Below are 230,686 nucleotides of genomic sequence, written 5' to 3' on the forward strand. Positions count from 1 at the left end.
CTAAATTACCGCAGCGGAGATTCTCTTCTACTGGGTGCTGGTGCACTTCCCGTCATTGGATAGCGCAGAGGGCTAACCAGATGGCTACAGCGTGGCAAGCATAGCCAGCTACCGTGCCGAGATGGAAAAATTCGTGGAATCCAAAATACTTTGGCCAGGGGTTCGGCCAGCGGAATGCATAGCAGAGCGCTCCAATTGTATAGGCTAAACCACCGGCAAAAAGTAACCAAACTACGGCGGGGTGGCCGTTTCTCCAAAAATCCGGTAAAAACCAGATTGCTACCCAGCCGAGAGCGATATAGAGAGATACGTAGAGGGCGCGTGGTGCATTCATCCACAGTACGCGCATAGACATCCCTACTATGGCTCCTATCCAGACGATGCTCAATACTAGCCGAGCGCGCGCGGGGGTAAGTAGCAGCACCGATAGCGGTGTATAGGTGCCGGCGATTAATAAAAATATATTGGAGTGGTCGAGGCGGCGGAAAATTCCCCATACTTTGGGACTCCAATTGCCGAGATGGTAAGTAGCGGAGCAGCCAAATAGTATTAACCCAGCTAGACCGTAGATAGCTATAGCTACATGCGGGGCGGTGCCGGCGGCGAAAATAAAGAGCAATATCGAATTAGCGAGCGCTAAAGGGGTAGCGCATAGATGAATCCAGCCGCGAGCTTTAGGTTTTGCTTCGTCAGGAGTGCGTGACATCTTTTTCCTCTGTTGTGTGCCTAGTATCTGCCTCAGCCTCTAGAATACGCTCCTCTTTTTATGCGGTAAACCGGAGCTGCGGGGGTAAATAATAGAGAAAATAGGAAGCAAAAATTACCTGTTTCGTAGCTATCGTTTTAAAATAAAAGATAGAGTGAAGCATACTTATTTGGCGCTGGAATGAGAGGGGTAAACAAGATGTGGATTCCTAATTTTGTGTACTCTCTCTATGAGCGCAGCCTTATCCAGCAGATTGATGAAACTAATATCCCGCAGCACGTGGGAATTATTTTAGATGGAAATCGCCGGTGGGCAAATTCTCTCGGTATGACTGCTTCGAGTGGGCATCGCAAGGGCGCCTATCACGTGACGGAAGTGCTGGAGTGGTGCGAAGAAGCGCATATTAAACTGGTGACTCTTTGGATGCTCTCTACTGATAATTTGAAACGAGCAGAAGCTGAGCTAGCGGAGTTACTCGATATTATCGCTGATTTGATAGAGGATATGGCGAAATCTCAGCGGTGGGAGTTGCGAGTACTTGGAGATTTAGATCTATTGCCACCGGCCATCGCGGCGCGTATAAAAAAGGCTGTCGCCTCTACTTCTAGTGGCGGGAAAATGCAGGTAAATGTGGCTATCGGCTACGGAGGACGGCAAGAAATCACCAATGCGGTGCGCAGATATCTTTCGGAGCAGGCCGCGCAAGGTAAAGAACTGGGTGAAGTAGCGCATTCGATTACCGTAAGTGATATTACCGAGCATATGTATACGCGCGGGCAGCCAGATCCGGATTTAATTATTCGTACTTCGGGAGAGCAAAGATTAAGTGGATTTTTGCTCTGGCAGACGGTGCACACGGAGTTCTATTTTTGCGAAACTTTCTGGCCAGATTTTCGGCGCACAGATTTCTTGCGGGCTTTGCGCGATTTTTCGGCGCGCGAACGCCGTATGGGCGTATGAAATTAGCTATGTGGGAAGTAACGGTATATGAGGCTTGCTACGTGCTTACTGTGAATTTCTAACTTTGTGCCTACCGTGAATCTACAGTGAATTTGTAGTGAATTTGTAGTGAATCTATAGCGCGCCTACGGAGTAATCTTCTGATTTAGCGGAAATTTCTTTTCGCGTAGGTAGATGCTCTCCGTGCTGACTGAGAGAAATTCCGGCGGCGGTAGCTCCGTAAGAACCCAAGGATACTAATGCCGCCTTGGAAAGATTGCGAATACCGTTTATTTCTTCTCTTCCGAGCACGCTGAGCCGCGCTAAACCATCAATAAATGCCGCCATTAGCGAATCTTCAGCTCCGCTTGAATCAGCTATCCGCACTTCGGCGCTCGGAATAGTGATTTGGTGGCGGGAAGTGTAAAGCTGCAATCCGGATTCTTGCTGGGAGATAAGCGCTAAAGCGACTCCTTTTGCCAAAATTCGCTGGGCTATTTTTTCGAGGTTATTTTCCGGGTAGAGAATAGCTAAATCTTTTGCCTGCGCTTTTAATACGTCGATAAAAGGTAAATAAGATTCGAATTGAGCGCGTAGTTGCGTGGAATTCTTTTCCGTATCCGTTGGCAGATTTAAATTATAAGAAATAGTGGCATAGGGGTGATACAGCTTTATCCACTCTGCGCTCGGGGTGGAGATATTTTTGCTTGACGCAGGAGCATTGACTGACGCAGGAGCATTTTCGCAATAAGAATTTGCTTCGCTCGATTCGATATGCACGAGAAGTGGGGCCGCGGTGGGAATATCCGCCCGCGCCGTGGATGGATTGTAAATCTTTATCGCATTTTCCTGGCAATATTGAAGAATCTGGGTATTTAACTCCGTATTTTCTAAAGCTGGGAGCAGTAGAGAAACTGCCCGCCCGAGGCGCGCTAAGCCCGTAGCTATGTTTAGTGAAGTCCCGCCGGTAAGTGGAGCAGATTTTTCCCAAGTCTCAGCTGTAAAAAGCTGCGGCGGATCTTCTCCAATGACGAGAAAAGTCATTCTGCTGCTCCGTCTGGGGTCGCTACCCCGTCTAGGTTTTCTTCCGCTTCGGCGCGCGCTGCTTCGAGCCGAGCGCGGGCACTATCTAACCATTCTTGGCAGCGCTTCCCGAGCGCTTCTCCCAATTCCCAGAGTTGGAGCGAATCTTCTAAAGAGATATTTCCCGCCTCCAAACTCCGCACTATTTCCGCTAATTTATCGCGCGCTTCTTCGTAGCTCAGCTGCGCTATCTGGGATTCTAGAGCTTGGGTACGCGCTGATTTAGCCGCCCCCGCCGATTTAGTTGTTTTTGCAGATTTAGCTGCCGCTGCTGATTTAGTTTCTCCAGCCGCTGGCGCTGCTTTAGAAGGAGAATTATCTCCAGGAGTAGTTTCCATTTTTAACTCTCTTCATCTGCTAGTACGGATAGGGAAATCTTCCCATCATAGAGAAGGGCAGCAATATGCATATCTGGTATTGCTTCAGCCTGGCGGCATAAAATTTCTCCACTATCTTTCTGTAGAATACTGTAGCCGCGTTTTAATGTAGAACTTGGGGACAAAGTCCGCAGTTTTGCTAATTCGGCCCCAATCTGGGCATTTTCTTTAGTCAATATGTGTTCGCAGCTAGTGCGAATACGAAATAGTAAATTTTCTAAATGCTCGGCACGCGGAACCAATAAAGTCTGGAGCGGATCTTGCAGTATGGGATGGCTACGCAGCAGCAGCTGTTCATTTTCCGCTCGGGCGAGCTGGTTTTCCATAAGCTGCCGGCCTGCCGCGAGTGCCGTCTGTATTTTTTCGGTTTCTTCCGTTACATCTGGCACTACGCGCCGCGCTGCATCGGTAGGAGTGGATGCTCGTACATCTGCCACATAATCTAGGAGCGGATTATCGGTTTCGTGGCCAATAGCAGAAATTATTGGAGTGTGGGCTTGGGTGGCGGCGCGCACCAGCATTTCTTCGGAAAAAGGCAATAAATCTTCCACCGATCCGCCGCCGCGCGTAATGATTATTACCTCTACTTCTTCCTGCGCATCGAGTTCCTGCAATGCCGCAGTGACTTCCGCAGCGCAAGATTTTCCTTGCACCGCCACTTCTCTAATTACGAATTGGGCAGATGGCCAACGGGCGGTGGCATTCACCAATACATCGTGTTTTGCTTTGGCGTTTCTTCCGCAGATTAATCCGATGCGGCGCGGGAGAAAAGGGAGCGGCAGTTTTCGTTCTGGTGCGAAGAGGCCTTCGGCGGCGAGGCGTTGTTTCAGTTCGGCGATACGCGCCAAGAGATCGCCTAAACCGACCGGGCGCACTTCCCGGGCGAAAAGTGCAAAAGATCCATTTACTTCCCAGTAGTCCGGCTTCGCTAATACCACTACCCGCGCCCCCGCTGTGATATCTTTCGGTAGCCCGGAGCTAAAGATTTTCACCGGTATCGAAGCTTTTTCCTGTAAATCAGCTAGTTTAAAAAATTGTACTTTAGCACCTGGGCGCGGGGTGAATTCTACAATTTCTCCCTCTACCCAGCAGCCCGGCATCCGCGCAATATATTCGTGAATTTTTGCTGAAAGCAGACGCAAAGGCCACGGGTGCTCGGCGGTGGTTTGCATAGCGAGAGGTGGTAACCCAGCTGGAACCGGTACAGAAGTATTCACCCTTCTATTTTTACCTTAAAATAAGGCAGTAATCTTCTTCTTAGGCGGCAATCAAGAAGAGAAATACAGGAAACACTCCGGCAATAGTAGGCTAGAGGTAGATATTTGAAAATAAAGAGAGGGCAATAAACTATGAGTGCAGAAGAGATTTCTTTAGCGGGAGCTTCCGCTTTTCCCGCGGAGGTGCCTTCTGCTGGTTCAGCGCAGGAAAAGAAAATACTTCTCGCCACTCCGCGCGGTTACTGTGCGGGAGTGGATAGAGCAGTAGACGCCGTAGAAAAAGCTCTGGAACTCTACGGAGCCCCTATCTATGTGCGCAAAGAGATTGTACATAATAAATTCGTGGTAGAAACCCTCTCCCGCCGCGGAGCAATTTTTGTAAATGAAACAGATGAAGTCCCCGAAGGGGCTCGAGTAGTTTTTTCTGCCCACGGAGTGGCTCCGCTGGTACATAAACAGGCGGAAGCGCGTAACTTATTCACCATCGATGCCACTTGCCCATTAGTGACTAAAGTACATAAGCAAGCTATTCGTTTTGCTGATTCTGATTACGATATTCTTCTCATTGGGCACGAAGGCCACGAAGAAGTAGAAGGTACTCAGGGGGAAGCTCCTGAACATATTCAAGTGGTAAATGGCCCAGCAGATGTAGATAAAGTGCAGGTACGTGATGAAAACCGAGTGGTTTGGATATCGCAGACTACGCTTTCGGTAGATGAAACCATGAAGATAGTGGAGCTATTGCGGAAAAAGTTTCCGAATCTGATTGATCCACCTTCCGGAGATATTTGCTACGCTACGCAAAACCGGCAGGGAGCGGTAAAAGAGCTAGCCGCCAAATCGGAAGTAGTGATAGTAGTCGGTTCCGCCAATTCCTCTAATTCAGTGCGGCTGCGGGAAGTTGCTTTAGAAGCTGGAGCTAAGCGCGCCTACCGAGTGGATAAAGCAGACGAATTACAAGCGGAGTGGTTCGCGGGAGTGCAAGCAGTAGGAGTCACCTCGGGAGCTTCCGTACCAGAGATACTCGTGCGTGAAGTGCTAGAGCACCTGCAAGAACTCGGCTATAGTGCCATAGAGAATATAAAGACGGTGCAGGAAGATGTACGTTTTTCTTTGCCGAAAAATTTACGGGCAGATTTACAACGCGCCGGAGTGCAAGTAGATAAACCACATCGCCCGCGCGCCAAGGGAGTGGAAATATCTAATGCGCGCAATGCGCCGCTGTAGAGATTATAGATTAAGGATTACGGGGTAGGGATTACGGGGTAGGGATTACGGGGTAGGGATTACAGAGATATTCACTGTGATTCCGGAGGTAAAAAATTATCGGTATTGATTAGGCGAGTTTGCGATTTCTCGCTGGCAATTGGCGGTAGATAATCGGGTAGTTTTGCGGTGGAATCTCCGAGGGCAGAAAATTTACGTGCCGTCACTAGCACTCGCGATTCTAAAGAAGCTACTGCATTATTATATAGCTCTACCGAATTACCCAGGTGGTATCCCAGCTTCTGTAGATATTCCACCATCTTTGCCAAACGCTCTACCAAGGTACGCCCTAGTTCTACAATTTCTTTTGCTTCCGCATTGATCGCTGCCGTGCTCCACACCGAAGCTACTGCTTTTAGTAAAGCTAGTAATGAACTTGGAGAAGTGAGCAATACTCCGGCGCGCATAGCATCTTCTAGGAGGGTAGCGTCTGCCATAACTGCCTGCGATAGCAGAGCTTCGGAAGGAAGAAAAAGTACCGTGATTTGCGGTGAATCTGGAAAATCACCTGGATAATTTCGCTTTTTTAGTTCGTTGATGTGGCCACGTAAAGCCTTGACGTGCTTTGCTAGAAGTTCATTTTTTTGCGCTTCGGTGCCTATCTCCGGCAGGGCTTGTGCTTGGAGATAGGAAGTGAGTGGGACTTTTGCATCTATAGGTAGGTGCACATTTCCCGGTAGGTGTACCAGCACATCGGGGCGCTGTTTCGAATTAGTTTTTTCTGATTTTCCGGCTTGACCGGGAGAGGTGAAATTACCACTACTCTTTTGAACTGCAAAATCTACGTGTTCTAACATTCCGGCCGCTTCGATAATACGGCGTAGTTGTATTTCTCCCCAATTGCCGCGCGCAGAATTAGACTGTAGAGCACCCCGCAAGGCATTAGCTGTACGAAAAATTTCGTTATTTGTCTGAGCGCTTAGTTCGAGCTGCTTCAACACTTTTGCATCTTGGGCAGCAGTGTATTCATTTAGGCTATGTACCCGCTGGCTAACTTCCCGCAATTGCTCGTAAATTGGCTCTAAGCGTTGGACTACCCCGATATCAGCTTTAGTGCGGGCTTCTAAACTGCGTTTTTCTATTTCTAACTGCTCGAGTTTTCCGCTGAGGCGAATTTGCTCTTGCTGGCTGGCTTGCAGCTGCCGCTGTAAATGTGCATTTGCCTGTGCAGTATGGAGCTTTCCGCCTAAGAATCCGAGCGTTACGCCGCAGAGGAGGGCAAAAATTAATACAAATCCAAGGAAACCAATACTTATTTGCATATTTCTATCGTAGAGAGCAGCTCCGAAAAATTTTTTGCATCAGTTTGCACCAGTTTGCGCTGCCGCCTCCATTTCGGAAAACTGCTTGCGGGCACTAGAATACCTATGTGGCTTTAACAATAGGTATTGCGGGACTCCCGAATGTAGGAAAATCGACTCTTTTTAATGCTCTTACGCGTGCTACGGTATTGGCGGCAAATTATCCTTTTGCCACTATCGAGCCGAATATCGGAATCGTGCCTTTGCCCGATGCGCGCCTGGCAAAACTGGCGGAGCTATTTTCCTCCCAGAAAGTAGTGCCGGCTACGGTGTCTTTCGTAGATATCGCGGGGATTGTGCGGGGAGCTTCGGAAGGGGAAGGGCTCGGAAATCAATTCTTGGCTAATATCCGCGAAGCAAATGCGATATGCCTCGTCACCCGCGCTTTCCAAGATCCCGACGTCACCCATGTGGATGGAAAAGTAGATCCGGAATCAGATATCGATACTATTTTGACGGAGTTGATTCTCGCCGATATTCAAACTCTGGAAAAGCAGCTCCCCCGGTTAGAAAAAGAGCGTACCGGGAAAAAGATAGCTCCGGAAGTGGTAGAAACGGCGCGGGCGGCTTTAGATATTCTCGCGGCCGGGCGCCCCGTGCGAGGAGAAGAGCTCGACCCAGATATCTTGGCCACTTTCCAGCTGATGACGGCGAAGCCGATTATTTACGTATTTAATATGGACGATGCCGGTTTGGCAGATAGTGATTTGCAGGCAGAATTGCGCGCGTTGGTGGCGCCGGCGGAAGCAATTTTCTTAGATGCACAGTTCGAGGCCGAACTGGTGGAATTGGAAGAAGACGAAGCGCGTGAAATGCTCGAAGAATCTGGGCAAAGCGAATCCGGATTAGATAAATTGGCGCGGGTAGGCTTCCACACCTTGGGATTACAAACCTTCTTGACGGCCGGCGAAAAGGAATCTCGCGCTTGGACTATTCATAAAGGTTGGACGGCTCCGCAGGCTGCGGGAGTAATTCACACTGATTTTGAGCGGGGCTTCATCAAGGCAGAAGTAGTTTCTTATACCGATTTAATCTCCTACGGCTCCCTCAATGAATGCCGGGCACACGGAAAAATCCGGATGGAAGGTAAAGACTACGTAATGCAAGACGGCGACGTAGTGGAGTTTCGTTTCAATGTAACCTGAGGCGCGCTAGTGTTAGCGGCATGACAACACGTGCTGCTATTTACCTCCGTATCTCGCTCGATGCTGCCATGGACGGCCTCGCCATCGACCGGCAGCGCCAGGACTGCGAAGCCCTTGCCGAGCAACGCGGCTGGGACGTCGTGCATACCTACGTCGATCAGTCGATCTCCGCGTCGAAGAAGGACGTGGACCGCCCCGACTACGACGCGATGGTGGCGTCCTTTGAGCGCGGCGAGATCGACGCGATCATTTGCTGGGACCTCGACCGCCTCACACGGCAGCCCTGGCAGCTCGAAGAGTGGATCGACAGGGCAGAGGAGCAGGGGCTGAAACTCGTCACTGCGAACGGTGATGCTGACCTTGCCACCGACGGCGGCAGAATGTACGCGCGCATCAAAGCAGCCGTGGCACGCGGCGAGATCGAGCGAAAGAGCATGCGCCAGTCTCGTGCGCAACAGCAACGCGCCGAGCAGGGCCGCTGGTACTCCGGCGGTGTGCGCCCTATCGGCTACACCTCCACCGGCGAGATCATTCCATCCGAAGCCGCCGCCGTGCTCGGTATGTTCCGCGCTGTCGAGAGGGGCAACTCCATGCGCGACATTGCGCGCGCCTTATCTGGGGTCGATCAACCGGGCTTGCCGGATATCCCGACCACGCCGCGCCATATGTACACCGTGGTCACAGAGCGCAACGCTCGACGCCGCGCTGAAGGCCAGGAAGAAAAGCCGGTTCCCGACGCGCAGCCGTGGGCCTACACGTCGTTGCACTCGATCCTGCGCAACCCCGTGTATGCGGGTTACTCCACTTATAAGAAGGCCAAGCGCAAAGGCGTGAAGAACAAATACCGCCGTGTCACGCATATCGTCCGCGACCCCGATACCGGCGAGCCGGTGAAAGGGCAGTGGGAGCCGATCGTCACACCCGATCTGTGGTGGCGCGTGCAGAACGTGCTCGATGATCCCGACCGGCTGACCAACAAGGAGCGGCGTAATACTCGCCGCCATCTTGGCTCGGGTCTGTATGTCTGCGACGAGTGTGGCAATCCCGTGCGCACGCATGCCGACCGCTACCGCTGCGCCGCCTGTGGCTTAGTGCGCACGCATAGCGTCGATGATTTTGTGCTCGCCGTGATCCGCGCCCGCCTTGGTCGTGACGACCTAGCAGACCTGTTGCCGACTGCGGATGACGACGAGGTCGACGCCATCGACGACGAACTCGCTGAGCTTCGCGCAAAGCTCGCCCGCGTCCAGGCTGACTACGACGAGGAGCTTATCGAGGCCCGTGACCTCAAGCGCGCGCGAAACCGTTATGAGCCGCAGATCGAGAAACTCGAAACGCGCCGTGCCCGCCTTGCTGGCGCATCGGCGCTGCTCGACACAACCGGCTACGCCTCGCCCGTGGACGCCTTCGACAACGCAGAGCTTGCCGTGCAGCGCCGTGTCATCAACACCCTGTGCCAGGTGCGCCTGCGCCGTGGCGTGCGCGGAAGCAAGACCTTTAACCCCGAATCAGTCCAGATCGTGTGGAACTAGGTTGCAGTGTGTGACACGTCAACAATCGCGCGCATGTGCTGCGACGCGCGACGCTCCTACGAAGGAACGCCACGGAGCCGGCAGTTCGGGGGAGATCTGCCTTCGTGTATCGGGGGTGACACTGCTCAACCGTGGCGTTCGGGGAAAGTATTACACGACTGTTTCCACCCCGCATGTCGAGCGCCGAAAGCAAGAACCCGGGTTGTACGGTAGCGGTAATTTGCGTTTTTGTTACACGCCGCGTTTCACGCAACGATCCCGGGCGGCTTCGCATCCTGCCATGTGTACATCGTTACATCTCAGGGGCGAGATGTGGAGGATCGGCCAGACTTGGATAGGGAGTGCCCGCATGGCAAACGAGCGGATTACAGAAGACTTAGTCGATGAAAAGCTCCGCAACCTCGGATATTACGAGGATGCAGAGAAGATCATCGTTGAGAAGCAGCAATCCGCCATTGAGCTGGTTCGCAAGTCTTTGTCGAAGGCGTCGAAAACTGGCGGCGGCGGTGGTGGTTTCCCGGAGTTCATCATCACTGCCCCCGACACCCCCGACATGATCGTGGTTATCGAGTGCAAGGCAGAGACACGTTGGCACGAGTCGGAAAATCGTGATCGCCCTAAAGACTTCGCGGTTGACGGTGTTCTGCACTACGCAAGTTTTCTGACACACAAATACACCGTGATCTCGATTGCAGTCTCGGGCACGCCTGCACATAGTGAATGGTCCTTCTTTGTCACCACCAAAGGAGAGAAGGAAGCACGCCCGCTTAAGGCCCCGAGCGGTGCAGCGATTACCGAACTTGTCAGCCTTGATGACCTCATTACCGCCGCATCGTTCGATCCTTCTGTTCAGGCAAAGCGAACAAAAGACCTCATTTCGTTCTCTCAGGAAATGCACGCTTTCATGAGGGATGAAGCGGAGCTAGAAGAGAAAGAGAAGCCTCTCGCCGTCGCGGGTAGCCTAATCGCGCTCAACGACCCTGTCTTTGCAAAGACCTACGAAGCATATGGTGCGAAAGACTTGCCCGACTTCTGGATGCAAACGATCCAGAAAGTCATCGGGTCTGCGCAAATCCCGTTCGCCAAGATAACGAACATGACCCAGCCGTTTACTGGCATCCAAGTGCACCCAGAGCTGGGTAAAGCTACCAAAGCCTATCCGCAGGGCTTGTTACACGAAATCGTGACCCTGCTTGCGGAGAAGGTGCTGCCCTTTATCACCGTTTATCACGACTTCGACGTTGTGGGAGCTTTCTACGGTGAGTTCCTGAAGTACACAGGCGGTGACGGCAAAGGGTTGGGGATTGTACTCACGCCGAAGCACATCACTGAGCTGTTTAGCCTGCTTGCCAACGTCGATAAGGACAGCATCGTGCTTGACACCTGCGCTGGTACTGGAGGCTTCCTAATCTCGGCAATGAACCAGATGGTCCGTACTGCGATCACGCAAGACGAGATTGAGTCGATCAAGAAAAACCAACTGATCGGCGTCGAACAAAACCCGAGCATGTACGCCCTAGCGGCTTCAAACATGATCCTGCGCGGTGACGGGAAGGCCAACCTCTACCAAGGGTCTTGTTTTGACACCGCCATCACCAAAGGCGTCAAGTCCCACAAAGCGACAGTTGGTTTGATTAACCCGCCTTACGCCAAAACTAAGGAAGACCTGCACGAGCTGCGATTCGTGGAACACATGCTTGATTGTCTCACTCCCGGGGCGATCGGTATTGCCATTGTCCCTATCTCGTGCGCAACTGCGCCTAGCATCCGCAAGCGCAGCCTCCTGAAGAACCACACACTGGAAGCAGTCATGTCAATGCCACCGGAAGTCTTTTACCCGGTTGGTGTCGTCACTTGTGTGATGGTGTTTACTGCACACATTCCACATGAAAGATCTGACCGGAAAAGCTGGTTTGGTTATTGGCGCGAAGACGGGTTCGTCAAAATTAAGAATCTCGGCCGCGTCGATCGAAATGGAACCTGGCCAGAGATACGCGACCACTGGGTTGAGATGTTCCGTAATCGAGAAGTCAAGCCTGGTGAATCTGTCATGCAAAAGGTGGATGCCGAGGATGAATGGGTCGCGGAAGCTTACATGGAAACGGACTACTCGACTCTTACCCAGTCGGACTTCGAGAAGGTCCTTCTCGACTACGCACTGTTCACCTTGCGCGGGGTCGATATCGAAGAAGGCGGGGACGCGTGACTCGCCAACCTTTAGGTGACCTATTTCATGTTGAGTACGGAAACAAACTCGACATGAACAAGATGACACCAACCGATCCACGGACAGGCATCGCATTTGTAGGACGAGTGGGTGGCCTGAACGGAAAATCAGGTGTCTCCGGGTACGTCGAGGCACTACCTGACCTGACCCCTTATCCCACAGGTTTAATCACAGTTGCCCTCGGAGGGTCGCGACTGCTGTCTTCCTATGTTCAGCAGCGCCCGTTCTATACAGCTCAGAACGTGGCAGTCCTTCGTCCAAAGCGAGACACCATGAGTCTCAACGAGCGTCTCTTCTACGCGATGTGTATTCGCAAGAACGCCTTTCGTTATAGCGCTTTCGGAAGGGAAGCAAACCGCACTCTAGCGACTATTGAGGTTCCCACCGAGATACCCGATTGGGTCGAAATTAGTGAGGTTCCGACTCATGAGGGGCTTCGGGCAGCTACAGGCGATCCCGTGGCTTTGACCGACCCCAGTGGCTGGTGCGATTTCCCGATAGAACAGCTATTTGAGATCAAGAAGGGTAAGCGAGTCACCAAAGCAAATAGGCAACCGGGAACAACACGTTTCATAGGTGCTTCGGACAGTAACAATGGGATTACCGATTGGAGCGCGCTTGAACCACTCTTCCCCGCAGGGACCATCACAGTTCCCTACAACGGATCGGTTGGTTATTCCTTCTACCAGGATCAACCGTACTTCGCCTCAGACGACATTCAGGTGTTAATCCCTAAACAAGAAGTGTCCTACTGGGCAATGCTGTTCATCTCAACCATGATTCGTCACGAGAAGGACCGATTCACGTATGGGTATAAGTGGAATTTGGCTCGAATGAGGAAGATGACACTTCGGTTGCCAGCTGCACCAACCGGGAAGCCTGACTGGGATTACATGGAAGGCTTTATGCAAGGATTACCGTTTTCTGCCGCGATCACTGGTGAGGTGGGTGTCTAACGCTCATCGGTTACGCCTACGTTCCAACCTCCAAGCAGAGACAGTAGCTCGACACTCAGCGTGACCTTCTTGTCCAGCGCACCCGTGAGGGCGTGGCGCACGCCCGCGCCCAGGGCAGGGTCGCCGGCCCCAAACCGAAGCTCGACCAAAAACAAGCCCAGATCGCCAAGGAGCTTATTGAGGGCGGCAAGTCCGTCAGTGCAGTAGCCAGGACATTCAACGTCTCGCGGCCGACGATCTATCGCGCTCTCAAGCGCATCGAAGCCGACGCCTAAGCACAGGCTGCGTCGCTAGCGCTCGCACCCGGCGAGAAGGCACCAGGCTGCGCTAGCGACGCCCGGCGCACAAAGGCACTGTACTGCTGGGATACGCCTGCGACCGGCAGAGCCGGGCCGAATACGGGATTGCCCACGTACACCCCGTATTCGTGCAAAGGAGCACTGCCATGTCCACTCATTCCCACACGCTTGCATCTCACGGCGAGATCCTTGCGAACCTCCCCGGCATCCTCGGGTTCTACCCGAACAACTCGCTGATCCTCGCGTTCTTCGTCGACGACGAGGGCGTCGACACCGTCCGCCTCGGCCCGGTCGCACGGTTCGACCTGGACGAGGCCGTGGAGAAGCTCAACGAGAGCCGCGAGCGGTTCGCAGCGTGGGTCCACCACCTCGAACTCGACGCAGTTATCGCGTACATGATCAGCGATGACATTGCGCAACCGGTCTTCGACGAGACGGCCACGTACCTCACCAGCGGGGCAGTGCACCTACCGCCGCTGCTCGGGGTGGTGCAGGTGCCCGAAATCGTCACCGGGGCCGCGTGGTGGTCTGTGTACCAGCATCCGCTCATCGACGAGCCGCGCCACGGCGTTGTCGGCGAGGTCGCCGCATCAGCGGCGCTTCAGCAGATGCTAGAGCACACCGGCGAGCTGCCGGAGCCGAGCAAAGACGACATCGAGGCACGGTTGAACAGCACCGATCACGGCATCGACGCTGCCGAGCACGCCGACATCATCGAAGACGCGCTGGCGTATATCCCGCCCATGTTCGCGGACGTGCTGCAGCGTGAATACGAGCAGGCGGCGGCAGGGATCACCCAGCCGAGCACTCGTGCTGTTCGGTCTGCGCTGAAATGCTTCACCACGCCGCGCTTGCGAGACACGCTGCTCGCAGCGCTGCTCGATGAGCCGCAGGCTGGCCTTGCGTTCATAGAGCAGGTTATGCGCGCTGTCCCGACCAGCTGGCCGGGGATGCGGGCGCAGCTCACGGCCACTGTTGCCGTGCTCGCTCACGCCACAGGCCAGCCGGGACTAGCTGGCGTGGCTGCGCAGCGAGCCACCGAGATCGGACCAGACGAGAATTTCCCGTCTCTGGTGGCCAAGCTGACCGACATTGGCCAGGGCGAGCGGATGGTCGAACTCGTCCGCGAGGGCGCTGAGAAGACCCGCACGATCTTGTTCACCGAGTAACACCACACACCCCGTTGCAGCGATGCAACGGGGTTTCTTTTTCTCGCGGGGCCGTGGCCAGCAGAGATGCACACCTAGCGGGGCGGGGGAGAACCCCCTAGACAGCAGAGCTGTCTCCAACAGACGGATTGACCATCCATCCGAACAAGGAGGCACCTGATGCGCGACATCACCCACACCGACCTGGAACTGCTCTACCAGCTCGCCGACGGCATCGACGGCGAGGACGCCGATCCGGGCGCAGCACAAGAACTGCGCGACCTAGAGGCGGCAGGCACACCGCTGCCCTGGGCAGTGCTGTAACGACAGCTCAACCCCCGCAGCGGCAAAGCCGCTGCTTAAGTACCCAAATTGCACGGCAAATCACACCCACTCACGTAAGGAGAACCATCATGTCCAACCCCTTCAACAACGGCACCATCGTCGGCAACGCAGCTCGCGCACCCAAGCTGTTCGAGCACGCAAACGGCGGCGCGACGGTGAAGCTCAGCGTCTATGCGCGCAACACCTTCAAGAACAAGTCCACCGGCAAGGTGGAAAGCGAGATCGTGGAGCTGACCGGCTACGTCCAGGACGCCGCGAACCCCGGTGTGTTCGGCTGCATCGGCTCCGGCGATCGCGTTGCGGTGAGCTACTCGCTCAAGACCGACGTCTACACCGACAAGGACGGTGTGAAGCAGTACCCGCTGGTGGCGCGCATCGACACGGTGCAGCTGATCGATTCCAAGAAGGAGTCCGCTGCTCGCGCTGTCCGTCGCGGAGGCGAGGCGGCGACCGCCGCCCTGGCTGGCGCTGAGGGCGAAGAAGTACCGTTCTAACTACGAAACCCCGCAGGGAAACCTGCGGGGTTATTTTTTCAACCATTTCACACGCCAATTTGCTGCGAATCACTTGTGCAGTTTTACGGTGCAGTGGTGCGGTGCTTTTACTGGCGTTTCTGCTGCGCAACTCACTGCACTATGTAGTGTCTGTGACATTTCATTAACACGTAGGTTGCACTGTGTATTGGGCACCCATTTCATCGACACGTTTACTGCGCAATCAAATGCCCTGTCACTTTAATGACATGTGAATTGGGCAGTGAAGTGGTTTGTCATCCTATTGACACCTTTACTACGCAACAGAATGACAACGACATTCTGTCGGCCCTTCTACGGACATCTCTTCTGCGCAGCACATGCCCCGTCGTACACACCGACGTGCTGCGCACTATCTCCGCCACTCAACAGGCCAATTCACTGCGCAACGTAGTGACACCGGCCCCGCCTAGCCGAGATTTCTTCGATTTTCGCTGAATATCAGCCGTTTACCCGCCGCCAATGACCTACGACGCCGACGGCCCCCTGTTAGGCCCGCAGAAGGCCGTACAGGGCAGGGGAGAGCAGTGCTACAACTCCATACCGCCATCACGATCACGCTGCTGTTGCTGCTGGCGGCGCTTCTCGATGCGCTCGCGTGCACGCTGCTGCGCCCCGCCCTTCTTGCCTGAGGTCTGCGACTGCCTGAACAGCGTGTAACGCTCAAGCAACTCTGGGCTGCGATGCAGTTCTTGCACCAGGAACTTCTTATCCAAGTGCTCCAACTGTTGTCCTGACTTCACCGCTTCTTCGATGATGATGGCGGCTTCATCTTCGGCGTCCGTGTGCGCGTTGCGGCGGATCTGATCAGCCTCATCGCGGGCATCCTTGCGCGTTACTGCAGCGTCGCGTGTGGCCTCGTCGCGGATGCTCGTGGCCTCATCTCGTGCTTTGCTGCGGATCGTCTCGGCGTCGCGCTCAGCCTGCTTACGGGCCTCGTCGGTCTTGCGAGTGATCGTCTCTGCTTCGCTGCGAGCTGCGGCTGTAATATCGCCCGCCTTGGCCCGCGCAGTCTCTTCGGCTCGTTCGAGCAGCTCGTCTGCTTGCGCTTCGGCCAGGCCCAACTCCTGCTCAGCATCCTTGCGTGCTTCGCTGCGGATCTCTTCGGCTTCTTGCTCGGCCTTCTCGCGTGCTTCCTTGAGCACACGCTCGGCAACCTCGCGAGCCTGTGCTTCAGCATTCTCCTGTACGCGCTGGGCTGCTTCGCGGGCTTCTTGCGCCTGTTCAAGTTCCTTAGCAGCCTGCTCGCGGTCACGATCAATTGCGTCCATGTCGCGCTGCACGGATCGCTTCTTGACTTCCACATCATCCTCGCGCTTGGCGAGATCGCGCTCCCGGTCTTGTTGCTCGGTGTAGCGGTCGAGGTTGAGTGACTCGTCATGACGTTCGGAGACTTCTAGTTCCACCGGATAGCCGAGCGAGTGCATGTGTTCGCGCAGGCCCCGTTGCGCGTCGATGAACTTCTGGTTACCCGAGATCTGCTTGCCCTTCTTCGGGCCGGATGTGTACCGCACTGAGGTGTCAGTGTTGTACGCGATGCCGGGGCGGCAACGGAGCTTGTCGGGATCTTCGGGCTTCGGTGAGAACGTATCCGCCTGGAACTGGATGTGTGGCGTTGATTCGTCAAAGTTCATATCACCGCCAGCGACTGCGTCGATACCGCCGGGGATGAAGTTTTCTGCAAGCCAGCGCATTGACTCTTCGAGGTACTGCTTTGCTTCCTCGTAGTCGCGGGCGACATAGCGCGGACGTTTCACTTCGCGCCCGTCCACCTCACTGGTGTAGTAGTCGGGGATCTCCTTGCACATCGACTTCGGCAGATACACGACGAACAGCGACGTCTTGAAACTGTTCTTCTGCACGCGCACTCCGTCCATCCGAGGCGTCTACGGCCGCCACAGGGCCGTACAGCCGCTGCCACAAAGATGAACCAATCGAGTCGCGGCGCTACACATGTGCATCAACCGCTGCCGCTGGATCTGCTGCAGCGCGACGCGCTCGCGAAACACACGTCGCTGGCGGCGTAGGTCACATGCGCTGTCGCGCATATGGCCGCCGCGAGCGTGATACGTCTGCACCGATAGTGTGCTTGTGGCACGGGCCGATATGGAGTGTGTTATTCGACCCGTGTTGTTATCACCCGCAGCAGCATCAGCACCGCCTAGCGGCGGATGGCTCGCTGCGGGATTTTCACCACCCTGCAATGACCGCCTGACGGCGGTGCCAGCATGCAGGGTGTAGCTGTGCGCACCACTTAGACGATGTCGGTCTTGCCGTGCGGTTAGACACCTTGCGCTCGCAGGCTCGCTGCAGGTGTCTCGATGACGCGGGAAGACGCCGCAAGCGGCGTTTCCACCCGTCATCGGCCCTTACTTTAAGACCGACATACAACGACTGACGCCGTATGTGGTGCGCACAGCGTGGCGACCTGCAGGTTTTGCGTAGGCACCATGTGCGCTTCGCGCATCAACGGGCCGTTTCGGGTAAGGGTCGAAGACCGCATAACAACCCGAAACACGCAGGTCGCAGCCCCCTTCTGTGTCAAAACCCCTATATGTTTGTCGTTATAGGGGTAGAAGGGGGAAAAGGGCATAAGGGGGTGCGACGCCTCCGCTGCGCTCCGGCGCTCGGCATAGCCGAGGCACTGCACCGGGTATTACTACTCGCTGGCGCTCGCATAACCCGGTGCCCGGCGCTGGCGCGCCGCCCCTTATAGCCCCAGACTCAGACCTCGCTCGCTCGGTCTGGCTGGGTCTACCTTTCCCTCCGCTGCGCTCCGGTCAAGGTGCCCAATAGTGCAGCTGGCGCTGCACCTTGTGTGATGACCCATGCTCTGCATCACGACACTGCCGGCAATCCGATATATCCCGTTGATATACATTCGGATATGCCAGCATCGATGTGTCGTGTTTGGGTCATCACGAAACGCTCCATCACGGCAAGCCTGCCGAGATGGATATTGGCGTATCTCACGACGCGTCCATTATGCGGCATGCGCCGCATACCATCTGCCGTCGCGGTTGCATCTTCAGCAGCACAGCTGCTGAAATCTGCTCTGTCCACGCTGCTGTCTTTGCTGCACCCACGGCCCCGTCTTCGGCATATTTCAAGTCCACACAAGACTATGCCGGCCAGAACCGCGCATAACAGCAGCGCGACATACCGCCAGCCATGTGGCGGATGATCCAGGCGACGGGGCAGACGTGTATATGCCCCGTCGCCGATACCGGCGCAAGCATCGTGACAGTGTCACGTGTAGCGGTGCCGCAGCCACCCGCACACACGCGAAAACCCCGCCCTTGCGAGCGGGGTGTGTGGCGACATCAAACGTGACGGCTGTACGTCGTCACGCCGCGTGGCCGTACACACATGAGGTGATTGCGTGTACGGCTAAAGGGTTAGTCGGGTACAACTTCTAGATGCCGCTTCGGCTTACTGCCCTCGGTGCTCTCAGGCGTGTCGCCGTCACCGTTCTCAGGTGTATCGCTGTCCCCTTCGGTGCTGGCGGACTTGTCACCGTCCCCTTCGGTGCTGGCGGACTTGTCACCGTCGAGATTCACCTCGAACTCTTCGGCATACTTGCGCAACTGCGCAAGGCGCTCCTTTGTCGCTTTGTGTGCACGGCGCGCCTCGTTCACGGTATCTTTTGCTTGCTGCTCATCGCGCAGCGCTGCTGCGTAATCGTCTCTGAAAGACATGGTTTGTTCTCCTTGGTTGAATGAACTGTTTATTTGGACTCGGGGCACGACGGTGGAGCGCGCGTGTGTAGTAGCACGGCCATCACCCATCAGCCCTCGCACTCAGTTCAAGACCCAGCCTGACTAGCTGAGCTAAGCGGCGGGATCTCGTCGTAGGCGGGTTTGTCCGCATTAGTGCTTCACACCGCCCAGCACCGTGACGAGCTGCTGGCGCTGCTCATCTGTCAGTTGGGGCGCTGCATTCACGACGGCATCGACGAAGCCGTCGAATAGCTGCGGGGCAGGGCGGCGTGCGGCCGCGAGGTAGGCGTCGAGATCGTCTTGGCGAATCCGATAGGCGGTGCCGAAACGGTGGAATGAAAGACGGCCCTCTTTAATAGCTTTTCGCAACGTGGACTCGGAGCCGACGCCAAGATCGGCGAGTTCCTGCAGCGTGTAAAAGCGTGGCGCGACGGCGGTAGTCGTGTCCTTTTCGGACATAGAAAAACGCTCCTGGGCAGATTGATCTGTCCCGGAGCGGGGTGCTTTACCGGCTTGCTATTCAGGCGGCTTGGAGTGCCGTGCTCAACTCGCTAGAACGGTGGTCTGCCGTCCCATCGCTTTACGGGAGCGCTTACTCCCTACCTGACCGCTTTTGTGGTTGGCAATGCCGTTGCCGACCGGTCTATCTCGTCGGAGGAACCGCGCCTATCACGGTCGAGAGGCTGTCTCTTTATGAATTATCCTCGGGGTTATCCCCCGTATGCGGCTGGCTAAACCAAAAACGAATTAAAACGCCACATACGGTCTGGGGGCCATCGTACGGAACTTATGCGTCGCGCACAATAGCCTGCGACCTAATCTTTACGAATCGAACCGAGCACGTTTCTACACGCCACGTGGCACGGCTGGGGTGTTGTGGTGGGGCAGCTGTTGTGTGGCGGCATGGTGACACGCAAGGGGCGCGCCTTTTTGTGACCTGTGACACGTCTATAGTGTGCTCGTTTCGTAGTTTTGACCTCGTTTCGTAATTTGCCGATCAAAATACGAAAAAATTACGAAACGCTCTACCTGCGGTTTCGTAGAACTACGAAAATCGGAAAACCAAATTACGAAACACGCGATAACGCTGTGACCTGCACAGACACGTCACATTTCGGGGATGTTTCGTAATTTTGCGGCATTTCGACCCAAACCTTTTAAGGGAGAGACACAGACACACATTACGGGCACATGTCTACGACATAGACCGTCCTCATTGAGGGCACGCTGCAGGGGTTGTAGCTATGTGACACGGCCGGGATGCTGCGTCACGGTGACACGCAAGGGGCGCGCCTTTTTATGACCTGTGACACGTCTGTAGCGCGCTCGTTTCGTAGTTTTGACCTCGTTTCGTAATTTGCCGATCAAAATACGAAAAAATTACGAAACGCTCTACCTGCGGTTTCGTGATTTCCACAAACGAAAAGAACAAAACTACGAAACACGCGATAACGCTGTGACCTGCATAGACACGTCACATTTCGGGGATGTTTCGTAATTTTGCGGTATTTCGACCCAAACCTTTTAAGAGAGAGACACAGACACGCATTGCAGGCACATGTCTACGACACAGAGCGTCCTCGTTGAGGGCACGCTGCAGGGGTTGCAGCTATGTGACACGGGACACAATCGCAATCAAGGTGTCTCTTCTTATTTAGATTTTCTTCAAAAAGTGGAAAAATTACGAAACGAAAACCATTTACGCTGCTCAACGTATGTTTTTGTGTTTCGTAGTTTTGTTCTTTTCGTTTACGAGATTACGAAATGACCCGCAAATACCTACCGTGACCTGCGGTGATGTGTTTCGTATTTTTCTGCGTAATTTCACGTCGCCCGAAGCAGACACCCTGCCGTGTGCTTGCTGCAGGGCTGCGGCCGTCCCTCCATGTGGAGCGTCAGTGTCGATGCTGTAACTTAAACGTACATACATTTGTGGCGCTCTCGTTACGTGTCTGTGCATTGCCGAGCTCTTTACTGTTGTGTGTGGGCGCGCAGCCGTAGTGTCCGTGCCACTCCGAGTAGGGCGCGTCGTACCCCAAACCCATGTTCAATTAAATTCCAATCCAGAGAGGTCTTGCACTGTTGCGGTGCGGTTGTCTTCTTTCTCACCGTATTGGACCCTGCGAAATTAATTGGATACGATAGGCCCATGTTGATTTCAGGTTCCGTTTTCATGCGGCCGCTCACCAGCCGCTAAGGCGGTTTTCTCCCTCCCGCAGGTTAGAAACCGCTCCGGTCCTTTAGCCGGGCGGCCATTTGCCATGCCCGGCTCCGTTTCAACTCCACGGAGCACACCTAATGTCTACATACGGATACGGCCGTCACGAACATGGCCAAAATTTTCTCACAGACCACAAGATCATCAACTCCATCGTCGATCTTGTAAAACAAACCTCCGGCCCCATCATTGAGATCGGGCCAGGAAGCGGTGCCCTCACTCACCCGATATCCCACTTGGGGAGGGCAATAACGGCAGTTGAGGTAGACGCAAAACTAGCTGCCAAACTCACAAAAAAGACCGCCTCGGCGTCGGTCGAAGTGGTCCATGATGATTTCCTCAACTTCCCGTTACCCGCCACTCCCTGCGTCATTGTGGGAAACATTCCCTTTCACCTCACCACTGCCATTCTTCGAAAGTTGTTGCATGCGCCGGCATGGACTGCCGCTGTACTCCTCATGCAGTGGGAAGTCGCTCGCCGCCGGGCCGGGGTAGGTGCAAGCACGATGATGACAGCTCAGTGGTCCCCATGGTTCACGTTTCACCTTGGTTCCCGAGTACCAAGGTCTGCTTTCCGGCCACAGCCAAACGTTGACGGGGGGATCTTAGTGATCCGCCGGGTGGGTGACCCGAAGATCCCGATAGAGCAACGCAAAGCCTTTCAGGCGATGGTGCACACCGTTTTCACCGCCCGGGGACGCGGGATAGGGGAAATTCTCCGAAGGGCAGGGTTGTTTTCATCACGTTCAGAGACACAATCATGGTTGCGCTCGCGAGGAATCGACCCCGCAACCCTACCTCCCAGATTGCACACCAGCGACTGGATCGATCTCTTCCAGGTGACTGGTTCCTCTTCACCGCGCCATCGGCCCATTTCACAATCGGGAAGTAGTCAACGCCCTCCTCAACGGAAAAATCGAGGCCGGCGGCGGTAATCCCCCCACCACCAAAACCGAAATCCACCAGTAGTAGTGAACGACCCATGTTCGTCTACCGTGAGCCGCGTTATGGCAGTGACGTGTTCTCGTCGGGCACAGTCATAGTTCCCGGCGTTGCCAGCGACAGGGTTCTACACCCAGCAGCGGGACCGATCAAAATCACCCGCACGGGGAACGACCCTGCTGGTGGTTTCGATTTTGATGAAAGCGAGGAGACATAGCCCCTCGCCAACTCCCCGTAGCTGGCGAACATTAGCTCCTGGCGCTGGCGCTCGTTGGTGAGTTTGCGTGCCACATCGAAAGCCTTATCGACTTCCCGGTCCAAGTTGTTGTGGGCCTTGAGCAGAATTGGGTCCATCGATAACGGGTTGTAGTGCTCCGCGAGTGACCGCTGGGGGTGCCGCTCGCGTGCCCGCAGCACCAACTGTCCAGCGTCGATGATTCGCTGCTGCGCCTTCTCATCTAGTTCACACAGAGCTGGTCCGCAGTTGTAGCTCCCGATGTACTCCGAAAAACGGAAAAAATAAATAGTGGGGATACATCAACCTTCCACTTTCCATTCTTCCGGCTCAGAGTATTGAGGGGTCTGGGACCGGGTCCGTAAACCCTTTATGTTTTTCGCGCACAGCGGTTTTTAGCGACGCACCCTATAGGTTTTCCGCAGAACCTATATGTGTTTCTGTGCACCCCCATATGTTGTCTGTTTCTAGCGGTATTTCGTTGTACTTTGCGCATCGAATAGTTATTTATCGACGACACTCCGTCGAATTCCGCTTTAACGTCTAGAGCGGCGTATTGCTTTAAGCGCGAGCAGCTTTCTCTATTAAAGTAGCTGGTACATCGCTTGCAAGCACTGGGTCTGCGCACGGATCGGTAAAGAGTTTATCGCCGAGAATTCGCTGCACGTAATCTAGATCCTTATCGCCACGCCCAGAGAGGTTTACCAAGATGTTCAGTTCCTCGCCTTTTGCCCCCGCTTCTTCTGCCACTTGCAGAGCATAAGCTAGGGCGTGAGAACTCTCCAAAGCCGGTAAAATCCCTTCTTTGCGGGTCAGAATCCGGAAAGCCTGCAAGGCTTCACTATCGCTAATTCCCACATATTTTGCGCGGCCGCTATCCATTAAATAAGCGTGCTCGGGGCCCACTCCCGGATAGTCTAAACCGGCGGATACGGAATAAGATTCTCCCACTTCCTCCGGGGTATTGCCGCGCAGCACGTAGGAGCGCGATCCGTGCAAATATCCCACTTTTCCGCAGTTCAGTGGCGCACCATTTTTCGGAGTATCCAATCCGGCTCCGGCCGGCTCTACCCCTACGAGCTGCACTTTCTCATTCCCGGGTTTGTCGGTGAGATAGTCGGCAAAAGCGCCGATCGCATTCGAGCCGCCTCCTACACAAGCCACCACCATATCGGGTAATCTTCCGGTATGTGATTGCATCTGCTGGCGCGATTCACGCGAAATCACGGCTTGGAATTCTTTTACTAAAGTGGGGAACGGGTGCGGGCCACAGGCAGAACCCAGCACATAGTGGGTGCTAGCCAGATTTTCACACCAATCTTTAAGAGCCACGTTGATTGCATCCGCCATTGAGCCACCGTGTGCACTCTTCACCGGCACTACTTCGGCACCCATCATTTTCATGCGCAGCACATTCGGTTGCTGCCGGGCGATATCGGTATCTCCCATATAAATAGTGCATTTCATATTGAAAAGAGCAGCGACCATAGCGGTGGCGGTGCCATGCTGCCCAGCGCCGGTTTCGGCAATCAATCGCGTCTTCCCGAGGCGGCGAGCAATAAGCGCCTGCGCAAGTACCTGATTTCCTTTATGGGCTCCGCCGTGGCACAGATCTTCCCGTTTGAGGAAAATGCGTACTTTTTGGCGAGCGGCACTGCTGAGAGGTAAATTGCGGCATTCCGTGATAGGGGTGGGGCGGCCTAAATAATTTTCTTGGAGCCGGCGTAGCTCCGCCAAAAAATCTGGGCTTTCCAATGCATCTACGTAAGCGCGCTCTAATTCGTCTAGCGCGGGTAATAAAATTTCGGGCACATACTGCCCGCCATATTCTCCAAAGTAAGCCGGTAAAAGAGTTTTTCTGTGCTGGGTGGAGTTTTCTTTAGCGGAGGTTTCCATGACTGCCTTTCTTGCTTGGTAGAGAGCTGCGCCGCGTTCTGAGCTGGCCGCCGAGGCAGGATTTTCGGATATAAAAAAGACCCGCCAGGAGCTTTCAGCTTCGGCGAGCCAGATATGCGCTCTTAAAGCGACCCGCCGTTAAGCGAGCCACCACCAATTCATGCGCATTTTCAACATACTCATACCGTAGTTGCTATCCGCCGCAATATGCAAATCGGAAATTTTATGTGATACAAGTAACTGGAGCCCTAGAGTCCGGCCGCATCTAATACTTTTACGGCTTCCGTGCGCCCTAGCTCAATCAGCTCTGCTGCTCGATGATAATCGAGATCGCCCACTAAATCACGGGGAAATACCACGGTCGCCGTCACCGGATTAGCCGCTGCCCGATAACGTCCAATGATTTCTTGCATAGATTTCAATGCCATATCTGCCACTTGCATCATGCCGAGACTGTCGGGCAAGCGCATCTTCTCCGCAGCGTCTTTACTATCTTGAATTTCGGAAATAGAAGGCGCTTTTACCTCATCGGGGACGGGAGTAGATTCTTCTGCGGTGCTGCGCCGAAGCTGCGGGAGCACATCTTCCATAGTGATCGGCTTTTCTTCTTCGCCTTCTGCATCGTTAAAGAACAGGCCGAAAGCAGTCTTTTGCAGGCTCTCGATGCTTCCCTGCGCAGCGTCGATAGCTCGCGAAAGCAGCGAATCTTCTTTTTCTAAACTCTTCTTCAGCGCTTCCGCCGGCGGCACTTTCGCTGGGCCAAATAAATCTACAGCAATAGTGGCGTCAGAAGTGACCGCTAAAGTGGGCTCTACCGGTACCGGATTCAAAACTCCGCCGTCAGTGAGTAGATAATTTCCTATTCGCACCGGAGTAAATACAGTCGGGATAGAAATAGAAGAACGAATAGCTAAATAGAGCGGGCCGTCTTGGAACCACACTTCGCGATGCGTGAGCAAATCTACGGCTACCGCGGTATAAGGTACCTGTAAATCTTCAATATTTACCGGGCCGGTAATTTCTTCTAGGGCTTCCAATACTTTGGTGCCTTTAATCAATCCTGGATTGCCGATGGTGATATCGAGGAGCCCGCGCACATCTGATTTCGTTAAAGACGCAGCCCATTCATGCAGTTCTGGCAGTTTTCCGGCCGCATAAATTCCTCCTACTAAGGAGCCCATAGATGCGCCAGCTACACTCACAATTTCATGCCCGCGCCGCTCAATTTCCTCGATTACGCCGATATGTGTCCAGCCGCGCGCTCCTCCGGAGCCTAAAACCAGTGCTACCCGCATTTTCTCCCCTAACCTAGTGGCTATCTCTTAAATCAGGCTACTCGCTTGGAGAGCTTCCGCCAAGTACTTTACTTAATTTAGGTTGCAGCTGGGGTGGGGGAGTTATTCTGCCGGAAAATTGGGCTGCTCTTGGGAGTGAGGATGCTCTTGCGGAAATTGTACCGCCAGTGCTGCTGGTGAATAATCGATATCGGCCGCACCTGCAAAACGATGATAGATATACTGCCAAAGGCGGGTTTCACTCGCCGCCATCTCGGTATTGCGGGTGAGATAACGCAAGGTTAAGCAGACGCCGTTCCCATCTACTTGCATCGTCACCTGCGGGAGCAGATTGCTATTGAAGAATTCAGCTTGGCTCTCGAGGCGCTCTTTCTGAGCGTGATCTTTTGCCACTAGTAAATCGAGTTCTCTTTTTCCGGCAGCCTGCAAGATAGCGAAAGCTTTTTCCAAATTAGATTGGTGAGTGATAGGAACTTCTAAATCTCTCCACACATACGGAAAAGCATTGCTTTCATTGGCGTAGCTTCCATTAAAAATACTGCGATTGGGGATGTGAATCAGCCGACCGGTCGGCGTGGCAGTATGTAGCCAGCCACGCACTTCGATAAGGGTTATTTTAAAGAGGCCTATTTCTTCGACGTCGCCATATACACCGGCAATTTCAATGCGGTCGCCGGCGGTAAAAGGTTTCACGATGCGGATATAGAAAAAAGAAAACACATTTACAATCAGTTCTCGCATGGAAAAAAGCAGAATTACCGCTAAGATGACGGCAATTATGAAAAGTGAATTCAGGGCGTTAAACCATAATAAAATGATGCCTACAGCTGCGCCGATAGTAATAACAAGCACGGCAATCCGGCTCACGCGTCGGCGTATTTTTTCATTTGTGAATACTAAACCAGCGGCTCTATAGGCAAAGTGCCTGATAAGAAACACTACCCCCAGCAGCAGCGCGGTGTAGAGAATTTTTCCAGCCGGATTTCCGGAAGTGTCTATTGCTTCTCCAAGATATTTAATAAAATCTTCCCACACCCTCTCAGTCTAACAAAATAACTCTTCGCCGGTAGTTGCTACCTAATTGAGCGGCTGGTGGGTAGGGATTACAGGAGATAATCGGGAGGGGAGCTGCTTAATTTGCTATTTATAGAGGTGCACGCGGGTTATAGAGGTGCACGCGCAGGCGCGCGCGGGCGTGCTAAAAGCCTAGACTAGGCATATGGGAATTCTTATTAGACCTGGAGATATCACGCAGATCTCGGCAGATGCAATCGTAAATGCCGCCAACTCTTCTCTCTTAGGCGGTGGTGGGGTAGACGGAGCAATTCATCGAGCCGGTGGGAAAGCAATTCTCCAAGCTTGCCGTCACTTGCGTGAAACTTCTCTTCCAGCTGGTTTACCGCGCGGCCAAGCAGTAGCTACTACTGCCGGCGCCTTGCCTGCCAAGTGGGTAATACATACCGTAGGGCCAGTATATTCGCAGAAAGAAGACCGCAGTTCAATACTGGCTGCCGCTTATCGAAATTCTTTGCTTGTAGCAGCAGAATTAGGTGCACGCCAAGTGGCTTTTCCTGCTATTTCGGCAGGGGTATACGGCTGGCCTTTAGCGGATTCAGCTCGAATTGGTTTGCAGAGCGCCGCCCAATTCTTAGCTGCTGCCTCTTCCGAAAGCGCGAAACAAATGACGATAATTTTCGTGCCTTTCGGAACTTCCGCTGCGGCGGTATTTCAGGAGGTTGCCGCTCAGCTCGGATTGGCAACGAAGACTAGAGGTGAGTACTAGAGATAACTATCTAGGATTTTATTCAGAGTAGTGGAGGGGCGCATCACCGTCTGTACTTTTTCCGGATCGGGGAAATAATAGCCACCAATATCAGCTGGCTTTCCTTGTACCGCCAGCATCTCGTCGGAAATTTGCGCCGCATTTTCTGCCAAGGCGCGCGCGAGTGGCGTGAAAATCTGGGCTAATTCCGTATCGTCTTTTTGGGCAGCTAAAGCTGCGGCCCAATAGATAGCAAGCCAAGCGTGAGAACCACGATTATCGATATCTCCGAGCCGGCGTGCCGGAGATTTTCCGGTATTGAGCAACTCCGCTATCGCAGTATCCAGTGCTGCAGCCAGCAGACCCGCCCGCTTATTTCTAGAAAATTCTTCCACTCCGCGCAGCGATTCCGCTAAGGCGAGAAATTCCCCCAAGGAATCCCAGCGTAAATAATTTACTTCTAGTAGCTGCTGGACGTGTTTTGGAGCCGATCCGCCCGCTCCCGTTTCGAAAAGCCCACCCCCGGCCATAAGTGGCACTATGGAGAGCATCTTTGCCGAAGTGCCCAGTTCCATAATCGGGAAAAGATCGGTGAGGTAATCGCGCAGTACATTACCGGTGACGGAGATGGTATCTTCTCCGCGCCGAATTCGCTCTAAAGTCGCTTTGGTGGCTGCCACCGGATCTAAAATCTGAATATCGAGATTAGAAAGATTACTTTCTGCTAATATCTTTTCCACTTGTTGGCGAAGCTCTCTATCGTGCGCTCGCTGCGGATCGAGCCAGAAAATTGCCGGCGTCGCCGAGAGACGCGCCCGCTTCAAAGCCAGCTGTACCCAGTTTTGGATAGGAGCCGCTTTGGTGAGGCAGCTCCGGTAAATATCTCCAGCTGTCACCGGTATTTCTAATAACGTGGAATTACCGGCTCGCACTACTACGCGGCCGTTCTCCTTAATTAAGAACGTCTTATCGTGAGAGCCGTATTCTTCTGCCTTCTGCGCCATTAAACCAACGTTGGGCACGCTCCCTAATTTTGCCGGATCAAAAGCTCCCTGCGCTTTACAATCGTCAATTACCGTTTGGTACACCCCCGCGTAGGAAGAATCGGGAATTACGGCGAGGGTATCGGCGCTTTCTCCGCGTGAATTCCACATTTGCCCAGAATTACGGATCATCGCGGGCATCGAAGCGTCAATAATTACATCTGAGGGTACGTGCAGATTGGTAATTCCGGCCGTAGAATCTACCATTGCTAATTCCGGCCCAGCTGCTACTTCGGCAGCAAAAGATTGCTTAATCTCTTCTCCATTCGCCAGCTCCGCTAGCCCGGCAAAAATAGCTCCTAAGCCTTTTTCGGCGTCTAATCCGGCATTCGCGAGTGCCTGCCCGTAGGCGGCAAAGGTGCGGGGGAAGAAAGCCTTTACGGCATGGCCAAAGATGAGTGGATCCGATACCTTCATCATGGTGGCTTTTAGATGCAGTGAGAAAAGTAAATTTTCCTCTTTTGCAGCTGCTATCTGTGCGCGGAGAAAATCGTCAAGCGCGGCAGCTTGCATAGCCGAAGCGTCAAAAATATCTCCTACGCCGGTTTCTATGCCGCCGCGTAGTAGCTCTTCTTTCCCGTCTGCAGCGATAAATACAATATCCAGAGAGTGCGGAGAAGTGAGTGTCACCGATTTTTCATTTGCTCGAAAATCGCCGCTGGTCATAGTAGCTACGCGGGTGCGCGAAGAATTTTTCCATTCTCCCATTCGGTGGGGATGTTGCCGAGCAAAATTCTTCACCGCCTGCGGAGCGCGCCGATCGGAATTACCTTCGCGCAGCACTGGATTTACAGCGGAACCTTTTACTGCATCGTAGCGCCGGCGAATTTCCTTTTCTGCACTATTTTGTGGATTCTCCGGGTAGTCCGGCAATTCGTAACCGCAGTTTTGCAATTCTTTCACCGCCGCTAGGAGTTGCGGAAGTGAAGCAGAGATATTGGGAAGTTTAATGATATTGGCCTGCGGAGAACTCGTTAGCTTCTGCAGAGCTGTTAGGGCATCTGGGCGCTGGGTTGCAGGCGGCAAGTAATCGCTAAAAGCAGCTAAAATCCGCCCTGCCAAAGAAATATCGCGCGGGCGAATTTCGATATCCGCCGTTTTTAAGAAAGATTTAATTATTGGCAGTAAGGAGGCGGTGGCCAGCATAGGAGCTTCATCCGTCAAAGTGTAATCTATGTAATCCATACCTAATCTTTCTTTATCTTTCTTTGCACTTCGCATACGGGGTGCGGCATTTCCTAAATCGACTTCACTCTTAAGTCTAAGAGTTTTTCGGCGCGGTGGCATTTTCCGGCGAAAGGAAAATGACGAAAAATAACGGCGCTTTTTTTGCTTACAAAAATAAAGAAATGTAAAAATAAATTTTTAGAATGTGAGGCATTTCAAAAGGCTTTTGTGAAGTGTATCTAGTAACGCCCGAGAAACTAAAACTCACTTGTATTCGTTCCTTAATACGTGCTTAGAATGCGGTGAAGGCAGCATTGAGGAGAATGCATGGAATTGTGGAAACCCGGAGAAGGAATCGTAGAATTTCCTTCCGGCAGAAGAGTAAGAGGCAGGTCTTGGAAAACGAAAGTAAGCCAAGATGCCTCTCTTTCGGTGGTGCTCACGACTGCTGTTGGCAAAGCTTTTTCTAATCACGGTGTACTGCTCACCGCGCAGGAAACGGTCATGATAGATTGGCCGGATTATCGCCTGCCGCGCCGGCCCTCACAAGCTGCTCGGATATTGCGCGATGCGTGGGAGCGCGCCGCCAGCGAAAGAGTAGAAATTACTTGTGGCGGTGGAGTAGGGCGCACCGGCACGGCGCTCGCGATTCTAGCTCTCTACGAAGGTATGGACGCCGAAGAAGCAGTAGAATTTGTGCGCCGCAACTACCATCCAGATGCGGTACTTTCCCACGCACAAAGCGGGTTCCTGCGCGGATTCACCTATTATCGGGAAAGTTTAGATTGCGGCTCCTAAGTTATTAGGTTGTTGATTTTTAGCAGTAGTGCTAATTTGTAGTGCGCTATTTTTCTCACTCCACAATCGCGCTTTATTTATCTACACGCTAAACTTAACTGCGAATACTTTCCGTATTTGATTTTTAGATTTGCTTTCCCATTTCGGCAATTGAGGAGATAATGGACGATTCCAAAGCTCAGACTAGTATTCCTGACGAAGAAGTTTTGGAATCCCTCTGCGCCTTAGACGTGGCGAGCGAAGAAATAGTAAGCTACGGAATTCATCCGCGGCAGTTCATTGAGTGGTACGGTCCGGCCGCTGGGCAATTAGTAGTGCTAGTGCACGGTATATTTGCGGATGACCGCCACGGCTTGCCAGCGTTGCGCCCGGCTGCCCTTGCGCTCGGAGAAGCGGGATATCGAGTGGCGCTAGTGGAGTATCGCCGCGAAGCCGGCGATCCAAGCGTCACTCTGGAAGATACCCGCACTTTAGCGCGGCTTCCGCAATTACTGGGAGCCACGTGGATTGGTTTTTCTTCTGGAGCGATACCAGTGTTGGATTTACTCTTTGGTGAAAACAGTACGGTGCGGCACGGAGTATTATTAGCGCCAATTATTGATCTGCGCCAAGAAGTAGAAGAAAAAGGAATTTATGCAAAGGCCGCCCAGCAGTGGATGGGAGATACTCCGGAAAAAAATCCTGATCTTTATGCTCAATACGATCCAGCAGTTGCCTATGCCCGCCTTGGAGCGGATGCTTTTACCGCAGAAGGTTATCGCTTAGATATAGTGCACGGCACCAAAGATCAGATAGTGCCAGCGCAGCGCACCTACAACCTGGCAAAAGAACCTTTCAATATCGCCCTAGTGCCAGAAGCAAATCACTATGATTTAATCTGCCCGGGGCACGATGCCTGGATTTTATTATTGGGAGCTCTCTGCCTGCAAAATTCGGCGAAATAAAAGATATTTAGGCAGTTAGAGAGTTAAAAGATTTAGGCAGCTAGGAAAGTTAGGGCGCAGCGAGATAATGCAAAATCTGGATAGCTCTAAAACAGATGACTTTGAGATGGATAGTTCTGCGGTGAATAGCGGCCTTGCGCAGAATGCTCCTCAGAGTGCCGTACCTAATTACGGAGTTGCACCCGCAGACTGCAATCCGGCTTATTCTTTAGAAAGAGCAGCCCAAGCGCGCCCACAGCGGCCGGTAATTTATTATGAAGATACCTGCTATAAAGCGGCAGAAGCTAATTTATTGACGCGGCAATTGGCGGAATTTTTATATGCGCAGGGATTACGCCCAGGAGAGCGCCTCTGTTTAGTGGCGGCTAACTCTCCCTATCATTTATTTCTACATACGGCTTGCGCTCGCTTAGGCGCCATATTTGTGCCAATTTCTCCGCGGTCATCGCTACCGGAGCTGCAAGCAATGTGGCGAGCTGCTTCTCCGTATTTATTGGTGGTAGATCATCTAGAAAGCGTGGCGGGAGCTTTGGAGGTGGCATGGGAAGAATACTGCCGGCAAGCTTCCGGTGCTGCCTGCGTGCCAGTGTGGGAAATTTCCACCCTATCTGCTGCTATACAGAAATATCCCGGTCAATTGCGCTCACTTCTGGCGGCAGAAATTTCGCAAAGTGCACAAGCCGCGCCGGCAGCGTTAAACACTTTGCGCTATCCGCAAGGCGCGGCGCTAATAATTTTTACTTCCGGCACAGCTGGGCAACCGAAAGCCGTGGAGCTTACGCACGGCCAACTTTGGTGGGCGGCCCAAAACTTTCGCGCCGGATTTGAGTATTCGCCTGCCGACGTAGAATTAGTGGCCGCTCCTCTCACTCATATTGGCGGTTTTAACGGCACCACCCTCGATATTTTTTCGCACGGGGGCACCGTGGTGATAGTGAAAGAATTCTCCGCTGGTACAGTGCTGAAACATCTGCAGCGCTACCGGGTGAATATGATGTTTGGGGTGCCAGCTATGTACAGTGCGCTGCTACAACATCCAGATTTTCCGCATACAGATCTCTCAGCTTTCCGGCTACCTTTAATAGGTGGAGCGGCCGCGGATCCACAACTTTTACAAAAACTAATGGCAGCTGGCCTTCCCATGTTAAACGTATGGGGAATGACGGAAACGGGCGGAGCTGGCTGCTGCTTGCCGGCCGATAATTTAGCGCAAGCTCTCGGATCTATCGGGCAGCCGTTTCCCTATATGGAAGGATGCATAGTTGATCTAGATACTGGCCAGCCCAGCCAAAGCGGAGAATTGTGGCTGCGCGGAGCTAATATCGCAAGTTCTTGCCGGCAAGATGGTTCTCTTAGGGAAGCAGGCTGGCTGCCCACGGGTGATTTAGTGAAAGTGGATGCAAACGGGTTTCTCTGGGTAGAAGGTCGGCTCCACAATCTAATAAATAGCGGCGGCGAAAAAATAGCGCCGCTCGAAGTGGAGAAAGTACTTGCGCGCTATCCGGGGGTGCAAGAATGTGCCGTACTAGGAGTGGCAGATAATCGGTGGGGAGAGCAGGTGGCGGCGGCGCTAGCTTTAGAAAAAGATGCCGAGGCACCTAGCTTAGAAGAAATTCAAGCATTCAGCGCGGCTTATTTAGCGCGTTATAAACTTCCGCGCCGCTTAAAAATTCTTCCTCACCTTCCGAAGGGCCCCAACGGAAAAATTGATTATCGCGCTTTGAGGGAAGTTTTTAAGAGCAGCGATTCTCTCCCGCTATAAGACGTACTGCTTCTTGCTGAGCGGGAGCAGTGCTTATATCGAATCCGGGCGGAATAGGGAGATTCTTTGCTTCCAAAGCGCGGGCCCAGAGAGCTCCGGAGCGATAAGAAGAGCGCACGAGCGGGCCTGCCATAATCGCCGCAAACCCTAATTCGTAGCCAGCTTCCGTGAGGTCGATAAATTCTGCGGGTTTTATCCAGCGCGCCACTGGGTGATGGAGCGGTGAGGGGCGTAAATACTGGGTAATAGTGAGGATATCGCAGCCAGCTGCCCGTAAATCTTCCATCGCGGCGAGTACTTCTCCGGCTGTTTCCCCGAGTCCGAGCATTAAATTTGATTTAGTAATCAGCCCAGATTGGGCGGCAAAGGAAATCAACTCCAGAGAACGCTCATAGCGGAAAGCCGGGCGAATTTCGGAAAAAATCCGCGGCACCGTTTCCAGATTGTGTGCCAATACTTGAGGGCGGGCGGCGCATACTTGCTCCCAAGCAGATTTTCCACCCCGCATATCGTCGATAAGTAATTCCACCCCAGTATGCGGAGAAAGTCTATGAATCTGCCGGCAAGTTTCTGCGTAGAGCCAAGCTGCTCCGTCTGGAAGGTCGTCGCGGGTGACGCCGGTAATCGTGGCATATTTCAGCCCTAAGTTTTGCACCTCGGCAGCTACCCGTTTCGGCTCTTCTTTATCGTAAAAAGTGGGCTTCCCCGTCTTAATAAAGCAAAAATCGCAGCGCCGGGTGCAGATATCTCCGCCGATTAAAAACGAAGCCTCTCTATCTTCCCAGCATTCATAGATATTAGGGCAATTTGCTTCGCTGCAGACGGTATGAAGCCCATATTTCTGCACCTGTGCGCGCATCTGCAGGTATTCTTTTCCCACTTTCGCAGTGGTTTTAATCCAGGCGGGCCTTTTTTCCAGGGGAATCTGCTGGTTACGAGCTTCGATACGCAGCAATTTCCGCCCGCCCGGAGCGGGAGATTTGGCGGAATTTTCTTCGTGCGCGCTCACTTTATTCCTTGGCTCTTTAAGCATCTTTTGCCTTCCAAAGCACGCCAGTTTGCGGAGGAAAATCGATACTGCGCTGTGCCTTTTTCCATAGCTGGCTCCACTGGGATCGCTCTATTTCTTTTAACTGCGCTCCCCGGTGGCTTAAATCGGCAAGAAAATCTTGGTACCCACTCGCCAATGCAGGCAAGAGTAAATCCGCTACTTCGGAAATTTCTGCGGTCACGCCGAGTTTCTCTAAAGAAATTACTCCCGCATCTGCCAGCCCACACGGGATTATGCGGTGGAAATCTTCTAAATGGGTATTTACGTTGAGAGCCATTCCGTGCATGGTAGTATTGACGGCAAACTTAATACCGATAGCGCAGAGTTTCTTATCTTCTTGCCCAGCCCTTTTTATCCACACCCCACTGCGCCCAGCTATCTGGCAGCTCTTCACTTTATAACTCTGCAGCGCGGTGATGAGAATTTCTTCGGTGCGGCGCACGAAGCGCACTACATCAGGCGGAGGCGCAGTCTGCAGAATCGGATAAATTACGAGCTGCCCGGGGCCGTGATAGGTGACGGAGCCGCCGCGATCCATTGCCAATACTGGTAAATCAGTATCCGGCACATCTGCAGCGTGGGTACGCCGCCCCGCTGTATATACTGGCTGAGATTCCCAAGCGATAAGAGCATCTTCTGCGCCGGCGGCTACTTCCCGGTGTAAAAACCGTTGCAATTTATCCACTTCGAGGTAAGGAAGTGGCCCGGCAGTGAGAAGATTGAAAATGCGCACGCGCCGATTCTAATCCACAAAGCTACCCTTATGCACAGTTAGAAAGAACATCTGGGGGCAAAGGAGAGCTTAACTGATAAAATTGCTGCGGGAGGAAAGGAAATTTATGCGATTGGAAAAACTGGGAGCGCTTTTTCTCGGTCTGGTCATTTTATTGGCGGGCTGCGCCGGGGGAAATTCTAGCGCACGCGGGCCACAGCCCCCGCCACTTTCCGATTATAAAAGTGCTTCCCGCGCAGAGTTAGCTGCGGGGGGAGAGTTACGGTTGTCGGTAGCGAAATTTCCAGAAAATTTCAATCCGCTTCGGAAGAGAAGTGCAGAAGAAATAGCGGACGATAAAATAGATAATTTTCTCGCCGCTGCTCATAATTGGATTTATGCGGAAGATGGCGTAGTACGTGCAAATCCAGATTATATTTCTTCTTATACAGCGCCAGCTCCGGAGCAAAGCACCGCACCTTTCGTCGTAAAATTAAACCTAAATCCTCAGGCAAAATGGAATTCAGGCACGCCAATAACTGCTGCCGATTATATAGCTAGTTGGAAAGCTTGCTCCGGGCAGATTGCGGGAATCACCTGCTCCGCTGCCGCGGGTTGGAAGCAGATTTCCGAAATGACCGCGGGAGAAAATGAATTTCAGGTAGTTATTTCCTATAAGCATAACTATGCAGATTGGCCAGCTACTTTTGAAAAAATTGCTCCTGCTGCCGGCCTCTCCGATGCAGATACTTTCTCGGCAGCTTGGAAAGATTTACCGAATGTCGCTTCTCTACAGACTGGCCCTTTTCGTCTTTCGCAAGTGGATAGAGAAAAGAAAACTATCGAATTAGTGCGTAATGAAAATTGGTGGGGAGAAGCTCCCGTATTGGAGAAAGTCACCTTTTACGAATTAGATGAATACGATGCAGCGCAGGCTTTCGCTGCAGGTAAATTAGATGCTCTGCCAATGATTAAGGATTTACCGAGCTTAGAAATTGTGAAATCCTGCCCGGAAGCTGCAGTTAAAATTTCTGCTTCGCGCCAGTGGCGAGAGCTTTTATTTAACACTAAATCTTCGCTTTTACAGAATAGAGATTTTCGCTTAGCCCTGCAGAAAGGCATCGATTCCAAAGGTTTTGCCGCCTCTGATTTGAGTGGTTTGCCGAGCGCAGATCTGGATTTACATATGGGGAGCCACGTGCTTTTGCCCTATCAAAAAGGGTATATAGATAATTCCCCGCCGGTGAATGGAAAACTCGCTCGCAAAGATTTAGCAGAGTTGGGCTACACCTGGAATGAAAAGACGCAGTATTTTGAAAAAGACGGCGAAGTGCTTACTTTGAGCTATTTGCGCATTACCGGCGTGCCTACTTCAGAAAATGAGGGGCAAAAACTGCAGGAACAGCTGCAGAAAATAGGCGTAGCGCTGGAGATGAAAGATATTTCTGCCGGCGAATTCCAGGCGGCGTTGGCCGCTGGAGAATACGATATTACTAGTGTCACTTGGCTATTTACTCCGTATCCTCTTTCCGGAATTGGCCAACTCTACGCTTCTAATCGCGATGCGGCCGGTGCTGCAGATGATGCGGCGGCTAATCTTAATTTCACCGGCTATGCTAATTCAGCTCTTGATACCTATATCTGGAAAATAGCGCGGGAAGCGGATGAGCTCAAAAAGCTGGTATATGCCGAAGAATTAGATAATTTACTTTGGAAAGAAGGAATCAGTATTCCGCTTTATTACCGCGCCAATATCACGGGGGTTCATAAACGATTGGCGAATTATGGGGCGACGGCTTTGGAGACCTTCTTGCCGGAGAATATCGGTTTTCTTCCGGAAAAATAACTTTGGGCTTCACCTAGCGCCGGAAGTGTAAATTCTCTCCCACTTCTGCTCCCAGTAGTTCTTTCCGAATTTCTGCGCAGTAGAATCCAAACGTCAAGGAAATTCCGCCCGAAAGATGATTCGCCGAAAGTTCGGTTTTTACCTGCACTGGGGTAGTAGCCGGAGAGGTTATATATGCAATTACGAAAAGATTTACGCAATGTGGCAATCGTGGCGCACGTAGACCACGGAAAGACCACTTTAGTAGATGGAATGCTCTGGCAGGGCGGAGCTTTTGATACCCATACCACGGTAGAAAAAACCGGGGAGCGTATTCTCGATTCGGGAGATTTAGAGCGCGAAAAAGGTATCACCATTCTGGCGAAGAATACTGCGATTACCTATAACGGTCCGGCTGCCGCCGAGTATGGAGCAGAAGCGGGCGTAATAATAAATGTGGTAGATACTCCCGGCCACGCCGATTTTTCGGGAGAAGTAGAGCGGGCGCTCGCTATGGTAGACGGGGTTGTGCTGCTGGTGGATGCCNTCCAGAAAATTTCAATCCGCTTCGGAAGAGAAGTGCAGAAGAAATAGCGGACGATAAAATAGATAATTTTCTCGCCGCTGCTCATAATTGGATTTATGCGGAAGATGGCGTAGTACGTGCAAATCCAGATTATATTTCTTCTTATACAGCGCCAGCTCCGGAGCAAAGCACCGCACCTTTCGTCGTAAAATTAAACCTAAATCCTCAGGCAAAATGGAATTCAGGCACGCCAATAACTGCTGCCGATTATATAGCTAGTTGGAAAGCTTGCTCCGGGCAGATTGCGGGAATCACCTGCTCCGCTGCCGCGGGTTGGAAGCAGATTTCCGAAATGACCGCGGGAGAAAATGAATTTCAGGTAGTTATTTCCTATAAGCATAACTATGCAGATTGGCCAGCTACTTTTGAAAAAATTGCTCCTGCTGCCGGCCTCTCCGATGCAGATACTTTCTCGGCAGCTTGGAAAGATTTACCGAATGTCGCTTCTCTACAGACTGGCCCTTTTCGTCTTTCGCAAGTGGATAGAGAAAAGAAAACTATCGAATTAGTGCGTAATGAAAATTGGTGGGGAGAAGCTCCCGTATTGGAGAAAGTCACCTTTTACGAATTAGATGAATACGATGCAGCGCAGGCTTTCGCTGCAGGTAAATTAGATGCTCTGCCAATGATTAAGGATTTACCGAGCTTAGAAATTGTGAAATCCTGCCCGGAAGCTGCAGTTAAAATTTCTGCTTCGCGCCAGTGGCGAGAGCTTTTATTTAACACTAAATCTTCGCTTTTACAGAATAGAGATTTTCGCTTAGCCCTGCAGAAAGGCATCGATTCCAAAGGTTTTGCCGCCTCTGATTTGAGTGGTTTGCCGAGCGCAGATCTGGATTTACATATGGGGAGCCACGTGCTTTTGCCCTATCAAAAAGGGTATATAGATAATTCCCCGCCGGTGAATGGAAAACTCGCTCGCAAAGATTTAGCAGAGTTGGGCTACACCTGGAATGAAAAGACGCAGTATTTTGAAAAAGACGGCGAAGTGCTTACTTTGAGCTATTTGCGCATTACCGGCGTGCCTACTTCAGAAAATGAGGGGCAAAAACTGCAGGAACAGCTGCAGAAAATAGGCGTAGCGCTGGAGATGAAAGATATTTCTGCCGGCGAATTCCAGGCGGCGTTGGCCGCTGGAGAATACGATATTACTAGTGTCACTTGGCTATTTACTCCGTATCCTCTTTCCGGAATTGGCCAACTCTACGCTTCTAATCGCGATGCGGCCGGTGCTGCAGATGATGCGGCGGCTAATCTTAATTTCACCGGCTATGCTAATTCAGCTCTTGATACCTATATCTGGAAAATAGCGCGGGAAGCGGATGAGCTCAAAAAGCTGGTATATGCCGAAGAATTAGATAATTTACTTTGGAAAGAAGGAATCAGTATTCCGCTTTATTACCGCGCCAATATCACGGGGGTTCATAAACGATTGGCGAATTATGGGGCGACGGCTTTGGAGACCTTCTTGCCGGAGAATATCGGTTTTCTTCCGGAAAAATAACTTTGGGCTTCACCTAGCGCCGGAAGTGTAAATTCTCTCCCACTTCTGCTCCCAGTAGTTCTTTCCGAATTTCTGCGCAGTAGAATCCAAACGTCAAGGAAATTCCGCCCGAAAGATGATTCGCCGAAAGTTCGGTTTTTACCTGCACTGGGGTAGTAGCCGGAGAGGTTATATATGCAATTACGAAAAGATTTACGCAATGTGGCAATCGTGGCGCACGTAGACCACGGAAAGACCACTTTAGTAGATGGAATGCTCTGGCAGGGCGGAGCTTTTGATACCCATACCACGGTAGAAAAAACCGGGGAGCGTATTCTCGATTCGGGAGATTTAGAGCGCGAAAAAGGTATCACCATTCTGGCGAAGAATACTGCGATTACCTATAACGGTCCGGCTGCCGCCGAGTATGGAGCAGAAGCGGGCGTAATAATAAATGTGGTAGATACTCCCGGCCACGCCGATTTTTCGGGAGAAGTAGAGCGGGCGCTCGCTATGGTAGACGGGGTTGTGCTGCTGGTGGATGCCGCAGAGGGGCCGTTGCCGCAGACGCGTTTCGTGCTGCGAAAAGCCTTAGAAGCTAATCTTCCCGTCATTCCCGTGATAAATAAAGTGGATAGAGCCGATGCGCGTATCACGGAAGTGGAAGAAGAAACGCAAGATTTATTGCTCAGCCTAGCAGCTGATATCGAAGATAGTGGCGGCTTAGATCTGGAGAGAATTTTAGAAATTCCCACTATCTATGCTTCGGCAAAAGCTGGCGCAGCTGATACTGAAAAACCAGCGGATGGAGAATTGCCGCGCAATAAAAATCTGGAGCCGCTTTTCCGAGCAATTCTTAAGTATGTGCCGGCTCCGGTGTATGACGAAACTGCGCCGCTCGTGGCGCAGGTGACTAATCTGGATGCTTCGCCGTTTTTAGGGCGCTTGGCTCTGGTGCGAATCTATTCGGGGCAGTTGCGGAAAAACACTTGGTTGGGTCTGCAGGCAGGGCCGGAAGGTACTTTAGAACGAGTGCATATTACGGAGCTTTTACGCACGCAAGGTCTAGAGAGATTTCCGGCGGAAATGGCTGGCCCGGGCGATATTGTGGCTATTTCGGGAATTCCAAATATCACTATTGGGGAAACGCTCGTCGATCCGGCAGATCCGCGCCCCTTGCCGCCGCTACACGTAGATGATCCGGCAATTTCGATGACTATTGGGGTCAATACTTCACCCTTGGCTGGGAAAGAAAAAGGGCATAAATTGACGGCGCGCCAGATTCGCGACCGCTTACACCAAGAAACGGTAGGAAATGTGGCTATTCGTGTGCTGCCCACCGATCGCCCAGACACCTGGGAGGTGCAGGATCGGGGAGAACTTGCCTTGGCGATTCTGGTGGAGACGATGCGCCGCGAGGGTTTTGAGCTGACGGTTGGGAAACCGCATGTGGTAAAAAGAGTGGTAGACGGGAAAGTGCAGGAGCCCTGGCAATATACGACAATCGATGTGCCGGAGGAATATCTGGGAGCGGTGACGCAGATAATGGCGGCGCGCAAAGGCCAGATGGAGACGATGGCTAATCACGGTACCGGCTGGGTGCGCATGGAGTTCCTCGTGCCGGCGCGCGGATTAATCGGTTTCCGCACCTACTTCCTTACCCAAACTCGCGGCACCGGTATTTCTGCCTCTATTTCTGCTGGTTATCGGCCGTGGGCAGGCCCTATAGAGGCGCGCACTACTGGCTCGTTGGTATCCGATCGTGCCGGCAAAGTGACGGCTTTTTCCTTGCAACGCCTAGAGGATCGAGGTACTTTTTTCGTCACTCCGGGTGAAGATACCTACGAGGGGCACGTGGTAGGAGAAAACCCGCGCAATGAAGATGTAGATGTAAATATAGTAAAGGCAAAAGAACTTACCAATATGCGGTCTTCTACTGCCGATGTATTCGAAACTTTACAGGCGCACCGCACGCTCACTCTCGAAGAAGCGATAGAATTTGCGGCAGAGGATGAATGTTTAGAGGTAACGCCGGAGACGGTACGTATTCGGAAAGTAGAGCTAAGTACGGCTGCGCGAAATCGGGCGCGGGGTCATTTGAAGAAAGAGGCGCGCAAATAATTCCCAGCTGGGATAATGGCGGGAATCGCGTAGGATAGAGAATATGAAGATATTGAAGTATCTGGGTGTGCTAGCCCTCGGAGTATTGGCTGGAGTGGCTGGTACCTTGCTGCACTCCACGCCGGTGAAAGTTCCTTGGATTGGATTGATTCTGGCAATTTTGCTGGTAATGGCCGGAGCTTGGATAGCCTGGGAACTCCAGAAAAAAGTACTTTCACTTCTCTATGCCCTCGGGGTAGAGGGGGCAGTAATCGGGCTTTTTACTTTCCCTCCTTCCAACGATATGCTTGCAGCTCCGCGGGAGATACTTTTTTATCTCTGGATTGGCGGATCTTTGCTGGCCGCTCTCCTCACTCCGTTTTTAGCACGGTGGCTGGTGGAGAAGTACTCAGTAGAAAAGCCCGCAGCGGAAGAAGAAAAACCACGCACTCCGCGCCGGTGGCGGCGTAAATTCAGCGCGACGAAGACCAAAATCAGCGCCGGCAAAAATAAAGCTAACGCAATGGAAACCAAAGCCGGCGTAGAGAAAACTACTAACTTAAAACGTAAATAGGGATTGAAAAAGGATCGGAAGTACCTATGACTTATGTGATTGCCCAGCCTTGTGTAGATGTAAAAGATAAGGCCTGTGTAGATGAGTGCCCGGTAGATTGTATTTACGAAGGTGAGCGCACTCTTTATATCCATCCAGATGAATGTGTGGATTGTGGCGCTTGTGAGCCAGTTTGCCCGGTAGAAGCTATTTTCTATGAAGAAGATTTGCCAGAAGAATGGGATGCTTACTACGATGCTAATCTACATTTCTTTGACGATTTAGGTTCGCCGGGTGGAGCGGCAAAAATGGGGAAGATCGCCGGCGATCACCCTTTAATTGCGCAGCTTCCTCCGCAAAACTAGGAAGAACCGAAATAATTACGTATCTCTTAGACTCTTGAGGGAAAGAAAGCAGGTGGCGATATGGTGAATAATGCGCGTTTAGCGGTAGATGGAAAAGATGTAGAACTGGAACGAGTAAGCGCCAGCGTTGGAAATGACGGAGTTTCAATAGCACAGCTGCGTGCGCAGACCGGCATAGTCACGGTGGATAAGGGTTATGCTAATACTGCTTCCTGCACTTCGAAAATTACCTATATCGACGGCGAAAATGGCATTTTACGCTATCGGGGCTATCCAATTGAGCAGTTGGCGAAAAATTGTTCTTTCTTAGAAGTGGCCTATTTGCTTATATATGGAGAGCTCCCGGATGCTGGTTCGCTTTCTACGCTGGTGCAGCGCATCAAACACCACACTTTGCTTCACGAAGATTTTCTTTCTTTCTTCCGTTCTTTCCCCTCGCAGGGGCATCCGATGTCAATTCTACAATCCGGTATTGCGGGGCTTGGCACCTACTACGAAGATACTTTGGATGCGAAAGATTCTAATCAGCTAGATTTAGCTTCTATTTTGTTATTGGCGAAAGTGCCGACGATGGTCGCCTATGCGGCGAAAAAAGCTGCGGGTTTGCCGATGCTCTATCCAGATACTTCGAAATCGTATACGGAAGATTTCTTGAGAATGAATTTTGGGCTTCCGTATCAGAATTTAGATATTGACCCGGTCGCAGTAAATGCTCTGGATAAATTATTTATTCTCCACGCAGATCATGAGCAGAATTGCTCCACCTCTACTGTGCGCTTGGTAGCTTCGGCAAATGCCAGTATCTATGCGGCGGTAGCGGCCGGTGTGGGAGCACTTTCCGGCTCCTTGCACGGAGGAGCGAATGAGGCGGTGCTGCGGATGCTTAATAATATCCGCAATTCTGATCTCACTATTGAAGGTTTTGTGCAGCAGGTAAAAGACAAGACTAATCAGGTAAAGCTCATGGGCTTCGGGCATCGGGTATACAAGAGCTATGATCCGCGAGCGCGTATCGTCAAGGATTTAGCGGACGAATTACTCGATAAGCTGGGAGGAGATCCAGAACTCTTCGATATGGCGCGCGAGTTAGAGCGAGTAGCTTTAGAAGATGATTACTTCATTGAGCGGAATCTCTACCCCAACGTCGATTTCTATACGGGTCTTATCTACAAAGCACTTGGTTTCCCGGCCAAGATGTTTACTCCGCTTTTCGCAATCGGGCGACTTCCGGGCTGGATTGCGCAGTTCCACGAGCATGTGAAAGATAATACGCAGCGCATTGGCCGCCCGCGGCAGATTTATATTGGCCATGCCGAGCGTAACTGGTTGCCGATGGCGGAGCGCACAAAGCAGAATCGTTACTTCTACGACTTCGCTGACGGCCAGGTGTAGATTTTAATTTTCTGGCGCTAATTTTTGCCCGGTAAGTATAGGGGCGTTTGCGCGGTAGGTGCAGATTCCTGCTCTTAGTAGGTATTAGATTTCCAGAAATCAGCTATTTGGTAGCCAAGTTGCGCTAATAGCTGGCGCAGCAAGGGGAGAGATACCCCTACTACGCCGTGCGGATCTCCGGAAATTCTTTCTACGAACGCGCCGCCGTAGCCGTCAATGGTGAAAGAGCCTGCTACTTCGAGCGGCTCGCCAGTCTGCACATACGCAGAAATCTCTGCTTCGCTGAGTTCGCAGATATAGACGCGGGCGCAGGATACCGCTGCCGCACTTTTCCCGGTGGCAGTGTCGATTAAGAAATGCCCGGTGTATAAATCTCCGTAATTTCCGCTCATAGCTTGCAATCGCGCGTGCGCCAGCTGCGGGTTATGTGGCTTGCCGAGAATTTCTCCTCCCATTTCCAACATTGAATCGCAGCCCAAAATTACTTCCGGGCGCGGAGTGGGTGGAAAGGATAATTTCCCCGCTTGTAGTTCCTGCCAGATAGCGGTGGCTTTTGCGGCAGCTAGCGCCTGTACTTCTTGGCTGGCGCGTATTCCAGTGGCTGATTCGGAGCCGGTGCAGCCGACGATTCGTGGCCGTGCAGGTGGTGGCGTGGAAGTGGCAAAAAGTTTTCTCCGTATTTCCTCTTCATCTACCGCAGATACCGCCACTTGTGTATTAATTCCGGCTGCTTGTAAAGTTTGCCGGCGGGCGGGGGAAGCGGAAGCTAGTAATAGTGTGTACAAATGTGCTCTCCTGTAATAGTAAAAAGAGAAAATTACCGAAATTGGTATTTTCGTTTATTTACGAGGTGTTTTCCTATATGATTTTAGAGTTAGTTGCTGTACTTTGAAAAAGCAAAGAATTTCACTTAAAGTAGTGATGTGAGTTTTACCACAATTAAAGAAGGCGCTGTGTCTACGACTGTACAAGAGCATGTGAAAAGGCTTCTGGGAGGGGAAGAAAAGTACAGTGTCCGCGAAATAGCGGAATTAGTAGGCTGCGATTTTGCACTCGTGCGGCGTTTTTGGCGCGCAATGGGTTTTCCGGTAATCACCGATACGGAAAGTAAAATTTTTACCGAATATGATCTCGACGTGATGCGGGCGCATTTCGATATGATGCGCCAAGGCATGGTAGATGAAGATACCTTAAATTCACTGATTCGTGCCCAATCGCATCTGCTCGATCGTATGGTGAGTTGGCAATACGAAGCATTAGTCGAAGAATTTGCGGGGCGCTTTGCAATAGATGAAATTTCCGCTCGCTTTATGCTGCTTGATCGCATAGGGGAGTACGAAGAATTTCTCGTCTATCAAATGAAGTACGCTTGGCGGCGGCATATGGCAAATCTTTTGCGCCGCGTAGAAACGGAGCTGGATGATCATCGCGATCGGAAAGATGGCGTACTTCCCACCATTCGGGCTTTCGGTTTCGTCGATCTAGTATCTTTTACTCATCGTTCAGGTGAGCTTTCGCCGCACGCTCTCGTAGATTTTATTCAGACCTTTGAATTTACGTGCCGCGATGTGATTTCTACCTATGGAGCGCGGGTAGTAAAAATGGTGGGAGATGCCGTGCTTTATATAGCAGATGATCTGCAAACCGGCATCACCGTGGTGGATAAAATAGTGGCTGCACTGCGGGATACTCCTAATATGCCAGATGTGCGAGCTTCCCTGGTGTGGGGAGAAGTAGTATCTCGTTTTGGAGATATCTTCGGACCGAAAGTGAATTTAGCTTCGCGCCTGTGCAACGTCGCCCCAGTGAATGGAATTTTAGTAGACTACCGAACCGCAGAAGCTCTGCACAACTTAGATGCACAACGCTACATCGCGGAACCTTATGATATTCCAGAGCTGCAGGGGATTGGCAGTATAGAAGCAGCCCAAGTACGGGTATTGGATAATCCCGATCTGGAAAACTATCAGAGCTAGCTAGTTTTGCGATAAAACTACTGCGCAGTATCTGCGGTATCGGCTGTATCTGCAGTATGCGCCACTAGCGTTTCATAATCTTCGGCGCGCAAAGTACCTTGCCGCAGCGCCTCCCAAAATTGGGGCGTTAAATTCTCGTCTAATAATACTGTGGAGCCGACGCCCCCGGGGTAATAGCTTAAATCTGCTATCGGTGGGGTGCCCATGATTCCGCCTTGCATTACTTTTCGTAGCACGAGCCCAGCTTTTCCTACTTGCCACAGATTATCTTTTTCATCCACCACCAGAGCACTGGCGGTAGTGCCTACGAGTTTCTTCTGCCGCAGCGGTGAGAAGAGGAGATTCTTAGAGAGTGCGGTCTTCATAAGGGAAGACACCACTTGCCGTTGCCGATCTGCCCGCCCAATATCGCCCAACGGATCCTCGTAGCGCATCCGGGCAAAGGCCAGTGCAGTAGTACCATCTGCAGAGTGGCAACCGGCATTCCAATTTAATCCCGAGAGGGGGTCATTTACGTCTTGGTCATAGCAGAGTGGAATAGTGCCGACCGCATCGGTAATAGAAACTACGCCCTCCATACCAATCTCTACGTAATGGTCGATAGTAAGCCCAGTTAATCTCTCAACTGTGGCCACTAATAATGCCCCTTCTCCCAAGGAATAGGCCGCATTTAATTTGTTGTAGCCATATTCAGGAATATCTACATAGGTATCGCGGGGGAGCGAAAGCAATACGGGGTCAGCTCCGGGAGCTTTATGCAGCAACATCACCGTATCGGAGCGTTGGCCTTCTACCGATTCATCAGCATAGGCGCCGCTGCGTTTATCGGATCCGACGATTAAATAGGTATCGCCGGGTGTGTCCGGGGCACCGGAAAGTGCTGAGGTATGGGTTAAATTGCGATTTCCGTATTGGTAGAGATATATTCCCCAAGCTGCGCTAATAATTAGTATTCCCACCAGTAGTAGGGCAAGCGTGCGTAGCGCGCGGCGCCCGGATAGCCGCCAGCTCTTGTGCCGGGGCGTGCCGCCGGCGGGCTGCATGAGCGCGGAGCGAGGAGAATTATTAGTTAAAAGACGATTTTGCGCCGGAGCACTAGGCGGGGTATGCGGTGAATTACGGGGTGGATAAATGGGAGCTTCCATCATATCCGGGGCATATTCGCGCTTTTTTTGCGGCTGATAGCTGGGCCGGTAATTAGGCTGGTGGTCGGGCTGGTAATTAGATTGATGGTTGGATTTATAGTTGGGTTGATAACTAGGCGGAAGTAGATTTTCTGCGCCTCCATTTAGCGGATTTTCCACTTCATTTGCCGCTGTATTCCCGATTCGCTTAGCGCCCTGAGTGCTGGGTCGGCGTTTCCTGCCCTGCGGAGCAAAGGAAGGGGGCATTTTATCTATTTCGTCGTCTTCCATATCTTTTTCCCGCTTTTAGCCATTGAGAAGCTGATTATTCCCGGATTTTTCACTTTCTTCCAGCCGCGAATCTATCTTTTTATCTCCAGAAAGTATCTCCGGGGAAATTGGCATATCGCGGCGGAGTGCGGCCCACACTAAATCCGCATTGTCAGCGGGCACTACTCTTCCCGGTTGATCTGGCGCGAAGTGATTAGGCATAGTGAGGAAATTGATATTTTCTACTTGGAGATTGCGCAAAGAGTAGAGGAAACCAGAAAGCCAGCGGAAATTCCCCAGACCAGAAGAAGTATCAAGATTCTGGGTAATTTCTTTTACGATGCTGTAGAACTTCGGTAAATCACTGGCTAAATTCATACTCAGCATTTTTTCAGCAATTTTTCCGACTAGCTCCTGCTGGCGTTTAATTCGCGATAAATCCGAGCCGTCGTCAATTCCATAGCGCATTCTCGCTAACGCGAGAGCTTGCTCTCCATCCAAATTATGGCATCCAGCTGCTACATCTAATCCAGAGAGTTCTTCGTGAATTGCTTCCTCAAAGCACATTTCTACTCCGCCTAGCGTATTAACTATGCCCTGAAAAGCTACGAAATCGATTACTACCCAGCCATCTATTATTACATCAGTGAGTTTTTCTACGGTGCGCAGAGTACAGGTGGCAGCGGCATTAACATCGCCGTAGATGCCTCCGGTGCTGAAAGCAGTGTTAAACATTTGCTGCTTCTGTGGATAAGAGCGCTCGTCATCGGTGAGTTGGCAACTAGGAATATCCACTAAAGTATCGCGCGGTATCGATACGAAATCGGCGCGTTGCCGATCAGCGCTGATATGTACCAGCATTACGGTATCGGAGCGCATTCCGGTAATATCTGAATCCGGATCGGTGCGCTCGCGCGAATCAGAACCAATCAGCAGCACATTGATAGGCATTCCCTCTTTTTGATCCAAGGGAATTACCTCACCCGGGCGTTTAGCTCCTTTTAGTAAATCAGTAAAATCGTGCTGATTTATATTTCCTTGCAGGTTATAAATTACGGTGGCGGCCAGCGAACCCAGCCCGAGTAAAAGAGAAAGAAGGAAAAGTCCGAAAATACGGCGAATCTTCGCTGCAGAGCTCAAGGCGCGCCGATGCTTGCCGAACATTTTTTTCGGCCGGGCGGATTCGGATTTCGTCATAGTGAAAATAATACCCAGATATATCGGAAAATGGGGAGAAGGAAAATTGAGAGCGCCGGAGTTAAGGAGTAGATGAATCGGGATTTTCGGGGTCGCTCAGTTTTGCCGGATCAGATATGGCAATCGTGAGCCGGCGAGAAAGCTCCACAATGCGATTTTCTAAGATATTTAAGCGCCGAAACATCACTACCGAATAGGAGAGGAAGGCAATTATCAGTAGATAGAGCAATAAATCAGTGCCCCGCCCGATACCTATCGCATTTGCCACTAGGGTGGTGATACGGGGAAAAAGTATGGAAAAAATTGCTAGTAGCACAAATATAAGCAGCAGGAGCCGGCGCAGTGCCACGTTTTTAGTATTGCCAGTGGAGCGCACCAAGAAGAAAGCTACTATCAGCACTACCGTGATAAGTATAATTTTTATTATCAATTTGTATCCCTTCTCGCTGGCTTCTATTTACTTTATATTGCCGAGAGTCATATCGGTAAGAATATTAATCCCATTGAGGAGGCTTTGCCCCTTGGCCCGGGAATAATCGGTGTAATCAATGGTGACGGGAACTTCCGCACTGGGTAGTTTAGTAGCTGCCAATTGCGTGATTATTTGAGAGGCGTGGGCCATGCGACTCTGGGTGAGATTGAGCTGTGCTGCCACATCGCGGCGCAACACGCGCAAGCCATTGTGTGCATCAGTGAGTTTTAAGCCGGTGCGCCAGCGGGTAATTTTTGCGGCGGTGGTGAGCACCATCTTTTTTAAGAATCCGGCTTGACTTTCTCCCTCTAGAAAGCGTGAACCGAGCACGAAACCGAGATTTTCTGCCGCCGCTTTTTCCACCATCGCGAGGGCGTCGCTCACTCGGTGCTGCCCATCGGCGTCAAAAGTAATTAGATATTCCGCAGTGGTATAGCGGAGTACCCAGCTTATTCCAGTTTGCAGAGCCGCTCCTTGCCCCAAATTAATCGGGTGGGAAATCACCGTCGCTCCGCCCCGGCGCGCCTGCGTGGCAGAGTCATCATGTGAGCCGTCATCCACGCAGAGAATATGGGGAAAAGTTTGCCGGGCCGCGCTTACTACTTCCTCAATCACGCTCGCTTCGTTATAGAGAGGTATTACTAGCCAAGTGCGCTCCACCAATTGGGAGGTGTCGGTAGCTTCATGCATAGCAGTATTCTCTCACACTTCTTTCTTCCGCTTTATCAGGAGTGTTAAAATATGTACGCTCCAGAATTAAATTATGACGTAAAGGGGTCTTGGTGGCAAAAGCACCGCGAATTGTAGATACGGCCGATGTGGCTGCAGAAGCGCAAATTGGTGACGGGTCAAGTATTTGGCATTTAGCACAGATAAGAGAAGGTGCCCAGATAGGCGAGAACTGCATTATTGGGCGGGGCGCTTATATTGGCGAAGGAGTAAAGCTCGGCAACAACTGTAAAGTGCAGAATTATGCACTCGTGTACGAGCCGGCAGAATTAGCTGACGGAGTATTTATTGGTCCAGCAGTAGTGCTCACTAATGATCATTTTCCGCGCGCTATAAATGTAGACGGTTCTTTGAAATCCGCAGCGGATTGGGAGCAAGTAGGGGTAACTATTGGCAAAGGGGCCGCTATTGGAGCGCGCTCAGTGTGTGTAGCGCCAGTCAAAATAGGTGAATGGGCCTTAGTGGCGGCGGGAGCCGTAGTGACGCGTGACGTACCTCCTTTTGCTTTAGTAGCGGGCGTCCCGGCCAAACAAATCGGTTGGGTAGGATATGCTGGCGTAAAATTAGAAAAAAATGGTGAAAATACCTGGCGCTGCCCGCAGACTGGTGATATTTATGAAGAATTTGCAAATACAATTCGAAAGGTTGAATCCTAATGACTGAACTACCTATGATTCCCGCGGCTAAGCCGATAATTGGCCAAGAAGAAAGAGATGCCGTAGATGCCGTATTGGCTTCTGGAATGCTCGCGCAAGGAGCGGAGGTAGCTGCTTTTGAAGAAGAGTTTGCTGCTCATTTAACTCCGGGAGCGCAGGCAGTGGCGGTAAATTCCGGCACTTCCGCTTTGCATTTAGGATTACTGGCTTCGGGAATTGGGCCAGGAGATGAGGTAATAGTACCTTCCTTTACTTTTGCGGCCACCGGAAACTCGGTAGCTCTTACGGGTGCTACTCCGGTATTTGCAGATATTGAAGATAACTATTTCTGCTTGGATCCAGATTCTATTCGAGCTGCTATTACCGATCGTACGAAGGCAATTATGCCGGTACACCTCTACGGGCATCCCGCCAATATGGAGGAGATTCGTAAAATTGCGGCGGAGCATGACCTCTTAATATTTGAAGATGCGGCGCAGGCACACGGGGCGGCTCTGCACGGAGAAAAAGTAGGTACCTTCGGTACTTTCGGAGCTTTTTCGCTCTACCCCACGAAGAATATGACTTCGGGAGAGGGCGGTATGATTACCACCAAAGATCCGGAAGTGGCTCGGAAAGCGAAGTTGCTCCGTAATCAAGGCATGGAAGTGCAATACCAGAATGAATTGGTGGGATTCAATAATCGTATGACTAATATCCATGCGGCTATTGGGCGAGTTCAATTACAAAAAGTCGATGGATGGGTCGCCAAACGGCGGGCAAATGCAGCGTTCCTCAACGAGAATTTACAAGGGGTAATAGTGCCGCCTACGGCTCCAGGAGCTGAGCACGTATATCATCAGTACACTATCCGGGTTGAAGAAGATAGAGACGGATTTGCCCAAGCTTTGCGGGAAGAATATAAAGTGGGTTGCGGCGTATACTATCCAATCCCGAATCACCGTCTACCTTCGCTTACGCATTTTGCACCAGGGCTAGAGTTGCCGCATACCGAAAAAGCGGCGCGCGAAGTACTTTCACTTCCGGTACATCCTTCATTAAGCGCTGGCGATTTAGAGCGGATAGTAGAAGCAGTAAATGCTCTGGCAAAGGCAGGAGCCTAGTATGGGGGAAATTATTCGTTATGGCTTAATCGGATTAGGCTCGATGGGCCGCCATCATGCGCGGAATATTCGTGCTTTAGAGGGTGCGGAGCTGGTGGCAATCGCTGATAAATATGGCGATAAATTCGGCGTAGCTGGCGATTTAGAAGTATTACCCGATGTAGATGCGCTAATTGCTGCGGGAATAGATGCTGCAGTAGTAGCTGCTCCTACTGGGCAACATGCAGAAATTGCTTTGAAACTGGCGGAAGCTGGTATTCACACGATGGTGGAAAAGCCGCTGGCTTCTAGTGTAGAAGACGGCGAAGCCATGGTGGCAGCTTTTGAAGCAGCTGGCTTAGTCGGCGCAGTGGGCTATGTGGAGCGTTGTAACCCAGCCCTGATGGAGATGCGTAAACGTATTGCCGAAGGGCAGTTGGGAAAGATTTACCAAATTTCTACCCGCCGGCAATCGCCATTCCCAGCGCGGATTGCTGATGTGGGAGTGGTAAAAGACTTAGCTACCCACGATGTGGATTTGACGGCGTGGGTAGCGGGTGCTGCCTATAAGGAAATTTCTGCTAACACTGCTTGCCGTACGGGAAGAGAATATGAAGATTTAGTAAGTGCCACTGGCGTCTTAGAAAATGGGGTGCTAGTGAATCATTTAGTAAATTGGCTTACTCCGTATAAAGAGCGTTCTACGGTAGTGCTAGGTGAAAAAGGTGCTTTAGTAGCAGAAACCGTGATGGGAGATTTAACTTTCTATGCGAATGCTACTGCGCCCTTAGAATGGGACCAGATTGCTAATTTCCGCGGAGTATCTGAAGGAGAAATCACTCGATATGCTCTAAATAAGCGGGAGCCGCTGGCAGTGGAGCATGAGCATTTCCGCGATGCGATTCTCGGTAAAGGTAATGAGCATGTATCGATGCGAGAAGCGCTGAGCACCATGAAAGTGATTCAGGCGATTCTCGATTCAGCTAGTTTGGCGAAGACCATTACTTTTTAAATAAAGTGAGGCGGCGGTGTAAATACTAGCTGCCTCACTTTTATATGCATACCAGTTTTTATCGAGTGGAAATAAGCACCCTTTACAGTGGTATTCGATAGAGTGGTCAGGAAAGGGGCGCGGGTGAAGCAAATAAGAAAGCTGCAAAGTTGGAGTCGGCAAAAATTAGCTGACCGCCCAATACTGCAAAATGTACTGGTACTTTTTACCGGTACAGCCGCCGCACAGGCTTTTGCAATGGCGGCAGCTTTAATTACCGCCCGCCTTTTCACGCCGGAAGCTTTCGGGCAATTTGCAATTTACGGAGCAATCACCGGAGTCATAATTACTATCGCCAATCTTCGCTACGATATGACTATTGTGCTTCCGGAAACTGACGATGAAGCACGGGTGATTGCGCGCCTCGCAATGCGAGCTAATATAGTGATTTCTCTGATCACAGTGGTAGCTGCCTTAGCATTACGCGGAGTAGTGATTGATATCTGGGGTAGCGAAGAATTGGCTTTTTGGCTGCCAGTAGGGGGCCTTACCGTATTTTTAAGCGCTGCCGTAGCGATTATGCAGTACTGGTTTAATCGAAAAGTAGATTATAAAACTATTTCAATTAACCGTTTCCAGCAGACGGCAGGATCTTCCGGCGGAGAAGTACTTTTCGGAGCTTTCGGCCTGCGTTCGATGGCCGGTTTGTTATGGGGAGTATTGCTGGGGCAAATATGGGCTTTTGGTAATCTTTGGCGAAAATCAAAGAGTCTCCGCCAACCAGTGGCTTCTAATACTCCGAGCATGTGGGAGATGGCTAAGCGTTATAAAAAAATGCCGCTGTTGAATCTGCCAAATGCCTTAATAGATGCGGTGCGCTTAAATGGGATAGTGCTGCTAATTGGTACTATTGCGCTGGGAGCAGTCGGGCAATTTAACCTCGCTTGGCAATCAATGCAAGTGCCAATTGGGTTAATAAATGGGGCTATTTCGCAAGTATTTTTCGAACGCCTAGCGAGGGTAGAGCGCGGAAGTATGCGCCCCTTAGTGCGCGCCACTATAAAACGCGCTTTCCTCCTGGGATTGCCACCTTTTATCATTATCTACATTATTGCGCCGTGGATATTTACCTTTGTTTTTGGACCGCAGTGGAATATGGTGGGGGATATTGCCCGCGCGCTTACCCCGTGGCTGGCACTGATGCTGGTGACTTCGCCAGTGTCCACAGTATTTGTGGTCACTTTTAAGCAGCACTGGATGTTGATATTTTCCATCTTCTTCATGATCTTCCCGCTCGGCTGGCTCTATTTTTCCCCACTTTCCTTAATACCCACCCTTACCGTATTAGGTTGGCTCATGGCGGGGATGTTGATAATTAATCTTTTCCTCGTAGATTTAGCGGCGAGCCGCTATGACCAGGAAGCTCCGGCAGAGCAAACAGAGAGTGTGCCGGCTGCAGAGCAAATTGATAACATAGATACGCCCGGCGCGGCGGAAAGCAAAAAAGAAGAATAAAAAATGCCCGCAAAAAAGACGGTAGTTTTCCATGCTCCTTATCCCCTAGAAGAAAATTATGCTTCCGGGAGTCGCCTCCGCCCTACCCAGATGCGGCAGGCTTTTCAGAATTTAGGTTACGAAGTATACGAAATTACCGGTAACCCCGCGCAGCGAGCTGCTGCTTTTCGGAAGTTAAAAAAAGAAATAAAAGCTGGAAAGAAAATAGAGTTTGTATATGGGGAAAATTCTACGCAGCCTAATTTATTGGCCAGCAGTATAAAAAAGGGTCTAGCGCCTTTTTTAGAAGCGCGTATTTTTAGCTATTTTCATCGCCAGCAAATTCCCGTCGGAATTTTCTATCGGGATATTTATTGGAAATTTCCGGAGGGTTTAGCAGGGATACCGCTCTGGCAGCGCAGCTTGTGTAAATTGCTTTACCGTTTTGATTTATGGGCTATGAGCCGCGCCCGCGTACATCTCTTTTTACCAAGCGGAGAAATGGCTTCCTATGTACCCTATCCAGCTAGTTTATGTAGTCCATTGCCGCCCGGGGCAATGGTAAAAGAAAGTGTGACTCCAGCCGGGCTGCATATTTTTTATGTAGGCGGTTTGGGTGCGCACTATGGAATCACCAAGGCACTCCAAGCGGTAGGGAAGACGGCGAATGTAGAGCTCACCATGTGTGTCCGTAAAGAACAGTGGGAAGCATATCGAGCAGAACTTTCCCCTTATATGAACGAGCGAATTCAGATAGTGCACGGCAGTGCTAAAGAGTTAGCTCCTTATTATGATGCGGCATCTCTGGGATTGTTATTTATGGAGCCGAATGAGTATCGCCGTTTCGCAGTGCCGATTAAACTCTATGAGTATTTAGGATACGGTAAACCGATTATCGCTTCGGAAGGCACTTTAGCTGGAGAAGTAGTGCGGGAAAAAGGTATTGGTTTCACTATTCCCTACAAGCAAGAAAACTTAGTGGCGCTGCTGGAAGATTTAGCAGCAAATCCGCAAAAATTGGCAGATGTAACAGAGCGAGTGCAAAAAGTGCGCGAGGAAGAAACCTGGGAAGCGCGCGCTAAGAGTGCCGCCGCAGTATTGGAAAAATAATTAGCTATTAATTAGCCAGAAGTACACCTCTGTATCTTTATTGCCTTAGCATTGGCTTATTTTACTATTTTACTATTTTGCTGATTCTCGCTCGTTTGCTGCGGTATAGCCTGCTAATACTCGCTGCAGAGCAGTTTGGGGAGAGTGATTAGCCTGTAGCCACTGAGCAGTATGAGCGGGAATTCCTGCTTCTAAATTCGCTATAGCTAAAGTAGCCAGTTTTTCTGCATCGCTGCACTCTACTTCGGTGCCGCCAATTACGGGAATATCGTGTAGAGAACTATCCTCCCCGGTGTACCAGCTTTTTTGGAGCGGAACAGCGAGAGGAGTGCCTTCGGCTAAAGATTCTAATTCGGAAGCTCCCATAATTCCGGAAGATTGCCCTATACATAACTGGGCATTGTGCAGGGCAGCACGAAATTCCCGATTAGAGAGCCGCGGCAGCAGATGCACTCCAATCTGGGCGGCCGCCGTCGCATTTTCTCCCCAATCTAAGCCGACCAGCGTAATACTTTTCGGGAGTTTAGCACGCAGTATGCGCGCCATTTCCAGTTGGGTTTTTCCGCCTTTTACGCTTTCCCAGCGGGAATTGAAAAAGATATAGTTCCCTATCTTTTCCAGGCCGTGGGGGCGGGGATCTTTATATGAGTATAAAGAAATCGGCACTGGTACTAGGCGTGCATCGGCGCGTAACGGCAAAATATGCTCTGCTAAATCTGGAGTGGAATAAAATATGGCGCTGGCTTTTTCCACTGCCCGTAATACTGTTTCACGATACGCATCTTGGTAAAGACGGGTACGAATATCGGTACCATGTAGATGCAGAGCATAGTTTTTTCCGAGTGCCCAGTTTACATAGGGTAAGGCGATAGCGCTGTGGAGGTGAATCTGGGGGCGCAGGATTTTATTTCCCAGGAGCTTTACCTCCCAGCCAATGCCGCGCCCTAATTTTTCCAGCATCGCCAGCGGCATATCTGAAAAGCAAGAAACTTCTGTGATTTGCAGCTTTTTCCAATTCAGACCCTGGGCATTGGCCGCTGCCACTAAATGAGTAGAGGTAAAAGCCATATCCCCTACGTGCAGTACAGAATTACTTTTTAGCATGTTTAATAAGCTCTTCTACTACCCGCTCTGCCGCTTTCCCATCTCCATAGGGAGTAGCATCAGTGGGAGTAGGCGCCGGGCGATGTACCGCTGCTGCTAAATCTTCCGGCTCTACCAGCTTATTCCACCCTAATTCTACGGTTTCTACCCATTCAGTTTCCGTGCGCACCGTGGTGCAAGGTACGCGCAGTAGGAATGCCTCTTTTTGTAAACCGCCGGAATCAGTAATTATTCCGCGCGCGGCGCTAGCTGCAGCGATAAGTTCTCGGTAGGGCAGTGGAGAATTGAGAATTAAATTCTTCCCATTAATTTTAATTCCCAAATCCTTGCATACATTACGTAGGCGCGGATGAGCTAGCAGTACCACGGGGCAATCTAGATTTTGTAAAGCGTCAATAATATGGCGCAAGCGCTTTTCGTCATCGGTATTTTCGGCGCGGTGAATAGTAGCGATATAGTATTCACCTTTATCTAAATCTAAATCCGTGATGGCCGTAGGAATTTTTCCCTCTGCATTGCGCTTTTCGGCCAGCAAGATATCGGTCATTACGTCGCCTACCACTACCGTGCGCTCTCCGAGACCTTCTTCTTCTAAATGCTGGCGTGCCACTTCCGTGGGGGCAAGCAGTAAATCAGCGGCGTGGTCAGTCAGTACCCGGTTATGTTCTTCCGGCATGTGGCGATTAAAAGAGCGCAGCCCAGCTTCGAGATGGGCAATGGGGAAGCCTAGCTTCACCGCACTGAGCGCGGCGGCTAAAGTGGAGTTAGTATCTCCATATACGAGCGTCCAATCTGGCTGATACTTTTCCAGAACGCCGTCCATTGCCGCTAAAATAGCGCCAGTTTGTTTGCCATGGGAGCCGGAACCCACGCCGAGATTTTCTTGTGGGCGGGGAATTTGCAATTCTGCAAAAAATACATCCGAAAGCAGGGGGTCATAATGCTGCCCAGTGTGCACGATAATATGTTCTACACCGGCTGCTGCACAAGCCCGGGCAATTGGGGCTAACTTTACAAATTGCGGACGGGCTCCGACTACGCTTAAAACTTTCATATTTGAAATTATACGGTAAAGATCTTCTCGGTGGTTAATAGAGGAAATAGCACTAATCTGCAGAATTGCTGTGCTTGCAGGCATCGATGCGATAAACTGCGGCGCTCCCACCTTCTGCGACTTTCGTAAAACCTTTACTTAGGTCGACGCTGCTGAGGCCAACAGTAGGTAGCCGGGTTCCCATTAATCCGCTGCGTTCCTTATCGTAATAAATATGGGTAATTTTTAATTCATTTATTAGCTCGCAGACTCGCGGATCGGAGTCAATAGCTGATAAATGAGTAGATACATAAATTTCTCGATAGTTAGAGGGGCGGATATATCCCTGCGGATAGACCGTATCTATGCCAGAAATAGCCATTACGTAGGCAGATCCGTTGAGTGGTTCACCGAGCACCAGCGCATTCTTCGGTAAAACCTGCGGGAGATGGCGAATCATCGCTAGTTCTTCTTTACTCATAATATTAGTGGAGCTCTTCGTCTCTCCCCAAGTGTAGGAAACAAGGAAAAAACGCACCGGGAAAGTCAGTAACAAAGCGATAACCATACTGGTGAGAGCGGCATAGGTGAAGAATTTATGGGATACTTTTCGCCCTTTTTTCTTTCTTTGCGATTCGTATTTTTCTAAAGCGGCACTTATCCCTATACCTCCTAGCAGAATCAGCGGTATGGCCTGGGCAGCTAAGAGCCGATTCGGGTAGGCGTACCAGAGTGAAGCGAGGGAGAAGAGAGGACCGCCCTGCAGAAAAGCGGTAAAAACTAGCGCAGTTATTAAGAGATAAGAACAAAAGATCCAGCGATAACGGTGGGTTTTCAATACCGAAATTATTCCCAGGAGAAGAGCTATAGCACCCATGCTGCAGATTATTATTGTGCAGATTGGGTAAATTTTTCCGTCACTCATAGCGAAGTCAGGGCGAGAAAGTAGCGTAGAGCTAAGAGCGTAGGAAAGGCGTGAGTAGTTAAAACTGCGGGCATTCTGAGCATTTAGCAGTCCGAGGAAAGAATTGCGAATAAAAGGTAAGGCAAAGATTAGGAAAATGGCCATTCCGACGGTAGCCAAGATACTTCCGATATAGATCAGGCGAGCACGGGAAGTAGTCAGTACTTCGGTATATATTTTCTTTGTCGCCAGTAAAGCTATCGGCAAGATGAGGACGGCGAAGCTAAGAAGGGCATTGGGGTGAATAAGTACCAAACCGCTAAAAATCACTGCAAAAATTATTAGCTGTATCCCCATCGTAGTGAGATTTTTTCGCCAAGCTACGTAGCGGCTCGCAGCTATTGTCCCGGCCATCAACGCAGGTAGCAGAGAATTGGAAAAAGCATTGGGAAGAGGCGGATAGGCAGAAAATAGCAGAGTGGGGAAAGCGAATATAGCCGCCATCATAATCAGAATACCGCTGCGTTGATGAGCAGAAAATCCTAAGACTAAAGCTAGTAATAGCAGACCGCTTACCCAGATTAAATTAGCTAATAAATTAAAGGAATTGATCGCCGGAATAACTGTGTGAGAGGCGGCTACTAGAGATACGAGCCCGTGCCAACCGGCCATATAATTAGTGGGTGAAGTATCTATCCCGAAAACACGAGTAAAAGAATTGAAATAAGAGGCACGTTCATTTTGTTCAATTAGCTGTATGGCATTAGCGTGCATTATCGGATCCCAGCGATGTAGAGGTTCTTGCGGGTCGATATGCAAAAAAGGCAGGCAAAGGGCGAGTAGGCAGAGCACAACTAGGAAATAGTTGAGGAAATTTTGCCAGCAGAGCCGCATTGGAAGAGCTAGGTAGGGAGAGAAGCTCTGCGCAGTTGGAGCTGATTTACCATATTTTCTTTTTAGCGCTAGCCGCAGCAGTGCCAGTAGTTGTAAAAGTAAATAGGAGGCACCGAGGGTGTAGGGGTTGAAAGGTAAATTGACGAAAGGGAAGAAGGTGCCGCAAAAAGCAGTAAAGGTGGCTACTATCACCGGAGAAAAAGCAAAAGCGAAAAATTTAGGTAAACCGAGGGTGAAGAGAAGCAGCGCTCCCGGGAGAAAAAGCACTAGAAATGCCCCTATTAACTGTGGAAGCGCGCTTAGCCAAGCCATAGTAATTTCCCCTTTAGCTACGAAATCAGAGAATAGCATATACTAAAAACTATGGTAGATAAACCTCGGATATTGGTAATTTCTTTCTCAAATATCGCTAAAGATGCGCGAGTATTGCGCCAGCTTTCGGTGGTGAAAGAATTTGGAGAAATAACTACGCTTGGCTATGGAGTACAACCTGCCGGAGCAACTACGCATTTGCAGATACCTGATTATTTGCCGTCGCTTCCGCAGAATATTTCTGGAGTAGCCAAATTAGCCTTTCGCCGCTTGGCGGCAGCTGAATTAGCGGCTCCTGGTGCTCAGTGGGGTTTAGAAGCATTGGCGGGGCAGAAATTCGATGTCGTAATAGCGAACGACGCGCGCGCCCTTCCTTTAGCTTTCGCTTGTAAAGGGGAAGCGAAGATTTGGGTTGATTTACATGAATGGGCACCGGAGGAGCGTACCCAAATTTTGGTCTGGCGCTTGCTGGTGAAGCCGTTAATGGTACATATCTGCCGTAAATATCTCCCGCAAGTAGATGCCGCTACCACGGTAGGGGGAAAGATAGCTGATTTATATAGTGAGCATTTTGGAATTCGCCCGCGGCTAATGCGTAATGCTCCGCGCTATGTGGAATTAGCTCCTTCCGCAGTTGATAAAAATACGCTGCGTTTAGTGCACTCCGGAGGGGCAGTAGCCGGTAGAAATATCGACGTTATTATTGACGCGGTAAAAGAACTGGGGGAGGGCACCTCAGTCGATTTTTATCTAGTACCTGCGAACGATGGCGGTAAGTATCTTCGCGAACTGCATGAGCGGGCAGCGGGAGCCGCCAATATTCGCTTTCATCAGCCCGTAGCTCCCGCTGATTTGCCAGCTACTCTTAATCAATATGACGTAGGAGCGTATTGGATTCCTCCCTATAATACGAATGCGCGACTGGCACTCCCCAATAAAATTTTTGATTTTTTGCAAGCTCGCTTGGCGTTAGCTATCGGGCCAACTGCCGAAATGGTAGATATACTGAAGCACTATGATTGTGGCGTGGTCGCAGCAGATTTTACGAAAGAAGCAATCGTGGAATCTTTGCGGAGCCTCACTCCTGAGAAAATCGCGCATTTCAAGGAAAATTCTGCTCGTGCCGCCCAAGAGTTAAATTTTGAAAAAGAAGCAGAAGCAGCGCGGGATATTTTACGGGAATTCTTAACTGACGAGGGTGCTAAGTCTAGCTAGATTTTAGTTAGTTCTAATTGGGATCAGCTAGCTCACTTAACTAGGTTTAACTGGGTTCGGTTAGTTCGCCTAACTAGTTCGTCTAGTTTATTTAGGAGTGGGGTCGCTATCTAGGGGTAGCCGCTAGGGCTTCTGCTACTACTTTTGCAGCGGCGGCAGCGCTCGCGGCTGTAGAGCGATGCGCCTGAATCCACCCATGTAACTTTTGGGTATGGGCTTTTGCAGCTTCCGGAGATTGAGCAGCGCGCTCGTCTAGCAGTTTCGCTAATTTTTCTGCTACTTCTTGGCTATCCCAAGTGCATATCTCTCCGAGTTGGAATTGACGGATTTCGGCTCCGGCTGGCCCAGCTCCCGCGTAGCACACGGGAGTGCCGCAACTTAAAGAAGCTAAAAATTTGGTGGGGTAGGCAAAATCGTAGCCGCATTCAGGAGCGATAGATACTAGACCGGCTACTGCTCCGCGCTGCCATTGGGCAGATATTTCGGGAGGCTGCGAATCTAGAAAATGCACGCGCCCGGGGGCAATCTCCTGGGCGAGTTTTTGTAGATGCGGTAGATCGTCACCGCGCCCCATGAACACTAGATCTAAATCGGTATCGCGCAGTGGGCCCTGGTTAAGAGCCCGAATAAAGATATCTGCACCTTGCCAGGGAGACATTGTGCCAGCATAGACGGCGTAATTTGGTGATATCCCTAATTTCTGCAATTTTTCTGGGCGGGGGAGAGAGCCAGTGGGAGAAAAAATTTCGGTATCTATTCCATTGCGCACTACTGTGGGGTTTCCTCCTAAAGCCGCCACTCGTTCTGCCACTCCTGGAGATACGGCAATTACCCGCTTGGCACCGCGCAGAGCAAAGCTCTCTACGCTGCGTAGAATTCGGGTAATAATGCCGGGGGTGTCCATAGCTTCCGTCGCATCTGACCAGATATCAGCTGCGTAATAAATATAAGGCTTGCGGCGGAGAGTGCTGGCTATGCGCACAAAAAAGCCGGTGGTGGGGGGAGGCTCCACTATAAAAACATCAGCTCGGGAAAAGAGCACGCGAAAAAAGGCGGGAATATCGAAACTTAAATACTGCAGGTAGCCTTTTACATAACCTTCTTTATCGCGGAGCACCGGAAAGCGAGAAATTTGGATATTAGTTTTATTTTGCCCAGTCGCTTCATTTTGTTTATTCGGAGAGACAGATTTTTTCACCAGCGCCTGCGGTGGGCGCACCGTCAATACCTGCACTTCATTCCCGGCTTTTTCTAAAGTGGCAGCTAAGGCAGATAGCCGAAAACTAGCCGCCGCCGGTTCTGGAGAATATATACGCGAAACTATGGCAATTTTTTTCTGCTCCATAGCTGCCATTCTTTCATGATTTCGCAGTTTCTGTTTCTTCTGTAGGAAGGCAGTTAGTAAAATAACGGGTAGGAAACGGGTAAATAATGTGTAATAAGTGAAGTAGCATAACTAGCACCTGAAAGAATAGATAAGAGTGAAGAATAGAATGCAAAAAAATTTAGTGTTTACAAAAGATTGGCTAGAGCAGGATGGAAAATCTTTTGTACGCCGCGCACCGGCTAGCGCCGCTGCAGAAGAGTTACCTGCCGCGCTTCCCGAACTGCAAAATTGGGCTGCGGCGCAGGCGGGGCAATTTGCGGCAGTGCGCAAAGGAGATGCCGGGCAGATTTTTCTCATTTCTGATTTTGCCCGCTCTATCCCGCTCCTTTTTACTTATCTAGATGGGGCTTGGCTAGTAAGCGACTCCCCGGAGGTGCTGCGCGATCAGCTTCCGGAGTGGGAATTAAATAAATCTGCTGCTGAGCAATTTCGGAGTTTTGGGTTCACAGTAGGAAAAGAAACTTTAATTACGGGTGTCTATCAGCTTCCCGCAGCTAGCATTGTAGAGCTCATTCCGGGTAACCCTACTCCGCAGCTACACCTATATCACCGTTTCCAATATGCGCCGCAGCGAATTACGGAGGAAAAAGAATTTATCAGGCTTTTTCATACTGCTCTTAGCAGAGCTATGCAGAAGGTATTAGCTCGGCAAGAGAATCAGCAATTAGTGGTGCCACTTTCCGGTGGGATAGATTCCCGCTTGCTCGTAGTACTCTTGAAAGAATGCAAAGCGCAGCGGGTACTCACTTTTACCTACGGAGTGGCAGGTAGCCAGGAAATGAAAATATCGGAGCAAATTGCTACGCAAGCTGGATTCCCTTGGTATGGAGTAGAAATAGACCCGCTTGATTTGCATCGAGTCTGGCAGGCAGAGGGCGCAGCATTTTTGCGCGCCGCCTGGAGCGGTGCTGCTTTACCGCATTATCAGGATTGGTATGCGCTGCGAGAATTACGCCAAAAAGGTATTCTCCACCCAGGAGATATAGTGCTACCCGGGCATACCATTGTGGGTAATCTCTACAGCTGGACTCCGGCTACTTCTAAGTCCAGCTATTCCCTTACTGAACTTACGCAGATAATAATGCGGCACTATGCCAATACCCCCAAAAAGCCACCGGCGGCGTTGCGGGCGGCGCTCGCGGAGCCTATGGAAGAGTTCGCCGCAGAAATAGATTTTCGCCTGGAAAATCAAGATATGCAATCTTGGCTGGAATGGTTTAATGTGCGGGAGCGGCAAGCCAAATACATAAATAACTCTATGCGTGCTTATGAGCATTTCGATTTAGATTTTGCACTTCCTATGCTCGATATAGAAGTAGTGCGCGCCTGGGAGCAGGGAGCTTATTGTTTCAATGATCTAAACCGAGATTGGTATCGCAAATATGTATCGGAGTTATATGAGAAAATATGTGCTGAAGATTCTGCTGGCAACGCAGAGGAAGAAGACAGCCAGCCGGTTCGGCAAATCGAAAGTACTGCTCCACAGCAGGCGGCAGCTTCCAGTCAATACTATGGAGATAGCCGCTACAATGCGGCGGCTTTGCCAATTCAAATCTGGCGCTATTTAAATAGAAAGTTTTCTATTGCGGCTCCCTTAGACAGAGTGAAATCAGTGCGGGCGCAATTACATCACCCCATGGCTTTTCAGGCATTTTTACCAAATCCGAGTTCGAAAAAATTAGTTTTTCGATTGCTTGCTGGCTCTACTTTACAGGCGGAGTTTATTCGGTTGTTTTTGGCCAACGAATGGATTCCCGATAGTGAGATTTGCCCAAAATAAACGGAAATTCTTGTTTTTTAATAGAAGATATATAGCATGAAAATTGGTCAGCCAATAGATAGCTAGCCAATAGACGAATCGCAAGAATTAAGGGTAAATAGTTATGCGAATAAGAGCGATGAAGAGCGGAAAAATTTTATTTATTTTACTTCTCTGCACGATCGGGATGATATTTTCCTCTTCATTGTTGCCGGCGGCGAGTGCAGATGATATTTCCGATTCAGCTGTAGCTGGGAACGGTAAAGCACAATTGAATACTGATTCGGCAGTTATTGGTAATGGCTGGCTTGCAGGCGGAATAGCGCAAGTAATTAATCCGGGAGATTTAGATAGCAACGGCTGGGAAGATATGCTTCTTATCCGCAGCGATGGCACTCTTTGGTATTACCCGATGAATTCTCGTACGGCGTTTTCCTATCCGCGGCAAGTGGGTTTTGGTTGGAAAACTATGCGCAAAGTATTTGGCGGAGTAGATTTTGATGGGGATTCTCACCCAGATATTTTTGCGATTAGTGACGATGGAAAACTTTATCTATATCGGGGAGTAGGGAACGGTAATTTTTATTCTAAGCAGTATATTTCTGCTGGTTGGAACGAAGTAGAAGCTCTTTCGGTTGGCGGCGCGAACGCTGCTGGTAAAGTGCTTATATCTGGGGTGAAAGCAGGAAAGCTTTATATTTGGGAGACAGACGGTAAAGACATCATCCGAGTGCATGAATTTGGTGAAAATACGCCGCTGCAGGTTACCGCGCTTAGCTCTGATATAGACGGCGATGGCTTTGCAGATATGTGGGCAGTGACTGCTGATGCGGAGCTGCGTCTTTATAAAATAGCTCCTCAGCTGGAAAAAGTGAGTTATTACCAGATAGATGCGGAGCTGGAATCTGCTCGCTATCTCTTTTCCATAGGAGATGGAAAGTTGCTCCGCGGCATTCTGGAAGATGGCCTGCTGCGCCAGTACACCATAAATAGTTTTTTGCCGCAGTCTGCGGGTAGCGATATTCCAGGTAGGGTAGAGAATCTTCCTGCTGATATTAAAAGCACTCTTTCTCATGCACAGGCAGAAGATGTAACTCCGCCTGCTGTGGTTACTCCCGATATACCAACTGTGTGGGGTTCTATTCGCAATATCGATAAGAAGAAAGTTGGCAACGGCTGGCCTACTGATCGTAATAAGGTGATTGGCTTAGGAGATTTTGCTTCGAATGGCCGTTCTGATGTGGGACTTATTGATAACGCAGGGCGATTCCGAGTGTATCCGATGGGTACAAATTGGGCATTCCAAGCGCCTCAGAGAATAGGAAATGGTTGGCAAGGGTATAAACCGGTAATAGGCGGCTTTGATTATGATAAAGATACTCGCCCGGATTTAGTTGCGCGTACCCCGCAGGGAGATTTGCGCCTATATACCAGTGACGGGAAAGGTAGATTCGGGAAGTCGAAGAATCTACATCCAGAATTCGCTGAGTACAGTGATATTTTCTATCTGCGCAATGGCATAGAGAAAAAGCCTACTATCTATGGGTTAGATAGCAGCGGCGAGCTTTATGCTTATGTGGGAGATGGCAAAGGAAATATCTCTTATACCAAGAAAATAGCCGGCGATCATTCATTTTTGCATGGCGCTTTTTCGATGGATGATTTTGATAAAGACGGGTACTCCGATCTGCTTTATATAGACGCGAAGGGGCACCTACAGCTGGCGCGGCAAAATAGTGATGGTTCCTTCCAAGCTGGCGTGCGTATTGGATATGGATGGCAGAATTTCACTAACTTGGTATATGCCGGAGCTAGCGCAGAAGCAACTTGGGTATATGCCGTTGATAAAGCGGGCGACCTGTATTTATATGCTTTCCAATATACAGGTAGCAATAAAGGATTTACCCCTTATCCAGGGACTCGCCCGGCAATCGTGCGGGGATATACGGCTCCAAATGGGTATTTACAGCCTACATCGCATATCACTTCTTTAGGAGGCGCAACTAATACTCTTACTCCGGGAATGAACGGAGTAAAAGTAAAAATAGTGCAGAAAAAGCTAGGGATTTGGTACGGATCTCGTTTAGCTACTGTAGATAATGGCACTATTTCTGCTGTGCGTTCTTTCCAGCGCCGAAGTGGGCTATATGCGGATGGAATAGTGGGGGCGCAGACTTGGGCACATCTTTATACTGGATATCCGTGGAATGTAGATACTTTCCAAACTCAGCCTATAGATATCAGCGCTACCCGGGCGCAGCGCATTGAGAGAATGATTGGTTATGCTTATGCGCAGACTGGTTCTGACTATACTTGGGGTGGAGCTGGTTACTATGCGCTCGGTTTTGATTGTTCTGGATTAGTACTACAAGCTCTCTATTCAGCGGGAATGGATCCGCAGCCGATAAATGTAATTAAACATGCTTGGCCGAGTTATCGCACTTCTAAAGAGCTATATAGCTATGGGCGTTTCCAGAAAGTACCTTTTAGCCAGCGGCAACGGGGAGATTTAATTTTCTACGTAGGATCTGCTGGCGTGCAGCACGTATCTATCTATATTGGTAATGATCAAGTGATTCACACTAATTGGATGGGGAATCCTGCTCGTATAGATCATGTGACTGCCGGATACGGCTGGGGTGGAATTGCTCCGCTAGTAGTGCGGCCTTTCCCGTAAAATTCCGTAATTTTTCAAGATAGTGTTATGAATAAAAATCGAATATCTACTCTGCTATTTCTAGTATTATTTGTGCTCAGCGGCGGGGCAGCGGCATGCTCGGCAGCAGATTCAGAAAATAATACCGTGGTGCCTGCCGATAAAGACCGCCCGCCCGCTGCGAAGTCTATTGGGCCGAATTCAGCGCTACCGGAAGTAGCTCCGCCTACCCAGATATGTGCGCAGATGGATAGAGTATTTTCTGCTGCATTAGGCGAGAGCACACCGGGGAAAAATTTTGTGGCCGCGCAGGCAGAAAAAGTTAGCAGCGAAGATTCTGCGGCTACAAAGGCGCGGGAAGAGCAGGTACAGAGAACTTGGATAGCATTTTTAGAGTACTTCAAAAATGAGAAGATGCCGGCTTTAGAGGCCGCTGCTGGAAGTGATAAAGACGGGAAACGAGTAGCTGCGGCGTTGAATAGTTATATTGCTAATGCTCCGGCTTTGTTGCGGGGAGAGATTCCACAGTTTACCGATGAAAAGGCAGCTTATGAGGATTTAACCGCAGGGCGGCAGCCGAAAGTGAATCCGGAGTACACCAGAATTAGTACTAAGACGGGGGCAGATATTGAATTAATTAGTTCCTGCTTACCTACTTGGCCGTTAATTTTTTAGTGCTAGTTTTCATTATTTTGCGGTACTTATAACAAACTGCACAGAAAGTTTATAAGCACTTTAGGTACGAGAAAGACTACAATTGTAGATTACAGTGGGTTTAATACCGAAATCAGGGGAAGGAATAGTATGCATATTGCAGTTGTCGCCATGGGGAAAATTGGTCTACCGTTGGCTACTCAGTTTGCAGACGCCGGGCACGAAGTAATCGGTGTAGATGTAAATGCCGAAACGGTAGCAAAAATTAATCAAGGGCTAGAGCCATTTCCCGGAGAAGCACATCTGCAGGAAAAACTCGCTAAATTAGTGCCGGCTGGTCGGTTGCGGGCTACTACTGATTATGCAGAAGCTATCCCCGGAGCAGACGTAGTGGTGCTGGTAGTTCCGCTATTCGTAAATGATGAGACTTGGGCTCCAGATTTTGGATGGATGGATGCCGCTACTAAATCTTTAGCTGCCCACCTCACTCCCAATACGCTAATTTCTTATGAAACTACTTTGCCGGTAGGTACTACTCGCAACCGCTGGAAGCCCATGATTGAGGAAATTTCCGGCCTACGCGAAGGAGAAGACTTCCACTTAGTGTTCTCTCCGGAGCGAGTGCTTACGGGGCGAGTATTCCAAGATTTACGCCGTTATCCGAAACTAGTGGGCGGGCTTTCTCCTGCTGGCACCGCAAAAGCAATTAAATTCTATGAATCTGTGCTCACTTTTGATAAGCGCGAGGATTTGCCGCAGCCAAATGGCGTCTGGGATATGGGTAATGCGGAAGCGGCCGAGATGGCAAAGCTGGCGGAGACTACCTATCGGGATGTGAATATTGGTCTTGCTAATCAATTTGCGGTATATGCCGATAAAGTGGGTATTGATGTGCAGCGCGTAATTAATGCGTGCAATTCTCAGCCTTATTCACATATTCATTTCCCTGGCATTGCGGTAGGCGGGCATTGTATACCGGTGTATCCGCGGCTTTATCTCTCTACTGATCCAGATGCTTCTATTGTGCGTACAGCTCGTAAATTTAATGCGGGTATGCCAGCTTATGTGGTAGAGCAGGTCGCAGAGGTAATGGGAGATCTACGCGATCAAAAAGTAGCTGTATTAGGCGCCTCTTATCGCGGTGGAGTAAAAGAGACTGCTTTCTCAGGAGTATTCGCTACCGTGAGTGAATTAGAAAAGCGCGGAGCAAAGGTATCGGTGCACGATCCAATGTTTAGCGATAGCGAATTAGCAAAATTTGGTTGGGAAGCTTATCGCCTAGGTACAGAAGTAGATGCAGTAATAGTGCAGGCAGATCATAAAGAATATCGCACAATTTCCGCGCAAGATTTCCCCGGTATCAAGGTGCTTTTTGATGGCCGGCGCGTAACTGATCCCACGCTATGGGCAGGTACTCCGCGGCTAGTAATCGGCGCAATGCATAGCTAAGTGTAAAGATGCATATACGGGTAGTTACGGTTGCTTATAATTCTGGCTCAGAATTGCCAAATTTAATAGAAAGTGCCGCTGCTGCCTGCGCTGCTGCTACTTCTCAATGGGAAATAGTAGTGGTCAATAATGGAGGTGCGCTACCACAATTACCAAAGAAAATTCCGGTGCAAATTGTGCAGGCGGAAAAGAATCTGGGCTACGGGCGCGCAGTGAATTTAGGAGCTGCAGATTATAGCGGGGAGTGGCTCCTCGTGGTGAATCCCGATGTACAGTTACAGCCCGATACTGTACAAAAATTATTGGCAGCAGCGGCAGAAAATCCCCAAGCAGGAGTATACGGGCCACGTATTTACACCCCCGGCGGCGATATCTATCCTTCTGCCCGTAATTTTCCGCGGCTACTTTCCGGAATAGGCCATGGAGTGCTCGCTCCTATCTGGCCGGGCAATCCTTTTACCAAAAAATATCAAAATCTCCTCACTACTGCGGAAAATACTCCAGTAGATTGGCTTTCCGGAGCGTGCCTACTCATTCGGATGTCCGCCTTCCGAGAATGCGGTGGATTTGATAGCCGCTATTTCATGTTTTTTGAAGATACTCAGCTGGGTGAAGATATGAAAGCGCACGGCTGGCAATCTCTCTATGTGCCAGCAGCAGCCGTATGCCATGAACAGGGTAAATCTTGGAAAGAGCGCCCGCTGCCCATGATTGCGGCGCATCATGAATCGGCTTACCTGTATTTACAAGGTATTTATAATAAACCTGGGCAAGCACCGCTCCGCTGGTTATTGCGGTGTGGCCTCCAGATACGGAAAAAAATACTCACGCGCTTCCACAGTGCTGGATAATAGAAGCACAGGTAAAAAGTAGAAAGGCGCGCCGCGCCGGAGAGAAGAAAAAATGAAGATTCGCCCTTTGAAAATAGCGGGAGCATTCGAGATTACTCCGCAGCAGCATCCGGACGCCCGCGGAGTATTCTTAGAGGCCTATAAAGCAGCTGCTTTAGCAGAAGCGGTGGGGCATCCCTTGAATCTACAGCAGGTAAATACTTCCGTCTCCGCGGCGGGTGTACTGCGCGGTATTCATTTTGCTGATGTGCCACCGAGCCAAGCCAAGTATGTAATGTGTGCGCGCGGAGCTGTACTAGATATTGCCGTAGATATTCGTGTAGGTTCCCCCACCTTCGGCCAGTGGGATTCGGTACTGCTTGACGATACCACGCGGCGTGCTATCTATTTAGCAGAGGGGCTCGGGCATGCTTTTATGGCGCTCGAAGATAATTCCACGGTAGTTTATCTTTGCTCCGCAGGTTATAACCCGGGGCGGGAGCATGGAATTACTCCGCTCGATGAAACGGTAGGAATTGAATGGCCTACCACTACTCCCGCCGGAAATCCTTTGACTCCACTGCGGAGCGAAAAAGATACCGCCGCTCCGACTCTAATCGAAGCGAAAGAGCAAGGTTTACTTCCGACGTGGGAAGAGTGCCAGGCTTTTTATAAAGAATTAAATAATAAATAGATTTAGTGCCGGCAGAGTAATGCGATTCGGGAATAAAAAATAGCACAATCCGGCAATAAAATAAGTAATAAATTAAAGCCGGCAGGGGAAATACCTGCCGGCTTTAAGTTTTCAACTTTAAGCTTTTAGGTATTACTGACCCTGCGCCCTATAGCCAGCTTCTATTTCTGCTTTTTCGCTGCGCCACCAGTCTTCGTTTTCCCGATACCATTTGATGGTATCGCGCAAACCTGCCCGGAAATCGGTGTAGTGCGGATGCCAGCCGAGTTCTTTCACTAGCTTAGTGTTGTCGATAGCGTAGCGCTGGTCGTGGCCGGGGCGATCATTTACATGCTCAAAATCATTTTTATCTAGCCCAAATTCTTCGAGAATCATTTGCGTCACTTGCAGATTTGTGAGTTCGCCGTCTGCGCCAATGAGATAGGTATCGCCAATTTTGCCGTGATTAATAATCTCCCAGACGGCCGTATTGTGATCGAGCACGTGAATCCAATCGCGAATCTGCTCGCCTGTACCGTAGACGCGCGGTTTAATTCCATCAAAAAGATTCGTAATAGTGCGCGGAATAAATTTCTCTATATGTTGATATGGACCATAGTTATTAGAGCAGTTAGAGATAGTGGCCGGAATGCCGAAAGAGCGCACCCAAGCGCGTACTAAATGATCAGAAGCAGCTTTCGATGCTGAATAAGGAGAAGACGGAATATAGGCATCACCCGGCTGGAATTTGCGATCTTCTCCAATTTCTAAATCGCCGTAAACTTCGTCAGTAGAAATATGGTGATAGCGGGTACCGTGCCGGCGTACTGCTTCCAGGAGTTGATAAGTGCCGATAATATTGCTGGAAATAAAGGGCCATGGATTGCGCAAAGAATTATCGTTATGGGATTCAGCAGCGAAATGTACCACCACATCGGCTGCGGCCACTAAGGGATCTACCGTATCCGCATCTGCCACATCCCCTTGCACTAGATTTACGCGCTTTAAACCGGCAATTGACTGGGCATTTCCTGCATAGGTGAGTTTATCTAATACCGTCACTTCCGCATCCGGCAGATTTTCTACTGTGGTATGCACAAAATTAGCGCCGATAAATCCAGCGCCACCGGTCACCAATACTTTCATTGCTGTTTCCTTTTCAGTAGTAACTGTATAGCTAGTATTCTACTATCGAAATTATCTTAACTTTCGAAGGTGAGCATATTTTGCCTAGTTGGGTAGGGAGCGTTTAAGAAAATAGTACGCTGCGCACTGCTAAAAGGAAGGTATTACCGAAACGAGTAGTGGGTTCAAGAATTGCACTCTCTGCCCATTCATTCCACGCATTAATAAATAGCAAGCGCTGCTGGGGCGGGCGAGAAAGCAGTACATCGGCAGTTTCTTTTAGCCAACGATGGAAAGTATACGGATTGGATCCATACCAAATATCTGGATTCCATTGCCGGCGCGCAGTGTTGTCAAAGCCTACCATAACCCCTGGATATTCATTTGCCGGGAGCTTTCGGTTACGGGTAATAGCCGCTGCTGCTAATTTTGGATAGCTCATTAAATTTCCTCGCCAGCGCCTATCCAGTTTTATTTTTGCTGCTGGCCCCGGAGCCCAAGGTAGATTGTGTGGCGGAAAATCGAGTGCGCCGTCAATTCCCTGTGCGGTTAAATCTCCTTCTAAGGAATCAAAATTTTTACCTACATTTACGGTGAGAATAAGCAGCTCTCCAGCACCTTTTGCGCGTGCCCGTTCTCGCCACTCTTGGGCAATTTCAGCAAAATCTGGCATTTGCCCGGGACGATAGACGGCAAGAACTGCTTTGCCGTCGATACGGATATAGCGCGGATCGAGCAGAAATTCGATGATATCGTCGATGAAATTTGCCGCCGGTATCTTTTCATAATCTTGTTTTATAAGTACATCTGCTTCTCGCCCATCCCAGCGGCGGGTCCAGTTTTCATTTGCCCACATGAGGCAGAAAGGCATATTAACTTTAGAAGCGTGTAAATTTTCAATGGGTGTATGTAAAAGTCTTTCTCCGGCAAACCAATAGTAATAGTACATAAATCCAGTAATGCCAGACTGTTTTGCCAATTTAGTTTGTGCCTCTCGCACGTCATCGTAGCGTAAATCGTAAAAACCTAAATCAGTGGGAAGTTTTGGCTGGTAATGCCCGTTATAAGCAGGCACTGCTCCCGTCACATTCGACCATTCCGTAAATCCTTCTCCCCACCAACGATTATTGTGCTGTGAAGGGTGAAATTGAGGAAGATAAAATGGAATGGCTTGCACACGAGGCTGGCGCGGTTGATCTTTTTGGAAGTACTGCCAAATGGCATCAGAGGAGATATTTTTCGAAATATTCGCCGTAGTGGATACGTCATTTAGGCTTAAACCTGCCTCTTCACACAGAATCCCTATTATACGTTCAATAGCATGTGCGGTAGTTCCATCTACTTGCCCAGCTTCTTTATCGAAATCAGCTGCAGTCAAATTGAGAGAGCGCAATCCTTGCAACACAAATCCGCGTACCCAATACATAGATCCAGCAGCGAAGCGTAGTTTTTTTGGCTCTAAATCTAGCTCTAATCTGCGGAGCAGGTTCTTTACAATTCTCTTATCTCCACCCCAGAATTCTTTACCTAAGATATTTCCTTTCGCAGTGACTAGACCTAATGAAGCATCAGCAGCAAAAGCAGCAAGAATATTCTCGGTAGCTTCTCTACTTCCTAATAAATCCTCTAAAAAAGCATCCTTCCACTGCGTGCCCGTGCCAGAAAGTTCTTGATGATCTTCCCGCCACGCAGATTTCTTAGTATGCATCTTTAAAATTATTTCGTAAGGATTAAGGAATCCCGCATTCACCAGCTGCACAAGCGGAAATATATCGCGTCCATGATTCTCCACTGGCAGCACAATCTGGTGCTGCAGCAAAGCTAAATTTTGCGGAAGCGGTATTTCCGTACCAGAAGCATTGGTAATAAATAAATCGAATTCTACCGGTATATTTTCTAGATGCTGATAGAGCTCTTCCAATAGCTCTGGATAGTAGCAGTGCAATACCACAGCTACTTTTGCTGGATTTACGAGCGGGAATCGCTCATCTAAACGCCATTTATCCGGAAATCCCGAATTTTGCCGGCCTCCGAGGCGCTGAGTATAAGCTAGAAAATCTGCCGGATGTTTGGGCTGGGCTGCATATATTGAACCATGGGTAGCTAAATTTATTACGGCATTATGGGCGCGCGCCATGCCATATTCTGCTCGGCGCCCCAGTCCATTTAATAATCTCCCCATTTTATTCTCCGTTTTCTACTCTATCTTTGCTGCTTATATCGGCGCTACCGCTACCACTCATTGAGATTTACGTTGTATTTTTGCTCTAAGTATTCCGATATTGTAGTTGTATTTACCGAATCTGCCTCCGTGAAAAGAGTTCGCTTTACGAAGGGTACGCCACTTTCTAGAATTTCTTTCCAATTAGTCACCGTCGGGTTATTGAAATGGCGGTATTCCTTAGTCATGTATATATAGCTCTCTCCAGAATAGCCATACCGATAAGCAATTCTACTTAAGCCGATTTCATAGTGGGTCACCACATCCATTTTTTCCGGTTCGGTACGTATAGAAGAGAAAAAATCTTGCCAGACCTGATCTTGTAGAATGCCTCCCCGAAAAGCCAAAAAATAAGATTGTAAATGTTTTGTAAATTGCCAAGAAGTAGTAAGAGCTCGAATATCTGCGCCCTCCTGGCAAATCCAGTCCAGCAGCGGAGAGATATCAGCAAAGGGGCCCAGTAGTGAATCATTGGTCAGTAAAGTTACGCGGGTTTTTTGCACCGCTGGTAGTTCTTTCAAGGCCTGTGCCCAAGATCCAAAATCATAGCCGATATTTTTACGCCGATAGATAAGAGTCGAATCAGCTAAACCGAAAGGAAATTCTAGCTTCTCTGCTGCCGGGGAGGTAGAGATAACTATCGGTAAAAATCCGCTTTTTTCTAGTGCCTGTGTGTAGGTACTGAGTGATTTTTTTTGTATTGCGTGCGGTGAAAATTGCGCAATCAATGCTATTTTTTCGCATTTAGAGATTGCGGCGCTATTTCCTCTCTCTAATTGCATAGTTGGTGAAACTTGTGCAACTAAGGATCGGGATGGCCGGTAGAAATTTTTCAGCATTTAATACGCGCTTTCAGATGCCGGGCACTTTTTAAGAACGGAAAAGCTACACTGCGGAGAATCTGCATTTGCTGCTGGCACTCGTGTAGTAGTTCTTGAGTTTTATTTAGTTCTATCCGCAGTTCGTTATTTTGCGTTTCTAAGCGCGCTAATTCTTGTTGCGTATTTTGTAAAGCAGAGCGCAGTAGGTGAATCTCTTTCGCAGTAGATAAATCATCATTATTCTGTGCCATTAACTCACTCCTGATTTATCGGGTGGATATCTTTCCAATCGCCGCGGAAAATTACTGCGCCTGGCTGTTCTACGGGGGAATCTTCCCGTACCGTCAAAGTATACTCTCTATCGGCGTAATCGTAGACGTGCTGGCCATCTACTAAAGCACTGGATATCCATACCACTCCTTGCTGGAGCAACAAAGAATTTAAGGAAAAATCTACCGAAGAATTACCGGCCGGTAAATTGTACAGTCGGCCTTGTGCTCGGGAATTAGGCCCAGCAATAGTGGTGCCAGATTCGTGAATAAACGCTAAACCAATTTCTATATTCTGCAATTCTTGTTGTGCCGTAATGTGCATACGGACAGTGGCCGCTTCACCGGGATGAAGAATCGGTACAACTTTGCCTTCTGCATTCAAAAAATCGATTTGCGTAATGCGGGCTTCGCCGCTTCCTTGCCGGAAAGAATAATTATTACTTTTCGTAAGATTAGCTTCGCCGCGTATTGTTTCTTGTTGGTTTACGTTATTTAGATAGGCAGATACTACATCGTGGGCATCTCCTATCTTTTGTAATTTTCCGTGGTCAAGCCAGATTGCTTGATCGCATAAATCTTGTGCTAGTGCCAAGGAATGGGTAACTAGAGCAATAGTGGTACCTTTTCGGCGAAGTTCATTTAAGTGTGCAAAACATTTACGCTGAAAATTTTCATCTCCCACAGCGATAATTTCATCAACTATGAGGATATCTGGATGTACAGCTACCGCCGAAGCGAATCCTAGACGCACCGTCATACCCGAGGAATATACTTTTACGGGCGCATCGATAAAATCTCCGATATCAGCAAAATCTATTATCCAATTTATAGAATCCCTGATTTCTTTTTTAGTACGCCCGAGAATCGCTCCGTTTAGGTAGATGTTTTCCCGCCCCGTCAATTCGCCGTGAAAACCTGCCCCTAGTTCTAGGAGTGCATCGACTTTTCCAGCTACTTTTACTTCTCCACGCGTGGGGCGGTATACGCCTGCCAGAATCTTTAACATGGTAGATTTGCCCGAGCCGTTATGCCCTATCAATCCGAAAGTAGTGCCGCGGGGAATTTCAAAAGATATATTTTCTAAAGCGGTAAACTTAGATTTACGCTGGGCGCGTCCGCGCACAAAGCGCTCTTTTAGCGTGCCACGCCTATCAGCAGTAATTTCGAAGATTTTACTGACGTCATCTACAATAATTGCCGGTTTAGTATTCATATCAGAGTTTTTCTCCCAGATCAGATCCGTACTTCCGGTAAACTGCCACGCTTATGCCCAGGAATAAACCGGTCCAGAGGAAAATAGCTAACCATTGCTGCCAAGCTCCCGGCGTTAAATCGTAGAGTAAATTCCGAAAAAGAATCACGAATTCTGCGAACGGAGTATTGCTTACTATTCCTTGGAGAGGTATGCCTTTCCAAGCTCCCGGCACAATGGAAATGGGATAGATAATGGGTGTCAAATAGAAAAGTAACTGTAGAGCTACGCCAATTAGATGCGCCATGTCTCGTATGTGGGCATTCCAAATAGCGCATATTACCGATATTGACCACGTGAATACCACATAACAGGCAATAAGTGGCAACATGAGCAGCCACGTCCAAGATATGTTAAGAAAAAATAGTAGTACTGCTAGAAGTAAAGCTATTTCAATTAGCGACTGCACTCCGATTGCTAAACCGGCGCCTATTACGGGCCCGTATACTGGAAAATAAACTTTTTGTAGTAAATCTCCGGAAGATACTAGTGCGTTCATCCCGGCATTCACGGAGTTTAGAAAAAATCCCCAGAGAATAAGGCCGGCAAAAAACCAGAGAGCAAAAATAGGTTTATTGTGGGGTCCGCCCATTGCCGGCACGCGCATTCGGAAGATTATGGAAAAGACCAGAGAATAAATGCATAAGGTGGCTAGTGGTACTACTAGTGACCAGAGCCAGCCAAGGGCTGTGCCAGAAAACTTAGATTTCAAATCGCGTTGGCCAAAAGCTTCAATTAGGGTCCATTGCTGCCAGAGACTCTTTTGCGGGCGAATATTGGTATATTCCACGCTATCGCTCATAATGCCCCTTCTGCATAAATTCCCATTAGGCCTACAATAGTACATCTTATAGTAGGTTCTTTTCGTTCTGAAAAGAAAGATAGGAAGTTGTAGGCTTCTATAGGTAGTTTACCGGTTTAAGAATTATTAAAATATTTAGTTAGTGAACTGAATACATAATCCGGGCAGGAGGAGTGCAGAATGCGGTGGCTGGTTGTAGGCGGAAAAGGAATGCTGGGTACAGATTTAGTGGCCTTGCTAGAGCAAGAAAACGAAACTGTAAAAGTGCTGGATCGCCCCGAAATTGATATCACGGATGCGCTTTCAGTAGAAAAAATGGTGAAAGACGCCGATATAGTGGTAAATACGGCCGCTTTTACGGCAGTAGATCCAGCGGAAGAGCAAGAAGCTGCTGCTTTTATGGTGAATGCGGTAGGTCCGGAGCTATTAGCTCGGCAGTGCCAGAAAATCGGTGCCCGTTTAGTGCAGATTTCTACTGATTATGTATTTGCGGGAGATGGAGATACTCCCTATGCAGAAGATGCGGTATTAGCACCTAAAGGAGCTTATGGACGCACTAAATTAGCTGGTGAATGGGCGGTGCGCACTTACTGTACAGATTATTTGATCGTGCGCACTGCGTGGCTATACGGTAAGCATGGTAAATGTTTCCCTAAGACGATGGCGGCACTTTCTGATACTCACGATAAGTTGAGTGTGGTAACCGATGAATGGGGTCAGCCTACGTGGACGCGAGATTTAGCTGATTTATTGTTGCGGCTAGTGCGCGCAGAAGCTCCTAGCGGTATCTATCATGGTACTTCGCAAGGGAAAACTAATTGGTATGGTTTTACGCAGCAAATCATCGCTTCTTATGGCAAAGACCCAGCTATGGTGGGAGAAACTACTGCTGCTGCTTTTAATCGCCCAGCTCCGCGCCCGCATTACTCGGTGCTGGGGCATACTGCCTTAGAAAAAATTGGAGTAGCGCCTATAGGTGATTGGCAGGAGCGCTGGGAAGTGGCGGCAGCGGAAATTTTAGAGCTGGAGCAGTGAGGCTAAATTTCGATTTTCCCTTTTTTACCACGCAAGCCATCTCTAATGCCGCGCCCCAATAAACGTGCGCGTTCGCACCGTTTATCAGCTAATAGAGTGTTGAAGGCACAATATTTTACCAACCAGATCAGGTATCCCAATTGCCAGCGGCGCGGCAATAATCCGGAAGCAATTAATTTTAGAGTATTGCGCGCTAAATAATAGCAACGGATAGGGGAATGCACATGTACGGGCTGGGTACGCCCGGGAATGTGTACGGTGCTATCTCCTAAGCTATGGTCTAACAGAGCGCTGGGGCATACTTCTAATCGATACCCAGCGCGTCGCGCCCGCAAACACCACTCTAAATCCACATGGTCTATAAAATAGTCGCTATTCATCAACCCCACTTTTTCTAAAGTGGCGCGCGGAATGAGGCAACCGGACGCAAGCAGAAAAGCAGCATCTATAGTTACAGCAGGCTTTGCTTGAGAAGTGGTATCTGGAAGGAAACGGCGTGGTCCCCATTTTTTATCTACATAAACTAGCTCATCCCCGCCGGGGCGCACATCTTTTATATAAGGTCCCACTGCTCCGAGAGGGGAAGCACTGCTAGCTGTGCGTTTTTGATAAAAACTCAACAGTTGTGCCACAAAATTTTCTGTAGGTAAAGAATCCTGATCCGAGAGGAGCACAAAATCAGCTCCGGCAGCTAAAGCTGCTTTTATACCTACATTCTGTGCGTGCGCTATGCCAGTATTTTCCCCCAACCGCTGCACTTCTAAATTGGGCAGCTCTTCTAGTTCGAAAAATAATTCGGCGCTCGCGGGGCTAGAGCCGTTATCTATTACGAAGACTTTCTGGCATTGCCGGCAAAGAGAATTAGCTAATTTCTGTAGTTTTATATCGGGGTGATAGCTAATAATTACCGCATATACTTTCGCGGAAAGCTGCTGAGAATCAGATTGGGAAGAAGAATCTAAGCCCATTTTTTAGCCGCGTTGCTCTCGCTGCAAAATATCTAGCAAATATTCTCCGTAGCCAGATTTACGCAAAGGCTCGGCGCGCTCGCATAGTTCTTCGTCATTCAAAAATCCCATTCTCCAAGCGATTTCTTCTGGGCAGCCAATTTTTAGCCCTTGACGTGCCTCTACTGTGCGCACAAACGAAGTAGCATCTGCCAGTGAATCAAAAGTGCCGGTATCCAGCCAAGCAGTACCACGAGGAAGGACTTCTACCTGGAGTTTTCCAGCTTCCAAATAAACTTTGTTCACATCGGTGATTTCATATTCGCCCCGCGGGGAAGGCTGTAAAGTACGGGCAATTTCCACTACTTCGTTATCGTAAAAGTAGAGCCCCGGTACGGCATAGTTCGATTTTGGATGCGCAGGTTTTTCTTCGATAGAAATTGCGCGAAAATCTTTATCGAATTCTACTACTCCGTAGCGTTCTGGATCATTCACATAATAAGCGAATACGGCCCCGCCTTCTGGGTCTATATGTCGGCGCAGCTTTGTGCCCATTCCGGGGCCATAAAAGATATTATCGCCGAGCACCAGTGCAGCTGATTCGTTGCCAATATGGGAAGCTCCCAGTACAAAAGCTTGTGCGAGCCCGTTTGGCACCTTCTGCACAGTATAAGAAAGATTAATTCCGAATTGCGTCCCATCTCCTAATAGTCGATGGAATTGAGGGGCGTCATGCGGGGTGGTGATGATGAGGATATCTTGAATTCCCGCGAGCATAAGGGTGCTGAGCGGATAATAAATCATCGGTTTATCGTATACCGGCACGAGTTGCTTAGAGATTCCTTGCGTCACTGGGTGCAGACGGGTACCGGAGCCTCCCGCTAAAATGATTCCACGCATGGCTCTATTCTGGCTTAATTTTCTGGGAAATGGAAGCAGGCGCGGGGGTATCCAGGCGAGATAAGAGCAGTAATAGGCTAGCGCAAGCACAGAAAAATAGTAATGAGCCAACTGCCCATACTAGCATCGGGGAAGCGGGGATATCCCACCACCAACTGAGTAACTTATTCAAGTTGTATTTATCGCGGTCTGTACCGCCGGTAAATCTTCCTAATACAGAATGTAGGGCATACATATTCGCTAGACTTAAGCAGCTGATAAGTAGCCAAAGACTTTTTTGTTTTCCGGATCCGGAAATGAATTTTTTATCTAGGGCAAGGACTATAAGCAGGGGAGCCAATAGCGGTAGAAGATAGCGCGGCTGCATTATGTAAGTCTGCATATTGCCTTGGGTATAAGCAGCTACTACGGGGATGCCTACTACAGCGCCACCTACGATACACAGCATCAAGATCTTTTTTATGGAGGATTTACCGAGTGCCAAGCTAAGAAATATGCCTAAAGCAGTGAATGCTCCTAAAAATACGGCAGTACGCATAGGAACATCGAACCAGCCGGGGCCAAAGCCAGCTCCCCAAAATCCGGCAAAATATTCCGGGAAAGAAAGCAGTAAAGAGATAATCCGATTAAGAGGCGGAGTAGTGATAGTGCTGCTATTTTCTATAGCTCCAGAGGTGGCGACGTGGGTGATACTTACTGAATGCCCGGTATTACGGAATACAAAGAGGCCAACTAGGGAGGCCAATCCGGCTATAGACATAGTTGCTTTCCAGTGGGTGGAGCGAAAAGCATACACTCCGATAGCTAGCCCTGCTACTAGTAGATAAAAGGCTGCATCGCCTCGGCTAGCGCAGGCTAGAGCTGCTCCCACCGCCGCACAAACTAATAATAAATAGCGATTCTTTCCAGTGTTTTCTACTGCTCCTAGCATGCTGAGGAAGAAAGCGCTGATCCCTAAAATTGCCCAGGAGCTCGGATTATTGGAAGCAATAAAATATATCCCCATAGGTGTCCACGCCACGAGCAGGGCGAGGACAGATTTTAGACGGAGTTCCGGAGGGAGAAGCGCCAGAATAATTCCGTAGAGAATAATGCCGATAAGGAAATTTATTATCCGCATCGAGATAATCGAAGTAATAAGATTATCTGATATGAATAAGTGATGGAATTTATAGTATCCACCTGGGTAATTCCCGTCATCTACTCGATAGGTCCACTCGTCTTTTGCCGCTGAATATTTATAGGTACAGGCGGCGGATACATTGCTACGAAAAGCAAAGCATTTATCATTTTTTGCGATTGGTTGGGGCACTAATGCCGCAATTTTTCCTGTTTCTGTGTCTTCTCTTATTACACATCCAGATTTATCGAGTGGAGTAGGGCACCAAGTGCTAGCTAGATGATAGTCATCATCCGGGGAACCACCCAGAGGAGAGGCTAATGCCCACGTGATTCCGAGGCCGATAAAAGAGCCTATGCAGATGACTATAAGTAGTATTTTCTGTATCTGCTGTGCTTTTTTGTTTATCGGCTTTTCCGGCATCATCTACGCCACTCCCACTCATATCTGTAGAGCTTGCCATCCTTGGCTACGGCATATAAATTTCGTTTATTCCCTGCCATATGGGCGCGCCCTATATAGCTCATAACTCCCCAGCCATGTCCAATTTTTGCAAACTTGGTGAAACCGGCAGTAGAACCATATCCAAGCAGTAGTTCCTTCTTTTCATTCAAGAAAATAATATCGGTTTTCCCATCGGTGTTCCAATCTCCGGCATTTCCAACAGCTTGCATAGCTGCATAATTGCCCGAGAGAAGGCGAGGGGCATAGAAAGTACTGCGTCCGTTAGTCGGATAGGCATACATTTGCCCGCGCGAATTAATACCGTAAAAAGTAGGCTGATTGTTTATGCCTTTTTCTACTAAAAATATGGACTTGAAGATATTCCAGCCATTGCCAATTTGCCGCGGAGCTCGGAAATAGCCATTGCCATCACTTGGATAGAGGAATAATCTGCCGGCGGCATCTTTTCCGATTATGTCGATATGGGAATCTCCGTCGAAATCTACTCCGGTATAGAGCTCAGTAAAGATATTCCAGCCATTGCCAATTTGCCGAGGGCTTGCCCAGCTATCGCCGGCTTGCGCATCGTAAATTAATAGCCGGCCATCTCTGGTGCGCAGCAACATATCGCTGTAACCATTTTCCAGAAAATCTCCGGCTGTCCAGACGCCTTGGTTAGGCCAGCCCCAACCGATCTTTTTGTTGTCTGTGTACTTTGTGTTGGAAGTAAAGGGGATATTGGTGAAAGTGCTATTTACATTACTTCCAGGGATGGTAGATCCGCCCGAATTAGTATTATTAGCATTTGCTAGTATTTGCTTTACGCCAGCGCGCACTGCTCCGAGATGCTCGTAGACAGAGCCAGGGCAGGCGGTGCTAAAAACGTCTCGATGCCCGGCAATATTTGGAGTTTGTTTTCCGGTGCTTGGCACCCAAGATCCGTATGGGTTTACATTCCCCATTCCAAATTGCCAAGCGATTACTTTTTGTAGTGAGTTTAAAGAAGCAGTGGTAGGTTGCACTCCGTACATATAACTGCCGAGAATAGATATTCCTACCGAGTGGGTATTAGCTCCGTAGGCATGTGCACCTACCGCCATTTGGCCGCGCGGAGAGCGCAGAGTACCTTCCCGACCTTCGTAGATATTTCCGTATTTATCGATTAGGAAATTGTATCCAATATCGCCCCATTCCAAAGTATACGTATGGTAGTGGAAAATACTGCGAATAATTCCGGGCACTTCACTGGCGGTGTAATTATTGCTGCCGGCGGTGTGGTGTACTACTGCTCCGCGGAGAGAGGCAAAACTAGGATTCCATCCGGCGCGCCCAGCTCCCCATCCTGCACGCGAAGTAATGGTGGGGCGAGCGGGTGTAGCAGTTTTTATGGAAACTGCTCGGGAGGCAGCGGTCTGTAAAGAAGAGAGAAAGCTTACCGGCTTCTGTAATGCTGGTGCGCCAGCGGCGGTGGTGGAAGCTTTAGTAGTTAATGCTTGGGTATTTGCAGTGGTAGACAGGGAAGCGGAAGCGTTTTCGGCCGTGAAAGCAGTCCCCGAATTAATATAACCAGTTGCGGATTCTGATACTTGTTCCGGATTTTTATTACTATCTGGATCTTCGGTAGCTGGATTAGGAGTTATTTCTTTTTCTTTTACCGTATTCTTTTCTCCGGTAAGTAACACTGCTTTCAAGTCAGTAGGTAGTTCTTTTCCAACGGCGCGTACCTGTATACCGGTAGCTCCAGCCGCTATATAAGGTTCACTTCCTGGTTGGCGGTTTTCTGCTGGTTTTTCGATTCCTACTTCCGCCCAATTACTCCAGCCTTTTTCATCTTTACTGCGCACTTCTACTCGAGCTGGGCTAGTGCCTTCCCAAATTATTCCAGCAGCTTGGAATTCTTCCGTGTCGAGCGGGGCAGTGGTGAGTGAGTAACTGCCATTTTCTTGTTCAGAAATTTCGGTGGTGGCTTCGTTGCTGGTATCAAGTAAATCTACTAGCAGGGCAGCAGCTTCTTCATTAGCAGTGGGCAGTATTCCGGTGAGGGAAAGGGAAAGCCCAAATGCGACTGTAAGAGCTCTAAGCATAAATTTCTCCAAGCAGTGTCCGAAAATAATTAACGTACAATATAGCATTCTATAAACAGTTTACATTCTACACAACTTTCACATTTGTAACATTGTTTTCAGAGTGACGGTGTTTTTGGATATTCTTTTTTATTTTTAATCATTTATTTGCACCCCTTCGCGAGTTTCCTAGTACAATGAGTATCAATTAAATCGAAGGGGAATTTGCCGGCAGAGTTGCCAGGTGTTTTCTCAGTACTGCTTGATACTGCGTCTTGAATATGGGCGCTGCATCTTGAATATAGCGTAGCTATCTGGGGTGATATCGATTTAGAAAAGGGGAAATTTCATGGACACGCAAATTGCGGAAAATTTAGCTCCACTTTTTACGCCGTGGAAAGTGGGGGAATGCGAGATAAAAAATCGCATTGTGATGACCTCTATGGGTGGTACCAATCTACTGGGGTGGATGGAGCGCAACCATTTCGATAAGGAAGCAGCTAAATTTATTTTAGATGTTGCGCGCCACGATGTGGGGCTTATTTTGCCTGGTTGTCAGCCTGTTTATAATCCGATGTTTGGGCAGTGGCTATATAAAAACGATAAAATGTATCGTGATTTAGCGGCGTGGTTGCCGGAGTTTCATGCTACTGGCGCAAAGTTATTTGTGCAGTTGACGGCAGGATTCGGGAGAGCTTTTACCATAAGTGAAACGATGGAAAAACTCTATACCAATAGGGTGTTACGTTTTCTGGCCAAGCCGGTGATGGATTTAGAAAGAATTACGGCGGCTCCTTCGCCTTTGCCAAACCGTTGGTCAGATAAAGTGCCCTCCCGAGAGATGACGGTGGCCGAAATTAAAGAAGTCGTTGAGGCTTTTGCACTTTCTGCTTATAAGTTGCAGCAGGCGGGAGTAGACGGAGTAGAGATTCATGCAGTACATGAAGGATATTTACTAGACCAGTTTGCTCTTGCATATACCAACCAGCGCACAGATAACTACGGAGGCAGTTTTGAAAATCGCTACCGTTTCGCAGTCGAAATTGTGCAGGCTATAAAAGCGCGCTGCGGAGCAGACTTTCCGGTTTCTTTACGTTATTCCGTGCTATCTAAGACGAAAGGTATGCGGCAAGGAGCTTTGCCAGGGGAAGAATACACAGAAGTGGGAAGGGATATGGCCGAATCGGAGCGGGCGGCAAAGTATCTCCAAGAGGCGGGATACGATATGCTCAACTGCGATAATGGCACCTACGATGCTTGGTACTGGGCACACCCGCCGATTTATATGCCAGAAAACTGCAATTTAGCAGATGTGGAGCATATAAAACAGTTTGTGGATATTCCGGTGGTGGCGGCTGGTCGTACTACTCCGCGCGCCGCTGCCAGTGCAATTGCGGCTGGAAGATTAGATGGAGCCGGATTTGCCCGGCCGTTTTTAGCAGACCGCGCTTGGGTCACGAAAATGATTGCTGGTAAAGAAGCCGATATTCGCCCCTGCATTCTCTGCCATAGTGCTTGTTTCAATATGGCGCATTATAAAGGAGTGCCGAATGATCAAGATCTCTACGATTCCTTGCACCTTTCGCGCTGCGCGGTAGATGCCGAAACTATGCAATCGCGTAAGTACTATATTGAAAAAACGCTTTTGCCAAAGCGAGTAGCAATTATCGGTGGAGGAATTGGCGGTATGGAAGCCGCGCGGGTGCTGCATCTACGCGGGCACAAGCCGGTAATCTACGAGAAGAGTAGTGAATTAGGTGGAGTATTTATCTCGGGCAGTGCGGAATCTTATAAAGGAAAACTGCGCGAATTGCTCGCTTGGTATCGCCGGCAGATGAAGGTACTGAATATTGAGGTGCATCTCAATTCACCGGTAGCTAGCATTGATGAATTCTTAGCGGCAGATATGCCCGTAATTATTGCCACCGGTTCTAGCCCTATTGCTCTTTCGCGGGTACCCGGTTGGGAAAATACGGTAGAAGCTTGCGATTTCTTGCGCAGTGATTACACGGAGACTAAAGATCAACGAGTAGCGGTAATCGGGGGCGGGCTCACCGGCTGCGAAATCGCCTATGAATTGGCTTTAAAAGGAGCTCAACCCATAATCATAGAGATGAAATCAGATCTAATTGCGCAGCGTGGAGTGTGCTTAGCTAATAGTTCTTATCTGCGCGAATGGTTTGCGCTGCAGAAAGTGCCAGTGTATCTGGATACTACTTTGCAGAAAGTAGAAGCGGATAAGGTGATTTGCCGCGGTGCGAACGGAGAAAAGCTGGAAATTCCCTGCGATAAGGTGGTCAGTTCAGTGGGTTACCGCAGCGCTCCTTTAGCTCCGGCAGGTAAGCAGGTGTATCAAATAGGGGATTGCCGGCAAGTAGGCAATGTGCGCACCGTGGTATGGGATGCCTATGCGGCGGCTATGAAGATATAGAAATGCGATGGAAATTAATATGTAAATACAGTAGATAGGGGAGGCGAATTTTTTCGTTTGCCAAGTTTCTCACTTTTTACAGACAATATCCGTGTTGTCCGCGTGTTTAATGAGTTTCTAGAAAAATGTGGGTATCATTTTCCTATTTCGCCTTGACTTTAGGGGCTTACATGCGTGTAATTTAGTTAGTAAATAACTAACCGGCAGGAGAGGTGAACTATGCGGCACGAAACTTCCGCAGTGTCACTTCGCGAGGTGCGTAGCGTTACCTCCCGCGAAGCGGCAGTTACGGACGCTAAAGACGCCCAGAGCCTCATGCTGGGTATTTTTAACCTCGGATACGGTACAGCGGCCGGCGAAGATTTAAGTTGGATGGAAGATGCCCTCTGTGCGCAAACTGACCCCGATCTCTTTTATCCAGAAAAAGGCGGATCGACTGCTCCGGCTACTTCTATTTGCCGCAGCTGCCCCGTGCGCGCGGAATGCTTAGAGTACGCCGTTTCGCACGATATACGGCACGGAATCTGGGGCGGTACTTCCGATAATGATAGAAAGCGCCTAGCCCGGGAGCGTAAAAGAGCTGCCGGCGAAATATAGGTAGTGGGAGCCGGCAGGAGCGGGAGTATGATTTCGCAGAATAAAATGGAGGCAGTGCGCGAGCCGGTAACCGCCGTAGTAGTAGCTTGCCAAGCTGATCAGGACTACTTGCCGCGCACTCTACAAGGTCTATATGCCCAGGACCTCAAACCACAGCGAATTTTTATTGCCGTGCCGGCACAGACTGCGGAATTAACGGAATTAGTACACAGCATTTTCCCGGCTACTTCTGAAGCGCTTACGAGTGAAACTGCGAGTCGTAATTATCAGGTGCGGGTGCCGGCAGTGGAAATCGTGGAAACTGGAGTAGTTAATTCTCTGGCCGCCGCTTTGCAAAAAATTCCGGCACTCGCTGAGGAAAATACGGGGCAGCGGGGTTGGATATGGATTTTGCATGCCGATTCGGCTCCGGATAAATCTGCTCTCAATATCTTGCTCCGAAAAGGAGAACTTTCCCAGGCTATCGGGGCAGTAGGGCCGAAACAACTCACTTGGATAGAAAATAATTCTGCGGCGAAAACAAAAACGACTACCCCTCAACTTCTAGAAGTGGGAATTCGCGCTACCCGTTCAGCGCGGCGGGTGCCCGAAGTGGATTTAGGGGAAAGAGACCAAGGCCAGCATGACAACCGAGAAGATATGCTGGCAATCGGAACTGCCGGCATGCTGGTACGCAGTGATATATATAGGCAGCTCGGAGGGCTCAATAATGATTTAGGACCCTTTGGAGATGGCCTCGAATTTTCGCGGCGGATTCGCCTAGCCGGTTATCGAGTAGTAGTAGCCCCTGCCGCTGTCGTATATCATCGGCAATTTTCTTTTTATCCAGATTCTCCGGCTGGAGTAGAATCTTCCATTTCCAACGACGCCATGGCGCAGAGCTATGGCCAGCGGCGGCAAGCGCAAATTTTTAATTCGCTACTGGCTGCCCCCGATGCTTTACTAGTATTTTGCTGGTTAGGTTATATTCTCGGGGGAATTGCCCGAATGCTCATTCGTTTAGCTGGGCGTGATCTAGTGCGGGCCCGTGGAGAAATTGCGGCTGCTGCTCATATCGCTACCAGTTTCTCTGCGGTGCGGCGCGGGCGGAAACAGATAGCTGCAGCGGGAAGTGCAGTAGCTGGTTTGCGGGCTCTAGAAGCACGACCGGTAGAAATACGCTGGGCAAAAAGAGAAGCGAAAAAAGAACGGGTAGAGGCTCGGCAGCTATCAGCGCAGCCTAATCCGCTTATTGTGGCGGCGCAGCAAGATTTACGCCGGCATACGCGCCGCGGTTTTATTTTCACACTGTTAGCAGCCATATTCATCTCCACTCTTTTCAATTTGCCGTATTTTTCATCTGGTACCTTGGCGGGTGGTCAGTTGCTTGGCGATAGCTCTACCGCCGGTGAGCTTTGGCAAGCAATACGAAATTCGTGGTTGCTGAGCGGAGACGGCTACAGTTTGCCGGTAGATTCTCTCTGGTTAGTTTTACTTCCACTTCTGGTACTCGGAGCTCCGTTCCATCTTTCGCTCGGTACTCTGCTGACCTTTTTACTCTATGCGGCCATTCCAATAGGAGCTATCAGTGCCTATCTTTTTGCCGGTCGCTTTACAAAATCTTGGCTGGTGCGCACCGGGGCAGCAATTTTTTGGGTACTATCCCCAGCGTTATTAGAAGCGCTCAGCAGTGGGCGTATCGGTCCAGTTTTAGTGCATATCTTTATTCCGCTTCTCGGCTGGGCCTTAGTGGGGGCATGGCGCGGATACAGCGGTCATCTAGGGCTAGCGGCACTTCTCTTTGCACTAATAGCGGCCTCTGCTCCGATATTCCTAGTATTTTCTTTCTTCATAATGCTCATAGCTCTGCTAGGAACAAAAGCTAAACTTATTTGGCTATGGTTGCCGGTACCGGCTTTTGTGTTGCTTCTTCCTTCTTTAATCAGTCTCAAAACCGAAAATATTTTTGCTTTCCTCTTCTCATCTCCTGGTCTGCCCTATGCAGGAGCAAAATCGCCTCTGCAAGTAGCGCAAGGTTTCACCACGCGTCCCTTTGATATCCGCGGCGCAGATGCTTTTCTCTTCGGTGGCTTAGCGCTATTGATTTTCTTAGCCATCCTACTGTTGCTGCGGGGGCAAAAAGCTCGGCAGATTCGCTTTGCTTGGTTATTGGCGATTTTCGGATTCTTGTGGGCGCTAGTTTCACCGTATCTCTTAGTGGCCTGGCGTATTGAAGGCGGGCGGGCAAGCGGTATCTCTGCTTGGCACGGCCTCGGTTTAAGCTGTGCTTGGCTCGGATTATTCCTCGTATTTTGTTTTGGCTCCTACGGGCTTTTTACCGCGCTGCGGCAGCGTAATTTTGGTTTCGCGCATGCCCTTACGGGAATAGGACTGCTACTTTTCCCACTGGCTTTACTCGGAATCATGGGGCAGTGGGCTCATATTCAAATAAGCGGGGTAAATGCGGTACTGCACGCGCAACCTGCCCAAGTAGTGCCGGCCTTGGCTGAAAAGCAGATGAATTCTCCGGCGCGGGCGCGTGTCTTAGCTCTGCGAGCCTACCAGAGTGGTTATAACGCGGAAATCTGGCGGGCAGCTGGTTTACAGTTGCACGAATTTCCGCTTTCGCGAGTGGCGGGTACTGCTTCTTTAGCTAGTTCTGACCCAGCACAGCAAGATCTAGAAAAAGCGGTGGCTGATTTACTCACTGGATCTGCGGCTGCGGTACCGGCTTTACATGCGCATGGCATATCGATAGTGCTGCTGCCTCCTGCGGCAGCGGGTGAATCTGGCGAAAGTCGAAGCGAATTAGCATCTTATCTTTTTGCCGCTCCTGGTTTGGAATACGTGACGGAAAATGAAACGGGGCAATTCTGGCGAATTACTGGCCCCGATTTACCGGAACCGGCACCGCGCGCAGCTATAGAAACGGACGAAGCTACTTTGGAGGCTTTAGCTGCGGGTAAGTATCGAATCAAGACGGAAATTGCGGCGGGGAATGAGCGTAATCTGGTATTAGCTGAGCGAAAAGCTGCCGGTTGGCATGCGGAATTAAATGGTCGAGAGCTGGAAAAAGATTCTCCTAATTGGGCGCAAAGGTGGAAGATTCCAGCGGAGCAAGCGGGTACTTTATACGTCACTTATCGGGATTCGCTGCGCACAGGCATACTAATTGCGCAGATGATAGTAGGAATTATTGCCGTAGTGGCTGCCTTGCCTTTAGGAGCGCGCCGACGAAAGGAAAGGCTGTGAAGGTTAAAAATTTCTTTACTGCTCTAGTGGTATTAGCACTAGGAGGGGCGGTAGGCGGGGCCGCTTATCTGCTACCTGCGCCGCCTGCTACGGAAAAAGAGCTCCCCGGAGTAGCCGCTGCTGATGGCACTATTTCTTTAATATGCACTGGTGGGGCTGAAAGATTAATTCCGCAAGTGGGTAGCACTATGCAAGCGGAAGAGAAAATCCAAGGCTGGGCGGGAGCTTTTCTCTCCGGGGTAGATTTAAATGCCGCCACTGCTACCTGGATTCCTGGCACCAATGCTGATAAAAAAGCTATTTCCTCTCCAGTGCTGGGAGCGGATTACACTACCAAGACCGGATTGCAACAGCCGATGCTGCAGGGGAGTATCCTTATCAAACGCGGGCAGGCGGATGGCGCTAGTATGAGCGGTGGAAGTGCTCATCTAGCGCAAGCTGGGGATTTGCGTGGAATCGCCAATAACCCGTGCCGATGGGCATCTAGCGCTGCTTGGTTTGTGGGAGGAAGTGTAAAAATAGGCGAGGCTAGCCGGTTGTTTCTAGTCAATCCGTCTCCCAATCCGATGCTTATCCATATTTCTCAATACACTGAGAAAGGAAAACAAGAGCTAGGGAGCGGCAGCAATATAAATTTAGCTCCGCATGCGGCAAAGACGGTATCTCTAGACGGTATTTTGGCAGATGGTGAGCGTTCTGCTTTGCACGTGTACTCTGATTCTGGATTTTTTGCGGCTTCGCTGCAGACTAATAGTCTTACGGGATACACTCCACGGGGAATTGATTTTCTCGACGCCGGGGTATCTGGAAAAGATTTAGTGATACCTGGCTTGCATCTACCAGCTGGAGATTCACTAACTGCCGAAATTCCGGATGCTGCGGCGCGTGGTGAAGAATCTAGCTTGGTAGCTGCTGGAGTGAAAGCCAGCTTGCGTATAGTGAATACGGAAGAGAAAACGCAGGAAGTACGAATTTTCACTATAGATCGCAGTGGTAAGCGGGCGCCCTTGGCCGGAAGTGAACAAGTGCAAGTAGCTGGGCAAGCAGTATTAGATTTGAATTTAGACGGCTTAAAACCCGGCGATTATACGCTGCAGCTAGAATCTGGGGCGGCTATTGCGGCTGGCGTGCAATTGGCTTACGAAACGGAAAACGGTACCGATATTGCTTGGCTGGCAGCGCAACCAGAGTTAAAAAATAGTGCCGTTGCTTTCGCGCTGGGAACTGGGAGATTAATAATGACGCCGGCAGCTGCGGGGAGTACTTCTCTGCAGTGGGAAGCTTTTGATGCGGCCGGGAAATCTCTGGCGAAAAATGAACTCACTATTTCCGGTACCTCCGGTATAGATTTACCAGATAAAACTACTTATGTGAATATAACTGCCGAGCACCCTCTCTATGGTGGAGTAATAGTGAAAGCAGATGTGGCGGGTGGAAAAGGTATAGATTGGTTACCTCTAACCCCGGATATAGCCAGCTCTAGCTCCTTCTCTCTCCACGGAGTAAATTAAAATTCGGCGCTGCTGGGCTGCTTATCTTGCCGTCGTTTCCTTCTATCTACTGTAGATAGTCGATAGTTTGCGGATCTACGTTCAGGGCCGAAGCTATATGCATAGTTATTACTTGGTGGAGAAATAATGAAAAATTGCTCTCTTGGCGTGCAGCAGAGAGAATCGGTAGGCGATAAAAAACTATGCGCCCGTGAATTTTCGCCGGGCGTTCAAAAGGAAAAAAACGCCCCAGCGGGATTCCTTTTTCCCACGGAGCCGGAGCTTTTTCCGGCATATCAAGCACTGCAAAATCGTAGTGATCCAGTTTGGTGCCTAAAAAGAGCCGAAATTGAGCAATATCACTGGCTACTGCGTCATCAAATTTATCGGCTCTTGTACGCCAAGCCGGTACCGAAGGCGGAATAACCGGCCCGCGCAGAGAACGCCCGTGCCGATTCCGGCGCGGCGCTTTATCTCGCCGGGGAATATGCAGTGTGCTCATGATTTTAAGTTTAGCCAGAAAATACTAGGCTGAGTGTAGTGACGCATAATAAATGAGAAGAGTGTAAATTAAACGCATGGCACATATTAGACATTGTTCGCGCAGTAGCTGCACGGAACCGGCAGTTGCCACTATGACTTATGACTACCGAGAAGCCACCGCGGTGATTGGCCCGCTGGCACCTATAGCGCGCGCCGGTGCTTTCGATTTATGTGCGAAGCATGCTCTTTCCGTCACTGTTCCCGTAGGTTGGCAAATGATTAGGTTAGCTACGGAATTTGAGCCAGTAGATCCTTCTCCGGATGATTTGACGGCGCTCGCAGATGCAATCCGCGAAGCTTCTCGCAAAGAAGTACCGCCTCCCACTCCGGCACGGCGGGAAGTGCGCCGGCCGGCGGCAGATCTTTCCACGCGCCCGCGTCCGCGTCCGAATTTAATGGCGGTGCCGAATCCGCCGGATGGTGAAAAAGCAGCGAAATCCGCGAAATTTGGTAAAGCTAGTAAAGAGCCTACTGATTAGAGGTTAACTCGTTTTAGAGATCAACCCATTTATAGGTAAATCCACTTTATAAATCAGCCCACTGCTTAAATAGTTAGCGTGAATTTAAGGACTAGTTATTGGTTGGGGTGCTGATAGCTAGGTTCCTTAGTTATTTTGCGGAAGTGTATCGATAATTTGCTGTGCAAAGTTCTCTTTGGCAAAGCGCATATTTACGTACATCATATTCGTCACCGCCATACTGAAAGGCGTAAAGACTGCCATCGTTATGAGAAGTATGGCGAAGAAAGAAATGAGAGTAGCTACTGAGCTATCTATTGCTATTATGATGACGCTGAAAGATATGATAATTACTAAGGTGGCGGCAATGAGCAAAATTGCAGTAAGTGCTACTACTCCCAATAAACGCCAAAAATAGTTTTTCGTTAGTTTCCAAGAGCGCTGAATAGCGGCAAGGGGGCCAATATCTTCTGCCACTAGTGCAGGGCCAGCCACGGAGAGGCGAATACTGAAAAATATTAGCAGTAGGCAGAGAAGCGTGAGGAAAATAGAGTCGGCGATATTGCTTGTGAAATCAGTGGCAGTAAAGGATCCGCCGGTGGCGATTAATATGGCAAATAGAATGCCGCCACCGATTATGAAAGCCAGATAATAAATTGCATATAGCCCTATGTAGCGCAGGAAGTTCCATCCTAGACAAGGAAGGGGGAGGTGGAACGCGTCGCGTAGCGAGAGTTTTATACCACGGATAGAGTTAATGGTGAAGCGAGTGCTGGCTATATATATAATGAGAATTTCCAAAATAATGCAGATATTAATGGAGAGGGCGGCTCCTCCGATTAAGGAGGCGCCAGCGGCAAAGCCCGTATTAGTGGTATCTAAATCCGCTAAATCTAAAGTGGTGAGTATGGAAGTGCCAGAACCGGCCGAGATAATTACAATAAGGGCAATTACTGCGAGCGTCAAAATGGCGGGGAAGAGTATATAGGCTACGGGGTTAAATTTAAGGAGCCGAAAAGCGGAAGTTATTATTTCTCCCACCGTGTGCTCGCGCAGAGGTACTACCGTGCGCAGCGCGCGTGGGGCAGTATGGGGGTCGGTATTATTCGTAATGCGGTAGCTATCGTAGCTCGGCAAGATAGATTCTAGGGAAGTGGATTCGCTCGGATTAGCGGCAACTGGGGTAGATTCAGTTGGCACAGATTCCTTTGGTGTAGATCCAGTAGGAGTGGTTGCAATCGCTCCGGCTTCCGGCGTTTCCGCTTCATGCGGGGGTAGATTTTCATTATTAGAAAGTGAATCTGGCTGCTCATTAGCGGTATCCATAGAATCTCCTACCGATGGGGTTTTGCCGGAACATCGTCATCCACGACTCCAAATAGAGATTAGCGCAAATAAATGGCATTTTCTAGGGATACTGCTGAAAAACGTGGTGTCACAATAAAAATATCGGAGCTCTAATATAAGGTAGAGATATAGATATCCACATTTATTTCTTTAGCGGTATAGAACGGTAGGATTATGAGCGCGCGTATACTGGTAGTAGATGACGACCCCGGTATTTCCGAAATGGTAGCTATTCTTTTAGAGTCAGAGGGCTACGAAGTTACTGTATGTGCGCATGGCAATAGTATTTTGCCGCTGTTTCGGGCGGAGCATCCAGATTTAGTGCTTTTAGATGTGATGCTTCCAGGTATGGATGGCGTAAGTGCCTGCCAAAAAATTCGCGAAGAATCTGATGTGCCAATAATAATGATGAGTGCAAAGACGGATTCAGTAGATGTAATTGCCGGCTTAGAAGCTGGAGCAGATGATTACGTCACCAAGCCTTTTGATAATTCGGTTTTATTAGCGCGGGTAAAGACTCGTTTGCGCCGGCAGGAGCCAGAGGCAGAGATACTACATATAGCTGATTTAACTATTGATTTTACTGCTCATGAAGTGCGGCGGGGCGAAAAGAAAATTCATTTGACGCCTTTGGAGTTTGATCTACTTTCGGTGCTGGCGCGGAAGCCCTATCAAGTATTTTCGCGTGAAGAGTTGCTGGAAATAGTTTGGGGCTACCAGCATGCTGCAGATACTCGGCTAGTTAATGTGCACGTGCAAAGATTACGAGCAAAAGTTGAGGAAGATCCAGATAATCCGGAAGTGGTTTTGACGGTACGCGGTGTGGGATACCGGGCAGGAGCGAGTAAGGATTGAGCTCTGCAACGGTAGAAGTAGCCGATTCTATTTCTGTATCTAGCCCGGCTAGCTCCTCGGAGGCCAATAAACCGGGTTTATTTGAGCGCATCTCTACCCGGCTGGAAAGGTTTCAAAAAAGTTGGGGGAACTCGCTACGGCTGCGAGTGACGGTGGTGATAATTTGCGCAGGCTTAGTCGGGATTGGAATCACTGGTTTCGTAATCACCACGGCGATGGAGTCGGCAATTTTCGAGCAGACTGTACGTTCGGATTTAGAGTACTTTTCGATGAAAGTTACTGCTGCGCAAGATAAATTTTCGGCTGCAGAATCTCCTACTACCGGGCAAGCCCAGCAAGTGGCTAATGAAGTGGTTGCCTCAATGTACAATCCTGGGCGCGGGCTAGTTGGATCAGTACTGTTGCTTTCGGAGGGGCAAAAGTATTCAGCTAATCAGATTTTTGAGCCCTCGACAGCTTCTGATACGCAGGTACGAGCGTTAATAACGCCAGAAATTCGCAGTACTTTAGAAAAAGAGAGTGCAAATTCCACGAATATTGCGTGGCAATCAGTTGAAGTACCTAATGCAGATGGCGGAGCGGATCCAGGAATAATTGCCGGAGCAATGCTGCAAATACCGAATGCGGGAAATTACGAAATCTATGCCGTATACACTTTGGCTGCGCAAGAATCTTTACTAAATGCGATGTATAAGGTATTGATTGCTTCGGTAGTGGTGCTCTTTCTCTTCATTTTAATTTTATTGATAATCGTGCTGCGTATGCTGCTGCGTCCGATTGAAAATGCCACTAAGAAGGCAGAATTGCTGGCCGAGGGAGAATTTGCCACGCGGATGGAAGTGCGTGGAAGTGATGAGTTAGCGCGCCTTGCAAAAGCTTTTAATCAGATGGCGGCTTCTATTGAAGAGCAATTTACTCAGTTGGAGAGAATGTCCCAATTGCAGACGCAATTTGTCTCAGCAGTATCGCACGAATTGCGCTCGCCGGTGACTACTATCCGCATGGCGGGGCAACTTATTTTTGATAAGCGAGAAGAACTACCAGCGGCTTTACGGCGCAGTGCTGAATTGCAGCATGATCAGGTGAATAACCTAGATTCGATGTTAGCCGACCTTTTGGAAATATCGCGTTACGATGCCGGTGCTATGACTCTTACTACAGAGACGGTAGATATCTCAGAGCTAGTTGCAAAAACGGTGGCATCACTGCGTCCGCTTGCGCAAGATAATGGAAGTGATACCCAGATAATTACCAGTGGGGAGACGAGTGCAGAAATAGAAATCCGCCGGATTGAGCGTATTATTCGTAATTTATTAGTGAATGCCTATGAGCACGGAGAAGGAAAGCCCGTGCAGATACGGGTGGTAGCCAATGATACTGCAGTGGCGGTAGGAGTAGTTGATTTTGGTATTGGGATTACTGCGGATCAGGCTGAGCATGTATTCGATCGTTTTTGGCGGGCAGATAGTTCGCGCGTGCGTAAAACGGGCGGCACTGGTTTAGGTCTTACGATTGCCCGGGAAGATGCGCTGATACATGGTGGTTCTTTAGAAGCAAGCGGTTATTTAGGAGCAGGAGCAGTATTTTTACTAACTATTCCTAAGCAGCCTGGAGCTAGCCACATTAAACCACTTTCTCTTTCTGATTTACTGCTTGTCTATGAAACTTCTCGGGAGTCAGCTGCGGAAATTACCGCGGAGTCTGCTGGAGATGGTGCCGGAGATTCCGCCACCACGGGAGGAGAAGATTTCCCAGAGGAAGCGCAAGCGGCGGCAGTAGAGGAAAAAACTGCGGCAACAGCAGGCGCTGCTGTGGGTATCGATGCGAATGTAGATACAGATCCGGAAGCTCAGAAAGATTCGGAAGCTCCGAAAGATCCGGAAGTTTCTGCTGAGTCAGATATAGTAGTGGACTCAGAGGAGGGCAGAGAAAATGCGCAGTAAAAGTATTGCTTTATTGGGAGTATTGCTGCTGCTTCTCTCTGCTTGTGCCGGACTTCCCCGCAGCGGAGAGGTGCAGGTGCAAGAGCGGCTTCGGCAGGTAGATGGAGATGTGACCCTCCATCCGGTAGGGCCGAAAAAAGGGGCAACTCCGCAAGAGATAGTGGAATCTTTTACGCGGGCGGCAGCGGCCGGGCTTTACGATGATTTTGCGGTAGCGCGGGAGTATCTAATGCCGGAAGCTGCTGCAAAGTGGAATCCGCTTATGCAGGTAAGTATTTATGCCGATAGTCGTACGCCAGCTACTTCGCAGACAGATACGGGCAGTTTTAAAACTTCGGTGGCGGCTCTCGGATCGATAAATGCGGAGGGAATGTATGCAAATGCTCCGCAAGATGCGTTAATTACTAACGAGTACTCCTTGGTGCGCAATAGTGATAAAGAGTGGCGTATATCCGTATTAACCGACGGCATAGTAATACCGCAGGCAATTTTCTCATCTTTCTATGCGGAAGCTGCTCTCTATTTCCTCAATCAGGATAATTCAGCTTTAGTAGCAGATGTACGCTGGTATCCACGCAAGCGTCTTTCTAGTCAGTTAGCGCGCGGGTTAGTAGCTGGGCCGTCTAAATGGCTGGCGGGAGCCGTAAAATCTGCGATTCCTGCATCTGCAGACGTGGAATCAGTAGAAGTGCAAGTAGATCCGGCAGTGGCGAAGATTAATCTTTCTTCTGATATAGTCTCGCTTCCTGATTCGGCTCTGGCATTGATAAATGCACAGTTCGAAAAGACTTTTGCTGCTGCCGGCCTAGCTCCGAAGATAAAGATTTTTGCCAAAGGTGGCCCGGTGCGTGATACAGCGAAATTGGATTTACCAGTGTATCCGCTAGCTACTTCGCCATTAACTGCTCTGGCAGATGGAATTCCGGTGCAAATTACGAAGAACCAACAGCTTCCGCTCTTTAATAATGCGGCTATTGCTGGTTTAGGATTAACTGATTTAGCTGCTGGATACAGTGATAATGTGCAGTATGGGGCGGCATTAGGGAAGGAGCGCAGCCGGCTCTATCTTTTGAATTATGCAGATGCTCGCTGGCAGCAAATATACAGTGGGCGAGAGCTGGCGGGCCCTTCTATGGATAGATATGCATGGATCTGGGTAGGTGAAAAGCGCTCAGATGGCGCTTTGACAGCTATTTCTATGGAAAGTGGAGCTGATATCCACCTAGATATTCCTTCCTTAAAAGGTAAAGATGTGCAGGCAATCGCGGTATCTCGAGAAGGAAATCGCATTGTTGTAGCCTGCCGGAAAGAAACTAAGCAAGAATTATTAGTGGCAGCCATTGTGCGTGATGAGCACGGAAAACCGGTTAAGCTAGGTGAACCGCTACAGATAGGGCAGCGTTTGGAAAATATTTCCGATATAGCGTGGATAAGTGAATCAAAGCTGGCAGTGTTGGCAAAAGAAAGTGAAAAGGATGAAAATTCACTTTCGGCTTTGCAAATTGGTGGACCTATGAAGAAAATCAACGGTATTACTAATCCGCAGGCTTTGACGGCTGGGCGTGGTAAAGATTCTATCGTGCTCTTAGGGGCAGATTCTAAACTTTATGAATATTCTGCGGGAGTGTGGAAAGTTATTGCGGAAAAGGTGAGTGCGCCTGCTTTAGCTGGCTGAGTGAAATTTTCCAACTCTGTTGAGTTTGCTTAGCGATGCCTGTATTTTCAGCCGCACTGAGTTCTGTTCGCTTGGTTCTGTTCGCTTAGTTTTGTGCTTTGAATTTTGTTCATCAAGTTTTATTCGTTGAGTTGGAGTGGTACAGGCCGGAGAGAGTTCAGTTATTGCTGAATGTAAGGAACGCGAAGTGGGCTCAAAGTATCGTTGTGCCCGAGGGTAAGAAAAGAGGGGTTTTCCCTCAAAGTTATTTTTAGTCATTGCGGGTAATCCATTTCTGGAAATATGCCACTATGAGGGAAAACTGGATAAGTGAAATTCTCGACTTAATATTTCCGCGTTACTGCGTGGGGTGTGGCAGCTGGGATACGGAACTGTGCGTTGAATGTGCCAGCGATTTAATGGGTGCTTGGTGGCAGCCAAGCCCTCCTTATTTGCAGTTAGTACAGGCAGAAGATGGGGGACAAGAAGAGGAAGAATACGAGGAAAAAGACGGGGAAAAAGTTGAGGAAAAATACGGAGTAGAAGTAGAGGAAAAATACGAAGCAGAAGATACGGAAGTGGGTTTTATACTTCGTCCAGCTTTTCCTCTTTATGCGCGGAGTGCATATCGCGGAAGGTGTCGACGCATTATCGTGGCCTGGAAGCACAGTAATCTGCGGGAATTAGATAGAAAAATATTGCTACTTTGGCAGCAGGCTTTAGCAGAAATACCGCGGGAAGTTTTTGCTGTGCCTCCAGGGGAGCAAAAATTATTAATTACCAATGCTCCTTCGGCTTTTTCCCGCCGGTGGGCAGGGCAGTTAGTGGCCGGGAAACTAGCTCGGCGCGTAGCCGAGAGTTGCGAAGGGGAATATGCGCCGGTGTTGTGGAAGAAAAGTACTTCCAGATCGGGAATGATTGCGCGCAGCAGCAGAATTATCTGGAAAAAATTTTTCCAGCAATATCGTAGCAAGTCTTTGGCTAAGCGACTGGAATCTAGCCATGATATTGTTTGCCGTTTGCCACTCGCGGGGCGAGAAGTGCTACTGATAGACGATGTGCTCGCCTCGGGGGCCACTTTGCGTGCGTGTGCTCAGGCAATCGCAAGACAGGGCGGAAAAGTGCGTGGAGCTTTGGTTTTAGCAGCTGCCGAACCAAAAATTTTGCGTGGTTCAGCTCACAATTTGCCAATAAATTCGGTATAATTGAAGCACGGTAGCGAAAGAGAGAATCTTTAGCTATTGCATCGCTAAATATAGGCTAAATATAGAGCGCTTAGCCGCTAGTGGTTTTACGTAGCGTTCTATTTTGGGTGGAGATGGGGTGATAAAGATTCGCTGCTCACGCGCTCGTGAGTGTGTTAACCTGCGGGTATGCCCGCCTTGCCGGTAGACCAAGGGAGGTCATCGTGGAATTTGTAGTTAAAGGTAGAAATACAGAAGTTTCTGATAAATTTCGCACGCATGTGGAAGATAAACTTTTCAAAATTGAGCAGTTTGCTCCCCGCGCACAGCGAGTAGAAGTAGAGCTTACGCATGAGCTAAATCCAGCGCAGGCAGATCGCTCCTACCGTATTGAAATTACGCTGCGGGATAAAGGGCCAGTGGTGCGTGCCGAAGCTGCCGCTTCTGATCAGTATGGAGCTTTAGATTTAGCGTCGCAAAAATTACTTGAGCAGTTGCGGCGGGCGAATGAGCGGCGTACTAAGCATCGCCGAGCAGATAAGCGGGCTATTCGGAATTATCATGAAATTGACGTGGAAGCTCTGATGAGTTTGCAAAACTCCACTAGTGATAAACCGGCCGGTGCTCCCGATGTAGCGGCGGTGCCTACTGCTCTGGGAGAGGAAGTAGAGAGTCAGATGGGAGATTCCCCCGTCATGATTCGGCAAAAACTCTACGAAGCCAAGCCTATGAATATTGAACAGGCTATTTACGAAATGGAACTGGTAGGCCATCCGTTCTATATATTCATCGACGAAGAAACTTTGCAGCCGTGTGCCGCCTATCATCGGCGGGGTTGGACTTACGGAATTATTCGTCTAGATGCAAAAATAGCGGATATGGATGCGGGAGATAAAGCTTCCGAATAATTTTTTAGTTATAAGACAGCGGCAGGTAGCTCGAATGTAAAAAGAGTCACCTGCCGCTGTTGCTATATCGATTTAGAATAGAAACTAGTAGCATTTGAATGAGTCATTTACGAGCGAAGAGGTATGTGTGAATAATAGACCCCTGCAAGTGGCAGTAATTGGAGCTGGCCCAGCTGGCATTTATGCTTCTGATATTCTTTCTAAATCCGGTATTGATGTACACATAGATTTATATGAAAAATTGCCCGCACCCTACGGGTTAGTGCGTTACGGGGTAGCTCCGGATCATCCCCGCATAAAGCAAATAATTAACGCACTCTACAATATTCTGCGCCGCGGAGATATTCGCTTAGTGGGGAATGTAGAAATCGGAAAAGACGTCACTTTCTCGGAGTTGCATGAGCACTATGATGCAATTGTTATTGCCACTGGAGCAGATCGAGATCGGCCATTTGCAATCCCCGGGTCAGATTTACCGGAAGTCTATGGTGCAGCTGATTTCGTATATTGGTACGACGGGCATCCGGATTATCCGCGTACCTGGCCGTTGCAGGCAAAAGAAGTAGCCGTAATCGGTGCCGGAAATGTGGCTTTAGATATTTCGCGTATTCTCGCGAAACATCCAGATGACTTAATGAGCACAGAAATTCCGGAAAATGTAGAGGCAGGATTACGGGAGTCTCCCGTCACTGATGTGCATCTCTTTGCTCGGCGGGGGCCAGCGCAGGTGAAATTTACCCCGATGGAATTGCGGGAACTCGGGCAAGTACCGGATGTAGATATTATTGTCTACGAAGAAGATTTCCAATATGATGCCGCTTCGGAAGAAAAAGTAAATTCGGTGCGGATGACTCGGCAAGTAGTGAGTATTCTTACTGATTATCTATTTGATCAGGAAGAGGAAAAGACTGCTAGTCGCCGTATACATTTACATATGATGTCGCAGCCGGCGGAAATTCTCGGCACGGATCATGTGGAAGGCATCCGGATGGAACGCACTGCTTTGCAGGGCGATGGGAGTGTGAAAGGTACCGGAGAATACGTAGATTATCCAGTACAAGCGGTCTACAGAGCCATTGGCTACTATTCTTCTCCTATTGCCGGAGCTCCATTTGATGCTGAACGCGGCGTAGTTCCCAATGTGGCGGGGCGTATCTTGGACGAGAATACAGGTGAGCCGCTATCGGGTATGTATGCTACGGGTTGGATTAAGCGCGGACCAGTCGGCCTTATCGGATCTACTAAATCTGATGCGCAGGAAACTATTCAAAATTTAGTTTCTGATTACGAGGCAGGTAAGCTGGCGGCAACTACTACTGATTTGGGCTGGAAAGCTATGCAAAAGCTTTTGGAAGCACGCGATATTCACTACACCACTTGGCACGGATGGGAACTACTGGAAGATTTTGAGAAATCGCTGGGGTCAGCCGTCGGGCGTGAGCGTATAAAGGTAGTGGAGCGCGATACGATGGCGGCAATATCGCGGGGCGAATCCCATGCTGGAAAGCTTTATTAGGCAGGAAAAATTAGTAAGTGTGACGATTATGGCATGCGAATTACGGGATTCGGTTTGAATATAACTGCCTTTACCTGCTAATCTCATTTGTCGTGCACAAGTTGCGGATTGCTCAGTTTCTGAGTGAGAAGCAATATCTGCCGCGGCGGGTTGACAGAGCGGCCAAATGTACCTGACTGTAAATCAGGCGCGTAAGCTACGGGGGTTCGAATCCCTCACCCGCCACCAGGAATTTAAGAAGTTTTTCTTAAATTTCGCAGACTGCGTGACCGGCTTCACCGGAAAATTTTATTGCGCCGTTTCCGGAGCAAAAAATATTTGGTAAGCTGGCAGGCGTTGCCCCGATAGCTCAGTCGGCAGAGCGTCTCCATGGTAAGGAGAAGGTCAAGGGTTCGATTCCCTTTCGGGGCTCGGTGCATTTTCCGCTCGTGGAAAATGCCAGCGGCGGGGTAGCTCAGTTGGTCAGAGCGCACGACTCATAATCGTGAGGTCGCGGGTTCAAACCCCGCCTCCGCTACTGGAAAGCAAGGAGCACCCGCTCCATCCATAACCGAACGTGAGGAAATATCGTGGCAAGCAATTCTTCAGACGTTCGCCCCAAGATTACCCTCGCCTGCGAGGTTTGCAAGGAGCGAAACTACATTACGCGCAAGAATCGGCGCAACACCCCGGACCGGCTCGAGCTTAAAAAATATTGCCCGCGCTGCCGGAAGTCGACGGTGCATAGAGAGACTCGCTAGTTAGCTCAGCAGCTGTTTGGCTGCTAGGTGCGGCGAGATATATTACATAGGGGAGACTCCTGCGCGGGGTCTCCTTTTCTCTTATAGAATGAGGATATGTACTGCTATATTCCAGAGCCTAGTGAGCCCACAGATACTATTCCACCGGTATTATCTACTCGTTTTCAGCCGGAGGCTACCTCTTTTGCCCAGATGACCACTATCGGTGTAGGGGGCCGGGCTGCGGAAGTAATAGAAACTGATTCGGAAGCAGATTTTATAGCAGCAATTAGTGCTGCCGATAAAGCTGGAAAGCCACTTTTAGTAATTGGTGGTGGATCGAATATCTTGGCCGCAGATAGCGAATTTTCCGGGGTAGTGGTGCGCTATACCAAGAGCGATATTACTACCCTAGAAGAAGATTCCTGTGGGGGAGCCCGTATGCGCGTAGCGGCGGGTACTCCTTGGGATGAAGTGGTAGTTTATGCTATTTCCCATGGCTGGATGGGCATGGAAGCTCTTTCGGGAATTCCCGGTAGTGCAGGGGCAGCTCCGGTGCAAAATATAGGAGCTTATGGGCAAGAAGTAGCTGGGGTAATTGCCGCTGTGCGCACTTATGATCGGGAGACGGCAGCGCAACGTACGCTTTTTTTGAGTGATTTAGAGCTAGGATATCGGAATTCACTTTTGAAGAAATCGATGACGGAAGGAAAATGGGGGCCTTCTCCGCGCTGGATTGTGCTGAGCGTAGATTTTCATTTGCGCCGTGCCACTCTATCTGCTCCTATTCGCTATCGGCAGCTGGCTGCGGAATTGCAGGTAGAAGAAGGGGAGCGAGTACCTGCTGCGCAAGTGCGTGCCGCCGTATTGAAATTGCGCCGGCAAAAAGGGATGGTGCTTTCGGCAGATGACCGTGATACCTATTCGCTCGGTTCTTTCTTCACTAATCCAGTTCTGCGGGAAGAAGAAGCGCAAAAGTTACCTCCAGAAGCTCCCCGCTATCCATTGCGAGAAGAAGCTGCCGTAAATCAAATCGGGGGAGAAGCTCCTATAATTCCAGGTTGGCAAAAAACTTCTGCGGCTTGGTTAATTGCACATGCTGGCTATCAGGCGGGATATGCGCTACCCGGCCCAGCGGCAATTTCTACTAAGCATTCCTTAGCTTTAACTAATCGAGGCGGGGCCACAGCTGCGCAAATAATGCAGTTAGCTGAGGAGATACGGGCAGGAGTGCGTAATAAGTACGGAGTAGAACTGGTGCCAGAGCCCGTACTGGTAGGCTTTAATCACTGATTTTCAAGGTTTTCATCAGCTAGCCAGGCGGTGATTTCTTGGTTCCACTGTGCTTTATCTGCTGGTGCAGCTAAAGAAGCTGCTACGGTGGAGCGCGCCAGCTGCGCAATTTCGGTATCGCTTAATCCGATTTTGCGGGCATTTTCATACTGGGCAGTGAGGCGGGAGAGGAAAAGCAGCGGATCATCTGCCCCGAGGGCAATTTGCGCTCCGGCGTTTACCAAAGTGCGCAGCGGTACTTCCTGTAAATCTTTATATACTCCGAGCGAGATATTAGAAGCGGGGCATACTTCTACCGCAATTTCATTTTCTACCAGATATTCCAATAAGCGGGGATCTTCTACAGCCCGCACTCCGTGCCCAATCCGGCGCGGATGTAAATAACGAATTACTTCTTTTATATGTTCGGGGCCTAGTAGTTCTCCGCCGTGTGGCACCGATGCTAAACCAGCGTTACGTGCAATTGTAAAGGCCTTTGCCCAATCGGAAGTTTCTCCGCGGCGCTCGTCGTTGGAAAGTCCAAAACCTACTACTTTTCCGGCGCCTTCTCCCGCATGCCGAGCGGCTAGGCGAGCCAGTGTGCACGCATCTAGGGGGTGCTTCATCCGGGATGCTGCCACGATTATTGCTACTTGCACTCCAGTTGCATGCGAAGCTTGTTCTGCTTCATCCAGCACTATTTCTAAAGCCGGAGTAATTCCACCTACGAAAGGGGCATAAGAAGTAGGGTCAATCTGTATCTCTAAACGCCGAGAGCCTTCTTTCGCATCGTCTTCGGCTGCTTCGCGCACAATCCGGCGCATAGCTGCTTCGCTGCGTACCACTTTTCGAGCGGCATCGTAGGCGCGCTGGAAGCGGAACCAACCGCGTTTATCAGCAGGTACTTGCAGGGCAGTATTGGCAGTTAGATTCTCTGGTAGGCGTATACCCTGCTGCGTAGCTAAATCTTGCAAAGTAGAAAGCCGCATAGAGCCGGTAAAATGCAGATGCAAATGAGTCTTCGGTAAAGCATTAAGATCCCGCATATTTCTATTCTGGCAGGTCTGCAAGATTTTTCGTCTTTCATTTGGAAAAAGCAGTGAACATCTCTATAAATAGATATGTGGTGAAGAGTATGCAGGAAAGAGCCGAACGGCGGGCGCTTAGCTTATTGCAGGAGCAGGCTGGCGATATGCTGCGTATGTGCTGCGAGGCAGATGTGGTAGTGCGCTCTTGGAAAGTACACCGGATTCACCATCGCCCCGGAGCAGGCGTTTCGGTGGGATATAGCGTAATAGTAGACGATACGGCTGCGCGGGAACGGCGCAGTATCTATATGGTGGCTTCCACTGGGAATATCTCTGATAAGCATCTGCAGCGAGTAGCGGCAAAAAAGCTCCGGTTGGGGGATTTAGAAGTTAAAGTCTGGGAATATCCGGCTGATCCAGAGTTGCCAGCTTTGCCCTTAGCTTGTAATCAGCAAAAAATGAGCGCTTTCCTAGGAGAATCCGTGGATTTGGAACTACTGGGATATCGTCCTACCCGCCGCGCAATTTTCCGGATTGATAGGCAGCAGGCCGCACCGCTGTATGGAAAAGTAATTTGCCCCGCGCGGCAAACTGATTTAGAAAGACGCCTGCGGGTGATGGAGAAATTCCCCGGAGGTGCTCCGCAGGTTTTTCGCACGGCACCGGGTTTAGTACTCATGACGGCGGTGCCGGGAATTTCGCTGGCTCGTTACTTTATAACGCGTGCTACTCTCTTGCCGAATGGTTTGGAAGATACTCTGCAAAGTTTGCACGAGGCGTTAGAATCTCTGCCAGCAGAGGTGATGGATTTTCCGCCGCGCCCGGCATGGGCGGAAAAATGTGAACATTACGGAGTGGCGGCAGCTTTGCGCTTGCCGGCGGAGGCGCAGCGATGCCGCCAGGCCGCGGCAGATATTCGGGCGCTGCTTCGATTGGCGGATCTAGGCCCGCTTGCTCCAGTGCACGGCGATTTTTATGAAGCCAATATCTGTATCGATCCGCAGCGCGGGCAGGTGACTGGGTTATTAGATTTAGATTCGCTCGGTCCGGGCCGGCGGGTATACGACTGGGGTTGTCTGCTAGGGCATATGTCGGTGCTCTATCAGCTGGCACCGCGCCTCTATCCGCAAGTGCCGCAGTTGCTTCCGCTCTGGTTTAGCGAAATTTCGCAATGGGAAGACGGGGTGGCGCTCGCAGCGGCCGCCGCTGGGGTGACGCTTTCTTTAATTGCGGGAGCGCGAAAAAATACGCATTTAGGAAAAAATAGTGATGCGGAGGCACAGGCGCGCCTCCGCATCACGGAAGAGTGGATTGCTGCCGCTTTTGCTTTGCAGCGGGGAAATAAGGCTTATATACCGGGGAAATAAGGCTTCGTCTATTTCTAGATTCCAGCTCCTATTTTGCCGGCCGGGCTTTATTTGCTCTCCGCTGTGCGGCTTTCCATTCGTTCAGCAAAATAGTTTTTGCAAGCGGGTAATTCCAGCTACTAAGTCCTCATCCGAGAGTGCATATCCTAGGCGAATATAGCCGGGGGCTCCGAAAGCTTCGCCTGGCACTACTGCTACCTCTGCTTCTTCCAGAATCAAGGCAGCTAATTCACTACTACTTGTAGCTTTTTTACCAGCAAATTCTTTATTTAATAGCCCTTCTACATTCGGGAATACGTAAAAAGCTCCGGTCGGTTCCGGCACATCGAGTTGCGGAATTTCGCGTAGCATTTTCACAATAGTTTGCCGGCGTCTATCAAATGCTTGGCGCATTTCTTCTACCACGCTCTGATCGCCGTTCAATGCCGCTAACGCAGCCCGTTGCGCCACGTTATTCACATTGGAAGTGATATGCGATTGGAAATTAGCTACCTGCTTCATCACATCGGCCGGACCATAAATCCAACCAACGCGCCACCCCGTCATCGCGTAGGTCTTAGCTACCCCATTTACTACGAGGGTTTGATCGGCTAGTTCCGGTACTTCGGCCAGAATATAAGCTGGCTGCCCTTGGTAGACTAAATGCTCATAAATTTCATCGCTTATAATCCAGATGCCGTGCTCTAAAGCCCATTTGCCAAGAGCGCGGATTTCTTCTGCGCTATAGACTGCTCCGGTTGGATTAGAGGGGGAGCAGAGGAGCAGCGCTTTGGTCTTTGCGCTCCGAGCGGCCTCTAATTGTTCGATGCTGACCTTATAGCCTTGGGCAGAACCGGCAAATACTTCTACCGGAGTGCCGCCGCACAGGCGAATTACCTCGGGATAGGTGGTCCAATAAGGAGCGGGTAAAATTACTTCGTCACCGGGGTCTACTAAAGCGGCAAAGGCTTCGAAAACTGCTTGTTTTCCGCCGTTAGTTACTACTACGTTATTGGCGTCTATTTTTACTCCGGAATCGCGCGCTGTTTTTGCCACGATTGCTTCCCGTAGCTCCGGGAGGCCCTTTGCTGGAGTGTATTTATGATTACGGGGATCGCGGGCGGCGGCGAGTGCGGCTTCTACTATAAAATCTGGAGTAGGAAAATTCGGCTCACCGGCTCCGAAGCCAATTACGGGTTTTCCGGCCGCCTTTAGGGCTTTAGCTTTCGCGTCGACGGCGAGAGTAGCTGATTCTTTTAATGCGCCAAGGCGGGCCGATACCCGCCGGGTTACTGTAGTATTACTCATGCTTCTATGGTGTCACAAATTCTTAGCAGAGGGCATGATACAAGGCGAAGAGGTGAGAAATACAGCACGCTTCGGGCAGAAAATTGCCAGCTGCCGGTAAAGCCGACTAGGCTTGTTCAAGCTGTGTATTGCTGTGGAAAATTTACAGCTGCATCGGGCATAATAGAATATGCCTGCCGACTATAGGGTAGTGGCGCAATTGGTAGCGCACCGGTCTCCAAAACCGGCGGTTGTGGGTTCGAGTCCCTCCTACCCTGCCAAGAAGGTGATTCTGCAGGAGAATTATTTTCAGTTTTAGAGAGGATATATCGTGGATAACGTAGTAGGAGCGAAAGGGCATTCTTCGCCTGCTGCGCCGCCGCGCAAGGCGAGCATTTTTACGCGCATTATTACTTTTTTCAAAGAAGTAATTGCCGAATTCAAAAAAGTGCAGCGCCCTACGGCGGAGGAGCTGTGGAATATGTTTCTCACGGTTATCTCTTTCTTAATTGTGATTATGATTTTTGTCGGTTTGGTAGACGTAGTATTCAGCAAGATGGTCTTCTGGGTATTCGGTTAAACTGAGCCGGAATTCTATTTAGTTTGCAGGAAGCAGGGAAAATGTCGGAAAACACCGCCGCGGAAAATTTAGAAGCGGAAGCAGCTGCCGCTGCGCAAGCGGAGAATGCAGAGAACGCTGCGGGTGCGGAAAATCAGCCGGAAGAAGTGACGGCGGAAAGTATCCGTGCGCAATTGCGGGGTCTCCCCGGGCGTTGGTATGTGCTGCATACTTATTCCGGTTATGAAAAGCGCGTAAAGCAAGACTTAGAGACGCGTATTCACTCTATGAATATGGAAGATTATATTTTCCAAATCGAAGTACCGATGGAAGAGTTCATAGAAGTGAAGAAGGGGCAAAACAAGGTTATATCGCGGGTGCGGATGCCTGGTTATGCTCTAGTGCGCATGGATCTCACGGATGAATCTTGGCGGGTAGTGAAAGATACTAACGGCGTCACCGGCTTTGTAGGCAATGGTCGCGAGCCAGTGGCTTTGACCGCTGACGAAGTTGTGGAGATGTTCACCCCGCTCGTAGAGCAGAAAGCAGCTAAAGAAGCTGTTGCTGCTGGTAAACCAGTGAAAGTGGGAGCTCCGGAGCTCGTAACTGAATACGAAGTAGGCGAGACTGTGACCCTTACCACTGAGCCGTGGGTAGGAATGCCCGCTACAATTTCTCAAGTTGATGCGGTAAACCAGCGGCTTACCGTACTCATGACGCTTGTCGGCCAGGAAACCCCGGTCGATTTGTCGTTCGCGCAAGTACAGAAGATGGACTAGCGCGGCGGCGCCCGCTGCTATTGCCAGGTAGCGGTTCATTTAATTAAGTAAAGGATTAATATGCCACCGAAGAAGAAAGTTGCAGGACTTATTAAACTGCAAATTCAAGCAGGTGCTGCGAATCCAGCTCCGCCGGTCGGCCCTGCTTTGGGTCAGCACGGCGTGAATATTATGGAGTTCTGCAACGCCTATAATGCGGCCACTGAATCTATGCGCGGAAATGTGGTTCCGGTAGAGATTACGGTATACGAAGATCGTTCGTTTACCTTTGTGACCAAAACTCCGCCCGCTGCGGATTTGTTGAAGAAAGCGGCGGGAATTAAGAAGGGCTCCGGCACTCCGCATACCGATAAGGTTGGGCACGTGAGTGCAGATCAGTTGCGGGAAATCGCCAAGCTGAAAGAGCCGGATTTGAACGCTAACGATATCGATAATGCGGCACGCATTATTGCCGGAACTGCCCGGTCTATGGGTATCACAACTGACAATATTTAAAGTCTCGTAAGAGGCAGGCGTCTTTTGACGTCGTGGTAGGGCCCGGAGCTGGCTCGTTTACCACAACTGCAAAATTAAGGAGAAGCAGAATGGCAAAGCGCTCAAAGAAGTATCGCAAAGCTAGTGAGCTTATTCAGGCGGGGGAGAAGTACTCCGTAGAAGAGGCGCTAGATTTAGCGAAAAAAACTTCTGTAACTAAATTTGATTCCACGGTGGAAGTAATGTTCCGCTTAGGTGTAGACCCACGGAAAGCCGATCAGATGGTGCGCGGCACGGTATCTTTGCCGCACGGCACGGGTAAGACGGCGCGCGTAATCGTATTCGCAGCTGGCGATAAAGCGAAAGCTGCTTTAGAGGCTGGAGCCGATGAAGTGGGCGATACCGAACTCATTGAAAAAGTCGCAGGTGGCTGGACTGATTTCGATGCGGCGGTAGCTACTCCCGATATGATGGGTAAGGTCGGGCGCCTCGGGCGGGTATTAGGCCCCCGCGGGTTAATGCCTAACCCGAAGACGGGTACTGTAACTATGGATACGGCCAAGGCAGTAGCCGATATTAAGGGAGGCCGAATCGAGTTCCGGGTGGATAAGCACGGAAATATGCCTTTCATTATTGGCAATACCTCTTTTGATGCGGCGCAGCTGCAGGAAAATTTCTGGGCAGCTGTCCAAGAAATTAAGCGCCTAAAGCCCGCTTCTTCGAAAGGTCGCTATATTCTTAAAGCTACTGTTTCTACCACGATGGGGCCGGGAATTCCTCTGGATCTGGCCGCGCTAGTGAAGCCAGCAGTAGCTTAAGGGAGCTGAAAAAGCTGGTAGTTAAGTACTGCATATATAAGTGAGAATTTGCGATAAGCATTTGACAGGGCGGCCGGAACCGGTCGCCCTGTTGCATCTCTCACGAAAGGCAGTATTTTCTTGCTGGCTGCCTACAGTTTTTATATCCTTATATTTGCCCAAGACCGCAGGTCTCCCGTTTTAGACGGGATAAAGCTCAGATAGAGGCCCGCGCAGGCACGGAAATTTTACCGGTTTTTATCCGGATAAGCCTTCGCGTGCCGCGGAGGCTTTTTGTTTGCTTTAATTGCGGCAATGAATCGGAAGGAGGTCCCATGAAAAGGGCCGACAAATCTGCAGCAATTGCAGCGCTTTCGGATAATTTCCGGGAGTCTACAGCAGTTCTGGTGACTGAGTACCGGGGTTTGACTGTACAGCAGCTCAAAACTCTGCGTCGCTCTCTAGGAGCCGATGCCCAGTACAAAGTGGCTAAGAATACGCTGGCTCGTATTGCTGCCCAAGAAGTTGGATACGAGGCTCTCTCAGATTCTCTCGTAGGTCCGACTGCGCTGGCCTTCGTCACCGGCGATGTCGCTTCCGCAGCTAAGGCTCTGAAGGAGTTTACAAAAGATAATCCAGCTCTCGTAGTGAAAGCTGGAGTATTGGAAGGTAACTTCTTAGATGCTGAAGGTGTCAAGAAGCTTGCCGATCTCGAATCCCGCGAAGTATTGCTGGCTAAGACGGCTGGTGTACTCAAGGCTTCGCTGTACAAGGCAGCGAATGTAATTAATGCTCCGTTGGTTAAGACGGTGCGCACTGTAGATGCCCTGCGCGAGAAGCAGGAAACTGCCGCTTAAGGTAGAAACAACTCAAAAATAAACAGCCTCGCGTAGGCAAAGGAAGGACGGTCAATCATGGCCAAGCTCAGTGTTGAAGAGCTGATTGATGCTTTTAAGGAACTGACCTTAGTAGAGCTCAATGATTTCGTAAAGAAGTTTGAAGAAGAATTTGAAGTAGAAGCTAGCGCTCCGGTAGCCGTAGCTGCTGCTCCGGCTGCTGCTGGTGGAGATGCTGCTGCTGCAGAAGAGAAAGACGAATTTGACGTCATCATCGAAGCAGCTGGCGATAAGAAGATTCAGGTAATTAAGGAAGTACGCGCCCTTACCCCGCTCGGGTTGAAGGAAGCTAAGGAACTGGTAGATTCCGCTCCGAAGGCACTCCTCGAAGGTGTGAACAAGGAAACCGCCGAAAAGGCGAAGGAGCAGCTCGAAGCAGCCGGCGCCACCGTTACCGTGAAGTAAGGCAAGCGCAGCATATAACTGTTCTTGAGTTGAGAATCGGGAATTGGCAAATTAGCCAGTTCCCGATTTTCTATTTCCAGGAATTTTTACTTCCACAACCCACCGCGGGGAGACTTGCACTGACGGCTCTTTTATGAGAAGGTCATAAACGGTCAAAGAAGTTTTCCTTTGGAAAAACTTGACCAGTTAAATTCCGGTTATATCGATGAAACCAGATGGCTGCGACCGCTGCTTGGAGCTTCGAGGATTAGCCGGACATGAGGTGTCGTGACCCCTTCCACACGGGTAGGGGTAGACTATTTCACCCTTTTTCGGTAGATTTAAAACTTGTGCAGTATATCGGCGCGTCCTGTGCTGAGCTGCTTTTCATAGCCTTACCGGAACCCAGGGAAGGAATTACCTTTGGCTGCTTCGCGCACCTCTAGATCTAGTGTTAAAGACGGCAAACTAGTTGCCGACCGTATTTCATTTGCAAAACTAACTGAACCGATGGCGGTTCCCGATCTGCTTAATATTCAGCGGGAATCCTACGGCTGGCTGATTGGCTCCGAAAAGTGGCGAGCCGAGCACCCAGGTGAAAAATCAGGTTTAGAAGAGATATTCGAAGAGATATCTCCTATCGAGAACACCGCCCGCACTATGGGGCTGGTGATGTCGAATCCGCATTTGGAAGAGGAAAAAGCTTCTATTGCTGAATGTAAAGATAAGGATTTGACCTATTCGGCGTCACTGTACGTGACGGCGGAGTTTCAGAATTATGAAACAGAAGAGATCAAATCGCAGACCACTTTCATCGGCGATTTCCCGCTGATGACCCCGCAAGGTACTTTTATTGTCAACGGTACTGAGCGAGTTGTGGTATCCCAGCTGGTGCGCTCCCCGGGCGTATATTTTGAGTACGCGGAGGATAAGGCGACTGATAAGCTCATCTATTCCACGAAGATTATTCCTTCGCGCGGAGCTTGGCTGGAATTTGAAATCGACAAAAAAGACGCGGTAGGAGTGCGGATAGACCGGAAGCGGAAGCAGTCGGCTACCGTATTCTTGCGGGCGCTGGGAATGAGCGAAGCGGAAATTCGCGAAGAATTCGCCGATTACCCCGTACTGATTGAGACTTTAGAAAAAGATACCGTAGAAACGCAGGAAGAAGCCCTGCGCGATCTATACCGGAAGTTGCGCCCGGGTGAACCGCCTACAGCTGAATCTGGCCGCAATTTACTACGGAATTTTTACTTCAACTCGAAGCGCTATGATCTGACTAAGGTCGGGCGCTACAAGATAAATAAGAAGCTGGGCATTGCAGAGCCGAATACCACGCGGCAGCTGAAAATAAGCGATATTACTGCTACGCTGCGTTATCTGCTCGCACTGCACGCGGGAGAAAAAGAAATTACTAATTCTCCAGATTTACCGGCCGTAATTGTGGAAACCGACGATATCGATCACTTTGGAAATCGGCGTATTCGCGCGGTGGGCGAGTTGATTCAGAATCAGGTACGCACCGGCCTTTCTCGCTTAGACCGGATGGTGCGGGAGCGTATGACCACCCAGGAAGCAGAAGCGATTACGCCGTCTTCGCTAATTAATATCCGCCCAATCGTTGCGGCAATTAAAGAATTCTTCGGCACTTCGCAGCTTTCGCAGTTCATGGATCAGAATAACCCCTTAGCTGGTTTGACCCATCGGCGGCGTCTCTCGGCTCTCGGGCCGGGTGGTTTGGCACGCGATCGTGCTTCTATGGAAGTGCGAGATGTGCATCCCTCTCACTACGGAAGAATGTGTCCGATTGAAACCCCAGAAGGCCCGAACATTGGTCTAATTGGATCGCTGGCGGCCTTTGCCCGGGTAAATTCTTTCGGTTTCATCGAAACTCCTTACCGGAAAGTAGTAGATGGGAAAGTCACCGACCAGATTGATTATCTCGATGCAGCTGATGAAGATTACTACACAGTAGCGCAGGCGGCGGCAGAGTTAGATGACGAAGGTCGTTTCGTAGATGAAGAAGTCCTGGTGCGTCTCCCCGGTGGAGAGCCAGCCTTAGTGCCTCCGGAAGAAGTGGGTTATATTGACGTATCTGCTCGGCAAATGTGCTCGGTAGGTACGGCGATGATTCCGTTCCTAGAGCATGACGATGCGAACCGAGCCCTGATGGGTGCTAACATGCAGCGGCAGGCTGTGCCGTTACTGCGGCCAGTTGCGCCACTAGTAGGCACCGGCATGGAAGCGCGTGTAGCAGTCGATGCGGGCGACGTCACCGTCGCTTTAGCTCCGGGAGTAGTTACCGAAGTATCCGCTAGTGCGGTTTGCGTAGAAGAAGATGACGGCAACCGGCGCGTATACAAACTGGCAAAATTCGAGCGTTCTAACCCAGGTAACTGCACCAATCAACGAGTAGCAGTTTGTGAAGGAGATCGGCTAGAAGCTGGTTCTCTTATTGCCGATGGGCCGGCTACAGATGGCGGCGAACTCGCACTTGGGCAGAATCTATTGGTAGCTTTTATGGCCTGGAACGGCTATAACTACGAGGACGCGGTAGTGCTTTCGCAGCGTTGCCAGTCAGAAGATTTACTCACTTCTATTCATATTGAAGAATATGAGGTAGATGCGCGAGATACGAAGCTCGGACCGGAAGAGATTACGCGCGATATTCCAAATGTTTCGGAAGAAATGCTTTCCCATTTAGATGAGCGAGGCATTATTCGCATCGGAGCTGAAGTGACCGCGGGTGATATTCTGGTCGGCAAGATTACTCCGAAAGGTGAGACCGAGCTGACGAGCGAAGAGCGCTTACTGCGTGCTATCTTCGGTGAAAAGGCGAAGGAAGTACGGGATACCTCTTTGCGGGTACCGCACGGCCAAGAAGGAATCGTAATTGGTATTAAAGAGTTCTCGGCCGAGAATCACGATGAACTTCCTTCGGACGTATTACAGACGGTACGGGTACACGTGGCGCAGCGCCGTAAGATTACGGTGGGCGATAAGATGGCCGGCCGGCACGGTAATAAAGGCGTAATTTCCCGTATTCTGCCGATTGAGGATATGCCCTTCATGGAAGACGGCACTCCGGTAGATATCGTTTTGAATCCGTTGGGTGTGCCTTCCCGTATGAACCTCGGGCAGGTATTCGAATTGCACTTAGGCTGGGTAGCTTCGCAAGGCTGGGATGCCACGGCGGCGCGCGAAAACGGCGAAGAATGGGCCTGGCGGATTCCGGATGCGGCAGTGAAGACTGAGGGTCGGCAAAATATCGCTACTCCAGTGTTCGACGGCGTGCTTTCGGATGAGCTGCGTGGTTTATTAGGCTGCACGCTCCCGAATGAAGAAGGAAAGCATCTGGTGAATCAGGATGGCAAGGCGCGGCTCTTCGACGGCCGCACAGGCGATCCATTCCCCGAGCCGGTTTCCGTAGGCTATATGTACATGCTGAAGCTGCATCACTTAGTGGATGATAAGATTCACGCGCGTTCTACTGGTCCTTATTCGATGGTTACGCAGCAGCCGTTGGGTGGAAAAGCTCAATTCGGCGGGCAGCGTTTCGGCGAGATGGAAGTGTGGGCGCTGGAGGCTTACGGCGCTTCGCATACTCTCCAAGAAATGCTGACGGTGAAGTCCGACGATACGGTCGGCCGCGTCAAGGTATATGAAGCCATTGTGAAAGGCGATAATATCCAGGAGCCCGGTATTCCGGAATCCTTCAAGGTATTGGTACAGGAAATGCGCTCCCTCTGCTTGAATGTAGAAGCATTGGATACCGTAGGTAATCCAATTTCTTTGCAAGATGCAGATGAAGATGCTTTCCGGCCTCCGCAGTCGGCAGGAATAAGCACCGGCTTAGAAGATTTGCAGACAGGAGCTGACTTCTAGGTCAGATCATCGGAAACGGGCAGTTAAAACGCCCACTGCCCGCTTCCGCTAGATAAAAGAAGTAATACCGGCGTAAAAAGAAACTTTGGAAGTAGGAATCTTGCTCGACGTCAATCTATTTGATCAGCTCCAAATTTCGCTGGCCACATCAGAACAGATTAGAGAATGGTCTTATGGCTCGGTCACGAAGCCAGAAACTATCAATTACCGCACTCTGAAGCCGGAAAAAGACGGTCTTTTCGGAGAGCAAATTTTCGGGCCGACCCGGGATTGGGAGTGTGCTTGTGGTAAGTACAAGCGCCCTCGCTACAAGGGGATAGTCTGTGAACGCTGCGGAGTGGAAGTAACGCGCTCGAAGGTACGCCGCGAGCGGATGGGGCATATTGAATTAGCAGCTCCAGTTACACATATCTGGTACTTCAAAGGCGTGCCTTCCCGTTTAGGATATCTTTTGGATTTAGCTCCAAAAGATTTAGAGAAGGTAATTTATTTCGCTGCCTATATGGTTACGGAAGTTGATGAGCAGCGGCGGCATGACGATATGCCGGATTTGACTGCCGAATATGAGCTGGAATATAAGAATCTGGAAAAAGAGCGCGATTTAGCGGTGGAAAAGTCGCTAAAAGCGGAAGAAGAAGCTCTCGCGCAGGCCGCTACGGAAGATGCAGCTACACGGGCGAAGATTAAGCGAGGTGCAGAAAGCGAAACTCGCCATATTCGCCGGCGCTATGAGCAAGATCTAGAGCGGCTAGCAGCGGTTTGGGATAAATTTACCAAACTAAAGGTAGGCGACCTGGAAGGCGACGAAGAAATCTACCGGGCGATGGAAGCGCGCTGGGGCGATTATTTTGCTGCTTATCGAGGTGCAGAAGCGGTACAGCGCCGCTTGCGTGATTTCGATTTGCAAGCAGAGCATGATCACTTAGTAGAGCAGATTGAGACGGGTACTTCGCAGCGGAAAACGCGGGCATTAAAGCGCATTAAAGTGGTAAATGCCTTTTTGCAGTCCAATACGAAGCCGGAAGCTATGGTGCTGGATGCCATTCCGGTGATTCCACCGGATTTGCGCCCGATGGTGCAGCTGGATGGCGGGCGTTTCGCCACTTCTGATTTGAATGATTTATATCGGCGGGTAATTAACCGGAATAATCGCTTAAAGCGCATGATTGATTTGAATGCGCCGGAGATTATGGTCAATAACGAAAAGCGTATGCTGCAAGAAGCAGTGGATGCACTTTTCGATAACGGTCGGCGAGGTCGTCCGGTGCAAGGAGCTGGCAACCGCCCCTTGAAATCTATCTCCGACATGCTCAAAGGTAAGCAGGGTCGTTTCCGGCAGAATCTGCTTGGAAAGCGCGTGGATTACTCCGGGCGTTCCGTAATCGTGGTCGGGCCCAGCTTGAAGCTGCATCAATGCGGTTTGCCGAAGACGATGGCTTTGGAGCTATTCAAGCCCTTCGTGCAGAAGCGGCTAGTGGATCTAGAGCTGGCGAAGAATATCAAAGCAGCTAAGCGTTTAATTGAGCGCCAGCGGGTTGAGGTATTCGACGTACTGGAAGAAGTAATTAAAGAGCATCCGGTACTGTTGAACCGTGCTCCTACTTTGCACCGGCTCGGCATTCAGGCCTTTGAGCCGCAACTGGTAGAAGGAAAAGCGATTCGCCTCCATCCGCTCGTCTGCTCGGCTTTTAACGCCGATTTCGACGGCGACCAGATGGCTGTGCATTTACCACTTTCGGTAGAAGCTCAAGCTGAGGCGCGGGTGCTGATGCTCTCAGCAAATAATATCTTGAAGCCTTCGGATGGCCGCCCCGTCACCGTGCCTTCCCAGGATATGATTCTGGGAATGTATGCGCTGACCTTGCTGCGGGAAGGCGGAAAAGGGGAAGGGCGTTACTTCAGTTCCTTAGCCGAAGCGGAAATGGCCTATGATCTCGGAGAACTAGATCTGAATGCCAAAGTGCATATTCGCTTCTCTGCTGATGAAATTGTGGTGCCGCGCGATTGGCAAGCACCAGAGGGTTACAGCGAAGGTGATCCAATTTTATTGGAGACCACCTATGGGCGTACGCTCTTCAATGCGGCGTTACCGCCACTTTTCCCCTTTGTAAATCGCATCGTGGATAAGAAGACGCTCGGCACAATTGTGAACGAATTGGCAGAGCGGTATCCGAAGGTAGATGTGGGAGCCTCTTTGGATGCTCTGAAAGCAACTGGGTTCTTCTGGGGTGGCCGTTCCGGCGTAACCATTGCCGTTTCCGATGTGAAAGTTCCGGAAAATAAAGCGGAGATTCTGGAAAAGGCAGAGAAGAAAGCCGCTCAGATTGAGATGGAATTCCAAGAAGGAAATATTCGCGACGAAGACCGGCGAAAAGATTTGGTGGCGCTCTGGACGGATGTAACCGATACTATTGCCGACGAAATGCGCGATCAGTTCGACGATTGGAACAACATCAATCAGATGGTATCTTCTGGTGCACGTGGTAACTGGATGCAGATTCGCCAGGTGGCAGGAATGCGTGGCCTGGTGGCTGATCCGAACGGCGAAATTATTCCGCGCCCGATTAAATCTAATTATCGGGAAGGCCTCTCGGCTCTGGAATACTTCACTGCTACGCACGGTGCTCGTAAAGGCTTGGCCGATACGGCTTTGCGTACTGCCGATTCTGGTTATTTGACGCGGCGTCTGGTAGACGTAGCCCAAGATGTGATCGTGCGCGAAGCTGATTGCGGCACTACCCGCGGGCTTACTAAGCAGATTTTAGTCACGGATGAGAATGGTAAGCAGGTACTTTCGGAGGATATCGATACTTCCGTCTATGCGCGTACCTTGGCCAAAGATGCGGTCGATAAAGACGGCAATGTGATTGTGGAAGCTAATACGGATATTGGCGACGTTGCGCTGGAGAAGTTGGCGGCGGCCGGAATTTCGGAAATTAGCGTGCGTTCCGTGCTCACCTGTGCATCGCGCGTCGGTACTTGTGCCATGTGCTACGGGCGTTCTCTCGCCACTGGAAAGCTGGTAGATATCGGTGAAGCAGTAGGTATTATTGCTGCACAGTCTATTGGTGAGCCGGGTACCCAGCTGACGATGCGTACTTTCCATACGGGTGGAGCGGCTTCTGCGGAGGATATTACCCAGGGTCTTCCACGTGTACAGGAGCTTTTCGAAGCGCGTACTCCCAAGGGCGAAGCGCCTTTGGCAGAAGCAGCGGGCAAGCTAGAGATTGAAGATCTCGAGCGTTCGCGGCGTCTGACCATTAAGCGAGATGATGGGGATGAGGATCTCACTTATCTCGTGAGCAAGCGGGCGAAGCTGCTGGTGCCAGAAGGAGCACAGGTAGAAGTAGGTCAGCAGTTGGTAGAAGGCTCGATTGATCCGAAGAAAGTATTGCGTATTTCGGGTCGGCGCAGCGCGCAACTGCACCTAGTTTCGGAAGTACAGCATGTATACCGCTCACAGGGTGTAGAAATTCACGATAAGCATATTGAGGTTATCGTGCGGCAGATGCTGCGGCGGGTTACGGTGCTCGATTCTGGCGATACCGCTTTCTTGCCGGCTGAACTGGTGGATGTCACGGCATTTGAAGATGCTAATCGGGCAGCCTTAGCTGCCGGTGGCCGGCCAGCTTCCGGGCGTCCGGAATTGATGGGTATTACCAAGGCTTCTTTGGCCACCGATTCGTGGTTGTCGGCAGCTTCCTTCCAGGAAACCACCAAGGTATTGACGGAGGCGGCACTGAACGCCAAGGTAGATTCTCTTTCTGGTCTGAAAGAGAACGTAATTTTGGGCAAGCTGATTCCGGCTGGTACCGGCATGGAACAGCTGCACGGAATGAAGGTCGAGCCGACTGCCGAAGCGCGTGCCGATTACGAGCAGCTTAATAATATTATTGGCAACGATTTTGATCCTTTCGATGATGTATACGGCTATAGCGGAATAGATGACTATGATGCTTCGCTGGGATACGAATTCGGAGGCGGATTCTAAAATCTGCACTAATTTATGAGAAAAGACGGCTATTTCGCCTCCTAAATAGGGAATGTGGGTAGTGCCACGTGGTGAAATAGCCGTCTTTCTTTGACTGAATAAGTGCTTAAACGTTAGTCTTAACGTTGGTGCCCGTTTCGGCATTCCTCACGTTGCTTTTCTAGGGCATTTCGGCGAAAAATCAACTTTTGCCGTTTTTGCTACTTTTGAGGAATATCGGACGTCGGAAGAGAACGGTGTCTGTTCCGGCGCAAGTTCATTCGAGCAGGCGGGCTGTTCGATAGTAGTAATCAAATCTAACAGGAGAAATAGTGCCAACTATTCAGCAGCTGGTCCGTAAAGGACGCAGCACTAAGACGAGTGCCACCAGCACGCGCGCGCTCAAAGGCAGCCCGCAGCGACGGGGAGTATGCACTCGTGTTTACACCACTACACCGAAGAAACCGAATTCAGCTTTGCGGAAGGTGGCGCGTGTGCGTCTTTCCTCTGGCATCGAGGTTTCAGCTTATATTCCTGGCGAAGGGCATAACCTGCAGGAGCACTCCATTGTGTTAGTGCGCGGCGGGCGTGTAAAAGACCTTCCTGGTGTTCGTTACCATATCGTCCGTGGAGCTCTAGACACGCAGGGCGTGAAAGGGCGTGTGCAGGCGCGTTCTAAGTATGGTGCGAAGAAGGAGAAGAAGTAATGCCACGTAAAGGCCCAGTACGTAAACGTCCGGTTATTGGCGATCCGGTTTATGATTCGACTCTAGTCACTAAGCTAATCAATCGAGTGCTCCTTGACGGCAAGAAATCTATTGCGCAAGGTATTGTGTATGGAGCTCTAGAGCAGGTAGCCGAAAAGACCGGCCAGGATGCTTTGACCGTTTTGAAGCGCGCAGTTGATAATATTCGTCCGCAGTTGGAAGTGAAAGGTCGCCGAGTAGGCGGTGCTACTTACCAGGTGCCGATGGAAGTAAAAGGAAATCGGGCTACCACCCTGGCACTGCGGTGGTTGGTAGATTATGCGCGGCTACGGCGGGAAAAGACCATGCTGGAGCGGTTGCAGAATGAGATTATGGATGCGGCCAATGGTTTGGGTGGCGCAGTGAAGAAGCGCGAAGACACTCATCGTATGGCCGAATCTAACCGGGCATTCGCTCACTATCGTTGGTAAACCCGGCTGCCTAGCAGTCATTTAGAAAAAGAAGAGAGAGTCTGTTTATATGGCAGAATATAAGGTACTTTCTGATCTACGGAAAGTTCGTAATATCGGCATTATGGCTCATATTGACGCGGGTAAAACCACGACTACTGAGCGCATCCTCTTTTATACCGGTATTAACTACAAGATAGGCGAAACGCATGACGGCGCTTCGACTACGGACTGGATGGAGCAGGAGAAAGAGCGCGGTATTACTATTACTTCCGCAGCTGTGACCTGTTTCTGGAAGAACAACCAGATTAACATTATTGACACCCCTGGCCACGTGGATTTCACCGTGGAAGTGGAGCGTTCTTTGCGTGTACTCGATGGCGCGGTAGCGGTATTCGACGGAAAAGAAGGCGTAGAGCCCCAGTCGGAGACGGTATGGCGGCAGGCGGATAAATACAATGTGCCGCGTATCTGCTTCATCAACAAGATGGATAAGATGGGTGCGGATTTTGAGTTTTCCGTAAAGACCATTAAAGAGCGTCTCAAGGCGGTGCCTTTGGTAATGCAGCTGCCGATTGGAGCAGAATCCAATCTGGCGGGAGTTATCGATTTGCTCAGCATGAAAGCGCTGCGTTTCCCCGGAGAAGATAAAGACGGTAATAAGACCTACGGCTCGTTGGTAGTCGAAGAAGAAATTCCGGCTGATTTACTGGAGAAAGCTAAGCAGTATCGGGCTGATCTGATTGAGCAAGTATGCGAAAATGATGAAGATTTGCTTGAGCAATATCTTTCTGGCGAAGAACCGGCAGTAGAAGATCTGAAAAAGGTGATTCGGCGCCTGACTATCTCTAATGAGATATTCCCGGTGTATTGCGGTTCTGCTTATAAGAATATCGGTATTCAACCGGTACTCGATGGTGTGGTAGATTTCTTGCCTTCGCCGCTGGATATCGATTGCGTACACGGCACCGATCCGCGCGATGAGACTGTGGAGCTGGAGCGGAAGCCTAGCGAAAGCGAGCCTTTCTCCGCTTTGGCATTCAAGATTGCTGCTCATCCTTTCTTCGGGCGTCTTACCTACATTCGGGTATACTCCGGAAAGATTGAGGCTGGCGGGCAGACTTATAATGCCACCAAGGGCAAGAAAGAGCGCATCAGCAAGATCTTCCAGATGCATTCCAATAAGGAGCATTCGGTAGACGTGGCGCACGCCGGGCATATTTACGCGGTAGTGGGATTGAAAGAGACCACCACCGGCGATACTCTCTGCGATCCAGCGCATCTGATTTCTTTGGAATCCATGACTTTCCCGGATCCAGTGATTCACGTAGCTATTGAGCCGAAGTCGAAGGGCGATCAGGAAAAGCTGGGTCTGGCTATTCAGAAGCTGGCCGAAGAAGATCCGACCTTTACTGTGAAGCTCGATGATGAAACTGGGCAGACAGTAATTGGCGGTATGGGCGAGCTCCACTTGGATATTCTCGTAGACCGTATGCGCAGAGAATTCAAGGTAGAAGCAAATGTAGGTGCGCCTATGGTTGCTTATCGCGAAACTATTCGGGCTGCTGCCGAGCATGTGGAATACACGCACAAGAAGCAGACCGGTGGTTCCGGGCAGTTTGCAAAGGTGCTCGTCACCTTCGAGCCGCTTCCGGAAAACGAAGAAGGCGCTACTTACGAATTCGTGGATTCGATTACAGGTGGGCGCATCCCGCGCGAATATATTCCGTCGGTAGATGCTGGTATCCAGTCGGCTATGGAGAACGGCATCCTCGCCGGATTCCCCATGGTGGGTGTAAAAGCTACACTGGAAGACGGCGCTTACCACGATGTGGATTCTTCGGAAATGGCATTCAAGATTGCTGGGCAGATGGTATTCCGGGAAGGCATTAAGCGTGCTAAACCGACCATCCTCGAGCCAATCATGGATGTGGAAGTCCGTACTCCGGAGGAGTACATGGGAGATGTCATCGGCGATCTCAACTCGCGCCGGGGGCAGATTTCTTCTATGGAGGACGCTACCGGTGTGAAGATCGTCCGCGCTCTCGTACCGCTTTCCGAGATGTTTGGTTATGTAGGCGATTTGCGTTCTAAGACGCAGGGTCGTGCTGTGTACACCATGCAGTTCGCTAAATATCAAGAAGTTCCGTCGGCAATTGCCGAAGAAATTATTAAGAAAACCCGTGGCGAGTGAGCTACAGGTCGATTTACAAAAGAAACATTCAACCAGTAGAATTTCACTTAACCATGGAATTGGTATCTGAGATATCATATTCTAGAAGCTGAAAGAACTACCCGATCCCAGGAGGGAACAAGTGGCCAAGGCCAAGTATGATAAGTCCAAGCCGCATATGAATATCGGCACCATCGGTCACGTCGATCACGGAAAGACGACGACGACCGCCGCAATTACCAAGGTACTTTCTGATAAGTACCCAGAACTCAACGAGTACACCCCCTTCGACAAGGTGGATAACGCTCCAGAAGAACGTCAGCGTGGTATTACCATTAACGTTTCTCACGTTGAGTACCAGACCGAAAAGCGTCACTATGCACACGTAGACGCCCCCGGGCACGCCGACTACATTAAGAACATGATTACCGGTGCTGCACAGATGGACGGCGCTATTCTCGTGGTAGCCGCTACGGACGGCCCGATGGCTCAGACCCGTGAGCACGTACTGCTCGCTCGTCAGGTGGGCGTGCCGGATATCATCGTCGCCCTGAACAAGTGCGATATGGTAGACGACGAAGAGCTCATCGAGCTCGTAGAAATGGAAGTTCGCGATCTGCTCTCTTCGCAGGAGTTCGACGGCGATAATGCTCCAGTAGTGCGCATTTCCGCTCTGAAGGCTCTGGAAGGCGATGAGAAGTGGGTAGATTCCATTCTCGAGCTTATGAACGAAGTAGATAACTACTTCCCGGATCCGGTACGCGATCTCGATAAGCCCTTCTTGATGCCTATCGAAGACGTCTTCACCATTACCGGCCGCGGTACCGTAGTGACCGGCCGTGTAGAGCGTGGCATGCTGAACCTGAATGAGGAAGTAGAAATCCTCGGTATTCGCGATCCGCAGAAGACCACCGTTACCGGTATCGAGATGTTCCACAAGTCGATGGATCACGCAGACGCTGGCGAAAACTGCGGTCTCTTGCTCCGCGGCACCCGTCGTGAAGATGTAGAGCGCGGCCAGGTTGTAGCCAAGCCGGGTTCTATTACCCCGCACACCAACTTCGAAGCTCAGGTATACGTGCTGAAGAAGGAAGAAGGCGGCCGTCACAATCCGTTCTTCTCCAACTACCGCCCGCAGTTCTATTTCCGTACCACGGACGTAACTGGTGTAATCACCCTGCCGGAAGGCACCGAAATGGTTATGCCGGGCGACAATACGGAAATGACTGTAGAGCTCATTCAGCCGATTGCTATGGAAGAAGGTCTAGGCTTTGCTATTCGTGAAGGCGGGCACACCGTTGGATCAGGTAAAGTCACCAAGATCATTAAGTAAGTGACTTATTGATTTAAGTACAGCTTGCTGAATCTTAGGCGGGCACATCGAAAAGATGTGCCCGCCGTTTTTTATCCTCATACTGTTTTTACCTTTATATAGTTTTTGCCCCCAAACTTATATAAAGCGTTAGCCTAATTTTTTTGGGGGGGCAGGGGATAGTGAGCAGTGGGCAGCAGGGTAAGTCTTTTCACAGCTACTTTACTTGGCAGCGTGAAGCTAGGGGAGTAGAGTAAATATCCGGTTCGTTTTGTACGGACGAGGCCTCTCAGTGCGATAGACCACCAAATGCAGCTGTAACTTGCTGAATAATGCGGTAGTTTGTAATACTGATTAGGTTGCTCGGAAAATCCGAGAAGAAACTTTGCCGAAGTGGCAAATGCTTCGGTGCATCACAAGGGTGTTCATCAACAATTGCATAGGGCTGAACGTAGTATATCGCGCGACACGCCCGAGTGCGGGGTTCGGTGGCACCGCGGTATAGAGAGGGAGACGACGCCATGGCGGGACAGAAAATCCGCATCCGTCTGAAGTCTTATGACCATGAGGTCATCGACAGTGCAGCGAAAAAGCTCGTCGACGAAGTTACCCGTACTGGAGCGTCGGTTGTGGGACCGGTGCCGTTGCCGACTGAGAAAAATGTTTTCACAGTTATTCGCTCGCCCCACAAGTACAAGGACAGTCGTGAGCAGTTTGAAATGCGTACGCATAAGCGGCTTATCGATATTGTCGATCCGACTCTGAAGACAATTGACACTTTGCGGCGGCTGGATTTACCGGCAGACGTAAATGTAGAGATAAAGCTCTGAGGTAACGCAGTATGGTTAAGAACATGAAAAGCGCCGCAGCTAAGCCGGTTAAGGCAGTGCTGGGTACGAAGCTCGGAATGACGCAGGTCTGGGATGAGAACGCTAATCTGATTCCAGTCACCGTCGTACGAGTAGGCAAGAATGTAGTGACTCAGATTCGTACCACTGAGAAAGATGGCTATGAAGCCATTCAGCTGGCCTCTGGAGAGCTGAAGGGTAAGAACGTCACCAAGCCTTTACAAGGGCATTTTGCGCAGGCTGGGGTAGAACCTCGCCGCCATGTAGCGGAAGTACGCACAGCAGATGCTTCTACTTATACGCTCGGGCAGGAAATTGGAGTTGAAACTTTTACCGCTGGGCAGTTGGTGGACGTAATTGGCAAATCCAAAGGTAAGGGCTTTGCGGGAGTAATGAAGCGGCACGGCTTTGCCGGAGTTTCCGCTTCCCATGGTGCACATCGCAATCACCGGAAGCCTGGTTCTATTGGAGCTTGTTCTACTCCGTCGCGGGTATTCCGTGGGATGAGAATGGCCGGGCGCATGGGTAATGCGCGCGTTACCACCCAGAATTTACAGATTCAATCCATTGATACAGATAACGATTTGCTTTTAGTGAAGGGTGCAGTACCCGGAAATAAAGGCGGCGTTGTTATGATCCGTACCGCCGTGAAGGGAGCCTGATATAAATGGCAGACTTCAAGGTAGATATTCTCGACTATGCCGGTGAAAAAGCCGGTACAGCTACGCTGCCGGCGGAGCTGTTTGACGTCGAGGTAAATATTCCTTTATTGCATCAAGTAGTAGTGGCGCAGCTGGCAGCAGCTCGCCAGGGCACCCATAAGACGAAGACTCGCGGCGAAGTTCGCGGTGGCGGTATCAAGCCTTTCCGGCAAAAGGGTACTGGCCGCGCTCGGCAGGGTTCGATTCGCGCTCCGCATTTCACCGGCGGTGGTACTGTGCATGGACCGCGTCCGCGGGATTACTCGCAGCGCACTCCGAAGAAGATGGTGGCAGCGGCGCTGCGCCAGTCGCTTTCGGATCGTGCTCGCCATGAGCGGATACATATCGTAAAGGGCTTCGTAGAGGGAGATACTCCGTCCACGAAGACAGCAGTGAAGTTGCTGGAAAAAGTGAACGATCTGCGTAAAGCGCTGGTAGTAGTAGGGCGTACCGATGAAGTTAATGCGCTTTCTTTGCGCAACCTTCCGCAGGTACAGCTCATTTTCGCCGATCAGCTCAATTCTTATGATGTGCTGGCCGCGGAAGACGTCATCTTCGTAGAAGAGGCGTTCACGGCGTGGGTAGCCGCCAATACGAAGGAGGAGACGAAATGAGTGATTCGCTCGCTGCGCTGAAGAATAAAGATCCGCGCGATATTATTCTGGCGCCGGTCGCTACGGAAAAATCCACGCGGCTGGAAGACGAAGGTAAATACACTTTTTACGTAGCTCCAGATGCCAATAAGACGGAAATTAAAATTGCTATCGAGCAGATTTTCCGGGTGCGGGTAGCTTCGGTTAATACGATTAATCGGGCTGGTAAAAAGCAGCGTACCCGGCAGGGAATTGGACAGCGGAAAGCTACTAAGCGCGCTATCGTCACCCTGCGTGAAGGCACAATCGATATCTACGGAAATATTGTCGGTTAATCCGGCGGAGAGATTGAGGATAAGAACTCATGGGAATTCGTAAGTACAAGCCGACGACTCCTGGTCGTCGCCGTGCGAACGTTGCCGACTTCGCTGAGATCACCCGGTCTACGCCGGAGAAGTCGCTGGTTCGTCCGCTTTCTAAAACTGGTGGGCGCAATAATAATGGGCGCATTACTACTCGCCATAAGGGCGGTGGCCATAAGCGTCAGTACCGGGTAATTGATTTCCGTCGTCACGATAAGGACGGAATCTCCGCTCGGGTTGCTCATATTGAATACGATCCAAATCGCAGTGCGCGTATTGCTTTATTGCACTATGTAGACGGCGAAAAGCGCTATATTCTCGCTCCGGAAAACCTCCGGCAGGGAATGATGGTGGAGAATGGCCCAGCGGCTGATATTAAGCCCGGCAATAATCTCCAGCTGCGCAATATCCCCGTAGGTACTGTGGTGCACGCGGTAGAGTTGCGTCCCGGTGGGGGAGCAAAGATTGCGCGTTCGGCAGGCGTATCGGTACAGCTAGTAGCAAAAGAAGGCAAATATGCACAGTTGCGGATGCCATCTGGCGAAATTCGCAATGTGGAAGCTGCTTGCCGTGCTACGGTAGGTGAAGTTGGAAATGCTGAGCATTCCAATATGATTTGGGGTAAAGCAGGCCGGAGCCGTTGGCGGGGAATTCGCCCAACTGTTCGTGGTGTTGTAATGAACCCGGTAGACCACCCGCATGGTGGCGGTGAAGGTAAGACTTCCGGTGGCCGGCATCCGGTTACGCCGTGGGGTCAGAAAGAAAAGCGGACCCGTCATCCTAATCGACCCAGCGACAAGCTCATTGTGCGCCGTCGCAAGACCGGTAAGAAGCGCTAATCAGGAGGAGATGAGCAATGCCGCGTAGTTTGAAAAAGGGTCCTTTTGTCGATGCCCATCTGTTGAAGAAAATCGACGAACAGAACGAAAAGAATACCAAGAACGTGATTAAGACCTGGTCGCGCCGCTCGATGATTACTCCAGATTTTCTGGGGCACACCATTGCAGTGCACGATGGTCGCAAGCACGTGCCAGTATTCATAACTGAATCCATGGTAGGGCACAAGCTAGGAGAATTTGCTCCTACGCGCACTTTCCGTGGGCACGATAAAGAAGACAAAAAAGGACGCCGCCGCTGAGGGGCGTAGCACGAGAAAGAGATAGGCAAAATTATGGAAGCTAAGGCGCAAGCACGGTTCGTGCGCGTCACGCCCCAGAAATCGCGCCGCGTGGTGAATGAAATCCGCGGCAAGCGGGCTCTGGATGCCGTCGACGTGCTTACGTATGCACCGCAGGCGGTAGCTCGGGATGTAAAGAAGATTGTGCTCTCTGCACTTGCTAATGCGCATTATGCCGCCGATCAGGCCGGTGAGCGCTTTGACGAAGCTGATTTTTATATCGCAGCTGCGTATGTTGACGAAGGGCCGACTATGAAGCGTATTCGCCCCCGGGCGCAAGGCCGGGCGAACCGCATTCTGAAGCGGACGAGTCATATTACCGTCATCGTCAGCAATGAAAAGAACGAGAAAGGAGCCTGATTGTGGGACAGAAAGTAAACCCTACTGGGTTCCGCCTCGGTATCACTACTGATCACCGCGCTCGGTGGTTTTCCGATTCCGCCAAAGAAGGTCAGCGCTATGCTGATTACTTGGGTGAGGATATTAAAATTCGGGAGCTGCTGACCAAAGGATTAGAGCGAGCCGGAATGTCCAGAGTACATATTGAGCGCCGCACCGAACGGGTGGTTATCGATATTCATACCGCACGTCCCGGTATCGTAATTGGCCGGCGTGGCGTGGAAGCCGATCGTCTCCGTACTGATTTGGAGAAATTGACCGGAAAAGCGGTACAGCTGAATATTCTGGAAGTTAAGAATCCGGAAGCGGATGCCCAGTTAGTGGCGCAAGGAATCGCCGAGCAGCTCTCGGCACGTGTTTCCTTCCGGCGCGCTATGCGTAAAGGTATCCAATCTGCTCAGCGGGCGGGCGCGAAAGGTATTCGCGTTCAGTGCTCGGGTCGGCTAGGTGGTGCTGAAATGTCTCGCTCGGAATTCTACAGTGAAGGTAGCGTACCGCTCCATACACTGCGAGCGAATATTGATTACGGCTTTTTCGAAGCCCGCACTACTTTCGGGCGGATTGGTGTAAAAGTCTGGATCTATCGCGGCGATATGACCGATCAGGAATATTACCGCTCTTTGGCTGAGAAATCCCAGAAGGGACGGGCTGGCAATGCCCGGCGCGGAAACCGCCGTGGACGGCGCGGAGGCCGCGAGCAAAATAATCAGCAGGTACAGGATCAGCAGGTACCGGTAGAAGCCGCTGCCTCGGCAGCAGAAGCTGCTCCGGCCGCTCCGGCTCCGGAAACTGCTCCAACACAGGAAACGGAGGCCTGAGTTTAATGCTCATTCCCCGCCGCACAAAGTATCGTAAGCAGCATCGTCCCGACCGTCATGGCATGTCTAAAGGCGGCAATGAATTGGCGTTCGGCGAATACGGGGTGCAGGCTCTTGAACATGCCTACATCACCAATCGACAGATTGAAGCTGCGCGTATTGCAATGACCCGCCACGTAAAGCGTGGGGGCAAGATATGGATTAACATTTTCCCAGATCGCCCGCTTACCAAGAAAGCTCTTGGTCTGCGTATGGGTTCTGGTAAAGGTCCGGTAGAGACTTGGGTTGCCAATGTGAAGCCCGGGCGCGTTATGTTTGAAATCGCCGGTGTTGAGGAGACCTTAGCGCGGGAAGCTCTTCTGCGCGCTATGCATAAACTCCCAATTAAAACCCGCTTTATCTCGCGCGAGGAGGGTGAATAATGGCTAGAGGAATTACCACTGCAGAGCTGGATAAGCTCACTGACAGCGAGTTGGCTGAGAAGCTCAAGGAAGCAAAAGAAGAGCTTTTCAACCTGCGTTTCTCGGCAGTCACGCACCGTCTGGAAGATTCGGGGCGTTTGCAGGAGGTACGGCGTAATATCGCACGTATCTACACCATTGCCCGGGAGCGAGAGCTCGGCATCCGTACTGCTCCGACGGCTAAGAAATGAGGTCTAAAGTGAGCGAAGAAAATACTCAGCCACTTTCCCGCAATCACCGCAAAGTGATGCGTGGATACGTGGTAAGCGACAAAATGGATAAGACCGTTGTGGTTGCCGTGGAAGAGCGGCGTAAGCATGGTCTGTATGGAAAAGTACAGACGCATACGAAGCGCGTAAAAGCCCACGATGAGAACAACGAAGTGCGCGTAGGCGACCTCGTATCCATTATGGAAACCCGCCCGCTGTCTGCTAATAAGCATTTCCGCGTGGCAGAGATTATTGAAAAGGCAAAGTGAGAGGCTTTTTGCCTCTCACCCGTTCGGCAAGGCTCTTCCTAAGAGAACCAGCACGACGAAGGAGAAATAAATGATCCAGCAGGAGTCTCGGCTTAAGGTCGCCGACAACACCGGTGCGAAAGAAATTCTTTGCATTCGGGTGCTCGGTGGATCCGGCCGGCGCTACGCCGGAATTGGTGATGTAATAGTCGCCACCGTTAAGGACGCTATTCCCGGCGGAAATGTAAAGAAGGGCGATGTGGTGAAAGCCGTAATCGTCCGTGCGAAAAAAGAAACTCGCCGCATCGATGGTTCATACATCAGCTTTGGTGAAAATGCAGCCGTTTTGATTAAAGACGACCATGAGCCGCGCGGTACCCGTATTTTCGGGCCGGTGGCGCGGGAACTGCGTGATAAGAAATTCATGCGGATTGTTTCATTGGCACCGGAGGTAATCTGATGGCGAAGATCAAGAAAGGAGACCTGGTAGAGGTCATTGCTGGGCGCGATAAGGGCCAGCAAGGGCGAGTACTGCAGGTATTTCCGAAGGAAAATCGCGTAATCGTAGAGGGCGTACAGCGAGTAAAGAAGCACACTCGCGTCGGGCGCACCGAACGTGGAGCAGCTACTGGTGGTATTGAAACTGTAGAAGCTCCTATCCATATTTCTAATGTGGCGCTGCTCGGCCCGGATAAGAAACCGGTACGAGTAGGCTTCCGGGAAGTGGAAGTAGAACGCAACGGTAGAAAGAAAATTGTGCGGGAGCGGATTGGCCGGCGCGCCGGAGAGGAGATTGAACTGTGAGCACGGAAGTACATCACATGCCTCGTCTCAAGGAGAAATACCGGAAAGAGATTGCACAGAAGATGCAAGATCAGTTCGGCTATGCAAACGTAAATAGCGTCCCGCAACTGGTAAAGATAGTGGTGAATATGGGCGTGGGTGAAGCTGCGCACGATTCGAAAGCTATTACCGGTGCAATTGAAGATTTGAAAGTGATTACCGGGCAGATGCCGCAGGTGACGCGGGCTCGTAAGTCTATTGCGCAGTTTAAACTGCGCGCGGGTGTGCCGATTGGTGCGCACGTGACTATGCGTGGCGATAGAATGTGGGAGTTCCTTGACCGGCTTCTTTCCACTGCCCTGCCGCGTATTCGCGATTTTCGCGGACTTTCTCCGAAGCAGTTTGATGGCAACGGCAACTATACTTTTGGTTTGACCGAGCAGGCGGTATTCCACGAGATTGATCAAGATAAAATTGATCGGGTGCGTGGCATGGATATTACCGTAGTTACGACTGCAAAGAACGATGACGAGGGACGCGCTTTGCTGCGTTACCTGGGATTCCCATTCAAGGAGGACTGAGATGGCGAAAACTGCTTTAAAGAATAAGGCTGCTCGGAAGCCGAAGTTTCAGGTGCGTGCCTATACGCGCTGCCAGCGCTGTGGCCGCCCCCATTCGGTATATCGCAAGTTCGGTTTATGCCGTATCTGCCTGCGTGAGCTTGCCCATCGGGGCGAACTCCCGGGTGTAAAGAAGTCCAGCTGGTAAGAATCTACGTTATAGGTCCATACGGAAACCATAACGGGAAAGGGCTTTGCCCAATGTCAATGACAGACCCGATTGCAGACATGCTGACGCGTCTGCGGAATGCCAATTCAGCATTCCATGAGACGGTATCTATGCCGTACTCAAAAATGAAGGCGAGTATCGCCGATATCCTCGAGCGCGAAGGATACATTGCTAAATACGAGGTAGAGGATGCGAAAGTTGGTAAGACTCTCACCCTCACTCTGAAATTCGGTCCGAACCACGAGCGCTCGCTTGCGGGTATTCGGCGGATTTCCAAGCCAGGACTTCGGGTATATGCGAAGTCTACGAAACTACCGCAGGTGCTGGGCGGGCTAGGTGTAGCAATTCTTTCTACATCTTCTGGCGTGCTCACCGACCGCGAAGCTAAGACTCAGGGAGTAGGCGGGGAAGTCCTTGCCTACGTGTGGTAAGGGAAGGAAGATACATTATGTCGCGTATTGGTAAACTTCCTGTAGCCATTCCCGCTGGTGTGGAAGTCACCCTGGAAGGGCGGAATGTGCGGGTAAAAGGGCCGAAAGGTGAACTTACCCAATACATACCGGAACCTATTGAAATTAAGATAGCTGACAACGAAGTAGTAGTCACTCGGCCTAATGAGGAGCGGGAAACTCGCTCTTTGCACGGTTTAGCGCGCACTCTTATTTACAATAATGTAGTTGGCGTGACTACTGGATATAAGAAAGATCTAGAAATCGTGGGCACCGGTTACCGTGTGGTACCGAAAGGCGCTGATTTAGAGTTTTCTCTCGGCTATTCGCATCCTATTCTGGTAAAAGCTCCGGAAGGAATTACTTTTCAGGTAGACGGCCAGACGAAACTTTCCGTATCGGGAATTTCTAAAGAGCTCGTAGGCGAGACGGCTGCTCGCATCCGCAAGCTGCGCCTGCCGGAACCTTATAAGGGCAAAGGCGTTAAGTACGCTGATGAACACATCCGCCGCAAGGCTGGAAAGGCTGGTAAGTGATGGCTGTAATTAAGCATAAGAACAGATTTACTGCTCGGGCGCGTCGTCATGCCCGCTTACGCAAGCGCATTTCTGGCACCACTGAATGCCCACGTTTAGTAGTCACCCGCTCTAATCGGCATATGGTGGCGCAGGTAATTGACGATACGGTAGGGCGTACTTTGGCTTCCGCTTCCACTATGGAAGCAGAGCTGCGTGCAAGCACGGCAAATAAAGTAGATAAAGCTAGTGAAGTTGGCAAGCTGGTAGGAAAGCGAGCCCTCGATGCTGGAGTTACCAAAGTAGTATTTGACCGTGGCGGCAATAAGTATCACGGGCGCGTGGCTGCAGTAGCAGACGGTGCGCGTGCGGCAGGGCTGGAGCTGTAATGGCACAACGAGAGGAAGAACTTATGGCTGCTGAAGAGCAGAACAGAGTGGAAAGCTCGGATAAGGGAAGCGGGCGCGCAGAGCGCGATAACCGCCGGGGTGACCGGAAAGGCGGCCGCCGCACCAATCGTCGCGCCGAAGAAAAGAATACTTATATCGAGCGCGTCGTCAGTATTAACCGCGTAGCTAAGACGGTAAAGGGCGGCCGGAGAATGTCGTTCACTGCTCTAGTAGTGGTAGGCGATGGAAATGGTACGCTCGGCGTAGGATATGGCAAAGCGAAGGAAGTACCGGCAGCAATTGCTAAAGGCACGGAAGACGCAAAGAAGAATTTCTTCACCATTCCACGTATCGGTACCACTATTCCGCATATCGTGCAGGGCGAAGATGCAGCGGGAGTAGTTTTGCTGCGTCCAGCTGCCCCCGGTACTGGTGTAATTGCCGGTGGTCCGGTGCGTGCCGTCATGGAGTGCGCTGGTATTCATGATGTACTCAGCAAATCTCTCGGATCTTCGAATGCGCTGAATATTGTGCGGGGTACTATTGCGGCTTTGCAGAAGCTGGAACAGCCAGAAGCGGTAGCAGCACGGCGGGGTTTGCCGCTCGATAGAGTAGCACCGGCGTTCATGCTGCGGGCTCGGGCTGAGTATGAAGCAAAAGAGCGGGAAGACGCAGAAATTGCTGCTGCTCAGGAAGAAAATGAAGCGGCAGCGGCAGGAGTGAGCGCATCATGAAATTAAAAATTACGCAGAAGCGCGGTTTGGTAGGCTCTACAAAGAGCCAGCGCGATACTATGCGCTCGTTGGGGTTGCATAAAATCCACCAGTCCGTGACTCGGGAAGATAATGCAGCTACACGCGGCATGATTAAGAAAATCGAACATCTCTTAATCGTGGAGGAGGTAGACTAATGGCGGAAAAAGAAACTACAGAATCGGTAGATATTCTCCAGCTGCACGATTTAGTGCCTGCTCCGGGTGCCAATAAGTCCCGTATACGGGTAGGTCGCGGTGAAGGTTCGAAAGGTAAGACGGCCGGGCGCGGTACTAAGGGTACGAAAGCTCGGAATACCGTGCGGCGTGGCTTCGAAGGTGGGCAGATGCCTTTGCATATGCGCCTTCCGAAGTTGCGGGGATTCAAGAATCCAGCGCGCGTGGTATACCAGGTAGTAAATTTGGATAAGCTTTCTGAGCTTTTCCCCGCGGGTGGCGAAGTCACCGTCGCGGATCTGGTAGCTAAAGGCGCGGTACGCCCGAAGGAACCAGTGAAATTACTCGGTGACGGAGAAATTACTGTAAAGGTAAACGTCAAAGTGGATGCTTGGTCTGCTTCAGCGCAGCGCAAAGTAGAAGCAGCTGGCGGTAGCCTTGAAAAGCAAAGCTAATAATTGAGAATCGGCTTCTACTTCAAAAAAGGTAGAAGCCGATTCTTTTTCTATCCACGGGCGGGTAGTAAATATGTACTCCGCAGCTCGAAAATAAATAGAAAAACACTATAATATATAAACGGTATATTTAGTTTCGGCGGCAAAGCCGAATTATGCAGCACCGGTATAACCGGTTTACGGGGAGGAAAACTCTTGCTCAAATCACTAGCAGCGGCGTTCCGCACTCCAGATTTGCGGCGAAAGCTGCTCCTGACGATATTAATCATGGTGATTTACCGTTTCGGTACTTATATTCCCGCTCCTTTTGTTTCGTATGTAAATGTGACGAAATGTATTGATGAAGCTGGTAATGCCGATCTATTGACCATGATGAATATGTTTGCCGGGGGCGGTATGCTGAAGCTTTCCGTCTTCGCGCTCGGAATCATGCCTTATATTACGTCGTCGATTATTATGCAGCTAATGCGGGTAGTGATTCCGCGGCTGGAAGAGCTCCATAAAGAGGGGCAAACCGGCACCGCCAAAATTACTGAATATACCCGCTATCTCACAATCTTCTTAGCGGTATTGCAATCCTCAGTGATTGTATCCGTAGCTAATTCGGCTCTTTTCCCCGGTTGTTCTGTGCAACCAATTCCGAATGATTCTGTAATCCGCCGTTTAGCTACTATTTTAGTGATGACGGTAGGTACGGCTCTCGTAATGTGGCTGGCAGAAGTAATTACCGAACGGGGGGTAGGGAATGGAATGTCACTCCTTATCTTCACTGGTATTGCGGCTTCTTTCCCGACTTTACTAGGGACTGTATCTAAATCGGCAGGTGGCTGGAGCTACGTAGCGCTAGTAGTGCTGATGTTCCTCGCAATTACTGCAGTAGTAGTATTCGTAGAGCAATCCCAGCGCAAGATCCCGGTACAGTACGCGAAGCGGGTAGTAGGGCGCCGTACCTACGGAGGTACCTCTACCTATATTCCGTTGAAAATAAATATGTCGAACGTAATCCCAGTGATTTTCGCTTCTTCTATTCTTTCTTTGCCGCAAATGATAGCGCAATTTGGCAATCCCACCTCAGGCTGGGTACAGTGGCTCCGCGCGAATTTCACCTGGACTTCTCCGGGATACATGCTGGCGTATGTAGTACTGATTATTTTCTTTGCTTTCTTCTACACGTCGATCACTTTCAACCCAGAAGAAATAGCCGATAATATGAAGCGCTACGGAGGATTTATTCCGGGAATTCGCGCCGGGCAACCTACTGCTGATTATTTGCGCTACGTAATTAATCGTATTAACTGGGTAGGTGCTATTTATCTGGCAATCGTAGCTCTTATACCCCACGTAGTATTCGTGCAGCTCGGTATTAAATCTGCCAGCTTTGGCGGTACTTCAATTATTATTTTGGTTGGCGTCGGCCTGCAGACGGTTAAAGATATCAATGCTCAGCTGCAGCAGCGCCACTACGGAGGATTCTTGCGATGAGTTTAAGACTATTATTGGTAGGCCCACCGGGAGCGGGAAAAGGTACGCAGGCAAAGACCATTGCGGAAAAATTTGGAATTGCCAATATCTCTACCGGAGCTATTTTCCGTTCGCATATTTCTCGCGGTACGGAATTAGGTAAGCAGGCTGCTGCTTATATTGAAGGCGGGAATTTGGTACCGGATGAGCTCACTGATGCTTTAGTACGCGCGCGTTTGAGTGAAGCGGATGCACAAAATGGGTTCTTGCTCGACGGTTATCCGCGTAACTTACATCAGGTGGACGCTCTCGATGGCATATTACAGGATCTACAGTTGCCTCTCTCGGTAGTAGCGGAGCTAGATATTCCCGATGAAGATATTGTGGGGAGGTTGCTGCGCCGGGCTGAAATTGAAAAGCGCGCCGACGATACGGAAGAAGTAATTCGCCACCGGATAGCGGTGTATCATAGCGAGACTAAGCCGGTCACTGCGGCCTATGCGGAGCGCGGTCTGCTGTTACGGGTAGATGGCACCGGCACCATTGAGCAGGTAGCACAGAATTTGCAGCTAGCTCTCGCGCCTTTTGCCGAGAAATAATTAAAATCGGTTAACTGAAACGTTAAATTTAAAAGAGCTAATTAGAAAAGATTGGCGATATAGGGGTGTCGGTAATGCGGCGAGAAGCGGGTATTAAATATTGGAATAATACGGAGATTCTCGCTATTCGCCGAGCAGCTCTGGTAGTAGCTGATATTCATCAAGCATTGCGAGAAGCAATTCGCCCCGGTATTACAACTGGGGAACTAGACGATATTGCGCGGGAAGTTTTAGCAGCGCACGGAGCTAAATCCAATTTTTATGGATACTACGGCTATCCGCGCCAGACCTGCATATCTATAAACGATACGGTAGTACACGGAATTCCGGGGGAGGAAGTGCTCCAGCCGGGTGACTTAGTTTCTTTAGATTGTGGAGCTGTATTATCAGGCTGGCATGGAGATGCTTGCTTTACTACGGTACTTCCCGGCGGCGATCCGGCGGTGCGGCAGGTGCGCTCGCAGCTTTCTGCTGTTACGGAAGAAGCTCTCTGGTACGGTATAGCCGCTATGGCGCAGGAAAAATATGTGGGTGATATCGGCCGAGCTATAGATGACTATGTGATGGATATTCCTCCTGCGGAACGCCCCGATATAGTGGAAAATTTTACTGGGCATGGCATCGGCACAGCTATGCATATGGAGCCTACTGTGCTTAATTACCGTACTCGTGGCCGGGGCGCTCGTTTACGCCCAGGTATGGTGCTTTGCATTGAACCAATTTTCACCGCAGGAAAGCAAGCTAATTATACGCTGAGCGATGAATGGACAGTAAAGACGCAAGATGGTTCAGATGCTTGCCACTGGGAGCATGAGGTCGCTTTACATGAGGGTGGAATCTGGGTGCTTTCTGCTCCAGATGGTGGAGCGGCAGAGCTAGCTCGGTTTGGAATCACTCCGGTTCCGCTTTAATTTCGAGGAGATCAGCACTTCTATATTTTCTATATTTCGCGAAGCACAGGTATTTCGCGATGTACGAACTTTTCGTGGCAGTTTTGTCGGTTTACTTTCCTTTATTTTTATCTTGGGCTTTAGTCCTAAATGAGTATTTACTCGTGGGGTAATTCATTAGGCTAGAAGCTCTAAATTAAAGACTTTTCCGCCCGTTATCAGAGTTTTTATTATGCTGATAGGGATAGAAGAACTTTACTTACAATAAGGTAGGCAAGAAAGTACTATGAGAACCTCATCCAAAAAAGCCGGAGCTGTAGCAGCAGTCGCAGCGCTCACTATTACCGCTCCCGTAGCTATGGCAGATTCGGAAGTTCCCGTTGTAACCAATGAAAATGAAGGAAATGCTCAGCAGACCGTTGATCCGGCAGCGGAATCAAAGCAAGAGCTAGAAGCTGCTAAGCAAGACGCCGCTCGGGCGCAATCCGATTTTGATGCAAAGAAGCAGGAAGAAGCAGAGGCCGCCAAAGCAGCTAAACAGCTGCAAGATGATGCGGCTGCGGCGCAAGATAAGGCTAAGAAAAGCGAATCTGCTGCTGTAACTGCTTTGACGCAGGCGCAGGCAGATAGTAAGCAGAAAGCCACGGCAGCTGCGCAGAAAGAAGCAGCTACTCGCAGTGCTTTAGAAAGCGCACAGAAAGCTAAAGAGGCAGCTAGTGAGCAAGTAGATAAGGCGAGCCAAGCCAAGGAAACGGCAGCAAATGAGTTAGCTGCTAATCCAGCTGTAGATGAGGGGAAAATTACCCAGGCCAAAGAAGAAGTAGCTAAAGCAGAGCAGGCGAAAGCTGATGCAGAAGCTACTCAGAAGCAGGCGGCAGATAAACTAACGCAGCTGCAGAAGGATGCAGCTGCGCAGGCAGAGGCGAGTAGCCAAGCCGATAAGGATCTGCAAGCTGCCAAGCAAACTCAGGATGCGGCAGATAAGGCTGTGCAAACTGCTCAGAAAAAGGTGGAAGATCTTACCGCGCAGGTAGCGCAGTTGGAAAGTAGCGCTGGAGCTGCATTACAGCAGGCACAAGCTGAACTGAGTGAAGCACAGAAGCAACTTGCCCAGGCACAAGAAGCTGAGAAGCAGGCGAAAGCAGACCTAGCTACTTTAAATGAGAAAGCTAGCGCGGCAAAGGCAGATTTAGAGCAGGCTAAGCAGGCGGAAGCAGCGGCGCGCGCTCAACTTGCCGAGCTGCAAAAGCAGCAGGAAGAAGCGAAAGCTAAACTGGAAGCAGCTACCTCCAAGCGAGATGCTTTACAGGCTAGCTTAGCGGCGGCCCGGGCTAAAGATGCGGAAGCTAAGCAAAAGGCACAAAATGCGGGCACCACATTAGCGGCGGCGCAGGAAGCTAAGAACGCAGCAGATGCTGCCGTCGCTGCGGCGGAGCAGCGCGTAGCGGCGGCGAAAGCGGCTGTGGATAACGATACCAGCAAGGCAGATGCCCAAAAACAGTGGGATCGCGGAGCTGCGGGCTTTTACGAGGCAATGGGCTCCCAAGAGGCCCTGGAAGTATTAACCAAACCGCAGGGAGTCCACGCTGAGTATAATCCACAAATTTTTGGGAATGATGACGCGCGTACTTTGGAGAATATGAAGTTCTCTCTCGAACAAATAGCGGAAATAAATGCTAAGCGGCAAAGGGATGGCGGTATTGATGGCCGCAAGCTTTCCTTGCTGCAAATTGATGACTATTCCATGGCTATAGCACAAGCAAATGCCAATTACTCTTCGAAGCGTGGTGGGCACTCGCGAGTTTATAGAGATCACTATGAGAATCTGTTTAGCGCTGCATCTAGTAGTCCTTCTTACAAGCCGACTTCGAAAGACGCTTTAAAAGGTTGGTGGGATGAAGAAAAAGTATTATTTGATAAGTTGCGCGCCCAAGGAGCAACTAGCCGGAAGCAGATGGACGACATAATTAAGAATGATCCGAATTTGGCAGGGAGAGCAGCCGTAGGGCACTATACCAATCTGGTGGATGATCTGATGTGGGGAGATTCCCGCATGTCAGGGCCATATGTAGAAGATAGTAAGGTTATTGGATACGCAGCTCGTTCAGCCGAAACATACAAGGATCCTCGGATTAAATCTCAATTTGTACATTCGATGGTGCTGAGCTCTAATGTGAAGGGTAAAAGTTTCTCAGTTGAAGAATACACTGCCCGCTTCATGGCATATTACAATGATTTGCTGGCGAAGAAGTCGGGCGGAGATCCGCAAGTGCAGCAGGAATATGAGGCGGCACTAAAGGCTTTAGAAACAGCTAAGACGGAGCAAAGTACGGCGGCGGCCACCTTGGCGGCCCGGCAGAGTGAAAAGAATGCGGCAGATGCTGCCGCAGCTACAGCTGCGCAAACTCTGCAAAAGAATGAAGAAGATTTGCGAGTAGCGGAAGCTGCTATTGCCACTGCCCGGGAGGCACAGACGCAGGCGGAAGCTGCCGTCCAGGCGCAGCAGCCGGTAGTTGCTGCGGCCAGTCAGGCGGTTACGGATAAACAAACCGCAAAGAATGATGCTGATTCTGCTGCCGCTGCAGCACAAGAATTGGTGAATAAAGCAGCAGCAGCTGTGCAGAGCAAGCAGGCTTTGGTAGATGAAAAAACCAAGGTGATAGAGAACATTGAAGGCGGCACTGCATTGCGGGACGCCAAGGCAAATTTGGAGACTGCGAAAGCAGATTTAGCGCAGGCGCAGGCTAAACAGCAGGACGCAATCGCTAAAGTAGAAGATGCCAAGGCGAAGGCGCAGAAAGCCACTGCCGCTAAGGAACAGGCAGCTGCGGCAGTTCAAACGGCGCAAACGGATGTAAATACTGCACAAGCTGCGGTAGAGCAGGCGGCCAGTCGGTTGCAAGCGGCCCAAGCCCAGTTGACGCCTTTGCAAGAAGCTCAGGCTAAGCACGAAAAGGCCTTGGCAGCTGTAACAAGCGCAGATGAAGCCCTACAAAAGGCCCAAGCTCAGTTGCAGGCAGCAAAAGATGATATTTCGAAGCAAGAAGCGGCAGTTGCTAGTGCACAGCAGGAAGCTCAGGCGGCGAATGCGCGCGCGGAGTACTTGGCAGCGGTAGATTCTGCGGCAGCTTTACAAAACGGGATGCCAACCGATAATGCGCACTTAAATGCCTACGATTTACCGGCGAAGTTCAATATTGTGCGTAGCGCACAAGAAGCGGCTGCTAAGGCCGCAGAAGCTGCTCAGAAAGCACAAGAAAAACTGCAGGTAAAGCAGGAAGAAGTAGCTACTGCGCAGAAACTCTTGCATCAGGCGCAAACGGCACTGCAAGCAGCGCAGCAACATTATAATGAGTTACATCCGGTAAATATCACGCTTTCTGCCACCCAGATACAGCAGGGAAGTACGATGCTGTTTACTGTCGGCGGGTTCGATGCCGGTGAACAGGTAGATTTCCATGTGCGTTCTGAGGTTGTCTATGCTGGGCGGGTTGTAGCCGGTGCGGACGGCATGGCGCGTATTGCTTGGAAGGTTCCAGCCAATTTTGCGCTCGGAAAGCATACGGTAACTGCAACTGGAAAAGAAACTGGCCGGGCCATTAGTAAAGAATTTACCGTGATTGCTGCTGCAGCTAATGCTTCTGTGGCGGTAGCGCCGGTGAATTCCGCTGATCCGGCAGCGACTAAGCCACTTGCTCAAACTGGTTTCCTTGGATCAGAGTTAGCTGGTGCGGCACTGATTGCGCTAGCTGGTGGAGCAATGCTGGCAAGGCGCGGCAAGCATCATGCGTAAGTAAATAGCTTAGCGGAAACTAGTGAACTGCTAGCTGCGGGGTCAGGTAAAGCCAGAAGTAATTGAGGCGGCGTCTGGCCCCGCAACTTTTTATTAAGGTGGATTCGGCTATTTGGCGTGATGAGATACACCTCTTTTCGCCTTTATTTTCCAGCATTTTTTCGGCTAGACTGGAGCATTGGCGCATCTGTATTTAGGCAGTTGTGCATGAGCGGTAGCATTAGCTGCAGTTCAGAGAAAAAGATAGGAAGTAAGCGGGAAATATGGCGAAAAAAGAAGGCGTCATCGAAGTAGAAGGCACAGTGCTGGAAGCACTGCCGAATGCGATGTTTCAGGTGGAGTTGGAGAACGGGCACGTGGTGCTCGCCCACATCTCCGGTAAGATGCGTCAGCACTACATCAAGATCCTTCCGGAAGATCGAGTGGTAGTAGAACTTACTCCTTACGATCTTAATCGTGGCCGCATTGTTTACCGATATAAGTAAATAGGCGGATTCTCGCAGAGTAAGATCCGTTGCCGGTCTTATCTGCAAAAGGAACGGCAGCAAAGGAAAGACACATATGAAGGTCAAACCAAGCGTGAAACGGATTTGTGATAGTTGCAAGATCGTGCGCCGCAAGGGCACGGTGATGGTAATTTGCACCAATCCGCGGCATAAGCAGCGTCAGGGATAACTGGCGTTTCGCTTAGAAAAAGCAGTAAGAAGCATTGCCGGCGAAATGCAACCCTTAGTCCGAAGGCTAGGGCTCGTGGTGAAAAACGAGATGGCAGTGCTACACACCTTCGGGATAGAAAATAGGAGCCACATAATATGGCACGTTTAGCAGGCGTTGATTTACCTCGTGAAAAGCGAGTGGAGATTGCGCTCACTTATATTTACGGCATTGGGCGTCCCAGTTCTTTGAAAGCTCTGGCCGCTACAGGGGTGAATCCAGATACCCGCGTAAAGGATCTCACTGAAGAAGAGCTCGTAAAGCTCAAAGAATTTATCGATGAGAATTTCCAAGTAGAAGGCGATTTGCGCCGCGAAGTGCAGGCAAATATTCGCCGGAAGGTAGAAATCGGTTGTTACCAGGGCCTGCGGCATCGTCGGGGTCTTCCCGTACATGGGCAGCGTACAAAGACGAACGCGCGTACCCGCAAGGGGCCAAAGCGTACGGTTGCTGGTAAGAAGAAGGCTTAAGAGGAAATCCGGTATTCGGAAAATAGTTTCAGGAGATTATGTAAATGCCACCCAAGACTCAGACGCGCAAGCCGCGTCGCAATGTGCGCAAAAATATTACTATTGGTCAGGCTCATATTAAGTCGACCTTCAACAATACGATTGTGTCTATAACCGATCCGAACGGAGAAGTAATCGCTTCTTGCTCTGCCGGCATGGTGGGCTTTAAGGGTTCGCGTAAATCTACTCCGTATGCTGCGCAGCTAGCCGCAGAAAATGCAGCTCGCCGGGCTATGGATCAGGGAGTTAAGAAAGTAGATGTATTCGTAAAAGGCCCCGGTTCTGGCCGGGAAACCGCGATTCGTTCTTTGACTGCTTCCGGCTTAGAAGTGACTTCGATATCTGATGTCACTCCGCAAGCTCATAATGGATGCCGTCCTCCCAAGCGCCGTCGCGTTTGATATCCGGGGCTTTTTGCCCCTCCTCGGGCTTATTGCCCATCCAACTGTTAGGCAGATGGAACACTGAGAGGCGTCATATAGCGGGCGCCTGTGAAAGGAAAAAATAGTGATTATTGAACAGCGGCCTACGCTGACCGAAGATAAAACTTCCGAGATTCGTTCTCGTTTTACTCTGGAACCGCTAGAGCCTGGTTTCGGATATACGCTGGGTAACTCCCTGCGGCGGACTCTACTGAGCTCCATACCGGGAGCGGCAGTCACCTCGATTAATATCGACGGCGTATTGCACGAATTTTCCACTATTGAAGGCTGTAAAGAAGATGTAGCGGAAATTATCCTTAATATAAAAGAATTAGTGGTCACTTCCGAGCACGATGAGCCGGTTTCGATGTACTTGCGTAAGCAAGGGCCGGGGCAGGTGCTAGCTTCGGATATTACTCCGCCCGCGGGCGTAGAAATTCACAATCCAGATTTAGTGATTGCTACTCTGAATGAAAAAGGGAAACTGGAAATAGATCTCACTGTGGAGCGCGGGCGTGGATACGTATCGGCTGCTCAGAACAATTCTCCTGACTATGAAATCGGGCGAATTCCGGTAGATTCTATTTACTCTCCGGTAGTGCGTGTTTCTTATAAAGTAGAGGCTACTCGAGTAGGGCAGCGCACTGATTTCGACCGGTTAATCGTAGATGTAGAAACCAAGCCTTCTATGGCGCCGCGGGATGCTTTTGCTTCTGCCGGCAAGACTTTGGTAGAGCTCTTTGGTCTGTGTACCGAGCTCAACGAAGAAGTAGAAGGTCTAGAGCTGAAAGAACCGCCGGTACCGGAGCAGCAGTCTTCGGATTTACAGCGGCCGATTACGATTCTGAATCTGCCAGCTCGTTCGCAGAACTGCTTACAGCGCGAAGGAATTCACACCATCGGTGAGCTAGTGATGCGTTCGGAGGCGGATCTGCTAGATATCCGTAATTTTGGTGCTAAATCTATCGAAGATGTGAAAGCGGAACTGGAGAAGATGGATTTACATCTGCGGGATACTCCCGGACCTTTCGTTTCCAATTTTGCTGATGACAGCTATTCCATGACTTTTAGTGACGACGTGCAGTAAAACGCACTTAAAATTTGTAGGAGATATAAATGCCTAAGCCCACCAAGGGACCGCGTCTGGGAGGATCGCCAGCGCATGAGCGCCTCATCATTGCCAATCTGTGCAAGGAGCTCATTTACAACGGATCTATTAAAACCACAGAAGCGAAAGCAAAGCGGGTGCGCCCTCATATTGAAAAGCTGATTACTAAGGCGAAGAAAGGGGATACCCACAATCGTCGTTTAGCTTTGAAAGTGCTGCGCGACCGGGAAGCTGCTTATATTCTTTTTGAAGAGTTAGCTCCGAAGTTTGCCAATCGCGACGGTGGCTACACCCGCACTATTAAATTGCCGAATCGGAAAGGCGATAATGCTCCTTTAGCCGAAATCTCTTTGGTACTAGATGAGATTGCGGATAAGAAAGAAGCAAAGAAAGCGGCGCCGGCTGATCCGGAGGCCGTGGAAGCACCGGAAGCTGTAGAAGCTACTGGAGAAGCGGCGGAAGTCGTAGAAGAAGTAGAAGCAGCAGCGGAAGAAGTGGAAGCCGAAAAAGCTGAAGCCGAAGACGCCGATGCGGAAAAATAATTAAACTCTAAAATTTTAGGCGGGGAATCCTCAGTGTTTCCCCGCCTTTAATTTACCTATTTTGACCGAGTTCTGAGAGTGTGGAAAGCTAAATCTATGGGAGAAGAGAGCAGCGAGAAAATGCGGATTCGCTTGCAGATTAGCTATCAGGGGCGGCAATTTCACGGTTGGGCCTGCCAGCCCGGGCTTCGTACTGTGCAAGGGGAAATTGAAAAAGTCTTGAGTACAATACTGCGAATTCCTATTTCGCTTACAGTAGCTGGGCGCACCGATGCGGGAGTGCATGCGGCTGGGCAAGTAGCACATTTCGATCTCCCAGCTACACTCTGGGAGCAGCTACCTGGGAGAGCTAATTACTTGCCTGCAGATGTGCTGCGCCGGCGAGCTAATTCCCTGCTGGCGCGGGCATATTGGGAATATTGCCGAGGCGAGGAAAATACGGAACCGGTGGCTGCGGGGGCAGTGGCGGCAAATTTACCTATTCGGGGCTACAGTGATGTGGTGATTACACGGGTAGAAAAAGTGCCGGCTGATTTCGATGCGCGGTTTTCGGCGCTGTGGCGTAAATACGTGTATTTACTGGCTGACGGAGTAGAGCATTGGAATCCGGCGCGGCTAGATGTGCTCTGGATACCAGAAGAACTCGATATAGAGCGGATGAATCGGGCAGCGCTTCCCTTGCTCGGAGAGCATGATTTTACTTCTTTTTGCCGGCCCCGCCCGGGAGCTTCCAGCGTGCGCACTTTACTAAAATTGCAGTTTTCTCGGCAAGAAAGTGGAATTTTAGCTGCACAGGTGCAGGCTGATGCTTTTTGCCACTCGCAGGTGCGGATGCTGGTAGGAGCATTAATAGAAGTAGGTAGAGGCCGGCGGGCGGAAGATTGGCCAGCGGAATCTTTGCGCGCTCAGAAGCGTACCGGCGAAACGGTATGTGCGCCGGCACATGGATTGACTTTAGCGGAAGTGGGCTATCCGCCGCCTTCTGAGTATGCGGCGCAGGCACAGCGCGCGCGGCGCTATCGGGGAGATTAGTATGCGTGGAGAGGTGTAGCTGTTTTAGCATGAAACCTCTCACAGCCTTCTTAGTTTCTTTGACGGGTGGAAGCGGAAAAGATAGAGTTATATATCGTTGTGTATGTTTGTGGATAATTTCCCACTCGTCCCAAATTAAGCGCAGCAGTTAATCTTGACCATCGGGCAGATATTACTCTTACAGACTCTGCCCACAGACTTAAGAAACGAAGGCTACGATAGTGCGTACGTATACACCGAAGCCCGGCGATATTGAACACAAGTGGTACATTGTTGATGCTACTGACGTCGTCCTGGGCCGTTTGGCAGCTCAAGTTGCCCCTCTGCTCCGTGGGAAGCATAAGCCGACATTTGCTCCCCATGCGGATCTTGGCGATTTCGTCATCATTATTAACGCAGATAAGGTGGCTCTGACTGGTTCTAAGCGCGAGCAGAAAAAGGCTTATCATCACTCGGGGTACCCGGGTGGGTTAAAGGCTACTTCATACGCGGAATTATTGGCAGAGAATCCGGAGAAAGCAGTAATAAAAGCAATCGCCGGTATGCTGCCGAAGAATAGATTAGGGCGCAGCCAGATTTCTCGGCTTAAGGTATATCGAGGAGCTGAGCATCCGCATCAAGCTCAGCAGCCGGTTCCTTTCGAACTGACCAAGATTGCCCAGTAATTATTTTGGAGTCCTCAACGGCTTCGAAAACAACCGTTTAGATTTTAAGGAGTACCGTGGCTGACACCACCGTAGAAACTGAAGAGCTGGAAGAGAATCTCAGCTCATATACCAGCGAGAGCGAAGCTCCGCAGACTGGTCAGGGGGTTTCTCTGACTGCTCCCGGGCAAGGATTAGGGCGGCGTAAGAGCGCAGTAGCCCGCGTCCGTTTAGTTCCGGGCACGGGAAATTGGACCATTAATGGTCGCACCCTAGAAGATTATTTCCCCAATAAGCTGCATCAGCAGCTCATTAATTCTCCTTTCGTACTGCTCGATTTAGTCGGTCGCTTCGACGTAATCGCGCGTATCAATGGAGGAGGCCCTTCCGGGCAAGCCGGCGCGGTGCGTCTGGGAATTGCTCGGGCCCTGAACGAAATTGATCGGGAAGCGAATCGTCCGGCACTGAAGAAAGCCGGATTCCTTACTCGCGATTCTCGCGCTGTAGAGCGCAAGAAGGCTGGTCTAAAGAAAGCCCGCAAGGCTTCCCAGTTCTCCAAGCGTTAAACAACACTTTTTATTGGGGAGGAGCTGCTGCTCCTCCCCAATTTTTTTATTCGGGGCGGAGAATTTTTTAAAGAGGGCAGCGGCATGAGAAATTTGCCCGCACTTCTGGTGCCACCCGAATTTTCTAAATAGTTAGCCTGCGAAAATATCTGCATAGTATGCAAATGTTTCTTATTGGGCTGTGTCGCGCCCAGAAAAAGCTCAGAAGTGGAATAATAGTGACGTTGAGTGCGCAAGTGGGCTTATAGAGATTACGCCTAGAACTACCTGCTTATAAAGGAGAAATAATGGCACGTTTATTTGGAACTGACGGAGTACGGGGATTAGCTAATAAGGATTTAACTGCAGAATTTGCTCTACAGTTAGGTGCAGCTGCTGCCCGGGTCTTGGCGGGGCACAGTTCTGGCGGCCGCCGCCGCGCAGTTATCGGGCGCGATACCCGGCAGTCTTCGGCAATGCTTTCTCACGCTATGGCGGCTGGATTGGCGAGTGCGGGAATAGATGTGGAGCACGTCAATGAGATTCCCACTCCCGGCGTCGCCTATCTTACTTGCGAACAAGATTACGATTTGGGAGTAGTAATTTCTGCTTCGCACAATCCAATGCAAGATAACGGCATTAAGTTCATTAATGGCGATGGCTTCAAACTTGACGATGCGATTGAAGACGAAATTGAAAAAGCGCTTTCCACAGAATGGGAGCATCCGATTGGGGAGGCCGTAGGGCGCGTAGCTGAAAATGTATTAGTGTCGGATCGTTACTATATGGATCACCTGATTCGTTGTGGTACGCCGCTACACGGGCTACGGATTGCTTTGGATTGTGCTAACGGGGCTGCTTCTGATGTAGCTCCGCGCGTATTCCAAAAGTTGGGAGCAGATGTAGTGGTCATCAATGCGGCTCCCGATGGGAAAAATATTAACGATAACTGCGGCTCTACTCATCCGGAGCAGTTGCAGGCGTTGACTGTAGCTACGCATGCTGATTTTGGTTTCGCTTTTGACGGGGATGCCGATCGCTGTCTAGCTGTGGATAAGAACGGCGTATTAGTCGATGGCGACCAAATTATGGGTATGCTGGCAGTTACGATGAAAGAAGAGGGTCGATTAAAGCGCAATACCCTGGTATTGACGGTGATGTCGAATCTCGGGCTGCATCTGGCGATGAAAGATAAAGGAATTAAGACGGTATCCACTAAGGTAGGAGATCGCTACGTGCTAGAAGAGATGCTGGCAAAAGGCTACAACCTCGGTGGTGAGCAGTCCGGGCATATTATTAATCTCGATCATGCCACCACAGGTGACGGCACCCTTACTGCTGTACTAGTAGCTTCGCAAATTGCTCGGCATGGCCAGTCTTTGCATGAGATGGTGGAGTTTGTGAAGAAATTGCCGCAGAGCTTGGTGAATGTACCTAATGTAGATAAGACGCGGGTATCAGAGTTGGCAAAAGAAGTGGCAGAGGTGGAAAGTGATCTTGGGCAGACCGGGCGAGTACTCTTGCGCGCTTCCGGCACCGAACCCTTGGTGCGGGTAATGGTGGAAGCGGAGACGCAGGAGAAATCTGATGCCGCTGCCGCCTACTTGGCCGGGGTCGTAAAAGAAAAAATTTCTCTCTAAGGTTTGCATATAGCTAGGTTCTGCCCAGTATTTATATTGGGCAGAACCTAAAGTTTGCGCAGCAATACTTCTTCTACGGAATGATTTGCCCCTTTGCGCAGAATAACCGTAGCTCGGGAACGGGTGGGGGCTATATTTTCGCGCAGGTTTGGCAGATTTATAGTGCGCCACACGTCCCGCGCCATCTGAGAGGCCTCTTGCGGGGTGAGATGCGTGAAATTGGTGAAGAAAGATTCGTCATTGTGAAGTGCATCTTCCCAAAGCTGGTGAAAACGGCTCATATACCAATCTTCTAGAGCGGTTTCAGTGGCATCTATATAGATAGAGAAATCGAAATAATCAGAAACAGCTCGAAAATCAGCTGAATCTGCTTTATATTTGGGAGGTTGTAATACGTTCAGTCCTTCGATAATGAGAATATCTGGCCTATTTATTTTCAGAGTTTTCCCGGGCAGAATATCGTAAGTGACGTGGTCGTAGATAGGTACTTCCAGATTTTCTTTTCCGGCTTTTACATCTGCTAAAAAGTTCAGCAGGGCGGGGAAATCATAGGATTCAGGAAATCCTTTTCGGTTGAGCAGGCCGCGCTCTTCTAAATAACTATTTGGATAGATAAATCCATCGGTAGGCACTAGATCTACGTTCGGTGTATCTGGCCAGCGGCTCATTAAGGCCTGGAGTAGGCGCGCCGTAGTAGATTTTCCTACTGCTACTGAGCCAGCTATCCCGATTATCCAGGGAGTATGAGGAGAATGTACATTTAGGAAATCGTCAGTTTCCGCGAGCAGAGAGCGATTATTGCGGGCGTAGCGCTGCATAAGTGCCGAAAGCGGGCGATAGATAGCATCTGCTTCTGCAATTGTGATGGGGTCTCCGATAGAAGCGAGTTTTTTTACTTCTGCTGCAGTGATAGGCATTTCCGTAGAAGTAGCTAAAGAGCGCCAATGTTGGCTAGAAATACGCATAAATGGAGCGAATTCTTGTGAAAGATTAGGCATAATTTCCTCAATTTTAGGCGTGGCTCGGGGTTATCCCGCTACTTTTTATCTCTACCTCGTAGTTTAACTTGCTAGAAAAAAAGGAGCGAACTGGGAGGAGAAGCGGGAGGAGGGGAAAGCAAAAAGTAATGAAGTGAGAACGGGTGGAGGATACGCAGTAGGGTATTCTATAAAGGAAGAAAATAAAAAAGAAAGTCATAGAATGCAGTGCAGTTACTCCACTTCGCAGGTGCGGGCCGCTGAAGCTCCGCTTTTAGCTCAGGGGCGCCCGCTTATGCAGGAAGCTGCTTATATTGCTGCCCAGCACGTCATTCGGCACTGTAAAAAAACTAATCTCACTCTCGCGCAGCAATCTGTACTAATTCTGGCGGGGAAAGGAAATAACGGGGGCGATGCTCTCTATGCCGGTGCTTATTTAGCGCGGCGTGGAATGCCGGTAGCGGCCGCAGTAGTAGCACCTGGCCATCAGGAGGCAATCGTGGCGGCGCGGCGTGCCGGAGTGCAAATACTGGAAAATCCCCCTGCGGTGCAGCTGAAAAAAATGGCACAGCGAGCTGCAATTTGGCTAGATGGTTTGCTGGGGATTGGAGCAAAAGGATCCCCTCGTCCTCCTATTGCCGATTGGTTAGAAATTCTAAATTCGGAGAGAAGAGATTTAGTTTCTAAGACGCCCCCGTATATTGTGGCAATAGATATCCCCTCTGGAATTGACGCCGATACGGGGGAGATACCTGGTCAATATTTACCAGCTGCCGCTACTATCGCTATGGGATGCCTGAAGCCAGGGTTATTACTGCCGCCGGCTGCATATTATGCAGGCGAAATAGAAATTGCTGATTTGGGTTTCGCCCCCTATTTAACTGGTGCACCGGCAGTAATACAGTTTGAAAAAACAGATATGAAGCGATTCTTTTCTGTGCCGAGTATTGCCGATAATAAATATACGCGCGGAGTGGTGGGTATTTACGCGGGGTCTCGGCAATATCCGGGGGCAGGAGTGCTTTGCACCCAAGGCGCACAAGCAGTGGGTGCCGGTATGGTGCGTTACTTAGGGGAGAGCCCTTTGGTGGCGAGTGCTTGCCCAGAAGTAGTGCCGGTGGCCGGAAAAATAGATGCCGCAGTGATCGGCAGTGGAATAGTGGAAATTGCTCCGCTGCAAGAAGTCTTTTCCGAGCTACGCACCCGCGGGATACCAACAGTTTTAGATGCGGGTGGCTTGCAATTATTGACAGAGAGAGCCGGTCTACCGGATGCGGTGGTGACCCCAACTATTTTGACTCCGCACACCGGCGAACTATGCCGGCTGCTGCGTGCCTATGGGGAAAACCTAAGTGTGGAGGATATTCTGGCGCAGCCTCGGAAGTGGGCGCAGCAAGCAGCGCTGTATACGCAGGCAATAGTGGTATTAAAAGGAGCAGTAACCTTAATAGCGAGCCCGAGCGGATACTTAGCCGCGCAAGGAGATTCCTCCGGCTGGTTGGCGACTGCTGGCTCTGGCGATGTGCTAGCGGGAATATTAGGGGGAATACTCGGGCAGTTGGCGGCTCGGCAGCGCGTGGCAGGACAGCACCGAATGGCGGAGGCGCGCGCGCAAGAAAGCGCGGTAAATTCTTCTGAGCAACTCTTGGTAGAAGCAGCTGCGGCGGCGGTGTATCTGCACTCTACCGCGGGAAAAATAGCCGCCGGGCAGTTGGAGCTAGATAAAGAAGTAAAATTGATAGGGCGATATCAGCCACACCACTTAGCTAAATCAGGCAAACCTATAAAAGCCAGCGATATTATCGGTGCTGTGCCTTTTGCACTAGCAGATTCGCCGAAAGGAAGGATTTATTAATGCCAGATTCAAGCATTCAAGACGGTTATTATCCTTCGCGCGCGCTCATCTCTCGCTCAGCGTTTTTACATAATTTGCAGCGAGCTCGGGATTTAGCAGGGGATACCGAGATTCTTGCGATTGTGAAAGCAGATGCCTATGGGCACGGGAAAGAACAAATCAGCCGGTGGGCCTTAGATGCGGGAATTAATTGGCTAGGTGTGGCTCAGCTAGGTGAAGCTATCCAATTGCGCAAGACCTTGCAACAGCGTGGGCGAATGTTGGCTTTAATCGCAGAACCAGGTTCACCTTTTGCCGAAGCGCTTACGCTCGGTATTGATCTTTCGGTCGGTGCGAAGTGGACCTTGGATGAAATAATAGCGGCGGCGGAGAAGCTCAATGTAGCAGCGCGGGTGCATATAGAAGTAGATACCGGTATGGCGCGGAGTGGATTCTTGCTAGAGGAATTTCGGCAAATAGTGCCGAAATTAGTAGAGTACCGCCGGCGTGGTCTGCTGGAAATGGTGGGGCTGTGGTCGCATCTAGCTCGCGCAGATGAACTTTCTTCTCCTACTACTGACCAACAGGTAGCTATTTTTGAAGAAGCTCGCCAAGTTTTGGAAGCTGCCGGCCTCGAAGTGCAATTTTGTCACTTAGCTGCTTCAGCTGGGTTGCTTTGGCATCCGGAAACGCGATACTCGATGGTGCGGCTCGGGGCTATGCTCTACGGATTGAGTCCAAATCCGGAATTAGCTACCGCGGAAGAGTTAGATTTACATCCGGTAATGCAGCTAGAGGCGGATATTGTGTCTACGCGCGATGTACCAGCCGGCACCGGTATTAGCTACGGGCACACCGTCACTCTCGGGAAAGCGGCGCACCTAGGCACGGTGCCACTGGGATATGCAGACGGGGTACCGCGTCATGCCTCTAATAGTGCAAGTGTGGTGATTAATGGGCAAGATTGCCCGATTCTGGGGCGAATTTGTATGGATCAGTTCGTCGTAGATGCTCCCGGGGTGCAGCCTGGAGATATTGCAGTGCTTTTTGGTGATTCGGCAAAAGGATATGCGACTGCGGACGATTGGGCAGCCGATTCCGGCACTATTGGATATGAAATTATTTGCCGTTTAGGAGCCCGTATTCCTCGCCAGTATATGGAATGACGAGTACGGAGTAGATATTCCGCGTTTAAGTTGAATAATAGGCGGTTGGAAAAGGAGAAATAGAAATGCAGCTTGCTTTACACGTACCGCTTGCAGAAGATATACAGGCAGTTGGTGCCGTCCTGGGGAGTAATGCGCGGGGTGGAGATTTTATAATGCTAAATGGCCCTCTAGGGGCGGGAAAGACCACCCTGACCCAGGGGATTGCACGCGGTATGGGAGTGCGCACGAGCGTATCTTCTCCTACTTTCGTAATTGCCCAGATTTATCGCGGCAGTAATTTAGATTTAGTGCACGTAGACGCCTACCGGCTCACTTCCTTAGAAGAGCTCGACGCGTTGGATTTAGATACCACTTTCGATACCGCTTTGACGGTGGTGGAGTGGGGAAAGGGAAAGACGGAAGTACTTTCCACCGATCGCTTAGAGATTCAAATTTCCCGCCCGGAAGGCAGTGCTTTAGGGGCAGAGCCTGCTGATCTCTACGGAGATGCACCGCGGGAACTCTTACTTACTTCTTATGGCTCGCGTAGCACGGAATTAGTAGAGATTATTACGCAAGCTGCAGAATTGCAAAAATTACAGCTCCCTCCGGCTGCTACAGTAGAGTAAAGTACACGGAGAATAAAGCGGCGCTAGAAGCGGAGTAGAGAGATATGCGGGTGAAAAAAATAGGGAGTGTGCTGGGGATACTGTGCCTCAGTTTGCTCTCTGCCTGTGCTACCCCTTCAACTAGTTCATCGGTAGATGCGCAGGTAGCTGCTTCGTCGAGTAGTGCAGCAGCATCTGATCTGCGCCAGGCTGTGCCGCGTACTAGTAATGGATCTGAGCCGATTTCTGAATTTGATCAGTGGTTAGCGCAGCGCGGGTCGGCAATACTACAATCTTTTGCGCCGGAAGTTTTTCCTGACTTTACAGCTGCACAAGTGCGAAATTTTCAGATTGGTAATTCGGTGCCGGTAGCTACGGTGCCGCAGCTGAAAGATGATAAACCGACCGCTAAAATTTTGCCCGGAAGGATAGCGCCGCTATTTTGGGAAGGCAAAGCTGTCGGTGCTTTATATGTGGAATTGGACGGGAAAGAAGCCGTCGATAAAAAAGTATTTAGTGATGAAAAATTAGGAAAGATTGTGGCGGAGTATCAGCCTGCCCAAATAATCTTTTTTGATTCTCGCCTTGATTCTTGGTTCATAGCTGAAGATGGCACAGTGCGGGCAGCGTGCCGCACTGGAGAAAAAATTGTCTTGGGGAAGATTCCCCTCCCAGATTTTTTGCATCAGCGTTCTCAGCTTTTGGCAGAGAACCCGAAGATAAAAGAGATAACTGGAGAGAGTAGGCAGTTTTCGGCGGGGCGCCACGCACTCTGGCAGTTAATTTTAGTTGGGGCAGGAGCGCTTTCCCTAGTGGCAATTTCGCTGCTGTGGCTGCGTTGGGAAGTTTCTTATTTAGCTGATCGCCCCCAGGGAGAAGAGGCAGAGACGAGAAGAGAGAAAAAAGTAAAAGAAACTACTAAAAACCGTTTTCGCCGCGCTACTGCGCCGGTTTCTCTCTATCGGGCTGATTCTCTGCAGCGGAAAAAACCTCCGCCTCCGCCGCCGCATGCTGCCACCGCCGGCGATGCTAGTAGCGGGGAAAAGAGCGAGGGAAATAAGGGAAAGAATTTAGAATCTCAGCAGAAAGACGGCGAGAAAAATGACGAATTTTTTAACGATTGATACTTCTGCCCAAGTAATAGTGGGTATTTGCGCAGAGAGACTCGGAGAAGTTAGCGAATTAGCCGTGGCACGTTCGGCAGATACGCGCCACCATGTGGAGGTGCTGACTCCGTTAGTGAAAACAGTTTTAGAGCAGGCAGATATCGCAAAGCCAGACGCGATAATTGCCGGCACTGGCCCAGCGCCTTTTACCGGTTTACGCGCTGGCTTGGTAACGGCGCGGACGCTGGCTGCCGCTTGGGATGTGCCTATCTACGGTCTTTCTTCTGCGGAAGTGTTGGCGCTAGCGGGCGCTAAAGCGGGCGGCAATATTGTAGAGTCGATAATCGATGCCCGCCGGAAAGAAGTTTACGCTTTGCGCGCGCGGGCTTTAGGCGCGGACGATATTGAGGTGCTGCAGGAAGTGCGGGTGATTTCTCCGCAGTTATTGGCGGGCGAGTTGGAAAAAGATCCTGCTTTAGTGGTGTGTGCGGAAGCTGATCTCTATGCTGATGAACTTCCTGGAGAGCGCATCGTAGCTGCGTGCACTCCAGCGGTCATGGTGCGTTTGTTGCGTTCGCGGCAGGCGCGAAGTGAAGCGGGAGAAAATATTACTTTTTCGTTGCAGCCCCAGTATTTACGCCGCCCCGATGTGCAAGGTGGCAAAGCGCAGCCGCATTCTGCGGGCAACCCTTATGAGTTAAATAATTAATCTGCGTGCCGGGGTGCGTAATACTCGCTAGATTGGGCAGCAAATGCAGATAAAAAAAGTGGGGGCAGAATGGGCAGAAAGGTGTGCGCGTTTTGATGCGCAGAATTTTGCTGCCGCTGCTTGGCCACTTTCTATTTGGGAAGCAGAATTACGTGCCCCACAAAGGCGCTATTTGATGATTCTAGATCCTCCCGCTCCTCATCAGAGTGTTGGGCGCTTAATTGCCTTAGGAGGAATCACTCTCAGTCCAGATGCTGATTTGCTTACTTTGAGTGTGGCGGCAGATAAACGGCGGCAGGGCTTAGCTACCCAATTACTGCATGCCTTATTGGCGGAGGCTGGGGCAGCGGGTACTGAGCAAGTATTTCTCGAAGTGCGCAAAAAAGATACCGGCGCCCAGCGTCTTTATCAGTCTTTCGGCTTTGAGAAAATCCATATCCGGCCGCATTATTATCCCGATGATGACGCGCTAATAATGCGTTTGCTGCTTTCTGGAAAATACGCAACTAAACTCTCACAGAATTAAATGTGATATTGGCCGGGTGGGCTCACCTCTATGAATGCCAGAGTTCAGGCTGAAAAAAGTGCCTAAGCTCTCTCATTTCGGCTCTGTACACCGTTCTTTTCCTTGATTTAGGCGCTTTTACCTAGGTCAGAAGGCCAAAAATCTGATATTTTCAAGATGTGTCTAATTCATCTGTAACTAAACGTCGTGGCAAGCAAACCACAGTAGCACTTAAGGTGCTCATGGCTGCCACTGGTCTGATTTTTGTATTCTTTTTACTATTCCATATGTATGGCAACTTAAAGGTGTTGGCCGGAGCAGAAGTTTACAATCACTATGCGGAATGGCTACATCAAGATTTGCTTTACCCGATTTTGCCTCATAAAGGCTTCCTTTGGATTATGCGGGTCACTTTGCTGCTCTGCATAGTGCTGCATATGTACTCTGCTATTACCCTCTGGCTTCGCGCTTCGAAAGCGCGCGGTAGCGCCTATAAAGTGCGCAGCGGTAAGAAGGTACGGGCAGGTAAATCCTATACGGCAGTGGTAATGCGCTGGGGTGGAGTAATAATCGCATTGTTTATTATCTTCCACTTACTGCAGTTCACTACGCTTAATATCAGCGTGGGAGCAGAGAATTATGCGCTTATGACTCCTTATGAGCGGATGGTAGCGGCTTTCAATGTGCCGTGGCTCTACGCCTTCTATTTCATCGCTTTAGCAGCGGTAGGCCTACACATTCGTCATGGTGTGTGGTCGGCGCTGGCCACTCTTGGTCTTTCTTCCCGCACGAGAGAGCGTGCATTTAAGATAATTTCGGATATTGCTGCGCTCATGGTTTTCGTAGGCTTTATGGTGCCTCCGACGATGATCCTCACCGGGTTGATTTCTTAAGGACGGATTTACAAATGAATGAAAATTTAGTGCAGGGTTTATACCGCGAGGGTGAAGCCTTAAAAGATACGAAAGTACCGACGGGTCCCTTGGAGAAGCGCTGGCAGCAGCGGCAGTTTACGGCTAAGCTGGTGAATCCCGCTAACCGCCGGAAGCGTTCAATTATTATGGTTGGCACCGGCCTTGCTGGTGGTGCTGGAGCAGCTTCGCTCGGAGAAATGGGCTATCACGTAAAAGCCTTCTTCTACCAGGATTCGGCGCGCCGTGCCCACTCCATTGCGGCACAGGGCGGAATAAATGCTGCTAAGAACTATAAGAACGACAACGATTCCACTTATCGGCTTTTCTACGACACGATTAAAGGTGGCGATTTCCGGGCGCGGGAATCTAATGTATACCGCTTAGCGGAAGTTTCAGCCAATATTATTGATCAGTGCGTAGCACAGGGAGTACCTTTCGCTCGTGAATACGGCGGCTTATTAGATAACCGCTCTTTCGGTGGCGTGCAGGTATCTCGTACTTTCTATGCCCGTGGCCAGACCGGTCAGCAGCTGTTGATTGGCGCTTATCAGGCATTGATGCGCCAAGCACATGCTGGTACGGTAGAGCTCTTTAGCCGCCACGAAATGATTGATTTAGTGGTTATTGACGGCCGGGCGCGCGGTATCGTGGCGCGCGATATGGTCACTGGAGAAATTGAGACGCATATTGCTGATGCGGTAGTACTCGCTACCGGCGGATATGGCAATGTATTCTTCCTCTCCACCAACGCCATGGGCTGCAATGCGACTGCAATTTGGCGGGCACACCGGCGCGGCGCTTATTTCGCCAACCCGTGCTACACCCAGATTCACCCCACCTGTATTCCCCAGCACGGAGAATCGCAATCGAAGCTGACCTTGATGTCGGAGTCGCTGCGTAACGACGGGCGGATTTGGGTGCCGAAGAAGGCAGAAGATTGTAAGAAGGATCCGCGTGATATTCCGGAAGAAGATCGCGATTACTACTTGGAGCGCATCTATCCTTCGTTCGGAAATCTGGTACCCCGCGATATTGCTTCGCGGCAGGCAAAGAATATGTGCGACGAAGGTCGTGGTGTGGGTCCGGAGATCGGAGGAGTTTCCCGCGGCGTTTACTTAGATTTCGCAGAGCCAATTGCTCGGCTCGGCAAAGAGCAAGTATCGGCTAAGTACGGCAACCTCTTCGATATGTATGAGCGTATTACCGGCGAAGATCCTTATGAAGTACCGATGCGTATTTACCCGGCTGTTCACTACACGATGGGCGGCCTGTGGGTAGATTACGATCTGGAATCCACTATTCCGGGCTTGTACGTGGCGGGCGAAGCTAACTTCTCCGATCACGGAGCAAACCGGCTGGGAGCTTCGGCTCTTATGCAGGGGCTAGCGGATGGATACTTCGTACTTCCGAATACGATTAATGATTATCTGGCAAATAATAGCTTCCCCGAAGTAGCGCCGGATAATCCGGAGTTGCAAGAGATTCTGAAAGAAAATAAGGAACGTTTCGATCACCTCATTTCTAATGAGGGCAATCGTTCGGTGGATTCTTTCCACAAAGAACTCGGCCACATTATGTGGGAATACTGCGGTATGGAGCGTAATGAAGCTGGCTTGAAGAAAGCTATTGCCGAGATTCGGAAGTTGCGTGCAGAGTTCTGGAAGAATGTGCGCGTACCGGGCGGTAAATTTGAGCTCAACCAGTCTTTGGAGAAAGCCGGCCGCGTAGCTGATTTCTTCGAGCTGGGCGAGTTAATGTGTATCGATGCTCTCCATCGGAACGAATCGTGTGGCGGTCATTTCCGCTCCGAATCGCAGACGGAAGAGGGTGAAGCTCTGCGGCATGATGATGAATATGCATACGTAGCCGCGTGGGAGTGGGCGGGTGAAAATGAGGCACCTGTCTTACACAAGGAAGATCTCAACTACGAATTTGTCGAAATGAAGCAGCGGAGTTACAAGTGAAAATTAATCTCGAATACTGGCGGCAAAACGGACCTGCTGATAAGGGTCATTTTGAAACGCATACGATTGAAAACGTCGATGAGACAGCCTCTTTCCTCGAAATGCTCGATCAGCTGAACGAAGAGCTTTTCGCGGAAGGAAAAGAGCCGGTAGCTTTCGACTCTGACTGTCGTGAAGGCATTTGCGGGCAGTGTGGATTAGTAATAAACGGCGATCCGCATGGTCCAGAAGTGACTACTACTTGCCAGCTACATATGCGGCATTTCCAAGATGGCGACACCATTACTATTGAGCCGTGGCGTTCTACCGGTTTCCCGGTGCTGCGCGATTTGGTAGTAGACCGGACTGCTTTTGACCGCATCGTGCAGGCTGGTGGATATATTTCTGTAAATACGGGAGCTGCGCCGGATGCACACGCTACCCCGGTGGCGAAGCCTAAGGCAGATAAAGCTTTTGAAGTAGCTGCTTGTATTGGCTGTGGCGCGTGCGTGGCAGCTTGCCCGAATGGTTCGGCAATGCTTTTCACCTCGGCAAAGGTAGTGCATTTAGGTCTGCTTCCGCAGGGGCAACCCGAGCGGAAAGAGCGTGTAGTAAATATGCTCGCGCAGCATGATGCAGAAGGCTTTGGTGGTTGTACTAATGTGGGTGCTTGTGCAGAGGCTTGCCCCAAGCAGGTGCCACTAGAGTTTATCTCGATGTTGAATCGTGATTTGATTTGCGCCTCGGTATAGAGAAGCATTTCTGAGCAAACTGGTACTGCCATATAGGCGGTAAAAGATTGCTGATTCTTCTGGAGGGCGAGCGGTGTACCGCTCGCCCTCCAGCATTTACAGGCGGTAGTTTAGACCTGCAGCCGGCTACAGAGCAAAATATGCGGCTTTCCAGCTAGTGGAGTGGAGATTAAAGTGGCGCTCCCTGGGAGGGAAGAATCTAAATGTAGCTGCCGTCGATATTCTTCCGGCACGAGCGCAGTGCCACGCTTCTTTATTTCTACTCTTCCTATGCCGTGGGAGCGCAGTGCCGCTTGCACTATTTTAGGCCGCGGTTTGAGCACTTCTTGGATACGGAAACCACTTAAAAAAGGTGAAAAAATCGGATCTGCTCCAGTTAGATAAGCAATCTGGGCGGATACCGGCCGCAGCTGCTGCGCTTTTGCTAGAGAGGCAATCGCTCCGGCGCGAATAATAGCCGGATCTGGTTCGTAAATAAATTCTGCGAGGGGAGCTGGCTCTAGCATTTCTGCTGGTTGCTGTGGATTTTTTCCATCTGCCTGGTAGGAATATTCGCCATCAGGAGTAATTACGAGTGCGCTCCGCCCAGGTTCTATACCTGCTCCCATCCAAATCACAGCTTCTGCCAGTTCCCGCGTTTCACTAATCCACTGCACATGGGCAGACGCAGGTAGTAAGGCATAATCAATACCGGGAGCTACTTTTATTCCCGAAAGTGGATAGCGCTGTGCAAGCGCAATTGCGTGTTCTAAACTGGGTTGCCAGTGAGCTGGATTTTTTATACGCTTTCCAGCGGCTCGGCGAGCAGGGTCTATCCAAATCGTATCTGCTCCGAGAGCAGCTAAATCTAAATCATTGGCATCTGCTTCGATTACGCGAGCAGTGGGGAAAGCCGCTAAATTGTGCCGCGCTGCGGCCGCTGCTTCGCCGTCTTTTTCAATTGCCGTTACAGCAATTCCAGCGGCAGCAAAGCTCCGTGCGTCGGCGCCAATTCCACAGCCAAAATCGAGCAGTTTCTGGGCGCCGTGCTTCCGCAAAAAATCTGCATGTGCAGTTGCTATGCTGGCGCGAGTCGCCTGTTCTAATCCGGCTGCGGTAAAGAGCATCTGCGCTGCCGAATCTCCAAATTTCTCGGTGGCACGGGCGCGGAGCCGAGATTGTGTGAGCGCAGCAGAAATTAAATCGCTATCGAAGCCGCGCTTTCGTAATTGATTGTGGAGCGAAAATACTTGCGCCGCATCGTATACCGGTAACTCGGCGAGAAGTTGCTGCCCTGGTGCGCTAGCTAAATCCTGAATATGCACAATTCTATTTTCGCATATACGAGAAGAATTTTTATTTAGTGCTGTTTAGGGTACGGGGTGTATTGGGGCAGGGAGGTGTTATTGAGGTGGGGAGGTGTTATTGAGGTGGGGGGATGTTGTTGAAGATAGGAAGGCGTTCGCAGATAGCGAGTTTTTCCGCATTTTCTGGCACTCAAATTGACCGAGTGCCAATTTCCGCTTAGAGTAAGTTATGTAGCAAGTGCTACGCCCTGGATTGGGCTCGGCCCCCGCGACGGCGGGTCCACTAGGTTCGTTAAAAAGATACGAGTTTAGAAAAGGGGGACCGCATGTCGGTATCCATTAAGCCCCTCGAGGATCGGATTGTTATCCAACAAGTCGAGGCTGAAGAAAAGACTGCTTCGGGAATTGTGCTTCCGGGTAGCGCGCAGGAAAAGCCACAGGAAGGTGTAGTCATTGCTGTAGGCCCCGGCCGCATCGATGACAATGGCAACCGCGTACCGTTAGATATCGCAGCTGGCGATACGGTGATTTATTCCCGTTACGGCGGTACGGAAATCAAGTACGGAGAAGACGAATACATTATTCTTTCCGCACGCGATATCCTCGCTAAGGTAGAGCACTAAAAATTTTTTATGGGGGCAGAGCTTCTCGCTCTGCCCCCATTTTTTATGCCCAAAATTGCGCTATTCGCAGTTTATTAGCGATGGGTACGTAGGTATTCGCTCAGCACCGCTGCTTCTGCATCCCAGCCAGCTTGATTCGGGTGGATATATCCCATAATTGGCCCGCCTTGGAAAGGTGGATTAATCCAGGTATTAGCTTGGGAACCATAACGATATGGATTCATGCCGTGCCCGGCAAAAGCCGTGCGTATATCCACTAGATGGTAGCGCTGTGAAGCAGTTTTTTGATTCATATCGGCGATTAGATTGCTTTGCATTTGCGTATAGTCTTGCTGCATCTTCTGCAGTTTTGCGCCGAAATCGTACCAAGCGAAAGCATTTTCTGGCACTAGATAGTTGCCAGTATTAATTAAATCCGGGTAGGAGAGAAGATATACCTCTGCATTACCTTGCGAATTTTTCTCTATCGCATCTAGTACAGCTGTGACGCGCTGTCCAGCTTCGTTACGCAATATATTCTCCGAATAGTTCATCTGCTTATCGCAAAGCTGCCCCGAACGCATTACCAAGCACTTAACCGCAATGCCGAAGAAATCAGCATCGTTGCCGCCGATGGTTAAAAATACTATATCCGTATCGGGAGTAACGGCTTCTATCTGCATCTTATTGTGCAGGCGGCACTCCAAGGTAGCGGTGTAGATATTACCAGCGGGGGCCGGAGCTACCCGCCGGTATTCCCATTCTCCGTTCTCAAGTGGTACTTCGCCACACATCTGCGCTGCTTCTACGCGTTTTTGCCACTCAGCGCTTTGGTCGGGATATTCCGAGCGTGGCAGGTAATAAGCCTTAGTAATGCTCTTCTTCGCCATTCCTAAAGTGGAGATATCTTGGGCTCTTTCCACTAAATCGGCAGCTACTGCACCAGAGCAAGCCACATTCTTATAGGAGGCACCTAACTCCTTTGCCACCTGTGCTCCATAATTGGTAGTAGAGCGGGAGCAATCACTCTCGTATACTCCAGCCGAACCGTTTCCGGCTGAATAAGAATCGCCCAGCTGGACAATATTCAGTGGTTCCGCTCCTTGGGCACTGCTGGCTACTACTCCCAGCCCGATAGTCATTCCGAACAGAGCTAGAGTGGAAATTCCGGCTCCGAAAATTTTAGTTTTTTTCTGCATTTATGCTCCCTTGCTGCAGATAAAGAAAATTTCATTGCTTTATACTACAGATAGTACTAGGTAGCGCAAAAAAATGGTAAATATACAGGGAGTATTTAGCCAATACTCGGCTTACATATATTAATTTCGGGTATTGCCTTTATTTCAGTATTAAATATTGCCCTTATTCTGGAATTAAATTAGGTACTTACTAAGCGCTGCGGGAATGACGTTAAGCGCTGCGGGAATGACGGCGTTGGCGCACCACTCGGCTGCGTTCTTCTTCCGACATTCCTCCCCACACTCCGTAGGGTTCGCGATGCTCGAGCGCGTATTCACGGCATTCTAAAATTACGGGGCAGTGCTGGCAGATACGCTTCGCTCGTTCAATTCGCCGCCGCCGCGGACCGCCGCGCTCGCCTTCGGGATGAAAGAAAAACTCTGGATCCATAGTGCTGCAGGTACCTTTTACCTGCCAATCCCAAAAATCCACGAGCGCTCTATCAACATCTCTAATACGTGCGACCAAGGCTGCGTCCTTCCCTGCTGTAGCCTACCGGCTAGAGCTCTTTACTGAAAATATGTAAATAGGCAACCTAGGCCAGTTTTCTGGCTGTATTGCCCTACCGTATTCCAGCGTAGGCGCTCTAGGTGCTTTTCCGCAAGGTTCTTTTAGTGTGGTAATGCTGATAGCTGAATTTGTTTTCACACATTTTCAGGAGGACGCTTGGCAGAAATATTTCTATAATAGAAAGGTGAGCGAAAATAATCCTTTTGCCTTAGTGGGCTTGACCTATGACGATGTATTGCTTCTTCCGGGAGCTACCGACGTAATTCCTTCTGAAGTGGATACTACTGCGCAGTTGACGCGAAACATTAAAGTGAAATTGCCGTTACTTTCTGCGGCTATGGATACAGTTACCGAATCGCAGATGGCTATTGCTATGGCTCGCCAAGGAGGCATAGGAATTTTGCACCGCAATCTTTCCATTGCCGAGCAGGCAAATCAGGTGCGGCTAGTGAAAAGATCCGAATCAGGAATGGTGAGTGATCCGGTCACTGTTTCTCCCGAGGCCACTATTGGCCAGCTCGATGAGCTGTGTGGGCGGTATCGCGTTTCCGGTTTGCCGGTAGTAGATAAAGACAATGTGCTGCTCGGAATTATTACCAATCGTGATCTACGTTTCTTGCCGCAGGATAAGTGGGATGAAATTAAGGTGCGGGATGTAATGACGCCGATGCCACTTATTACTGGGAAAGTCGGCATTGCTCCGCAAGATGCAGCTACCCTGCTGGCAAAGCATAAGATTGAAAAGCTTCCCTTGGTAGATGAGGAAGGTAAACTCGCTGGTTTAATCACGGTGAAAGATTTCGTAAAATCTGAGCAATTCCCGGATGCTACGAAAGATAAAGATGGCCGGCTGCGCGTCGGAGCCGCCATCGGATATTGGGGAGATACTTGGGAGCGCGCTAGTGCTTTGGCAGAAGCGGGCGTAGATATTCTCGTAGTGGATACCGCTAATGGAGAAGCTAAACTAGCGCTGGAAATGATTAAAAAGATTAAAGCGGATCCTGCCTTTGCCGGCATTGAAGTAATTGGCGGCAATGTGGCTACCCGCGAAGGCGCGCAAGCTCTTATTGACGCTGGGGTAGACGCAGTGAAAGTAGGAGTTGGCCCGGGTTCTATTTGCACCACGCGGGTGGTAGCTGGAGTGGGTGTACCGCAAATTACGGCGATTTCTTTAGCGGCCCAGGCTTGCCAGTCGGCCGGAGTGCCGTTGATTGCGGACGGCGGTTTACAGTATTCCGGAGATATTGGGAAAGCGCTGGTAGCAGGAGCTTCTACGGTAATGTTGGGGTCTTTGCTAGCTGGCTGCGAAGAATCTCCGGGCGAGCTAGTATTCGTAAACGGTAAGCAGTATAAGAATTATCGTGGTATGGGTTCTCTCGGGGCTATGAGCTCCCGCGGGCGGGTATCGTATTCGAAAGATCGCTACTTCCAGGCGGATGTAACTTCTGACGATAAGATCATTCCGGAGGGAATTGAAGGGCAAGTGCCGTACCGGGGGCCGCTTAGCTCGGTAGTTTACCAGCTCATAGGTGGTCTACATCAGACTATGTTCTATGTAGGGGCTTGCACAATTGAGCAATTAAAGCAGCGCGGGCGCTTTGTGCGCATTACTGCTTCTGGGTTGCGTGAATCGCATCCGCATGATGTGCAGATGACGGTGGAAGCTCCTAACTACTCTTCTGTGCGGCATTAAACTGAGCATCGAAATCTTAAATAATTAAATCGAGCGCCCGGCTCTTGATTAATTGAGCGGGGCGCTCGATTTTTATGGATTGACTTGGGTATTGGTACCCAATTTCAGCCTATTCTCGCACCAAGGGCCAGCCGGTCTTTTCCGTATATGCTTGCCCACGCTCAGCTGCTTTTTTCCGGAAGTACTCTGCGGTTTCGTTATATCTTTCGAGTTGTTGCTCCATCAACACCTCGAGACTTTCTTGCGCAATCTTTGGATAACGCCGGAGCATTGCTCCGAGCACGCGCAGCGTAACCAGTACATCTGCTTCTGCATTATGAAAATCATCTGCATCCCATACTTCATAGTGCTGAGCTACGCTCTCTAAATTGCGCTTTCCTTTCCGATATTTATCGACTACTTTATCGAGCAGATATGGATCTATTATGGGGGCTAAATTACGCCCTAAACGCTCCTCTAAAGTAGGTAAATCGTGGCGGCGTAACTCCGCTTCTAAAAGCGTCAAATCGTAGGAAGCGTTAAAGGCTACCAGCACGTGATTCTGCTTCAGATGCTCATACAGCAGCTGTGCTACTTCTTCTAATACTTCTTCAATAGGCCGCCCCTCTTTCTGGGCCTGCTCAGTAGAAATGCCATGCACTTTTTGCGAAGCTTCCGGTATTTCCACTCCCGGGTCAGCTAGCCAATAGTGTTTTTCTATTTCTGTTTCGTTCACCACTACAATCGAAGCGGTGACTAGCCGAGCTGCCTGCGGATTTACACCGGTAGTTTCCGTATCGAAACCAATTATGGGCTTTTCACTCCACATAGTTACTCTTTTCTTTTCGCAGCTACTTCGCTGCCCTAGTGCTGCTTCCGGCCTTAGTGCGGGCGATTCGCTTTTAATACGTTTTCGGTACAGAAATTATTTCTGCCGGCTGCGGGCGTATTTTGCCCGCGCCAGCAAAGGAGTATCTGCAGTTTCTAGTATAGAGGGCACCTCCGAAAAATTTTATTCCTTTAGTTATGGGTATAGATTCTCCCTTCACTAAAGTTGGGAGCGCCCGGCTTGCCGACTACCTGCCGAGCGGCCATATAGGATACGCTAAAAGGGTGAGCAATGATGTAGAGATTGGGCGAAATAAGCTGGCGAGAGTGGGATATGCTTTCGACGATATTTCGGTAATTCCCTCCCGTCGTACCCGCGATGCGGAAGATGTATCTGTCACTTGGCAATTAGATGCCTATTTACTAGATGCTCCTATTATGGGTGCACCAATGGATTCGGTGACTTCTCCCGCCACCGCCATTCAATTAGGAAAAATGGGGTTGCTCGGGGTATTAGATCTCGAGGGTTTGTGGACGCGTTATGAAGATCCAGCGCCCTATCTGGAAGAGATTGCACAACTTCCGTCGGATTGTTACCACCGGCGTATGCAAGAAATATATAGTGAGCCGATAAAAGCAGAGCTAATTACTCAGCGTATTGCCGAGATTAGAGCTGCCGGTGTGCCTACGGCCGGAGCTTTATCGCCGGCGCGTACGCAAGAGTATTGGCGTACGGTAGTGGAAGCTGGAGTGGATTTATTTATAATTCGCGGTACCACCGTCTCCGCTGAGCATGTATCTACGAATCGGGAACCACTTAATTTGAAGCGGTTTATTTATGAACTAGACGTGCCGGTAATAGTAGGGGGAGCTGCTTCCTATACGGCGGCATTGCATCTAATGCGCACCGGTGCAGCTGGAGTATTAGCTGGATTTGGGGGAGGCGCCACCAGCGCAAATCGGCGCACAGTCGGAGTGGCAGTACCGATGGCCACCACGGTAGCAAATGTGGCAGCTGCCCGGCGGGAGTATATGGATGAAACCGGAGGGCGCTATGTGCAGGTGATTGCCGATGGGCAAATTTCCACTTCGGGAGATTTAGTGAAAGCGATTGCTTGTGGAGCAGACGGGGTGATGCTGGGGACGGCGTTGGCGCGTTCGCAAGAGGCTCCGGGGCGCGGTTTCCATTGGGGAGCGGAAGCGCACCATAGGAAACTGATTCGAGGAGAACGGGTACAGGTAGGCACGGTGTCTGATTTACAGCAAATTATTTGGGGCCCGTCTCTAGATGCCTCCGGTACCACTAATTTAGTAGGAGCGTTGAAGCAGGCGATGGCGATGACCGGCTATTCCGATGTGAAAGAATTCCAGCGCGTACCGATGGCAGTGGAGCAATACTAGGTGGAGCGATACTGAGTGAAGCAATACTAGTTCGGGAGCATTTCTGCGGGTAGAATTGGAAACTGCTGAATAAGACTTAAAAAATTATCAAAAATAAATACTAAGTAGTAAGGAAAAATATGGAATACCGTATTGAGCATGACACTATGGGTGAGGTAAAGGTGCCGGTAGATGCGCTCTATCGTGCTCAGACCCAGCGAGCAGTAGATAATTTTCCGATTTCTGGAAAAGTACTGACCCCTCCACATATTCACGCTTTAGCTCATATTAAGCGGGCGGCAGCTATTGCTAATGCGGAGCTCGGCGTAATCTGCACGGAGCGGCGCGATGCAATTGTGGCTGCTGCAGATGAAGTAATTAGTGGTAAGTATGACGACCAATTCCCGATTGACGTATACCAGACTGGTTCCGGTACTTCTTCGAATATGAATATGAACGAAGTGCTCTCCACTCTGGCTACGAAGGCTTCGGGAATGGAAGTACACCCGAATGATCACGTAAATGCTTCGCAGTCTTCGAATGACGTCTTCCCTTCTTCTATCCATATCGCCGCCATGAACGCTATTACGAATCAGCTGCTGCCGCAGTTAGCGATTCTGGAAGACGCCTTGGCAGAGAAAGCCGTTGAATTTAAAGACGTAGTGAAATCGGGGCGTACCCACCTTATGGATGCTACGCCGATTACGCTCGGTCAAGAATTCTCTGGCTATGCTCAGCAGATTAAGTATGGCATTGCGCGGATTGAAAGCACCCTGGATTTGCTGGCGGAATTGCCGCTGGGAGGTACTGCAGTAGGTACCGGAATTAATACTCCGGAAGGCTTCTCTGCTCGAGTAATTGAATTGATTGCAGAGCATACGGGCTTGCCGCTCGTAGAGGCGCAGAATCATTTTGAAGCGCAGTCGGCGCAGGATTCGCTGGTAGCTACTTCGGGAGCGCTGCGCACAGTGGCCGTATCGCTGGTGAAGATTGCCAACGATTTGCGCTGGGCCAGCTCCGGGCCGCGCTCGGGCATTGGCGAAATTCATCTTCCTGATTTACAGCCAGGCTCTTCTATTATGCCGGGCAAGGTAAATCCGGTAGTTCCCGAAGCTACCGTGCAGGTGGCAGCCCAGGTAATCGGAAATGACGCCGCGATAGCTTTCGCTGGAGCGCAGGGCAATTTCGATCTTTTGGTGATGCTGCCGGTAATGGCACAAAATCTGCTTGATTCGATTAAGATTCTCGGAAATGTGGCCGAAGTACTGGCCGAGCGCACGGTAAAGGGCATTATTGCCAATAAGGAGCGCTGCCTAGAGCTAGCAGAATCTTCTCCTTCTATTGTGACGCCGCTAAATCGCCTTATCGGCTATGAAAATGCCGCTAAAATTGCCAAGCATGCGGTGAAAGATAATTTGACCGTAAAAGAAGCTGCGATTGATCTCGGCTTCGTAGAGCGGGGCGAAATCACCATGGAAGCCTTGGAAGACGCCTTGAATGTGCTCAATATGACCGGAAATTACTAAAATTTCTTTTTAGTAGCTGCGCCGTATTGGCGGCTACTACTAAATAAAAACTCTGCGGGCTGCCTCTTCGGCAGCCCGCAGTTATATTAAGAAGTTATAAAAAGTTTGCGTGGCGCAGTTGGTAGCTGCTAATTAGTTTATTTTCCGGCATAGCGGTAGACATTCGTCTCCCGCAGTGCAAATCCACAGCGCTTATAGAGTCGATTAGCGGCTTCGCGAGTGGGGCGAGAAGTGAGATCGATAGATTTCACGCCCTTTTGCTGAGCCAGCTCAATTGCGGCTTCTACTAGCTTCTGGCCAATGCCGTGCCCACGCGCTTCGTCATCTACGACTACGTCTTCTATCCAGGCGCGCCAGCCGGTAGGAATCTCAAAGGTGACCAAGCTGAGCATCCCTAAAATCGGGCCATCTGCTCCGGCCTCGGCATCCTGATAAATAAGTAAATCCAAACTTTTTTGCTCCAGAAGCCGCTCTAATCCGGCCTTATCTAAAGGCTTGGAAGAAGAAGAGAGCTGAGGAATAAGCTTTTGAAAAGCAGCTTCGAGAGCGGGGGTCACTTCTTTGATAGTAGAGATAGTCACGGTAATCCTTTCTTAGGAAATTACTTCCATCACTTGGCGGGCGATAGCTAGCTCTTCGTGAGCTGGCACCACCAATACTCGTACTTTTGAGTCTTCGGTAGAAATAGTACGCGCTTCTTTAGATTTTTCCGCATTTAACTCGGCACTATAGTGAATTCCGAAAGATGCGAGCCTATCGAGCACCGCCGCGCGGAGTAAATCATCTTTTTCGCCAATTCCCGCCGTAAAAGTTATTGTATCGAGCCCGCCCATCACGGCAGTATATGCACCTACATAATGCAGTATTCGGTGTATATAGATTTGGAGCGCCCGCTGGCATATTTCTTCTCCTGCTTGGGCTCGTTTCCAAATTACCCGCATATCGCTATCTCCGGTCAGGCCTTTCATTCCCGATCGGCGGTTGAAAAGTTCATCCACTTCCACCGAGCTCATTCCGGCTACTCGTTGGAGATGGAAAGCTACCGCGGGATCTATATCGCCGGTACGAGTGCCCATTACTAGACCTTCGAGCGGGGTGAGTCCCATCGAGGTATCTACGGCCTTGTCTCCCACCACTGCCGAAGCAGAAGCGCCGTTGCCGAGATGGAAAATAATCTGCTTCAAATCGCGCCGCCCCAACATACGGCAGACCTTATCCGCCGCATATTGGTGAGAAGTACCGTGGGCGCCATAGCGGAGAATTTCGTATTTTTCGGCGATTTCGGAATTTAGTGCATAGTAAGCGGATTCGGGAGGTAGATGCCGGAAAAACGCCGTGTCGAATACTGCCACATGCGGCACGGGGAGCAGTTTCCGAGCAATATGAATTCCGCGTAAGTGGGCGGGATTGTGCAGGGGAGCGAGCGGAATTAACTCTTGAATATAGCGCTCCACGGTATCGTCAATCAACACTGCCTTATCGAAGTATTTTCCACCCTGCACCACGCGATGCCCTACCGCGGTAATATCTAATTCCTCTAGATTGGGGCTAAGTTCATCGATGAGATTTAAAATTCGCTCCATGCCGTGTTCGTGGCTGGGGATTGGCTCATAAAGGCTGAGTTTTTTCTCTCCAAAATAAAGTAGATAGTGCCCCATGGAGTTGCCGATTCTTTCTACCAGCCCGCGGGTAGAGCAAGCGCCGTTTTCCGGGTCAATAATTTCAAATTTAATTGAAGAAGATCCAGAATTTACTACTAATACCGCCATTTTCTATTCCTTTATATTTTTTAAAATCTACTTTTTAAGTTCCAGTGCAAAATTCCGAAAATATCGCTATATAAAAATTCCGCTAGGGTGTAGGTGCTTTAGGCGCCGTAGGTGAGGCTGGTACGGCGTCTGCAGTTGAAGGCGATGTGCCAGTTTGGGCTTGCAGAGCGGTGATAGCAATTGTGTTTACGATATCTTCCACTAGAGCTCCGCGGGAAAGATCGTTTATCGGTTTATTTAATCCTTGCAATATTGGGCCGACGGCGAGTGCTCCGGCCGTGCGCTGTACCGCTTTATAGGTGATATTACCGGAGTTTAGATCCGGGAAAATAAAGACATTGGCTTTTCCGGCCACCGGAGAATTAGGCAGTTTCGCTTTCGCCACCGTTTCATCTACTGCGGCGTCAAACTGAATTGGCCCAGCAATAGGTAAGTCAGGGGCAATACTCTCTACCAGCTGGGTGGCTGCGGCCACGGCGTCTACTCCTGCGCCTTTTCCAGAGGTACCAGTGGAATAGGAAAGCATCGCTATGCGCGGCGAAATTCCGAAAGTGCGCGCGGTTTCGGCAGAAGAAAGCGCAATTCCCGCTAGTTGTTCTGGATTAGGTGCCACATTTACTGCGCAATCGGCAAAGATATAGGGGCGGTCGGGGAGCAGCATTAAGAAAGACGAAGAGACGAGCGGAGTATCCGGCTTAGTTTTAATAATTTGCAAGGCGGGGCGAATAGTCTCCGCAGTGGTGTGCTGAGCGCCCGAAACCATGCCGTCTGCTTCCCCCATCTGCACCATCATGGTGGCGAAATAGGAAATATCTTGCATTTTTTCTTGTGCCGCCGCGGGGGTAATCCCTTTTGCTTTGCGAATTTCCGCAAAAGCTTGGGCGTATTCTGCTTGCCGCGGCGCATCGGCCGGATCAATAATTTCTGCCTTTTGCAGATTTAACTGTTGCTCTGCGGCGAGTTGGTGAATTTCCGCTGCATCTCCCAGCAAAATAATATCGGCGATTTCTTGCTCCAGAATAAGCGCAGCCGCCTGCAAAATACGTATATCCGTTGCTTCTGGCAGCAAGATACGCTTTTTTTCTTGGCGGGCGCGGCTAAAGATATCGGCAGTTACTTGCTCGGGAGTGCGGGGTAGGCTATCTGCCTGTGACCCTCCGGCAACCGGCGAAAGATAAGAATTCTGCACAGGTTTCCTTCCTTTTGGGGCTAGCACTTATTTTGCCATTTCTTCCCGTTTTCCTTTAGGACTAAGGGAGTATGATAAATGGAAGTGTTTCACCCTCTCTAATTCTAGCGTAGAGAAAAACTGAGAAGAGAAGTCGGAGTGCCGTTTCTTTGCAGGTGACGGAAGGAGAAAATATGCGTCTGCCGCGTAGCCAGCGCCGCGCGCGTCGCCGGCAGCAAATTTCTCCGCCGCCGCGCCGTGGGATAAATGCTTTTCATTACCAGCTGCCGCCCGGGCCGTGGAGCACGCTCGGGCAATGGGCGGTAGATAACTATGGGATAGCTGGGCAAGAAGCTTTTCAGCAGGAGAGTTTTTTAGGAGATTTTGGCCGCCCGCTTTCCCCAGATTATCCCTACCGGGCAGGAGAAAAAATTTGGGTATTTCGCCCGGTGGGGGATGAGCCAGCCGTTCCAATTCAGCTAGAGGTACTGGCGGAAACGGAGCACTACGTCGCTATTGATAAACCGCACGGTTTAGCTTGTATTCCACGGGGAATTCATGCGGCGAAAACTGCAGTAGTAGCGGCGCGGCGGCAGCTACAAAATGACGAGCTTAGCTGTGCCCATCGCCTAGATTTGGAGACAGCGGGAGTGTTGCTACTGGTGAAGAAGCCGGAGTATCGGCGGGCCTATCAGTTGCTGTTTCAGAGAAAACAGGTGCGAAAAAGCTATCGTGGGCTGACTGCTGGTATGGGAAATTATGCGGCAGCCGGGGATCATACGGTAGCAGGGGATTGTACGGTAGCCGGGGATGATGCGGTGGCAGCGAGGAATTATGTGGCAGCGGGCGCGGATTTAGAAGTGTGGATGTATCGCCAGCCAGGAAATATGCAGACGCTGGTATCGGCAGAGCAACCCTTTGCAGCGCTGGCGGTATCGGTAGTCCCGGCAGTAGATACGCGGGCCGATAGTGCAGTAAATATGGGAAATTCCAGTGCAGTGCCGCGCGGAAGAATGCGGGCGGCTCTCACTCGCACTCGGGTGCGCCTGCTGGGAGAGTTGGAGAAATCTGCCGATAATGTGGAGAATTTTTCTGATTTTTGGCCTTTGCAGTGGGAGATTAGCCCATACACTGGTTTTACCCACCAAATTCGCGCTCTTTTTAACTATTTACAGATGCCGCTTTTATTTGACCCGCTGTATCCGCAGCTATTGCCGCCGGAAGTGGCACAGGCGCGCCAATTACCCTTACAGCTTCTGGCAAAAGAGCTGGAATTTATCGATCCTTACACTGGAGAAAATACGCAGATTATTTCCGCGCGGCACTTAGGAGTACCGGGCGGGGAATAGAGCCGCGATTTATTCGGAATAGGAATTTTGCGCGCGCTCCGCTAATCTTAGAAGAGTGAATAATGCAGAAATCCGCCCGGTAGTGGTAGTAGATAATGGCGCGCAGTATGCGCAACTCATTGCCCGGAGAATACGAGATGTAGGGTATTACTCGGAGCTAGTGCCGCATTCGTGGAGTGCGGAGAAAATTTTGGCTAAACGCCCGCTAGCTATTGTGCTTTCAGGTGGTCCTGCTTCGGTATATGCGGAGAATTCTCCTGTTTTAGATACGGCGCTTTTAGAAGTTGGGATTCCGGTGCTAGGTATCTGCTACGGATTCCAGCAGATGGCAGAAGCCTTGGGAGGAAAAGTAGCCGAGACTGGCAATCGAGAATTCGGTGCGACCACGGCAAAAATCCTCGCTCCTAGCCATCTTTGGGATGCGGGCGAAGCAGAAAAAATGGTTTGGATGAGCCATGGGGACGCCGTCACCGCTGCTCCACAGGGCTTCACCGTAACTGCCGCCACTCCAGCTGCGCCGGTAGCTGCTTTTGAAGACAATTCGCGCCGGCTTTACGGAGTGCAGTGGCACCCCGAGGCGCGCAATTCGGAGCGCGGCAACGAAATATTCCGCAACTTTTTACAGCGCGGTGCTGGTCTTGATCCTAACTGGAATTCTGCGTCTATAATCGATGAGCAAATCGCTAAGATTCGCGCCCAAGTGGGGAGTGGAGAAGTAATCTGCGGGCTTTCCGGCGGAGTAGATTCTTCTGTGGCAGCTGCGCTTGTACACCGCGCCGTTGGCGACCAGCTCACCTGTGTATTTGTAGATCACGGTCTATTGCGCGCCGGAGAAGCGGAGCAAGTAATTCGCGATTACGCCGGGGCGCGCGGAATGAAAATTTTGGCGGTAGATGAATCGGAGCGTTTCTTGCAGGCACTGGCGGGTGTAACTGAGCCAGAGCAGAAGCGTAAAATCATCGGCCGAGAATTTATTCGTTCCTTTGAAGCAGCCCAGCGAAAATTAATTGCTGAAGCTGGCGAAGCTGGAAAAGAAATAAAGTTTTTAGTGCAAGGCACTCTCTATCCAGACGTAGTGGAATCGGGGGGCGGCGAAGGCACAGCGAATATTAAATCACACCACAATGTGGGCGGATTGCCGGAAGATCTACAGTTTGAACTGGTAGAGCCGCTGCGTGATCTGTTTAAAGACGAAGTGCGCGCCATCGGAAAAGAATTGGGGCTCCCCGATAATATCGTGTGGCGCCAGCCTTTCCCGGGGCCGGGGCTAGGCATTCGCATAGTCGGAGAAGTTACGCGCGCTGGGCTCGATACGCTGCGGGCGGCCGATTTAATCGTGCGCGAAGAATTGAGTGCAGCGGGTCTGGATCGAGAAATCTGGCAGTGCCCAGTGGTGCTTCTTGCTGATGTGCGTTCGGTAGGTGTGCAAGGAGATGGCCGTACTTATGGGCATCCAATCGTGCTGCGCCCAGTGAGTTCGGAAGATGCTATGAGTGCGGATTGGTACCGCTTGCCATACGATTTATTGGCGAAAATTTCTAATCGCATTACCAACGAAGTGCCGGAGGTCAACAGAGTAGTGCTTGACTGCACCTCGAAGCCGCCGGGGACTATCGAGTGGGAATAGGTCGATAAAGCTTTTACCTGCAATTTTGAGTGCGGTGCAATGTCGTTGAGTTTTGTTTCATATGTGAATCACGGCAAAGCCGCCAATAATAGCAGTGAGTAAAATCGATAATAAAGCCTCCGTTCCCACGTTGGAGCGGAGGCTTTTTCTTTACTGTTTACTCCTTTTTACCTAAGTTTCATTTTTTTATTTCATATGTCTCAAGATGGAAAAGTACGGGCGATATTCGGGGGCGCTAGTAGGCGCTTAACGCCATACTTCCAATCGATTCCTTACGCTTATTATGGGTAAGTTAATTGAGCTAAAATGCCGTTCCACCTTTTTAGTAGTCTAGGTTATTGGCATCTTCTCCTAGCAATTGCTCGAAGATGATACGCAGATCCTCTTCATCTAGATAGCCGTCCTCGAGGTAGCCACGGTCAATAGCGTCGAGCATCGTCTGTTCCTTTTCCTTCAAGCGATTGTAGATCGCGGCGTCGAGGGATATCTCTCTGCCATTAAGAATGAATTTCTCATGCATGAAGTAGTAACGCGTCTTTTGATCATCGGGCAAACCTAGGCGGTGTATGCGGTCTTTCGACTGTAGCAGGTGCACCAGGTTGTAGCTATATTCGAAATACACCGCGTCGTGGCAGACGCTGTGAAGAGAAACCGACTCAGCGAGTGTTTGCGGGTTGGTCATGAGCACCTTGAAGCGCCCCGCACGAAAGTCGTCTAGAATTTCGCGTCGTTCTTCCTGCGGCGTGGCTCCATAAATTGCCTCGGTGGGAATCCCCATAGCGGTGAGATCTCGGCGGAGATTTTTGATGCTGCGAACGAAGATGCACCATACGATGACGGGGCGGCCTTCGGCAACGATGCGCTCTACCAGTCGCTCACACGCCACGAGTTTTGAGCTCGGACGGCTTCGTTCGATGGCCTCATAGAACGTCTGTGAGAAGTCTACGTAGTCGATGTCTAAATAGTCGTCGCCAACTTGGTCGAGAATAAATTCCAAATCTTCTGGATCTACGGCACTGCAGAGCATCTCGGGGTCGCTCTCGAGCTGCAGAGTGCGGATGATTTTCGCGAACGCATTAGGACAAGATGCATACAGGATGCGCAGCAGCGTGTTCTCATCGGGTGTTGCTTCGACCTCCACGATTTCGTCGGGTTCTGGGCGCGGCACACCGAGCTCGTCCTTGTTTGTTCGGCAGAAAAAGGGCGCCAGGCTGTTGTTAAGGTTTGTCTGGAGGTCCGCATCGGGCGCATGAAGCTCGTCTGGTTCGTAGCCAAAGAACATGTCGTAGTCTTTGGGGTACAGGATATGCAGCAAGTTGTATATGTCCTGGTAGGTGTTCGGAATGGGCGTGCCTGTCAGAGCAATCACGAACTTCGCACCGTCGGCTGCTTCGAGCGCGGCTTCTGCGCGCTTGCCGCCGATGGCCTTCACCCGGTGTGATTCGTCGAAAACGAGCAGAGTCTGGTCGGGGATGATGGTGTGTAACTCCCGCACATAGTTTGAGAGTGATTCGTAGTTGAATGTGAAAAGGTTACATGTGCCGCTGTCGAGCAATAGTGCGTTTCGTCTACGTTCGGTCGACATTGCTGCTATAGCGGGGTCACCCAGCGAGAAACAGCGCAGAGGTAGCTTCTCTCCGAAAGTGGCAATCCATTCCTTTTCCCACGACTCAAAGCCACTCTTGGGGCAAACCACCACAATACGCCGCGCGAGTTCCAGATGACGCAGGTAGGCGAACACGCCGAGTACTGTCGCGGTCTTGCCAGCGCCTGGTACCGAGAAGTTCGCTGCGTGTCCAACTGCTGTCATGAAGAATGCGTCGAGCATTTGCCGGTCGCGCAGGGGGCGCACCATTGAGGCGCTTACTTTGTTGCGGAATTCTCGGAAGCGCGGTCCCAGCTGAGGGTCATCGGCGATATCTTCGGTGGTATGTGCCTTGATAGCAAGCCCTACTTCGGAGCGTTCGCGGATGTAGGTCTCGCTGGCAGTCACGAAATCGTTGAAACTCGGGTCCACCACGACCTCGATGCCATGACCGTCAGCTTCCTTGATTGCCTCTAGCATATCCTGGCACTCACGCAAACCCATCCTTCCGTTGAGTAGGATGCGGTCACGTTCGATGCTGTCTACAGCGCTTGCCGGGTAGTACAGCCAGGCGCGCCAAGCCGTCGAAGTTGTGAATGCAGCAATGTCCTGTCCCTCGATGCGCAGGTACATGCCCGGCCGCGCATCGTCGTAGCAGACTATTACCCTAGGCACGCTCATCAATCTCATCGATTAGTTCTTCTACTTTGTTGGCGAGGGCTACGAGGTTACGGCGCACCTTCTTGAGCTCGTCGGGTTTCAGTACATCGAGCATCTCGGGAAGAATTTTCTCAAGTTTGGAGAGGCAGTCGGCGGATTCTTTGGCAGGTGTGTCCATGAGTTTGATGCGATGCACGATTTCCCTTGCGCGGTCACTGGCACGTTTGAAACTATCGACGAGTTCTCTGTCCGAGCGCAGCTCGCTTACTTTCTCGCGTGTGAGGGTATTTGGCCCCATCTTCTCGAGGAGCTCGGACATAGCCTGCAATTCGGAGGCCTTGAAGTCGGCCTCCGCGTCTGTGCCTGCCACTTTGTTGAAGATTCTGATATATCGGGTGATGTCACCCTCGGGCTGTACCACTATGTTGGCGAACATGAGCTGTTTGACGAGCTGTTTATCGGGCTTGTTTTTGTACTTATTCAATACTTGGCCGAATTCGCCCAAGGGGCCATCAACTTTGAGAGCACGAGCGAGATGGTACTGTTCAGGCGCTTGACAGAATTCGAGGAATTCCTCCATGTATTGGGCGCGTTCGATGAGCTTTTTAACTTCAGCCTCGGTCATGCCCGTCGCATTGCCGTATTCCGCGGGGGTGATGAGGTGGTTCTTTACTACGTCGCGGTATATGCCAACGAGTCGGTCGACGGGGTCGTACGCCACTTTCTCCTCTTCGCCGATCTGGATAGCGAGTTCGAGCAGTTTGATGCGTTTAGGGTCACTGCCGGTCGCATCGTCAAGGATGGCAGTCTCGAACCAGCCTACTTCGTGCTTTGCCCGTGCAAGGCGCCGAATGCAGGTTAGGCGGCGGTTACCATCGATGACTCGCCCGTCGTTGAGCACGATGCCTGGTCTCAACTGGCCGCGAAGAGCGATGCTCTTCTCGGTTTTTCTGAGTGCTCCGGGGTTACTATTGACGATAAATTCCTCGATGACGTCGTTGTACTCGTCGCGGCCGAGGGTGAGCAGGTCGGCGTCCTGCGCCGAATTGTACTCGCTAACCCAAGTGGCGATGCGGTCGTTCTGGTCGTTGTAGAATAGATGGTCGCACCTGATGCGATAGATTTCGAAAGCGTGCGGCACATTGTCAATAGAGTGCTTTTCTTTGCGCCCCGTCGGCAAGACGTTGCCGGTCTTGATTTCATCCTCAAGTAAGCTCATTTCGTACCTCTTTCTTCCATGCCTCTATGGATGAGTAGTATGCGTCTCCGATGTCATCGTAATAGACGCTAGAGTTGCAAATAATTGTCGTCAGGAGTGATGCTGAGCACGTAATGCCCAAATTGCTCGCGAGCAGCCGAGGCAGTTCATCCCGGTTGATTCCTTCGTGGTGGGCAACGATCCACTCGATTAGGTCTGTGGCGGAAAGTCGCCCCTTGCCGCCGGCAACGAACACCTTGGTTCCGGCGAGCGTACAGCTACGCAGAATTTCTCCCGCATCGAGCAATCCCTCGTAGAAGTCGTCGGGCATGTCCAACCTATACAGCGGATGCGAGGTAACGGAGCTCGCACGCAGACTCACCACGGTGAAAGGCTCACCTTCAGGCACGTCCATACTCACTGTTACCGCGTATGATTCGATGTCCGCTATGCGCGCGCCCAACACGTTGTGCAGTCGCGTGAAAGAAATGTAGCTGTCGCCCTCGTAGAGAAGCACGCGATGATCCGAAAGTGCTTGGCGCAGCACGTAGCGGAAGGTGGGATGCTGCCATACGGCGTTCTCAAACCCCGCGTCGCCTTTCGCGAAGGATGGATGCTCGACCAATAGTCGTTTGAAGTGATCGTTTGGAGTTTTCCCTTCTCGGAAGAGCAGACCGTGGTTTTTGTAGTAGCCCGCGCCTTTGATGCCGCGGTCGAGCGCTTCGAGCCGTTCGCCGGGAAACTTGAAGAAGAAGCGCTGGCGCACGAGTTCTGCGTCGCAGATGCAGCCGACAAGCTCCCGAGCGAGGAAGCTCTCGAGGGTAGGCGCCTCGCGATCAACGTCGCGCACTTCGGGCGCATTCGTGCAGGCAATCGCATTGCCAGTTGAACAATCAGCGGACTCGACGTCAATCCATTCCGAGACGCTCACGTGCGCGGACTTGGTGAACAGGTCGAGCCATATCGCAGCAATTCCCGCGCTGAATCCGTATTCGCGCTCGTAGGCTTTCGCAACAACGTTCTTGGGCTCGCCTGCATGGCGCTCGGCGAAAGTCCGCACCTGGCGACTGCGGTCGATCTTGCCGAACCCGACGGAGAGGTGGGCGCCTAGGGTGACACTCTCGTCAGCGTTCCAGGAAATCTGTTTCAGCTCGTCATAGAGCGCGGCGGGTGTGGTGATCCCCGCACGTCTCAGCTCGTTACGTGAAGTACGAAAGATCAGACGGGCGCATAACTCAGTGCCCTCGCGCCGCACGGCATTCGCCGCTGCCCGCGCTGCCTCCGTACGTCTGTTCTGCAGGCTGTTAGCTACGTCCGTCACTCGCTTTATTCCTCGCTCAGTTTGGGGCCAAAGACGCGCTCAACGTAGGCGTCCAGAGTGCCTTCTTTAGCAAGCTCAGCGGAGTCCGCGAGTTCAAAGTTAAAGTCGCATCCCTGGCCGACCTCATCGTGGAAGCCCAGAATAAAGTTCGTGGCGATATCGTAGATGATCGCGGTGGGCGCGATGCCGAATACCTGTCGGTCCAGGATATGATCCAGTCGTTTGCGGTCGTCGGGAAAGGCGGCTTTCATACCGTCGCTTCGATATAAGCGCTTGATGATCTCGGCAATGTAGAGGCCTGACTTCATATATAAATCGGCAAAGGTGTGGCTCGGGTCGTCGAAGCATCCCGGGTTCTCCTTCTCGAAAAGGTCCACCATCTCAACCACGACGTTGCGCGGCGTGAAGATCTGGTTGGTCTTTTGGGGCGGCACATAGTCGAAGATGTCCTCCGTCTGAGACTCGTCGAAGTAGTTGGCTAGGCGCTCACGCAACTTAATGAACTCGTTTATAGAGTCGTTGAACACTACCTCGTCGAAGAGGTGCCCTACGAAGTGTTTTGTTTCTCCTGTCTCGGCGTCGGTGTAGTCGCCGCCGTCGCGTAGAAATCGAAATTCTTCCACGGTGATGCTCGTTACGTCGAGGAAAACGTCGGCAGGGATCACAGTGTCAAAATTCGCAAGCGTAGTGCCTTCCTCTCCATACGCCATGAGGAACGACGGGATGGTGCGTGAGAAGCCGCGCAGATGGGCGCGCACCTTGTCCTCGATACCCTGCTTCTCTTCCTCTTTCTTTGCTGTCTCCACCTCGCGCACCACGGTTTCGCCGGCGCTCTGCACGAGCTCCTCGCGGGAATCCCCGAGCTTTTTGGCGAGCATCTGGAACGCTTCGGCCTTTTGCTCGTCATGCCGCTGGTTTACTTCAGCGCGCTCGGCTGAGCTGGTTGCCGTCTCGAGCTCGTCCTTGCGTGACTGTTCTATGCGGCGCTCCTGAATCTGGTAATCGCCAACCTGGCGATTGAGATAAATATCGGCGTCCGCCTGAATCTTGCGCTCGATCCGTTGCTGCTGGCGCGGTTTGAGCTCACTGCCGTAGCTCTCCGTGGCGGCCTGTACCAAAGGTGTGGTTACGCTCTGTTTGAAGGCTTTTTTGAGGTTGTCGAGCATTGCCTCATCTTCATCATCGGTCTCGTGCGCCTTCATAATATCGCCCACATGACTCAAGAATTCGCCGGTGATATCACCGTAGACTTTCAGCCCGAAGATGTCCGCCGCCTTGCCAATGACCTGATTATCGGGAATCTTCACCTCACCCTCGTCATTGATGGAGAGCTCGCCGATGGTATCTTCGTCGATCTTGACCTTGTTCTTCTCGGCATTTTGCGCTTTGCCCTGCTCGTAGGGATCGAAGCGTTGGATGATCTCCACGACTTCTGCTGGTGCACGGAAGATGCTCGCGATGTTCTGGAATAGGAAGTTGCTCATGAAACCGCGTTTAACCACCTCGCGGGAGTGGATGCGTCTCGGTACGTTGAGTACCTGCTCGGCGTCGAGCTCGACCATCTGCCCCTCGGTATCCTCACCGTAGATAGGGAAGAAGTTCAGCAGCTGGCGAATATGGCGCTCGCGCGTCTCCATATCACCGCCGCCGCGAGTTGTCTCTCCGTACAGGTCGTTGGCAAACTGTTCGAAGATGGTGAGCGTGCGGGCCGGGTCGAAATCGAAGACGTAGGCGTTCTCCTTGCGCGCGTAATTACCGCCGCCCAGGTCGAACAGGCACGGGTTCTGACTGCGGAAGGCCGCCTGCATATAGAGCGCGGGGCTCGCCATGTTCGAGAGCATAAGCACGGCGGTCCACTCGGGAACGGTCACGCCTGTGGTGAGTTGGCCGACCGAAAGGGTGATGGTTTTGTCGTGGTCCTTGATCGCGCGGCGTACCTTGTCCAGCGATTTCTCGTTCTCATCATCGGCGTCGATCTTGCCGTCTCCGGCGGCTAATACCACCTCGTAGTCCCCGAAGACGGGATGTGCCCTTAGCTTATTGGCGAGGGCATGGGCGGAGTCGACGCGGTTGAGCATCCAGAACGTGTGGCGCAGTTCGTCGCGCAGCTCGGGTGTTGAGAACGGAAATTTCTTCTGCGTGGTGAGTGCGTCAAGGAACTTGTCCACGTCGGCGTCGTGTATAAAATTGCCTTTTTGGTTGGTCGAGAAGAACTCGTTGAGATCGAAGGTGAACTCGGTCTGCTCGCCGTCGATTTCTATGCCGCCGCGAGCCTCCTGCTCAACGATATCGCTCATTTGGTAGGTGAGTAGGTTGAGCTTGGGGAGATTAGCGTAGGGATTCGGTTGCTCGGAGTTGGCCGGCCAGTCGCGCTTGGCTTGCTGCTCGTCGGCGTAGGTCCAGTTGTAGATGGCGTCGTCAGTAAACTTCTCGTTGGCGATGGCCTTGAAGGGGGTGCCGGAGAGATGCAGCGTGAAGCGGCGCTTGATGTGGTCGAACGCCACGTCGGTCTTGAAGGTGTCCACGCCTTCGTGTGCCTCATCGATGATGAGCACGTCCCAGATGAGGTCGGCTACTTCGTCGAGCTTCCGATACATGCCGCCGAAGTGGATGGAGCCTTTGAGATCCTGTAGGCTCACAAACTCGATAAAGCCCTTGGGGCTCTCTGGGTTATTGCGGATAGCGCGCAAGTACTCTTCTCGGCTGAGGCAGTAGGGCTTGTCGGCCAGGGTGTCTACGCCGCTTATGAAGCGGTAACCACCTTCTACTCCGATGAACTTCACGTAGTCGTCGTACCAGGAGTTGGCGATGGCGGGGCGGTTGGTGACGATGAGCACCTTCTGGGCGCCGATACTACGGCACAGATCGTAGGCGGTGAGTGTCTTGCCGAAACGTGGTTTGGCATTCCATAGGAACTCTCCGCCAAGTGTGCCGCCTTCATCCCAATGAGCGCTGGCGAAGGCACCTGTCTGTTCCACGGCGCGCTTCTGCTCATCACGCAGGGTATAAGAGGCGGCGCCGGATGCGTCTAGCACTCCATCGGTGTCGCGGAATCGATAGAACTGTTGGTGTGACTCCTCGCCGCTAATCTTGAACCATTCCTTTTTAGGCTCACGCTCGATGCCTTGCTTTTCGAGGTAGGCATGGAAGTCAGTATCGCGGAATGTGCCCGCGCGGTGCTCCCACGTAGCGTTACCGCTCCACTCTAGGTGCCACCGCACGTCGGCAGTGTGCGTCTGTTGTTTGATACGCTCGCGCACGTCTTGCTCGGTGTAGCCGATCTTGGTCCAGCCGTTGTGGCGGGCGATCTCGGGCGTGGTGTAGGCGTAGATCTGCGGCACCGCGGGTGCGGTGGTCTCGATGATCTGGGAGATGTCGATGTTTGCCATAGCTATTTCATCTCCTTTACGTGAGACTCGATGAACTCAATTTCCTCATCATTGAGACCGTACTTCGCATAGAGCTGGCGGTCGATATCGGCAACGGACTGCGACCAGTCGATATCGGAGTTAGAGGTGAAGTCTTGGAGAGGAATGTAAGCCCACTTTTCAGGGGAGTTATGCTGAGTAATTTTGAGGACACCTAACATACATCTGGCATATTTTGTCTTTATATATCTGAGCGCGGCTTTAGCTTCTTGATTGGTATCGAATGGCCCAATGCTGATAAAAGTTTCAGTATGCCCTATTAAGGGCTGCCCTATTAAGGGCGTAGCAAGGTTCTCTCCTAAAGCACCGGAGCCATTAGCTGCGGGTAGAATAACTTTAAATTTTTCAAGATTATCGTTCTCGGCTATATAGTCCCTTCGCACCCACTTATAAAGCCGTTTACCGCCAAGTTTTCCGTACATGGATATATATTCATGCCCATCAGTAGGTTTATCTTCCAAAAAGAAACGCGGGAACCTCTTAAACGCATCGGACAAAACACGACTATCTGAAATCTGCTTCATCTCCTCAGGCTCCTCTTCGTATACAAGTTTGGAAAACCTATATACGCCTCTATTTGAAACAATCTGGTTTAGCCATCGTTGTTCGCGTGCGAGAGTTTTCCGCAAGATCGAATTTAATTCAGGAAAAGCCGTGAAAGTACCAATTGCGCCGAAGTTATTGTTTTCATCACGATACGTAATCGCCACGCCACCTTTAATGTCTGTGTTTGGGAATATCTTTGATGCATCTGCTTCGTAACGCATAACCTTAAAATGGTCATCTTCCAGCATCTTCTTATTCCAGGGCTTCGGAGTGCTGCCCGCATTAAACAGGAACCTAGCGGGCGTAACGAGCTCCACTTTGTCAGATACCTCGAATGCAGCATCCATGAATTCATGGTATATGGGCGGCGCAAAGGTCTTATTGCCGTTCCCCTCAGTTTGGTATGGCGGGTTTCCAATCACCGCATAGAACTTCTTTTCCATATCTGTAGCCTTGCCTTTCAATATGGCGAACTCGAAGGGCTCGTCGTTCTGCCAGTCGTATATCACACACAGAGGAACCGTTTCTTTCGGATTCTCTTCTTTGGTTTCTTCGGTTGATTCGTCAGGGAACACGTCACCGAACAGGTCAAACAGTGACGGTTGTATCTGCTCCGGTTCGAGATCTTCGAACGTCCCTAGGGTCGACTCCACCTCAGCATCCATCTTGTTGGTGGGTACGGCGTCAGTGAAGCCATTCATCTGCCAGAAGTTCCAGGAAATGATCCACGCCGCCTGCTCGAGCTCGTCCTGCTCAGCATCCGCCCCCCAACGGTCGCGGAGATGTTCGGTAAATGTCTCAAGTACGTTGATTCGCGCAATAAGTAAATTGTCGCCTTGGTATTCGAAGCCGTACGTTGACTGCAGTGCATTAAGCGCCCAGCGTACCCACTCTTTACGGGTTTTGGTATTCTCGGTTACGACACGCAGTTTGCGGTCTAAGAAGCCCACGCGCTCATGCACAGGCAATTCATCTCCCGTTACGGTGTCATAACGTGAACACACGAAAGGTGCCTCTCCACACGTAATCTCAAGCCACGGCGCCTCTACGTAGGTATGCCAACCACGCTCCTTAGATTTGGGAAATTCAATCGGCTCATTAGTGACCGCCCATGTCTTGGTTCCGTCATCCGCAAAGACCTCGGTATTGAATATATCGCGTCGGCCGAACCACACCTCATCCAAGTCGTTGTTCATCTGGTTGCATAACCACGATGGAGTAAACACCTCGGCGCGGCTCTTGGTGCGTTGAGATTGCTTCTCCTGTTCCTTTGCTATACGTGGCTTGACGACGCCTGAGTTCATGCCCGTGATCTTTTCTGCGGTTATCTCATCGTCGCCCATATAGCCGTCGCCTAAGGCCTCGTATTCGTTGTCGGCCCATATAATGTTGCGTCCCGTCGTGTGGTCGCACAGTAATGTCTTAAGAATGAAAATCGGGTATCGGCGGTCGAAGGACTCTATAAAACCTTCGACCGACATATCGTGGATTGGCTCGGTCACGGGTTACTGCCCTTCTTCGCGAGCTCTTCGATCATGCACGTGCGCACGAAGGCTGAGAAACTCATGCCTCGGAGGGCTGCCTCCTCCTTGGCAGCATCACGCAGGGTGTCGGGGATGCGCAGAGTCACGGAGACCTGGTCGCCCTCTACTAGGAAGCTTCTGATTTCAGTCTCGTCGGGGTTGCTCTTGATGAGCTTCTTGTAGCCGTCAGACATTTGCGCCCCCTATCGCTCGAAATGCAATACAAATGCGTTTTAAATATTATAACGTAGCAGTACGGTCACGCTATCGCTCATGCCTTTTTGCTTGTGTGCCGAATTGACCCGCTGAAAGGTTTTCAGATTGAAAATTGCGCAAGTTTAGGTAAAAAGCACGAATTTTCTCTATGTGATTGCGTTATCGTCGGTGAAAATATAAGAAACAGAAGAATATTCAATGGCTTGTAGATATGGGTAAATATAAGGAGCGTTTATCTCGACGTGGAACTAGTATTACTAGATCTGAATACGAATATATTAAGGCAGTTGCTGAGGGGATTTGTCCTGAGTGTATGGATGATAGTGAAATAAAATAAATAACTTTATAGTATGAATAAAGAATTTATAGTTTTACATTGATATCCACTTAACGTTAAATCTGGAGAGAAGATAAAATCTTAGTTGCTTCAAAATATGCCAGAATAAAAGGAAAAGCAGAAGATAATGGAAACTGCTGGTACGTTAAACAATGGGAATAATAAAATAAGTATTTTATTTTCTCGATGATTTAATGAAGTAACGCGAGTCAGGAAGAGAAAACTGTGGCCAGAGATTTAGTAGTGCGCGCAACCAATAGCATTTTGGCTCATATTTCCTGCGGTGAATTTAGTGAAGAAAAACCGCTCCCTCCGGAGGCAGAATTAGCCGAACTGTTGGGAGTTTCGCGTTTAACTATGCGTGAAGCAGTGCGCATATTGCAAGATCGCGGAGTGCTGAAAGTAGTGCACGGCCGGGGTACCTATGTGCGCCCGATATCTGAGTGGCGGGATTTAGCTACGATTGCCACCTTCCTCTCTCAACAAATAGATCCTTTGGATTTAGGCTTTCAGTTGCTGGAAGTGCGCCGCATGATTGAAGTGGGCGCATCGGGCTTAGCTGCTGAACGGCGTAGCGCAGAGGATTTAGCGGCGCTTGCGGCAGATTTAGAGCGCTACGAGGAAGCCGCCGCCGCGGGAGACGTAGAAGCGGTGGTAGATGCGGATATGGATTTCCATCAGCATATTCAATCTGCTTCAGGCAATCCGTTTATAAGTGCCGTCATGATGCCTTTAGAGAGTGCCTTGGCGCGTTCGCGGAGTGCTACTTCCGCAGATGAGCGGGTGCGGCGGCGCGCGCAGGGGCATCATCGTAATGTATATAAAGCGATATTGGCAGGGGATGCCAGTGCGGCAAAAGATGCGATGCGCGGGCATATGACGCAAACTGCAGAAGATTTAGGTAGCTTAAAATCGCGCAAGGCTTAAGTGAGCATAGCTAGAAAGTGCAGCTATAAATGCGAGCCTAATAAGCTACGAGCGAGCGGCGATGAATGCCAAGCCACGAGAGCGCGGCAGTAAGCGGCAGTAAACCAGAGCAAGCGGTAGGGCGCAAGGCCTAAGCCGCAAGTTGCCGAGATTGATTTCTAAATTGAAGCCCGGCGGGCGCCTTTCGCATGCCGCAGAGGCTGATTTTTCCTCATTTATGAGCCGATTTGCCAATAATGATTTAACAAGATACGCTAGCAATTAATCAGACCTCAGAGCTCAGAGAGTGGCCGGGGTGGGACTTATTTCATAGCAATGCTACGAGGGGGTAGAAAGATGGCTATATTTTTGCCGGAAATTCTCGCGGGGATACCAGAGAACCCGCAAACTACGGCAGCACAGGTGCGGGAAGCCCGCCAAAAAGCGCAAGATACACGCGTATATGTGGTGCTCGATGACGATCCGACGGGTACGCAGTCAGTAGCTGATTTACCGGTACTCACTGCTTGGGAGCCGGCAGATTTTGCGTGGGCATTTGCCAGTGGGAAACCCGCCGTCTACGTAATGACGAATTCGCGTTCTCTTTCCCCCGCTGCGGCTGAGAAAGTGAATCGAGAAGTGGTATCTGCCGCTTTAGAAGCCGCTGCGGCCACTGATACGCAGTTAGCCTTCGTATCGCGTTCAGATTCGACGCTGCGTGGGCACTTCCCCTTGGAGCCGCTCACCATTATTGACGAAACTGAAAAATGCCGGCGCGCTAGCGGAGAAACGGCAGCCAAAGCGGTAGACGGCATTATTCTCGTGCCGGCTTTCGGAGATGCGGGGCGAATCACTGTGCATGGCGTCCACTACGCTGGTGCAGAGAAAAGCGGATTCGTGCCGGTAGGAGAGACGGAATTCGCTAAAGATGCCAGCTTTGGCTATAAGGCTTCTTATTTGCCGGAATGGGTGGAAGAGAAGACGGAAGGAAAGATCCCTGCCGCTGCCGTAGAAGTGCTGGAATTAGCGGATATACGCACCAATTTGCCGCAGATTATAAACCAGCTAGAGGCAGCAGAAAATGGGCAAGTGCTGGCAGCGGATATCGTCACCGAAGAAGATTTGCGCCAGCTAGCGCTAGCGTTAATTGCGGCAGAAGCTGCTGGTAAAGAATTCGTATATCGGGTAGGTCCGCCTTTTGTGCGGGCTCGAATTGGTCAGAGTGTGCATGCGCCGCTGAATGACGAAGAAATTGCCAGCGCGCGCGGCGATCGGGAGTTAGCTGCGGGCGGTTTAATAGTGGTGGGATCGCATGTAGACCTCACTACTCGCCAGCTCAATCAGCTTCGCGAGCAGGAGCAACTTCCGGAATTTGAGATTGATGTGCAGCAGGTGATAGATCCGGCGTTGCGCGGTGCGCATTTAGCGGAAATCGTGGAAAAAGCGGTAGCTGCGCTGCAGAGTGGAAATGCGATTGTGCGTACTTCTCGTAAATTAGTGACGGGGAAGGACGAAGACGATTCGCTAGCTATTTCCCGCGAAGTCTCGGCAGCGGTAGTGGAAGTGACGCAGAAAATACTGCAAGCCTGCCCGCCCCGTTTCGTGGTGGCAAAAGGCGGCATTACTTCCTCGGATACTGCTTCGAAAGGCCTTTCGATTCGGCGCGCCAAGGTGGTGGGGCCGATGCTGCCGGGAATAGTTTCCCTCTGGACGGCTCTGGAAGGCCCGGCGCTAGGGATTCCGTACATCGTATTCGCTGGAAACGTAGGCGATGAAACTTCGCTCGCCGAAGTAGTAAAGAAACTTTCTAAATAACACTTTCTAAATAACAAAGAAAGCCCGTAATAAATTTCAAAGGAGAGATTAAATTATGAAAATTGCTGTGATTGGCCTGGGGGCTATGGGATATCGGATGGCTACTTGGTTAGCTAAATCTTTTTCCGTAGTGGGTTACGATATTGCTTCTGAGCGGATGGAACTAGCAGCAGAAGCGGGAGTAGATACCGCTACTTCGGCAGCAGCTGCGGCCACCGATGCAGATGTGGTGGTGGTGGCGGTGCGTAATCGCGCCCAACTAGAAGAATTGCTCTATGGGAAAGATGCGATAGCGCCGGTGATGAAAAAGGGAGCTGCTGTGCTGCTCACCTCGACTATCGGTATGCAGGCAGTAGAAGAAATCGCCGCTAAGTTGAAGGAAGAAGGAATTCACCTCATCGATGCTCCGGTATCGGGTGGTCCGGTGCGCGCTGGGAAAGGCGATCTGCTGATAGTGGTGGGTGCCTATGAGGATGCCTACGCTTTTGTACAGCCGGTATTGGAGAAAATGGCTTCTACTCTGGTCTGGGTAGGGAAGGCTCCTGGGCGTGGGCAGGCTATGAAGACGGTAAATCAGTTACTCTGCGGAGTACATATTGCCGCGGCTGGAGAAGCGCTCGCTTTAGCTGGGCGTCTAGGTTTAGATCAAGAAGTAGTACTGGATGCATTAATGGCAGGAGCTGCCGAATCTTTCATGCTGGGAGATCGCGGCCCGCGCGCAATCGAAGCGTATCGGGGAGAGACTTCCGAAGTGAAATCGCGCCTAGATATTTTCGTAAAAGATATGGGCATAGTGACGGCGGCGGCCAAAGCGGCCGGAATTGCGGTACCGGTAGCGGCAGCGGCCGAGCAAGAGTACCTGCTGGGTTACGCCAACGGGCAAGGAGCTATGGATGATTCTTCCGTCATTCACGTAATTGCTCCGGAAACGAGGCCGTAGTGAGTACTGGAGCACTATTAGGTATCGCCCTCGGCGCGATAGTAATTCTGCTATTTTTAGTAATTAAAATTCAGCTTTCTGCATTCGTATCTATGCTCCTAGTGGCAATGGGTACGGCTCTAGCGACCGGTATTCCGGTGGAGAAAATAGTGCCAGTAATGCAGAAAGGCATGGGCAATACTCTCGCCTCCGTGATGATAATCGTGGGTCTCGGCGCAATGCTGGGGCGGATAATCGAAGTCGGAGGTGGAGCAGACGCTTTAGCGCGTAAATTCACCGCTTTATTGGGTAAGAAACGGGTAGTTGCGGCGGTGACGGCATCTGCTTTCATCTTAGGTATCCCCGTATTCTTCGACGTAGGGTTTATTATCCTGGCGCCAATCGTCTTTGGTTTTGCCCGCGTGGCAAAAATAAATCCAATAAAAATTGCCCTTCCGGTGGCCGGTGCACTTCTCACGGTACACGTGACACTGCCTCCTCATCCTGGGCCGGTGGCGGCGGCGGGAATTACCCAAGCAGATGTGGGTACTTTGCTGCTAGTAGGCTTACCGATTACGGCGATTACGGTGGTAATTGGCTTTTTTGCCGCCAAATTAGTGCGCGTGCAGGGAATAAAATTGCTGGATTCTCCGGCGAATATCCCGGCCGCTGCGAGTAGTGAATCGGATTCCGGGCTTCCGGCAAGCGGGCAAGCTAGCTCTGGGGAAAAAGAATCTGGCAATTTATTGCAAGATACCGCGGCGGCGGTGAAAACCAGAATGGCCAGTATCGGTGCCGGCACAGTAGTGATGCTTATTCTGCTGCCGATTTTGCAAATCATGCTCGGCACAGTAGGCAACACAGTTCTGGAAAAAGATTCTCCGGCGCAGCATTGGTTAGGGTTTCTGGGATCCTCCGCTATTGCTCTACTCACCGGCGTGATAGTTGCCTACTTAGTAGTGGGGGCATCGCCTCGGGTGGTCTTTGCAAAAGCGGGGTTCGATTCTGGATTCCGCGCTTCCCGATGTGGCAGTGATTGTATTCGTCACCGGCGCGGGCGGAGTATTTGCCAATGTGCTAGTCGAATCAGGCATTGGTAAAGCTCTCTCTGGCGCACTTATAAGCATGAATATGCCAATCATAGTCGCTGGATTCATAATTTCTTCGGCGCTGCGTGCTTCGCAAGGTTCGGCCACTGTAGCTATTTTGACTACAGCCGGTTTACTTTCTGAATCTATTGCGGCAGCTGGCTACAGTGATTTACAAATAGTACTAGTCACTCTAGCTATTGGCTTCGGGGCCTTGGGGCTTTCTCATATCAACGATTCGGGATTCTGGATAGTCACTAAGTATCTCGGATTGACAGTGAAAGATGGGTTAAAGACCTGGACGGTACTCTCTACCGTCTTTGGAGTTACTGGCTTCTTACTCACCTGTGGAGTATTTGCAATAGTCTCCTAAAGGCTAAGTGCTCGTAGTAAAAGCGGGGCGGCAGGATTTTCCTGCCGCCCCGCTCCGTTTAGTTAAACACGGGGATGGTCTTTAATTAGTCCGTCCGTTATCCCGTCGATTAGACCGTCAGTTATCTCGCTCTTTCTTACGCCGCGTCAATAACGCCCAACTGCTTGCACCAGTGAAGGCAATAATTCCGGCGCCGAGCAATATCCACTGCCACAGCGGTGCATTTACCGTCTCCAAAGTGCCATTTACTGGATCTAATAGCGCCAGAGGAGATTCGGCCGCTAAATCAGTTTCCCCATCGGCTTTTTCTTCTGCATTGGCGCTCTCAGGGAGGAGAGAATCTAAAATCTGGGTATCTACCCCCTCCAAGGCGCTCGCTGTGATATCTTCGAGCGTATTTTCACTCTTTGCCCCAGTATTCTCTCCCGCACTCTTTCCCGGTAAATTGCCGTTGAGGCGGCGCAGCAATTCTTCTATCGGGAGCGGCGCTTCACTGGTAGTACCTGGAGTAGTTCCTTTCTGAGCAGAAGCAATGGCTTTATCTCCCACTAAAAAAGTAGCCTGCAGAGGTAGTGAGAGCGATGTGCCGTCTTTCAGATGTAGAGTGTAGAGAAAAGTGAGCTGGTATTTGCCCGGAGCAGTAAAATACATGGCCTGATGGTCATGCGTTGGCTGCGCGTAATGCAGGTGCAGATGCGGATCTGCCGAATCAAGGCGCTTGGCAAATCCGCCAGTGACGAGCGAATCGTTACCGCTAATAAAGCGACCCGGCCCCGAAAAATCAGTGATTTGCACGGTGACGCCGGTCGAATTTAACTGCCCATAATCTACCCTTAGGGTGGAAAACCCTACCCAAGGCACTCCTTCTAGTTGCGCTTCTGGCAACGCCCATACTCCCTGTGGAGCTAGTCGCCGCAACTCCGCATAACCCCGCGCGTCCGCCGGTATTTGACTATGGGTGCTATCGGGTACTGCGTAGGCAAAACTACCGGAAAGATGCTGGCGGGGTTGGCGCGGATCGGCAGTGTCTTCTACGAACGTTTGCGCCTTACCCGCTCGATATGCCAGAGCTTGATCCATGTGGCCAGAAGTGATTAGGTATTGCCGCGCTGAATTATCGGGGGTATTTTCGCTCTCCGTGCCGGCTTCCCCTGGCTGATTGGGGGTATCTGCGGGGAGAGGTTCGTAATCTTTTTCCCCGGTGAGGTGGCGCAGCTCTTTAATAGTGGAATCGCCTACTGCGAAATAAATCGTCTGAGATTTGTAAGAAAAACGCCCGGTATTATCGGTGCTCTGCACATCGAAAGCCACTTCGTAGAATCCAGGGCGATCAAATACGTGTATAAGTTGATAAAGACTGCCGGCTGAATCGTATTGCTCTTCGGGGTAAGAAGCCGAATCGAGGAGCGGAGAAAAATTATCTTTCCCAGTATTTGCGCGCTTTTCCACCAGATATCTGGCAGATTCTGGCCCGTTAAATACACCAATATTAAAAGAAACCGGCTCCGAGCGGTGCTCTTTATCTAGTTGGCGAAAATCAAAATTAAGGCTGCTGTGGCGATCTGCAGCGCCTAATATCCAGCGTTTTCCTTGGGGAGTATCTTGCTGTAGAGAATCTGGTACTTCCAATACTGGATTTTCAATCCGTTTTCCCGCCTTNGGCATTGGTAAAGCTCTCTCTGGCGCACTTATAAGCATGAATATGCCAATCATAGTCGCTGGATTCATAATTTCTTCGGCGCTGCGTGCTTCGCAAGGTTCGGCCACTGTAGCTATTTTGACTACAGCCGGTTTACTTTCTGAATCTATTGCGGCAGCTGGCTACAGTGATTTACAAATAGTACTAGTCACTCTAGCTATTGGCTTCGGGGCCTTGGGGCTTTCTCATATCAACGATTCGGGATTCTGGATAGTCACTAAGTATCTCGGATTGACAGTGAAAGATGGGTTAAAGACCTGGACGGTACTCTCTACCGTCTTTGGAGTTACTGGCTTCTTACTCACCTGTGGAGTATTTGCAATAGTCTCCTAAAGGCTAAGTGCTCGTAGTAAAAGCGGGGCGGCAGGATTTTCCTGCCGCCCCGCTCCGTTTAGTTAAACACGGGGATGGTCTTTAATTAGTCCGTCCGTTATCCCGTCGATTAGACCGTCAGTTATCTCGCTCTTTCTTACGCCGCGTCAATAACGCCCAACTGCTTGCACCAGTGAAGGCAATAATTCCGGCGCCGAGCAATATCCACTGCCACAGCGGTGCATTTACCGTCTCCAAAGTGCCATTTACTGGATCTAATAGCGCCAGAGGAGATTCGGCCGCTAAATCAGTTTCCCCATCGGCTTTTTCTTCTGCATTGGCGCTCTCAGGGAGGAGAGAATCTAAAATCTGGGTATCTACCCCCTCCAAGGCGCTCGCTGTGATATCTTCGAGCGTATTTTCACTCTTTGCCCCAGTATTCTCTCCCGCACTCTTTCCCGGTAAATTGCCGTTGAGGCGGCGCAGCAATTCTTCTATCGGGAGCGGCGCTTCACTGGTAGTACCTGGAGTAGTTCCTTTCTGAGCAGAAGCAATGGCTTTATCTCCCACTAAAAAAGTAGCCTGCAGAGGTAGTGAGAGCGATGTGCCGTCTTTCAGATGTAGAGTGTAGAGAAAAGTGAGCTGGTATTTGCCCGGAGCAGTAAAATACATGGCCTGATGGTCATGCGTTGGCTGCGCGTAATGCAGGTGCAGATGCGGATCTGCCGAATCAAGGCGCTTGGCAAATCCGCCAGTGACGAGCGAATCGTTACCGCTAATAAAGCGACCCGGCCCCGAAAAATCAGTGATTTGCACGGTGACGCCGGTCGAATTTAACTGCCCATAATCTACCCTTAGGGTGGAAAACCCTACCCAAGGCACTCCTTCTAGTTGCGCTTCTGGCAACGCCCATACTCCCTGTGGAGCTAGTCGCCGCAACTCCGCATAACCCCGCGCGTCCGCCGGTATTTGACTATGGGTGCTATCGGGTACTGCGTAGGCAAAACTACCGGAAAGATGCTGGCGGGGTTGGCGCGGATCGGCAGTGTCTTCTACGAACGTTTGCGCCTTACCCGCTCGATATGCCAGAGCTTGATCCATGTGGCCAGAAGTGATTAGGTATTGCCGCGCTGAATTATCGGGGGTATTTTCGCTCTCCGTGCCGGCTTCCCCTGGCTGATTGGGGGTATCTGCGGGGAGAGGTTCGTAATCTTTTTCCCCGGTGAGGTGGCGCAGCTCTTTAATAGTGGAATCGCCTACTGCGAAATAAATCGTCTGAGATTTGTAAGAAAAACGCCCGGTATTATCGGTGCTCTGCACATCGAAAGCCACTTCGTAGAATCCAGGGCGATCAAATACGTGTATAAGTTGATAAAGACTGCCGGCTGAATCGTATTGCTCTTCGGGGTAAGAAGCCGAATCGAGGAGCGGAGAAAAATTATCTTTCCCAGTATTTGCGCGCTTTTCCACCAGATATCTGGCAGATTCTGGCCCGTTAAATACACCAATATTAAAAGAAACCGGCTCCGAGCGGTGCTCTTTATCTAGTTGGCGAAAATCAAAATTAAGGCTGCTGTGGCGATCTGCAGCGCCTAATATCCAGCGTTTTCCTTGGGGAGTATCTTGCTGTAGAGAATCTGGTACTTCCAATACTGGATTTTCAATCCGTTTTCCCGCCTTGTTCTCTATGCTTGCCGCTACGCGACTAAAAGGTGTGCCGTCATCCTTTTTATCGGCAGTGAAATACCCGCGCAGAGTATAGGCGCTAGGTGTGCTGGGATGAGGAAGCCAAGCCTCCTTTACAATCTGGAGAATCTGGGCGCGAGCCGCTTCGGGGCTGAGTGGAGCTGCGCCCGGAGTAGGAGAGGGGGTTTCCGTTAATTCGCCCGCTGCCTGCATCTGCGCACGTAAATCTTCGGCTGATACTTTTATTTCTCCTATAGAGCTAGTGGTGCCGGGCTTTAAACCTACTTCCGCATCGCTTCCTACCAGCCAAGTAATATCGCGGGGAGCGGTGGCAGTTTGCCCTTTATTCACATCTTCATAGCTGGCTTGGAAGCGCAGCTGGTAGGCACCTGCTTTGGTGAAAGTCCAATTCCAATGCCCGTGTGCCCCTATTTTTAGCTGCAAAGGAGGCAAGTTTTCGCTCGTAGAGAGCCCGCGCGTCAGTTCTTTTTGCCCGATAGTGCGCCATACTTCCACTTTGCCGGGGCCTTCTGCCTGAAGTAGAGAAAGGGCCACTGTGCCATTTTTTATGTAATCCGGTAAAACTTTTTCATGGGCCGTATCAAAAGCGCCAATTCCCGCCCACACCGGCCGCCAGTTATCTATCTGCTCTTGCGGTGCGCGCCAAATAATGTCCCCTGGTTCACCCAAAAAAGCGAAAAGCGATTTTCCGGGCACCACCCAGCGAGATACTTCTACTCCGTCTTCTGCGCGGGCATCGGGAGCGAGGCGTACACACACAGAAGCGGGATCTTCGACGACGCTTTGCCCATCTACTACGCTGATATCCATCTTCCCAGCTATTTCAGTTACATAGGCGGCATCTACGTGGGAATGGTGCAATAATTTTTTCCCGGCGCAGATATGCGGCACTTTTCCTTGCGCATCCGGCGTAGCTTTCGGGTCGGCACCTGGCGTGCCAGCTGGTACGCGGTAATCGGCGGGGAGGTAATCTCCATGCCCAGCCGCTCCAGCTTGATGATTGTTCTCTATAATTTCTGCTGGGGCCGCCGCTATTCCAGTATTCTCCGCCGTTTGCGCAAAAGCTGGAATTGGATTGAGCAGTAGTGCACCGAGTAATCCCGTAAATATTTGCCGTTTCCGCAATTTCATAGCACCTTCCTAACAATTCTCCTTACAATGATAACCGTTATCAATAAGGAGAGGGAAGGTAAAAGCTTATTTAGAATGTGAATTCGGGCGCATAGCAATTATTTAGGTGCGTAAGCAGGTAGGTGTAAAATATTAGATGAGTGCAAAATATAGCGGCGTGCAGTGTGCGGGAAAATCTGGGGTATTAATTCGGAATTTTCTCTTCACATTTTGCGATAGCTGCCTCGAGAGCTTTATTATCCGCATCAGTAATCGGAGCGTTGAGTACGTGCTCGAAATCGCCTTCTGCCAGCTTATTGGCTAATTCCGCCGAGACAGTCCCGTAGCTTTCAGCCGCCACGCAAGTAATAAAGGAATCGTAAGACTTTTGCTCTGCTTCATCTAGAGTTGGATTATTTTCAATCTTCAGTAAAAGGCTACTCATTCCCGAATTGTAGGCAGAGAAAGCAGGTTGCCCAGCAATATCGGCTGGAATTTCTACTTCCGGTATTTGAGGCATATTAGAAGAGTTATCCGCATTTGCTTCTGCCGTGCTCGGCACCGCAACGCTTTCAGCCTTTTTATCTGCACCAGCATTAGAATTATCGGCATCGCCGGACGAGCAGGAAGCTACTCCACAAAGGAGCACTAAGCCGGCTGCCGCAGATAGAATTCTGGAAATGATACGCATCGTAACCTCACAAAACGATTCCCGTTAATCGTTAATATCACTTTAGCAAATCTCGCCTGAATAGGGTAATAAAAGGTTCAGCTATGAGTAAAAACTTAGCTAGTTGGTGCCTAGCTAGCTATTACTTAGATAATGGCACCTAGATAGCTACGCGTAGATAGCTTATGCATCATAGGTAGCTGGCACCGGAATGGCTACCGGAAAATTATTTCTGCGCGCGCGGGCCGAACACCGCCGTACCTACTCGTACCTCGGTAGATCCGTGGGCAATAGCTATTTCTAAATCAGAGGTCATTCCCATAGAAAGAATTTTCGCTCCAGATAGCCCGGGCAAAGATTGCATCTGTGCTCCTAGTTCTTGTAAAAGAGCAAAAGAAGCATGTATCTCTTTTTCTACCTCGGTGTTAGCGCCAATAGTCATAAGGCCACAGATTTCTATCTGGGGTAATTCACTGCCGCGGCTCGCTAGTTCTAGTAGCTCTTGCGGGGAGCAGCCAAATTGCGTGGGGGCGGCTGCCGAATTGACTTGGAGCAGTACGGGATAAGGAGCATCAGCTTCTCCGGCTGCTATCCGCGCTTCTTGCCGGCGGTTGATGCGCTGCAAATTTTTTAGCGAATCTACGGTATCTATACGCTGGGCATGATCCATAGCAGTAGAAAGTTTATTGGATTGGATATGCCCGATTACGGAAGTGAAGTGAGGATAAGTAGAAATAGCTGCCTCAGCCTCTACCAGCTGCGGAATTAGATTGTGCCCAAAATAGTTTACGCCAGCCTCCATAGCGGCGATTAAATTTTCTGCCGGCTGATATTTAGCAGCCAGCATTAGCTTTATATCTTCGCCAGCGCGGCCAGCTTTCGCGGCGGCTTGCGCAATTCGCTCTTGTACGCGTGCTATATTTCCAGCAATATCGGGCATCTCCGCCATAGTTTCCTCTTTCTTCGCTCTAGCGCTCTCCCAGATTTATTATATGTACTACTGGCTTGCCTTGCGTATCGGAGGCATCTAAATCTATGGCCGCCCACAGAGCATAAGCTTTTTCGTCTACTCCGTCATCTAGGATTTGCATAGCTAGCCACAGCCGGCCGGGGGCGTGCTCTTCTAACCAAGTGGCTGCTTGATCTGCCTCAGCGCCCGCTTGTAGTAAATCCGCCAAGCTGGGATCTTCGAGAATCTGGAAAAATTCTCCGGCGCGCGCTTTCGTGTCGGTGCCTAGATAATCATATTCGGCAAAATAAGCGTCTATGGCATCTGCCCAGCGGTCGTAATCCCATCCATCTTGAGCATCTAAAGAATCTAATAGTTCTAAATCATCGCGTGCCAGGGCTTCGATTCTTTGGAAGAGTTCTTTTCTTACGGCTTTACGTAATGCGTGCTTATTGCGTGTGTACTGGATATTTCCGGCCGCATCCGCTCCGAAAGGTAGTTCTTCCCCGTTTTGGGCAGAATTGCCGGTAGATAAGACGGCAGAATTTTCCGAGGCATTATTTTCGGGGGCGCTATTCTCTAAGCTACTTGCCCCAGCAGCGGTTTCATTGGCGAGAGCTTCCCACTCGTCTAAAAGTGAAGAATCGATGGCGCGCACTAAATTCCCGAGCCAAGTAATGATTTCGTCTAGTTCGGGAGTGCGCGCTGATAGTGGTACTACCTGCCGGAGCGCTCGATAAGTATCAGTGAGATAGCGCAGCATTACCCCTTCGCTGCGGGTGAGATCATAGAGCGAAATGAATTCACTAAAGGTGAGCGCATTTTCCACCATTTCCCGCACCACAGATTTAGGGGTGAGAGTATGCTCTTTTACCCACGGATTGCTCTGCGCATAAATCTCTAAAGCCGGATTTAGCAACTCCGCCAAAGGAGCCGGCCAAGTGATTTCATCGAGGATTCGCATTCGCTCGGTGTATTCCACTCGCTCTTCTTTTAACTTTTGAAACGCATTTTGCCGGGCTTTCTTTTGCTGCGCGTAGAGGGCGGGCCACGGGTTTTCTTGGACTGCTTCGATAATAGAGAGAGCGTCGAGGGCGTAGTCGGGGCTCTCCATATCTAATAGATCCAGAGCGGAAAGAGCGAAAGGAGAAAGCGGAGTATTGAGAGCGAAATCGCTTGGCACTTCTTTTGCTAGGAAAATAGCTGGTGAATCTGGGTGGGCACGGCGCCAATCGCGGTCTTTATGCACTATCACCCCGGCAGTGCGCAAGGAAGAATAAATTTCGCAGGCCGTGCGGATAAGGAGGTTGCGTTCCGTTTTAGGTGCATGATTATCGGTGAGAAAAGCGATAGTGGCAGCCAACGGGTCCGGGCGCTGCAGCAGATTCAACATGATGGAGTGGTTGCAAACGAGCTGCGAACGCAGCGTCTCCGGAGCTTTATCCCGCAACTGGGTAAAAGTTTTTTCCGACCACTGAAGTTTGCCTTCTTCCGGCTTTACGCGCTGCACTCGCTTGCGTTTCTCGGGGTCATCTCCAGCTTTTCGCAGCCGTCTGGCATTCTCAATCTCGTGCGGCGGAGCTTGCACTACTACGTAACCTACCGTATCGAAACCAGCCCGCCCAGCGCGCCCAGCTATTTGGTGAAATTCGCGCGCCGTGAGGTGGCGGCTAGTTTTACCGTCAAACTTAGTGAGTGCCGATATGAGCACGGTACGAATCGGCACATTAATTCCCACTCCTAAAGTATCGGTGCCGCAAATTACGCTCAATAATCCAGATTGGGCGAGACGCTCGACTAGGCGCCGATAACGGGGAAGCAGGCCGGCGTGGTGCACACCGATGCCGGCGCGCAACAATTTTGAGAGCACCTTTCCGAAGCCCGCTCCGAAATGAAAATCTCCAAGCGCTGCTTGAATCTGGGCTTTCTGCTCTTTCGAAATCAGACTCATAGAGAGCAGCTCTTGGGCTTGGGTGACGGCTTCGCGCTGCGAAAAATGCACTACGTAGACCGGAGCCATATGCGTAGATACCAGATCTTGAATTACCTCTCCGATGGGGTCGGTAGACCAAGAATAGTGCAGCGGGACGGGGCGCGGAGCATCGGAGATGACGGAGACGGGGCGATGGGTGCGCTTCTCTAAATCTTTCGCCAAGAAAGTGGTATCGCCGAGGGTGGCGGAGAGAAGTATGTGCTGTGTAGCGGTCAATTCCAGTAAAGGCACCTGCCAAGCCCATCCACGCTGCGGATCGGCATAAAAATGGAATTCATCTAGCACGGCAATTCCGCAATCTACGTCTGCTCCTTGGCGGAGGGCTAGGTTGGCGAGAATTTCGGCGGTAGCGCAGATTACGGGGGCGCTCGCATTGATAGAGGAATCGCCGGTGACCATGCCGACGTTCTGCGCCCCAAAAAGAGAAATTAAATCGAAGAATTTTTCAGATACGAGCGCTTTTAGCGGAGCTGTGTAGTAAGCGGTACGCCCAGTAGCTAGAGCCGTAAATATAGCTTGCATGGCGATGAGACTTTTTCCAGATCCGGTGGGGGTGGAGATAATTAGATGCTCTCCGCTCACCACCCCGAGGAGAGCCTCGGCTTGGTGAGGATACATTTCTTTGCCGGTGGATTCCACCCAGCGTGCGAAAGCTTCGTATATAGCTTCCGGGGGAGGATTTAAGCCGTACTCATCTTCGAGCTCATCAAGAGCGAGATTGAGCGGGGGCGCAGAATTTTCTGCGGGTGCAGCATTTTCCGTAGGCGCAGTATTCTTCGTAGGCGCAGTCGCTTCGGAAAAACCAGCTGGAGAAGGGGCAGAATTCGATTCGGTATGCATCGCTATTAATAATAGCGGGATTGCTAGGGAAAAAGGCAGGGGAAGATTTTTATTTTTGTGCCATGAATATGCCGTGTAAAAAATTTAAGGCTTAGCGTTTTCGTTTTACGGTTGTACACTGGCTGCGTGCTGGTTATAAACTGGTTTGCGCGATAGATACAGTAATAGCGCGCAAGAACAATTCCTACGCGCTATTTCTCAAAGTACACCGCCTGGGACTCGAACCCAGAACCCCTTGATTAAGAGTCAAGTGCTCTAGCCAGTTGAGCTAGCGGTGCGCACGAAAAGTTAGTCTACTTATCGGTATTTCGATAAGCAAGTTGGTGGCTAAAAGAAAGCGCTGTGAATTCTCGCACAAGCCCAAGCCCAGCGTAAATGCCGGAATTTTCGGTAAAACGAGAGGGGCGAGAAATACCCACAGATTCCTCTTGCACCATTTTTATTAGCAGATAATCTCCTTCGCCTTGTACTGAAAAGTGCAGCTCGCTAGGATTGATATTAGTGCGGGCATTTCCCGTGACTAGCAAATATAGCCATAAAAACGGCTAGTAAATATACGGCAGTAAATACTTCAGGATAGGTGAACGTGTCTCAGCCAATTGTCACTCTCGCTACTAGCGCGCAGTTTCCAAATTTGGATGCTGACGATCAAGGTCTCCCAGACGCTCTGCGGGAGCGCGGCATCGAACCGCGCATAGCTATTTGGGATGACCCCAGTGTTGATTGGGAAGAAGCCGGAATTGTAGTAGTCCGCTCCGTGCGTGATTACGCGAAAGACCGCGATAAATTCGTCTCCTGGGCGCGTTCCGTACCGCGTATTCTCAACTCTGCCGAGACCATGGCGTGGAATACCGATAAACACTATCTGCAAGATTTAGAGCGCTTGGGCTTGCCCACTATCCCCACTATTTGGCTAGAGCCCGAGCAAAATTTGTCGAAGCGCCTAGTGAATTCGCGTTTCCCGGCTCTTGGTGATTTCGTGGTGAAACCAGCAGTATCTTCCGGCGGGCGTGGCACGGGCCGTTATAAGGGCGTGAATGCGGAATCCCGCGGCGAAGCTATTGCTCATGCCATGTATGAGCTGGGGCGGGGGCGCTCAGTGATGGTGCAGCGCTATTTGAAAGAGATTGACGTAGAAGGCGAAACTTCTCTTATCTACTTCAACGGCCTAGCTTCACATCAGGTAGTGAAAGCACCTATGCTGCATCCGCGCTTCAGCTCCGTAAAAGAGCAGCAAGTGGTAGAAGAGAGTGTGCGCAGCACCGGCGCTTCGATTGAGATGTGGACTTGGGGAGAGAAGATCCGGGGAGCTCTGCAGGCTTATATCAAAGAAAAAGTTGGGCACAATGAGCTCTTGCTCTTCAATCGAGTAGATATAGTGCGCGGCGATAAAGATTCTCCAGAAGATTTTTACGTAATGGAAGTTTCTCTTATAGACGGTTCGCTCTATCTGCAAGCCGATGAGAAAAACCTCGGGCGTTTCGCCGACGCCATCGCTGCCCGCGTCTTTTGGTGATTGCTATCACCGTAAGTTGTTTGGAGGGAATCCGTAAAGCTTGATATAGTTTTACAGCGTTACCGCTTCACATAAGGTGAAGCGCGTACATGGTGATTGTAGCTCAGTTGGTAGAGCACCTGGTTGTGGTCCAGGGGGTCGCGGGTTCGAGTCCCGTCAGTCACCCCATTTTTATTTACGGTTTATTTTGTTTGCCGGCGTGCTTCAATAGCCCGTTATTTTGTTTGACGATGCGCTTCGAGAGCCCGCTGTTCCGTCAAATCAGCTTTTATCTGTTTCGCAATTTTTTTCGCCACTCCGCTTTCCGGGCCGTCTCCGGCCGGGAAAAGCGCACTGCGATAGTAGCGCAACTCGTCAATCGAATCGTAAATATCTCCCAGTGCCTGGTGATTACCCGTCTTCTCCGGGGCAGCGAAATATACGCGCGGATACCAGCGCTTCGCTAATTCTTTAATCGAAGATACGTCGATAATCCGATAGTGCAAGAAGTCAGTCAGCTCGGGCATATAGCGCGCCAAGAAAGAGCGATCAGTACCCACGGAATTGCCACCGAGCGGAGCTTTCTTCGGCTCTTTCACGAAGCGGCGAATATAATCTAAACTCTGCTTCTCGGCTTCTGCCAGATCCAATCCTGTATCCCATTTTTCTATTAACCCGGTGGTGGTGTGCATCCGGCGTACAAAATCATTCATTCCATCCACGGCACTCTGCGGAGGCTTAACGATTAAATTCAATCCCGCATCCAAGGGCTGCAAATTTCCGTCCGTCACCACGACCGCAATCTCTACAATGGCGTCTTTTTCCAGATCCAGCCCGGTCATTTCCAAATCAATCCAAACAATTGGAGCTTCTTGCCCAGCCAAAACATTCACCTCGTTAAAATAGGAAAACCCTAGCGCCTCCAGCGGGACTCGAACCCACAACCTACGGCTTAGAAGGCCGGTGCTCTATCCATTGAGCTATGGAGGCCAGCACTAAGTAAATCTACTCGGTTTCAGGAAAGTCTAGCAAGCCCAGTGCCCGCTTGCTGGTGGATAAGTAATAAATGCAATATATAAGTGCATAATAGATATATGGATACGAATTCTCTTCCGCACCACCACATCGAATTAGTACAGAGTACAATTGCGGCTCTGCACAATGCGGAGCTACCGCTCGTAATGCCGGGAGCAGAGGAACTAAATGAAACGCGCAAAATGCTCCTTACGCAGCTAGAAGCGCGGATATTACCTCGTTTAGAAGCGGAAGATATGCCGGCGCTAGTGGTGCTAGGTGGATCTTCGGGGGCGGGAAAATCTACGATTGTGAATTCGCTCCTCCAGGAAGAAGTTTCTGCTGCGTCAATCATGCGCCCTACCACGCGGATCCCGGCAGTTGTGCTGCACCCAGCCGACGCCGCTGCTTTAGATAAGCATATGCTGAAAGAATTAGGCACCTACTGTGTATCAGAGGCAGCTATTCCGGGGATAGTAATAGTGGACGCTCCGGATTTAGATACGATTGAGCAGGAAAATCGGGAAATTTCTAACCGTCTTTTAGATGCGGCCGATTTATGGTTATTTGTGACGACGGCGGCGCGCTATGGAGATGCGGTAGCTTGGAATACTTTGCAGCTGGCGCGGCAGCGCGGAATTACCTGTGGAGTTATTTTGAATCGGGTGCGCCCGGAAGCGATAGATACTATTAGCCGGGATTTACGCCAGCGCATTAACGATTTAGGGATGGAAGATAGCCCGCTCTTTATTATTCCCGATCAAGGGGCGATGGAAGGATTATTGCCGGCTGCCGCCGTAGCTGAGCTCCAAAACTGGTTGCAGGTGGTGGCGGAATCGAAAATGGCTGATAGTTTAGTGCAGCGCACCACGGCAGCTACTTTCCCTACTCTGCGCACCGATTTATTACGGCTGGCAGACGGCCTAGAAGCACAGGAGCATGCACTTATAGATTTACGCGATAAAGCGCATGAGGGAGCGCGGGCGCCGCTGGAAAAGTTAGTGGCTAATATCGAAGCGGGAAGATTTGGGCAAGGTGCTCCTACCACGGCCTGGTTGGCAGCGGCCGCGACCGGAGGGCCTTTGGCTGGCCTAGTGGCTCTGAAAAAACCTCCGCTAGTATTGCGCCGCTACAGTGCTAAGCGAGATTTAGCAGCTCGGCAAGTATTTGATCCGGTATTTACTTCTGCGAAGTTGGCTTTGGCACAAGGAATCGTGACGGCGCAGGCCGCTATCGAAAAATCTTGGGAAAAAGACGCGGTAGATACCAGCAACTTTGTGCCGCGCGCGCGGCAGGAAATAGATTCGGAAGAATTGGTGAATAAGGCGCTGGCGCGGTGGCAAGAAAATTTGCAGGTATTAGGGAGAAATTGCCGAGCTAATGCGTGGCTAAGCCCTGCCGGTAACGCCGCGTTAATCGGTGCAGCGGCCGGAGGTATCGTAGGAGCGCGGCGCGTGGCCGCCAAAATCTCGCTAGAGAGTTCGGTCTGGGAGGCGCGGCGGACGTTAGCTCAAATCGTGCGGGAGACGCTTGCCGAATTAGTGGCTTGCTATACGAGCGTCTTAGCAGAGGTAGAAGTAGGAGATAGCACGGCCTTACGAGCGCGCGCGAGTGAATTTTTAGCGGAATTTTAGCGGGGATTATTAGCGGAATTCTCGGTGTCATTCTGCGGGGGCTTTTCGGCGTCATTTTCCCTATTAGGTAACTATGCTAGGCGCCCTAGTAGTCGCGCCGCTGATTATAGGTGCCCGGCGGCGTAGAAAAGAAAAAATGAAAGATAATCGCTTATTATAGAGCTTAGATGGAGCAGGGAAATTAGATGGAGTAAGGAAAGGGGAGCCGTGGCAGAGAGTGCGCATTTTTCGGCGCAGACGCAGCAGCTATATCAGCGTTTGGAAGATATGAGAGATATGCTCCAAACGGCGGCTCCTTATTTTCCTGATCAGGTGCGGGAGCGCGCCCTAGCTGATTTAGAAAAAGTGGAAAAACGCCTCCATATCGGAGGGAATTTTGCCGTAGCTGCCTTGGTAGGGGGCACGGGTTCTGGAAAATCTACGCTTTTTAATGCGCTGACGGGTCTAGAATTTGCCGACGCCGGAGAGCTCCGCCCCACCACGGAACGCCCCACTGCTTGTGCCTGGAGCGAGGAAGCGGTTGAGCTGTTGGATTATCTGGAGATAGAGAGAAGTCGGCGCATTGTGCACGATTCAATTCTCACTCCTACCCCGGCCGAGTTAGAAGGTCTAGTATTGCTCGATCTCCCAGATCATGATTCAGTGAAGATTGGCCACTCCTTGCTGGTCGGGAAAATTCTTCCGCTAGTAGATGTATTGATTTGGGTAGTTGATCCGCAAAAATATGCTGACCATCTCCTGCATCGCGAATACTTGGAAGCCTTAGCTGATCGGGCAGATTCCATGCTGGTGGTCTTAAATCAAGTAGATACTTTGCCGGCGGGAGGCGCAGATCGAATTATAGAAGATTTGCGTGGCTTGCTTATAGAGGATGGCTTAAAAGATGTGCCTATCTACCCCGTTTCGGCGCTGCAAGGGCAGGGATTGGAACCCGTAAAAGCAATTTTACAGGCGGCAGTGCAACGCCCCAATATTACGCAAATGACGGCGGAGGCCGAATTAGCGGCGATTTCTGCGCGTTTACGGGTGTATGTAGGAGAAGGAGAAGCGGAGTTGCGCGGTGCGCCCGCGGCAGATTTTGCGGAAAAGATTTTCCGCGCTTCCGGTTTACCTTCAGTAGTACAGTCAATCCACGATTCTGGAAAAGGCTGGTTCCGCCCCGCGGTTTCCGCCCCCGACCGCCCTTCACACACTATGACGGTCGCAATTCGCGATGCCTGGGAAGCACATTTAGTGGCGGGAATGCCTGATCTATGGGAGCAGGCGCTTTGCCGGGCTTTGCCCACTCCGGAGCGAATGCGGAAAAATTACGGCTTAAGGCTGGCGAAAGTGCCTGCGAAGCCAGTAGCTCACTATCCGCGGTGGTTTTTTACGCTTTTCGCCGCTTTGCTCTTTGCCGGAGGAATAGCCGGTGCGGTACTCGGTATACCATGGGCGGGAGAACCGCCGCGCATTGCCTTAGTAGTGGCGGCTTCGCTCGGAGCATTTTTACTTTTCCGTATCGGGAAATACTGGTTGGAATACAGTGCCCAGCGCGCCGCCGCGCGTTATGAAGCGCGCATCCAGGCAGAGATTAATTCGGCAGTAGAAGCAGATTTAATTGCGGAGCCGGAGAAAATTTTGGCTTTGCACCGCCGGGCGCGCGAAATTCTCCATTGATTTACTATCGTTTAAGCACTTTCGCGTACTTATTTTCCGTTGGCTTACTTTCGCTGCAGCGCTCTCGCTAGCGTACTCTTCACTGAGGCGTTCTTTATGCACAGCTTTGCATCGGCAATCTGATTTCCACAGCTGCTAAGAACGCCGTACTTATATTTTCGTTTTCCTCCATAGTGGAAGACACCTGCCAAAAGGTAGGAGAAAATTTTGGAGGAAAATAATGGCTAATGATACGAGTATTACCGTGCGGGGTTGGGCGGGAGCTAAGCCGACTCTTTACATAAATTCGCAGACGCAGGGGAAGAAAATTTCGAAAATTTCTACCACCGTGCTTAACGTGGGAGTAACTCCGCGTAACTACAATCGCCAGACGGGAGATTTTCAAGACGGCGATACTACTTGGTATTCGGTGCGCTGTTATGGTGCTTTAGCTAGAAACGTGGCTATTAGTATCCAAAAAGGTACACCAGTTTTAGTGCGCGGAAAGCTCACTACCCGCAGTTATCAAGATAAAACTGGAGCAGATAGGCAGGCGCAAGTAATTATTGCCGATTCTTTAGCAATCGATCTTAACTACGGAGTAGCTAATTATGTGAAGGCGCGGGGAGAGGAAATTAGTGGCGTAGAAATATCGGAATTAGGCGCAGCAGATTTCAGCACAGCCTCTAACGCAGTTGCTGCAGGCGTGCCGGCGGGAGAAAAATCGGGAAATGAAAAGCCGGGAAATGAAAAGCCGGGAAATGAAAGACCGGTGAAAAAAGTGAACGGGAAGAAGCAAAAAATTTCTGGAAATATCGAGCTCTCCGCACCGGCAAAAAATAAAAATACTTTTCTCGAAAATATAGCGGCAGCTGCAGCTAAGTCTGAATCTTTACAAGCAGTTTAGGGAGGTTTTTTGAATTTCCCATTCTCCGCCTTTCCAGCTACTCTAAAGGTGTGGAAATCTGCGATTCGCGGATCGAATTCGAGAGTATCGGAGAATAGTGGCTGAATATATATACTCAATGGTGCATGCGCGGAAGCGAGTGGGCGACAAAGTAATTTTGGACGACGTCACCATGGCTTTCTTCCCCGGAGCAAAAATAGGCATGGTGGGCCCGAACGGCGCAGGTAAATCGACTATTTTGAAGATTATGGCCGGTTTAGATGAGCCTTCGAATGGAGAAGCTCGCTTGACGCCTGGCTATTCCGTGGGAATTTTGCAGCAGGAACCACCGCTTCTAGAAGATAAAACGGTGTTGGAGAATGTACAGGAAGCCGCGGGAGATTTATTCCAAAAGCTGGCTCGCTACAACGAAATAGGCGTAGAGATGGCCGATCCGGATGCCGATTTCGATGCACTAATGGCCGAAATGGGTGATTTGCAGACGGAGATAGATGCGGCCAACGGTTGGGATTTAGATTCTCAACTTCAGCAGGCTATGGACGCTTTGCGTTGCCCACCTCCAGAAACTCCCGTAAAAGTACTTTCGGGAGGCGAAAGAAGAAGAGTGGCACTCTGCCGGCTACTTCTGGAAGAGCCAGATTTACTGCTCTTAGACGAGCCAACTAACCATTTAGATGCCGAATCAGTGCTCTGGCTAGAGCAGCATCTTTCCCAATATCCGGGAGCGGTTATCGCCGTCACCCACGACCGCTACTTCCTTGACCATGTGGCGCAGTGGATTGCGGAAGTAGATCGCGGCCAGCTCTATCCTTACGAAGGTAATTATTCTACGTACCTGGAAAAGAAACAGGAACGCCTGGAAGTACAGGGTAAGAAAGACGCTAAGCTGAAGAAACGCCTCAAGGAAGAATTGGAGTGGGTGCGCACTTCGGCGAAAGGTCGGCAGGCAAAGTCGAAGGCGCGTTTGCAGCGCTACGAGGAGATGGCTGCGGAAGCGGAAAAGACGCGGAAGTTGGACTTTGAAGAAATCCAAATTCCGCCCGGGCCGCGCCTTGGCAGCGTGGTAATTGAAGCGGAGAAATTACAAAAAGGCTTCGATGATCGCGTGCTGATAAAAGATCTTTCTTTCTCGTTGCCCCGCAACGGTATAGTCGGCATAATCGGCCCGAACGGAGTAGGGAAGACTACGCTTTTCAAGACGATAGTGGGCTTGGAACCGCTCGACGCCGGTGAACTGAAAATTGGTGAAACGGTACAGATTTCCTATGTAGATCAGAACCGAGCCGGTATCGACCCAGAAAAGACCGTTTGGGAAGTGGTTTCTGACGGCTTGGATTATCTGAACGTAGGGAATGTGGAGATGCCTTCGCGCGCCTACGTATCTGCTTTCGGTTTCAAAGGAGCTGACCAGCAGAAACTAGCGGGAGTGCTCTCCGGAGGAGAACGGAATCGACTCAACCTGGCTCTCACTCTTAAGCAGGGCGGAAATCTTATTCTGCTCGACGAGCCTACTAACGATTTAGACGTAGAGACGCTCGGCTCACTCGAAAATGCGTTATTGCAATTCCCGGGATGCGCGGTGGTAATTACCCACGATCGCTGGTTCCTAGATCGCGTGGCTACTCATATTCTGGCTTGGGAAGGCACGGAAGCTGAACCCTACAACTGGTATTGGTTTGAAGGAAATTTCGAAGGCTACGAGAAAAATAAGATAGAGCGTCTAGGTGCGGAAGCAGCTCGACCTTCGGCCGTTACCTACCGGAAACTGACTAGAGGATAAATGAATACACTGTACGTAATACTTTCGATACTGGCGGTAGTAGCTGCGATACTAATCGGAGCAATCGTGGTGATGGCGTGCGTCCACATGGTACGCCACCGCAACGAAGTCCCCGAAGAGGATTTGCAGGGGCCAGTGCGCGCTTACGCTACGGAAGAGTCTGATATTTAGCGATTCTCCTAGTCTTTGTAAGATTTTCGCAGTAAACTAATAAAAGTTACTGAAAAATTTTTCATAAAGGCTGTATTCCTATCTATCTGCAGTTTTCTGATACTGGCGTCCGGAAACTATCTAGGTAGAGGATATCGATAAGGCAAGGGAGAAAATCATGGGTGCCATTTCCGACCGGAGTAAACTGGAAAATCTGGCCAATTCCTATGGCATTACCGCTGATTTTTGGGGATACGACGGGCAGCATAGAAGCGTATCTGACCAGACGCTTATCCAGATTCTTGAATCAATGGGAGTGGAAGGTCTCTGCGATGAAACTATCGATGCAGAGATCCAAAAGCGGCAATATAAATCTTGGGAAACCGTACTACCCTCGTGCACGGTAGTTCGATGCGGTAGCTACAATACCCTCGCTGTGCACGTGCCCCACGGAGCGCAGATAGAGATATGCGTAGAATTGGAGCAGGGCGGTGCGCGCACATTGGTGCAGCAGGATGATTTTACCCCGCCGCACACCATAAAAGGAGTACTCACCGGGCAGGCCAGTTTTGCGATTCCGGGCGATTTACCTCTCGGTTATCACACGTTAGTGGCCAAAGTTAGTACCGATAACGGCTGGGAAAGCCATCAAGCGCCTTTAATCGTCGTCCCGCAGTCACTGAATCTAATAAATGAGCAGACGCCCACGGCATGGGGAATGATGATGCAGCTCTATTCAGTGCGCTCGCGAGAATCCTGGGGAGTAGGAGATTTAAATGACCTCGCGGAAACCGCATCTCTGTTTGGAGATTTACAGGCGGATTTCTTACTAATTAACCCCCTGCACGCTGGAGAACCAATCGGGCATCTTTCCCCTTCTCCTTATCTCCCCGTCACCCGGCGTTTCTTTAATCCACTTTATATTCGCCCAGAAGATATCGCAGAGGTGGCTTATCTGAGTGCACCGCAACGCTCGCTAGTCACCTGGGCAGGTGAAAAAGTTAAAAAAGATTCACTGCGCAACGATTTAATAGATCGAGATAGTGCTTGGAGCGCGAAGCTAGAGGCTTTACACGTGATCTATCAGGCAGGGCGGTCACAGGCGCGGCAGCGTTCTTTCGAAAGATTCCGGGCGCGCGCCGGGCAAGGTCTAGAAGATTTTGCGCTCTGGTGTGCAATCTATGAAAAGTATGCGGGAGAGATACCGGCTGAACTGCAAGATATTTCTTCACCATTCGTAGCGAGGGAGCGCATTAGCCTCAGTGGGCGAATCGAATTCTGGGCTTGGCTCCAGTGGATATTGGATGAGCAGCTAGAAACTGCACAAAAAGTAGCTAAATCGGCGGGAATGAAATATGGAATTTGCCACGATTTAGCAGTAGGAGCTCATCCATATGGAGCGGATGTGTGGAGTAACCCCGAAGTCTATGCGGAAGGTTTCACCGTGGGGGCTCCGCCGGATATGTATAATCAGCACGGGCAAAATTGGTCGCAGCGCCCGTGGAATCCCGATGCGCTCGCAGCCCAAGCGTATAAGCCTTTGCGAGATACTCTCCGCACTATTTTCCGCCATGCCGGCGCGCTCCGAATCGACCACGTGATGGGGCTCTTCCGTCTATGGTGGATTCCGCAAGGTGAATTACCGAGTGCGGGAGCTTATGTACGTTTCGACCACGAAGCTATGGTAGGTATTTTGCTTCTGGAAGCGCAGCGAGCAAATGCAGTGGTCATAGGAGAAGATCTTGGCACAGTTGAACCGTGGGTGCGCGGCTACTTGAACGAGCGTGGAGTGCTGGGCACATCCGTATTCTGGTTTGAAAAAGCCGCTGATGGCCGCCCGCTAGCTCCGGAAGAATATCGGCGGCAAGTACTAGTGACGGTGGATAACCACGATTTACCGCCGATTGCTGGCTACTGGGCAGAAGAACACATCGATTTACGGGCGCGCTTGAATTTATTAGTGGAGCCAGAAGCGGAGACGCGGGTAGCTGCGCAGCGAGAACGCCAGCAGGTGCAGGAGCGGTTAGAAGAATATAATCTTCTAGGGGAGAATCCTACCGAACGGGAAATCTGCGAAGCACTACACCAATATGTGGCAAAGACTCCGGCGGTACTTTTCGGAGTTTCGCTGACTGATGCAGTAGGCGAAAGGCGAATTCAAAATCAGCCTGGCACCGACACCGAATATCCAAATTGGCAATTTCCTCTCGCTGACGGCACAGAGCAGGTAGTCTTAGTAGAGGAATTAGCTGCTAATCCGCGGCTCACTTCATTAGTGAAGGTTTTAAATACAGCGGTGCACGGAGAAAGGAACAGTGAGGATAACGGAAGAAGTTGCTGCTGAACGCCCTCATTTGCAAGCGGAAGAGGTAATAGCCGCCTGCGGCGGAATTACCAATATCCGCCGGATTGACGGCAGCATTTCCCGTATTACTCTTTTCTTATTCGATATGACGCTGGTGGATGTGCTACGCCTACGGCAAATGGGTATCTATAGTGTAGTGATTCAGAAAGAAAGCGTGCAGTTAATTATCGGCCCGGAAGCCGAAACTCTCCTCTATAAGATTGCAGAAAAATTCGGCAATCCGGAAGAAAAATTTTAAGGCGGCTCTGGGGTGGAGTATTCCATTACTACGCCGGGTACGCCGGCACTATTTTAGAGTATCCCTATACTACTTAGAACACCTTCTTTAGCTCTGAGCACTTACTTTGAGCATTCTTACACATTTTATTTAGAGCATTCCTGCACGCGGCGGGCGCGTTCAGCTCCATCTACTGCTTCTGCCACGAGCCGCCGCAAAGCGGGAGCAGAATCTTGGTGCTTATCCAGCCATTCTTGCCCGGCGGCAATCACATCTACTCCTAAGTCGGTGCGTCCCGTCAGCTTAGTGGGGAAAGTATAGGTAATCATATTCGAAGCGAACTCCACCGTGCGCTCTTCCCACTGCCGTTCCACTTCCGCAAAATATTTTTCTACATATGGTACGAGCAGCTTTGCATCTCCGGCAGTAAAGCCAAGGCAGAGGGAACGTTGCTGGGCATTAGGAATTTTCCCAGCCAGCAATTCCTCCCAAGCGCGCGCTTTCGCTTCCGGAGTAGCTAAAGCAGCGCGCGCTTCTGCCGCTGCGCTCGCTCCAGCTGCGGTATTATCGCGCTCTTGCAATTCCTGCTGGATATCAGCTGCGGTGATTCGCTGCGCAGCTGCTAAACGCTGCCATATTTCCCACCGCAGTGCTGCATCTATCTCTAATCCGGCCGGCACCTTTTCTCTCTGCAACCAGCCGGCAAAATAATCCAAATCAGCATCGCTGTGGGCAAGAATAATGGCGGTGCGCGCCAGCTGTAACTGCCGATCCGAGCCGGGAGTTGCGCTCTGCAAAATAGCTTGCAATTTTGCCGCCACTCTTTGCTGTAGTTCTTCTCGCTGTTGCGGCGGAGAATATAGATTAGTGGCCGTCACCAGCTGGCTTAAGGTGTAGCGCAGTACTGTGCCGTGCGTTTCCGTCTCCAAGGCGCGCAAAGCAAAATCTGCATAATCGGCGGCACTCATAAGCCCATCGCGGCATAAATCCCAGACATTAAAGAGAATAAGTGCTCGCGTCAGCTGTAATTCGGGTGGGAAAGCATTAATGTGCGCTTTTATGTGCGTCAAAGATTCTTCATCTAAACGCACTTTGGCATAAGCTAAATCGCCGTCATTAATCAGTAAGACATCGGGGCGGGAAATTCCACTGAACTCCGGCACTACGGTGCGCGCACCAGAAATATCTAGAGTAGTGAAAGCTACCTGCCGGTATTCTCCATCTTCTAAGTTATAGCCACCTACGGCAATTCGATGTGGCCGCAAAGAAGCGTGCTTATCTTTCTCCTGGCAAATTGCGAACTCATCGATTTTTCCGGCTGTTTCGGTTATTTGCGGGGAGAGAGTATTGATGCCCGCCTCTTGCAGCCAGAGCCGAGCCCACTGTTGTAAATCGCGGCCAGAAGCTGCCTCTAGCTCCGTGAGTAAATCTTGCAAAGTGGCATTTCCCCACGCTTTTTTCGCCAAGTACTGCCGCACTCCGCTAATGAAAGCCTCTTCTCCTACGTAGGCTACTAGCTGCTGGAATACGGAGGCACCTTTCCCGTAGGTGATGCCATCAAAGTTCACCAGCACATCTTCTAAATCGCGAATATCGGCAGCAATAGGATGCGTAGAAGGAAGCTGATCTTGCCGGCGGGCCCAAGATTTCTCTGAAGCCTGGAACGTGACCCATGCCTCCTGCCAGCGGGTCGCGCGCGCCGTCGCCACATGGCTCATGTATTCGGCAAAAGATTCATTCAGCCAGAGATCATCCCACCACTCCATGGTGACTAAATCGCCGAACCACATATGCGCGAGTTCGTGCAGAATAGTGATTGCCCGCCGTTCTACCAATGCGGCTGTCGGCTTAGATTGGAATACATAATCGTCGAGTATGGTGACGCAGCCCGGATGCTCCATCGCGCCCATATTGTATTCGGGTACAAAAATTTGATCATATTTGCGGAATGGATACGGCTGGGCAAAATACTCTTCGTAGAATGGCATTCCTTGCTTGGTGATTTCCAGTACCTCTGCGCCATCTAAATACTTTTGCAGTGATTTACGTGCATATACTCCGAGGGGAATTTCGCGGCCGTCGGGAGCAGTATAGGTGCCTTGCACTCCGGCATAAGGACCGGCAATTATGCAGGTAAGATAGGAAGAGATGGGTTCGGTGGGAGAAAATTCCCAGCGCGCTAGGCCGTCTGCTACCGGTTGGGGCTCCGGAGTAGGGGAGACGGAAAATACTTGCCAGTGCGCGGGAGCGAGCACGGAAAAAGTGAAACGCGCTTTTAGGTTGGGTTGCTCGAATACGGCAAACATCCGCCGCGAATCGGGAGCTTCGAATTGCGAGTAGAGATAGACTTCGCCATCTGCTGGATCGATGGCGCGGTGTAGACCTTCACCGGTGTGGGAATATAAGCAGGTAGCTTCCACAATCAAGGTGTTCTCTGCCGCTATTTCAGCCAGCTCGATTCGCGAATTTTGAAAAGCGCTAGGCGAAATAGTGGTGCCGTTCAGTTCAATTTTTTCTACTGATTGGGCTATTAAGTCTACGAAAGTGGCTGCGCCGGCTTTTCCAGAAAAATCAATAGTGGTGCGGGAGCGGAAAGTAGTGGAATCACGTAAATCCAACTCCACCCGGTAGCTATGAGTTTGTACTATTTCTGCGCGGTGGGCAGCTTCCAAGCGCGTCAAATTTTCTCCGGGCAAAATTTTTCCTTTCCACAGATGACTATGCCGTAGTGGCATCTAGTTTCCTCTTTTACTCTAGCTTCTTTTTGGCGTCGAGAAAAAGTATGGCGGCATGTATAGGATTGAGATATAGCTTTTGCCGGCGGGAATTCGATAATTTGTGCGCAAAGCGAACGCAGCGTAACTGCGGTAAAAGCAATGCGGGCGAGCTGCCCGAGAATACTGGCAAATATGAGAAATATTGGCAAATAGCGGTAATAAAAATAAATAAAGTAGAGAGAAAGGCAGAAAATGGCGAGTTTAGCTGCAGAGGAAAAAGTAGATTTTTGGTTCGACCCTTCTTGCCCGTGGACGTGGATTACCTCCCGCTGGATTACCGAAGTAGCTACGGAGCTCCCTCTATCTCTCACGATGCACGCCTTTTCGCTTTGCCACCTCAATAAAGATAAAGATATACCGCAAAGCTACCGGGAGCATTTAGAATCAGCTCGGCTTGGAGCAGAAGTGGCTGCCGGAGTGGAGAAACTGGCACCAGCGCGCCTAACAGATTTCTATACCGCGCTCGGCACCCGGCATTTTGTGGAAGAAGCTCCGAAAGACGCCGCCGCTGCTCGCGCCGCGCTCCAAGAGTGCGGCCTACCGGAAGAAATAGTGGATAGAGCTGCTGCAGGAGAATTCACGGATTATCTGGCAGATAGCACGGAAAAAGCGCTCTCCCTAGTAGGGGAAGACGTAGGAGTGCCGATAATTGCTACGGCTGGCGTGGCTTTCTTTGGACCAGTAATTTCTCCCGCTCCGCACGGGGCTGCGGCAATTAAACTCTGGGAAGGGGCACTGGCGTTGGCAGAAACTCCAGGATTCTTTGAGCTAAAGCGCTCCCGCACTACGGGGCCAATTTTTTCCTAGTAAGAAATAGAGAGCGCTAAATAAAAGCTAAGGGCTTTTCTACCGTTACCAGATCTGTACCCGCTCCTGCGGTGGCAGATAGAGTTCATCGCCTTCCTGCACATCGAAAGCCTCCACAAAAGCATCGATATTCTTCACTACTCCGTTGCAACGGAACTCCGCTGGCGCATGGGGATCAGTGGCGATTCGCTGCACCATCAGCTCATCGCGCCGTTTTTCCTGCCAAGCACGCGCATAGGAAAGGAAAACGCGCTGTAAACCGGAATAGCCTTCTTCTATCGGGCTTTCCGCAGCTCCCGTATATCCGGCTCGCCGCATAGCAATATCGTAGGCGCGCAAAGCAATCCCTAAACCACCTAAATCGCCGATATTTTCTCCTAGAGTGAGTTCCCCGTTTACGTGATGCGGAGAATCAGCGGGGAATTGAGCTGGTACATAGGAGTTATATTGCTTCACCAGTGCGCCGGTACGTTTCTCAAATTCCGCTCGGTCGTGCTCGCTCCACCAGTTATGCAATCGCCCGCTGCCGTCATATTTCGAGCCTTGGTCGTCAAAACCATGCCCGATTTCATGGCCAATAACTGCTCCGATACCTCCGTAGTTCCACGCCGGATCAGCATCTGGAGAGAAGAAAGGCGGCTGTAAAATAGCGGCTGGAAATACTATCTCGTTAGCGAGCGGGTTGTAGTAAGCATTCACCGTCTGCGGGTGCATAAACCACTCGTCTCTATCTACCGGTTTCCCTAATTTCCCTACTTCATAGGCGGTGAAAAACTTATTAGCTTGCCGCATATTCTCCACCAAATCGCCGGAAGTAATGTGTAGCTGTTGGTAATCTTTCCACTTTTCTGGATAGCCGATTTTAGTCACGAAACTATCGAGTTTTTGGAGCGCCTTCTGGCGAGTATCTTCTCCCATCCACTCCAAATTTTGAATCGAGGTGCGATAGGCGGCCAATAAATCGGCTACCAGTTGCTCCATCTGCGTTTTGGCCGTGGGAGGGAAATGGCGAGCTACATATTCTTTTCCAATCGCTTCGCCGAGAATACCGTCCACTAAATCTATGCCACGCTTCCAGCGGGGGCGCATTTTTTCTTTACCCGCCAGCACCTTTCCATAAAAATTAAACTGTGCCTCCACTAGAGCAGTAGAGAGATACGGCGCGCGCGCCAAAATGGTCTGCCAAACTAGGTATTCCTGCAGCGTATCTAGCGGCGTATCTTGCCAAAGTTGCGCAAAACCTTGGAGAGCCCCCGGAGTATATACCAGTAATTTCGGAGCATTTTGGGCGGTGATTCCACAAACTTCCAGCGTATCTTCCCAATTAAATCCGGGGGTGGTGCTCTGAAATTCTTCCCAGCTCAACACATTATTAGTCTGTTCGGCATCGCGCAGTTTTACTACGTCGTAGTGATGGGAGGCGAGTGCAGTTTCAAAATCGAGAATACGCTGGGCGGCGTCGGCAGCTGCTTCAGCGCTAATCCCGGTGCCTAAGGCGTAAAGCTGGGGGAGAAATTCTTTATAAGCCTGCAAAATAGGAGCGTAGGCGGCATCTCGATAGAAAGATTCATCGGGGAGGCCGAGCCCATCTTGGCTAATCCATACGATATAAGCATCTGGCTGGTTGCGGTCGGCGTCTACTGTGCAGCTGAAAGGCACCGATACTCCGCTCTCTAGGAGCTGGCCGACGGCGATTCCTAAATTATCTTTATCTTTCGCAGCGCGGATGAGTGCTAAATCTTTTTCGAGAGGCCGTATGCCCTGTTCTTCTATCCGGGCTTCGTCCATAAAAGAAGCATATAGATCTGCCACTTTTTGCTCGCTGCTGTGGCGGGGATTGGCTGTAAAACTTTCAACGATTTCTCGTACTTGCGCCAAGGATTCTTCCCGAAGATCGATAAAGGCACCGGCTGCCGCTTGATCAGCTGGTATAGAAGTACTTTCTAGCCACTTTCCGTTTACAAATCCAAAAAGATCATCTTGCGGGCGAATACGAGTATCTAACTCGGAAATTACTTTAGCTCCGTAATTCTCACTGTCTTTAATCGTCATAGAGGCTATTCTACCTTGATTTACTGGGCGGTTCCGCTTCAGGGTAGGGAAAAATTAGCTAGAATAAAAGTATGAGAGTACATATTGCAAGTGACCATGCAGGTTTTGAATTAAAAAGTCATTTAGTTGCCCACCTTCAGGAAGCCGGCTACGAAGTAGAAGATCACGGCTACCATGAATACGATAAATTGGATGCTTATCCGCCGGTATGCTTTGCCTGCGCCGAAGCAGTAGCAAAAGATCCGGGGTCTCTGGGGATAGTCATCGGAGGATCTGGAAACGGCGAGCAGATGGCAGCCAATAAAGTGAAAGGCATCCGTGCCGCTTTAGCTTGGAACGAAGCTACTGCAGAATTAGCGCGGGAGCACAATAACGCCAATGTGATATCGCTGGGTGCGCGCCAGCATGATCTAGCGGAAGCTACTAAGCTGGTGGATATTTTCCTTTCCACCTCTTATGATCCCGCTTCGCGCCACCAATCGCGTATCGATATGCTCAGTGAATACGAAGAAAAGCACTGAGTAGTATCTAAAAGAATTAAATAAACAAAGGGCAGGAGCTTCCGCATGGAAGCTCCTGCCCTGCTATTTAGGAATTATTTAGTATGTATTGGCGCGCGCAGGTACACGCGGGCGCCAGCATACTCTAATTACTTAAATCAGTAATTTCTTAAATCAGTTGCTGAAGGCTGGGTCGATATGTGGCTGCTTATTTTTCGCTGGCCGATTTTGTGCTGGAATTCCCACTGCTACCTGGCAGCTTGGCACGTCTTTCACTACTACTGCATTAGCTCCGATTTGTACGTCGTCTCCAATCGTAATAGGGCCGAGTACTTTTGCTCCGGCGCCAATCATTACGCGATTACCGACGGTGGGGTGGCGCTTGCCTTTGCGCATAGAAATACCGCCGAGGGTGGTGCCGTGGAAAATAGTCACGTCTTCTCCTACTTCGGCAGTTTCTCCAATCACCACTCCCATGCCATGGTCAATAAAAAGTCTCCGGCCGAGTTGTGCGCCTGGATGGATTTCAATTCCGGTAATGGCGCGCGTCAGCTGCGATATTATGCGTGCCGGCAATTTTAGGAGTGGCGATTTATTCCACATCCGATGGCAGAGCCGGTAAGCCCAGACGGCGTGCACTCCCGGATAGGCGATTGCCACTTCGAGGGTATTGCGGGCAGCCGGATCATTATCTACTGCTGCTTGGAGGTCTTCTTTTAGCTGCGCAAAGAAGGGGAGGTTCTCTATCTTTTTCTGCATCCTTAATCATCCAATCCCGCGAATAAATCGGTCGATACGTAGCGTTCACCGAAATCAGGAATAATTACGGCGATACTTTTTCCAACGTATTCGGGGCGTTCAGCTATTTTCAGCGCTGCCCAGAGTGCAGCTCCGCCCGAGATTCCTGCCAGTATCCCCTCTTGGTGGGCAGCCTGCCGAGCCGTAGCTAAAGCGTCGTCAAATTCTACCGGCAGCACTTCGTCATAGATATCTCTATCGAGTACTTCCGGCACGAAATTAGCGCCCAGCCCTTGTATCTTATGAGATCCGGCGTGGCCCGTGGAAAGAAGAGGTGAATCGGCGGGTTCTACCGCCACAATATGTATTTGTGGATTCTGGGATTTTAGATACTTACCGCTTCCGCTGAGAGTACCTCCGGTGCCTACGCCAGCCACCAACACATCTACTTTTCCAGATAGATCATTCCAGATTTCTGGACCGGTGGTGCGGGCGTGAGCGGCAGGATTGGCGGGATTGGCAAACTGGGAAGCGAGAATAGCGCCGGGCAGCGAAGCAGCAATCTCTTTCGCTTTATCCACTGCGCCTTGCATTCCCGCTGCCGGTTCAGTGAGCACTAATTCTGCTCCGAATCCGCGCAATAAAATACGCCGTTCTTTAGACATTGAAGCCGGCATAGTAAGAATTACTTTGTAGCCGCGCGCTGCGCCCACCCAGGCGAGTGCAATACCAGTATTACCGGAGGTTGCTTCGACGATAGTGCCGCCGGGAGCCAGCGCTCCCGATTTTTCTGCTTCCTCCACGATAGCCACACCTACGCGGTCTTTTACGGAGTTAGCTGGGTTGTAGAATTCTAATTTTGCAAATACGTGCCCACCTTTATCTGCCGCCAGCCGGTGGAGCTGTAGCAGGGGCGTACCTCCAGTTATTTCGGTGAGGGAGTGGTATAAGGTCATAGGTTCTCTCTTTTCTTAAATTGAGGTTTTGTATAAACGGCTCAATTTTTATTCTTCGATTTATATTCCTATTTCGCAGTTTTATCTAAAAGTTTATCTAGGAGCTGCTTTGAGCTGTTAGGAGCTACTTTTTAGCAATTTACGAGCGCCAAGCATGCCAAAGGCACAAAACTAGAGCTCAGCGCCCTTGCGACAGGTACAGCAGAAAAGGGAGGCAGAGAGAGCTGCTAAACGCATATTATTTCCTCCTCCTGCTCAATAGTTAATACAAAATTATAGGCACTTTTATAATTACATAGCTTTTTCGGCGGCGCAAATGTGGCAAATCTTGCTAGCGGTATTGTGCGCTAAATTTTGCTAACACCTACATATTTTGTGGCGAAAAATTAGCGCCGGGCAAGGGGAGCTAATTCGCGCTGGAAAAGGGGAGCTAGGAGATAACTCCAGCAGCTACTTCTTTATAAGCCATTTTTTGGAATTTTACCTCTGTTTCTGCGCCGCGCAGCTCTCCTAGGTACGCGGCAGCTTCGTTGCAATCATCTGCGAGAAAAGTAATCACCACTTTTTCTGATTGATAATCGAGAGCAGTGATTTCATATTTACTGCGGCGCAATCCTGCTTCTATACGTCCGGCGGCATCGAGAGGCAGTGAAACTTCCAACTGCTGGAAAATTTGCTCTTTCCAGAGTTGCGCTCCGTGGAGTGTTTGCGCCGGCGCCTCGGTATAAGCGCGCACCAGCCCGCCGGTGCCGAGCAGAGTGCCGCCAAAATACCGCACCACCACTATTGCAGTATCGGTGAGCTGGCGGGTATTTATCACCTCTAAAATTGGTTTTCCGGCGGTGCCGGAGGGTTCGCCGTCGTCAGAGGAATTAGTGATATCTTGCGCGCCGCGCACGGAAATACGGTAGGCGCTGCAATGGTGGCGTGCATCTGGGAATTCTTGGCGAATCTCTGCTATGAAATTACGCGCAGCAGTTACGTTTTCTACGCGGCGCACTACGGCTATAAACCGCGACTTTTTCACGGTAATTTCGCTGCGCAATTCCAAATCAGGGGTCAGACGATAAATCTCCACCTTTCTATTTTTACCGAAAACTCCGTGTTTCTCAGCACAAAGTGAAAACTGTTATGAGAAAACTAGGTGCCATCTGTTAAAGTTATGCTCTGTACGAAAGATAATCGCCTAGAGAGCGATATCGCTTACTTAATAAAGAAAGAGCAAGGAGCGGAATCATGGCAGTTCCAAAACGTAAGATGTCACGCAGCAATACCCGCTCTCGTCGTTCCCAGTGGAAGGCCAAGCTTACCGAGTTGCAGCCGGTCCGTGCCATGGGTGGCAGCGAGGTGCGCATCCCACGTCGCCTAGCAAAGGCGGCGCAGAAAGGCCTGCTCGATTTAGATTAAAATCAGCAGCTAAAAATTTTCAGAGTGGCTCCGCCGAAAAGGTGGGACCACTCTTTATTTTTATAAGAAAACGGAAAAGGATCTCGAAATGACGCAAGCAACCGGGCAAGCAATAGCCATGATCGTTTATTTCGTAATGATGGTGCTCATTGGTTTGTGGGCCTACACTCGCACCAAGAATTTAGATGACTATATGATTGGCGGGCGCGGTTTGAACCCATTGGTGGCGGCGCTCTCGGCGGCAGCTTCGGATATGTCGGGGTGGCTGCTTATGGGATTGCCAGGTGCGCTCTACGTTTCGGGAATTATCGAAGGCTGGATTGCAGTAGGGCTGACGATTGGTTCGTGGCTAAACTGGAAAATCGTAGCTCCCCGGCTGCGTTCTTATAGTGAAATAGCGAAAAATTCTATTACGGTGCCCTCTTTTCTGGGTAATCGGCTGCATGACCCCACCCATGCGGTGCGTATTGCCGCCGGGCTAATCATCTTCATTTTCTTCACCTTCTACGTATCTTCTGGAATGGTAGCCGGCGGTACCTTCTTTGAGACGGCTTTCGGCCTCGACTATCACCTCGGTATGACCGTCGTGGCGGGCGTAGTAATTCTTTATACGCTCGTGGGAGGATTCTTGGCCGTATCGTGGACGGATATGGTGCAAGGCTTAATGATGGTAGCGGCTTTAGTAGCGGTGCCCATAGCCGGAATTTTTGCCGTAGGGGGGCTCGGGAAACTGGCCGCCGGCGTTAACGCCGTGAATCCGGGATTCCTCTCTCCGGTAGGAGGCTCGCTAAGTATTGCCACTTTCATAAGTATTATTTCTGCTCTCGCTTGGGGTCTCGGCTACTTCGGGCAGCCGCATATCATTGTGCGTTTCATGGCTTTGCGTAGCCCCGGAGAAGCTAAACAAGCGCGGCGAATTGGGCTAGGTTGGATGATATTTTCGGTATTTGGTGCCGGCGGCACTGCGCTAGTGGGCATTGCCATGAACTATTACGGTCTCATATCGGTCGGCTCGGAGCAGCGTGAATCTATATTTATTGTTTCTGGGCAGCGGCTATTTCCGGTATTTATTGCTGGCTTCATGCTCGCAGCTATTTTGGCGGCGATCATGTCTACCATTTCTTCGCAACTGCTCGTCACTTCTTCTGCCGTAGTAGAAGATATCCTCAACGCCAAAGGGGAGCGCAGCGCGGCGGCCAGTATTAATTGGGGGCGGACGGCTGTGCTGCTCTGTGCCCTCCTAGCTGCAGTATTCGCTTGGTTCCGCACCGATTCTATTTTGAATCTAGTGGCTTTTGCCTGGGCTGGATTCGGGGCGACTTTCGGCCCCATGGTATTGCTGGCGCTCTATTGGCGTAAACTCACCTGGCAGGGCACACTCTGTGGAATGCTCACCGGAGCATTGACGGTCGGAATCTGGGGTACTTATAAGTGGTTTGGGCTTTACGAAATTTTGCCGGGATTCTTACTAGCCTTGCTGGTGGCGTATCTAGTTTCTCGCCTTACCTACCGGATGAATAGCGAAATAGAAGCAGAGTTTACGAAAGCGCTACAGCTCAGTACCGCTAATGCCCAAGAGATGGCCGCTCAGAGTGATTCAGCGAGCGCTATGCCGCACGAAGAGGAAAACGAGGGGTAAAAAGAGGCGCCGAACGAAGAGCAAAACAAGGGCCAAACGTAGGATAAACGAGGCCTCGAGCGAGAGGCAAAATAGCTGACAAAATAATAGCTAGCAGAAAACTGTGGGGTAGGCAGTGCAAATCCACGAGCGTGAATTTGCGCTGCCTACCCCAGTTAATTGCTGTAGCTAATGCCGCGCTTTACGTAACTATTTATTCTCTACAATCGCTACGAAACGATCGATATAGTCTTGCACGAAGGCGCGCGTCTTTTCGTTGTTGAATTTACCTTGCTCATCGAGTAATTCCGGAGATTTCCCTAGGAATACTTCAGGTTGCCCCGGGAGCGTCATATTGAAATAGCTGAGCGCGAGCCGCAAATTCTTCTGCGCGCTGTAGCCGCCCATCTTCCCTACGGAATGGCTAATAATTCCGGCCGGCAGATCTTTCCAAGCTACATCAGAATTCGGCTTCGACCCGATATCTACTGCATTCTTTAGGCAGGCGGGGATGCAGCGATTATTTTCCGGAGTTACGAAGAGTACTCCATCTACGCTCTTAATTTTTTCCCGGAATTCGGTGTATACCTTCGGCAGCGGCTTTTCCGTTACTTGTGGATCATCGTAATCGAAATCGTAAAGCGGCAAATCGCGAATTTCTACTATCTCTGCTTCGTAATCAGCGGGAAACATCTCCAGAGTCTGCAAAGCAATTTTGCGGGCATAGGAGCCACCTCGCAAACTTCCCACTAGTACGGCAATTTTCTTCGCCATATTTCCTTTTCCTTTCTTTCGTCTTTATTTAAGTATAGCGGGCAGAAAAGCGGGGTGCAGACTAAAAATCTGCACCCCGCTAGTAATAGTTCAGCTTTTATGCTACTTAAGCAGCTGCATCACAAGATGTACCGGATTGTGGTCGGTAGATTTGAATCCTTTATCTAAAGTCTCCACTTTCTTGACCTTTATATTATCCGATACGAGGAAGCCGTCTATCACGTAATACTGATGAGTTTCTTTATCAGAATTTACATATGGCTTATCGAGCGAACGGCAGGTGGGGCGAGAATAATCGGTAAGTACCTGTAGATTCTTGGCGTCAGATGGAATTTCTAATTTACCAGGTACCCAGAGATCTTTATTGACGGGGAATTTACCGTTGCCTTCCGGGAAAAGCTGATTGAAATCTCCGCCGGCAATCACGTAGTTACCTTTGGCAGTTTCATCTGCAAAAATCTGCATGAGCTCCCGAGTCTGAGCGGCTTTTCCAGCGCCGTCGTCATAGGCCTCTAAATGTAGATTAATCGCCACTAATTCTTTATCGCTACCGGCGATAGGAATCCGGTTTATGAGCAGCGCGCGCTTCAAATTGAAAATCCGCTCCGGCCACTTGAAAGGAATCGGAAGCTGTACGCGGGTAGCGTCTTCCACCTTGTAGTTCGAAAGGGTGAGTAGCCCCGAATGTACTCTGCCAATTGGTGGCTTCGGATAAGGCAGATACTTAACCTTAAAGTTGGGGGCAAAGCTCGAAGTAGCTTGCGGATTATCGGCTGCTAATTTCGCCGTCTCATCTATACCGTAGCTGCGCTTCGAATCGACATCTACCTCTTGGAAGAAAGCTAAATCCGGAGCTACTTTTTTCACTTCGGCGCTGATATCCGCGATATTCTGCTCTACTCTTTCTTTCGAAGCAGTTTGCACCATCTTGCCGCCGTCCATAAAGAAATCGGCGTTATCTCCGAGCGCTCCATAGCCGAGATTCCAAGTGAGCACACTTAGTTCGCCACTAGCGGGAAGCTCTTTTTCCGCATGTGCATTAAGAGCCACTGGTTCGATATGCGCGGGCTTGTATTCAGTGGTAATAAAATAAGCTGCTACTCCAATAATGAGTGCTAGCAAGGCAGCCAGCAGCAGCCCGAGATATTTAAATATTCGCCGTAGCAGATGTGGGCGCGCTTTAGCGCCGGCATCTTTTTCTAGACTATGGGCGGGCACGATATTGCTCCATTCTTTCGATTGTTTCTATTTCTTTTTATATATTTATGAAAAAATAAGGTGAACTTTTCGCTTCTTTAGACTCAAATACGGATTCTTTCCTCGCTCGTTTCCTACTTGCTACCAGTGAGCGATGTGATTCTCGGCCATTCCCGGAATTCCTTGTACTTCTTCTCCAAGAAGTGTGCCGGAATAGCTCCCTAAGGGGGCGCGATAGCAGCTACTGAGAGCGCTAATTCCGACGTCGCCGGCGCGCATTCCTTCGGGGGTGAAAGTTAAATCTACCGCGCCATCGTCAGTATGAATATGCCAAGGGCGCAGCGGGTTATCGCTATCGAAATCAAAACTGGTATGCCCTACGTAGAAGAGCTCGCCATCTTTCCAGATGCCGTTTTCGCTGTACTCGTAGTCGTTGTGGCCAGCCACTAAGTTTATTCCCCATACGGGGCCGCTGCCGTGCGCACTGCGCCCGGCTGCGCTGGCCCAGCGCCACCGCGTTTCCCGCCCGAGCAAGCCGTGGGTGTCGTCGACGATAGAGAAGCACTCATCTAAAGAATAGGTGCGGTTTCCTACCTGCGCTTTCCCTCTCACCTCCATGCCAGCTAATTTACGAGTGATATTTACGCCTTCTTTCTTTCCTTGCGCGCGGGCATTCGGAACGCGCGAAACGAGCACCAGCTGCCCAGCAGGCGGCGCATAGGAAGCTTCGATGGTGATTTCCCCGATGTGTAAACTCAAATGAATTTTTCCGTCCGCTGTGGTGAGGATATCTACATCGCCGCGGATGCCACGATAGGACACATGCTCCCGTTCGGGGCGGAGCTGCACAGAGGTGTCGAGGCCGCCGGGGAGAGTGATGGCAAAATCGTTGAGCCGGCTGGTGCTGCGTTCGAAAATATAGCCAAAGATATTGGAGACGATGCCGGCGCGTACCACCGTGGCACCGATAATTACTTCTTTGCCGAAGATTCCACTAAAGCGCCAGCGCTTTTCCGCGGCGAAACGCATCCAAGCTGGCCACTGATATTTTTGAGCAAAACGGCGATAGTCAATCTGGGGAAGTGCGCCGTTATAGATTCCAAAGGGAATCGACCCATCTGGGGCTGGTACTTCCTGGGGTGGAGTAGGTAATTCTGAGGTAGGTGTTTGATAGGTGATAAACGGGTTAGTAGCTGGTAGTTCCCCGATAACTTCATTGTCAGCAGGTTGGAAAATCATAAACATATAATACGTTAAAATCTCGCCAGAGGTTTACAAAACTCAAATAAGTGTAATATGCGTTACGAAAATGGGGTAAGTGTAAAGGTCTTTAGTCCCACCAAAAGTGCGTTTCGGCAAGGAATATCGGCTTATATGCGGTAAAATGAAGGCAGCCTCTTATATTTAAGACGCTTTTTATGCGAAAAAATAAAAGGATTTAGGAAGATCATGGAACATCAAGATTCGTTTTCAGATTTTATGACCGGTATCTCTACTCCGGGCATGATTAAGTGGGAGGATATGCCCACTTATAATACGATTATGGCGCTGGCCGCTGGCGTGGGATTAATACTCGTCGCTTTCTTTATATATGAGCTGCTGCAGAGCGTGAAAAATAAGAAGCCGCTGAATACGGATTCTTTTGCGCTCGCTTTTGCCGTATCGGGAATTATTCAATTCTGCACTGGTTTGCATATGACTCTCACCTGGCCACTCGCTAAAGGTGGATTCGCTTACGACAACATAATTTTCGGCGAGACCACTCTCCCCTTCGGCGTACTACTGCTAGTGGCGGCCTTCTACCTCTGGAAGCGGGGCAAAGGAATCGGGGAAGCCGAAAACCCACTTCTGGCGGTGGCGCAGAGCGCAAAACCGGTATCTATTTTCATCGGCGCCCTAGGCCTAGAACTCTTTGCGATTACCATGGCCGGCCTAATCTACCGTCTCTATGCTGCACCCGTACAGGAGCCAATCTCCGGATTCTTCTCTCCCTATCCGTGGTTTGAAGCTATTTTCCTCTCGGTTCTCTTCTTCTTAGCTGGCCTGGGAGCATTTCTCACGCCGATAGCTGCTTTCCAAATTGCCAGTGGAAAGACGGAGACGAGTGGAATTCGCGCCATCAAGACCTCGATGGTTTGCTGGGCAATCTCGGGAGTTGCTTTCATGCTTTTCGGAGCGATGAATTTCTATACCCACATCGGATTTATTCTCAACACCATCTAAGGATAGTAAATCCAATCTTAGGCAGTAGGTAGCGCATAGACGCTAGATAGCACTGCACATAATTTACAAAATAATCTCTGCTCCGGAGTGTCTATTCGTTGGAGATAAATTCCAGATGAGTAGTTAAGGAATCTGTGTAAGAAATCCGCGCGAGCAATCCGTATAAGGAATCGGCGCGAGAAGTACTAGAAAAGCAGCGTCACCCAAAGGGGGAGGCAGCAAAGCATTTCAGTGATTCCGATTTTTCGAGCAGGGAGACGGCGGGGGCGCCGGCGATCTACGTAAAGTAGCAACGCCGTGCGCCCTAGCCATATTCCGGCGTAAAGTATCCAGATCCAGCTCAGTAGCTGAAAGTAATACAGGGCAGAAATTACTAGGAGCGAAAAAAGATGCCAAACTAAGCTGCGCTGCCTAGCTGAGCGTTGCCCGCGCTCGCGGATAAGGGCTTTTACGTGGAGCACAGAGCCGAAGAAATAGCCAAAAGTGGCGAGGATTTCGCAAGTAAAAACAGCAGAATCAGCTGCTAGCCACGCCGGCGGTGTGGGGTAGGCGGCCACTAGAGCCATAGTGCAAGAAATAAAAGTGGTAAAGGCGCCGCTGCGCACACTTCGCTCTGCGTGTGTCTTTAGGCAATACAGCGCACCTATCCCAGGAGCGGCAAGAATGGCTGCCCATCCGAGTAGACCCCAGCCACGTGCCCAGAGCGTCAGAGCGGAAAAGAGTACCGTACCGAGTAAATAGGCGAAAAGTGGCGCTCGGTAGTTTTGCCGGCGCGGTGAGCGAGTCTTCCAGTAGAGGGAGAGCTGATAGAAACTGAGGTAGGCGCTAATCCAAGCGCCGGTTAAAGCCACCTGCCCCCAGGTAAAATTTGCCGCTTCCACTAATCCAGCGGTGAGTGGAATGAGCAGTATCGCATAAGCGCCGTGCTGGCGGGGGAGCTGCAAAAAATTTTTCGCCATAGCTAATTTTTAGCATGGGGGTGAAAACTAATGCTATATTCTTTGCTCGGATTCACTCTGTTTTTTTGGAAGTGGAATCGTTAAGCTAAAAGCAGCCGGCGCGAGTGTCGAGGTGCAGCAGTGCTGGAGTGTAACAACGCCGAAGCATAAGAGTGCGCGAGAGTAAAATTTAGAGTTAATAGTAAGACGTGAGTGCAGATGTATATACCGCAGCAGTATCAAATACCGGAAGCGCAGGCCCTGGAGCTAGCGGAGAAAATTGGCCGCGGGCAGTTCATCGGGCAAGTAGCGGGGCGCTGGGAATCCACCTTGCTGCCGTTTTTGGTGGAACGGCGGGGAGAAAAAATAATTGTGCAGAGCCATATCTCGAAAGTTAATCCGCAGTGGAAATGCAGCGGCAGCGGCTTAATCGTGGTGAACGGGGTGCAAGGGCAGGTACACGGAGCTGATTTGCCGCCGAATCCAGCGGGGGCGCGCCTGCCGCGGGTACCCACTTTAGACTATATACAGGTGCATTTACGAGGAAAGTTCTTCGCCTACACCGACCGGGAATGGAAAATAGCACATCTACAGAAAATGCTGCAACGCTTTGAAGGAGATTGGGATCTCAGCGCCGCGGATCAGAAGCTCCTCGACAATGCCCTGCCGGCTTTAGTGGGAGTGGAGATGGAAGTAGCAGAAATAGCTGGGAAAGCGAAGTTGCACCAAAATCTGCTTCCGGAAGAAATCTCTTTTACGGCAGAAAATATGGCTGCCCGCGGCGGAGAATATGCAGAAGTGGCGCAGGCTATGGAAAAAATAGCGGTGCCGTGGGCGCAGGAGCGCGAAGCGCGGGTGGCAAGTGTAGAAGCGAGCCGGCGTATCCCTCTGCGAGCAAAAACGGAGAAAAATAGCTGACTGCCTGTTTCGCCTGCCAAACTCCTCTAGGATAGCAATATGAGAAATGCTCTGAGTTTTGGATTAGGCACCCTCGGGCGCGACATGATGTACGGCATGGTATCGCTGTACCTGATATTTTATCTCACCGATATCCTCGATTTATCTACCGGTACGCTGGCTGGCGTCACCGTGGTGCTGGTGTTGATGCGGATATTCGACGCCGTAAATGATCCTTTTATGGGTTATATCGTGGATAATACGCGCAGTCGCTGGGGGAAATTTAAGCCGTGGATCACGGCCGGGGCGCTCGCCTGGTCAATCGGCACTATACTGCTTTTCACCGATTGGGGAGTGCGGGGTTGGAAATTTTTAGTCATATTCGTGCTGGTCTATTTGATTTTCGAAGTGGCCTATACGATGAACGATATTTCCTACTACGGCATGATGCCATCCCTCAGCCGCGATAAAAAAGAGCGAGAGCGCATCGGCGTAGTTACCCGTATCTGCGCCAATATTGGGCTTTTTTCCATCGTCGTGGGAATAGTGCCAATCACGAAGTGGCTAGGAGAAGTGCTCGGCAGTGATCAGCGCGCTTGGCAGTTGCTGGCGGTGGTGCTCTCTATCCTGGCAATCGCTTTTCAATCCATCACCTTAATTTTTGCCCGCGAGCAGGTGCACGCTCCGGCGGAATCTACTCCGCTGCGTGAGCTCGTGCGCGTTATCTTCAAAAACGATCAACTGCTCTGGGTGTCTTTAGCGTTTCTGCTCTATATGTCGGGCTACACTCTGCTCACCAGCCTCGGATTGCACTATTTCAAATATCTAGTGGGGGATGCCGGTAAATATCCGATTTTCGCTCTGGTGCTCGGAGTGACGCAACTTCTCACCCTGCTGATATTTCCCTTTATTTCTGCGCGCTTGCCGCGTCGGCAGGTATTCACGCTCGGATGTATATCTTCCATAGTGGGATACTTAATTTTTATCTGCGCGGGGCGAAATATGGCCGTGATTCTCGGAGCTGGCCTCTTCCTCTTCTTTGGGGAGGCGCTTCTCCAAGTACTACTGATGATGTACATTGCAGACAGCGTCGAATATGGAGAATGGAAACTCGGGCGGCGCAATGAATCAATTACTTTTTCCTTGCAGCCTTTCATCTACAAACTCTCTAACGCCATCGCTTCTGGCCTTATGGGAGCCTGCCTCATTTGGTCGAAAGTAGAGAAAGCCACCAGTGCCGCCGATGTGACGGAAAGCGGCATCTGGATTTTCCGAATTTTCATGATGGGCTTGCCGCTGCTCTTCACACTCGCCGCCCTCGTTATTCTCCGGCGTGGCTACCGGATCGATGAAAAAACCTATAAAGATATTGTGGCGAGCTTGCAGGAGAAAGAGAGCGCGGAGCAGTGAAGGAACCGCAGGAAGTGAAAGTAGTAAAGGAAGCGAAAGCGCCAAGTTATCAAAATTTTTCGAACCTCGGGGAAATCTATGCGCATCCGTTGGGGCGCGATATCGTCGATAAATTGATTCTGCAGCTAGGTGCGCCATCTGCTCTCGTAATAAATCCACTCACGAAGCGAATCCCACTGCCGTGGCTCCGTAAAATAGCGGAGAAAAAAGCGCCGGGGCTTTTCGAAGCGCTCCGTAAACTGCTGGAGATGAATCCGCAGCGTCTAGCAGATACGAACTTTTCTCCCGCTGTATCGGAGCCCGCCTGGTGGAAAGAAGCCGTCTTCTACCAGATTTATCCGCGCAGCTTTGCAGATGCGAATGGGGATGGGATTGGAGATCTCCGCGGCATAATCGGAAAACTAGATTACCTAGAAAATTTGGGAGTCGATTGCCTCTGGCTTTCTCCTATCTTTGCTTCCCCCAACGAAGATATGGGATACGACGTCAGTGACTACCGAGCAGTCATGGATTTGATGGGCAGCGAGGAAGATCTGGAGGAATTAATCAGAGAAGTGCATGCGCGCGGTATGCGAATAATCCTGGATTTGGTACTCAACCACACTTCGCAGGAGCATGCTTGGTTCCAAGAGGCACTAAAGAATCCCGCCGGCGATAAAGCCGCTTACTATTTTTTCCAAGACGGCAGCCCCGATACCCCACCGAATAATTGGGTCTCGTTTTTTTCGGGTTCGGCGTGGCGCTGGATGCCGGAGATAAAGAAATGGGTCTTACATCTTTTTGCACCCGGGCAGCTGGATCTGAATTGGGATAATCCGGCAGTGCGCCGCGAAGCAGGAGAAATCGCCCAATTCTGGCTCGAAAAAGGGGTAGACGGTTTTCGCCTCGATGTAATTAACTATATTTCGAAAGCGCCGCAGCTCCCGGCGGGTAATCCGGCAGTTGGCGATTTAGTGGGATTCACCGGTATTGAGCATTATTTCGCCGGCCCGCATCTCCACGAGTATCTGCGCGAATTCCGCCGTGCGGTGGCAGCGGGGAAAAACGGGGCACAGGCAGTGCTAATTGGAGAAACACCCGGAATAGGTGTGGAAGTGGGGCGCTTGCTCAGCCATCAGAGCCGTCAAGAGTTGGATTTGTACTTTAATTTCGATGTGCTCGAAATGCCGGGGAAAATTCGCTGGGATGATTACCATTACGACCCCGCCTATTTTCTCGATTTTTATCTGCGCTATCTGCCGCGCCTAGACGCCGGCGACCAACTGGCGATTTTTTCCGAAAATCACGATAATCCGCGTATCGTAAGTAAAATTACCTCCGACCCCGCCCAAGCTCCGCAAGTGGCAAAATTAATCGCGGCAATTTCCCTCACCTTGCCGGGCACTCCCTTTATTTTTCAGGGGCAGGAGCTAGGGGCAGTCAATCAGAATTTCCGGGGCATCGAGCAACTACGCGATGTGGAGTCGATAAACTACTATGCCGAGCTCCAGGAAGCAGGAATGGCGCCGGCGGTGGCTTGGGAGAGAATCTTGGCCGGTTCGCGCGATCACGCGCGGGTGCCGATGCCGTGGGAGCGGAACGGCGGATTCACCACCGGAGAGGCCTGGCTTTCTCTGTGCGATCTTCCACCAGCTGGCAGCGCAGCCGAGCAGTTAGCGAAGCCAGATTCGGTATTTAATTTCTATCGGCAGCTATTGCAGTTGCGGAAAGATTTCGCGGCGGCTGATTTTTCTCTTCTGGTGCGCTCTGGTGCCTATGCGGCTTGGCGGCGGGGAGATTATTTCGTGGAAGTGAATCTTGCTCCCCACCCCACTCCGCGCCGAAAAAATGTAGCGGCGGCAGCTGGGGAAGTGCTCTTGGCGGCTGGGAAAATCAGTAAAGTGAAACCTGGCGCCGGAAAAGAAAGTATGCTGGGGAAGTGGAGAGGAAAAAATGGTTGGCTTTCCCCCTATGCGGTAGTGATTAGCCGGGGGAAGCTTGGCTGAAGAGGCGAATATTCGGGTTTTCTTCGGGATTTCTGGAGTTGATCGCCTCGTGTAGATAAAATAGATAAAATCTATATATTATTATATCTAATAAATGGAAAATCTTAGGGGAATTGAGAGAATGCACCTACATAAACAAAATCGGCGAATTTTCGCTGGTATGGTAGCGCTTATTTTAGCTATCGTATTGACCGGCTTCGAGCTGCTAGTACCTAAAATGAATCTAGCAGTTGCGGACCCTACGGCTCCTGCCCGGGTGGAAGTAGATTGTACGGATTGTGAGGAAGCGGGGTTACGTGCGGCAATCACGCAGGCTGGCACTACTCCTACGCGTATTGTGGTCAGTGGATCCACCAATACTATGCTCACTTCCACGCTGGTGATTCCACAAGGAGCCGATATTGAATTAGTGAACGGCATGTTTATAAATCCGGGAATGTCGGAAGGTGGCCTGCGGCGGGAAGATGATTTCACCGGCACGATGGTGCACGTGCAAAAAGGTGCGTCGTTAACGCTGGGAAACAATAAAGCCGGAGGTAGGTTTTATATAGATAGCCGCGGCCAGTGGGTGCCTGGTGGTGGAGAACTAATTTTCAACGAAGGCACTTTGACTATTAACAGCGGCACCTATTACGGCGTGCGCAATGGATCGGGCCAAAAAGAGGGTGCTATTACCGTTTCCGGGCCAGATGCTACTTTCACTTTGAATGGTGGAAAAGTCACCGATAATCAACGCGAGAAAGGCAATCGCGGTGTTGTACAGGGTGGGGCAGCAAATATTGCTGTAACCGGCGGTGCCAAGTTCATTATGAACGGGGGTGAAGTCAGCAAAGGTGAGACTGAATATTTGGACGGCGCTTTCGGCGAAGTAGGTGGTATTGGCGTATATGGCGGTGGATCGGCCACTATTAATGGCGGAGAAATTTTCGGTAATAAAGGCTGGACGGGCGGTCTGCTCGGCTATGCCTTTAACACCGATAAAAAATCTGCTACTGATCCGCAAACCGCTCTTGCTGAGCGTAACTACATTACTATTAACGGCGGCAAAATCCATGACAACAATGCTTACTTCTCTGGTGGGGGAGCTTTTGCTTTCGGTAATACCGTCATTGAAATGAATGGTGGCGTCATAGATTCTAATTTCACTTCGGGAAATGGTGGCGGCATCGGTACTCTCGATTTATATATGTGGGGAGCCAATCGCACTTATAGAGAAATTCCTGGTTTAGGTAAAGAATGGGGCTTGAGTAAAGAAGAATGGGCAAAAGTTTCTCCGGGAAGTTTTATTTTTAACGAAGGAGTTATTTCCAATAACGAGGCACGGCGTACTGGCGGTGGAGTAAATGTGGTCTCTAATCAAGTGGAAATAAATGCCGGGCAAATTCTGAATAACAAAGCTCATGACCAAGGAGGCGGTATTTACGTCGCTACCGTGTCTTATAATCTGCATTTGCACGATGTAGTGGTGACGAAGAATACGGCTACTGCGCAGCAGATTGAAGGGGTAGGAGGCGGAATTTGGTCGTGCCCCACCGGCTCTATCGAATTACGTATGCACAACGGTGGAGCTGTCTTCGATAATACCGCTAAGGATTTCGGCAACGACCTCGCCCATACGAGTCTCGGCTCTACGGGCGCTGCGCCGATTTGGGTCTCTGACTATATGCTCGGCGGCGGCCGCATCGATTATTACTTAGATAATGAAGGTAAACGTTTCGATCCGGCATCTTTAACGAAGCCAGAGAAAGAGCGCCCGCTCCCCTTGCCGCTAAAGTATATGAGCATTAAAGATGAAGGTTTCCGATCTGTGGTGCATAAGGAAAAAGCGAAAGAGAATGCACTGAAGCAGGCAAAGCTCTTCATCCAAGGTAATTCTGCTCCACGTGGTGGCGGCATTGGCACGAATGGCGGAGTAATTTTCGGCGATTGGGGTTATGCGCAGGCGACGGTAGAGAAATCTTGGGTATACAGTGTTGAGCCGAAAGCAGACGCCGCGGGAGAAACGGCCGGCGGTGCAGCAACTGCCGCGCCTAGCGAGTATCCAGTGCGGGAGAGCGATATTACCGTCCAGAAACTGGATATGCGGCTAATGCGCGATACCGACAAAGATTTTACGCATCCGGAAAAAGTAGCGGATTTTACACTCAGCCCTTCTAAGAATCCAGAAGAAAATTGGCGGAAGACCTTTGATGAGTTAGCTATTAAATCAGATAGCGGCGATTTGTACTATTACTTCGTGCAGGAGCTAGATAACAAGGGTGAGGTAGTAAAGACTTTGCCGCTCCAGACCTGGCAAGATACGCAGAAGGCCGGGGAGAAGTTGCCGAAGCGGCCACCTATTGCGGAAGGTAAGATGCCACCCGAAACGTGGCTAGTGGGCACGGTAGTGAATAAAATTCCGAATCCGGTAGATATTACAGTAAATAAGCAGTGGGTATGGAAAGATTC

General features: G+C 50.6%; 202 protein-coding genes, 7 tRNA genes and 3 pseudogenes (1 of these 212 running past the window's edge). 140 read left to right on the forward strand and 72 right to left on the reverse strand.

The window, feature by feature from the left end; all coding sequences use genetic code 11:
- Nucleotides 1-52 precede the first annotated feature (52 nt).
- Nucleotides 53-706: a PAQR family membrane homeostasis protein TrhA gene (trhA, locus tag BQ7117_RS01915; protein ID WP_073995955.1), complete on the reverse strand. Its 654-nt coding sequence runs from the start codon at nt 704-706 to the stop codon at nt 53-55.
- Between the two features lie 198 nt (nt 707-904).
- Here trhA and BQ7117_RS01920 point away from each other — a divergent pair, with 198 nt between their 5' ends.
- Complete coding sequence (locus BQ7117_RS01920) at nt 905-1,666, forward strand: isoprenyl transferase (RefSeq protein ID WP_073995956.1); 762 nt, start codon at nt 905-907, stop codon at nt 1,664-1,666.
- Nucleotides 1,667-1,780: 114 nt separating this feature from the next.
- On the opposite strand, the gene BQ7117_RS01925 is transcribed toward BQ7117_RS01920, so the two are convergent.
- The 3 genes from BQ7117_RS01925 to xseA are packed head-to-tail and all read right to left on the reverse strand — an operon-like array spanning nt 1,781 to nt 4,322.
- Entirely contained in the window at nt 1,781-2,689 is a 909-nt protein-coding gene (locus BQ7117_RS01925; RefSeq protein ID WP_073995957.1) for a carbohydrate kinase family protein, read from the reverse strand.
- Nucleotides 2,686-3,066, reverse strand: a complete 381-nt coding sequence (locus BQ7117_RS07535) for an exodeoxyribonuclease VII small subunit (protein WP_084789813.1) — start codon at nt 3,064-3,066, stop codon at nt 2,686-2,688. Before BQ7117_RS07535 ends, BQ7117_RS01925 begins: the two co-directional genes overlap by 4 nt.
- A gap of 2 nt (nt 3,067-3,068) precedes the next feature.
- Nucleotides 3,069-4,322, reverse strand: a complete 1,254-nt coding sequence (xseA, locus tag BQ7117_RS01935; RefSeq protein WP_073995958.1) for an exodeoxyribonuclease VII large subunit — start codon at nt 4,320-4,322, stop codon at nt 3,069-3,071.
- Nucleotides 4,323-4,454: 132 nt separating this feature from the next.
- On the opposite strand from xseA, the gene BQ7117_RS01940 reads away from it, so the two are divergent.
- Nucleotides 4,455-5,549 (forward strand): 4-hydroxy-3-methylbut-2-enyl diphosphate reductase, encoded by a 1,095-nt coding sequence (locus tag BQ7117_RS01940; RefSeq protein WP_084789814.1) that lies wholly within the window; start codon nt 4,455-4,457, stop codon nt 5,547-5,549.
- Nucleotides 5,550-5,620: 71 nt separating this feature from the next.
- On the opposite strand, the gene rmuC is transcribed toward BQ7117_RS01940, so the two are convergent.
- Complete coding sequence (rmuC, locus tag BQ7117_RS01945) at nt 5,621-6,850, reverse strand: DNA recombination protein RmuC (RefSeq protein WP_073995959.1); 1,230 nt, start codon at nt 6,848-6,850, stop codon at nt 5,621-5,623.
- Nucleotides 6,851-6,957: 107 nt separating this feature from the next.
- On the opposite strand from rmuC, the gene ychF reads away from it, so the two are divergent.
- The 5 genes from ychF (at nt 6,958) to BQ7117_RS01970 (ending at nt 13,024) form a co-directional block, all read left to right on the forward strand.
- On the forward strand, nt 6,958-8,034 hold the full coding sequence (gene ychF / locus BQ7117_RS01950) for a redox-regulated ATPase YchF (protein WP_073995960.1): 1,077 nt from the start codon (nt 6,958-6,960) through the stop codon (nt 8,032-8,034).
- A 20-nt stretch (nt 8,035-8,054) separates the two neighbouring features.
- The gene (locus tag BQ7117_RS01955) at nt 8,055-9,566 is read left to right on the forward strand and encodes a recombinase family protein (RefSeq protein WP_058237073.1); all 1,512 of its coding nucleotides are present in this window, start codon (nt 8,055-8,057) and stop codon (nt 9,564-9,566) included.
- 349 nt (nt 9,567-9,915) lie between these two features.
- Nucleotides 9,916-11,772: an HsdM family class I SAM-dependent methyltransferase gene (locus BQ7117_RS01960; protein WP_024058955.1), complete on the forward strand. Its 1,857-nt coding sequence runs from the start codon at nt 9,916-9,918 to the stop codon at nt 11,770-11,772.
- Nucleotides 11,773-11,825: 53 nt separating this feature from the next.
- Nucleotides 11,826-12,749: a restriction endonuclease subunit S gene (locus BQ7117_RS01965; protein WP_051132165.1), complete on the forward strand. Its 924-nt coding sequence runs from the start codon at nt 11,826-11,828 to the stop codon at nt 12,747-12,749.
- Nucleotides 12,750-12,841: 92 nt separating this feature from the next.
- On the forward strand, nt 12,842-13,024 hold the full coding sequence (locus BQ7117_RS01970) for a helix-turn-helix domain-containing protein (RefSeq protein ID WP_073995961.1): 183 nt from the start codon (nt 12,842-12,844) through the stop codon (nt 13,022-13,024).
- Here BQ7117_RS01970 and BQ7117_RS07635 read toward each other — a convergent pair.
- Nucleotides 13,021-13,206 carry a hypothetical protein gene (locus BQ7117_RS07635; protein ID WP_143273945.1) on the reverse strand — a complete coding sequence of 62 codons (186 nt, stop codon included), beginning with the start codon at nt 13,204-13,206 and terminating at the stop codon, nt 13,021-13,023. The genes BQ7117_RS01970 and BQ7117_RS07635 overlap by 4 nt on opposite strands.
- Between BQ7117_RS07635 and BQ7117_RS01975 the strand changes: the two genes are divergently transcribed.
- The 3 genes from BQ7117_RS01975 to BQ7117_RS01980 all read left to right on the forward strand — a co-directional run bounded on the left by BQ7117_RS01975 (nt 13,195) and on the right by BQ7117_RS01980 (nt 15,035).
- Nucleotides 13,195-14,217 (forward strand): DUF4192 domain-containing protein, encoded by a 1,023-nt coding sequence (locus BQ7117_RS01975; protein ID WP_038610815.1) that lies wholly within the window; start codon nt 13,195-13,197, stop codon nt 14,215-14,217. The two genes, BQ7117_RS07635 and BQ7117_RS01975, sit on opposite strands and share 12 nt — an antisense overlap.
- Before the next feature lie 159 nt (nt 14,218-14,376).
- A complete protein-coding gene (locus tag BQ7117_RS07735) occupies nt 14,377-14,520 on the forward strand; it encodes a hypothetical protein (RefSeq protein ID WP_016456431.1) in 144 nt (47 codons plus the stop codon).
- An 89-nt stretch (nt 14,521-14,609) separates the two neighbouring features.
- Nucleotides 14,610-15,035: a single-stranded DNA-binding protein gene (locus BQ7117_RS01980; protein WP_048733861.1), complete on the forward strand. Its 426-nt coding sequence runs from the start codon at nt 14,610-14,612 to the stop codon at nt 15,033-15,035.
- A 569-nt stretch (nt 15,036-15,604) separates the two neighbouring features.
- Here the strand turns inward: BQ7117_RS01980 and BQ7117_RS01985 are convergent.
- The 3 genes from BQ7117_RS01985 to BQ7117_RS01995 all read right to left on the reverse strand — a co-directional run bounded on the left by BQ7117_RS01985 (nt 15,605) and on the right by BQ7117_RS01995 (nt 19,252).
- Complete coding sequence (locus BQ7117_RS01985) at nt 15,605-16,951, reverse strand: ATP synthase F0 subunit B (protein ID WP_040693938.1); 1,347 nt, start codon at nt 16,949-16,951, stop codon at nt 15,605-15,607.
- Nucleotides 16,952-18,472: 1,521 nt separating this feature from the next.
- The gene (locus BQ7117_RS01990; protein ID WP_024058949.1) at nt 18,473-18,772 is read right to left on the reverse strand and encodes a hypothetical protein; all 300 of its coding nucleotides are present in this window, start codon (nt 18,770-18,772) and stop codon (nt 18,473-18,475) included.
- A gap of 171 nt (nt 18,773-18,943) precedes the next feature.
- Entirely contained in the window at nt 18,944-19,252 is a 309-nt protein-coding gene (locus tag BQ7117_RS01995; RefSeq protein ID WP_024058948.1) for a helix-turn-helix domain-containing protein, read from the reverse strand.
- Between the two features lie 1,839 nt (nt 19,253-21,091).
- Here BQ7117_RS01995 and erm point away from each other — a divergent pair.
- Nucleotides 21,092-21,946, forward strand: a complete 855-nt coding sequence (gene erm, locus BQ7117_RS02005; protein WP_016456425.1) for a 23S ribosomal RNA methyltransferase Erm — start codon at nt 21,092-21,094, stop codon at nt 21,944-21,946.
- Nucleotides 21,947-22,016: 70 nt separating this feature from the next.
- Here erm and BQ7117_RS07930 read toward each other — a convergent pair whose 3' ends face one another.
- The 4 genes and pseudogenes from BQ7117_RS07930 to BQ7117_RS02025 all read right to left on the reverse strand — a co-directional run bounded on the left by BQ7117_RS07930 (nt 22,017) and on the right by BQ7117_RS02025 (nt 26,414).
- Complete coding sequence (locus BQ7117_RS07930; protein ID WP_441294282.1) at nt 22,017-22,487, reverse strand: type IIL restriction-modification enzyme MmeI; 471 nt, start codon at nt 22,485-22,487, stop codon at nt 22,017-22,019.
- Between the two features lie 331 nt (nt 22,488-22,818).
- A pseudogene (trpB, locus tag BQ7117_RS02015) lies at nt 22,819-24,036 on the reverse strand (tryptophan synthase subunit beta); the annotation flags it as partial.
- A gap of 296 nt (nt 24,037-24,332) precedes the next feature.
- On the reverse strand, nt 24,333-25,379 hold the full coding sequence (locus BQ7117_RS02020) for a patatin-like phospholipase family protein (RefSeq protein WP_073995964.1): 1,047 nt from the start codon (nt 25,377-25,379) through the stop codon (nt 24,333-24,335).
- 102 nt (nt 25,380-25,481) lie between these two features.
- Nucleotides 25,482-26,414, reverse strand: coding sequence for a mechanosensitive ion channel family protein (locus tag BQ7117_RS02025; protein ID WP_073995965.1), 933 nt, complete (start codon nt 26,412-26,414; stop codon nt 25,482-25,484).
- Between the two features lie 184 nt (nt 26,415-26,598).
- Here BQ7117_RS02025 and BQ7117_RS02030 point away from each other — a divergent pair, with 184 nt between their 5' ends.
- The gene (locus BQ7117_RS02030) at nt 26,599-27,162 is read left to right on the forward strand and encodes an O-acetyl-ADP-ribose deacetylase (RefSeq protein WP_073995966.1); all 564 of its coding nucleotides are present in this window, start codon (nt 26,599-26,601) and stop codon (nt 27,160-27,162) included.
- Here BQ7117_RS02030 and BQ7117_RS02035 read toward each other — a convergent pair.
- Entirely contained in the window at nt 27,159-29,405 is a 2,247-nt protein-coding gene (locus tag BQ7117_RS02035; RefSeq protein WP_237563034.1) for an NADP-dependent isocitrate dehydrogenase, read from the reverse strand. The two genes, BQ7117_RS02030 and BQ7117_RS02035, sit on opposite strands and share 4 nt — an antisense overlap.
- Before the next feature lie 273 nt (nt 29,406-29,678).
- Between BQ7117_RS02035 and BQ7117_RS02040 the strand changes: the two genes are divergently transcribed.
- From BQ7117_RS02040 to BQ7117_RS02050, 3 genes are all read left to right on the forward strand, one after another.
- The gene (locus tag BQ7117_RS02040) at nt 29,679-30,149 is read left to right on the forward strand and encodes a protein-tyrosine phosphatase family protein (RefSeq protein WP_073995967.1); all 471 of its coding nucleotides are present in this window, start codon (nt 29,679-29,681) and stop codon (nt 30,147-30,149) included.
- A 161-nt stretch (nt 30,150-30,310) separates the two neighbouring features.
- A complete protein-coding gene (locus tag BQ7117_RS02045; protein ID WP_073995968.1) occupies nt 30,311-31,093 on the forward strand; it encodes an alpha/beta hydrolase family protein in 783 nt (260 codons plus the stop codon).
- 67 nt (nt 31,094-31,160) lie between these two features.
- Nucleotides 31,161-32,855, forward strand: coding sequence for a class I adenylate-forming enzyme family protein (locus BQ7117_RS02050; protein WP_073995969.1), 1,695 nt, complete (start codon nt 31,161-31,163; stop codon nt 32,853-32,855).
- On the opposite strand, the gene BQ7117_RS02055 is transcribed toward BQ7117_RS02050, so the two are convergent.
- Nucleotides 32,827-33,864 (reverse strand): lipoyl synthase, encoded by a 1,038-nt coding sequence (locus BQ7117_RS02055; RefSeq protein WP_237563035.1) that lies wholly within the window; start codon nt 33,862-33,864, stop codon nt 32,827-32,829. The genes BQ7117_RS02050 and BQ7117_RS02055 overlap by 29 nt on opposite strands.
- A gap of 16 nt (nt 33,865-33,880) precedes the next feature.
- Nucleotides 33,881-34,639, reverse strand: a complete 759-nt coding sequence (gene lipB, locus BQ7117_RS02060) for a lipoyl(octanoyl) transferase LipB (protein ID WP_073995971.1) — start codon at nt 34,637-34,639, stop codon at nt 33,881-33,883.
- Between the two features lie 106 nt (nt 34,640-34,745).
- On the opposite strand from lipB, the gene BQ7117_RS02065 reads away from it, so the two are divergent.
- Nucleotides 34,746-36,464, forward strand: coding sequence for an ABC transporter substrate-binding protein (locus BQ7117_RS02065; RefSeq protein WP_073995972.1), 1,719 nt, complete (start codon nt 34,746-34,748; stop codon nt 36,462-36,464).
- Nucleotides 36,465-36,477: 13 nt separating this feature from the next.
- Here BQ7117_RS02065 and BQ7117_RS07890 read toward each other — a convergent pair whose 3' ends face one another.
- The gene (locus tag BQ7117_RS07890) at nt 36,478-36,612 is read right to left on the reverse strand and encodes a hypothetical protein (RefSeq protein WP_272914088.1); all 135 of its coding nucleotides are present in this window, start codon (nt 36,610-36,612) and stop codon (nt 36,478-36,480) included.
- A gap of 26 nt (nt 36,613-36,638) precedes the next feature.
- Between BQ7117_RS07890 and BQ7117_RS02070 the strand changes: the two are divergent.
- Both BQ7117_RS02070 and BQ7117_RS02075 read left to right on the forward strand, forming a co-directional pair.
- Nucleotides 36,639-36,995, forward strand: a pseudogene (locus tag BQ7117_RS02070) (GTP-binding protein); the annotation flags it as partial.
- Between the two features lie 128 nt (nt 36,996-37,123).
- Nucleotides 37,124-38,533 carry an ABC transporter substrate-binding protein gene (locus BQ7117_RS02075; RefSeq protein ID WP_237563080.1) on the forward strand — a complete coding sequence of 470 codons (1,410 nt, stop codon included), beginning with the start codon at nt 37,124-37,126 and terminating at the stop codon, nt 38,531-38,533.
- A gap of 13 nt (nt 38,534-38,546) precedes the next feature.
- Here BQ7117_RS02075 and BQ7117_RS07895 read toward each other — a convergent pair whose 3' ends face one another.
- Nucleotides 38,547-38,681 (reverse strand): hypothetical protein, encoded by a 135-nt coding sequence (locus BQ7117_RS07895; RefSeq protein WP_272914088.1) that lies wholly within the window; start codon nt 38,679-38,681, stop codon nt 38,547-38,549.
- Between the two features lie 26 nt (nt 38,682-38,707).
- On the opposite strand from BQ7117_RS07895, the gene typA reads away from it, so the two are divergent.
- Genes typA through BQ7117_RS02095 form a run of 4 tightly spaced genes read left to right on the forward strand, consistent with a single transcriptional unit; the run spans nt 38,708 to nt 42,922 of the window.
- Nucleotides 38,708-40,633, forward strand: a complete 1,926-nt coding sequence (gene typA, locus BQ7117_RS02080) for a translational GTPase TypA (protein ID WP_073995974.1) — start codon at nt 38,708-38,710, stop codon at nt 40,631-40,633.
- Between the two features lie 43 nt (nt 40,634-40,676).
- On the forward strand, nt 40,677-41,186 hold the full coding sequence (locus BQ7117_RS02085; protein ID WP_073995975.1) for a hypothetical protein: 510 nt from the start codon (nt 40,677-40,679) through the stop codon (nt 41,184-41,186).
- Between the two features lie 26 nt (nt 41,187-41,212).
- Entirely contained in the window at nt 41,213-41,530 is a 318-nt protein-coding gene (fdxA, locus tag BQ7117_RS02090) for a ferredoxin (protein ID WP_073995976.1), read from the forward strand.
- Nucleotides 41,531-41,590: 60 nt separating this feature from the next.
- Nucleotides 41,591-42,922, forward strand: a complete 1,332-nt coding sequence (locus tag BQ7117_RS02095) for a citrate synthase (RefSeq protein ID WP_073995977.1) — start codon at nt 41,591-41,593, stop codon at nt 42,920-42,922.
- A 74-nt stretch (nt 42,923-42,996) separates the two neighbouring features.
- Here BQ7117_RS02095 and BQ7117_RS02100 read toward each other — a convergent pair whose 3' ends face one another.
- Nucleotides 42,997-43,707 (reverse strand): nucleoside triphosphate pyrophosphatase, encoded by a 711-nt coding sequence (locus BQ7117_RS02100; RefSeq protein WP_237563036.1) that lies wholly within the window; start codon nt 43,705-43,707, stop codon nt 42,997-42,999.
- A 168-nt stretch (nt 43,708-43,875) separates the two neighbouring features.
- Here BQ7117_RS02100 and BQ7117_RS02105 point away from each other — a divergent pair, with 168 nt between their 5' ends.
- Nucleotides 43,876-44,898 (forward strand): adenylate/guanylate cyclase domain-containing protein, encoded by a 1,023-nt coding sequence (locus tag BQ7117_RS02105; protein ID WP_237563037.1) that lies wholly within the window; start codon nt 43,876-43,878, stop codon nt 44,896-44,898.
- A gap of 17 nt (nt 44,899-44,915) precedes the next feature.
- Here BQ7117_RS02105 and BQ7117_RS02110 read toward each other — a convergent pair whose 3' ends face one another.
- The 4 genes from BQ7117_RS02110 to BQ7117_RS02125 form a co-directional block, all read right to left on the reverse strand.
- Nucleotides 44,916-46,313: an LCP family protein gene (locus BQ7117_RS02110; RefSeq protein ID WP_084789817.1), complete on the reverse strand. Its 1,398-nt coding sequence runs from the start codon at nt 46,311-46,313 to the stop codon at nt 44,916-44,918.
- Between the two features lie 15 nt (nt 46,314-46,328).
- The gene (locus tag BQ7117_RS02115) at nt 46,329-47,489 is read right to left on the reverse strand and encodes an LCP family protein (protein ID WP_084789818.1); all 1,161 of its coding nucleotides are present in this window, start codon (nt 47,487-47,489) and stop codon (nt 46,329-46,331) included.
- A gap of 61 nt (nt 47,490-47,550) precedes the next feature.
- Nucleotides 47,551-47,919, reverse strand: coding sequence for a DUF2304 domain-containing protein (locus tag BQ7117_RS02120; RefSeq protein ID WP_073995981.1), 369 nt, complete (start codon nt 47,917-47,919; stop codon nt 47,551-47,553).
- 27 nt (nt 47,920-47,946) lie between these two features.
- Nucleotides 47,947-48,651, reverse strand: coding sequence for a glycosyltransferase family 2 protein (locus BQ7117_RS02125; RefSeq protein WP_073995982.1), 705 nt, complete (start codon nt 48,649-48,651; stop codon nt 47,947-47,949).
- Nucleotides 48,652-48,740: 89 nt separating this feature from the next.
- Between BQ7117_RS02125 and BQ7117_RS02130 the strand changes: the two genes are divergently transcribed.
- The 5 genes from BQ7117_RS02130 (at nt 48,741) to BQ7117_RS02150 (ending at nt 54,023) form a co-directional block, all read left to right on the forward strand.
- The gene (locus tag BQ7117_RS02130; RefSeq protein WP_073995983.1) at nt 48,741-49,346 is read left to right on the forward strand and encodes an acyltransferase; all 606 of its coding nucleotides are present in this window, start codon (nt 48,741-48,743) and stop codon (nt 49,344-49,346) included.
- A complete protein-coding gene (locus tag BQ7117_RS02135; RefSeq protein ID WP_073995984.1) occupies nt 49,346-50,449 on the forward strand; it encodes a DegT/DnrJ/EryC1/StrS family aminotransferase in 1,104 nt (367 codons plus the stop codon). The genes BQ7117_RS02130 and BQ7117_RS02135 overlap by 1 nt, the downstream gene beginning before the upstream one ends.
- Nucleotide 50,450: 1 nt before the next feature.
- Nucleotides 50,451-51,440 carry a Gfo/Idh/MocA family protein gene (locus tag BQ7117_RS02140; protein ID WP_202613016.1) on the forward strand — a complete coding sequence of 330 codons (990 nt, stop codon included), beginning with the start codon at nt 50,451-50,453 and terminating at the stop codon, nt 51,438-51,440.
- Between the two features lie 123 nt (nt 51,441-51,563).
- Nucleotides 51,564-52,934, forward strand: coding sequence for a lipopolysaccharide biosynthesis protein (locus BQ7117_RS02145; protein ID WP_073995986.1), 1,371 nt, complete (start codon nt 51,564-51,566; stop codon nt 52,932-52,934).
- Nucleotides 52,935-52,937: 3 nt separating this feature from the next.
- Complete coding sequence (locus BQ7117_RS02150) at nt 52,938-54,023, forward strand: glycosyltransferase (RefSeq protein WP_073995987.1); 1,086 nt, start codon at nt 52,938-52,940, stop codon at nt 54,021-54,023.
- Nucleotides 54,024-54,095: 72 nt separating this feature from the next.
- Here the strand turns inward: BQ7117_RS02150 and BQ7117_RS02155 are convergent, their stop codons facing one another.
- Genes BQ7117_RS02155 through BQ7117_RS02165 form a run of 3 tightly spaced genes read right to left on the reverse strand, consistent with a single transcriptional unit; the run spans nt 54,096 to nt 58,309 of the window.
- Entirely contained in the window at nt 54,096-55,127 is a 1,032-nt protein-coding gene (locus BQ7117_RS02155) for a glycosyltransferase family protein (RefSeq protein WP_073995988.1), read from the reverse strand.
- Entirely contained in the window at nt 55,114-56,181 is a 1,068-nt protein-coding gene (gene wecB / locus BQ7117_RS02160; RefSeq protein ID WP_073996938.1) for a non-hydrolyzing UDP-N-acetylglucosamine 2-epimerase, read from the reverse strand. Before wecB ends, BQ7117_RS02155 begins: the two co-directional genes overlap by 14 nt.
- Before the next feature lie 52 nt (nt 56,182-56,233).
- Nucleotides 56,234-58,309 carry a DUF6541 family protein gene (locus BQ7117_RS02165; RefSeq protein ID WP_143273947.1) on the reverse strand — a complete coding sequence of 692 codons (2,076 nt, stop codon included), beginning with the start codon at nt 58,307-58,309 and terminating at the stop codon, nt 56,234-56,236.
- 12 nt (nt 58,310-58,321) lie between these two features.
- On the opposite strand from BQ7117_RS02165, the gene BQ7117_RS02170 reads away from it, so the two are divergent.
- Entirely contained in the window at nt 58,322-59,485 is a 1,164-nt protein-coding gene (locus BQ7117_RS02170; protein WP_073995990.1) for a glycosyltransferase family protein, read from the forward strand.
- A gap of 106 nt (nt 59,486-59,591) precedes the next feature.
- On the opposite strand, the gene BQ7117_RS02175 is transcribed toward BQ7117_RS02170, so the two are convergent.
- Nucleotides 59,592-60,830 carry a glycosyltransferase family 4 protein gene (locus tag BQ7117_RS02175; protein WP_073996939.1) on the reverse strand — a complete coding sequence of 413 codons (1,239 nt, stop codon included), beginning with the start codon at nt 60,828-60,830 and terminating at the stop codon, nt 59,592-59,594.
- 148 nt (nt 60,831-60,978) lie between these two features.
- On the opposite strand from BQ7117_RS02175, the gene BQ7117_RS02180 reads away from it, so the two are divergent.
- From BQ7117_RS02180 to BQ7117_RS02205, 6 genes are all read left to right on the forward strand, one after another.
- Nucleotides 60,979-62,652, forward strand: a complete 1,674-nt coding sequence (locus tag BQ7117_RS02180) for an asparagine synthase-related protein (RefSeq protein WP_073995991.1) — start codon at nt 60,979-60,981, stop codon at nt 62,650-62,652.
- 166 nt (nt 62,653-62,818) lie between these two features.
- The gene (locus BQ7117_RS07825; protein ID WP_237563038.1) at nt 62,819-65,308 is read left to right on the forward strand and encodes an FG-GAP-like repeat-containing protein; all 2,490 of its coding nucleotides are present in this window, start codon (nt 62,819-62,821) and stop codon (nt 65,306-65,308) included.
- 27 nt (nt 65,309-65,335) lie between these two features.
- A complete protein-coding gene (locus BQ7117_RS02190) occupies nt 65,336-65,962 on the forward strand; it encodes a hypothetical protein (RefSeq protein WP_073995992.1) in 627 nt (208 codons plus the stop codon).
- A 129-nt stretch (nt 65,963-66,091) separates the two neighbouring features.
- Nucleotides 66,092-67,390: a nucleotide sugar dehydrogenase gene (locus BQ7117_RS02195; protein WP_073995993.1), complete on the forward strand. Its 1,299-nt coding sequence runs from the start codon at nt 66,092-66,094 to the stop codon at nt 67,388-67,390.
- A gap of 8 nt (nt 67,391-67,398) precedes the next feature.
- Nucleotides 67,399-68,241: a glycosyltransferase family 2 protein gene (locus BQ7117_RS02200; RefSeq protein ID WP_073995994.1), complete on the forward strand. Its 843-nt coding sequence runs from the start codon at nt 67,399-67,401 to the stop codon at nt 68,239-68,241.
- 52 nt (nt 68,242-68,293) lie between these two features.
- Nucleotides 68,294-68,914, forward strand: coding sequence for a dTDP-4-dehydrorhamnose 3,5-epimerase family protein (locus BQ7117_RS02205; protein WP_073995995.1), 621 nt, complete (start codon nt 68,294-68,296; stop codon nt 68,912-68,914).
- Nucleotides 68,915-69,046: 132 nt separating this feature from the next.
- Here the strand turns inward: BQ7117_RS02205 and rfbB are convergent, their stop codons facing one another.
- From rfbB to BQ7117_RS02235, 6 genes are all read right to left on the reverse strand, one after another.
- On the reverse strand, nt 69,047-70,039 hold the full coding sequence (gene rfbB, locus BQ7117_RS02210) for a dTDP-glucose 4,6-dehydratase (protein WP_073995996.1): 993 nt from the start codon (nt 70,037-70,039) through the stop codon (nt 69,047-69,049).
- A gap of 103 nt (nt 70,040-70,142) precedes the next feature.
- Nucleotides 70,143-72,200 carry a glycoside hydrolase family 99-like domain-containing protein gene (locus BQ7117_RS02215; protein WP_084789820.1) on the reverse strand — a complete coding sequence of 686 codons (2,058 nt, stop codon included), beginning with the start codon at nt 72,198-72,200 and terminating at the stop codon, nt 70,143-70,145.
- 50 nt (nt 72,201-72,250) lie between these two features.
- Nucleotides 72,251-72,967, reverse strand: a complete 717-nt coding sequence (locus BQ7117_RS02220; protein WP_161939411.1) for a rhamnan synthesis F family protein — start codon at nt 72,965-72,967, stop codon at nt 72,251-72,253.
- Nucleotides 72,968-73,071: 104 nt separating this feature from the next.
- Nucleotides 73,072-73,311: a hypothetical protein gene (locus BQ7117_RS02225; protein WP_073995998.1), complete on the reverse strand. Its 240-nt coding sequence runs from the start codon at nt 73,309-73,311 to the stop codon at nt 73,072-73,074.
- A 4-nt stretch (nt 73,312-73,315) separates the two neighbouring features.
- Complete coding sequence (locus tag BQ7117_RS02230) at nt 73,316-74,545, reverse strand: ABC transporter ATP-binding protein (RefSeq protein ID WP_073995999.1); 1,230 nt, start codon at nt 74,543-74,545, stop codon at nt 73,316-73,318.
- 1 nt (nt 74,546) lies between these two features.
- Nucleotides 74,547-75,386, reverse strand: coding sequence for an ABC transporter permease (locus BQ7117_RS02235; RefSeq protein WP_143273949.1), 840 nt, complete (start codon nt 75,384-75,386; stop codon nt 74,547-74,549).
- A gap of 180 nt (nt 75,387-75,566) precedes the next feature.
- On the opposite strand from BQ7117_RS02235, the gene rfbD reads away from it, so the two are divergent.
- A complete protein-coding gene (rfbD, locus tag BQ7117_RS02240; protein ID WP_073996001.1) occupies nt 75,567-76,421 on the forward strand; it encodes a dTDP-4-dehydrorhamnose reductase in 855 nt (284 codons plus the stop codon).
- A gap of 2 nt (nt 76,422-76,423) precedes the next feature.
- On the opposite strand, the gene BQ7117_RS02245 is transcribed toward rfbD, so the two are convergent.
- Genes BQ7117_RS02245 through BQ7117_RS02260 form a run of 4 tightly spaced genes read right to left on the reverse strand, consistent with a single transcriptional unit; the run spans nt 76,424 to nt 81,916 of the window.
- Nucleotides 76,424-77,389 (reverse strand): glycosyltransferase family 2 protein, encoded by a 966-nt coding sequence (locus BQ7117_RS02245; RefSeq protein ID WP_073996002.1) that lies wholly within the window; start codon nt 77,387-77,389, stop codon nt 76,424-76,426.
- A gap of 3 nt (nt 77,390-77,392) precedes the next feature.
- Entirely contained in the window at nt 77,393-78,268 is an 876-nt protein-coding gene (rfbA, locus tag BQ7117_RS02250) for a glucose-1-phosphate thymidylyltransferase RfbA (protein ID WP_073996003.1), read from the reverse strand.
- 4 nt (nt 78,269-78,272) lie between these two features.
- Nucleotides 78,273-79,814: a DUF2142 domain-containing protein gene (locus BQ7117_RS02255; protein ID WP_073996004.1), complete on the reverse strand. Its 1,542-nt coding sequence runs from the start codon at nt 79,812-79,814 to the stop codon at nt 78,273-78,275.
- Nucleotides 79,811-81,916, reverse strand: coding sequence for an N-acetylmuramoyl-L-alanine amidase (locus BQ7117_RS02260; RefSeq protein ID WP_073996005.1), 2,106 nt, complete (start codon nt 81,914-81,916; stop codon nt 79,811-79,813). The genes BQ7117_RS02255 and BQ7117_RS02260 overlap by 4 nt, the downstream gene beginning before the upstream one ends.
- A gap of 328 nt (nt 81,917-82,244) precedes the next feature.
- Here BQ7117_RS02260 and BQ7117_RS02265 point away from each other — a divergent pair, with 328 nt between their 5' ends.
- The 4 genes from BQ7117_RS02265 to BQ7117_RS02280 all read left to right on the forward strand — a co-directional run bounded on the left by BQ7117_RS02265 (nt 82,245) and on the right by BQ7117_RS02280 (nt 89,665).
- Entirely contained in the window at nt 82,245-84,326 is a 2,082-nt protein-coding gene (locus BQ7117_RS02265) for an oxidoreductase (RefSeq protein ID WP_073996006.1), read from the forward strand.
- A 315-nt stretch (nt 84,327-84,641) separates the two neighbouring features.
- Nucleotides 84,642-84,923 (forward strand): WhiB family transcriptional regulator, encoded by a 282-nt coding sequence (locus tag BQ7117_RS02270; protein ID WP_073996941.1) that lies wholly within the window; start codon nt 84,642-84,644, stop codon nt 84,921-84,923.
- Nucleotides 84,924-84,950: 27 nt separating this feature from the next.
- Nucleotides 84,951-88,154: a glycosyltransferase gene (locus BQ7117_RS02275; protein ID WP_073996007.1), complete on the forward strand. Its 3,204-nt coding sequence runs from the start codon at nt 84,951-84,953 to the stop codon at nt 88,152-88,154.
- Nucleotides 88,151-89,665 (forward strand): DUF5719 family protein, encoded by a 1,515-nt coding sequence (locus BQ7117_RS02280; RefSeq protein ID WP_073996008.1) that lies wholly within the window; start codon nt 88,151-88,153, stop codon nt 89,663-89,665. The genes BQ7117_RS02275 and BQ7117_RS02280 overlap by 4 nt, the downstream gene beginning before the upstream one ends.
- 46 nt (nt 89,666-89,711) lie before the next feature.
- Here the strand turns inward: BQ7117_RS02280 and BQ7117_RS02285 are convergent, their stop codons facing one another.
- The gene (locus BQ7117_RS02285) at nt 89,712-90,146 is read right to left on the reverse strand and encodes a metallopeptidase family protein (protein WP_073996009.1); all 435 of its coding nucleotides are present in this window, start codon (nt 90,144-90,146) and stop codon (nt 89,712-89,714) included.
- Between the two features lie 76 nt (nt 90,147-90,222).
- On the opposite strand from BQ7117_RS02285, the gene BQ7117_RS02290 reads away from it, so the two are divergent.
- Nucleotides 90,223-90,666, forward strand: coding sequence for a DUF3499 domain-containing protein (locus BQ7117_RS02290; protein ID WP_073996010.1), 444 nt, complete (start codon nt 90,223-90,225; stop codon nt 90,664-90,666).
- Between the two features lie 126 nt (nt 90,667-90,792).
- Here the strand turns inward: BQ7117_RS02290 and BQ7117_RS02295 are convergent, their stop codons facing one another.
- A complete protein-coding gene (locus BQ7117_RS02295; RefSeq protein ID WP_073996011.1) occupies nt 90,793-91,971 on the reverse strand; it encodes a hypothetical protein in 1,179 nt (392 codons plus the stop codon).
- Nucleotides 91,972-92,166: 195 nt separating this feature from the next.
- Here BQ7117_RS02295 and mtrA point away from each other — a divergent pair, with 195 nt between their 5' ends.
- The 11 genes from mtrA to BQ7117_RS02350 all read left to right on the forward strand — a co-directional run bounded on the left by mtrA (nt 92,167) and on the right by BQ7117_RS02350 (nt 102,064).
- Nucleotides 92,167-92,847 carry an MtrAB system response regulator MtrA gene (gene mtrA / locus BQ7117_RS02300; protein ID WP_073996012.1) on the forward strand — a complete coding sequence of 227 codons (681 nt, stop codon included), beginning with the start codon at nt 92,167-92,169 and terminating at the stop codon, nt 92,845-92,847.
- Nucleotides 92,844-94,790, forward strand: a complete 1,947-nt coding sequence (mtrB, locus tag BQ7117_RS02305; protein WP_073996013.1) for an MtrAB system histidine kinase MtrB — start codon at nt 92,844-92,846, stop codon at nt 94,788-94,790. The genes mtrA and mtrB overlap by 4 nt, the downstream gene beginning before the upstream one ends.
- Nucleotides 94,780-96,465, forward strand: a complete 1,686-nt coding sequence (locus tag BQ7117_RS02310; RefSeq protein ID WP_073996014.1) for an LpqB family beta-propeller domain-containing protein — start codon at nt 94,780-94,782, stop codon at nt 96,463-96,465. Before mtrB ends, BQ7117_RS02310 begins: the two co-directional genes overlap by 11 nt.
- Nucleotides 96,466-96,755: 290 nt before the next feature.
- The gene (locus BQ7117_RS02315) at nt 96,756-97,649 is read left to right on the forward strand and encodes a ComF family protein (protein ID WP_143273950.1); all 894 of its coding nucleotides are present in this window, start codon (nt 96,756-96,758) and stop codon (nt 97,647-97,649) included.
- 203 nt (nt 97,650-97,852) lie between these two features.
- Nucleotides 97,853-98,536: a ribosome hibernation-promoting factor, HPF/YfiA family gene (hpf, locus tag BQ7117_RS02320; RefSeq protein WP_073996016.1), complete on the forward strand. Its 684-nt coding sequence runs from the start codon at nt 97,853-97,855 to the stop codon at nt 98,534-98,536.
- Nucleotides 98,537-98,663: 127 nt separating this feature from the next.
- Nucleotides 98,664-100,052, forward strand: coding sequence for an FAD-dependent oxidoreductase (locus BQ7117_RS02325; protein ID WP_073996017.1), 1,389 nt, complete (start codon nt 98,664-98,666; stop codon nt 100,050-100,052).
- Nucleotides 100,053-100,196: 144 nt separating this feature from the next.
- Nucleotides 100,197-100,280: transfer RNA gene (locus BQ7117_RS02330), tRNA-Tyr, on the forward strand.
- A 110-nt stretch (nt 100,281-100,390) separates the two neighbouring features.
- A tRNA-Thr gene (locus BQ7117_RS02335) sits at nt 100,391-100,463 on the forward strand.
- Nucleotides 100,464-100,495: 32 nt separating this feature from the next.
- A tRNA-Met gene (locus BQ7117_RS02340) sits at nt 100,496-100,569 on the forward strand.
- Between the two features lie 52 nt (nt 100,570-100,621).
- A complete protein-coding gene (gene rpmG / locus BQ7117_RS02345; protein WP_073996018.1) occupies nt 100,622-100,792 on the forward strand; it encodes a 50S ribosomal protein L33 in 171 nt (56 codons plus the stop codon).
- A 96-nt stretch (nt 100,793-100,888) separates the two neighbouring features.
- Nucleotides 100,889-102,064 carry a UDP-N-acetylmuramate dehydrogenase gene (locus BQ7117_RS02350; RefSeq protein ID WP_073996019.1) on the forward strand — a complete coding sequence of 392 codons (1,176 nt, stop codon included), beginning with the start codon at nt 100,889-100,891 and terminating at the stop codon, nt 102,062-102,064.
- On the opposite strand, the gene BQ7117_RS02355 is transcribed toward BQ7117_RS02350, so the two are convergent.
- A complete protein-coding gene (locus tag BQ7117_RS02355; protein WP_073996020.1) occupies nt 102,058-103,089 on the reverse strand; it encodes an adenosine deaminase in 1,032 nt (343 codons plus the stop codon). The two genes, BQ7117_RS02350 and BQ7117_RS02355, sit on opposite strands and share 7 nt — an antisense overlap.
- Nucleotides 103,090-103,142: 53 nt before the next feature.
- On the opposite strand from BQ7117_RS02355, the gene BQ7117_RS02360 reads away from it, so the two are divergent.
- Complete coding sequence (locus tag BQ7117_RS02360; protein WP_143273951.1) at nt 103,143-104,438, forward strand: aminoglycoside phosphotransferase family protein; 1,296 nt, start codon at nt 103,143-103,145, stop codon at nt 104,436-104,438.
- An 81-nt stretch (nt 104,439-104,519) separates the two neighbouring features.
- On the opposite strand, the gene BQ7117_RS02365 is transcribed toward BQ7117_RS02360, so the two are convergent.
- Complete coding sequence (locus BQ7117_RS02365; RefSeq protein ID WP_073996022.1) at nt 104,520-105,725, reverse strand: pyridoxal phosphate-dependent aminotransferase; 1,206 nt, start codon at nt 105,723-105,725, stop codon at nt 104,520-104,522.
- A 184-nt stretch (nt 105,726-105,909) separates the two neighbouring features.
- On the opposite strand from BQ7117_RS02365, the gene BQ7117_RS02370 reads away from it, so the two are divergent.
- The 48 genes from BQ7117_RS02370 to glmM all read left to right on the forward strand — a co-directional run bounded on the left by BQ7117_RS02370 (nt 105,910) and on the right by glmM (nt 146,112).
- Nucleotides 105,910-105,985, forward strand: a tRNA-Trp gene (locus tag BQ7117_RS02370).
- 50 nt (nt 105,986-106,035) lie between these two features.
- Nucleotides 106,036-106,284, forward strand: coding sequence for a preprotein translocase subunit SecE (secE, locus tag BQ7117_RS02375; protein WP_073996023.1), 249 nt, complete (start codon nt 106,036-106,038; stop codon nt 106,282-106,284).
- Nucleotides 106,285-106,325: 41 nt separating this feature from the next.
- Complete coding sequence (gene nusG, locus BQ7117_RS02380; protein WP_084789823.1) at nt 106,326-107,042, forward strand: transcription termination/antitermination protein NusG; 717 nt, start codon at nt 106,326-106,328, stop codon at nt 107,040-107,042.
- Nucleotides 107,043-107,102: 60 nt separating this feature from the next.
- Nucleotides 107,103-107,537 (forward strand): 50S ribosomal protein L11, encoded by a 435-nt coding sequence (gene rplK, locus BQ7117_RS02385; protein WP_073996024.1) that lies wholly within the window; start codon nt 107,103-107,105, stop codon nt 107,535-107,537.
- A gap of 89 nt (nt 107,538-107,626) precedes the next feature.
- On the forward strand, nt 107,627-108,334 hold the full coding sequence (gene rplA / locus BQ7117_RS02390; RefSeq protein WP_073996025.1) for a 50S ribosomal protein L1: 708 nt from the start codon (nt 107,627-107,629) through the stop codon (nt 108,332-108,334).
- Nucleotides 108,335-108,648: 314 nt separating this feature from the next.
- Entirely contained in the window at nt 108,649-109,170 is a 522-nt protein-coding gene (gene rplJ, locus BQ7117_RS02395; RefSeq protein WP_073996026.1) for a 50S ribosomal protein L10, read from the forward strand.
- Between the two features lie 57 nt (nt 109,171-109,227).
- Nucleotides 109,228-109,614, forward strand: a complete 387-nt coding sequence (rplL, locus tag BQ7117_RS02400; RefSeq protein ID WP_073996027.1) for a 50S ribosomal protein L7/L12 — start codon at nt 109,228-109,230, stop codon at nt 109,612-109,614.
- Between the two features lie 402 nt (nt 109,615-110,016).
- Nucleotides 110,017-113,478: a DNA-directed RNA polymerase subunit beta gene (gene rpoB, locus BQ7117_RS02405; protein ID WP_073996028.1), complete on the forward strand. Its 3,462-nt coding sequence runs from the start codon at nt 110,017-110,019 to the stop codon at nt 113,476-113,478.
- Between the two features lie 100 nt (nt 113,479-113,578).
- A complete protein-coding gene (locus tag BQ7117_RS02410) occupies nt 113,579-117,469 on the forward strand; it encodes a DNA-directed RNA polymerase subunit beta' (protein ID WP_073996942.1) in 3,891 nt (1,296 codons plus the stop codon).
- 311 nt (nt 117,470-117,780) lie between these two features.
- Nucleotides 117,781-118,155: a 30S ribosomal protein S12 gene (gene rpsL / locus BQ7117_RS02415; RefSeq protein WP_073996029.1), complete on the forward strand. Its 375-nt coding sequence runs from the start codon at nt 117,781-117,783 to the stop codon at nt 118,153-118,155.
- Nucleotides 118,155-118,625, forward strand: a complete 471-nt coding sequence (rpsG, locus tag BQ7117_RS02420) for a 30S ribosomal protein S7 (protein ID WP_073996030.1) — start codon at nt 118,155-118,157, stop codon at nt 118,623-118,625. The genes rpsL and rpsG overlap by 1 nt, the downstream gene beginning before the upstream one ends.
- A gap of 49 nt (nt 118,626-118,674) precedes the next feature.
- Nucleotides 118,675-120,798, forward strand: coding sequence for an elongation factor G (gene fusA / locus BQ7117_RS02425; protein WP_073996031.1), 2,124 nt, complete (start codon nt 118,675-118,677; stop codon nt 120,796-120,798).
- Nucleotides 120,799-120,919: 121 nt separating this feature from the next.
- Nucleotides 120,920-122,110 (forward strand): elongation factor Tu, encoded by a 1,191-nt coding sequence (gene tuf, locus BQ7117_RS02430; RefSeq protein WP_073996032.1) that lies wholly within the window; start codon nt 120,920-120,922, stop codon nt 122,108-122,110.
- Between the two features lie 500 nt (nt 122,111-122,610).
- Nucleotides 122,611-122,919 (forward strand): 30S ribosomal protein S10, encoded by a 309-nt coding sequence (rpsJ, locus tag BQ7117_RS02435; protein WP_073996033.1) that lies wholly within the window; start codon nt 122,611-122,613, stop codon nt 122,917-122,919.
- Between the two features lie 11 nt (nt 122,920-122,930).
- Nucleotides 122,931-123,599 (forward strand): 50S ribosomal protein L3, encoded by a 669-nt coding sequence (rplC, locus tag BQ7117_RS02440; protein WP_073996034.1) that lies wholly within the window; start codon nt 122,931-122,933, stop codon nt 123,597-123,599.
- 5 nt (nt 123,600-123,604) lie between these two features.
- Complete coding sequence (rplD, locus tag BQ7117_RS02445) at nt 123,605-124,252, forward strand: 50S ribosomal protein L4 (RefSeq protein WP_073996035.1); 648 nt, start codon at nt 123,605-123,607, stop codon at nt 124,250-124,252.
- Nucleotides 124,249-124,566, forward strand: a complete 318-nt coding sequence (gene rplW, locus BQ7117_RS02450) for a 50S ribosomal protein L23 (RefSeq protein WP_073996036.1) — start codon at nt 124,249-124,251, stop codon at nt 124,564-124,566. Before rplD ends, rplW begins: the two co-directional genes overlap by 4 nt.
- A 29-nt stretch (nt 124,567-124,595) precedes the next feature.
- Entirely contained in the window at nt 124,596-125,432 is an 837-nt protein-coding gene (rplB, locus tag BQ7117_RS02455; protein WP_073996037.1) for a 50S ribosomal protein L2, read from the forward strand.
- A gap of 17 nt (nt 125,433-125,449) precedes the next feature.
- Entirely contained in the window at nt 125,450-125,731 is a 282-nt protein-coding gene (gene rpsS / locus BQ7117_RS02460; protein ID WP_073996038.1) for a 30S ribosomal protein S19, read from the forward strand.
- Between the two features lie 33 nt (nt 125,732-125,764).
- On the forward strand, nt 125,765-126,130 hold the full coding sequence (gene rplV / locus BQ7117_RS02465; protein WP_073996039.1) for a 50S ribosomal protein L22: 366 nt from the start codon (nt 125,765-125,767) through the stop codon (nt 126,128-126,130).
- A gap of 2 nt (nt 126,131-126,132) precedes the next feature.
- Complete coding sequence (gene rpsC / locus BQ7117_RS02470) at nt 126,133-126,987, forward strand: 30S ribosomal protein S3 (RefSeq protein WP_073996040.1); 855 nt, start codon at nt 126,133-126,135, stop codon at nt 126,985-126,987.
- Between the two features lie 5 nt (nt 126,988-126,992).
- Nucleotides 126,993-127,409, forward strand: a complete 417-nt coding sequence (rplP, locus tag BQ7117_RS02475; protein WP_073996041.1) for a 50S ribosomal protein L16 — start codon at nt 126,993-126,995, stop codon at nt 127,407-127,409.
- Nucleotides 127,409-127,639, forward strand: coding sequence for a 50S ribosomal protein L29 (gene rpmC / locus BQ7117_RS02480; RefSeq protein ID WP_073996042.1), 231 nt, complete (start codon nt 127,409-127,411; stop codon nt 127,637-127,639). The genes rplP and rpmC overlap by 1 nt, the downstream gene beginning before the upstream one ends.
- Nucleotides 127,636-127,926, forward strand: coding sequence for a 30S ribosomal protein S17 (rpsQ, locus tag BQ7117_RS02485; RefSeq protein WP_073996043.1), 291 nt, complete (start codon nt 127,636-127,638; stop codon nt 127,924-127,926). Before rpmC ends, rpsQ begins: the two co-directional genes overlap by 4 nt.
- A 70-nt stretch (nt 127,927-127,996) precedes the next feature.
- On the forward strand, nt 127,997-128,365 hold the full coding sequence (gene rplN / locus BQ7117_RS02490; RefSeq protein ID WP_073996044.1) for a 50S ribosomal protein L14: 369 nt from the start codon (nt 127,997-127,999) through the stop codon (nt 128,363-128,365).
- A complete protein-coding gene (gene rplX / locus BQ7117_RS02495; protein ID WP_073996045.1) occupies nt 128,365-128,709 on the forward strand; it encodes a 50S ribosomal protein L24 in 345 nt (114 codons plus the stop codon). Before rplN ends, rplX begins: the two co-directional genes overlap by 1 nt.
- Nucleotides 128,710-128,726: 17 nt before the next feature.
- Nucleotides 128,727-129,269 (forward strand): 50S ribosomal protein L5, encoded by a 543-nt coding sequence (gene rplE, locus BQ7117_RS02500; protein WP_073996943.1) that lies wholly within the window; start codon nt 128,727-128,729, stop codon nt 129,267-129,269.
- 1 nt (nt 129,270) lies between these two features.
- Nucleotides 129,271-129,456, forward strand: coding sequence for a type Z 30S ribosomal protein S14 (locus BQ7117_RS02505; RefSeq protein WP_073996046.1), 186 nt, complete (start codon nt 129,271-129,273; stop codon nt 129,454-129,456).
- 53 nt (nt 129,457-129,509) lie between these two features.
- Nucleotides 129,510-129,908 carry a 30S ribosomal protein S8 gene (rpsH, locus tag BQ7117_RS02510; RefSeq protein ID WP_073996047.1) on the forward strand — a complete coding sequence of 133 codons (399 nt, stop codon included), beginning with the start codon at nt 129,510-129,512 and terminating at the stop codon, nt 129,906-129,908.
- A gap of 17 nt (nt 129,909-129,925) precedes the next feature.
- Nucleotides 129,926-130,462 carry a 50S ribosomal protein L6 gene (gene rplF / locus BQ7117_RS02515; protein WP_073996048.1) on the forward strand — a complete coding sequence of 179 codons (537 nt, stop codon included), beginning with the start codon at nt 129,926-129,928 and terminating at the stop codon, nt 130,460-130,462.
- On the forward strand, nt 130,462-130,830 hold the full coding sequence (gene rplR, locus BQ7117_RS02520; protein WP_073996049.1) for a 50S ribosomal protein L18: 369 nt from the start codon (nt 130,462-130,464) through the stop codon (nt 130,828-130,830). The genes rplF and rplR overlap by 1 nt, the downstream gene beginning before the upstream one ends.
- Nucleotides 130,831-130,853: 23 nt before the next feature.
- Nucleotides 130,854-131,564, forward strand: coding sequence for a 30S ribosomal protein S5 (gene rpsE, locus BQ7117_RS02525; protein ID WP_073996944.1), 711 nt, complete (start codon nt 130,854-130,856; stop codon nt 131,562-131,564).
- Nucleotides 131,561-131,740: a 50S ribosomal protein L30 gene (gene rpmD, locus BQ7117_RS02530; protein WP_073996050.1), complete on the forward strand. Its 180-nt coding sequence runs from the start codon at nt 131,561-131,563 to the stop codon at nt 131,738-131,740. The genes rpsE and rpmD overlap by 4 nt, the downstream gene beginning before the upstream one ends.
- Nucleotides 131,740-132,213, forward strand: a complete 474-nt coding sequence (gene rplO / locus BQ7117_RS02535; protein WP_073996051.1) for a 50S ribosomal protein L15 — start codon at nt 131,740-131,742, stop codon at nt 132,211-132,213. Before rpmD ends, rplO begins: the two co-directional genes overlap by 1 nt.
- Nucleotides 132,214-132,408: 195 nt before the next feature.
- Entirely contained in the window at nt 132,409-133,695 is a 1,287-nt protein-coding gene (gene secY, locus BQ7117_RS02540) for a preprotein translocase subunit SecY (RefSeq protein ID WP_073996052.1), read from the forward strand.
- Entirely contained in the window at nt 133,692-134,273 is a 582-nt protein-coding gene (locus BQ7117_RS02545; protein ID WP_073996053.1) for an adenylate kinase, read from the forward strand. The genes secY and BQ7117_RS02545 overlap by 4 nt, the downstream gene beginning before the upstream one ends.
- Before the next feature lie 74 nt (nt 134,274-134,347).
- Complete coding sequence (map, locus tag BQ7117_RS02550; RefSeq protein WP_143273952.1) at nt 134,348-135,184, forward strand: type I methionyl aminopeptidase; 837 nt, start codon at nt 134,348-134,350, stop codon at nt 135,182-135,184.
- Between the two features lie 265 nt (nt 135,185-135,449).
- Complete coding sequence (locus BQ7117_RS02555) at nt 135,450-138,956, forward strand: CAP domain-containing protein (protein ID WP_073996055.1); 3,507 nt, start codon at nt 135,450-135,452, stop codon at nt 138,954-138,956.
- Between the two features lie 263 nt (nt 138,957-139,219).
- Entirely contained in the window at nt 139,220-139,441 is a 222-nt protein-coding gene (gene infA, locus BQ7117_RS02560; protein ID WP_073996056.1) for a translation initiation factor IF-1, read from the forward strand.
- A gap of 76 nt (nt 139,442-139,517) precedes the next feature.
- The gene (gene rpmJ / locus BQ7117_RS02565; RefSeq protein WP_073996057.1) at nt 139,518-139,631 is read left to right on the forward strand and encodes a 50S ribosomal protein L36; all 114 of its coding nucleotides are present in this window, start codon (nt 139,518-139,520) and stop codon (nt 139,629-139,631) included.
- A 137-nt stretch (nt 139,632-139,768) separates the two neighbouring features.
- Nucleotides 139,769-140,140: a 30S ribosomal protein S13 gene (gene rpsM, locus BQ7117_RS02570; protein ID WP_073996058.1), complete on the forward strand. Its 372-nt coding sequence runs from the start codon at nt 139,769-139,771 to the stop codon at nt 140,138-140,140.
- A 44-nt stretch (nt 140,141-140,184) separates the two neighbouring features.
- Nucleotides 140,185-140,580, forward strand: a complete 396-nt coding sequence (rpsK, locus tag BQ7117_RS02575; RefSeq protein WP_073996059.1) for a 30S ribosomal protein S11 — start codon at nt 140,185-140,187, stop codon at nt 140,578-140,580.
- Nucleotides 140,581-140,686: 106 nt separating this feature from the next.
- The gene (locus BQ7117_RS02580) at nt 140,687-141,688 is read left to right on the forward strand and encodes a DNA-directed RNA polymerase subunit alpha (RefSeq protein ID WP_073996060.1); all 1,002 of its coding nucleotides are present in this window, start codon (nt 140,687-140,689) and stop codon (nt 141,686-141,688) included.
- A gap of 29 nt (nt 141,689-141,717) precedes the next feature.
- The gene (gene rplQ / locus BQ7117_RS02585; protein ID WP_073996061.1) at nt 141,718-142,251 is read left to right on the forward strand and encodes a 50S ribosomal protein L17; all 534 of its coding nucleotides are present in this window, start codon (nt 141,718-141,720) and stop codon (nt 142,249-142,251) included.
- 96 nt (nt 142,252-142,347) lie between these two features.
- Nucleotides 142,348-143,283: a tRNA pseudouridine(38-40) synthase TruA gene (gene truA / locus BQ7117_RS02590; RefSeq protein ID WP_073996062.1), complete on the forward strand. Its 936-nt coding sequence runs from the start codon at nt 142,348-142,350 to the stop codon at nt 143,281-143,283.
- Nucleotides 143,284-143,504: 221 nt separating this feature from the next.
- Nucleotides 143,505-143,948, forward strand: coding sequence for a 50S ribosomal protein L13 (rplM, locus tag BQ7117_RS02595; RefSeq protein ID WP_073996063.1), 444 nt, complete (start codon nt 143,505-143,507; stop codon nt 143,946-143,948).
- 56 nt (nt 143,949-144,004) lie between these two features.
- Complete coding sequence (gene rpsI / locus BQ7117_RS02600; RefSeq protein ID WP_073996064.1) at nt 144,005-144,493, forward strand: 30S ribosomal protein S9; 489 nt, start codon at nt 144,005-144,007, stop codon at nt 144,491-144,493.
- Nucleotides 144,494-144,780: 287 nt separating this feature from the next.
- A complete protein-coding gene (gene glmM / locus BQ7117_RS02605) occupies nt 144,781-146,112 on the forward strand; it encodes a phosphoglucosamine mutase (protein ID WP_073996065.1) in 1,332 nt (443 codons plus the stop codon).
- A gap of 47 nt (nt 146,113-146,159) precedes the next feature.
- Here glmM and coaA read toward each other — a convergent pair whose 3' ends face one another.
- Entirely contained in the window at nt 146,160-147,110 is a 951-nt protein-coding gene (gene coaA / locus BQ7117_RS02610; RefSeq protein WP_073996066.1) for a type I pantothenate kinase, read from the reverse strand.
- A gap of 202 nt (nt 147,111-147,312) precedes the next feature.
- Between coaA and BQ7117_RS02615 the strand changes: the two genes are divergently transcribed.
- From BQ7117_RS02615 to BQ7117_RS02655, 9 genes are all read left to right on the forward strand, one after another.
- A complete protein-coding gene (locus BQ7117_RS02615) occupies nt 147,313-148,944 on the forward strand; it encodes a bifunctional ADP-dependent NAD(P)H-hydrate dehydratase/NAD(P)H-hydrate epimerase (RefSeq protein WP_143273953.1) in 1,632 nt (543 codons plus the stop codon).
- Nucleotides 148,944-150,089: an alanine racemase gene (gene alr / locus BQ7117_RS02620; protein WP_073996068.1), complete on the forward strand. Its 1,146-nt coding sequence runs from the start codon at nt 148,944-148,946 to the stop codon at nt 150,087-150,089. Before BQ7117_RS02615 ends, alr begins: the two co-directional genes overlap by 1 nt.
- Before the next feature lie 65 nt (nt 150,090-150,154).
- On the forward strand, nt 150,155-150,700 hold the full coding sequence (tsaE, locus tag BQ7117_RS02625) for a tRNA (adenosine(37)-N6)-threonylcarbamoyltransferase complex ATPase subunit type 1 TsaE (protein ID WP_073996069.1): 546 nt from the start codon (nt 150,155-150,157) through the stop codon (nt 150,698-150,700).
- Between the two features lie 44 nt (nt 150,701-150,744).
- Nucleotides 150,745-151,803 carry a hypothetical protein gene (locus BQ7117_RS02630; RefSeq protein ID WP_073996070.1) on the forward strand — a complete coding sequence of 353 codons (1,059 nt, stop codon included), beginning with the start codon at nt 150,745-150,747 and terminating at the stop codon, nt 151,801-151,803.
- Nucleotides 151,781-152,494, forward strand: a complete 714-nt coding sequence (gene tsaB, locus BQ7117_RS02635; RefSeq protein ID WP_073996071.1) for a tRNA (adenosine(37)-N6)-threonylcarbamoyltransferase complex dimerization subunit type 1 TsaB — start codon at nt 151,781-151,783, stop codon at nt 152,492-152,494. The genes BQ7117_RS02630 and tsaB overlap by 23 nt, the downstream gene beginning before the upstream one ends.
- A gap of 43 nt (nt 152,495-152,537) precedes the next feature.
- Complete coding sequence (locus BQ7117_RS02640; RefSeq protein WP_073996072.1) at nt 152,538-153,020, forward strand: GNAT family N-acetyltransferase; 483 nt, start codon at nt 152,538-152,540, stop codon at nt 153,018-153,020.
- Between the two features lie 158 nt (nt 153,021-153,178).
- Nucleotides 153,179-153,892, forward strand: coding sequence for a succinate dehydrogenase cytochrome b subunit (locus BQ7117_RS02645; protein WP_073996073.1), 714 nt, complete (start codon nt 153,179-153,181; stop codon nt 153,890-153,892).
- 14 nt (nt 153,893-153,906) lie between these two features.
- Nucleotides 153,907-155,877, forward strand: coding sequence for a fumarate reductase/succinate dehydrogenase flavoprotein subunit (locus BQ7117_RS02650; protein ID WP_073996074.1), 1,971 nt, complete (start codon nt 153,907-153,909; stop codon nt 155,875-155,877).
- Nucleotides 155,874-156,608 carry a succinate dehydrogenase/fumarate reductase iron-sulfur subunit gene (locus BQ7117_RS02655; protein ID WP_073996075.1) on the forward strand — a complete coding sequence of 245 codons (735 nt, stop codon included), beginning with the start codon at nt 155,874-155,876 and terminating at the stop codon, nt 156,606-156,608. Before BQ7117_RS02650 ends, BQ7117_RS02655 begins: the two co-directional genes overlap by 4 nt.
- 110 nt (nt 156,609-156,718) lie before the next feature.
- Here BQ7117_RS02655 and BQ7117_RS02660 read toward each other — a convergent pair whose 3' ends face one another.
- Nucleotides 156,719-157,912, reverse strand: coding sequence for a class I SAM-dependent methyltransferase (locus BQ7117_RS02660; RefSeq protein WP_084789827.1), 1,194 nt, complete (start codon nt 157,910-157,912; stop codon nt 156,719-156,721).
- Nucleotides 157,913-158,220: 308 nt separating this feature from the next.
- Between BQ7117_RS02660 and groES the strand changes: the two genes are divergently transcribed.
- Complete coding sequence (gene groES / locus BQ7117_RS02665) at nt 158,221-158,517, forward strand: co-chaperone GroES (RefSeq protein ID WP_073996077.1); 297 nt, start codon at nt 158,221-158,223, stop codon at nt 158,515-158,517.
- Between the two features lie 74 nt (nt 158,518-158,591).
- On the opposite strand, the gene BQ7117_RS02670 is transcribed toward groES, so the two are convergent.
- Together BQ7117_RS02670 and BQ7117_RS02675 are read right to left on the reverse strand one after the other, a co-directional pair.
- Nucleotides 158,592-159,695, reverse strand: coding sequence for an SGNH/GDSL hydrolase family protein (locus BQ7117_RS02670; RefSeq protein ID WP_073996078.1), 1,104 nt, complete (start codon nt 159,693-159,695; stop codon nt 158,592-158,594).
- Nucleotides 159,696-159,906: 211 nt separating this feature from the next.
- Entirely contained in the window at nt 159,907-160,203 is a 297-nt protein-coding gene (locus BQ7117_RS02675) for a WhiB family transcriptional regulator (protein WP_084789829.1), read from the reverse strand.
- Between the two features lie 226 nt (nt 160,204-160,429).
- Here BQ7117_RS02675 and guaB point away from each other — a divergent pair, with 226 nt between their 5' ends.
- Nucleotides 160,430-161,938 carry an IMP dehydrogenase gene (gene guaB / locus BQ7117_RS02680; RefSeq protein ID WP_073996946.1) on the forward strand — a complete coding sequence of 503 codons (1,509 nt, stop codon included), beginning with the start codon at nt 160,430-160,432 and terminating at the stop codon, nt 161,936-161,938.
- A gap of 109 nt (nt 161,939-162,047) precedes the next feature.
- Here the strand turns inward: guaB and BQ7117_RS02685 are convergent, their stop codons facing one another.
- Nucleotides 162,048-162,746, reverse strand: coding sequence for an exonuclease domain-containing protein (locus BQ7117_RS02685; RefSeq protein ID WP_073996079.1), 699 nt, complete (start codon nt 162,744-162,746; stop codon nt 162,048-162,050).
- A gap of 284 nt (nt 162,747-163,030) precedes the next feature.
- Between BQ7117_RS02685 and BQ7117_RS02690 the strand changes: the two genes are divergently transcribed.
- Together BQ7117_RS02690 and BQ7117_RS02695 are read left to right on the forward strand one after the other, a co-directional pair.
- Nucleotides 163,031-164,146: a GuaB3 family IMP dehydrogenase-related protein gene (locus tag BQ7117_RS02690; RefSeq protein WP_073996947.1), complete on the forward strand. Its 1,116-nt coding sequence runs from the start codon at nt 163,031-163,033 to the stop codon at nt 164,144-164,146.
- 119 nt (nt 164,147-164,265) lie between these two features.
- A complete protein-coding gene (locus BQ7117_RS02695) occupies nt 164,266-165,651 on the forward strand; it encodes a class II fumarate hydratase (RefSeq protein WP_073996080.1) in 1,386 nt (461 codons plus the stop codon).
- A gap of 137 nt (nt 165,652-165,788) precedes the next feature.
- On the opposite strand, the gene BQ7117_RS02700 is transcribed toward BQ7117_RS02695, so the two are convergent.
- The 3 genes and pseudogenes from BQ7117_RS02700 to pta all read right to left on the reverse strand — a co-directional run.
- Complete coding sequence (locus tag BQ7117_RS02700; protein ID WP_073996081.1) at nt 165,789-166,232, reverse strand: GNAT family N-acetyltransferase; 444 nt, start codon at nt 166,230-166,232, stop codon at nt 165,789-165,791.
- Between the two features lie 12 nt (nt 166,233-166,244).
- Complete coding sequence (locus BQ7117_RS02705) at nt 166,245-167,420, reverse strand: acetate/propionate family kinase (protein WP_073996082.1); 1,176 nt, start codon at nt 167,418-167,420, stop codon at nt 166,245-166,247.
- An 82-nt stretch (nt 167,421-167,502) separates the two neighbouring features.
- Nucleotides 167,503-168,519 (reverse strand): annotated as a pseudogene (gene pta, locus BQ7117_RS02710) (phosphate acetyltransferase); the annotation flags it as partial.
- 263 nt (nt 168,520-168,782) lie between these two features.
- Between pta and BQ7117_RS02715 the strand changes: the two are divergent.
- Together BQ7117_RS02715 and guaA are read left to right on the forward strand one after the other, a co-directional pair.
- Nucleotides 168,783-169,937: a pseudouridine synthase gene (locus BQ7117_RS02715; protein WP_143273954.1), complete on the forward strand. Its 1,155-nt coding sequence runs from the start codon at nt 168,783-168,785 to the stop codon at nt 169,935-169,937.
- A gap of 55 nt (nt 169,938-169,992) precedes the next feature.
- On the forward strand, nt 169,993-171,564 hold the full coding sequence (gene guaA / locus BQ7117_RS02720; RefSeq protein WP_237563039.1) for a glutamine-hydrolyzing GMP synthase: 1,572 nt from the start codon (nt 169,993-169,995) through the stop codon (nt 171,562-171,564).
- A 322-nt stretch (nt 171,565-171,886) separates the two neighbouring features.
- Here guaA and BQ7117_RS02725 read toward each other — a convergent pair whose 3' ends face one another.
- The 6 genes from BQ7117_RS02725 to BQ7117_RS02750 are packed head-to-tail and all read right to left on the reverse strand — an operon-like array spanning nt 171,887 to nt 182,019.
- Nucleotides 171,887-173,839, reverse strand: coding sequence for a DEAD/DEAH box helicase (locus BQ7117_RS02725; RefSeq protein ID WP_084789833.1), 1,953 nt, complete (start codon nt 173,837-173,839; stop codon nt 171,887-171,889).
- The gene (locus tag BQ7117_RS02730; RefSeq protein ID WP_073996085.1) at nt 173,817-175,028 is read right to left on the reverse strand and encodes a hypothetical protein; all 1,212 of its coding nucleotides are present in this window, start codon (nt 175,026-175,028) and stop codon (nt 173,817-173,819) included. The genes BQ7117_RS02725 and BQ7117_RS02730 overlap by 23 nt, the downstream gene beginning before the upstream one ends.
- Nucleotides 175,015-176,328: a hypothetical protein gene (locus BQ7117_RS02735; protein ID WP_073996086.1), complete on the reverse strand. Its 1,314-nt coding sequence runs from the start codon at nt 176,326-176,328 to the stop codon at nt 175,015-175,017. The genes BQ7117_RS02730 and BQ7117_RS02735 overlap by 14 nt, the downstream gene beginning before the upstream one ends.
- 5 nt (nt 176,329-176,333) lie before the next feature.
- Complete coding sequence (locus BQ7117_RS02740) at nt 176,334-179,717, reverse strand: DEAD/DEAH box helicase (protein WP_073996087.1); 3,384 nt, start codon at nt 179,715-179,717, stop codon at nt 176,334-176,336.
- A 2-nt stretch (nt 179,718-179,719) separates the two neighbouring features.
- Nucleotides 179,720-181,804 carry an Eco57I restriction-modification methylase domain-containing protein gene (locus tag BQ7117_RS02745; protein ID WP_202613017.1) on the reverse strand — a complete coding sequence of 695 codons (2,085 nt, stop codon included), beginning with the start codon at nt 181,802-181,804 and terminating at the stop codon, nt 179,720-179,722.
- The gene (locus tag BQ7117_RS02750; RefSeq protein ID WP_073996088.1) at nt 181,801-182,019 is read right to left on the reverse strand and encodes a YlcI/YnfO family protein; all 219 of its coding nucleotides are present in this window, start codon (nt 182,017-182,019) and stop codon (nt 181,801-181,803) included. Before BQ7117_RS02750 ends, BQ7117_RS02745 begins: the two co-directional genes overlap by 4 nt.
- A gap of 584 nt (nt 182,020-182,603) precedes the next feature.
- Here BQ7117_RS02750 and BQ7117_RS02755 point away from each other — a divergent pair.
- The 5 genes from BQ7117_RS02755 to BQ7117_RS07900 all read left to right on the forward strand — a co-directional run bounded on the left by BQ7117_RS02755 (nt 182,604) and on the right by BQ7117_RS07900 (nt 187,479).
- Entirely contained in the window at nt 182,604-183,305 is a 702-nt protein-coding gene (locus BQ7117_RS02755) for a FadR/GntR family transcriptional regulator (RefSeq protein ID WP_073996089.1), read from the forward strand.
- A 336-nt stretch (nt 183,306-183,641) separates the two neighbouring features.
- The gene (locus BQ7117_RS02760; RefSeq protein WP_073996090.1) at nt 183,642-185,099 is read left to right on the forward strand and encodes a four-carbon acid sugar kinase family protein; all 1,458 of its coding nucleotides are present in this window, start codon (nt 183,642-183,644) and stop codon (nt 185,097-185,099) included.
- 55 nt (nt 185,100-185,154) lie between these two features.
- Complete coding sequence (locus BQ7117_RS02765; protein ID WP_073996091.1) at nt 185,155-186,039, forward strand: NAD(P)-dependent oxidoreductase; 885 nt, start codon at nt 185,155-185,157, stop codon at nt 186,037-186,039.
- Nucleotides 186,039-187,118, forward strand: coding sequence for a GntT/GntP/DsdX family permease (locus tag BQ7117_RS02770; RefSeq protein ID WP_272914089.1), 1,080 nt, complete (start codon nt 186,039-186,041; stop codon nt 187,116-187,118). The genes BQ7117_RS02765 and BQ7117_RS02770 overlap by 1 nt, the downstream gene beginning before the upstream one ends.
- The gene (locus BQ7117_RS07900; RefSeq protein ID WP_272914090.1) at nt 187,045-187,479 is read left to right on the forward strand and encodes a GntT/GntP/DsdX family permease; all 435 of its coding nucleotides are present in this window, start codon (nt 187,045-187,047) and stop codon (nt 187,477-187,479) included. Before BQ7117_RS02770 ends, BQ7117_RS07900 begins: the two co-directional genes overlap by 74 nt.
- A 117-nt stretch (nt 187,480-187,596) precedes the next feature.
- On the opposite strand, the gene BQ7117_RS02775 is transcribed toward BQ7117_RS07900, so the two are convergent.
- On the reverse strand, nt 187,597-189,207 hold the full coding sequence (locus BQ7117_RS02775; RefSeq protein WP_161939412.1) for a choice-of-anchor M domain-containing protein: 1,611 nt from the start codon (nt 189,205-189,207) through the stop codon (nt 187,597-187,599).
- On the opposite strand from BQ7117_RS02775, the gene BQ7117_RS02780 reads away from it, so the two are divergent.
- Complete coding sequence (locus BQ7117_RS02780) at nt 189,182-189,511, forward strand: GntT/GntP/DsdX family permease (protein WP_237563040.1); 330 nt, start codon at nt 189,182-189,184, stop codon at nt 189,509-189,511. The two genes, BQ7117_RS02775 and BQ7117_RS02780, sit on opposite strands and share 26 nt — an antisense overlap.
- 117 nt (nt 189,512-189,628) lie before the next feature.
- Here BQ7117_RS02780 and BQ7117_RS02785 read toward each other — a convergent pair whose 3' ends face one another.
- The 5 genes from BQ7117_RS02785 to BQ7117_RS02805 form a co-directional block, all read right to left on the reverse strand.
- Nucleotides 189,629-192,328, reverse strand: coding sequence for a choice-of-anchor M domain-containing protein (locus tag BQ7117_RS02785; RefSeq protein ID WP_073996093.1), 2,700 nt, complete (start codon nt 192,326-192,328; stop codon nt 189,629-189,631).
- Between the two features lie 184 nt (nt 192,329-192,512).
- On the reverse strand, nt 192,513-192,998 hold the full coding sequence (locus tag BQ7117_RS02790; RefSeq protein WP_073996094.1) for a hypothetical protein: 486 nt from the start codon (nt 192,996-192,998) through the stop codon (nt 192,513-192,515).
- A 205-nt stretch (nt 192,999-193,203) separates the two neighbouring features.
- Nucleotides 193,204-193,926 carry a YggS family pyridoxal phosphate-dependent enzyme gene (locus BQ7117_RS02795; RefSeq protein WP_073996095.1) on the reverse strand — a complete coding sequence of 241 codons (723 nt, stop codon included), beginning with the start codon at nt 193,924-193,926 and terminating at the stop codon, nt 193,204-193,206.
- Nucleotides 193,927-193,945: 19 nt separating this feature from the next.
- Nucleotides 193,946-196,759, reverse strand: coding sequence for a DEAD/DEAH box helicase (locus BQ7117_RS02800; RefSeq protein WP_084789835.1), 2,814 nt, complete (start codon nt 196,757-196,759; stop codon nt 193,946-193,948).
- Between the two features lie 204 nt (nt 196,760-196,963).
- Nucleotides 196,964-197,037: transfer RNA gene (locus tag BQ7117_RS02805), tRNA-Lys, on the reverse strand.
- A 308-nt stretch (nt 197,038-197,345) separates the two neighbouring features.
- On the opposite strand from BQ7117_RS02805, the gene BQ7117_RS02815 reads away from it, so the two are divergent.
- Together BQ7117_RS02815 and BQ7117_RS02820 are read left to right on the forward strand one after the other, a co-directional pair.
- Nucleotides 197,346-198,275, forward strand: coding sequence for an ATP-grasp domain-containing protein (locus BQ7117_RS02815; RefSeq protein WP_073996097.1), 930 nt, complete (start codon nt 197,346-197,348; stop codon nt 198,273-198,275).
- A 92-nt stretch (nt 198,276-198,367) separates the two neighbouring features.
- A tRNA-His gene (locus BQ7117_RS02820) sits at nt 198,368-198,443 on the forward strand.
- A gap of 47 nt (nt 198,444-198,490) precedes the next feature.
- Here the strand turns inward: BQ7117_RS02820 and orn are convergent.
- Nucleotides 198,491-199,138, reverse strand: coding sequence for an oligoribonuclease (orn, locus tag BQ7117_RS02825; RefSeq protein ID WP_272914091.1), 648 nt, complete (start codon nt 199,136-199,138; stop codon nt 198,491-198,493).
- A 33-nt stretch (nt 199,139-199,171) separates the two neighbouring features.
- Nucleotides 199,172-199,244, reverse strand: a tRNA-Arg gene (locus tag BQ7117_RS02830).
- 104 nt (nt 199,245-199,348) lie between these two features.
- Here BQ7117_RS02830 and BQ7117_RS02835 point away from each other — a divergent pair.
- The 7 genes from BQ7117_RS02835 to BQ7117_RS02860 all read left to right on the forward strand — a co-directional run bounded on the left by BQ7117_RS02835 (nt 199,349) and on the right by BQ7117_RS02860 (nt 207,980).
- Nucleotides 199,349-200,902 carry a GTPase gene (locus BQ7117_RS02835; protein WP_073996099.1) on the forward strand — a complete coding sequence of 518 codons (1,554 nt, stop codon included), beginning with the start codon at nt 199,349-199,351 and terminating at the stop codon, nt 200,900-200,902.
- Between the two features lie 207 nt (nt 200,903-201,109).
- On the forward strand, nt 201,110-202,561 hold the full coding sequence (locus BQ7117_RS02840) for a GTP-binding protein (protein ID WP_073996100.1): 1,452 nt from the start codon (nt 201,110-201,112) through the stop codon (nt 202,559-202,561).
- A gap of 220 nt (nt 202,562-202,781) precedes the next feature.
- Nucleotides 202,782-203,447 carry a single-stranded DNA-binding protein gene (locus tag BQ7117_RS02845; protein ID WP_073996101.1) on the forward strand — a complete coding sequence of 222 codons (666 nt, stop codon included), beginning with the start codon at nt 202,782-202,784 and terminating at the stop codon, nt 203,445-203,447.
- Between the two features lie 97 nt (nt 203,448-203,544).
- On the forward strand, nt 203,545-205,227 hold the full coding sequence (gene ettA / locus BQ7117_RS02850; protein WP_073996102.1) for an energy-dependent translational throttle protein EttA: 1,683 nt from the start codon (nt 203,545-203,547) through the stop codon (nt 205,225-205,227).
- Complete coding sequence (locus BQ7117_RS07690; RefSeq protein ID WP_154662962.1) at nt 205,228-205,398, forward strand: hypothetical protein; 171 nt, start codon at nt 205,228-205,230, stop codon at nt 205,396-205,398.
- Nucleotides 205,399-205,555: 157 nt separating this feature from the next.
- Nucleotides 205,556-207,721: a 4-alpha-glucanotransferase gene (gene malQ / locus BQ7117_RS02855; RefSeq protein ID WP_073996103.1), complete on the forward strand. Its 2,166-nt coding sequence runs from the start codon at nt 205,556-205,558 to the stop codon at nt 207,719-207,721.
- Nucleotides 207,693-207,980 (forward strand): PTS sugar transporter subunit IIB, encoded by a 288-nt coding sequence (locus BQ7117_RS02860; protein ID WP_084789836.1) that lies wholly within the window; start codon nt 207,693-207,695, stop codon nt 207,978-207,980. Before malQ ends, BQ7117_RS02860 begins: the two co-directional genes overlap by 29 nt.
- 125 nt (nt 207,981-208,105) lie before the next feature.
- Here BQ7117_RS02860 and pepN read toward each other — a convergent pair whose 3' ends face one another.
- On the reverse strand, nt 208,106-210,694 hold the full coding sequence (pepN, locus tag BQ7117_RS02865; RefSeq protein WP_237563041.1) for an aminopeptidase N: 2,589 nt from the start codon (nt 210,692-210,694) through the stop codon (nt 208,106-208,108).
- A 234-nt stretch (nt 210,695-210,928) separates the two neighbouring features.
- Between pepN and BQ7117_RS02870 the strand changes: the two genes are divergently transcribed.
- The gene (locus tag BQ7117_RS02870; RefSeq protein WP_073996104.1) at nt 210,929-211,543 is read left to right on the forward strand and encodes a mycothiol-dependent nitroreductase Rv2466c family protein; all 615 of its coding nucleotides are present in this window, start codon (nt 210,929-210,931) and stop codon (nt 211,541-211,543) included.
- Between the two features lie 45 nt (nt 211,544-211,588).
- On the opposite strand, the gene BQ7117_RS02875 is transcribed toward BQ7117_RS02870, so the two are convergent.
- Complete coding sequence (locus BQ7117_RS02875; protein WP_073996105.1) at nt 211,589-213,595, reverse strand: M13 family metallopeptidase; 2,007 nt, start codon at nt 213,593-213,595, stop codon at nt 211,589-211,591.
- A 71-nt stretch (nt 213,596-213,666) separates the two neighbouring features.
- On the opposite strand from BQ7117_RS02875, the gene BQ7117_RS02880 reads away from it, so the two are divergent.
- Complete coding sequence (locus BQ7117_RS02880; protein ID WP_073996106.1) at nt 213,667-214,116, forward strand: ribose-5-phosphate isomerase; 450 nt, start codon at nt 213,667-213,669, stop codon at nt 214,114-214,116.
- 153 nt (nt 214,117-214,269) lie between these two features.
- Here the strand turns inward: BQ7117_RS02880 and epsC are convergent, their stop codons facing one another.
- The 3 genes from epsC to BQ7117_RS02895 all read right to left on the reverse strand — a co-directional run bounded on the left by epsC (nt 214,270) and on the right by BQ7117_RS02895 (nt 216,867).
- Nucleotides 214,270-214,854 (reverse strand): serine O-acetyltransferase EpsC, encoded by a 585-nt coding sequence (gene epsC / locus BQ7117_RS02885; RefSeq protein ID WP_073996107.1) that lies wholly within the window; start codon nt 214,852-214,854, stop codon nt 214,270-214,272.
- A 2-nt stretch (nt 214,855-214,856) separates the two neighbouring features.
- Complete coding sequence (cysK, locus tag BQ7117_RS02890) at nt 214,857-215,789, reverse strand: cysteine synthase A (RefSeq protein WP_073996108.1); 933 nt, start codon at nt 215,787-215,789, stop codon at nt 214,857-214,859.
- Nucleotides 215,790-216,219: 430 nt separating this feature from the next.
- Nucleotides 216,220-216,867: a YigZ family protein gene (locus BQ7117_RS02895; protein WP_073996109.1), complete on the reverse strand. Its 648-nt coding sequence runs from the start codon at nt 216,865-216,867 to the stop codon at nt 216,220-216,222.
- A 158-nt stretch (nt 216,868-217,025) separates the two neighbouring features.
- On the opposite strand from BQ7117_RS02895, the gene rpmF reads away from it, so the two are divergent.
- Both rpmF and putP read left to right on the forward strand, forming a co-directional pair.
- Nucleotides 217,026-217,196, forward strand: coding sequence for a 50S ribosomal protein L32 (gene rpmF / locus BQ7117_RS02900; protein ID WP_073996110.1), 171 nt, complete (start codon nt 217,026-217,028; stop codon nt 217,194-217,196).
- Nucleotides 217,197-217,284: 88 nt separating this feature from the next.
- Nucleotides 217,285-218,835, forward strand: coding sequence for a sodium/proline symporter PutP (gene putP / locus BQ7117_RS02905; RefSeq protein WP_073996111.1), 1,551 nt, complete (start codon nt 217,285-217,287; stop codon nt 218,833-218,835).
- 189 nt (nt 218,836-219,024) lie between these two features.
- On the opposite strand, the gene BQ7117_RS02910 is transcribed toward putP, so the two are convergent.
- From BQ7117_RS02910 to BQ7117_RS02920, 3 genes are all read right to left on the reverse strand, one after another.
- The gene (locus BQ7117_RS02910) at nt 219,025-219,588 is read right to left on the reverse strand and encodes an NADPH-dependent FMN reductase (protein WP_073996112.1); all 564 of its coding nucleotides are present in this window, start codon (nt 219,586-219,588) and stop codon (nt 219,025-219,027) included.
- 102 nt (nt 219,589-219,690) lie between these two features.
- Complete coding sequence (locus BQ7117_RS02915) at nt 219,691-220,806, reverse strand: endonuclease/exonuclease/phosphatase family protein (RefSeq protein ID WP_073996113.1); 1,116 nt, start codon at nt 220,804-220,806, stop codon at nt 219,691-219,693.
- A gap of 120 nt (nt 220,807-220,926) precedes the next feature.
- A complete protein-coding gene (locus tag BQ7117_RS02920) occupies nt 220,927-222,024 on the reverse strand; it encodes a DUF2804 domain-containing protein (RefSeq protein ID WP_237563042.1) in 1,098 nt (365 codons plus the stop codon).
- A 210-nt stretch (nt 222,025-222,234) separates the two neighbouring features.
- Here BQ7117_RS02920 and BQ7117_RS02925 point away from each other — a divergent pair, with 210 nt between their 5' ends.
- Nucleotides 222,235-223,008 (forward strand): DUF981 family protein, encoded by a 774-nt coding sequence (locus BQ7117_RS02925; protein WP_084789840.1) that lies wholly within the window; start codon nt 222,235-222,237, stop codon nt 223,006-223,008.
- A gap of 185 nt (nt 223,009-223,193) precedes the next feature.
- Here BQ7117_RS02925 and BQ7117_RS02930 read toward each other — a convergent pair whose 3' ends face one another.
- A complete protein-coding gene (locus tag BQ7117_RS02930) occupies nt 223,194-223,967 on the reverse strand; it encodes a YwiC-like family protein (RefSeq protein ID WP_073996115.1) in 774 nt (257 codons plus the stop codon).
- 198 nt (nt 223,968-224,165) lie between these two features.
- Here BQ7117_RS02930 and BQ7117_RS02935 point away from each other — a divergent pair, with 198 nt between their 5' ends.
- From BQ7117_RS02935 to BQ7117_RS02950, 4 genes are all read left to right on the forward strand, one after another.
- Nucleotides 224,166-224,864 carry an FMN-binding negative transcriptional regulator gene (locus BQ7117_RS02935; RefSeq protein ID WP_073996116.1) on the forward strand — a complete coding sequence of 233 codons (699 nt, stop codon included), beginning with the start codon at nt 224,166-224,168 and terminating at the stop codon, nt 224,862-224,864.
- A gap of 39 nt (nt 224,865-224,903) precedes the next feature.
- Entirely contained in the window at nt 224,904-226,253 is a 1,350-nt protein-coding gene (locus BQ7117_RS02940) for a glycoside-pentoside-hexuronide (GPH):cation symporter (RefSeq protein ID WP_073996117.1), read from the forward strand.
- A gap of 14 nt (nt 226,254-226,267) precedes the next feature.
- Entirely contained in the window at nt 226,268-228,238 is a 1,971-nt protein-coding gene (locus BQ7117_RS02945; protein ID WP_143273957.1) for an alpha-glucosidase, read from the forward strand.
- 121 nt (nt 228,239-228,359) lie between these two features.
- On the forward strand, nt 228,360-230,686 hold the 5' portion of the coding sequence (locus BQ7117_RS02950; protein WP_073996119.1) for a Cna B-type domain-containing protein. It continues 439 nt past the right edge of the window; the window shows 2,327 of its 2,766 coding nt (coding positions 1-2,327); the start codon lies at nt 228,360-228,362; its stop codon lies beyond the right edge, outside the window.

This window comes from Arcanobacterium urinimassiliense (assembly GCF_900119495.1).
In the GTDB taxonomy this organism is placed as follows: domain Bacteria; phylum Actinomycetota; class Actinomycetes; order Actinomycetales; family Actinomycetaceae; genus Arcanobacterium_A; species Arcanobacterium_A urinimassiliense.

Coding starts and splice junctions, on each gene's coding strand:
- BQ7117_RS02800 (WP_084789835.1), bottom strand. CDS start 196,759: ATGCATACCGAATCGAATTCTGCCCCTTCTCCAGCTGGTTTTTCCGAA.
- BQ7117_RS02910 (WP_073996112.1), bottom strand. CDS start 219,588: ATGGCGAAGAAAATTGCCGTACTAGTGGGAAGTTTGCGAGGTGGCTCC.
- BQ7117_RS01955 (WP_058237073.1), top strand. CDS start 8,055: ATGACAACACGTGCTGCTATTTACCTCCGTATCTCGCTCGATGCTGCC.
- BQ7117_RS02020 (WP_073995964.1), bottom strand. CDS start 25,379: ATGCGGGTAGCACTGGTTTTAGGCTCCGGAGGAGCGCGCGGCTGGACA.
- rpmJ (WP_073996057.1), top strand. CDS start 139,518: ATGAAGGTCAAACCAAGCGTGAAACGGATTTGTGATAGTTGCAAGATC.
- BQ7117_RS02760 (WP_073996090.1), top strand. CDS start 183,642: ATGGCTATATTTTTGCCGGAAATTCTCGCGGGGATACCAGAGAACCCG.
- alr (WP_073996068.1), top strand. CDS start 148,944: ATGCCAGATTCAAGCATTCAAGACGGTTATTATCCTTCGCGCGCGCTC.
- BQ7117_RS02845 (WP_073996101.1), top strand. CDS start 202,782: ATGGCTAATGATACGAGTATTACCGTGCGGGGTTGGGCGGGAGCTAAG.
- BQ7117_RS02835 (WP_073996099.1), top strand. CDS start 199,349: ATGGATACGAATTCTCTTCCGCACCACCACATCGAATTAGTACAGAGT.
- BQ7117_RS02650 (WP_073996074.1), top strand. CDS start 153,907: ATGAATGAAAATTTAGTGCAGGGTTTATACCGCGAGGGTGAAGCCTTA.
- BQ7117_RS02135 (WP_073995984.1), top strand. CDS start 49,346: ATGACTGAACTACCTATGATTCCCGCGGCTAAGCCGATAATTGGCCAA.
- BQ7117_RS02715 (WP_143273954.1), top strand. CDS start 168,783: ATGCGTCTGCCGCGTAGCCAGCGCCGCGCGCGTCGCCGGCAGCAAATT.
- BQ7117_RS02095 (WP_073995977.1), top strand. CDS start 41,591: ATGGTGAATAATGCGCGTTTAGCGGTAGATGGAAAAGATGTAGAACTG.
- BQ7117_RS02230 (WP_073995999.1), bottom strand. CDS start 74,545: ATGAATACTAAACCGGCAATTATTGTAGATGACGTCAGTAAAATCTTC.
- rplK (WP_073996024.1), top strand. CDS start 107,103: ATGCCACCGAAGAAGAAAGTTGCAGGACTTATTAAACTGCAAATTCAA.
- BQ7117_RS02875 (WP_073996105.1), bottom strand. CDS start 213,595: ATGACGATTAAAGACAGTGAGAATTACGGAGCTAAAGTAATTTCCGAG.
- BQ7117_RS01925 (WP_073995957.1), bottom strand. CDS start 2,689: ATGACTTTTCTCGTCATTGGAGAAGATCCGCCGCAGCTTTTTACAGCT.
- rfbD (WP_073996001.1), top strand. CDS start 75,567: ATGCGGTGGCTGGTTGTAGGCGGAAAAGGAATGCTGGGTACAGATTTA.
- rplC (WP_073996034.1), top strand. CDS start 122,931: ATGGTTAAGAACATGAAAAGCGCCGCAGCTAAGCCGGTTAAGGCAGTG.
- fusA (WP_073996031.1), top strand. CDS start 118,675: ATGGCAGAATATAAGGTACTTTCTGATCTACGGAAAGTTCGTAATATC.
- BQ7117_RS02180 (WP_073995991.1), top strand. CDS start 60,979: ATGCAAAAAAATTTAGTGTTTACAAAAGATTGGCTAGAGCAGGATGGA.
- BQ7117_RS02930 (WP_073996115.1), bottom strand. CDS start 223,967: ATGGCGAAAAATTTTTTGCAGCTCCCCCGCCAGCACGGCGCTTATGCG.
- BQ7117_RS02315 (WP_143273950.1), top strand. CDS start 96,756: ATGAGGGAAAACTGGATAAGTGAAATTCTCGACTTAATATTTCCGCGT.
- BQ7117_RS02050 (WP_073995969.1), top strand. CDS start 31,161: ATGCAAAATCTGGATAGCTCTAAAACAGATGACTTTGAGATGGATAGT.
- BQ7117_RS02705 (WP_073996082.1), bottom strand. CDS start 167,420: ATGGCGGTATTAGTAGTAAATTCTGGATCTTCTTCAATTAAATTTGAA.
- BQ7117_RS02785 (WP_073996093.1), bottom strand. CDS start 192,328: ATGAAATTGCGGAAACGGCAAATATTTACGGGATTACTCGGTGCACTA.
- rplJ (WP_073996026.1), top strand. CDS start 108,649: ATGAAAAGGGCCGACAAATCTGCAGCAATTGCAGCGCTTTCGGATAAT.
- BQ7117_RS02740 (WP_073996087.1), bottom strand. CDS start 179,717: ATGGCAAACATCGACATCTCCCAGATCATCGAGACCACCGCACCCGCG.
- nusG (WP_084789823.1), top strand. CDS start 106,326: ATGTCGGAAAACACCGCCGCGGAAAATTTAGAAGCGGAAGCAGCTGCC.
- BQ7117_RS02725 (WP_084789833.1), bottom strand. CDS start 173,839: ATGAGATTGATGAGCGTGCCTAGGGTAATAGTCTGCTACGACGATGCG.
- fdxA (WP_073995976.1), top strand. CDS start 41,213: ATGACTTATGTGATTGCCCAGCCTTGTGTAGATGTAAAAGATAAGGCC.
- rmuC (WP_073995959.1), bottom strand. CDS start 6,850: ATGCAAATAAGTATTGGTTTCCTTGGATTTGTATTAATTTTTGCCCTC.
- BQ7117_RS02795 (WP_073996095.1), bottom strand. CDS start 193,926: ATGGCGGAGATGCCCGATATTGCTGGAAATATAGCACGCGTACAAGAG.
- BQ7117_RS02730 (WP_073996085.1), bottom strand. CDS start 175,028: ATGAGCTTACTTGAGGATGAAATCAAGACCGGCAACGTCTTGCCGACG.
- coaA (WP_073996066.1), bottom strand. CDS start 147,110: ATGCCTAATCTTTCACAAGAATTCGCTCCATTTATGCGTATTTCTAGC.
- BQ7117_RS02245 (WP_073996002.1), bottom strand. CDS start 77,389: ATGGGCTTAGATTCTTCTTCCCAATCTGATTCTCAGCAGCTTTCCGCG.
- rplB (WP_073996037.1), top strand. CDS start 124,596: ATGGGAATTCGTAAGTACAAGCCGACGACTCCTGGTCGTCGCCGTGCG.
- BQ7117_RS02035 (WP_237563034.1), bottom strand. CDS start 29,405: ATGCGAAGTGCAAAGAAAGATAAAGAAAGATTAGGTATGGATTACATA.
- cysK (WP_073996108.1), bottom strand. CDS start 215,789: ATGACCTTATACCACTCCCTCACCGAAATAACTGGAGGTACGCCCCTG.
- BQ7117_RS02870 (WP_073996104.1), top strand. CDS start 210,929: ATGGCGAGTTTAGCTGCAGAGGAAAAAGTAGATTTTTGGTTCGACCCT.
- BQ7117_RS02030 (WP_073995966.1), top strand. CDS start 26,599: ATGGGAATTCTTATTAGACCTGGAGATATCACGCAGATCTCGGCAGAT.
- rplE (WP_073996943.1), top strand. CDS start 128,727: ATGCCTCGTCTCAAGGAGAAATACCGGAAAGAGATTGCACAGAAGATG.
- BQ7117_RS02045 (WP_073995968.1), top strand. CDS start 30,311: ATGGACGATTCCAAAGCTCAGACTAGTATTCCTGACGAAGAAGTTTTG.
- infA (WP_073996056.1), top strand. CDS start 139,220: ATGGCGAAAAAAGAAGGCGTCATCGAAGTAGAAGGCACAGTGCTGGAA.
- BQ7117_RS07825 (WP_237563038.1), top strand. CDS start 62,819: ATGATATTTTCCTCTTCATTGTTGCCGGCGGCGAGTGCAGATGATATT.
- BQ7117_RS02275 (WP_073996007.1), top strand. CDS start 84,951: ATGATTTCGCAGAATAAAATGGAGGCAGTGCGCGAGCCGGTAACCGCC.
- wecB (WP_073996938.1), bottom strand. CDS start 56,181: ATGAAAGTTTTAAGCGTAGTCGGAGCCCGTCCGCAATTTGTAAAGTTA.
- BQ7117_RS02765 (WP_073996091.1), top strand. CDS start 185,155: ATGAAAATTGCTGTGATTGGCCTGGGGGCTATGGGATATCGGATGGCT.
- rpsE (WP_073996944.1), top strand. CDS start 130,854: ATGGCTGCTGAAGAGCAGAACAGAGTGGAAAGCTCGGATAAGGGAAGC.
- rplW (WP_073996036.1), top strand. CDS start 124,249: ATGAGTGATTCGCTCGCTGCGCTGAAGAATAAAGATCCGCGCGATATT.
- BQ7117_RS02085 (WP_073995975.1), top strand. CDS start 40,677: ATGAAGATATTGAAGTATCTGGGTGTGCTAGCCCTCGGAGTATTGGCT.
- BQ7117_RS02555 (WP_073996055.1), top strand. CDS start 135,450: ATGAGAACCTCATCCAAAAAAGCCGGAGCTGTAGCAGCAGTCGCAGCG.
- map (WP_143273952.1), top strand. CDS start 134,348: ATGCGGCGAGAAGCGGGTATTAAATATTGGAATAATACGGAGATTCTC.
- BQ7117_RS07635 (WP_143273945.1), bottom strand. CDS start 13,206: ATGAGTGGACATGGCAGTGCTCCTTTGCACGAATACGGGGTGTACGTG.
- BQ7117_RS02505 (WP_073996046.1), top strand. CDS start 129,271: ATGGCGAAAACTGCTTTAAAGAATAAGGCTGCTCGGAAGCCGAAGTTT.
- rpsG (WP_073996030.1), top strand. CDS start 118,155: ATGCCACGTAAAGGCCCAGTACGTAAACGTCCGGTTATTGGCGATCCG.
- BQ7117_RS07735 (WP_016456431.1), top strand. CDS start 14,377: ATGCGCGACATCACCCACACCGACCTGGAACTGCTCTACCAGCTCGCC.
- typA (WP_073995974.1), top strand. CDS start 38,708: ATGCAATTACGAAAAGATTTACGCAATGTGGCAATCGTGGCGCACGTA.
- rfbA (WP_073996003.1), bottom strand. CDS start 78,268: ATGCGTGGAATCATTTTAGCGGGAGGCTCCGGTACCCGTCTGCACCCA.
- BQ7117_RS02545 (WP_073996053.1), top strand. CDS start 133,692: ATGAGTTTAAGACTATTATTGGTAGGCCCACCGGGAGCGGGAAAAGGT.
- BQ7117_RS02290 (WP_073996010.1), top strand. CDS start 90,223: ATGGCACATATTAGACATTGTTCGCGCAGTAGCTGCACGGAACCGGCA.
- BQ7117_RS02155 (WP_073995988.1), bottom strand. CDS start 55,127: ATGCTAAAAAGTAATTCTGTACTGCACGTAGGGGATATGGCTTTTACC.
- truA (WP_073996062.1), top strand. CDS start 142,348: ATGGGAGAAGAGAGCAGCGAGAAAATGCGGATTCGCTTGCAGATTAGC.
- BQ7117_RS02110 (WP_084789817.1), bottom strand. CDS start 46,313: ATGGAAGACGACGAAATAGATAAAATGCCCCCTTCCTTTGCTCCGCAG.
- BQ7117_RS02175 (WP_073996939.1), bottom strand. CDS start 60,830: ATGGAGCAGAAAAAAATTGCCATAGTTTCGCGTATATATTCTCCAGAA.
- epsC (WP_073996107.1), bottom strand. CDS start 214,854: ATGCAGAAAAAGATAGAGAACCTCCCCTTCTTTGCGCAGCTAAAAGAA.
- BQ7117_RS02295 (WP_073996011.1), bottom strand. CDS start 91,971: ATGGATACCGCTAATGAGCAGCCAGATTCACTTTCTAATAATGAAAAT.
- BQ7117_RS02235 (WP_143273949.1), bottom strand. CDS start 75,386: ATGAGCGATAGCGTGGAATATACCAATATTCGCCCGCAAAAGAGTCTC.
- rplN (WP_073996044.1), top strand. CDS start 127,997: ATGATCCAGCAGGAGTCTCGGCTTAAGGTCGCCGACAACACCGGTGCG.
- rplV (WP_073996039.1), top strand. CDS start 125,765: ATGGAAGCTAAGGCGCAAGCACGGTTCGTGCGCGTCACGCCCCAGAAA.
- BQ7117_RS02195 (WP_073995993.1), top strand. CDS start 66,092: ATGCATATTGCAGTTGTCGCCATGGGGAAAATTGGTCTACCGTTGGCT.
- BQ7117_RS01920 (WP_073995956.1), top strand. CDS start 905: ATGTGGATTCCTAATTTTGTGTACTCTCTCTATGAGCGCAGCCTTATC.
- BQ7117_RS02125 (WP_073995982.1), bottom strand. CDS start 48,651: ATGCATGAAGCTACCGACACCTCCCAATTGGTGGAGCGCACTTGGCTA.
- BQ7117_RS02630 (WP_073996070.1), top strand. CDS start 150,745: ATGCGGGTGAAAAAAATAGGGAGTGTGCTGGGGATACTGTGCCTCAGT.
- mtrA (WP_073996012.1), top strand. CDS start 92,167: ATGAGCGCGCGTATACTGGTAGTAGATGACGACCCCGGTATTTCCGAA.
- BQ7117_RS02270 (WP_073996941.1), top strand. CDS start 84,642: ATGCTGGGTATTTTTAACCTCGGATACGGTACAGCGGCCGGCGAAGAT.
- BQ7117_RS02935 (WP_073996116.1), top strand. CDS start 224,166: ATGTATATACCGCAGCAGTATCAAATACCGGAAGCGCAGGCCCTGGAG.
- BQ7117_RS01960 (WP_024058955.1), top strand. CDS start 9,916: ATGGCAAACGAGCGGATTACAGAAGACTTAGTCGATGAAAAGCTCCGC.
- tsaB (WP_073996071.1), top strand. CDS start 151,781: ATGACGAATTTTTTAACGATTGATACTTCTGCCCAAGTAATAGTGGGT.
- rpmD (WP_073996050.1), top strand. CDS start 131,561: ATGAAATTAAAAATTACGCAGAAGCGCGGTTTGGTAGGCTCTACAAAG.
- rplR (WP_073996049.1), top strand. CDS start 130,462: ATGGCTGTAATTAAGCATAAGAACAGATTTACTGCTCGGGCGCGTCGT.
- BQ7117_RS02165 (WP_143273947.1), bottom strand. CDS start 58,309: ATGCTATTCTCTGATTTCGTAGCTAAAGGGGAAATTACTATGGCTTGG.
- rpmC (WP_073996042.1), top strand. CDS start 127,409: ATGGCTAGAGGAATTACCACTGCAGAGCTGGATAAGCTCACTGACAGC.
- rplO (WP_073996051.1), top strand. CDS start 131,740: ATGGCGGAAAAAGAAACTACAGAATCGGTAGATATTCTCCAGCTGCAC.
- BQ7117_RS02695 (WP_073996080.1), top strand. CDS start 164,266: ATGGAATACCGTATTGAGCATGACACTATGGGTGAGGTAAAGGTGCCG.
- BQ7117_RS02255 (WP_073996004.1), bottom strand. CDS start 79,814: ATGATGCCGGAAAAGCCGATAAACAAAAAAGCACAGCAGATACAGAAA.
- BQ7117_RS01985 (WP_040693938.1), bottom strand. CDS start 16,951: ATGGACGGAGTGCGCGTGCAGAAGAACAGTTTCAAGACGTCGCTGTTC.
- BQ7117_RS01990 (WP_024058949.1), bottom strand. CDS start 18,772: ATGTCTTTCAGAGACGATTACGCAGCAGCGCTGCGCGATGAGCAGCAA.
- BQ7117_RS02285 (WP_073996009.1), bottom strand. CDS start 90,146: ATGAGCACACTGCATATTCCCCGGCGAGATAAAGCGCCGCGCCGGAAT.
- BQ7117_RS02940 (WP_073996117.1), top strand. CDS start 224,904: ATGAGAAATGCTCTGAGTTTTGGATTAGGCACCCTCGGGCGCGACATG.
- BQ7117_RS02215 (WP_084789820.1), bottom strand. CDS start 72,200: ATGGGGAGATTATTAAATGGACTGGGGCGCCGAGCAGAATATGGCATG.
- BQ7117_RS01965 (WP_051132165.1), top strand. CDS start 11,826: ATGAACAAGATGACACCAACCGATCCACGGACAGGCATCGCATTTGTA.
- BQ7117_RS02265 (WP_073996006.1), top strand. CDS start 82,245: ATGGACACGCAAATTGCGGAAAATTTAGCTCCACTTTTTACGCCGTGG.
- BQ7117_RS02200 (WP_073995994.1), top strand. CDS start 67,399: ATGCATATACGGGTAGTTACGGTTGCTTATAATTCTGGCTCAGAATTG.
- BQ7117_RS02040 (WP_073995967.1), top strand. CDS start 29,679: ATGGAATTGTGGAAACCCGGAGAAGGAATCGTAGAATTTCCTTCCGGC.
- glmM (WP_073996065.1), top strand. CDS start 144,781: ATGGCACGTTTATTTGGAACTGACGGAGTACGGGGATTAGCTAATAAG.
- BQ7117_RS02685 (WP_073996079.1), bottom strand. CDS start 162,746: ATGTGGAGTGAAAAGCCCATAATTGGTTTCGATACGGAAACTACCGGT.
- putP (WP_073996111.1), top strand. CDS start 217,285: ATGACGCAAGCAACCGGGCAAGCAATAGCCATGATCGTTTATTTCGTA.
- BQ7117_RS02190 (WP_073995992.1), top strand. CDS start 65,336: ATGAATAAAAATCGAATATCTACTCTGCTATTTCTAGTATTATTTGTG.
- BQ7117_RS02115 (WP_084789818.1), bottom strand. CDS start 47,489: ATGACGAAATCCGAATCCGCCCGGCCGAAAAAAATGTTCGGCAAGCAT.
- rplD (WP_073996035.1), top strand. CDS start 123,605: ATGGCAGACTTCAAGGTAGATATTCTCGACTATGCCGGTGAAAAAGCC.
- rplQ (WP_073996061.1), top strand. CDS start 141,718: ATGCCTAAGCCCACCAAGGGACCGCGTCTGGGAGGATCGCCAGCGCAT.
- BQ7117_RS02925 (WP_084789840.1), top strand. CDS start 222,235: ATGGAACATCAAGATTCGTTTTCAGATTTTATGACCGGTATCTCTACT.
- BQ7117_RS02365 (WP_073996022.1), bottom strand. CDS start 105,725: ATGAGTAATACTACAGTAACCCGGCGGGTATCGGCCCGCCTTGGCGCA.
- rpsJ (WP_073996033.1), top strand. CDS start 122,611: ATGGCGGGACAGAAAATCCGCATCCGTCTGAAGTCTTATGACCATGAG.
- rpsS (WP_073996038.1), top strand. CDS start 125,450: ATGCCGCGTAGTTTGAAAAAGGGTCCTTTTGTCGATGCCCATCTGTTG.
- BQ7117_RS02790 (WP_073996094.1), bottom strand. CDS start 192,998: ATGCGTATCATTTCCAGAATTCTATCTGCGGCAGCCGGCTTAGTGCTC.
- rpsM (WP_073996058.1), top strand. CDS start 139,769: ATGGCACGTTTAGCAGGCGTTGATTTACCTCGTGAAAAGCGAGTGGAG.
- pepN (WP_237563041.1), bottom strand. CDS start 210,694: ATGCCACTACGGCATAGTCATCTGTGGAAAGGAAAAATTTTGCCCGGA.
- BQ7117_RS02615 (WP_143273953.1), top strand. CDS start 147,313: ATGCAGTGCAGTTACTCCACTTCGCAGGTGCGGGCCGCTGAAGCTCCG.
- rplL (WP_073996027.1), top strand. CDS start 109,228: ATGGCCAAGCTCAGTGTTGAAGAGCTGATTGATGCTTTTAAGGAACTG.
- BQ7117_RS07690 (WP_154662962.1), top strand. CDS start 205,228: ATGAATACACTGTACGTAATACTTTCGATACTGGCGGTAGTAGCTGCG.
- BQ7117_RS02355 (WP_073996020.1), bottom strand. CDS start 103,089: ATGCGGGATCTTAATGCTTTACCGAAGACTCATTTGCATCTGCATTTT.
- malQ (WP_073996103.1), top strand. CDS start 205,556: ATGGGTGCCATTTCCGACCGGAGTAAACTGGAAAATCTGGCCAATTCC.
- groES (WP_073996077.1), top strand. CDS start 158,221: ATGTCGGTATCCATTAAGCCCCTCGAGGATCGGATTGTTATCCAACAA.
- BQ7117_RS07535 (WP_084789813.1), bottom strand. CDS start 3,066: ATGGAAACTACTCCTGGAGATAATTCTCCTTCTAAAGCAGCGCCAGCG.
- BQ7117_RS02670 (WP_073996078.1), bottom strand. CDS start 159,695: ATGCAGAAAAAAACTAAAATTTTCGGAGCCGGAATTTCCACTCTAGCT.
- rfbB (WP_073995996.1), bottom strand. CDS start 70,039: ATGAAAGTATTGGTGACCGGTGGCGCTGGATTTATCGGCGCTAATTTT.
- BQ7117_RS02880 (WP_073996106.1), top strand. CDS start 213,667: ATGAGAGTACATATTGCAAGTGACCATGCAGGTTTTGAATTAAAAAGT.
- rpmF (WP_073996110.1), top strand. CDS start 217,026: ATGGCAGTTCCAAAACGTAAGATGTCACGCAGCAATACCCGCTCTCGT.
- BQ7117_RS02150 (WP_073995987.1), top strand. CDS start 52,938: ATGCCCGCAAAAAAGACGGTAGTTTTCCATGCTCCTTATCCCCTAGAA.
- BQ7117_RS02920 (WP_237563042.1), bottom strand. CDS start 222,024: ATGATTTTCCAACCTGCTGACAATGAAGTTATCGGGGAACTACCAGCT.
- rplP (WP_073996041.1), top strand. CDS start 126,993: ATGCTCATTCCCCGCCGCACAAAGTATCGTAAGCAGCATCGTCCCGAC.
- rpsH (WP_073996047.1), top strand. CDS start 129,510: ATGTCAATGACAGACCCGATTGCAGACATGCTGACGCGTCTGCGGAAT.
- BQ7117_RS02170 (WP_073995990.1), top strand. CDS start 58,322: ATGGTAGATAAACCTCGGATATTGGTAATTTCTTTCTCAAATATCGCT.
- trhA (WP_073995955.1), bottom strand. CDS start 706: ATGTCACGCACTCCTGACGAAGCAAAACCTAAAGCTCGCGGCTGGATT.
- BQ7117_RS02225 (WP_073995998.1), bottom strand. CDS start 73,311: ATGGCACAGAATAATGATGATTTATCTACTGCGAAAGAGATTCACCTA.
- BQ7117_RS01980 (WP_048733861.1), top strand. CDS start 14,610: ATGTCCAACCCCTTCAACAACGGCACCATCGTCGGCAACGCAGCTCGC.
- rplX (WP_073996045.1), top strand. CDS start 128,365: ATGGCGAAGATCAAGAAAGGAGACCTGGTAGAGGTCATTGCTGGGCGC.
- rplF (WP_073996048.1), top strand. CDS start 129,926: ATGTCGCGTATTGGTAAACTTCCTGTAGCCATTCCCGCTGGTGTGGAA.
- BQ7117_RS02780 (WP_237563040.1), top strand. CDS start 189,182: ATGCCAATCATAGTCGCTGGATTCATAATTTCTTCGGCGCTGCGTGCT.
- BQ7117_RS02260 (WP_073996005.1), bottom strand. CDS start 81,916: ATGCTTAGAGCTCTTACAGTCGCATTTGGGCTTTCCCTTTCCCTCACC.
- rpsQ (WP_073996043.1), top strand. CDS start 127,636: ATGAGGTCTAAAGTGAGCGAAGAAAATACTCAGCCACTTTCCCGCAAT.
- BQ7117_RS01975 (WP_038610815.1), top strand. CDS start 13,195: ATGTCCACTCATTCCCACACGCTTGCATCTCACGGCGAGATCCTTGCG.
- BQ7117_RS02640 (WP_073996072.1), top strand. CDS start 152,538: ATGCAGATAAAAAAAGTGGGGGCAGAATGGGCAGAAAGGTGTGCGCGT.
- BQ7117_RS02205 (WP_073995995.1), top strand. CDS start 68,294: ATGAAGATTCGCCCTTTGAAAATAGCGGGAGCATTCGAGATTACTCCG.
- BQ7117_RS02350 (WP_073996019.1), top strand. CDS start 100,889: ATGTACTGCTATATTCCAGAGCCTAGTGAGCCCACAGATACTATTCCA.
- BQ7117_RS01995 (WP_024058948.1), bottom strand. CDS start 19,252: ATGTCCGAAAAGGACACGACTACCGCCGTCGCGCCACGCTTTTACACG.
- BQ7117_RS02140 (WP_202613016.1), top strand. CDS start 50,451: ATGGGGGAAATTATTCGTTATGGCTTAATCGGATTAGGCTCGATGGGC.
- rpsK (WP_073996059.1), top strand. CDS start 140,185: ATGCCACCCAAGACTCAGACGCGCAAGCCGCGTCGCAATGTGCGCAAA.
- BQ7117_RS01940 (WP_084789814.1), top strand. CDS start 4,455: ATGAGTGCAGAAGAGATTTCTTTAGCGGGAGCTTCCGCTTTTCCCGCG.
- BQ7117_RS02750 (WP_073996088.1), bottom strand. CDS start 182,019: ATGTCTGACGGCTACAAGAAGCTCATCAAGAGCAACCCCGACGAGACT.
- BQ7117_RS02310 (WP_073996014.1), top strand. CDS start 94,780: ATGCGCAGTAAAAGTATTGCTTTATTGGGAGTATTGCTGCTGCTTCTC.
- BQ7117_RS02065 (WP_073995972.1), top strand. CDS start 34,746: ATGCGATTGGAAAAACTGGGAGCGCTTTTTCTCGGTCTGGTCATTTTA.
- tsaE (WP_073996069.1), top strand. CDS start 150,155: ATGCAGCTTGCTTTACACGTACCGCTTGCAGAAGATATACAGGCAGTT.
- erm (WP_016456425.1), top strand. CDS start 21,092: ATGTCTACATACGGATACGGCCGTCACGAACATGGCCAAAATTTTCTC.
- rplA (WP_073996025.1), top strand. CDS start 107,627: ATGGCAAAGCGCTCAAAGAAGTATCGCAAAGCTAGTGAGCTTATTCAG.